Source organism: Methylacidiphilum infernorum V4, assembly GCF_000019665.1.
GTDB lineage: Bacteria > Verrucomicrobiota > Verrucomicrobiia > Methylacidiphilales > Methylacidiphilaceae > Methylacidiphilum > Methylacidiphilum infernorum.
Genome location: NC_010794.1, coordinates 1,203,980 through 1,434,665 on the forward strand (window position 1 = coordinate 1,203,980; position 230,686 = coordinate 1,434,665).

At 44.0% G+C, this 230,686-nt stretch carries 199 protein-coding genes, 8 tRNA genes and 2 pseudogenes (2 of these 209 cut by a window edge); 72 read left to right on the forward strand and 137 right to left on the reverse strand.

The features are described 5' to 3' along the window. Both MINF_RS05745 and MINF_RS05750 read left to right on the forward strand, forming a co-directional pair. Positions 1-354: the final stretch of an NAD(P)/FAD-dependent oxidoreductase gene (locus MINF_RS05745; protein WP_012463623.1), read on the forward strand. Its footprint begins 828 nt before the window's first position; only the last 354 of its 1,182 coding nucleotides appear in the window; its start codon lies off the left edge, out of view; its stop codon occupies positions 352-354. Between the two features lie 71 nt (positions 355-425). After that, entirely contained in the window at positions 426-1,112 is a 687-nt protein-coding gene (locus tag MINF_RS05750; RefSeq protein WP_148205159.1) for a radical SAM protein, read from the forward strand. A gap of 22 nt (positions 1,113-1,134) precedes the next feature. Here MINF_RS05750 and MINF_RS11180 read toward each other — a convergent pair whose 3' ends face one another. The 5 genes from MINF_RS11180 to MINF_RS05770 form a co-directional block, all read right to left on the reverse strand. Next, entirely contained in the window at positions 1,135-1,386 is a 252-nt protein-coding gene (locus MINF_RS11180; RefSeq protein ID WP_012463625.1) for a hypothetical protein, read from the reverse strand. Positions 1,387-1,436: 50 nt separating this feature from the next. Beyond that, positions 1,437-2,183 (reverse strand): hypothetical protein, encoded by a 747-nt coding sequence (locus tag MINF_RS05755; protein WP_012463626.1) that lies wholly within the window; start codon positions 2,181-2,183, stop codon positions 1,437-1,439. Between the two features lie 185 nt (positions 2,184-2,368). Beyond that, the gene (locus tag MINF_RS05760) at positions 2,369-3,274 is read right to left on the reverse strand and encodes a signal protein PDZ (RefSeq protein WP_012463628.1); all 906 of its coding nucleotides are present in this window, start codon (positions 3,272-3,274) and stop codon (positions 2,369-2,371) included. A 2-nt stretch (positions 3,275-3,276) separates the two neighbouring features. Further along, the gene (locus MINF_RS05765) at positions 3,277-3,570 is read right to left on the reverse strand and encodes a DUF167 domain-containing protein (protein WP_012463629.1); all 294 of its coding nucleotides are present in this window, start codon (positions 3,568-3,570) and stop codon (positions 3,277-3,279) included. A 37-nt stretch (positions 3,571-3,607) separates the two neighbouring features. Further along, the gene (locus MINF_RS05770) at positions 3,608-4,537 is read right to left on the reverse strand and encodes an aldo/keto reductase (RefSeq protein WP_012463630.1); all 930 of its coding nucleotides are present in this window, start codon (positions 4,535-4,537) and stop codon (positions 3,608-3,610) included. 134 nt (positions 4,538-4,671) lie between these two features. Between MINF_RS05770 and queD the strand changes: the two genes are divergently transcribed. From queD to MINF_RS05800, 6 genes are all read left to right on the forward strand, one after another. Then, positions 4,672-5,034 carry a 6-carboxytetrahydropterin synthase QueD gene (queD, locus tag MINF_RS05775; RefSeq protein ID WP_048810481.1) on the forward strand — a complete coding sequence of 121 codons (363 nt, stop codon included), beginning with the start codon at positions 4,672-4,674 and terminating at the stop codon, positions 5,032-5,034. A 38-nt stretch (positions 5,035-5,072) separates the two neighbouring features. Beyond that, positions 5,073-6,551: a lysine--tRNA ligase gene (gene lysS, locus MINF_RS05780; RefSeq protein WP_390176029.1), complete on the forward strand. Its 1,479-nt coding sequence runs from the start codon at positions 5,073-5,075 to the stop codon at positions 6,549-6,551. 97 nt (positions 6,552-6,648) lie between these two features. Next, a tRNA-Ala gene (locus MINF_RS05785) sits at positions 6,649-6,721 on the forward strand. A gap of 246 nt (positions 6,722-6,967) precedes the next feature. Continuing rightward, the gene (locus MINF_RS05790; RefSeq protein WP_238523441.1) at positions 6,968-8,254 is read left to right on the forward strand and encodes a hypothetical protein; all 1,287 of its coding nucleotides are present in this window, start codon (positions 6,968-6,970) and stop codon (positions 8,252-8,254) included. Next, positions 8,251-9,549 (forward strand): hypothetical protein, encoded by a 1,299-nt coding sequence (locus tag MINF_RS05795; protein ID WP_012463634.1) that lies wholly within the window; start codon positions 8,251-8,253, stop codon positions 9,547-9,549. Before MINF_RS05790 ends, MINF_RS05795 begins: the two co-directional genes overlap by 4 nt. Next, positions 9,546-9,866 (forward strand): hypothetical protein, encoded by a 321-nt coding sequence (locus MINF_RS05800; RefSeq protein ID WP_012463635.1) that lies wholly within the window; start codon positions 9,546-9,548, stop codon positions 9,864-9,866. The genes MINF_RS05795 and MINF_RS05800 overlap by 4 nt, the downstream gene beginning before the upstream one ends. A gap of 21 nt (positions 9,867-9,887) precedes the next feature. On the opposite strand, the gene MINF_RS05805 is transcribed toward MINF_RS05800, so the two are convergent. The 7 genes from MINF_RS05805 to MINF_RS05840 all read right to left on the reverse strand — a co-directional run bounded on the left by MINF_RS05805 (position 9,888) and on the right by MINF_RS05840 (position 17,004). After that, on the reverse strand, positions 9,888-10,457 hold the full coding sequence (locus MINF_RS05805) for a hypothetical protein (RefSeq protein ID WP_012463636.1): 570 nt from the start codon (positions 10,455-10,457) through the stop codon (positions 9,888-9,890). A gap of 109 nt (positions 10,458-10,566) precedes the next feature. Then, positions 10,567-10,719, reverse strand: a complete 153-nt coding sequence (locus MINF_RS11445; RefSeq protein WP_187146923.1) for a hypothetical protein — start codon at positions 10,717-10,719, stop codon at positions 10,567-10,569. Between the two features lie 228 nt (positions 10,720-10,947). Then, complete coding sequence (locus MINF_RS05815) at positions 10,948-12,789, reverse strand: glycoside hydrolase family 15 protein (protein ID WP_012463639.1); 1,842 nt, start codon at positions 12,787-12,789, stop codon at positions 10,948-10,950. 5 nt (positions 12,790-12,794) lie between these two features. Beyond that, positions 12,795-13,406 carry an NAD(P)H:quinone oxidoreductase gene (wrbA, locus tag MINF_RS05820; protein WP_012463640.1) on the reverse strand — a complete coding sequence of 204 codons (612 nt, stop codon included), beginning with the start codon at positions 13,404-13,406 and terminating at the stop codon, positions 12,795-12,797. A gap of 612 nt (positions 13,407-14,018) precedes the next feature. Further along, positions 14,019-15,269: a glycosyltransferase gene (locus MINF_RS05825; RefSeq protein WP_012463641.1), complete on the reverse strand. Its 1,251-nt coding sequence runs from the start codon at positions 15,267-15,269 to the stop codon at positions 14,019-14,021. 432 nt (positions 15,270-15,701) lie between these two features. Further along, positions 15,702-16,163 (reverse strand): Slp family lipoprotein, encoded by a 462-nt coding sequence (locus tag MINF_RS05835; protein WP_048810202.1) that lies wholly within the window; start codon positions 16,161-16,163, stop codon positions 15,702-15,704. Between the two features lie 55 nt (positions 16,164-16,218). Continuing rightward, entirely contained in the window at positions 16,219-17,004 is a 786-nt protein-coding gene (locus MINF_RS05840; protein WP_012463646.1) for a hypothetical protein, read from the reverse strand. A gap of 292 nt (positions 17,005-17,296) precedes the next feature. On the opposite strand from MINF_RS05840, the gene MINF_RS05845 reads away from it, so the two are divergent. Next, positions 17,297-18,400, forward strand: a complete 1,104-nt coding sequence (locus MINF_RS05845) for a hypothetical protein (protein WP_012463648.1) — start codon at positions 17,297-17,299, stop codon at positions 18,398-18,400. A 232-nt stretch (positions 18,401-18,632) separates the two neighbouring features. On the opposite strand, the gene sixA is transcribed toward MINF_RS05845, so the two are convergent. After that, entirely contained in the window at positions 18,633-19,118 is a 486-nt protein-coding gene (sixA, locus tag MINF_RS05850; RefSeq protein ID WP_012463649.1) for a phosphohistidine phosphatase SixA, read from the reverse strand. A gap of 589 nt (positions 19,119-19,707) precedes the next feature. Between sixA and MINF_RS05855 the strand changes: the two genes are divergently transcribed. After that, positions 19,708-19,992, forward strand: coding sequence for a hypothetical protein (locus tag MINF_RS05855; RefSeq protein ID WP_012463651.1), 285 nt, complete (start codon positions 19,708-19,710; stop codon positions 19,990-19,992). Positions 19,993-20,343: 351 nt separating this feature from the next. Here MINF_RS05855 and MINF_RS05860 read toward each other — a convergent pair whose 3' ends face one another. Beyond that, positions 20,344-22,248, reverse strand: a complete 1,905-nt coding sequence (locus MINF_RS05860) for a heavy metal translocating P-type ATPase (protein ID WP_079200427.1) — start codon at positions 22,246-22,248, stop codon at positions 20,344-20,346. Between the two features lie 104 nt (positions 22,249-22,352). Here MINF_RS05860 and MINF_RS05865 point away from each other — a divergent pair, with 104 nt between their 5' ends. After that, entirely contained in the window at positions 22,353-23,384 is a 1,032-nt protein-coding gene (locus MINF_RS05865) for a hypothetical protein (protein ID WP_012463653.1), read from the forward strand. 4 nt (positions 23,385-23,388) lie between these two features. On the opposite strand, the gene MINF_RS05870 is transcribed toward MINF_RS05865, so the two are convergent. From MINF_RS05870 to MINF_RS05885, 4 genes are read right to left on the reverse strand one after another with little or no spacing between them, the layout of a single operon-like run. Beyond that, the gene (locus tag MINF_RS05870) at positions 23,389-24,090 is read right to left on the reverse strand and encodes a hydrogenase expression/formation C-terminal domain-containing protein (protein WP_012463654.1); all 702 of its coding nucleotides are present in this window, start codon (positions 24,088-24,090) and stop codon (positions 23,389-23,391) included. A gap of 11 nt (positions 24,091-24,101) precedes the next feature. Further along, positions 24,102-24,797 (reverse strand): Ni/Fe-hydrogenase, b-type cytochrome subunit, encoded by a 696-nt coding sequence (gene cybH / locus MINF_RS05875; RefSeq protein WP_012463655.1) that lies wholly within the window; start codon positions 24,795-24,797, stop codon positions 24,102-24,104. A gap of 9 nt (positions 24,798-24,806) precedes the next feature. Then, positions 24,807-26,609, reverse strand: coding sequence for a nickel-dependent hydrogenase large subunit (locus MINF_RS05880; protein ID WP_012463656.1), 1,803 nt, complete (start codon positions 26,607-26,609; stop codon positions 24,807-24,809). After that, on the reverse strand, positions 26,581-27,729 hold the full coding sequence (locus MINF_RS05885) for a hydrogenase small subunit (protein ID WP_048810203.1): 1,149 nt from the start codon (positions 27,727-27,729) through the stop codon (positions 26,581-26,583). The genes MINF_RS05880 and MINF_RS05885 overlap by 29 nt, the downstream gene beginning before the upstream one ends. Positions 27,730-28,053: 324 nt before the next feature. Here MINF_RS05885 and MINF_RS05890 point away from each other — a divergent pair, with 324 nt between their 5' ends. Continuing rightward, a complete protein-coding gene (locus MINF_RS05890) occupies positions 28,054-29,250 on the forward strand; it encodes an NAD-dependent formate dehydrogenase (protein WP_012463659.1) in 1,197 nt (398 codons plus the stop codon). An 87-nt stretch (positions 29,251-29,337) separates the two neighbouring features. Here MINF_RS05890 and MINF_RS05895 read toward each other — a convergent pair whose 3' ends face one another. Further along, entirely contained in the window at positions 29,338-30,030 is a 693-nt protein-coding gene (locus MINF_RS05895) for a rhomboid family intramembrane serine protease (RefSeq protein WP_012463660.1), read from the reverse strand. Between the two features lie 204 nt (positions 30,031-30,234). Here MINF_RS05895 and MINF_RS05900 point away from each other — a divergent pair, with 204 nt between their 5' ends. Together MINF_RS05900 and MINF_RS05905 are read left to right on the forward strand one after the other, a co-directional pair. Then, a complete protein-coding gene (locus MINF_RS05900; RefSeq protein WP_012463661.1) occupies positions 30,235-31,494 on the forward strand; it encodes an FIST signal transduction protein in 1,260 nt (419 codons plus the stop codon). A 123-nt stretch (positions 31,495-31,617) separates the two neighbouring features. After that, positions 31,618-31,953, forward strand: coding sequence for a VanZ family protein (locus tag MINF_RS05905; protein ID WP_238523442.1), 336 nt, complete (start codon positions 31,618-31,620; stop codon positions 31,951-31,953). A gap of 6 nt (positions 31,954-31,959) precedes the next feature. On the opposite strand, the gene MINF_RS05910 is transcribed toward MINF_RS05905, so the two are convergent. Then, a complete protein-coding gene (locus tag MINF_RS05910) occupies positions 31,960-32,373 on the reverse strand; it encodes a VOC family protein (protein WP_012463663.1) in 414 nt (137 codons plus the stop codon). An 80-nt stretch (positions 32,374-32,453) separates the two neighbouring features. On the opposite strand from MINF_RS05910, the gene MINF_RS11185 reads away from it, so the two are divergent. Continuing rightward, the gene (locus tag MINF_RS11185) at positions 32,454-32,663 is read left to right on the forward strand and encodes a hypothetical protein (RefSeq protein ID WP_148205162.1); all 210 of its coding nucleotides are present in this window, start codon (positions 32,454-32,456) and stop codon (positions 32,661-32,663) included. A 12-nt stretch (positions 32,664-32,675) separates the two neighbouring features. On the opposite strand, the gene MINF_RS05915 is transcribed toward MINF_RS11185, so the two are convergent. The 3 genes from MINF_RS05915 to MINF_RS05925 all read right to left on the reverse strand — a co-directional run bounded on the left by MINF_RS05915 (position 32,676) and on the right by MINF_RS05925 (position 36,083). Beyond that, positions 32,676-33,653 (reverse strand): alpha-amylase family glycosyl hydrolase, encoded by a 978-nt coding sequence (locus MINF_RS05915; protein WP_012463664.1) that lies wholly within the window; start codon positions 33,651-33,653, stop codon positions 32,676-32,678. A gap of 83 nt (positions 33,654-33,736) precedes the next feature. After that, positions 33,737-34,882: a glycoside hydrolase family 57 gene (locus MINF_RS05920; protein WP_012463665.1), complete on the reverse strand. Its 1,146-nt coding sequence runs from the start codon at positions 34,880-34,882 to the stop codon at positions 33,737-33,739. Positions 34,883-34,925: 43 nt separating this feature from the next. Next, a complete protein-coding gene (locus MINF_RS05925) occupies positions 34,926-36,083 on the reverse strand; it encodes a glycosyltransferase family 4 protein (protein ID WP_012463666.1) in 1,158 nt (385 codons plus the stop codon). Between the two features lie 452 nt (positions 36,084-36,535). On the opposite strand from MINF_RS05925, the gene MINF_RS05930 reads away from it, so the two are divergent. Beyond that, positions 36,536-37,657: a pyridoxal-phosphate-dependent aminotransferase family protein gene (locus tag MINF_RS05930; protein WP_048810204.1), complete on the forward strand. Its 1,122-nt coding sequence runs from the start codon at positions 36,536-36,538 to the stop codon at positions 37,655-37,657. An 8-nt stretch (positions 37,658-37,665) separates the two neighbouring features. On the opposite strand, the gene MINF_RS05935 is transcribed toward MINF_RS05930, so the two are convergent. From MINF_RS05935 to MINF_RS05955, 4 genes are all read right to left on the reverse strand, one after another. Next, entirely contained in the window at positions 37,666-38,031 is a 366-nt protein-coding gene (locus tag MINF_RS05935) for an arsenate reductase family protein (protein WP_012463669.1), read from the reverse strand. 147 nt (positions 38,032-38,178) lie between these two features. Continuing rightward, complete coding sequence (locus tag MINF_RS05940) at positions 38,179-38,613, reverse strand: hypothetical protein (protein ID WP_238523443.1); 435 nt, start codon at positions 38,611-38,613, stop codon at positions 38,179-38,181. Positions 38,614-38,832: 219 nt separating this feature from the next. Next, the gene (locus MINF_RS11600) at positions 38,833-42,684 is read right to left on the reverse strand and encodes a TonB-dependent receptor (RefSeq protein WP_012463671.1); all 3,852 of its coding nucleotides are present in this window, start codon (positions 42,682-42,684) and stop codon (positions 38,833-38,835) included. Between the two features lie 317 nt (positions 42,685-43,001). Further along, a complete protein-coding gene (locus tag MINF_RS05955; RefSeq protein WP_238523444.1) occupies positions 43,002-45,536 on the reverse strand; it encodes a TonB-dependent receptor in 2,535 nt (844 codons plus the stop codon). Between the two features lie 746 nt (positions 45,537-46,282). On the opposite strand from MINF_RS05955, the gene MINF_RS05960 reads away from it, so the two are divergent. The 4 genes from MINF_RS05960 to MINF_RS11715 all read left to right on the forward strand — a co-directional run bounded on the left by MINF_RS05960 (position 46,283) and on the right by MINF_RS11715 (position 49,871). Beyond that, on the forward strand, positions 46,283-46,633 hold the full coding sequence (locus MINF_RS05960) for a hypothetical protein (RefSeq protein ID WP_012463676.1): 351 nt from the start codon (positions 46,283-46,285) through the stop codon (positions 46,631-46,633). Positions 46,634-47,535: 902 nt separating this feature from the next. Beyond that, the gene (locus MINF_RS11710; RefSeq protein ID WP_012463680.1) at positions 47,536-47,934 is read left to right on the forward strand and encodes a hypothetical protein; all 399 of its coding nucleotides are present in this window, start codon (positions 47,536-47,538) and stop codon (positions 47,932-47,934) included. Then, entirely contained in the window at positions 47,928-49,517 is a 1,590-nt protein-coding gene (locus MINF_RS05965; RefSeq protein ID WP_012463681.1) for a TonB-dependent receptor, read from the forward strand. Before MINF_RS11710 ends, MINF_RS05965 begins: the two co-directional genes overlap by 7 nt. A 57-nt stretch (positions 49,518-49,574) precedes the next feature. Further along, on the forward strand, positions 49,575-49,871 hold the full coding sequence (locus tag MINF_RS11715; RefSeq protein WP_012463682.1) for an Outer membrane receptor protein, mostly Fe transport: 297 nt from the start codon (positions 49,575-49,577) through the stop codon (positions 49,869-49,871). A gap of 120 nt (positions 49,872-49,991) precedes the next feature. Here MINF_RS11715 and MINF_RS05970 read toward each other — a convergent pair whose 3' ends face one another. Continuing rightward, positions 49,992-50,252: a hypothetical protein gene (locus tag MINF_RS05970; protein ID WP_012463683.1), complete on the reverse strand. Its 261-nt coding sequence runs from the start codon at positions 50,250-50,252 to the stop codon at positions 49,992-49,994. A 217-nt stretch (positions 50,253-50,469) separates the two neighbouring features. Between MINF_RS05970 and MINF_RS05975 the strand changes: the two genes are divergently transcribed. After that, positions 50,470-51,375 (forward strand): hypothetical protein, encoded by a 906-nt coding sequence (locus MINF_RS05975; RefSeq protein WP_148205163.1) that lies wholly within the window; start codon positions 50,470-50,472, stop codon positions 51,373-51,375. A gap of 228 nt (positions 51,376-51,603) precedes the next feature. On the opposite strand, the gene MINF_RS05980 is transcribed toward MINF_RS05975, so the two are convergent. The 4 genes from MINF_RS05980 to MINF_RS05995 all read right to left on the reverse strand — a co-directional run bounded on the left by MINF_RS05980 (position 51,604) and on the right by MINF_RS05995 (position 55,720). Further along, a complete protein-coding gene (locus MINF_RS05980; RefSeq protein ID WP_012463687.1) occupies positions 51,604-52,692 on the reverse strand; it encodes an endo-1,4-beta-xylanase in 1,089 nt (362 codons plus the stop codon). 696 nt (positions 52,693-53,388) lie between these two features. Next, positions 53,389-53,461, reverse strand: a tRNA-Ala gene (locus MINF_RS05985). Positions 53,462-53,536: 75 nt separating this feature from the next. Beyond that, positions 53,537-54,604, reverse strand: coding sequence for a 3-deoxy-7-phosphoheptulonate synthase (locus MINF_RS05990; protein WP_012463688.1), 1,068 nt, complete (start codon positions 54,602-54,604; stop codon positions 53,537-53,539). Between the two features lie 48 nt (positions 54,605-54,652). Continuing rightward, positions 54,653-55,720, reverse strand: coding sequence for an A/G-specific adenine glycosylase (locus MINF_RS05995; protein ID WP_012463689.1), 1,068 nt, complete (start codon positions 55,718-55,720; stop codon positions 54,653-54,655). Here MINF_RS05995 and rnhC point away from each other — a divergent pair. The 4 genes from rnhC to MINF_RS06015 all read left to right on the forward strand — a co-directional run bounded on the left by rnhC (position 55,719) and on the right by MINF_RS06015 (position 61,405). Then, positions 55,719-56,636, forward strand: coding sequence for a ribonuclease HIII (rnhC, locus tag MINF_RS06000; RefSeq protein WP_048810207.1), 918 nt, complete (start codon positions 55,719-55,721; stop codon positions 56,634-56,636). The two genes, MINF_RS05995 and rnhC, sit on opposite strands and share 2 nt — an antisense overlap. Positions 56,637-56,722: 86 nt before the next feature. After that, complete coding sequence (locus MINF_RS06005) at positions 56,723-58,801, forward strand: ATP-dependent DNA helicase RecG (protein WP_048810208.1); 2,079 nt, start codon at positions 56,723-56,725, stop codon at positions 58,799-58,801. A 79-nt stretch (positions 58,802-58,880) separates the two neighbouring features. Continuing rightward, positions 58,881-60,464, forward strand: coding sequence for a Do family serine endopeptidase (locus MINF_RS06010; protein WP_012463692.1), 1,584 nt, complete (start codon positions 58,881-58,883; stop codon positions 60,462-60,464). Positions 60,465-60,553: 89 nt separating this feature from the next. Further along, positions 60,554-61,405: a rhomboid family intramembrane serine protease gene (locus MINF_RS06015; RefSeq protein WP_012463694.1), complete on the forward strand. Its 852-nt coding sequence runs from the start codon at positions 60,554-60,556 to the stop codon at positions 61,403-61,405. A 22-nt stretch (positions 61,406-61,427) separates the two neighbouring features. On the opposite strand, the gene glpX is transcribed toward MINF_RS06015, so the two are convergent. Both glpX and MINF_RS06025 read right to left on the reverse strand, forming a co-directional pair. Further along, the gene (gene glpX / locus MINF_RS06020; RefSeq protein ID WP_238523445.1) at positions 61,428-62,522 is read right to left on the reverse strand and encodes a class II fructose-bisphosphatase; all 1,095 of its coding nucleotides are present in this window, start codon (positions 62,520-62,522) and stop codon (positions 61,428-61,430) included. A gap of 127 nt (positions 62,523-62,649) precedes the next feature. Then, positions 62,650-62,723 (reverse strand) — tRNA-Pro (locus MINF_RS06025). Positions 62,724-62,812: 89 nt separating this feature from the next. Here MINF_RS06025 and nadD point away from each other — a divergent pair. The 8 genes from nadD (at position 62,813) to MINF_RS06070 (ending at position 70,177) form a co-directional block, all read left to right on the forward strand. Then, a complete protein-coding gene (gene nadD, locus MINF_RS06030) occupies positions 62,813-63,427 on the forward strand; it encodes a nicotinate-nucleotide adenylyltransferase (protein ID WP_012463697.1) in 615 nt (204 codons plus the stop codon). 144 nt (positions 63,428-63,571) lie between these two features. Next, positions 63,572-63,979, forward strand: coding sequence for a ribosome silencing factor (rsfS, locus tag MINF_RS06040; protein ID WP_238523446.1), 408 nt, complete (start codon positions 63,572-63,574; stop codon positions 63,977-63,979). 32 nt (positions 63,980-64,011) lie between these two features. After that, positions 64,012-65,043 carry a potassium channel family protein gene (locus MINF_RS06045; protein ID WP_012463700.1) on the forward strand — a complete coding sequence of 344 codons (1,032 nt, stop codon included), beginning with the start codon at positions 64,012-64,014 and terminating at the stop codon, positions 65,041-65,043. Positions 65,044-65,235: 192 nt separating this feature from the next. Then, positions 65,236-66,174: a UDP-glucuronic acid decarboxylase family protein gene (locus MINF_RS06050; protein WP_048810484.1), complete on the forward strand. Its 939-nt coding sequence runs from the start codon at positions 65,236-65,238 to the stop codon at positions 66,172-66,174. A 37-nt stretch (positions 66,175-66,211) separates the two neighbouring features. After that, positions 66,212-67,267, forward strand: coding sequence for a tRNA (adenosine(37)-N6)-threonylcarbamoyltransferase complex transferase subunit TsaD (gene tsaD, locus MINF_RS06055; protein WP_048810485.1), 1,056 nt, complete (start codon positions 66,212-66,214; stop codon positions 67,265-67,267). 69 nt (positions 67,268-67,336) lie between these two features. Next, entirely contained in the window at positions 67,337-68,506 is a 1,170-nt protein-coding gene (locus MINF_RS06060; RefSeq protein ID WP_012463703.1) for a nucleoside-diphosphate kinase, read from the forward strand. 36 nt (positions 68,507-68,542) lie between these two features. Beyond that, positions 68,543-69,706: a pyridoxal phosphate-dependent aminotransferase gene (locus MINF_RS06065; RefSeq protein WP_048810210.1), complete on the forward strand. Its 1,164-nt coding sequence runs from the start codon at positions 68,543-68,545 to the stop codon at positions 69,704-69,706. A gap of 69 nt (positions 69,707-69,775) precedes the next feature. Further along, positions 69,776-70,177 (forward strand): YidH family protein, encoded by a 402-nt coding sequence (locus tag MINF_RS06070; protein ID WP_012463706.1) that lies wholly within the window; start codon positions 69,776-69,778, stop codon positions 70,175-70,177. Here MINF_RS06070 and MINF_RS06075 read toward each other — a convergent pair. After that, a complete protein-coding gene (locus MINF_RS06075) occupies positions 70,174-71,364 on the reverse strand; it encodes a hypothetical protein (protein ID WP_048810211.1) in 1,191 nt (396 codons plus the stop codon). The genes MINF_RS06070 and MINF_RS06075 overlap by 4 nt on opposite strands. A gap of 80 nt (positions 71,365-71,444) precedes the next feature. On the opposite strand from MINF_RS06075, the gene mdh reads away from it, so the two are divergent. Further along, positions 71,445-72,380 carry a malate dehydrogenase gene (mdh, locus tag MINF_RS06080; RefSeq protein WP_048810212.1) on the forward strand — a complete coding sequence of 312 codons (936 nt, stop codon included), beginning with the start codon at positions 71,445-71,447 and terminating at the stop codon, positions 72,378-72,380. A gap of 23 nt (positions 72,381-72,403) precedes the next feature. Here the strand turns inward: mdh and MINF_RS06085 are convergent, their stop codons facing one another. Together MINF_RS06085 and MINF_RS06090 are read right to left on the reverse strand one after the other, a co-directional pair. Continuing rightward, positions 72,404-72,757 (reverse strand): hypothetical protein, encoded by a 354-nt coding sequence (locus MINF_RS06085; protein WP_012463710.1) that lies wholly within the window; start codon positions 72,755-72,757, stop codon positions 72,404-72,406. A 20-nt stretch (positions 72,758-72,777) separates the two neighbouring features. Next, positions 72,778-74,034 carry an exo-beta-N-acetylmuramidase NamZ family protein gene (locus tag MINF_RS06090; RefSeq protein ID WP_012463711.1) on the reverse strand — a complete coding sequence of 419 codons (1,257 nt, stop codon included), beginning with the start codon at positions 74,032-74,034 and terminating at the stop codon, positions 72,778-72,780. A 67-nt stretch (positions 74,035-74,101) separates the two neighbouring features. On the opposite strand from MINF_RS06090, the gene MINF_RS06095 reads away from it, so the two are divergent. The 4 genes from MINF_RS06095 to MINF_RS06110 all read left to right on the forward strand — a co-directional run bounded on the left by MINF_RS06095 (position 74,102) and on the right by MINF_RS06110 (position 77,714). Beyond that, positions 74,102-74,743 carry a site-2 protease family protein gene (locus MINF_RS06095; protein WP_012463712.1) on the forward strand — a complete coding sequence of 214 codons (642 nt, stop codon included), beginning with the start codon at positions 74,102-74,104 and terminating at the stop codon, positions 74,741-74,743. Between the two features lie 17 nt (positions 74,744-74,760). After that, positions 74,761-75,795: an Mrp/NBP35 family ATP-binding protein gene (locus MINF_RS06100; RefSeq protein WP_012463713.1), complete on the forward strand. Its 1,035-nt coding sequence runs from the start codon at positions 74,761-74,763 to the stop codon at positions 75,793-75,795. Positions 75,796-75,904: 109 nt separating this feature from the next. Further along, positions 75,905-76,132: a hypothetical protein gene (locus MINF_RS06105; protein ID WP_048810213.1), complete on the forward strand. Its 228-nt coding sequence runs from the start codon at positions 75,905-75,907 to the stop codon at positions 76,130-76,132. A gap of 157 nt (positions 76,133-76,289) precedes the next feature. Next, positions 76,290-77,714 (forward strand): DUF4339 domain-containing protein, encoded by a 1,425-nt coding sequence (locus tag MINF_RS06110; protein ID WP_012463715.1) that lies wholly within the window; start codon positions 76,290-76,292, stop codon positions 77,712-77,714. A gap of 72 nt (positions 77,715-77,786) precedes the next feature. Here the strand turns inward: MINF_RS06110 and MINF_RS06115 are convergent, their stop codons facing one another. Beyond that, entirely contained in the window at positions 77,787-78,350 is a 564-nt protein-coding gene (locus tag MINF_RS06115; protein ID WP_148205164.1) for a DUF4337 family protein, read from the reverse strand. Positions 78,351-78,579: 229 nt separating this feature from the next. Between MINF_RS06115 and MINF_RS06120 the strand changes: the two genes are divergently transcribed. Then, a complete protein-coding gene (locus MINF_RS06120) occupies positions 78,580-78,804 on the forward strand; it encodes a hypothetical protein (RefSeq protein WP_012463717.1) in 225 nt (74 codons plus the stop codon). Between the two features lie 73 nt (positions 78,805-78,877). On the opposite strand, the gene MINF_RS06125 is transcribed toward MINF_RS06120, so the two are convergent. From MINF_RS06125 to dtd, 3 genes are read right to left on the reverse strand one after another with little or no spacing between them, the layout of a single operon-like run. Then, on the reverse strand, positions 78,878-79,669 hold the full coding sequence (locus tag MINF_RS06125; protein WP_048810486.1) for an ABC transporter permease: 792 nt from the start codon (positions 79,667-79,669) through the stop codon (positions 78,878-78,880). A 25-nt stretch (positions 79,670-79,694) separates the two neighbouring features. Continuing rightward, the gene (locus MINF_RS06130) at positions 79,695-80,420 is read right to left on the reverse strand and encodes an ABC transporter ATP-binding protein (RefSeq protein ID WP_012463719.1); all 726 of its coding nucleotides are present in this window, start codon (positions 80,418-80,420) and stop codon (positions 79,695-79,697) included. 54 nt (positions 80,421-80,474) lie between these two features. Next, positions 80,475-80,912 (reverse strand): D-aminoacyl-tRNA deacylase, encoded by a 438-nt coding sequence (dtd, locus tag MINF_RS06135; protein WP_012463720.1) that lies wholly within the window; start codon positions 80,910-80,912, stop codon positions 80,475-80,477. A gap of 228 nt (positions 80,913-81,140) precedes the next feature. Here dtd and MINF_RS06140 point away from each other — a divergent pair, with 228 nt between their 5' ends. Both MINF_RS06140 and MINF_RS06145 read left to right on the forward strand, forming a co-directional pair. Then, the gene (locus MINF_RS06140) at positions 81,141-82,310 is read left to right on the forward strand and encodes a cation:proton antiporter (RefSeq protein ID WP_048810214.1); all 1,170 of its coding nucleotides are present in this window, start codon (positions 81,141-81,143) and stop codon (positions 82,308-82,310) included. A 68-nt stretch (positions 82,311-82,378) separates the two neighbouring features. Beyond that, positions 82,379-82,461 (forward strand) — tRNA-Leu (locus MINF_RS06145). A 110-nt stretch (positions 82,462-82,571) separates the two neighbouring features. On the opposite strand, the gene MINF_RS06150 is transcribed toward MINF_RS06145, so the two are convergent. The 8 genes from MINF_RS06150 to MINF_RS06185 all read right to left on the reverse strand — a co-directional run bounded on the left by MINF_RS06150 (position 82,572) and on the right by MINF_RS06185 (position 97,792). Continuing rightward, positions 82,572-83,567 carry a dihydroorotate dehydrogenase-like protein gene (locus MINF_RS06150; RefSeq protein WP_048810215.1) on the reverse strand — a complete coding sequence of 332 codons (996 nt, stop codon included), beginning with the start codon at positions 83,565-83,567 and terminating at the stop codon, positions 82,572-82,574. 101 nt (positions 83,568-83,668) lie between these two features. After that, the gene (locus MINF_RS06155) at positions 83,669-84,475 is read right to left on the reverse strand and encodes a tetratricopeptide repeat protein (protein WP_012463725.1); all 807 of its coding nucleotides are present in this window, start codon (positions 84,473-84,475) and stop codon (positions 83,669-83,671) included. 171 nt (positions 84,476-84,646) lie between these two features. Then, positions 84,647-87,364: a TonB-dependent receptor gene (locus tag MINF_RS06160; protein WP_148205165.1), complete on the reverse strand. Its 2,718-nt coding sequence runs from the start codon at positions 87,362-87,364 to the stop codon at positions 84,647-84,649. A 1,072-nt stretch (positions 87,365-88,436) separates the two neighbouring features. Further along, entirely contained in the window at positions 88,437-91,691 is a 3,255-nt protein-coding gene (locus tag MINF_RS06165; RefSeq protein WP_012463731.1) for an efflux RND transporter permease subunit, read from the reverse strand. A gap of 11 nt (positions 91,692-91,702) precedes the next feature. Then, positions 91,703-94,909 carry an efflux RND transporter permease subunit gene (locus tag MINF_RS06170; protein ID WP_012463732.1) on the reverse strand — a complete coding sequence of 1,069 codons (3,207 nt, stop codon included), beginning with the start codon at positions 94,907-94,909 and terminating at the stop codon, positions 91,703-91,705. Positions 94,910-94,998: 89 nt separating this feature from the next. Then, positions 94,999-95,418 (reverse strand): hypothetical protein, encoded by a 420-nt coding sequence (locus MINF_RS06175; protein WP_148205166.1) that lies wholly within the window; start codon positions 95,416-95,418, stop codon positions 94,999-95,001. A 137-nt stretch (positions 95,419-95,555) separates the two neighbouring features. Then, positions 95,556-96,134 carry an RNA polymerase sigma factor gene (locus tag MINF_RS06180; protein ID WP_048810217.1) on the reverse strand — a complete coding sequence of 193 codons (579 nt, stop codon included), beginning with the start codon at positions 96,132-96,134 and terminating at the stop codon, positions 95,556-95,558. 131 nt (positions 96,135-96,265) lie between these two features. Continuing rightward, positions 96,266-97,792 carry a TolC family protein gene (locus tag MINF_RS06185; RefSeq protein WP_079200429.1) on the reverse strand — a complete coding sequence of 509 codons (1,527 nt, stop codon included), beginning with the start codon at positions 97,790-97,792 and terminating at the stop codon, positions 96,266-96,268. Between the two features lie 216 nt (positions 97,793-98,008). Here MINF_RS06185 and MINF_RS06190 point away from each other — a divergent pair, with 216 nt between their 5' ends. Continuing rightward, positions 98,009-99,121, forward strand: a complete 1,113-nt coding sequence (locus MINF_RS06190) for an HD domain-containing protein (protein ID WP_012463736.1) — start codon at positions 98,009-98,011, stop codon at positions 99,119-99,121. Between the two features lie 9 nt (positions 99,122-99,130). On the opposite strand, the gene MINF_RS06195 is transcribed toward MINF_RS06190, so the two are convergent. After that, entirely contained in the window at positions 99,131-100,024 is an 894-nt protein-coding gene (locus MINF_RS06195) for a phosphoribosylaminoimidazolesuccinocarboxamide synthase (RefSeq protein WP_012463737.1), read from the reverse strand. Positions 100,025-100,127: 103 nt separating this feature from the next. On the opposite strand from MINF_RS06195, the gene MINF_RS06200 reads away from it, so the two are divergent. Continuing rightward, complete coding sequence (locus tag MINF_RS06200) at positions 100,128-102,689, forward strand: glycosyltransferase (RefSeq protein ID WP_238523447.1); 2,562 nt, start codon at positions 100,128-100,130, stop codon at positions 102,687-102,689. After that, entirely contained in the window at positions 102,658-104,529 is a 1,872-nt protein-coding gene (locus tag MINF_RS06205) for an ABC transporter ATP-binding protein (RefSeq protein WP_012463739.1), read from the forward strand. Before MINF_RS06200 ends, MINF_RS06205 begins: the two co-directional genes overlap by 32 nt. A gap of 165 nt (positions 104,530-104,694) precedes the next feature. On the opposite strand, the gene MINF_RS06210 is transcribed toward MINF_RS06205, so the two are convergent. The 16 genes from MINF_RS06210 to MINF_RS06285 all read right to left on the reverse strand — a co-directional run bounded on the left by MINF_RS06210 (position 104,695) and on the right by MINF_RS06285 (position 123,269). Next, the gene (locus MINF_RS06210) at positions 104,695-105,855 is read right to left on the reverse strand and encodes a substrate-binding domain-containing protein (RefSeq protein ID WP_012463740.1); all 1,161 of its coding nucleotides are present in this window, start codon (positions 105,853-105,855) and stop codon (positions 104,695-104,697) included. A gap of 12 nt (positions 105,856-105,867) precedes the next feature. Beyond that, positions 105,868-106,992, reverse strand: coding sequence for a hypothetical protein (locus tag MINF_RS06215; protein ID WP_048810218.1), 1,125 nt, complete (start codon positions 106,990-106,992; stop codon positions 105,868-105,870). A 25-nt stretch (positions 106,993-107,017) separates the two neighbouring features. Next, positions 107,018-108,256, reverse strand: a complete 1,239-nt coding sequence (gene ftsA, locus MINF_RS06220) for a cell division protein FtsA (protein ID WP_012463742.1) — start codon at positions 108,254-108,256, stop codon at positions 107,018-107,020. Positions 108,257-108,276: 20 nt separating this feature from the next. Further along, the gene (locus MINF_RS06225; protein WP_238523449.1) at positions 108,277-109,089 is read right to left on the reverse strand and encodes a cell division protein FtsQ/DivIB; all 813 of its coding nucleotides are present in this window, start codon (positions 109,087-109,089) and stop codon (positions 108,277-108,279) included. 83 nt (positions 109,090-109,172) lie between these two features. Then, on the reverse strand, positions 109,173-110,084 hold the full coding sequence (locus MINF_RS06230; protein WP_012463744.1) for a D-alanine--D-alanine ligase: 912 nt from the start codon (positions 110,082-110,084) through the stop codon (positions 109,173-109,175). Beyond that, positions 110,081-112,366 carry a UDP-N-acetylmuramate--L-alanine ligase gene (gene murC, locus MINF_RS06235; protein ID WP_048810219.1) on the reverse strand — a complete coding sequence of 762 codons (2,286 nt, stop codon included), beginning with the start codon at positions 112,364-112,366 and terminating at the stop codon, positions 110,081-110,083. Before murC ends, MINF_RS06230 begins: the two co-directional genes overlap by 4 nt. Continuing rightward, the gene (murG, locus tag MINF_RS06240; protein ID WP_048810220.1) at positions 112,342-113,451 is read right to left on the reverse strand and encodes an undecaprenyldiphospho-muramoylpentapeptide beta-N-acetylglucosaminyltransferase; all 1,110 of its coding nucleotides are present in this window, start codon (positions 113,449-113,451) and stop codon (positions 112,342-112,344) included. The genes murC and murG overlap by 25 nt, the downstream gene beginning before the upstream one ends. Positions 113,452-113,453: 2 nt before the next feature. Beyond that, entirely contained in the window at positions 113,454-114,641 is a 1,188-nt protein-coding gene (locus MINF_RS06245) for an FtsW/RodA/SpoVE family cell cycle protein (RefSeq protein ID WP_012463747.1), read from the reverse strand. Positions 114,642-114,649: 8 nt separating this feature from the next. After that, entirely contained in the window at positions 114,650-115,339 is a 690-nt protein-coding gene (locus MINF_RS06250; protein ID WP_187146924.1) for a muramidase family protein, read from the reverse strand. 42 nt (positions 115,340-115,381) lie between these two features. After that, positions 115,382-116,482, reverse strand: a complete 1,101-nt coding sequence (mraY, locus tag MINF_RS06255; RefSeq protein ID WP_012463749.1) for a phospho-N-acetylmuramoyl-pentapeptide-transferase — start codon at positions 116,480-116,482, stop codon at positions 115,382-115,384. Between the two features lie 10 nt (positions 116,483-116,492). Continuing rightward, on the reverse strand, positions 116,493-117,872 hold the full coding sequence (locus tag MINF_RS06260; RefSeq protein WP_012463750.1) for a UDP-N-acetylmuramoyl-tripeptide--D-alanyl-D-alanine ligase: 1,380 nt from the start codon (positions 117,870-117,872) through the stop codon (positions 116,493-116,495). A 4-nt stretch (positions 117,873-117,876) separates the two neighbouring features. After that, on the reverse strand, positions 117,877-119,358 hold the full coding sequence (locus MINF_RS06265) for a UDP-N-acetylmuramoyl-L-alanyl-D-glutamate--2,6-diaminopimelate ligase (protein WP_048810221.1): 1,482 nt from the start codon (positions 119,356-119,358) through the stop codon (positions 117,877-117,879). A gap of 266 nt (positions 119,359-119,624) precedes the next feature. Continuing rightward, the gene (locus MINF_RS06270) at positions 119,625-121,439 is read right to left on the reverse strand and encodes a peptidoglycan D,D-transpeptidase FtsI family protein (protein ID WP_012463753.1); all 1,815 of its coding nucleotides are present in this window, start codon (positions 121,437-121,439) and stop codon (positions 119,625-119,627) included. Next, positions 121,432-121,770 carry a hypothetical protein gene (locus tag MINF_RS06275; RefSeq protein WP_012463754.1) on the reverse strand — a complete coding sequence of 113 codons (339 nt, stop codon included), beginning with the start codon at positions 121,768-121,770 and terminating at the stop codon, positions 121,432-121,434. Before MINF_RS06275 ends, MINF_RS06270 begins: the two co-directional genes overlap by 8 nt. A gap of 39 nt (positions 121,771-121,809) precedes the next feature. Next, a complete protein-coding gene (rsmH, locus tag MINF_RS06280) occupies positions 121,810-122,760 on the reverse strand; it encodes a 16S rRNA (cytosine(1402)-N(4))-methyltransferase RsmH (protein WP_012463755.1) in 951 nt (316 codons plus the stop codon). A gap of 71 nt (positions 122,761-122,831) precedes the next feature. Further along, positions 122,832-123,269: a division/cell wall cluster transcriptional repressor MraZ gene (locus MINF_RS06285; protein WP_012463756.1), complete on the reverse strand. Its 438-nt coding sequence runs from the start codon at positions 123,267-123,269 to the stop codon at positions 122,832-122,834. Between the two features lie 231 nt (positions 123,270-123,500). On the opposite strand from MINF_RS06285, the gene MINF_RS06295 reads away from it, so the two are divergent. Next, positions 123,501-124,190 carry an acyltransferase gene (locus tag MINF_RS06295; protein ID WP_012463758.1) on the forward strand — a complete coding sequence of 230 codons (690 nt, stop codon included), beginning with the start codon at positions 123,501-123,503 and terminating at the stop codon, positions 124,188-124,190. Positions 124,191-124,199: 9 nt separating this feature from the next. Here MINF_RS06295 and MINF_RS06300 read toward each other — a convergent pair whose 3' ends face one another. Genes MINF_RS06300 through MINF_RS06310 form a run of 3 tightly spaced genes read right to left on the reverse strand, consistent with a single transcriptional unit; the run spans position 124,200 to position 127,093 of the window. Beyond that, positions 124,200-125,204 carry a vWA domain-containing protein gene (locus MINF_RS06300; protein ID WP_012463759.1) on the reverse strand — a complete coding sequence of 335 codons (1,005 nt, stop codon included), beginning with the start codon at positions 125,202-125,204 and terminating at the stop codon, positions 124,200-124,202. A gap of 12 nt (positions 125,205-125,216) precedes the next feature. Next, positions 125,217-126,122 carry a DUF58 domain-containing protein gene (locus MINF_RS06305; RefSeq protein WP_012463760.1) on the reverse strand — a complete coding sequence of 302 codons (906 nt, stop codon included), beginning with the start codon at positions 126,120-126,122 and terminating at the stop codon, positions 125,217-125,219. Then, positions 126,113-127,093 carry an AAA family ATPase gene (locus MINF_RS06310; protein WP_012463761.1) on the reverse strand — a complete coding sequence of 327 codons (981 nt, stop codon included), beginning with the start codon at positions 127,091-127,093 and terminating at the stop codon, positions 126,113-126,115. Before MINF_RS06310 ends, MINF_RS06305 begins: the two co-directional genes overlap by 10 nt. 227 nt (positions 127,094-127,320) lie before the next feature. Here MINF_RS06310 and MINF_RS06315 point away from each other — a divergent pair, with 227 nt between their 5' ends. Both MINF_RS06315 and cyoE read left to right on the forward strand, forming a co-directional pair. Next, positions 127,321-128,376: a COX15/CtaA family protein gene (locus tag MINF_RS06315; RefSeq protein ID WP_012463762.1), complete on the forward strand. Its 1,056-nt coding sequence runs from the start codon at positions 127,321-127,323 to the stop codon at positions 128,374-128,376. A gap of 21 nt (positions 128,377-128,397) precedes the next feature. Continuing rightward, the gene (cyoE, locus tag MINF_RS06320; RefSeq protein WP_148205169.1) at positions 128,398-129,354 is read left to right on the forward strand and encodes a heme o synthase; all 957 of its coding nucleotides are present in this window, start codon (positions 128,398-128,400) and stop codon (positions 129,352-129,354) included. A gap of 43 nt (positions 129,355-129,397) precedes the next feature. Here cyoE and MINF_RS06325 read toward each other — a convergent pair whose 3' ends face one another. The 6 genes from MINF_RS06325 to MINF_RS06350 form a co-directional block, all read right to left on the reverse strand. Continuing rightward, on the reverse strand, positions 129,398-130,780 hold the full coding sequence (locus MINF_RS06325) for an aspartyl protease family protein (RefSeq protein WP_012463764.1): 1,383 nt from the start codon (positions 130,778-130,780) through the stop codon (positions 129,398-129,400). Positions 130,781-130,817: 37 nt separating this feature from the next. After that, positions 130,818-131,678, reverse strand: coding sequence for a hypothetical protein (locus tag MINF_RS06330; protein WP_238523450.1), 861 nt, complete (start codon positions 131,676-131,678; stop codon positions 130,818-130,820). A gap of 431 nt (positions 131,679-132,109) precedes the next feature. Next, the gene (locus tag MINF_RS06335) at positions 132,110-132,658 is read right to left on the reverse strand and encodes a cysteine hydrolase family protein (protein WP_012463766.1); all 549 of its coding nucleotides are present in this window, start codon (positions 132,656-132,658) and stop codon (positions 132,110-132,112) included. A 31-nt stretch (positions 132,659-132,689) separates the two neighbouring features. Further along, positions 132,690-134,522 (reverse strand): translational GTPase TypA, encoded by a 1,833-nt coding sequence (gene typA / locus MINF_RS06340; protein ID WP_012463767.1) that lies wholly within the window; start codon positions 134,520-134,522, stop codon positions 132,690-132,692. A 44-nt stretch (positions 134,523-134,566) separates the two neighbouring features. Beyond that, entirely contained in the window at positions 134,567-135,379 is an 813-nt protein-coding gene (locus MINF_RS06345; RefSeq protein WP_238523451.1) for an SAM hydrolase/SAM-dependent halogenase family protein, read from the reverse strand. Positions 135,380-135,495: 116 nt separating this feature from the next. Further along, the gene (locus MINF_RS06350) at positions 135,496-136,575 is read right to left on the reverse strand and encodes a lysylphosphatidylglycerol synthase transmembrane domain-containing protein (RefSeq protein WP_148205170.1); all 1,080 of its coding nucleotides are present in this window, start codon (positions 136,573-136,575) and stop codon (positions 135,496-135,498) included. A 314-nt stretch (positions 136,576-136,889) separates the two neighbouring features. On the opposite strand from MINF_RS06350, the gene MINF_RS06355 reads away from it, so the two are divergent. Both MINF_RS06355 and ppk1 read left to right on the forward strand, forming a co-directional pair. Then, positions 136,890-138,182 (forward strand): DNA recombination protein RmuC, encoded by a 1,293-nt coding sequence (locus MINF_RS06355; protein WP_048810489.1) that lies wholly within the window; start codon positions 136,890-136,892, stop codon positions 138,180-138,182. Positions 138,183-138,256: 74 nt separating this feature from the next. Beyond that, complete coding sequence (ppk1, locus tag MINF_RS06360) at positions 138,257-140,440, forward strand: polyphosphate kinase 1 (protein WP_012463773.1); 2,184 nt, start codon at positions 138,257-138,259, stop codon at positions 140,438-140,440. 21 nt (positions 140,441-140,461) lie between these two features. Here the strand turns inward: ppk1 and rplQ are convergent, their stop codons facing one another. The 8 genes from rplQ to rpsT all read right to left on the reverse strand — a co-directional run bounded on the left by rplQ (position 140,462) and on the right by rpsT (position 144,915). Further along, the gene (gene rplQ, locus MINF_RS06365) at positions 140,462-140,857 is read right to left on the reverse strand and encodes a 50S ribosomal protein L17 (protein WP_012463774.1); all 396 of its coding nucleotides are present in this window, start codon (positions 140,855-140,857) and stop codon (positions 140,462-140,464) included. Positions 140,858-140,881: 24 nt separating this feature from the next. After that, complete coding sequence (locus tag MINF_RS06370) at positions 140,882-141,895, reverse strand: DNA-directed RNA polymerase subunit alpha (protein ID WP_012463775.1); 1,014 nt, start codon at positions 141,893-141,895, stop codon at positions 140,882-140,884. Positions 141,896-141,945: 50 nt separating this feature from the next. After that, on the reverse strand, positions 141,946-142,554 hold the full coding sequence (gene rpsD / locus MINF_RS06375; protein WP_048810223.1) for a 30S ribosomal protein S4: 609 nt from the start codon (positions 142,552-142,554) through the stop codon (positions 141,946-141,948). Between the two features lie 22 nt (positions 142,555-142,576). Continuing rightward, positions 142,577-143,119 (reverse strand): 30S ribosomal protein S11, encoded by a 543-nt coding sequence (gene rpsK, locus MINF_RS06380; protein ID WP_012463777.1) that lies wholly within the window; start codon positions 143,117-143,119, stop codon positions 142,577-142,579. 58 nt (positions 143,120-143,177) lie between these two features. Continuing rightward, positions 143,178-143,573, reverse strand: coding sequence for a 30S ribosomal protein S13 (gene rpsM, locus MINF_RS06385; RefSeq protein ID WP_012463778.1), 396 nt, complete (start codon positions 143,571-143,573; stop codon positions 143,178-143,180). A gap of 24 nt (positions 143,574-143,597) precedes the next feature. Further along, entirely contained in the window at positions 143,598-143,714 is a 117-nt protein-coding gene (gene ykgO / locus MINF_RS10990) for a type B 50S ribosomal protein L36 (RefSeq protein ID WP_012463779.1), read from the reverse strand. Positions 143,715-143,792: 78 nt separating this feature from the next. Continuing rightward, positions 143,793-144,572 (reverse strand): type I methionyl aminopeptidase, encoded by a 780-nt coding sequence (gene map, locus MINF_RS06390; protein WP_012463780.1) that lies wholly within the window; start codon positions 144,570-144,572, stop codon positions 143,793-143,795. Between the two features lie 64 nt (positions 144,573-144,636). Continuing rightward, a complete protein-coding gene (rpsT, locus tag MINF_RS06395; protein WP_012463781.1) occupies positions 144,637-144,915 on the reverse strand; it encodes a 30S ribosomal protein S20 in 279 nt (92 codons plus the stop codon). A gap of 145 nt (positions 144,916-145,060) precedes the next feature. Between rpsT and argS the strand changes: the two genes are divergently transcribed. From argS to MINF_RS06430, 6 genes are all read left to right on the forward strand, one after another. Beyond that, positions 145,061-146,803, forward strand: coding sequence for an arginine--tRNA ligase (argS, locus tag MINF_RS06400; protein ID WP_012463783.1), 1,743 nt, complete (start codon positions 145,061-145,063; stop codon positions 146,801-146,803). A gap of 490 nt (positions 146,804-147,293) precedes the next feature. Further along, positions 147,294-148,397: a PAS domain-containing sensor histidine kinase gene (locus MINF_RS06410; protein ID WP_012463784.1), complete on the forward strand. Its 1,104-nt coding sequence runs from the start codon at positions 147,294-147,296 to the stop codon at positions 148,395-148,397. Next, positions 148,394-149,077, forward strand: a complete 684-nt coding sequence (locus MINF_RS06415) for a response regulator (RefSeq protein WP_012463785.1) — start codon at positions 148,394-148,396, stop codon at positions 149,075-149,077. The genes MINF_RS06410 and MINF_RS06415 overlap by 4 nt, the downstream gene beginning before the upstream one ends. Before the next feature lie 159 nt (positions 149,078-149,236). Beyond that, positions 149,237-150,598, forward strand: a complete 1,362-nt coding sequence (locus tag MINF_RS06420) for a hypothetical protein (protein WP_187146925.1) — start codon at positions 149,237-149,239, stop codon at positions 150,596-150,598. Positions 150,599-150,684: 86 nt separating this feature from the next. Then, positions 150,685-150,759: transfer RNA gene (locus MINF_RS06425), tRNA-Glu, on the forward strand. A 9-nt stretch (positions 150,760-150,768) separates the two neighbouring features. After that, entirely contained in the window at positions 150,769-151,971 is a 1,203-nt protein-coding gene (locus MINF_RS06430) for a DUF763 domain-containing protein (RefSeq protein WP_012463787.1), read from the forward strand. Here MINF_RS06430 and MINF_RS06435 read toward each other — a convergent pair. The 8 genes from MINF_RS06435 to MINF_RS06470 all read right to left on the reverse strand — a co-directional run bounded on the left by MINF_RS06435 (position 151,964) and on the right by MINF_RS06470 (position 162,294). Then, positions 151,964-153,325 (reverse strand): putative Na+/H+ antiporter, encoded by a 1,362-nt coding sequence (locus tag MINF_RS06435; protein ID WP_012463788.1) that lies wholly within the window; start codon positions 153,323-153,325, stop codon positions 151,964-151,966. The genes MINF_RS06430 and MINF_RS06435 overlap by 8 nt on opposite strands. Positions 153,326-153,372: 47 nt before the next feature. Then, positions 153,373-154,779, reverse strand: coding sequence for an adenosylmethionine--8-amino-7-oxononanoate transaminase (gene bioA, locus MINF_RS06440; protein WP_048810490.1), 1,407 nt, complete (start codon positions 154,777-154,779; stop codon positions 153,373-153,375). Positions 154,780-154,802: 23 nt separating this feature from the next. Then, the gene (locus tag MINF_RS06445) at positions 154,803-155,966 is read right to left on the reverse strand and encodes an aminotransferase class I/II-fold pyridoxal phosphate-dependent enzyme (RefSeq protein WP_238523452.1); all 1,164 of its coding nucleotides are present in this window, start codon (positions 155,964-155,966) and stop codon (positions 154,803-154,805) included. A gap of 10 nt (positions 155,967-155,976) precedes the next feature. Further along, positions 155,977-157,200, reverse strand: coding sequence for an amidohydrolase family protein (locus MINF_RS06450; RefSeq protein ID WP_012463791.1), 1,224 nt, complete (start codon positions 157,198-157,200; stop codon positions 155,977-155,979). Between the two features lie 362 nt (positions 157,201-157,562). After that, complete coding sequence (locus MINF_RS06455) at positions 157,563-158,234, reverse strand: phosphatase PAP2 family protein (protein ID WP_012463794.1); 672 nt, start codon at positions 158,232-158,234, stop codon at positions 157,563-157,565. A gap of 27 nt (positions 158,235-158,261) precedes the next feature. Continuing rightward, the gene (locus MINF_RS06460) at positions 158,262-160,448 is read right to left on the reverse strand and encodes a heavy metal translocating P-type ATPase (RefSeq protein ID WP_048810225.1); all 2,187 of its coding nucleotides are present in this window, start codon (positions 160,446-160,448) and stop codon (positions 158,262-158,264) included. Positions 160,449-160,569: 121 nt separating this feature from the next. Next, a complete protein-coding gene (locus MINF_RS06465) occupies positions 160,570-161,568 on the reverse strand; it encodes an aspartate-semialdehyde dehydrogenase (protein ID WP_048810492.1) in 999 nt (332 codons plus the stop codon). 171 nt (positions 161,569-161,739) lie between these two features. After that, positions 161,740-162,294 carry a bactofilin family protein gene (locus tag MINF_RS06470; protein WP_012463797.1) on the reverse strand — a complete coding sequence of 185 codons (555 nt, stop codon included), beginning with the start codon at positions 162,292-162,294 and terminating at the stop codon, positions 161,740-161,742. A 165-nt stretch (positions 162,295-162,459) separates the two neighbouring features. On the opposite strand from MINF_RS06470, the gene MINF_RS06475 reads away from it, so the two are divergent. Genes MINF_RS06475 through MINF_RS06485 form a run of 3 tightly spaced genes read left to right on the forward strand, consistent with a single transcriptional unit; the run spans position 162,460 to position 165,402 of the window. Further along, on the forward strand, positions 162,460-164,232 hold the full coding sequence (locus MINF_RS06475; RefSeq protein ID WP_079200430.1) for a hypothetical protein: 1,773 nt from the start codon (positions 162,460-162,462) through the stop codon (positions 164,230-164,232). Beyond that, entirely contained in the window at positions 164,204-164,716 is a 513-nt protein-coding gene (locus tag MINF_RS06480; RefSeq protein ID WP_012463800.1) for a YdbL family protein, read from the forward strand. The genes MINF_RS06475 and MINF_RS06480 overlap by 29 nt, the downstream gene beginning before the upstream one ends. Continuing rightward, positions 164,701-165,402, forward strand: a complete 702-nt coding sequence (locus tag MINF_RS06485) for a hypothetical protein (RefSeq protein WP_148205173.1) — start codon at positions 164,701-164,703, stop codon at positions 165,400-165,402. Before MINF_RS06480 ends, MINF_RS06485 begins: the two co-directional genes overlap by 16 nt. On the opposite strand, the gene MINF_RS06490 is transcribed toward MINF_RS06485, so the two are convergent. The 10 genes from MINF_RS06490 to MINF_RS06535 all read right to left on the reverse strand — a co-directional run bounded on the left by MINF_RS06490 (position 165,399) and on the right by MINF_RS06535 (position 175,086). Beyond that, on the reverse strand, positions 165,399-165,860 hold the full coding sequence (locus MINF_RS06490) for a DUF3347 domain-containing protein (protein ID WP_048810227.1): 462 nt from the start codon (positions 165,858-165,860) through the stop codon (positions 165,399-165,401). The two genes, MINF_RS06485 and MINF_RS06490, sit on opposite strands and share 4 nt — an antisense overlap. Before the next feature lie 50 nt (positions 165,861-165,910). Beyond that, positions 165,911-166,351, reverse strand: coding sequence for a hypothetical protein (locus MINF_RS06495; protein ID WP_012463804.1), 441 nt, complete (start codon positions 166,349-166,351; stop codon positions 165,911-165,913). Positions 166,352-166,359: 8 nt separating this feature from the next. Then, a complete protein-coding gene (locus tag MINF_RS06500) occupies positions 166,360-167,994 on the reverse strand; it encodes a multicopper oxidase family protein (RefSeq protein WP_238523453.1) in 1,635 nt (544 codons plus the stop codon). Positions 167,995-168,073: 79 nt separating this feature from the next. Beyond that, positions 168,074-168,754, reverse strand: a complete 681-nt coding sequence (locus tag MINF_RS06505; protein ID WP_079200431.1) for a hypothetical protein — start codon at positions 168,752-168,754, stop codon at positions 168,074-168,076. Between the two features lie 202 nt (positions 168,755-168,956). Next, complete coding sequence (locus MINF_RS06510) at positions 168,957-169,748, reverse strand: YSC84-related protein (RefSeq protein ID WP_148205174.1); 792 nt, start codon at positions 169,746-169,748, stop codon at positions 168,957-168,959. Between the two features lie 65 nt (positions 169,749-169,813). Then, positions 169,814-171,604: an ABC transporter ATP-binding protein gene (locus MINF_RS06515; RefSeq protein WP_238523454.1), complete on the reverse strand. Its 1,791-nt coding sequence runs from the start codon at positions 171,602-171,604 to the stop codon at positions 169,814-169,816. A 191-nt stretch (positions 171,605-171,795) separates the two neighbouring features. After that, on the reverse strand, positions 171,796-172,620 hold the full coding sequence (locus MINF_RS06520; RefSeq protein WP_012463812.1) for an alpha/beta fold hydrolase: 825 nt from the start codon (positions 172,618-172,620) through the stop codon (positions 171,796-171,798). 16 nt (positions 172,621-172,636) lie between these two features. Continuing rightward, positions 172,637-173,401 carry a hypothetical protein gene (locus MINF_RS06525; RefSeq protein WP_012463813.1) on the reverse strand — a complete coding sequence of 255 codons (765 nt, stop codon included), beginning with the start codon at positions 173,399-173,401 and terminating at the stop codon, positions 172,637-172,639. Then, a complete protein-coding gene (locus MINF_RS06530) occupies positions 173,401-174,843 on the reverse strand; it encodes a hypothetical protein (RefSeq protein ID WP_238523455.1) in 1,443 nt (480 codons plus the stop codon). Before MINF_RS06530 ends, MINF_RS06525 begins: the two co-directional genes overlap by 1 nt. Before the next feature lie 172 nt (positions 174,844-175,015). Beyond that, positions 175,016-175,086: transfer RNA gene (locus tag MINF_RS06535), tRNA-Gly, on the reverse strand. 510 nt (positions 175,087-175,596) lie between these two features. Here MINF_RS06535 and MINF_RS06540 point away from each other — a divergent pair. From MINF_RS06540 to MINF_RS06570, 6 genes are all read left to right on the forward strand, one after another. Next, positions 175,597-178,194 (forward strand): TonB-dependent receptor, encoded by a 2,598-nt coding sequence (locus tag MINF_RS06540; protein WP_012463815.1) that lies wholly within the window; start codon positions 175,597-175,599, stop codon positions 178,192-178,194. A gap of 73 nt (positions 178,195-178,267) precedes the next feature. Next, positions 178,268-178,819 carry a hypothetical protein gene (locus MINF_RS06545; RefSeq protein ID WP_012463816.1) on the forward strand — a complete coding sequence of 184 codons (552 nt, stop codon included), beginning with the start codon at positions 178,268-178,270 and terminating at the stop codon, positions 178,817-178,819. 231 nt (positions 178,820-179,050) lie between these two features. After that, positions 179,051-180,196, forward strand: a complete 1,146-nt coding sequence (locus MINF_RS06550; RefSeq protein ID WP_012463818.1) for a Re/Si-specific NAD(P)(+) transhydrogenase subunit alpha — start codon at positions 179,051-179,053, stop codon at positions 180,194-180,196. Between the two features lie 278 nt (positions 180,197-180,474). Then, the gene (locus MINF_RS06560) at positions 180,475-180,762 is read left to right on the forward strand and encodes an NAD(P) transhydrogenase subunit alpha (RefSeq protein WP_012463819.1); all 288 of its coding nucleotides are present in this window, start codon (positions 180,475-180,477) and stop codon (positions 180,760-180,762) included. A 20-nt stretch (positions 180,763-180,782) separates the two neighbouring features. Continuing rightward, complete coding sequence (locus MINF_RS06565) at positions 180,783-182,159, forward strand: NAD(P)(+) transhydrogenase (Re/Si-specific) subunit beta (RefSeq protein WP_012463820.1); 1,377 nt, start codon at positions 180,783-180,785, stop codon at positions 182,157-182,159. A gap of 98 nt (positions 182,160-182,257) precedes the next feature. Next, positions 182,258-182,839: a protoglobin domain-containing protein gene (locus MINF_RS06570; RefSeq protein ID WP_048810494.1), complete on the forward strand. Its 582-nt coding sequence runs from the start codon at positions 182,258-182,260 to the stop codon at positions 182,837-182,839. Positions 182,840-182,847: 8 nt separating this feature from the next. Here the strand turns inward: MINF_RS06570 and MINF_RS06575 are convergent, their stop codons facing one another. From MINF_RS06575 to MINF_RS10855, 29 genes are all read right to left on the reverse strand, one after another. Next, positions 182,848-183,606, reverse strand: a complete 759-nt coding sequence (locus MINF_RS06575) for a hypothetical protein (protein WP_148205176.1) — start codon at positions 183,604-183,606, stop codon at positions 182,848-182,850. Positions 183,607-183,807: 201 nt separating this feature from the next. After that, positions 183,808-185,421: a hypothetical protein gene (locus tag MINF_RS06580; RefSeq protein ID WP_148205177.1), complete on the reverse strand. Its 1,614-nt coding sequence runs from the start codon at positions 185,419-185,421 to the stop codon at positions 183,808-183,810. A gap of 87 nt (positions 185,422-185,508) precedes the next feature. Beyond that, positions 185,509-187,095, reverse strand: coding sequence for a phosphate ABC transporter substrate-binding/OmpA family protein (locus MINF_RS06585; RefSeq protein ID WP_012463826.1), 1,587 nt, complete (start codon positions 187,093-187,095; stop codon positions 185,509-185,511). Positions 187,096-187,112: 17 nt separating this feature from the next. Further along, positions 187,113-190,151 (reverse strand): tubulin-like doman-containing protein, encoded by a 3,039-nt coding sequence (locus MINF_RS06590; RefSeq protein WP_012463827.1) that lies wholly within the window; start codon positions 190,149-190,151, stop codon positions 187,113-187,115. A gap of 155 nt (positions 190,152-190,306) precedes the next feature. After that, positions 190,307-191,071, reverse strand: a complete 765-nt coding sequence (locus MINF_RS06595; protein ID WP_048810230.1) for a hypothetical protein — start codon at positions 191,069-191,071, stop codon at positions 190,307-190,309. Positions 191,072-191,136: 65 nt separating this feature from the next. Next, a tRNA-Cys gene (locus MINF_RS06600) sits at positions 191,137-191,208 on the reverse strand. Positions 191,209-191,253: 45 nt separating this feature from the next. Then, positions 191,254-191,979 (reverse strand): tetratricopeptide repeat protein, encoded by a 726-nt coding sequence (locus MINF_RS06605; protein ID WP_238523457.1) that lies wholly within the window; start codon positions 191,977-191,979, stop codon positions 191,254-191,256. Positions 191,980-191,990: 11 nt separating this feature from the next. Next, positions 191,991-192,683 carry a 6-phosphogluconolactonase gene (pgl, locus tag MINF_RS06610; protein ID WP_012463831.1) on the reverse strand — a complete coding sequence of 231 codons (693 nt, stop codon included), beginning with the start codon at positions 192,681-192,683 and terminating at the stop codon, positions 191,991-191,993. 602 nt (positions 192,684-193,285) lie between these two features. Further along, complete coding sequence (gene zwf / locus MINF_RS06625; protein WP_148205179.1) at positions 193,286-194,851, reverse strand: glucose-6-phosphate dehydrogenase; 1,566 nt, start codon at positions 194,849-194,851, stop codon at positions 193,286-193,288. A 139-nt stretch (positions 194,852-194,990) separates the two neighbouring features. Further along, positions 194,991-195,689 carry a hypothetical protein gene (locus tag MINF_RS06630; protein ID WP_012463834.1) on the reverse strand — a complete coding sequence of 233 codons (699 nt, stop codon included), beginning with the start codon at positions 195,687-195,689 and terminating at the stop codon, positions 194,991-194,993. A gap of 83 nt (positions 195,690-195,772) precedes the next feature. Next, on the reverse strand, positions 195,773-196,603 hold the full coding sequence (gene amoC, locus MINF_RS06635; RefSeq protein ID WP_048810233.1) for a bacterial ammonia monooxygenase, subunit AmoC: 831 nt from the start codon (positions 196,601-196,603) through the stop codon (positions 195,773-195,775). Positions 196,604-196,911: 308 nt separating this feature from the next. Beyond that, positions 196,912-197,304: an RNA-guided endonuclease InsQ/TnpB family protein gene (locus tag MINF_RS11850; protein WP_274377021.1), complete on the reverse strand. Its 393-nt coding sequence runs from the start codon at positions 197,302-197,304 to the stop codon at positions 196,912-196,914. Between the two features lie 19 nt (positions 197,305-197,323). Next, positions 197,324-197,884: an RNA-guided endonuclease InsQ/TnpB family protein gene (locus MINF_RS11855; protein ID WP_274377008.1), complete on the reverse strand. Its 561-nt coding sequence runs from the start codon at positions 197,882-197,884 to the stop codon at positions 197,324-197,326. Next, positions 197,766-198,131, reverse strand: coding sequence for a helix-turn-helix domain-containing protein (locus tag MINF_RS11720; RefSeq protein ID WP_238523458.1), 366 nt, complete (start codon positions 198,129-198,131; stop codon positions 197,766-197,768). The genes MINF_RS11855 and MINF_RS11720 overlap by 119 nt, the downstream gene beginning before the upstream one ends. A gap of 1,409 nt (positions 198,132-199,540) precedes the next feature. Next, on the reverse strand, positions 199,541-200,803 hold the full coding sequence (gene amoB / locus MINF_RS06660; protein ID WP_238523459.1) for a bacterial ammonia monooxygenase, subunit AmoB: 1,263 nt from the start codon (positions 200,801-200,803) through the stop codon (positions 199,541-199,543). Positions 200,804-200,901: 98 nt separating this feature from the next. Next, positions 200,902-201,639 carry a bacterial ammonia monooxygenase, subunit AmoA gene (amoA, locus tag MINF_RS06665; protein ID WP_012463843.1) on the reverse strand — a complete coding sequence of 246 codons (738 nt, stop codon included), beginning with the start codon at positions 201,637-201,639 and terminating at the stop codon, positions 200,902-200,904. A gap of 70 nt (positions 201,640-201,709) precedes the next feature. Beyond that, on the reverse strand, positions 201,710-202,540 hold the full coding sequence (gene amoC / locus MINF_RS06670; protein WP_012463844.1) for a bacterial ammonia monooxygenase, subunit AmoC: 831 nt from the start codon (positions 202,538-202,540) through the stop codon (positions 201,710-201,712). 528 nt (positions 202,541-203,068) lie between these two features. Continuing rightward, positions 203,069-204,346, reverse strand: a complete 1,278-nt coding sequence (gene amoB, locus MINF_RS06675; RefSeq protein ID WP_012463845.1) for a bacterial ammonia monooxygenase, subunit AmoB — start codon at positions 204,344-204,346, stop codon at positions 203,069-203,071. A gap of 29 nt (positions 204,347-204,375) precedes the next feature. After that, entirely contained in the window at positions 204,376-205,113 is a 738-nt protein-coding gene (gene amoA / locus MINF_RS06680; protein ID WP_048810495.1) for a bacterial ammonia monooxygenase, subunit AmoA, read from the reverse strand. Positions 205,114-205,197: 84 nt separating this feature from the next. After that, complete coding sequence (gene amoC / locus MINF_RS06685) at positions 205,198-206,025, reverse strand: bacterial ammonia monooxygenase, subunit AmoC (protein WP_012463847.1); 828 nt, start codon at positions 206,023-206,025, stop codon at positions 205,198-205,200. 971 nt (positions 206,026-206,996) lie between these two features. Then, a complete protein-coding gene (locus MINF_RS06690; RefSeq protein WP_048810234.1) occupies positions 206,997-207,695 on the reverse strand; it encodes a response regulator in 699 nt (232 codons plus the stop codon). A 326-nt stretch (positions 207,696-208,021) separates the two neighbouring features. Further along, positions 208,022-209,143, reverse strand: coding sequence for an ABC transporter permease (locus MINF_RS06700; protein WP_012463849.1), 1,122 nt, complete (start codon positions 209,141-209,143; stop codon positions 208,022-208,024). 24 nt (positions 209,144-209,167) lie between these two features. After that, positions 209,168-210,298 carry an ABC transporter permease gene (locus MINF_RS06705; protein ID WP_012463850.1) on the reverse strand — a complete coding sequence of 377 codons (1,131 nt, stop codon included), beginning with the start codon at positions 210,296-210,298 and terminating at the stop codon, positions 209,168-209,170. Then, complete coding sequence (locus tag MINF_RS06710; protein ID WP_012463851.1) at positions 210,295-212,037, reverse strand: ATP-binding cassette domain-containing protein; 1,743 nt, start codon at positions 212,035-212,037, stop codon at positions 210,295-210,297. The genes MINF_RS06705 and MINF_RS06710 overlap by 4 nt, the downstream gene beginning before the upstream one ends. A gap of 6 nt (positions 212,038-212,043) precedes the next feature. Further along, the gene (locus MINF_RS06715) at positions 212,044-212,919 is read right to left on the reverse strand and encodes an efflux RND transporter periplasmic adaptor subunit (protein ID WP_012463852.1); all 876 of its coding nucleotides are present in this window, start codon (positions 212,917-212,919) and stop codon (positions 212,044-212,046) included. Positions 212,920-212,935: 16 nt separating this feature from the next. Continuing rightward, positions 212,936-214,270 (reverse strand): TolC family outer membrane protein, encoded by a 1,335-nt coding sequence (locus tag MINF_RS06720; protein ID WP_079200432.1) that lies wholly within the window; start codon positions 214,268-214,270, stop codon positions 212,936-212,938. Between the two features lie 459 nt (positions 214,271-214,729). Continuing rightward, a tRNA-Ser gene (locus tag MINF_RS06725) sits at positions 214,730-214,817 on the reverse strand. 82 nt (positions 214,818-214,899) lie between these two features. Next, positions 214,900-215,682, reverse strand: coding sequence for a D-alanyl-D-alanine carboxypeptidase family protein (locus MINF_RS06730; protein WP_238523460.1), 783 nt, complete (start codon positions 215,680-215,682; stop codon positions 214,900-214,902). Positions 215,683-215,722: 40 nt separating this feature from the next. Beyond that, the gene (locus MINF_RS10855) at positions 215,723-216,250 is read right to left on the reverse strand and encodes a GIY-YIG nuclease family protein (RefSeq protein WP_052292024.1); all 528 of its coding nucleotides are present in this window, start codon (positions 216,248-216,250) and stop codon (positions 215,723-215,725) included. Between the two features lie 230 nt (positions 216,251-216,480). On the opposite strand from MINF_RS10855, the gene MINF_RS06740 reads away from it, so the two are divergent. Both MINF_RS06740 and MINF_RS06745 read left to right on the forward strand, forming a co-directional pair. Next, complete coding sequence (locus tag MINF_RS06740; protein ID WP_148205180.1) at positions 216,481-216,969, forward strand: hypothetical protein; 489 nt, start codon at positions 216,481-216,483, stop codon at positions 216,967-216,969. 432 nt (positions 216,970-217,401) lie between these two features. Further along, positions 217,402-218,844: a cellulose synthase family protein gene (locus MINF_RS06745; RefSeq protein ID WP_012463859.1), complete on the forward strand. Its 1,443-nt coding sequence runs from the start codon at positions 217,402-217,404 to the stop codon at positions 218,842-218,844. Between the two features lie 10 nt (positions 218,845-218,854). Here MINF_RS06745 and MINF_RS06750 read toward each other — a convergent pair whose 3' ends face one another. After that, positions 218,855-219,508, reverse strand: coding sequence for a phosphopantothenoylcysteine decarboxylase domain-containing protein (locus tag MINF_RS06750; protein ID WP_148205181.1), 654 nt, complete (start codon positions 219,506-219,508; stop codon positions 218,855-218,857). A 97-nt stretch (positions 219,509-219,605) separates the two neighbouring features. On the opposite strand from MINF_RS06750, the gene lipA reads away from it, so the two are divergent. From lipA to MINF_RS06775, 5 genes are all read left to right on the forward strand, one after another. After that, entirely contained in the window at positions 219,606-220,481 is an 876-nt protein-coding gene (gene lipA, locus MINF_RS06755; protein WP_012463861.1) for a lipoyl synthase, read from the forward strand. 73 nt (positions 220,482-220,554) lie between these two features. Continuing rightward, positions 220,555-221,187 carry an IS607 family transposase gene (locus MINF_RS06760; protein ID WP_012463862.1) on the forward strand — a complete coding sequence of 211 codons (633 nt, stop codon included), beginning with the start codon at positions 220,555-220,557 and terminating at the stop codon, positions 221,185-221,187. 4 nt (positions 221,188-221,191) lie between these two features. Then, positions 221,192-222,526, forward strand: coding sequence for an RNA-guided endonuclease InsQ/TnpB family protein (locus tag MINF_RS06765; protein ID WP_012463863.1), 1,335 nt, complete (start codon positions 221,192-221,194; stop codon positions 222,524-222,526). Positions 222,527-222,767: 241 nt separating this feature from the next. Continuing rightward, complete coding sequence (locus MINF_RS06770; protein WP_148205182.1) at positions 222,768-223,508, forward strand: N-acetylmuramoyl-L-alanine amidase family protein; 741 nt, start codon at positions 222,768-222,770, stop codon at positions 223,506-223,508. An 87-nt stretch (positions 223,509-223,595) separates the two neighbouring features. Next, positions 223,596-224,660: a serine hydrolase domain-containing protein gene (locus MINF_RS06775; RefSeq protein ID WP_012463865.1), complete on the forward strand. Its 1,065-nt coding sequence runs from the start codon at positions 223,596-223,598 to the stop codon at positions 224,658-224,660. A gap of 63 nt (positions 224,661-224,723) precedes the next feature. Here the strand turns inward: MINF_RS06775 and MINF_RS06780 are convergent, their stop codons facing one another. Next, positions 224,724-225,902: a hypothetical protein gene (locus tag MINF_RS06780; protein WP_238523461.1), complete on the reverse strand. Its 1,179-nt coding sequence runs from the start codon at positions 225,900-225,902 to the stop codon at positions 224,724-224,726. Positions 225,903-225,914: 12 nt separating this feature from the next. Then, on the reverse strand, positions 225,915-227,228 hold the full coding sequence (locus MINF_RS06785) for an APC family permease (protein WP_048810236.1): 1,314 nt from the start codon (positions 227,226-227,228) through the stop codon (positions 225,915-225,917). A 104-nt stretch (positions 227,229-227,332) separates the two neighbouring features. Here MINF_RS06785 and MINF_RS06790 point away from each other — a divergent pair, with 104 nt between their 5' ends. Beyond that, positions 227,333-228,667 carry an aminotransferase family protein gene (locus MINF_RS06790; protein ID WP_012463869.1) on the forward strand — a complete coding sequence of 445 codons (1,335 nt, stop codon included), beginning with the start codon at positions 227,333-227,335 and terminating at the stop codon, positions 228,665-228,667. Positions 228,668-228,705: 38 nt separating this feature from the next. On the opposite strand, the pseudogene MINF_RS11450 reads toward MINF_RS06790, so the two are convergent. From MINF_RS11450 to MINF_RS06805, 4 genes and pseudogenes are all read right to left on the reverse strand, one after another. Then, positions 228,706-229,029: pseudogene (locus MINF_RS11450) on the reverse strand (zinc ribbon domain-containing protein); the annotation flags it as partial. Next, positions 229,021-229,215, reverse strand: a pseudogene (locus MINF_RS11860) (MerR family transcriptional regulator); the annotation flags it as partial. The pseudogenes MINF_RS11450 and MINF_RS11860, both read right to left, overlap by 9 nt. 71 nt (positions 229,216-229,286) lie before the next feature. Continuing rightward, entirely contained in the window at positions 229,287-229,952 is a 666-nt protein-coding gene (locus MINF_RS06800; protein WP_012463871.1) for a dienelactone hydrolase family protein, read from the reverse strand. Positions 229,953-230,396: 444 nt separating this feature from the next. Continuing rightward, on the reverse strand, positions 230,397-230,686 hold the 3' end of the coding sequence (locus MINF_RS06805; protein WP_012463872.1) for an argininosuccinate synthase. It continues 910 nt past the right edge of the window; only the last 290 of its 1,200 coding nucleotides appear in the window; its start codon lies beyond the right edge, outside the window — the gene reads right to left on this strand; the stop codon is at positions 230,397-230,399.

A 230,686-nucleotide genomic window follows, 5' to 3' on the forward strand; every position in this document is an offset into this window, starting at 1 on the left:
CAGCTTGCTAGATGGATGCGCGTCGAGCATGAAGATAATGCCAGGAAAATGGGAGAATATGCAGGGAAAGCCATGGCCGGTCATCCCCAAAGTTACACCCACATTCCTTCTTTTTATTCAGACTTTTTTTCCTTCTCTTACGAAAGCGTCGGCGTCGTTGATGGCAACCTCCAGGTCATTCCTTTCTGGAACAGGGATCGATCCAAAGGGGTGCTTTATTACCATAACTCTTTACAAGTCCTAGGCATACTCCTCTGGAATATACCCGGTAAAATTCCTGAAGCAAGACAGCTCTTAAACGAAGCTCCGAATCCAGACCCCCAGCTCCTCGCCACCAAGATACCCCTCGGTTAGGGACGCTAGGCTAAGCTCTTTGGGTTTGAACAGTTGCTTAATTTATCTATGGATTTATGTTTTTCTTTGGAATGAACAGAGTATACCTCAGTGCCAGAGAAATTCTTGAGCTTAAGCTCCTCGTCAACGAAATGTTTCTCAGCATCCAAGGAGAAAGTACCTTTGCCGGCTATCCTTGCGCCTTTATACGTTTAACCGGTTGTAACTTAAGATGCCGCTGGTGCGATACGACTTATGCTTTTTCAGGAGGAAAGCTCATGCCGATCAGGGCTGTCATAGACCAGGTCAAAGCCTATGACGTTCCTCTTGTGGAAATTACCGGGGGAGAACCCCTCCTCCAAAAAAATAGCCTTTATCTTTTAACCTTGCTTTGCGATTTAGGTTACGAGGTTCTTCTTGAAACAAGCGGTTCATTGCCTGTAGACCGGGTGGATTCCAGAGTCCATCGCATAGTCGATTTAAAATGCCCTTCAAGCGGCCAAAGCGAACATAATCTTCTGTCCAACCTCGATTGGCTAGGTAAAAGAGATGAACTGAAATTTGTTATTGCCGACAGAAAAGATTATGAATGGGCAAAGAACAAGCTTACCCAGGGAAAACACTGGAGAGATAAAGTCAAAGCGATTACCTTTTCTCCCGTCTTTGGGGAAATGGATCCCCAACTCCTTTCTCAATGGATCTTGGAAGACAAGCTTAAAGTAAGACTTGGGCTTCAGATCCATAAGTACATATGGGGCCCCGATATTAAGGGGGTTTGAAAAAAGTCCCCTTCCTTCAATCTTAATACCCCGCCCCGGGCATTCCTCCCATGTAAGAACCCGCCTGCCCATTCTGTTGCCATGAAGGAGGGGTATTCCAAGGCATAGAGGTTACATTTTCTTGATTATTTTTCTTCTTTTTCTTTGGTTGTGAAGAACTCTGAGAAGTATCAGAGGTAGGCGAACTTGAAGAGGTCGAAGCACAACCCCCTCCAAAACCCAAGATAGCAAGCAGATAGACCAAACAAAGCAAGGGTATCATTTTTGTTTTCATAAAAAACCAATTTTTTCTTTTTTTCTAAATAAAGCAAAAGTTTTTTTCTTTTAATTAATAACATCATCCCCCGGTTGAATGTTTCCTTTAAGAGAATCCATAACAATGTCCGCTACAGCGGTGGAAGGCTCAGTAGAAACGATTTTTATCTTTCCTAAAAACTGTTTGTTCCTAAAGACTTCAAGTTCTCCATTTTCAACCAGCCCATCTTTTTCTCCAATATTTAAAACAACGAAATTCCAATTTCTATTGACCGATACGATTTTTCCCCGAATTCCCGTCCTCATGGATACAGCTCGCGCAACCGCCGGGGAAGCTTGCTTTAGCCTATTGAGTTCATTTGTTGCTTTAGCCAAACTCTCCTCCAAGGCTAATTTTTCCTTGACTAAATTTTCTATTTTCTCGGAAGCTTCCTGGTTGGCTTTCTTTTCTTCCTCAAGCTTTGCTGTAAGAGAATCGAGCTCGGATTTATGCTGATCGACAAGGGAAGAACTGTTGGCCGACTTTTGCTGGAGATCGGCAAGTTGGCTTTGGGTCTCTTTAAGATCGCTATCCAGTTTTTGGGCTCTTTCTTTTTCTTGGGCAAGTTCAGCTTTAACTTCTTCCAGATGCTTTGTCGTTCTCTCTAATAGGACTTTTGATTCTTCCAACTGCTCGCTGGTCTTTTTCAATTCCTCAGCGGTTCGAAAATAATCGGTTTTAAACTGATTTTTTTGTTTTACAATCAGCCATCCAAAAACCGCTGAAACCGTTACTCCAGCAAACAAAACTAAAGATAATAACCGACCGATAAACATGGAAAAGAACCTTACAGGGTTGATTACAAAAAGAAATGTTCTTTTTTTCTCATGTTTTCTCCTCTTCTAGTCGTGATCGCATTTTATGCCATTAATAGTAATGGCTGTCAATCTTCCAATTTTGAACAAAAATATCTGGAAATAAAAAAAATTAACCCCTTTTATTTAAAATATTAAAAAAATCTTCAGTTTCTCTTTCGAACCGGCTCCGCGATAAAGGGATCATCTAGAATTCCTCCTTGCAAAGAAGGAGGAAGGGGAAGAGTCACTTCAGTAGGCTTCTCCTCTCCTATTCTGGCAACAAGAAATTTCATCGCATTTCTTGTCCTGCTAATTCCAAATTTTTCTTTTCTATAGAGCGAAAGAAACTCAGTCAGACTGCCGTTTATACCCACATCATTTATGGCCAAAATCTGATCTCCGGCTTTAAGTCCATACCTGTATCCGTTACCCTTTTCCTCTAAGGCGATAATGACAATCTTTGAATCGACCTGGGCTAAAATCATCCCTTCGGGAAAACTAATCGGTTCATCCGAAAAAGAGTGTTTGTTTTTTTCCTTATAGATTATCCTTAAATCCTCCGCATCGAGAAAATCGAAAGCCTGATAAAAGGCTATCCCAGTAGTCCAAACGGTCTGTTTGATTATTTTCATCTCTCTTTCTTGGGGAGTATCTTCCCGAAAGGCCCCTTGTTGGGGTTCTGTTTCCATGGCGGGAGTAGATCTTGAAGCCGCTGCAGAAAGCCCTCCCCGTTTGCCTTCGTCTTCCGCCGGAGTGGGACCGTTCGTTAAAAGCTCCATCTCAGGCTTAACATAGATTACCCTTAGCAAAGCATCGGGAGGAATAACCGTGTAGGAGTTAATAATGATGGGGTATTTAAAATGAACCCCTTCTGTATCTTCAACAAAAAGCTCAGATTGTTTAAGATCAGGAACAAATTTCATTGGAGCGGAAAAAAGAGGAACAGAAAACAACATGAAAAGGGAAAAAAAGAAAAATATCCTAAAGAGGAGGCAAAAAACACAAGAAAACGGTTGCCTAGAATAGGCCGCAAACCAAAAGTTTAGAGGATAGATTAACAATCCATTCATCGCTACGGTTTTTTTGAGTCACCGGCTTCTTTAAGAAGCCAATCGAGGGGACTTTCCTTTCTTGTCCATCCTTCAATGACAACCGTTTTTTTGCTGTTTTTTTCCCCTTTTTCTATACGGATAAGCCGCTTAGGAACACAGAGACGTAAAGAAAGAAAGGAAAGCAAAGCATCGTTGGCTTTTCCTTCTACAGGAGGTGCTGATAATCTGATTTTAAGGGCATCGGCGTAACTGCCGCAAATCTCGGTCTTTTTGGCGTTAGCTTGCACCTTTACGAATAGCCTAGCCTCGTTCATAGTTTATCTCAGCCCGGTGATCAAGGTTGAGCATAGGTTAGCCTTGACCAACCCAAAGCTCGTTAGAAGAGCTTTGGGCTTTTTTGAAAGCTTCCCTTACATTATGCACAACGACCTGGGGAAGGGCTCCTTTTTTTAAAGTTTGCAGGTTTTCAACAAGATGTTCCAACTTGCTCACACCGACTAAAACCACGTGGATCTCTGGAAAAGAAAGAACAAAACGGAGAAAAAACTCCGCCCAAGCTTCTTCTTCGATCCCCAGATCAGATGCCTTTAACCCCATTTGTTTGAATCTCCTCCGGTATTCTTCTCCATATTCCCGGGCATAGGAAGGTAATGTCAAGGGATCTTTCCAAGGGCAATTAGCCAAAGGCCTTTTTACTAAAACTCCGACATTTTTTTCCTTGGCCAGCGGCAGCACTTTTTCCAAGTTATACTGATCGGTAACATTGAAACTGCACTCAAGAACATCGATTGGCGGAAGACTTAAAGCATAGAGACTGTCTTCGTTATCTCCTGAATAACCAATAAAGCGAATTTTGCCTTTTTCCTTGGCTAACAGTAATGCTTCTAGGGCTTCTCCTTTCTGAAGAACGTCTTTTTCACACGTATGGAGAAGCATCACGTCGATATGGTCGGTACGGAGCTTTTTTAAAGACTGATCTACCGAAACAGAAATTTTTTTCTTAGACCAGGGAGGCAAAAATTCCATCCCTTCGACTTCCCCATAACCGCACTTGGAAACAATGATGAAATCTCTCCTGCGGTGACCAAGAGTTTTACCTATGAGTTCTTCGGCAGAACCGTAGCCGCGCGCCGTATCAATGACATTAATCCCATGATCAAGAGCAAAAAGAAGAAGCTCAGAGACCGAAGCTACCGACATATGTTGAAAACCTATTTCTGCCGTCCCTATTCCCAACCTAGAAACCCTAAATCCCGTTTTCCCCAAAATTGTATATTCCATAGGCTTTTTTATTGATGGGTTTTTTAATTTTTCTTTTTTACAGAAAAGCTTTAAAAGTAATGCCCTATTATTGTATTGTATATTTTTTCGTTTGTCCAAAATTAACCCTAGGGAATAATCAGGAAAAAGATTCCATGCATGTTATTTTATCTAAAGACTTCGACTTTGAAGCGGCCCAAGCTTTGCCTTCGTTTCCCGAAGGCCACAAATGCCGAAGGACTCATGGACATAGTTTTAAGCTCACCGTGTCCGTTCGGGGAGAAGTAGATCCTCAAAAAGGGGTTCTCTATGATCACGGGAAAATTTCTGAAGCTGTCTGCCCTCTCATTGAACAACTCGATCATTATTATTTAAATGACATCGAGGGGCTAAGCAATCCCACCATAGAAAACATGGCCGGGTGGTTTTGGAATAAACTTAAAGACAAATTGCCAGGCCTTTACGAAATCACCATTCAAGAAACAGCCCGCACGCGGTGCATATACAGGGGAGATTAAGCTTTATCGTTATAACCACTTATGCAGGAAATCCAATAATGACTATGTCTTCGAACACTGAATCGGAACTACTCAAAATTCGCAGGGAAAAACTCGATTATTGGAAATCTCAAGGAATCGACCCTTTTGGACACCCCTTTTTCGATACCCAGCCCATAGAATGCGTTCTTGAGCCGTTTAAAGAAAACCAATCCGTCCGGATTGCCGGCCGCATCCTTTCGATAAGAGACATGGGGAGGAGTTTTTTTGCGCATATTCAAGATCAAGGCTCTCAGATGCAGATTTATGCCAATCCCCAATCTTGTGGGGAGATTGCTTTTAAGCAGCTCAAGCACTTGGACATCGGTGACATCGTTGGGGTTGAAGGGAGTTGTTTTTTTACAAAGACAAAGGAAAAGACGGTTAGGGTAAAGAGCTGGCAGCTCCTAGCCAAATCACTTCGCCCGCTCCCTTCTCAATGGTATGGACTGCTGGATGTCGAAGCCCGGTACAGGCAAAGGTATCTGGATTTAATCATGAATCCTGAAGTCAAAAGAGTGTTTTTGAAACGAAGCCAAATCATCAAGGAAATCCGTGAGTTCTTACATAACAAGGGATTCATAGAGGTAGAAACCCCGATGATGCAAACGGTAGCCGGAGGGGCAGCAGCCAATCCTTTCAAAACTTTTCATGAAGCCCTGGGTATTCCCCTTTACTTAAGGATAGCCCCCGAGCTCTACCTGAAAAGGCTCCTGGTAGGAGGGTTCGAGAAAATTTTTGAACTTAACCGTAATTTTCGTAACGAAGGAATTTCAAGAAAACATAACCCTGAATTTACGATGCTTGAAGCTTACTGGGCCTACGGGGATTGCCAATCGATGGCTAAGCTCCTCGAAGAAATGATTGTAGCTGTAGCCCAAAAGGTATTTGGAACCTTGCAATTTCCCGCCTCAAAACAATTCGGGGAAGCCAAAACCATCAACTTGACTCCTCCTTGGCCCAGGCGCCCTTTCAAAGAGGTCCTTTGTGAGGCTATTGGCGAAGATTGGTTCAGTTTGAGCGGGGAAGAAAAAATAAAGGTAGCAGCCCGCTTCGAAATCGAAATTAAAGAAGGATTCACAGAAACTGACCTCTGCCGGCACCTTTTCGAAAAACAGGTCGAAGCAAAAACCATGGGCCCCCTATTTGTGACCGAACTGCCGACCGAATTCGTCCCTTTGGCCAAGCAGAAAAAAGAGGATCCCCGCTTTGTAGAGGTCTTTGAGCTGATCGTCAACGGCCAGGAACTTGCCCCGGGCTACAGCGAACTTAACGATCCCATAGTCCAGAGGGAAAGGCTCGAAAAACAAGCCGGGGAAGAAAAGCAAAAAATCGACGAGGAATTTCTTCTTGCCCTGGAATATGGCATGCCGCCTGCCGGAGGGATCGGGTTGGGAATCGATAGGCTGACCATGCTCTTATCCGGGCAGGAATCCATTCGGGATGTCATCCTTTTCCCCATTCTTCGTCCTAAAAAAGAGCAAAAAGAAACGGATTAATCCCGCTTCCTTTCCGTTGACCAAGAAAACTTTCCCTTTTCTCTTTCATCTTGAACTTTTACAAAAGAATAGGAATTTATTGTAGATTGTAGAAGATGGGGGTTTAGCTCAGTTGGTAGAGCGTCTCGTTCGCAATGAGAAGGCCAGGGGTTCGAATCCCCTAACCTCCACATTTCTTGTAGTCAAAAACTTTATTCTTTTAAGCCTTCAAAAATTCCTTTCTGCTGCAACCTTTTTTTCTTTTAAATTCACCACAAGCCTTGATTTTGGAAAACCAATCCATCCGACGAAATTTTTTAAATCCTCAATCCAGATCGAAAAATCGAAACAAAATCGAAACAAAACCGTCACAAAAAATTGACAAAGCTTTCACATGCTTTGCCCGGGATTTCTAGGCTAAAATAAGGCCATCTTCCTTGACCTTGCCGCCTATGGACCGCTCTTCGAGAGATATCGAGGAAAACGGGCAACCCCTTTTCCCCTGGCAGAGACCCAAGCTTGGCCCCGTCCTCTTGGTTGGGGAAAGGCATGCTTTAGGTAAGGGGCCTCACGACTACCAGGAACTTCTTCTCAAGCAGCTTCCCCAGCTCTACGCAAAGAAAATGAGGAGAATAGCCATCGAGCTTCCTCCCGAATTCCAACCCTACGTGGACCGGATCCTTAACCTTTACGAAAATTACGCCCGACTTCCTAAAGAAAAACAAGATGGGATAGAGAAAGAAGTCTGCAAAATCCAATGGGAAACCGCAAGCCTGGGAGATTACCATATTGTAATAACCCCTGAATATAAGGAAATTCTCAAAGCCGTTGGCCGGTGGAATGCTGGAAGGAAAGAAAAGGTAAGCGTTTTTTGCATCGATGCACCCTTGGCGGACCACTTCAAGGCGATAGATGAGGATCAATGGTATAAAGTAATTAACCTGCCGAAAGAGCTCCAGCCAGAAGTGGACCGCTACCGGCAACGGATAAAAGACCTTCCTCTTGGAAAAGAAAGATGGGATCTCAGGGACCGATTCAAAAGTTACTTAATGGAATATTGTGAAAAGGAAAACAAGGAACTTTTTGAGAAAGGGAAAAAAAAGATTTCCCAAAAATTAGAAAAATTTTTGAACATCTTTGATCACGCCCCCCGACTGGATAAGGTTGGCCATAGTCAAGACAAAGAGCCGCCTCTGCAAGAGGTAGAGATTCATCATCCCCTGCGTATTTTCTGCAGAGATGTACCCTTTAGGTATTGGACACAGGAAGATCTTAACGATTTTTGTGATGAATGGGACGAGTCCTTTACCCCTGAATTCATCAGCCAGAGAGACAAGGCAATGGGCTGGAACCTCTACACGATCGCCAAAAACAATCCCCGCTCCCTGACCCTTTCATACAACGGGGCTTTGCACTTCAGCAAAAATATAGACGGCCTTCCTAGGGAAACGACCCTGGCTGAAGAACTAGAAGGCTGCGGGATAAAATTTAAGCTTGGAGGAAGGAAAGCTAGCGAACTAAACGAACATTGGAATGTCAAGACTTACGAAGAGAAAGCCAAGGAGATTAGGGAGCAGGCTTCTTTACTGGAAGAAGGGCTGGAGGCCAGAAACAAGGAAAGCTACCTCAACTTGAACTTGAACCTGTACCAAGACAAGCAACGCTACCTTTCCTTGGACTTGGACCGATACCGCCAGAGGGATCGAGGAGGGTATGGCCGATGATCTTTTCCTTTTTGTTTGCTACCTTGCCTTTTAGTTTGCCTTATAACTTTACGGTGACCGAGCGGATGGAAGCGGTAAAGAAAACCGATCAGCAAATCCTTTCCCTTCCCTATCCTTTGCGGATGACCTACCTGACCTTGGTAGAAGATGAAGAAGGCAAAGCTGAAAGGAGGATAGACCGGCTGGGCAAGAACATGAAGTTTACCTATCCCAAGGCTGGGGTCATCGAGTATTACATCTACGGGAAGAAGAGCCGCAGTTACGATAAGTACACGGCGGTCGATCTCAAGAAAAAGGAAAATCGTGATAAGCTCATATGCAGTCCCAATAATTACTTGGAGGAGCCCTATAACTGGTGGCTTTGCGAAGTAGACTTTGTCGATTACTCCAAGGAAGACCACGATTCATCCCCGGGGGTGATCTTTTCTTTTCCATTCATGGAATTTCCGGCCGAGGGTTTTGAACCCTTGCCTTTTTCTTCCCCCGGGCTTTGGGTGTATAGGTTTTTAGGGGAAGAGAGGTGGGGAGAAAAAACGGTCCGGCTTTACCGGGCAAGCCGCTTGGTGAGTTTTAAGGAAATATATATGAAACCATACAAGAGGGCCTTGGGGTCTGGAGTAGTTATATACGGGAACGAAGTAGAGATCGAGGAAAAGCAGGCGAGACTAGAAAAGACCCTTTATGTGGATAAGGCCACGGGGTGGCCCTTGAAGGTAGTGGACCTGGGACAGGACGGCAGTCCGGCCATAGAAACTACCTTTAGCGGTTGGAAAGAAGACGGGGTAGGGAAAACGGACTTTTTCTTCCCTCAAGGTTACAATGAAGGATTTGAAACCCACGGGTTTTTGTATTTTTTGGGGATTAAGGATCTAGAAGATCTTAAGGATCTCCAGTTTTCAAGCGAAGGATCCCTAAAGGAAAGCGAAGAAGTAAGTGGAGAAACATTCTTTGAGAAGCTTCGAAACTATGTTTTTAACGGCCGGCCGGATGCTCCAAGGCTTTACGGGTGGGATGAAAACGCCTTTTACGGCTGGCATAGGTATATCTATAACCCCGAGTATGTGAAGCATCCTATATATGTGCCAAATGCCGTACCTTCGGATATTGGTCTTTTTAGACCGGACGATGATTTAACAGAGCATCATCCTCCTTGTTCCCCGCAGTTGGATTACTCCTTCATGGTCTTGTTTGGGGATTACGACTACGGGAATTTCCCCTATTACAACAAGGAAAAGATCCGCCGGTACATCCTGGAACAGCATAAAAGGCTAAACGAGGCTTCGCAAAAGAAATGATTTTCCCTGTGATCGGCTCCTCTTGCCTAGGCATGGGTTGTTGCAGCAAAAATCTAGGCGGCCTTCCCAGGGAAACGACCTTGGCTGAAGAACTGGATGGTTACGGGATAAACTTTAAGCTTGGAGGAAGGAAAATAACCGACTATTCTCTGGTAATGGGAAAACTACTCCCGAATTTTCTGGGTCTTTTGAAACTTCAGGACTTATCCAAAAAGTATTACCTCGCTTACAGGGTTCCCCTCCTTGTGAAGCTACAAGGGGAGGCTCATTTCAAGCTCGATACAATAAAAAGCAAAGCCCATCATTCCCAAGAATAATTTCTAGGGTTCAAAACTTGCTTACTTTCTTAAAAGTCCATCCATCCGGAAAAGCGAAAAACTTAAGACGGTCGCTAAACCCACCGCCCAGAGTAAAATCCCTGTTTGACTAGCCGTAAAATAATAACTCCAGGGCTTGATAGCAACCACGATAGGAAAATCAAAAGTGAGCTCTTCACCCTTCTTCTTTTGCATGATCACTTCCAACCGATACCTTCCTTTTTCCAAGTAGGCGGGAAATGAAATGGTCCCCCCAGGATAAGTTTGAAGGGGAAGGGATTTAACCAGTTCATTTTTTTCAGAAAAAAGCTTTACCATAACGGGGGTCGTTCTTGCCTTATCATTGATCAGGTCCACCACTATAGTCGCTTGTCCGGGATCGGGAACATTGTCACAAAAGGTGTCCCCTTGGTAGATCGATTTCTGAGTGTAAAGATCCATATGCACAGAATAGCCATCCTTTTCCATAACAGGACACTTGAACCTGCCGGCATTTTTGTTGCAGACATGACCACAATCGGCAAACGAAGAACAAGGCAAAATAAATAATGTTCCTACCGTTCCAATCAGGAATAAAACTAGGGATTTCATGTTAGTATGAGTATTGAATGAGATAACATTACTATAAAAATAATTTTAAAAAAAAGAAAAAAATTCAGTTTTGGTAGGATTTTTAATCCCTCCTGTTTTTTTAAATACTTTAACCTTTCTTCCGCTGGGGAGCCCATGCATCCCCGAAAAAAACATGGTTAAAACCGGTTTCCTGCTCTTGAGCGAGGTTAGCTTCAGCCAGGGTAAAAGGCCAAGACCTTCCTTTCGCTCCACAGGCATAAGCCCCGGTCACAGTTGCCATAATGTGCCCAAAAACATATAAGCATACGCAAAAAAAAAGAGCATCCTCATTCAACGGTAAAAACTGCTTTAGCTTCTAGCCTATATCTTTTTGTTCAGGGCAATCTTAAGCCCCATTTTGAGGAAAATGATCTCCTTTCATACAAAATTTTATTTTAAGGCCTTTGGCCTCCTTGCCCATTCAATGACTTGACCGATTTCTCCCAAGATCGTTTTTACCGTTCAGAAATTACCCTCTAGTTCCCAGTGCCTTATCCAGATTATAAGCAGAACTGATCAAGGCGAGATGGGTAAAGGCTTGGGGAAAATTCCCCAAGGCCTCTCCGCTAAAACCGGTCTGCTCCGCATACAAACCGACATGGTTGGCAAATCCAAGCATCCGTTCAAAAAGCAGGTGAGCCTCTTCAAGCAGATCGCCCTTGAATTGCCCCGCCCGGGCCAAAGCTTCTACAAGCCAAAAGGTACAAATATTAAAAGTCCCCTCTCTTCCCCTTAACCCATCGGCGGTTTTGTCCAGGTTATAGCGATAAAGAAGGTTATTGGCTAGAAGACCTCCCTCTTGAGGAGGACGCATGACCGCCTCCAGGGTCCCTAGAATTTTAGGGTCCGTAGGAGAAACCAAGAACACCATGGGCATCAATAGAGTGGCTGCATCCAAGGCATCCGAACCCGGGTACTGCACGAAGCTCTTTAGCCTTGGATTCCAGCTTTTTTCCAAGATATAAGTGTAAATCTCGTTGCGCACCTTTCGCCAGCCGCTGACATCGGTAGGAAACGATCTTTTTTCAGCTAACCTTAAGCCACGATCCAAGGCTACCCAACACATTAACTTTGAATAGGTAAAGTGCCGCCGTCTTCCCCTCACTTCCCATATTCCCTCATCTTCCTGTTGCCAATGTCGGCACACCCAATCAATCAAACGCTTTACTTCCTGCCATTCCTCGTAGGAAATGGGAGCTCCATACTTATTACAAAGATAGATCGCATCAACAAGCTCACCATAGATATCCAGCTGGAGCTGCTTGTAAGCATTATTACCGATTCTTACTGGCCTAGAGCCTTTATATCCCTCCAAGTGGTGTAGTTCCATTTCTTTCAATTCCGTTTTTCCATCAATCCCATACATGACTTGCAGTGGAGGTTTATCTCCCGAAAAACCCCGGTAAACCTTGGAAAGGAATTCCATGTATCTTTGCGCTTCTTCTGTAAAGCCAAGGCGCATGAAAGCATAGATGGTAAAAGCCGAATCCCTAATCCAACTAAAGCGATAATCCCAGTTCCTCTCACCTCCGACTTCCTCGGGTAAGCTTGTTGTAGGGGCGGCGATAATAGCTCCGGTGGGTTTAAAAGTAAGAAGCTTTAAAGTTAATGCTGAGCGGTAAACCATTTCCCGCCAACGGCCCGAATATTGGCATTGAGCAATCCAGTCCCTCCAATAGTCTACGGTAACCCTGAAAAGCCTTTCAGCCTCCTTGTTTGAGGTGTGCATCGCCCATTCTGAACCCGGGGTCATTTGACTAAGGACAAATACCGTTGTGTCCCCTTCCCTAAGAGTAAATCTTGAAACAACTCCATTTTTAGATATTTCAAAGGGCTTATCCGTAGAAAGAAGAAGCTTCAACTTTTCCGTAGAAAAAACAGCTCCTGCCGTAATTCGTTCTGTCTGATGGGGATCTAAGGCATAATTAAAGGCGGGACGACATTCAAGAATAAAATCTATAGCTCCGCGAACAACCGTTAACCTGCGAATAAGACGAAACCGATGCAAGCCGGTTTCATTGACCGATTCCACAGGCATAAAATCGGTAAGCTCGGCCGCTCCCTGGGAAGAAAGAAAACGGGTGACCAGTACGTTTGTCCCCGGCCAATAGAACTGCTTGCAACGAACATCGGTTTCATGGGGTGTAATTTGAAAACGCCCACCCTTTTCGTCGTCCAGCAAAGCCCCAAATACACTAGGGGAATCAAAAAAAGGGATACATAACCAATCGATTGAACCGTTGATGGCGACAAGGGCCACCGTGTGCATGTCTCCTATAATGGCATAGTTCTCGATAGGTTGATAGGCCATAGGTCTTAACGGACAAGCTTTGCGGTAAGGGTTGCCACATGCTTTCCCTGGAATCTGGCTCCAGCCAGCTCGTTTTCCGTGGGCATTCTCTCTCCTGCGCCTCCAGCTATTGTCGAAGCTCCATAGGGAGAACAACCGCTGACTTCATCCACAACCATTTGCCCAGTAAATGAATAAGGCAGGCCAACGATAACCATCCCTAGGTGAAGCAAGCTCACCATGAAGGTCAAGATCGTCGCTTCTTGTCCCCCATGCTGTGTATTAGAACTACAAAAGACACTGCCCACTTTGCCTATTAACTTGCCGCTCAGCCAAAGCTTGCCTGCACTATCCAGAAATTGCCTCATCTGGCCACACATGTTGCCAAAACGAGTGGGGGTGCCAAAAATGATCGCATCGGCTTCTCCCAGTTCTTCAATAGGACAGACAGGAATATGGGCGAAGGCTTTCTGGGGTTCAACCGCTCCCATTTTATGGAGAATTTCGTTACTTAACGTTTCTGGAACTCTTTTCAGGACGACCTGTGCTCCTTTAACGGATCGGGCTCCTTCAGCAACAGCTTCGGCCATCCTATAGGTATGACCATACATCGAATAAAAAACCACGTAAATTTTCATTATTTTTCAACCCCGCTTAAGCGCAAAAACCCATATTAACCTGGAAAAGGGAAAAAACGACTTTTTTTTAGTTAATCCAATAGTCGCGGATAGGGTCATAAGGAAAAATTGAAAAATGCAATCGATTAAAATTCCTAATCATCTTTGAGGCTAGGGACGGCGTTGGGGACCGATTGACAAGATTATTTTCAATATAAAATCAAGCTGAATGCCTGCTTTGCTGCTCCTTTTCTACAAAAACCAATCAGGCTTCAAGTAGTTTTAAATTTACATTTAGGACAACCGCAGGCCTTGCGGCCATCACGGCTTAAATGGAATTGCTTTTTCATCTTCCAGGATCACTTACCTCCTTGCTTCGATATTATTCAGGGTTGTTTTTTCCGCATGATTTTTACATACTCAATTTTCCATCCTATACGCTTTCAATAGTAATTACTAAAAAGCTTTTTCAACATCTTTAACAAAATTACTTATTTACAATTGACATGATGATCGATTTTGATTTTTTTGAATAACTTGATTTTTATTTTATTGCAATAATAGTTGTCATATAAGAGAAATTATTTTCAATAGATTTATCCCTTTTTTGATTAATTTTAAGAAATATTAATCTTACTTTGTTTCAGAACGAATATTGAGCTTTTGAGAACAATCGATGAGATTTTCAACGTATTGATAGGGTGTATGATACGTTAAAATGTATTCTTTTGCCCGAATTCCAATTTCTCTTAATTTTTGTCTTTCTTCAAACGCTTCTAATAAGATTTCTTCCAGTTGTTTTTCTACACAACAAGGATCGATCTTCAAGACACAATCATCGGGTAGTTCTTTATACCAACCCGAATTTAATACCACTACCGGCTTGGCCATAAGCATCATGTTGAGGAGTGAACTTGAGGTTTCTCCCATGGTAGGGGCCCTTAAAGCGATACAGATATCCGCTTGGGAAAGCAGTTCAATAACTTGAGCAGGTTGTTGGTAATCGAAAACTTTAACGATATTCTTTAGTTGGTATTTTTTTATGAGACTATGAATATTATACCAAAAGAATGTGCCCCCGATGATCCAATATTCCATGTTTTGTTGTAGAAAAGAAGAATTTTGCAAGACTTTGAAAATGGACTCGTAAGCCTTGTTGGGCAATACATAACCAAAAGTCGCCGCAACGAGTTTTTCTTTACCCCTGTGAGGGGACAACAAAACATTCTTTTGAGAGAGGCTAGCTATATTTTCTTCGGACAAGGTAAAGGGAAGGTTAAGTTTGAATGCCGGTTTAGATAAATTATATTTTTTGATTTTTTCTAGGGCAAAAAAGGAATGGGTTATTACACAAGAAGATTTTGAAATAATTTCTTCATTCATCGGGTACTGAAGAATCGATTGGTCTTCATAAACCTTTTTAAGAAAATTCAGAACCGCTGAAGGCCCTTCTTTAAGAGATTGCGCATTAACTAAGTCCAAAGAATAAAGTTCCTTAAACTTTTCCACGTATCCCGAAAAATTTCTCTTTATGATCAGATAGTATCCCGCATAAAAAAATTGCAATACATAGTCATGAAGAATGACTATACCCGGAAATCTTAACAGGAGCTCATAAGCATAGGAATGAAAACGAAAATCATTACTCATGTTGAAAAACACCAGGTCATAATCCTCGAGCTTCTCCATGACTTTCCAATCGATCTTGTCTCTTTCGACGTAGGGAATAACCAAACATCCCTTTGTAAAGGAGTATTGGGGACAATAGTCTTCAACAAAAAGGCTAAGCTCTGAAACTTTTTTTAAATAGGGAATAACATTAGAACTAAAATCAGCGATCCCCGATTTTTTGGGAGGCAGAGGACTAAACCAAGCAATTTTCACCAGTATAAGCTTTTCGACTGCAATTATCTATGCCCTTTAAGCAAGTTGCAACAATTAATTACTTTCGATAAACAGAAAATCCACCTGCAATCATCCCTTTACCGGTGGAACATCCTTTCATAGGGGCTCGATTGGTTAATCGCTGAAAAGATCAAAACACCAAAATAGAGGAGAAAAAGGAGCATGAGAATCAAAAATACGCTGAAAGCTGTTTTTTTAGATTCCTGTTTTTTCGTTTTATCTTTGGGCTCTTTTCGATCGTTGTCCATCATTGCTAGCAGATGACAAAACAGGAAAAAGTCAATCCTGAAAAAGGAAAAAATATTGGGAAAATGCGGAGAATATATTGCGGTATTTCCCTTAGGCAAGTATAAGCATTTATCCGTCCGAATCCAATGGCAACAGTTAGATTTTTTTTGAAAGCTGTTGGCTTCAGTAAGTATCTGACCAAAGATGGATGTGGGAAGCCGAGATTACGGGGTATTTATAAGGTCTTTGACCAATAATTCCCCGTTGAACCCGGCTTAACCTCCCTATAACCGTAACACTTTTGCCTCTTGTATAGATGGAAGGATCCAAAAATTTTTTGGTTGAAACGATAAACCTTCCATAACTGAGATCGGTGGAGAGAGGGACTTTGAAACTCCGAGAAAGAGGTTTATGGATGACTTCCATGAGGGTTTTATCCGGCAAATTCTGCACTTGGGCAATGACTCCGCCTAAAAAAAGCCGACTTCCAATAAATTCTTCAGGATGGGCAATAATGACAGAAAAAGGAGGCTGCGTTTTTAGAATATTCTTCTCCTCCTTGGTAAAGGGACCCGCCTGACAAGCAATGAGAGAATACCAGAAGATCCAAAAAAGGATAAAAATTTTACAAGGCTTTTTCCTCATGGAAAATAAGAAAAGGCAAAAACTGACTGGACATTAAAGACCGGTCATCCACTTTTTATCCCTTCAATAAAAACACGTGTTCTTGAGGATCGTAGTCTATCTTTTCAAGTTGCTTTGCTTTTTTTTGCACAAGATCAGCCCACCAGTCGGAAAGCTGGCTGTTTGTTTTCCCGAGTTTAAAGGCAAGATCCCGGTTCGTTATTCTTCCTCCCGCTTCGGATAGGATTTTTAAGACTTTCTTGGTCTTAATCGCCTCGGTTTTTTTATTCCGGGAGTTAACAATCATAAAGTAGGATTTTTCAAATTTTACGTTTTTAAGCTCTTTCTTGTGCCGGCTTAAAAAGACCCTCAAAGAAGCCGGTTTAACTCCAAGTTTAGTGGCTAAAACATCAATAGGGATGGGACCTTCCTTAATGAAACTTAGAAATTTTTCTACCGTAATCTTTCGCCGGCCCGCAAACTTTGAGGAATCGGTCTCTGTTTGGACATATTTTCTGTGGATCAAGCGTTCTTCTCCGATCTGTTCGATCTCCCGCGGGAAATGGGAAACGAAACGAAGCAAAAATTCCTTGGGACAGCCCAGTTTCTTGCCGAGCTCGGCAAGATCTATTCCTTGTTGACCGGATTCTTCAACGATCCCGATCAGCTTTTGAAAATCTATTTCAAACGGTGTTGTTTTTTCATTGCCAATCGGTTGAAACCCCGAAACGACTAAAGAATTATTCTTGGAAAGATGTAACGAAATAACAGACTTAAGAATATCGGTAAGAAGATTTATACTCTCCTCAGGCAACTCTTTGAGGTGAACCGCCGTAGCAAGGAAGTTTTCGTAAGCGTTCATAATAAAATATCATGATAAATATTTAGAATACAAAATTAAAACAAAGATTGAACATAGACTTTAGACTTCGGCAGAATTTTAACAATATTCTTTAGGGCTTATTCGAAATTGAAATTTCCCATCCGGTTGGCCCTCTATTTAATCCGGCTCAATATCCTTTTTTTCTTGAAGATGATCTAGCCCAAAACGGGAGGACAGTCTTAAAAAATATAATCTCTTCCTCTCATTCTTAAAGAAATATAAACAAGGCAATACGGCTCATATCTATAGAGGACAGTAGGATTAAAAGATCATGTTTTCTTCTTTTCTCCCTTTCAACCCAAAGAAAAAAAGAATTCCTAAAAACAGCGAAGATTGGAAAAAAAATTTCCCCGAGCTGTTCTTTTTGGAAGAAGATTGTCCAAAAATTGAAGCTTATTTAAAAGCGATCCATTTTCTTCAACCTGGAGAGAGAGTTCTCTCCTCTCAAAGCTCTAAAGGCTCGACGATCGATAAAATGGTCAAGGTGCAGACAAGCAATAGGACAGTGATCTTAAAACAAGCTAGACCCTGGATTGAAGCTTTTCCTTTAAGCCGTGCCCCGATGAGCAGGATATCCAGAGAAGTCGAATTTTACAATATGGCTTTCAATGATCCTTTCCTCAGAAGCTTTATCAGTCAACCCCTCCTGGTGGACAAAGTCAACTATCTGCTGATTCTGCCAGATGACACAACTAAAGATTTTTCTGAAATCTACTCCAAAGAATCCTTTTCAATGCATGACTTAGCGGCAATCGTGGAATTTCTCTCCTATCTCCATAACCGTTTTTTTAATACAAGACCAATCCTCAGGTTCGAAAATCAAGCGATGCGAAAATACCACTGGAGAAGTCTTTTTGTTATGCCTTTTAAGCTCAAGAAAAATCGTGCTTTCTCGGAAAGCGAAAAACAGCTTGAAGTTCTCGTTCGGCGTTTCATGTCAGACTGGAAATTCTATGCTGCAATGAAACAGGCCGGTTATCGCTATTTGGATCAAGGTCCCACCCTTATTCACGGGAACTTCCAGCCGGGATGTTGGTTCCAAAGAAAAAACGGCCCTGAAATCAGGGGCTTTGAATCCATGATTTGTGGAAGACCGGAAATAGACCTGGGATTTCTTTTAGCCCACCTTCTCCTATCGAACTTGCCCGAACACATTCTTTACGTCTTAAACCATTATAAACCTGTAAAAGGTTTTGACAGGGATTTTGCCTTTAAAATTGCAGGAGCCGAAATTTTTCGTAACATCGTTCGACCCCTCTCTTCTTCTAAACTGCCAATAAGTTCCCTAGCCAAGAAAAAGCTTTTATGGACAAGCTATAAAATGCTTATCGAGAATCGGGATATTATCAATCAAATAGCTTTATCAATCAAATAGCTCTCTTGCTCTTTGCCGTATCGCCCGTTCTACAGGCTTCCTCATTCTAGCGTTAGCAGGAAAAGAGGATTCTTTGGTTTACCAAGGCCCGGTTCATTCTTTTCTTTCGACAAGAGTCCACCCCCTTCTCTCCATAGCTGCAATTGCCAGCAGAAGCGACCGCAATGAGCCCAAAAATATCCATGAACAAGCAAAAGAGGAGCTCTTCCCATTTATCGGTTCAAGCCGCTTTTTACAATTTACGGATCTGGGCCTGGCGCAAAAGAAAACGCAGTTCATAGGCGCCTAACCGAAGAGGATCATCCGACCGAATCGCTCCTATTCCCCCTTTATCTAGGGGAAAAGCTTGAGGTCGTCCTACACCGAGGAATTCCGCTAGATGCTCGGCAAGGCTAGGCATGTGACCGACAAGAAAAAGGGAGGATTGCTTATCGTATTTCTTAATGACTTCGAGGAGTTCGGAGGAAGAATGCCCGTTTTCAAGTTGCGGAACAACGACCGGTTTTTTTTCCATTTTCATCACCTGCGCTATAATTTCAGCCGTTTGAACCGCCCGATTTAAAGGACTGGTTAAAATTTCATCGGGTTTGATACCCAGTTTTTTTAACCCTTTTCCTAATAATTTGGCTTCTTCTTTACCTTCAGCGGTCAAGTTTCTCTGGGCATCGCTATCTGCTTTAGGTTCGGCTGTGGCATGACGGATAAAGTAGAGGTTCATAGCTCAATATAATTCATTAAGGAGTTTGCTACGAAAAGGATGTCGCTTTTATCCCTTTTTTTATCCCTATATCCCTATAATATGTCCTTTTTTATCCTTGCAAAGTCTTAGCTTTGAAGATGAACCGGTTGTATATGATACCCAACTCGGTCTTCCTTTTCCTCAAATTTAAGGGATTCCATCGAACTTTAAAAAAAAAAAACATCCCTTGCTCAAGCTATGTTCATGATCATTGGCCTTATTCTATAAAATCTTTTAAAATTTAACCTCATACTTTACCCCTTTTATTATCCCTACTCCTCACCGCCTCTTCACCGGATAGTTACGAAAGGCTTGCTAGCGAGGGCAACCCGCTTTAGACCTTTTGTCCACGGTGCAAAATCCCAATGAGTTTTCGGTTATCGTTTCCGAAATCCTGCCCCAAGAAACAAATCCAATAAAACCAAAAGGGGAAAAGGCCGCCTTCTTTTCTCCTTTATTGGCTATTTAATTTTTTAAAAATAGGTCTTATGCCAGGAAATTCTCTTCTGTTTTTTATCGAAACAAGGAATAATTAAAGGGATAAATTTGAACAAAGAAAAGAAAAACAATGCACATCCTTTTTGATACCTTGAAACTTTCCAAGAAACTCGAAGAAGCGGGAATGCCCGCCAAGCAGGCTGAAATTCTTTCATCGGTTCTTGCTGAAAGCCTTCTAAAAGAAAGTATAAATTCGAACATGGACCTGGAAAGCCAATTCAAGCTTAAATTAGAAGCTCGGCTCGAAAAGCTTGAAGCAAAAATTGAAGAACTGGGCAAAACTCTAAACCAATATTTTGCCTTGGTTATGGGTGGGATTGTCCTTTTAGGGATTATCTTGAAGATCCATCTCTAGGCATCTCTACCTTAGTAACGTTCTTAAGACTTCAAGCAATGCCACCCTCTCATGTCCTTTCCCTCGTCGTTTTGTGCCGAAAGACTCCAGGATTGCCATAGCCTTTTTGTTCTCTTCTTAAGTTGCAGGTATAATGATCGTTCTTTCCGGAAGGTATTCGTTACCGCCCTTTGCCGTTGCAAAAAAGGGTCCAAGCATGCGACCCTTAACAGCACAGATTCCATATTTTCATCCTTTTAATAATAACCTAGTTATCCTGCTTTAATCTTCCCCATAATCTGTCCCTCTTTCTCAAGTTAAAGCAAAGGAAGAAAGAAAAAGCCCTTAAAAGAGGGGAAGTTCATTTTAAAATTAAAAATCTTTCAACACGCGGGGAGGAAACGCTGCCCGCAGAGCGTTAAGAATCGATAAAACATCGATTATTTCTTGAATAACAGCTCCTTCTACAGGTGTTAACTTGCCGGTTGCGGCTACAGCCATTCCAGCCAAACTCAAAAGAATACCGATAAGGGCACTTTGCAGGGCTATTTTCCTCAATCTCTTGCCTATATGCATAAATTCATCCACCTTTATCAAGCTGTTTTCCATAGCTACGACTTGTGCGGCCTGGGCTGTTACATCTGTGTTTATCCCCATTGCTATCCCCACCGTTGCAGCCATCATCGCGGGGGCATCATTTATACCGTCTCCAACAAATAGTGTTTTTGCCTTCTTTGTTTCTTTCTTAACTATTTCGAGTTTCATTTCGGGGCTACATTGAGCATAAACAGAAGAAACTCCGACCTGTTCAGCCAGATAACGCACTTCAGATTCTCTATCCCCTGAAACGATCAGCACGTTTTTAATCCCATGTTTTGAAGCTAGGTGAGAAATAAATGGTCTACTCTCCTTTCGAGGGGAGTCTCGGAAACGGAAAGTTGCTGCATATTTCCCTTCTAAAATTACGACGCACTCCAGTCCCCCTGAAGTTTTGGGCATCTGGTCCCTTCCCTCGATATGATCGGGCAACTTTGAGCTGGCGGTTATCCATAGATCCCTCTTGCCCACCTTTCCCCAAAGACCGTTTCCCGGAGGTTCATGAACCTCGCTCACTTCAATGAACTTCGATTTTCTCTTTTTTGCTTCCTCTAAAAAGGCTACCGCAAGGGGATGTTTAGAATAGCGTTCAAGGCTAGCAACGCTATCGAATACAAGAGTAGGTGGAAAGAAAGAAGAGTAAAATTCTTCTTGGAGTCTTGGTTTGCCGTAAGTTAAAGTGCCCGTCTTATCAAAAATGGCGGTCCTGCACTTTTCAACCTGTTCTAAGGCTCGACCATCCTTGACAATAATAGCCCTGCGTGCACATAAAGAAATAGAACCGATGATGGCCACGGGAACCGCTAAAAGCAGCGGACAGGGGGTAGCAATGATGATGACCGAAAGAAAACGTAAAGGCAAACCCGAAATTATCCCCGCTAACGTAGCAACGGCTATTGCAAAAGGGGTAAAATAGGCACCGATCTGTTCCGCCAGCCTTCGCATCCGGGGTTTTTCTTCTTCACATTTTTTAATCACGGCCATAATTTTCGCATACCGTGAATCTTCAGGCTTGTTTACTACGCGGATGGTTAGTGCATCCTCCCCATTGATCGCTCCAGAAATGACCGGGGAGCCAATCGTCTTTGGAATCAGGAAAGGCTCTCCGGTTAAGTAACTTTCGTCCATGACCGATTTCCCTCCGATCACTACACCGTCCGCTGGACAGATCTCATGAGGAAAAACGACAAGGGGCATTCCCACTTCAACCGCGCCTAAGTCGATGTCTTCTACGGAAGAATGCAGCTTGAGATGGGCTACCCTAGGTATTCTCCCGGCTAAAACTTTCAATACGCCCGATGCCCGGTCCACGGCAAACTGCTCTAGGAATCGGCCTCCACTCAGCATTAAGATCACTATCACTCCAGCCAAGTATTCACCCAAAAGAAATGACCCTACGATAGACAGGGCCGCTAGTTGATCTGAACCAAATTCGAAACGAAGCAATTTAACTCCCAAACCGACGACTAAAGGTATTCCACAGATCACATAGCAAACAAGAAGAGGAATCCGGGCATAAGAAGAACCCCCTCGAATACCATAGGAAAGGACAAGATAGAGAAAAATCGCCAAAAGAGTGATCAAGGCTATAAACCCATTTTTTATGGATAAATGAGCTTCAAGTTTTGTATTTTTCTTTCCCTTCTCTTTTTCCCCTAGGCTTCGATGCGGTTTTTTCATCAATGCAAAAAATTAAACTTCTCTTTACAATAGGTAAGTAACTTCAGATTAAAGACTAAATGAAACCTCTCATAAACCATAGCACCGTGTATCGAGGTTAAAAAATGGGCTTTCAAAAAAACAAAGATTTAATAAAAAGCCATCCCCGGAAGATTAACTTTCTTTGCCTGTACCTCCTGGGAATAGTCTCTCTTTTTACCCTTAACTCCGTCCCTAGGCTTTATGCACATGAGGTAGTTATCCCCTTTTCTGAACTGCACAAAAAATTGTCTGCTTTGGGTACTAAACCTCGCAATGTCTGGACTTATGGCAAATTTACCGCATGGGAAGAGGTTCAGGATGGGGTGTTTGCTGCCAGTTTCCCCAAGCTGCTGAGCTATGGTATTTTTCAAAAACTATCCGCCTTTACCGTCTCGCCAACAGAAGTTATCGTTCAGATAGCTGTTTGCGAGACCGATATTCCCATTCCCGCAATTAAACAAGGAACGCGGTTTGAAATTACAAGGACTGAACCTGCAGAAGTGCTTGAAATGATTCAATCCAATTCTTTTTATGCCCGGCTAAGGCTTTCAGCATCACCCCTCATTTTATCTATTCCCAAGGCCGAAAAGGTAAAAAACAAAAAAGGAAAACCGCAAGAGCAGAGAACCTTAGCCCACGAGCAACAGTTCGAAGAAAGCTCTGGTTCCGGGCAGGCCAACGATGAACCTCTTGTCGTCCACTTTTCTGACATCGAAAAAGCATTGAAAAAAAGAGGCCCGCATCCGCAGAATACATGGACCTATGGACGATTTTCAGTGGATAGCCCTCTACAAGAAGGTTTATTTATCGCTCATGAAGCAGGGCTTGCCACCCGGAGAATTGTCGAAGGGGTAATCAGCGCCGGAATCATTTTTCCCTTTGGGGAGAGATACGATAGCGCGATTTTTATCTCCGAGATCCCTAGGCTTAAGATTCCCAAAAAATCCGTGATTGAAATTTCTAAAAATCAACCCGCCGCTGTGGTAGAAATCGTTCAGGCCAGCGGGCTCATCGTGCGTATCGAGCTTGACCATAAACCTAAAATCGAAAAAGAAGGCTCTTCGGATGGGGCTAAAGACTTTTTTTCTCCACTCATCCGAGCCTTCAGTCCCTAATGTCTCAAATAGGAATTTCATGGTCCATTTTTTCCATGAGTTTCTCTATTTTTGAAAGTCCTCTTTCCATGTCTTCCCTTGCCGTTCTAATCAGGGAAGGAATAGAAGTAATCTCGATGGATTTGAAAATGCTTTTTCCCTCTACGTTGAGGTGTTCAACCCACCAGATATTTCTATAAGGGGTATTTTTAATCCAACATTGTCCATATCCCTTTATGCAAATAGTTAACTCTCCATGGCCCAACTTCTCATCCAAGAGCTTTTGATCAGCTAAAGATAGGGGTAAAAAGTTTAACGGGATAACCCTTGGATGTGTGGTGAAATCATGCTCCCGGGCAATCCGACTGATTTCTACAAGGATATAGGGGCCGTTCATTAATCCGGGACGAATAGTTGACAGTTCTCCGAGGTTAAAGGAAGGAATTAGGGGAAGATCACCTTGAACTTCTAATAAAAGAGTAGGAAGTTCTCCTACTTCAAGACACTTAAGCTCTCCACTCTGCCATGTCGCCCACAGACCGGGAATTTTACTTTCAAAGACCACCCGCCCTGAATTCCTGCCGAAATGCATTTCTACTTCTCCTCCCTCAAGAAGATAGGATAAGAGCTCCGAGCCTCGATTCCCACAAAAAGGAACCTGGACTACCCTCTTCCCATCTCTTTCTTCAAGGAAAGACAAATAGATTTTTTCAAGGAGATCACGCATGGGTTTACTTCTTAAAGTCGGCCATTGCGTATCGTTCTCCAGCCATTGATCATCGTTTCAATAACCGTTACTCTACCCAGGATATCCTCCCTAATCACGACGTAAACATGGACAACGATAAAAGCGGCAAAAAGCCACATCCCGAGATGGTGAAAGGTATGGAGAGTCTGGCTGCTGCCAAAAAGAGGAATGATCCAAATTGTAAACAGGTAATAAGCCCAGCTTCCCATCCCTTCCATTTCACCAAACAGGGCTAATCCCGTCAGGAGCATAAACCAGTCAAGAAGAAAGACTAAAAAAGTAGTGAGCCGGTTTAAGGGATCCGCTTCGACATAGATTTGGGGTTCTTTATCAAGAAAAAGATACCACCTCATCTTCTTTATTACTTCTTGCCAAAAGCACTTATCAAAAAGAGGCAAAAGAAGAAAATCCCTTCCAAACCTATTCCCTACCAAGGCCCAGTATATTCTCACTATTAGGCCAACATCAAAGACCAGGGCAGCAACAAAATGGGTATACCTAATGTAAGCAAAATTGAAATGACCAAAAGCTTCTCCCCCGATGCTTGGGGGAGGATGGGCAATAAAATACCCACTCAGGGCTAAAACAAAAACCGAAATTGCGTTAATCCAATGCCACAACCTGAGTGGAGCTTCATAAACATAAACAGCTTTTGTAACACACTTTTTTTCTTTAGTTGTTGACATGGCTCTTTTTTAGACCACTCTTAGCTTTGCCAGCTTCCTTCCCTCAAGGTTGATTACATGAGTAGAGCAAGCCAGACAAGGATCAAAGCTATGCAGTGTCCGCAGGATTTCAAGGGGTTCTTCAGGCTTAGCTAATGGAGTACCAAGAAGGGAGGCCTCAAAAGCGCCTATATTTCCTTGGGGATCGCGGGGTGATCCATTCCAAGTCGTAGGAACGACTGCCTGGTAATTTTCTATCTTTCCATTTTTAATGCGGATCCAATGGCCTAATGATCCTCTTGGGGCCTCCACAAAACCTACTCCTTTGGCTTCTAGAGGCCAACTTTGGGGATCCCATTTAGTGGTATCCGCCGTAGACAACTGTCCCGAATAGATATTGCGGATAAGCCTTTGGAAAAACCGCTTCAACATCTTTGCACACCATTCTGCCTCTAAGGCCCTAGCCAGGGTGCGACCTAAAGTCGAGAACATGGCTTCAAAAGGAAGTTCTAATCGACTCAAAGCCCTTTGGATAGGTTCTTTGAAATCCTCTTTGCCTGAAGCATAGCCGATAATAAACCGAGCTAAAGGACCCACTTCCATGGCCCGGCCTTTGAAACGTGGAGCTTTGATCCAGGAATATTTTCCTTCTTCATCCAACTGTTCGATGTTTGTTTTGCTCCCCTTTGCATTTGGTCCTAAAACAAAGTGCGGTTCGGTAATTCCATCCCACGGATGCCGGCTTTGAGTGGGATCGGGATATTCATACCAGGAATGATAAACATATTCTTGAATTTGGGCGATATCTCTGAGATCCACCTCATGAATATTTTTTAAATCTCCATTGATAATTGCTCCACGAGGAATCAAAAGGTTAGCGGCTGAATAGTCGTTTGCCTTGTCAGGGACTTCTCCATAAGAAAGAACATTTTTAGAAGACAGCCCCCCACCATAAAGCCAATTTTTGTAGTAAGAACCAATAGCTAAAATGTCGGGCAAGTAGACCTGCTCAACGAACTCAACAGTTCTATCAATGATCGAAGAGACCAAGTTGAGCTGGCTGATATTTACGGGAGCCCCTGATCCCATGGTTTCATCAATGTTAATCGCACAGGGCACCCCCCCCACTAGCCAGTTTGGATGAGGATTTTTACCACCAAAAACGGCATGAATTTTTACAATCTTTCTCTGGAAATCGAGGGCTTCAAGGTAATGGGCAACGGCCAAGAGATCGACTTCAGGAGGCAATTGATAAGCGGGATGACCCCAATACCCATTTTTGAATAACCCCAGCTGGCCGCTTTCTACAAACTGCTTCAGTCGATTTTGCACATCGGAAAAATAACCGGGTGAAGAAAGAGGATAATCGGAAATTTTTTGGGCAATTTCAGCCGTATTTTTGGGATCGGCCTTTAAGGCACCCACGATATCTACCCAGTCCAAGGCATGCAGATGGTAAAAATGCACGAGATGATCATGAACCATTTGTGTCAGGTGCATGATCGTGCGGATAAAGTGGGCATTTTCGGGAATGGTTATGCCCAATGCATTTTCTACAGCCCTTACAGAAGCCAGAGCATGAACGCCCGTGCAGACTCCACATATCCTCTGGGTGAAGGCCCAGACATCCCTTGGATCCCTCCCTTTTACAATGAGTTCAATGCCCCGCCACATTGTACCACTGGAAACCGCATTGCGAATTACGTTGGCTGAATCGACATTGACTTCACATCGCAGGTGCCCTTCGATCCTCGTTACCGGGTCGACTATAATTCTTCTTCCCGATTTATCTAATGTAAATCCCTCAGGAGTTTTCTTCAGATTGGTCTCCATTTTTTCCTTGCTGTTTTTTTAAAGATTCACTTTCCGGAGATTGAGAAACCGCTTTTTCTTTTTTCTTTTTAAATACCCCGCTGGCTAGGGCATGCACCGCCATAGCTGCTGCTGCTCCCCCGAGAAGACTAAATCCAATCTTATCGGCATCGGTCTCTACCCCAAGGAGCTTGATTTGGGACAGCCGGCTGTAAAAAGGGCCATTATCCCAAAATCCGTCTTCTGAACAGCCAATACATCCATGTCCAGCTTGAATAGGAAAGGATACCCCACCATTCCACCGGGTCGTAGAACAAGCATTATAAGTCGTAGGACCACGGCAGCCTACCTTGTACAAGCAATAGCCTTTTTTTGCTCCTTCGTCGTCCCAGCGCTCCACAAATTGGCCTGCATCATAATGTCCACGCCTGTAGCACTTATCATGGATCCTCTGGCTATAAAACATTTTTGGCCTATTGCGATAATCCAGCTCGGGCAAACGATCAAAGGTGACCATATAGGTAATAATTCCAGTCATGACTTCGGCGATGGGAGGACAACCGGGAACGCGGATAACCGGTTTATCCTTTATAATTTCATGGATAGGGGTGGCTCCCGTAGGATTGGGTTTTGCTGCTTGAACACAGCCTGAAGAAGCACAACTGCCCCAAGCGATAATCGCCTTTGCGTCTTTTGCAGCCCATTTCAACTGTTCAATGAAAGGTTTTCCTCCAACAATACAAAACATTCCCTCTTCCTTGGTAGGAGGATTCCCTTCAACAGCCAGGAGGTATTGACCCTTATAATTTTCGACCGTCTGGCGTAAAGACTTTTCGGCCTGCTCACCCGCAGCGGCCATGAGTGTATCATCATAATCCAAGGAAATCATGGAAAGGAGGACGTCTTTGACCAAGGGATGTCCAGAACGAATAAACGATTCGGAACAACAGGTACATTCAAGGCCATGCAACCATAGGACAGGAATCCGCGGCTTGGTTTCAAAGGCATGGACAATCTCCGGAATCACCTCTACTCCCAAGCCCAAGCTAAATGCTGAAAGGGTACAAAACTTGATAAAACTTCTTCTGCTTATCCCCTGCTGTTGGAGCAAAGAATAAAAAGTTTGCCGGTCCTGTTCCATGACTCCTCGTTTTTATCCATTATAGGCCGCCCAAGGAATTCAACAATAGAGATGCTTTCTCCCAAAAGGGTTCAGGGAAACAGTTCCTTGATCTCCTCTAATCCCTTACAATTACCATAGGGTTTTCCACGGTTACATCCTTTAATGAAACATCCGAAAAAGCTGAATTAATAGGCTTTTAGCAATTATAAAATATTTTATCATATAATTAATATGTTTGATGAATTTTAAATATTATTAAAAATAAAATATTTTAAAATATTTTGTTTACTTATAGCCTGATCAAGTCTATAAATTTTATTAATCAAACCAAAGGAGAAAAATATGGCAAAAGTTCTTTGTGTTCTTTATCCCGATCCTGTCGATGGCTATCCGAAGTCTTATATCCGTGATTCGATTCCTAAAATCGAATCGTATCCTGGAGGACAAACCGTTCCCAATCCCAAGGGAATAGACTTTGTTCCCGGCGAACTTTTAGGTTCAGTCTCCGGGGGTTTAGGCCTAAGAAAGTACCTTGAAAGCCTTGGTCATGAGTTCATCGTCACCTCGGACAAAGATGGGCCAAACTCCGTTTTTGAAAAAGAACTTCCCGACGCTGATGTCGTTATATCCCAGCCCTTTTGGCCCGCCTACCTTACCCCGGAAAGAATCAAGAAAGCTAAAAACTTAAAGTTGGCTATAACAGCGGGCATAGGGTCAGATCACGTGGATATCCAAGCTGCAATTGAAGCGGGAATAACCGTAGCCGAGATTACCTATTCGAATAGCATCAGTGTAGCCGAACATGTGGTAATGATGATTCTATCCCTTGTGAGAAATTATCTCCCTTCTCATGAATGGGCGGTTAAAGGGGGATGGAATATTGCCGATTGTGCTGTCAGAGCCTATGATCTAGAGGGAATGCATGTTGGAACAGTGGCTGCAGGAAGAATCGGTCTTGCGGTGCTAAGAAGGTTAAAACCTTTTGATGTTCATCTTCATTATACCGATACGCACCGGCTGCCCGCCGAAATTGAAAGGGAGCTTGGAGTGACCTATCATCCCGATGTTTATGACATGGTTCCCCACTGTGATGTCATTACCATTAATTGTCCTTTGCATCCTTCTACTGAACATCTTTTTAACGACCGGCTTTTCGAGAAGTGCAAACGGGGAACCTTCCTTGTGAATACGGCCAGGGGAAAGATCTGCGATCGTGACGCTCTGGTAAGGGCCGTGCAAAGTGGAAAAATTGCTGCCTATGCCGGAGATGTTTGGTTTCCTCAACCTCCTCCTGCCGACCATCCTTGGAGGACCATGCCCTACAACGGGATGACCCCTCACTATTCTGGAACAACGCTTTCGGCTCAAGCCCGATATGCCGCGGGGACCAGAGAAATCCTCGAATGCTTTTTCGAAGGCCGTCCCATTCGCGAGGAATATCTCATCGTCAAAGGGGGAAAACTGGCCGGAACAGGAGCCCACTCTTATACCGTGGGAAGCACCACTAAGGGAGTCGAAGAAGCATTGAAAAGTGCCTAGTCTTTAAGTTTGTCTACGGCGGCTTCTTTCTTAAAAAGAGAGAAAGCCGCTTTTTTTTTGAGCTTTTAAAAAGCTCACTCCGGTTATTTACTCCTCGACTGGGAAAGACTTCTTTATCAGCCAACCTATTAAAGCGCCTACCCCAAAGCCCCCAGCGTGAGCCCACCAGGCGACTCCTCCAGATGAGAAGCTCTCAGGACTCATCGACAAAAACGTTCCACTGAATATCTGCATTAAAAACCAAAATCCAAGATAGAAAAGAGCGGGAATTTCAACGAAGGTATACCAACCGAAAACAGGAAGAAGAGTAATGACTCTACTGTAAGGATAAAACACAAAATAAGCGCCTAAAATTGAGGCAATTGCCCCCGAGGCGCCTATAATAGGCAAGGTTGAATGGGGATCTGAAAGGATCTGAACGATTTCAGAGACAATCCCTCCCAGGATATAAAAAAATAAGTAACCCAAATGCCCCAAGCGATCTTCCACGTTGTCTCCAAAGATCCAAAGATAAACCATGTTCCCAGCTATATGCAAAAATCCTCCATGGAGAAACATCGAACTTAAAAGGGGAAAAAAGCGTTTAAAATCCCAAAATTGCCCTCCAAAATCAGTCCAGTAAACAAAGCGCACAGGAACATTCCCATAATCCAAGAAAAAATTGTTTAAACTTTTCCCCAAGCTCAGTTCGTAAAGAAAAACGATGACGTTGACCAAAATCAAGCAAAGATTCACAAAAGGAATCTTTCTACTGGTAATGGTATCCGCTACGGGAATCATAAATACTAAAAATCTTGATCGGCTACGATTCCTATAATCCTTTATTTCCCATAAATAAAAAAAATCAAAAATTTACTCTCTCTCAGAGGATTATTTCCCAAGCTATAAGGACAGGTGTAAAAATTCTTGTATGCCTGGCTTTTAGCTTGCTAACATAACTGCAAGTTTTTTTGATTTCTTTTTCAACCGACTCGTTCTTCTCCTATGAATATCAGCTCTTCTGCTCTTGTCAAAACCGGGCTGGCTTATGGTCAAACTCCTTATGAAGTCGTTGAATCTTTGTACCGCCAGGGAATTAGACAGCCGGAGTTTTCCATCTGTTTCGTCTCAAGTTCACTGGACCAAAAGCAATGTGTCCGAGCTATAAAGCAATCTTTACAGGGTCATCTCTGGGGGCTCTCCAGCGCAGGTGAATTCAACGGTATTCAAGAGACGATGACTTGTGGAGGTATTTTTCTCCTCGCCGTTGAACCCCTGGGAGATGTCCTCCTCTCTAACGTGGCCATGGGAAAGATGGACGATGAATACCCGGAAAAATCGGCCAAAGAAGTCGTAGATTGCGCTTTTGAAGGGTTAAAGTTTAATCCGGAACTCCTTTACCTAGGCCTATCGGGAAGAAAGCCTTCAGAAATGCTTAAAGCAACCCCTTTTTCTCTTCTCATAGCCCATTCTCATATCGGATCTGAAGAGAAATGTTTAAAAGGCGTCTGTGAATTTGTTGGTCGAGGAGTCAGGATAGTCGGCGGTAGCGGTGCCGATGCTCTTTACCTGGAGCGAGTTACAGAAACCTACTGTTATGCCGAAGAAAGAGCTGAAAAAAATGCCTTGTCCGTTCTTGCTCTCGCCTCAACCCTGAAAAACGGAGTAGGTATAGCTAACGCTTTTCAGCCCATCGCCGGCAAGGGGGCCTTCGTTACGGAAAGTTCGGGAAGAGTTGTCTATTCGTTAAACAACAGGATCGCAGCCGATGTGTACACGGAACTGACGCAATCTGCCGGCTGGCAAGAAGCCTCAAAAGCTTTTAACAGTCATCCCTTTGGGATAGTCGAACCGGTAAGTGGCTATTGGCATGTCCATAGTCCAGCCGCAATTCAAAAGGACGGCTCTATAGTTTTCTTCTCTGAAATTCCTCAAGGCTCCGGAGTCTCACTTCTTGAAGCTAACCCGCAGAGCCGTATAGAGTCCGTTCGAATAGCTGTGCAAAGAGCCATAGCTGACGCGGGATATCCCCGCAAAATTGCCGCTTTGGTCTTTTTTAACTGCATTCTTTGCCATCAACAGTCTGAAAGATTGCAAACGGCAAGCGCGGAAGTCAAAGCCGTCAAGGAACTCGTTGGGGAAACTGTTCCTCTGATTGGAGCTTCAACTTACGGGGAGACCGGCTATACCCTTTCGGGAACGGTAGGCCACCATAACCAAACTACCACGGTATGGGTTTTGGGGGATGAACCGATAACCCGTTAGATTATTGGCAATATTTTCTTTCCTCTCCGTTCTTTCGAAGATATTTTGAGCCTATCGTTTTTTCATATGCAAAAGAATGGAGGACGCTGGGTTTTTTGTTTTTTCTATTGCTACCTGATCCTTATGCTTTCTTCCCTTCCCGGGACAACGGTTGCTCAAATTACATTCAATCTTTCCGATAAACTCCTTCATGTTGTCGCCTATACGGGTCTTGGATTTCTCTTTAGCTGGGCTTCAACTCGAACTATCCAAGGGGTAATTTTAACAGCCCTTTTTGGTGCCCTCGACGAAAACTACCAGAGAATGGTTCCTGGAAGGGAATGCGACCTTTACGACTGGTTTGCCGACTGCCTTGGAGCGGCCGTCGGATCAACTGTTTACTTGGGGTTATTCCGGTTTTTTTATTCTAGGAAAAAAAGATTACCCCAGGCCGATGGCATAAACATAAAAAACAGATAAAGAAACTCAATCCCCTTTATCTTCAGCATTGATTTCAAGGAGATGGCCATCGGGATCGAACAAGAAAATTTGGGGAAAACCGGCTCGACTCTCTAAGTTGACCAATAACCTTTGAGTAGGATCGGGGTGATCTTCTTTGTATCCGTTTGTCCTCAACCATTGCAATGCCTTTTGAATGTTTTTTACTCGAAAAGCAACATGCTGTTGCTGGGGGTTTATGACCAGGCTTGATGTTCGTTGTTTTTCTTCCCTCTCGATTAAGTGCAGTTGCTGGGTTCCCACTTTAAACCAAGCTCCTTTAAAAGGAAAGGAAGGTCTTTCAATCGGTTGAAGTCCAAGCAGCTGAGTATAAAACCGGATAGATATATCCAGATCATTTACGGTCAAAGTGACATGATGGATAGAACCTATTGCAATCATAGAAAAAAATCTTGTTTTTAATCCCTATTAACTATAGGCTAAAACCATCCACGTAAAGTTTTAACCCTCTATAAAAAACTATGAAATGCTGGTTTTGTGAAGAAGAAGCAAGAGGGACATGCGCCGCCTGCGGGCGAGCCCTTTGCCACAGCCATGCCCATATTCACGATGAAATGACCCTAGCTAAATCCGATACCAGTACGGGTTACAGTAGTTACTACAATGTTTATGGAGCTCTAAAGTGTTCTGAATGTAGACTGGAATGGCGCTCCTTTAAGCCCGGTGGATGAGAGAATAAAAGCTTAACCCAAGGCTAATTGTCTTATTTTTAAAGACAAGTTCCACCTTCCCGGCATTTCTTCATACCACCATTGAGGGATCGTTTTCACCACGTCGAGTTTTCTACGAAAACCAAATTCGAATCCGGCGGGAATCAATATGCCTTCACTCTGTTCATAAGCCCGTTGCAATTTTAATAACGCTTCTTCATAGGATGCACACCTTTGGGTATCATGACTTTCAGGAAAACCTACAAGCTTAATGGATTCTTTCTCAAAAAGAGCCCTCTGCTCCGGCCACCAGGGCTGCTGTCCATCCCACCAAAAAATGGAACTCGCCATAAAATCAAAACCGCTTTTAGCTACCTTAACGACCTCTTCAGGAGGGCAACCTAGGGCTTCACCAAAGAATTGAACATCGGGATTGACCGAATGGGCGTGAGCAATAAGTTCTTTCCAGATCTCTTGAGGAACCCCGTAAGCATAATCAGCTCGAAATCCATCTACGCCTATCCATAGCCAATATTCGATCACCGATTTTAAATAATCGATAAGGTGGGGATTGGAAAAGTTAAATTGGGCTAGATCTTTCCAACTAATCCACTGGCCGTTGTCTATACAGCCCGGATTCTTGGGATGATCTCCCTCCCAAATGAACCAATCTGGATGTTCATTGACCAAGGGAGAATCGATGGCAACATGATTAGCTACGAGATCAAGCCAGACCAGGATGCCCTCGCCATGACAGCGGTTTAAAAATTCTTTAAACTGTTCTATCGATCCGTATTCGGGAGAAATAGCCTTGGGATTTAAAATCGAATAAAGGCTGTGAGAGGCTCCAGAAGGACTGATCGGGTTAATGAATAGGACTTTAAAACCCATCCAGATGATTCGATCAAGATGATTTTGCCAATTTTCAATTTTGCCCAGGAGCCGAGGGAAGATGTTATAAATCCATACCTTCTTCTTTTTTTTATCAATCGGTGTTCGTTCTTTTTCCATAGAACAATCCCATCCTGGATTTACCTTTATAAAGGAAAGTTTCCGCCTTGTTCAATCCCGTTTTAAAAGCTTTCTGTCGGGCTTTAAGGCATTATCCTGTAAGCACGTTCTATAAGCTCGTAAAGCTGCGGGAGCCAGGAATCCCCCCAAAAGAGATAACAGCTTGTTTCCGCCTGGAGAACTAATTTTCGGACTTCACCGAGTTTTCTTTTAAACTCAAGATCGCTCGTTGCCTTTTGGCTTTTAGATCTTTCCCAATACCGTGCAGCGAGTTTGTATATCTGCTCCAAAGCTTTTTTCTGAGCCGAAGTGCCTGTCCATTGAGAAAAATCGTATCCGGAAGTCGAACCGACGTTCCAAGCCCCCGTGCGCACCTCTACCTTTTCAACGGGTGGATACTCTGCAATAAACTGGCTTAACAAAACCGGCTCAATTTCCTCCCCTAACCGGATCTTCTCCATGTACGGAGCAAAGAAATAGCCCCAGAAGTTTGCTCCATCACTCAGATTTCTAAACCACCCGCCATTCTCTCCATCCGTCCATGTGGTAATCAACTTGGGGGGAGGAGCCGATTTCGTCTTGTTTTTGATTTCCGCTGTAAACCATGCCGGATCCATCCCACTTTGTTGGGCATTACTGAGATCCCTTTCCCTGGGAACGATAGCTATCCCCTTACCTTGCCATTCCGCTCTGTAAACCTTGCAAGGGGATACAGGCTGTCCATTTTCCCTGCGTACATGAACGCTGTCAACGATCGCATAGCTATATCCCGCTTCCACCAGGTAGGGAATCATTTCCATGGTAAATCCCATCTCGGGAGGGAAAAAACCGGCGGGTTTTTTACCAAAAACCTTTTCAACCATGTCGCGATGAAGCCAAAGCTGTTCTTCCCAATCTTCTTTGGGGATAATCGGGAAAACGGGATGATAATAGCCCATACCCACAAGTTCAATGTTAGGAAGCCCTTTGTAGCCTTCAAGCATGGCGCTTAGATCTACTCTATCCCTGCTTTTCTGCTGAATTTGGGGATCGGTAAGCTGTTCAAGCAAAGTCCCAGAAAAACCAAAATGGACTTTTGCCCTTTGTTCAAAACGCTTCAGAAAGCGTAGCGGTCTTTCGTAAGCCAAAAGAATTTGTTCGGCTTCCCAGCGGTTGGTATCCAACAAAAGAGTTAAGTTGCCCAGGGGCTGGTGCATGTGAAGCCCAAGAGCATGAAAAATCTCCGGCATATCCTCCTCTTCTTTGGATCAGTTTTTTATCTCTCAAGAAGCTTCAAAACAAAGAATTATAGCAGCGCTCCGTAAGCTCTGCAACCGAATCCCAACTGAAAGATTCTTCTGCGGCCCTTCTCCCATTCCGCCCCATCCAACGGCTGTGTTCAAAATTTTTCATAATTTCACAGCATCCCCAAGCTATGGACTCGGCCGCAGGATAAACCTTGTATCCATTTACTCCATGCCAGATAAATTCTGCCCCATTATGGGTAGCTATCACCGGCTTACCCGCCGCCCATCCCTCAAGAGCAGCTATCCCAAAGGGTTCGTTGCGGGAGGGCAACACCACGGCATCAACCGCTCTAAAAATATCGTGCAGATCTGAACCAAACCTATGCCCGATAAATCGAACGGCATGTCTTATTCCAAGTTGCCAAGACCTTGATTCCAAATGAGGTCTTAGATAGCCATCCCCTGCAAATATAAACTTACTTCTTCCGTCAAATTTAAGAATCCAGGGAATGGCCTCAAGAAGCAAATCCGGTCCTTTTTGATGGGTCAACCGCCCACAAAAAAGAAATGTAGGATCCAGAGGACCTATGCCATACCTGGCTTTAACAGCTCCCGGATCAATGAATCCATTAAAGGGACTAACACTGATCCCATTGGGAATAACCCAAATTTTGCCTTCCCATTGGTGATAAATCGAGACAATTTCCCATTTCAGATGATTGGAAACGGCGATGATCCTATCGGAAAAATGCGCCCCTTCCCCTTCGAGATGACGTATTCTTGAAGAATTCCCTCCATAATGGCAATTACCACACCGACCATATTCAGTCGAATGAAGGGTAAAAACAAAGCGTCTGCCCCTCCCCCATTTCGCCCATTTGCCGGCCATCGAGGTTAACCAGTCATGGCTATGAATAATATCGAATCTTCCCGCATAGTCCTCTTCTTTCCAGAGATGTTCAACAAATGATCTGCACAAGTTATGCATCTCGGTTATAAAATCGGGATGAAAAGCGAAATCGCACCGGTGGTAATGTACTCCATCAATATAGTCATAGTGACTCATCCAGCTTTGTCTTCGAGTAAAAACATGAACTTGATGGCCCCGGCGCGTCAATGCCGCAGCCAATTCACTGACATGAACAGCTAATCCTCCAACGGCTATGGAATGAAGAGTTTCCCACGATAACATGGCAATTTTCATAAGATAATAAAAAACCTAAGAGATTAATACGGTTAGACATAATATAAACCCGGGACCCAGAGATAACACTACCTTAGGGTTAAATAAGAGTTTTGTTGCTTTTTTGATAGGTGTTTCTCTGTAACGATCAAAACCGCTCCGCCAGGCTACTTCTGCTTAAAGAGGAACAATTCCAGTTCCTGCTTTGCTCAAGACGAATTCGCCCGGGCCGGGGAACCCGGAGCTGGGCCTTCTTCCCCCCAGGGGAAGACCGTGATTCTGAAGGCCGATACTCGCCGAACATTCATGAAAGAGCATAAGGGCAAAAACTTGCTTTTGAACTGCCTACACCCCTTTCCCTACCGGTGATTCCTTAACAAAATCTTTAAAAAACCCTTTGTTTTTTTACTCCTCTACTTATAAAACAATCCTATCGATAAATCAACTTGGTTTTCGCCTACAACTTGAACGATATGAGCAGTTCGAAAATTTCTTCCCTTCAAATTCCCAAGCGGCTCTTGATGGGACCTGGCCCAAGCATTGTAGCCGACTCGATCCTGGAAAAAATGGGCAAGGCTCCCGTAGGACATCTCGATCCCTATTTTCTCTCCTTGATGGATGAAATAAAAGTCATGCTAAGAGAAGTATTCCAAACGACAAATGAATTTACCTTCCCGATCAGTGGAACGGGAAGCGCAGGCATGGAGTTTTGTCTCGTCAACCTTGTAGAACCGCAAGACACGATCTTGGTAGGGATAAACGGTCTATTTGGAAGGCGCATCGCTGATCTCGCCCTAAAGTTAGGAGCCCATGTTCATACCCTTGAAGTAGGATGGGGAGAAGCCATCGAAGCCGAACAGCTCGAACAAGCCCTTAAAAAAGTAAAACCCAATCTTGTGGCCTTGGTCCATGCCGAAACTTCTACGGGAATCTGCAACCCCTTAGAAGAGCTTGCTCCAATAATATCCAAAAGTGGCGCCCTTTTTATCCTTGATACCGTTACTTCCTTGGGGGGATGCCCGGTCTTTATCGACCGTTGGTCCGTTGACGCCACCTTCAGCGCTACACAAAAGTGCATTGGGGCTCCTCCAGGACTTTCCCCCGTTTCTTTTAGTCCCAAAGCCATGGAAAAGGTAGCGCAAAGGAAAACAAAAATTCCCAGTTGGTATTTTGATTGTTCTCTACTCTATGGTTATTGGGGATCTGAACGCTCTTACCACCATACCGCACCGATCAATAATAATTATGGTTTACATGAAGCCTTGAGGTTAATCCTCGAAGAGGGATTGCAAAAAAGGTGGGAACGGCACAAAAACGCCCATCTCCAACTCAAAAAAGCTCTTTCTGAACTTGGGCTTGAATTTTTTACCCCTGAAAATCGCAGGCTGTGGCAACTCAATGCCGTTAGGGTTCCCCAAGACAAGGACGAAGCCCTTTTGCGTAAGAAACTCCTTGATCAATACGGTATCGAAATAGGTCCGGGGTTGGGACCTTTAAAAGGAAAAATATGGCGTATTGGACTGATGGCCGAGGGGGCTAATCAAGAAAATATCGCTAAATTACTTGAAAGCTTAAAGCAGGTTTTAAAAAGTTAAAAAAGATATTAACGGAGGGAATGGAGAAATTCTTTAATTTTTTCAGGAGGCCTCCCAAGAATGGCTCTCGTTCCATATTCAACAATGGGCCTTTGAATGAGCTCAGGATGTTTTAAGATGAGCTCCACAAGCTCTCCTTGCCGGAGTTGCCTTTTCCCCAGCCCGAGTTCGGAAAAAACTTCCTCTTTTGTCCTTAGGATTTCAGGAAATCCTACATCCAGTTTTTTTAAAAGTTCCGCCCATTTTTCCTTGCTTAGAGGATGGATAAAATAATCTCTTTTTTCGTAATCCACCTTTAGTTCTTCAAGCAGGGCTACCGCTCTACGGCAAGTAGAGCAACTCGATTTTACATAGATAAAAAGTTTTTCCGCCATTTTCCCTATTTTTCCCTTTTTAACGCTCCAAAGTCAACTGTTCCTTTTTTGCACCTTTCAACCTTCAACGAATTAAATAGGTCCTCTTCATAACAAGCGAGTGATGGACCGGAATCTCAAAACAATGTTGGATAAGGGACAAGAAATTCAAAAGGAATAACGAATCATCGCTTGCATCCAAAAAGGCATCTGGAGGGCGGCATACTCGAGGTTCGCGGTGCACGCGGGGGTGAAGCCGGGTGCTCCCGCGATCCAGTAGTGGTTGTCGGTGAAGTTGTAGAACCAGATCCGCGCCTCCCAGTGCTTGGCGGCGTAGAAGAAGCTCGCGTTCAAGGTATACCAGGCCGGCGCCCGGACGGAGTAGTCATAGGAGAGGAATTGGCCTCCCTGCGCGATCGCCCATAAGGAGGCGCCGAAGCCCGAGTCGGTCTTGTAGGTGAGCATCAGGTTGCCGTACTCCTTGGGAAAGCCGATGAAAGGATAGATGCCGTGGGGAAGGGATATAATCTGGCTAACGGGCAGATTATAAAGGGCGGCCACCGTGGCTGAACAAGGGGTAAGTTGGGGAAGAAGGGCCGACATGGGCGGCTTGGTAAGAAGTTTGAGTATAAGGAGTCCCTTCTGGGGGGAAATCTTCAACAAAATAAATACCCAAAGCAGATTCAATGAGAGAAAGTTTTTTTCATTTTCCAGTTGAATTTAAATATCATAAGCTCCCTTATCCCAGGGAATGAAATATTCCCAATGCTTCTTTATTGGTCTTCTTCTCTTTTTTCCAGTCACCCTAGCTAAAAATGGCGATTAGAATTTCCAGGCGATGGTGCCTTGGATCCAAAATGGCAGGCCGGCAACAATGCCGCCGTAATCGTTTGTCCGATCGGGCATGGAGCCAATGGCGTAGGGAAGCCAGTAGTGTTCGTTGGTGAGGTTGTAGATCCAGAGGGAAATTTCCCACTTCGGCTGGGAATAGAAGATGCGGCCGTTAATAAGGTATTGCCAGGGGATCGCCGTGGCGTAGTTGTAGCCGAGAAACTGCGGGCTCATCACGAGGGCACTTAAGGTTACGCCAAAGCCCGATTCGGCCTGGTAGGTCACCATGGCGTTGATAACCTGCTGGGGCCAGCCGATGAAAGGATAGGTACCGGGAGGAAAGCTCAAGTTGTCGTTGAGCGGCAGGTTGGCCCGTAGGGCAAGGGCAGTGGAATAAGTCTGTGACATAGGTGGCCCGGAGGGCAAGCCGGACCAATCTTCCACACCATGGCCAAAGAAATAGCCCGTGCGCATCCACCAGTGACGATTGGGTTGATAGGTGAGGTTAGCTTCAAGGCCGGTCACGGTCGCCGGGGTAGGTGGAACATTGACAAAGTTAAAGAGGGGAATTTGCTGTGAAAAGCCGGCCAGAGAGGCATAAAGCTTGTTATCGAGAAGGCTCCACTTGAAGCCTCCCTCGAAGAGTTGTTCCTTTAAATTGAAGCTGCTTGAAGGCAACCCGCTAGGATAGACGTTAAATCCCCCGACCGCCCCTACATTGGCGACATACATCCAATCGTAGGTAAAGTAAGCGGTCCACCAGGGAACGACCTTGTAGATGACGCTAGCATTCACCATGGGAAGCTCTTGGATGGTTTGGGCTTGGATGAAAAGCTCGGGAGGAGTTCCCGGCGGAGTTTGGCTCGAAATGAAATAGGTAGTGGCGCGAGCCCCAACCAGGATTGAGATCTTATCGGTAACCTGGATATCATGCTGGTAGAAGGGTGCAACCGTCCAGTAGTTGGAATCGGTCGTTCCGGCACTTCCATTGAGCGGCTCGAAATAGACGCCGGGCATACCCGGGATCGGCCACTCTCCGCCTCCCGGGGCCGAGGGATTACGGATCAGGGATTGGAAGAAAGCGGTCTGGGTAAAGTTCCAGCTCGTGGGATTGGTTCGGAGGATATCCCAGGCGTTTGCACTGCCAAACCATAGTTGCGACTCATAATCGAGATTGTGTTCAAACCCCCATTCGACCCCGGCGTCAATCTGGTGTTGGACCAGGAGCTTACCAAGCAGCCTGTCTTCCCAAGAAGAGATTTTATCCGATAGGTCGTTAGAACCTCCAAACCGGGTTATGAGCTCGGTACGGTTGTCTATTTGATAATCTCCCATGGCTACTTCGGTGTAGTAGGAAGCCGGAGCGACTACCGCATTCCGTCCGTAGTAGGCAAAAGTGTTGTTGCGAAGTAGCAGGCCATCTCCCAGTTGAAGCTGTTGGACCAACTGGATGAATCCCGTGTAAGCTCGACCTTCCGATTCAGGGTTGTTGGCAACCATTCTTCGGCTAATCGGCTCAAGAGGTCCCGCATAGGTAGCAAATCCCGGGTTATTGACCGTGCCGATTTGAATTTGAGATAGAGGCAAAGAACCGGTATTGTAGAGCCCATTCTGGATAAGAGCGGTGGTTGGCCGATTCATCCACTCCATCATGGGAGTGAAGTCGTAGGTTCCAAAATCGGAGTAGAAGTTGATCGAGTAGCTTTCGGTGGGTCGAGCGCCAAGGGTGAAATAAACGTTCTCCTGGTCGTTATGGACATTGGGCTGGTAGTAGCTTCCGTTTTCAATGCCCATGTAACTGAGCCGGTAAGCTGCCTTGTGTTCTTTATCCACGGGTCCTCCTAGATCCGCTCCCCACATGTAATTTTCATACATGCCCGTGGTGTCCCATAGCTGGCCGCGAAAGCGGTCGAAATAGGGCTGCTTGGTAATGTAGTTGACCGTTCCGCCTGCCGGCTGCTCTTGTCCGAAGACGGCGTTGGCTGGACCCTCTGTAATATCCTCGGACTCGACCATGTTCCAATTAAAAGGGGTAAGTGGCATTCCCGCTTGGAGAGCGGTCAATTGGATACCATTGATGTAGGGTTGTGCAGCCATGCCGCGAACGGAAGGGGCAGCCATCATACCACCGCTATTTTCGCTGATCGAGCCAGGGATCAAGAAAGCGGTGCTCAACGGATCGATATAGCCTTGGGCAGCCATGCCGGAGGAACGGATGAGGGTTTGACTGACCTGAGTGAGTTGCCGCGGAGTGTCCAAAACAGAAAAGTCCATGCCGTAGACCGAGGAGCTTTCTGTCGGAAGAACATCCGACGCTGGCAGAGCCGCAGCCGTCACCGAGACTTCGGGGAGCATAATTTCTGTTCCCACAACGGATGAAGACGAATCAGGCGGAACTGTGTATCCGCAGTTCAAGCAAAGGGAAAAAAGGGAAAGGATCGTGGTTGAGACTAACTGAATCTTTCCCTCTTCTCGTCGAGCTGTTGACAAGGCAAGCTTTGAGCCCTGCCATCGAGGGTCCTCATGGTCCCTGCAGATAAAAAAGAGGGCATAATCCCCTCTACTAGCCTTGCGATTTTTATACGACAGGTTGTGCAGGCAGGAAGCTTTCTTGGCACGCCCGCCCCTACCCTCATGTTGGGAGAATGATTTAGCTGGTATCTTTAGAAATAAGGCTAATAAAGCTAGGCTAACAACTAAGGCATAAGAAAGGGGAAGGGATGCAAAGACAAAAGTTAGGGGGACAACCCTTTTTGCCTGGTTGGTTGTCGAATGCCAACTTCCCGAATATTCCAAGTCTGTAAGGTAACGAAAAGCTACCCCGGTATCCAAGTTTTGCCAGAATTTTTTGGATCCTTTTCTCGCCTCGTTAAACCGTAGCTCAAGACGGTCGGCTACATCTATTCCATAAGGCATGACGACCCAGGTGGGGAAAAGCCACCTATTCACGAAAGCCCGCTCTTCTGTTAACTCAAGAGAACTGATCGGCTGGCTGACCGCGTAGAGTTGGCATGAAAAATCAAAAGGGATGTTAAATATATTGGACTTAATGCTTAAGGGCACCAAGGGACCCCACAAGGTGGCATACCCAAAACCCGGAAGAGGTGTTCCTACCCCAGGATGAAATTGCCCAAAGGGGCTGGATGAAATAGCCGGCGGAGTATAGTAGCCAATCCAATTCCTGCTTTGGTAAAGTCCATTATCGATAAGGTTTTGAGTCGGCCGATCTATGCCCGTATAAGGAACAAGATCATTGAAATCCAGCTCCCCATTCCAATCCAACCGGAGGGTTCCCGATGGCTTCAAGCTTAAGGCAAGATAAGCACACTGCCGGTTCAAGTAGGAACCCTCATGGTAATTATAAGGCGCATAGCCGTCCTGGCCAAAGTAAACCAACCGGTAAGCTAACTCTCCTTCCTTAATGGGGCCACCCAGATCAATGTTCCAAAAGTTCGTCCCATACATCCCAAAAGTATAAAAAGCATCTTCCCGAAAACGGTCAAAATAAGTCTGCTTGGTCAGTTCATCGAGATAGCCTCCCGAAAATTCTTGCGGTCCATAGATCACGCCCACCGGCCCCGTAACCAGCTCCGGACCATAAACTGAAGAACGAGGGAGCTCTTCTGCCGTCGCTTGCCCTTCATTCTGGGGAGAAGTCGCGCTAACAAGGACTTCCGGCATCAAGAAGAAAGAAGAAGAATTAACTCCTTGCTCATCCGCAGCAAGCATCAACCCTATGCCTAAGGGCTTAAGAGGCCAAAAAAGGAAGAAAAAAAACTGAAGAAAATAACCAAACCCCTTCTTGAAAAAATAGAAAGCAGCTACGGGCTTTTGAATCGTCATTAAAAAAAGCTTATATAAAGAAAAGGCCCCTCACTGCTAACTCTTGCTTGTTCCATTTTTGACTCCATCTTGCAGTAATAATCACCCTTAGCCACTTTTTTCTCCTTTTCCCCAAGTAAAGGAAGGCTCTTGACCGTTCCTAAAAATGGACTTATAGAGCTCTTATTCCCCGTTGGAGGAGTCCTTTTACTACGGTTTTGTGCCGAAAGTTCCTTTTTTGCACCTTTCAACCCTCAACGAATTAAATAGGTTCTCTTCATAACAAGCGGGTGATGGACTGAAATCTCAAAACGATCGTTGGATAAGGGACAAGAAATTCAAAAGGAATAACGAATCATCGCTTGCATCCAAAAAGGCATCTGGAGGGCGGCATACTCGAGGTTCGCGGTGCGCGCGGGGGTGAAACCGGGTGCTCCCGCGATCCAGTAGTGGTTGTCGGTGAAGTTGTAGAACCAGATCCGCGCCTCCCAGTGCTTGGCGGCGTAGAAGAGGCTCGCGTTCAAGGTATACCAGGCCGGCGCCCGGACGGAGTAGTCATAGGAGAGGAATTGGCCTCCCTGCGCGATCGCCCATAAGGAGACGCCGAAGCCCGAGTCGGTCTTGTAGGTGAGCATCAGGTTGCCGTACTCCTTGGGAAAGCCGATGAAGGGATAGATGCCCGGGGCGAGGGAGACGATCTGGCTGACCGGCAGGCCGTACTGGGCGGCGACGTTTGCGGGATAGGGGGTAAAGGTGGTCGGGCCGACGCCGTCGGTGTTCGTCCAGTTCTCGTACCCTTGCATGTAGTTGAATCCGAAGTTCGCCCAAAAATGGCGGTCCGGCCGATAGCTCCCCTGAAGCTGAACCCCTTGGACATCGGCGGAAACGGTCGGGGTTGTGCCTCCCGGAAGGACGAAGGCCGGGATGAATCCAGACTGGGCATAGGCCGAAAGCCCGAGAAAGAGCGTATCGCGGAGGAGAGAGAGCTTGAGGCCCGTCTCGTAGAGGGTCTGGGTCTGGTGGTAGTAGGTGCTGGTGAACTCCGGAGCGAAGGAGCCGAAGATCGATTGGGCGGTCGTCTGCCCGAAGTAGTAGGTCGCATACCAGGAAAGCCAAGGGAAGATCCGGTAGGTGGGGCTGGCGGTGACCTGCGGCAGGAGGGCACTTGTCGAGGTCGCGTCGTAGCTCGGGCCGATGAGCTGTGCCGGGGTGCCGGAGGGCGGTTGGGCGTTGACGAAGTAGGCATCGACACGGGCGCCGAGGAAGAGGCTCGCCTTTTCTCCGAAGTGGAGGATGTCCTGGACGAAGGGGGAGATCTCCCAGAAGTTGCATTGGGTCGAGGCGAAGTTGTCGACGTTGTAATACTCTCCCGGATAGCCCGGAATCGGAATGTCCGTGAGAAACGGATTAGCGTAGGCGGGGCTGATTGCCAGCGAGTAGGGGACGATCGTGGAGGCGGAGGCGGGCGTCAATGGCTTGCTCATATCGGCCTGGTTGCTCGTCGGATGCCAGCTCCCCGAATACTCCTCGTCGCTCAGGAAGCGGAAGGCGAGGCCGCTATCGATGCTCTGCCAAAAGCTTTTTCTCTGCTGCTCCGGCTCCCAGCGGATTTCGAGCCGATCGGCGACATCGACCCCGTAGGGCAGGACGACCCAGGTCGGATCCGGGATCGGCTGGGCGGCATTCGCCTGGAAATACTCGAAGAGCGTGTTGTTGACGAGGGTGAGCTCGTCGCTCAGTCGGATCGTGGCGATCGCCTGGCTCACCGCGTAGAGCTGATGCGAGGAGTCGAGCGGGGTATTGAAGAGGTTGGCCCGGCCGCTGATCGGGACTTGGGACCCCCAGTCGATCGCGTATCCGGAGCCCGGCGGCGGCGTCCCTTGACCCGGGTGGAACTGGCCGAAGGGCTGTGCCGCGGTAGCCGGTGGGGTGTAATACCCGATCCAGGAGCCGGTCTGGTAGAGTCCGGAGTCGATGAGGGATTGAGTCGGCCGGTTGATTCCGGCGTAGGGAAGAAAGGAGTTCTGATCAAGCTCCGCATTCCAGTCGACTCGGATCTCCTCCGCGGGCTTCCAAGAAAGGGCGAGATAGGCGCACTCCCGGTTCAAGTAGGAGCCATCATAGTAGTTGTAGGGCGCGTAGCCCTCCTGCCCGAAGTAGTCGAGCCGGTAGGCGAGCTTCTTCTCCTTGTCGATCGGGCCGCCTATGTCGATGTTCCACATGTTGGTGTCGTACATCCCCAAGGTGTAATAGGCGGTGCCCCGGAAGCGGTCGAAGAAGGGCTGCTTGGTCACCTCGTCAACATATCCGCCCGCGAACTCTTGTGGCCCATAGACAATGCTCACCGGTCCCGTGACGACATCGAGCGAGTCGTCCGCGTTGATATTGGGAAGGGGTCCCCAGTTCCCCCCACTTGAAAACCCCACCAATTGCCCATTGCGAAAAACCGTGGCCGGAAGTCCACGCATCACCGGTTCACTGACCACGTTTCCCGTGGCTTCGGTGGGGTTGATGGAAGGACTGAAAGCCACCAAGTCGTTAACCGTTTGGGTCATTACCGTGTGGAGCTGTTCCTGGGAAATCAAAGTCACATCTCTGGGAATGTCTAACAAGGACAGATCCGGACCATAAACTGAAGAACGGGGGAGCTCTTCTGCCGTCGCTTGCCCTTCATTCTGGGGAGAAGTCGCGGTAACAAGGACTTCCGGCATCAAGGAGAAAGAAGAAGAATCAACTCCTTGCTCATCCGCAGCAAGCATCAACCCTATGCCTAAGGGCTTAAGAGGCCAAAAAAGGAAGAAAAAAAACTGAAGAAAATAACCAAAACCCTTCTTGAAAAATTGGGAAGCAGCTACGGGATTTTGAAGCGGCATTAAAAAAGCTTATATAAAGAAAAGGCCCCTCACTGCTAACTCTTGCTTGCTCCATTTTTGACTCCATCTTGCAGTAATAACCACCCTTAGCCACTTTTTTCTCCTTTTCCCCAAGTAAAGGAAGGCTCTTGACCGTTCCTAAAAATGGACTTATAGAGCACTTATTCCCCGTTGGGGGAGTCCTTTTACTACGGTTTTGTGCCGAAAGATACATGGATTATCAAGGTTGTTTATCTTGAGATCGGCCAGCGTAGCCTTGAGATGCTTGCTACCCCGGATCCTTTGCCGAAACTTTCGCAATCCTAAATGAAAATTTTACTTATCAACCCATTAAAAAAATTTTTCTTTTCAGCTGTTTAATTTTAAAAGCTATGTCAGTATAAATACAGGACAACAACCCTGATCCTCATGAAATTTCCCGTCTTTGTCTTTTTCTTTATTCTTCTTTTTGTCCTCGTTTGGGGATTTGCCATTTATTACCTTTCGACCCGCTTTTAGGTCCTCTTGCCCAGGGAGGCACTTGAAAGGCCTTGGATAAGGCAATCTTATCGAGGCATTTCTCTACAAGTACAAGATGAAAAAATTCTCCTTTTTTGCTAGGGCTGCTTTCTTAGTCTTTTACAACAAGCAACTTAGAAAGAAGAGTGGAGTTTCCCCTATTATCTATAAACAATAACGGGTAGAGGTTTGCGAATCGGCTTTCCGTTATAATAACCTATCGTGCCAAAAGACATATTGCCTACATTTTGGATAAAAAGACGATGCTGCCCGACCCTGCCCATTTCGATATTCCCGATCTTTTGAATGAAGATCGATTCGTTACCTACATGGCCAATAAGCATATTCCCTACTCTTTGCGTAAAAAGGGGTCTATTGCCGAAATGCCCTATAGTGATGTTTCCGATTCGATTCTCAAAAAAAGGCTTCCCACCCACATTCCCAATAGTCATGTTCCCAATGGATTGAGAAAAAAAGGGCTTGCCCCCGATATTTCCTATGGATGTATTGCCGATTCTTTGAGAAAAAAACGAACGGTTCGCTGTCTGTCCATAATAACTTCTTTTCAAGCCGAAACTTTGCCGATTGCCTCCTGCTGAAGTAGTATATCCATCAAAAGCAAGAGAACTCAATATAAAACAAAACGTAAAACAAGAAGACAAAACCGTTTTCATATCTAAGCTTATCTTTTTAATAAAATCTCGGGTAAAATTAAATGTTAAAAATTCTCTTGTACTCCAAAAAAAATAGAAAGACTAGATCCTCCCATTTTAATCTTTGCCCATAATAGGTAGGAACTGCAGACTTGATAGTAGACTCATAGAAAAATGGAAGAGGATTATGAGCTTCCAAGAAGGTATCTTGTATCTGTTATTCATTACCAGGGAAATAAACATATTATTCGAACAGGATTAATAGGAAGAAATTCGGGGAGATAAAAAGGAGAAATATCATTTCATCCCCCTCTTTTTAATTTCTAAAGAAATGGCTTTAAAAACTTTTTATTCTTCAAAATAATCCGGTAATTAAGCTTATGAGAAGTTCTTATTTAAGAACATTTAAGATCAAAACCCGGAAACTCCCTTTATTCGATATAAAACGTAGTTCAAAAATGAGGGATAAGTTAGCTGAGCGGGAAAGAAAAAAAAGGAACTGAATTTTAAAAATTGGAAATATTAAAATTTTTACGATTTGTAAGTCTAACCTTGCCTCGTTTTTCTCAGCATCTAACAGTGAATTTTTTTTCAGTTCATCATACCTAACCCCTTTTGTCTTCTAGATGTCGAATCGGTTTTTACTTCAAGCGAACAAATCTTGGTAAAAAAAAAATAGTTGATAAGAAAAGAGCAAAAAAGAGCTAAAAACGAAGCATTCCAAAGTTAGCAAGGAGGAATGGAAAGTCTATACTCCCCTTCTGATGAAAAAAAATTTTTTCTTTTCCTCAAATTCGATTTTCTCTTTTGGTTTATTTATTTTTATCTTTTCGAACCCCTGGATTTTATTGCATGGCCTAAAAGCTGAACCCTTGTCTTCGGATTCCCTGCCCGCATCAGCCCTTCCCGAAGTCGTAGTCCAAGCTACAGCCGAACAATCCGTCCTCCCTACAGAGCGACCCCTTTCTTCTGTTTACAACAGTCCTTTTAACATCATGGACATCCCCAGGTCCGTTACACCCATCAACAAAATTCTGATGGATTCAGCAGGTATTGGCTCTCAAGGTTGGCCTGATCCGCTGAGTATCACGATGGCCAGCCCCGCTGCCCAATTCGATGCTTCAGAACTTTACGAAATGTCCTCGCTATTATTAGGGGAAAACCTGGCCTTACCTTCATTAACGGCATTGAACAAAATGTCAACAATGACGGTTTTTTCAACCCCCCATGGAACTTTAACATGGTAGAAAATTTTGACCTAGTCGAAGGGCCCCCTGGTGCGGTGTTTGGTGCAACCCAGCCCTCCAACGGATATGTCAATTATATTACCAAGCAACCCCATTTCGACAAATTCAGAGGTTATGTGTGGGATACTACCGGCATGTATGAAAACTACATGTGGGGGGCTGACATAGGAGGGCCAGTGGATAAAGAACACAAGGTAGCTTACCGGTTCAGTTACATGGGCATTGAAAACGGAAGCTACTACCAGTACGTGCACAACAACCAGCAAAATTTTTACTTCGCCCTTGGATACAATCCGTCGGAAAATTACCAGGCGGATCTTTATTTTGATTATGGGAACGCCGATTACACCCCGATAGAGGTACTCCTCGATAGACCAACCCAGTCTCTAATCGATAATGGCCTTTATATTACGGGATTTTTGCCCCCTTCCGCAGTGACCGCAGGAACTGAAAACAATCCCCCCGCCAACACTTACCTGAATGGAGAACTGCCCATAAGCCGCCGAGCCACGGTAAAATATCCTGGAGACATCGGCCAAGCCAATTTTGCCATGACCCAACTGATTCAAAGAATACATGTGAATGACAACCTGGAGATCGTCAATAACACCTTTTTCTGGTACCAAGATCAAACGGCTATCCGTTTTGAAACCTACGAAGCTAACGTTTTTAAAGGAGATTACGAAATTGACAACCGAACCGAGGCCAGGACCCATTTCGATACAGATTTGGGAAGCGGTCATAACCTCCTTAACATAAAACACTTTATAGATTCGGGTTTTGAATTTCGTTTTCAACGTACCCTCGATTACCAATCCGAAGTCTATCTTGGCAACAGCTGGGATGCGATCACCGAAAACCCTCAACTCTACAACTTTCTTTTGTCGAACAACTTCGGATCCTTTGGGCTCTATCCCATTCCGGGCTCTCCAGCAGGGGGCTATTTCATTCCCCTAAATGACGAGACCAACCAAACCCAATTTTTTAGGCTTTCCCCATTTTACCAGCACCAAATGAATTTTTCTGACAAGATCATCCTCTTTGTTGGAACGAGAATGGACGGTTATTTTGTCCATTCACAAACCCCTCCCGGAACCCCAGGCTTTTTATTCCAATCTCTCAATACAACCCAACTCAACCCTCTTGTCAATGCGGCCATAACATACAGACCGGCCAGATTTGTAAGCCTCTATTTCAATTACAACTGGCAATACACAACCAATGCCTCGGGTGGAGGAGGATACTCTCCTCTCTTTCCCCCCACCGCTTTTCATCTTCTCAACCAGCTTATCGAAGGGGGAGTTAAATGGAATCTCCTTAATGAAAAGCTTTACATTTCCTTGGCAGGATTTTCCGAAGACACCTATTTAGGAAATATCGAGTTTCCTGCTACTCCCGCTTCTTTTAAAGGCTTGGAAGCTAACCTCACCTTTCAGCCGGACAAACATTTCTGGATAAGGCTTGGGTACCTTTTGGAGCAAGGAATCGAAGATTGGAGCGGATTCCCTGAAGGCCCGGAAATGGCGCAAACTTATTCTACCCAATTTGCCAAGCAGTATGGACTTCCCTTGAATAACGACTAAGCTTTTCCTCCCGGCAAGTACTCCCTGATCGGTTGGCCCGATCAAGTTTTTAGCGGGATGCTTACTTATAAATTCGACTTGGGCTTGGGACTGACCCTCGGGGCAATCGTTCTATCCGATCAGTATCTTGGTTACGATTACCGGACCAGGATTCCTCTCCAATTCGTTTTGAACAGCTCCCTTTTTTATTTCTCTCCCAAGTGGGAGATGCGGATTAACCTCTTTAATTTTACAAATGAAAAATATTGGCTTCCGGCAGGAGTAGGCATGTCACCCACGAGAGAATTGGACTATACTTCCATAGTCGCCGGCTATCCTTTTTGGGCACAGGGAACCGTTTCCTATAAGTTTTAAACCGGTTTCTTATAGAGAGGAGCTGAAACCCTAAAAAAGGATAAAATACCCTTAATGAAACGTGGATGAAAAGAAAAAGTTCTTATTAAATAATAAAAACCGATTATTTTCTTCTCTCTATTATCTCCGTTGATTGAGTCGAAGGGGACTTTTTTTAGGCGACACCGGCTTCGAGGATTTTTCTTTTAGCTCCAATTTTTCTTCTATTTTTCCTTCCGGAATAACTTGCTTTCTCATGCTGTTTTCCAAAGCCGAAATAATCGTTACAGCTATCTCCTCAGAAGGAACGTCGGCGATCCATTTCCCCTTGGAATCGATAAGGGCAATCAAGTGGGGTTGATAGGATGATTTTTGCCAGCTAATAGGTAGTTCGATGATCATTTTTTTTCTCCTTATATTCTTTTTATTAATACTTTTATTTTATTATATTTCTTTTTTTTTTAAAGAAAACAAAATTTTTAAATAAAATAAATTATTTTCATTCTATTCTCTAAATAAAGATATTTAAACTACCGGTTCTTTTAAAATCTATATTTGTAATATTTTTTTATTTTATATTCATTGCTATTTTTGTATAACTATGCTATCCAGGAATCTAATGAATAGAGAAGTAATACGATCAGTTATTCCATTCAGGCTATTCAATGCACAACAAGAAAAATGGCGTGAGGCTTTTTTAAAAGTAAGTTGGATGCTTGCCGAGGCCAATTGGCTTTATAAGTTGCTCGTCTTAAGTGCTAACCAAACCGAGGAAAAGGTAAAAGCGGAAAATGACGCCTCGCTTTGGTTGCGATTTCTTGTCCTGACAACCCTTTGTAGTAAGAGTCATGAAGGTTGGCTGATCCTTTCAGGTGAAAAAGACAAGAATGTCCATGAGGTTATAGAGGAATTACTTAAGTCTACCGACGATTCAGAAAAGAAACAAAAATTGCTGGAAATGCAAGAGAGTTTAAAAGAACAATTGGGAAATGACAAGGGGATAGCATTAATTAGGAATAACATAGGATTTCATTATCAATATAAAAAATTGAATTTTCCCCCTCTTCCGATCCAAGAAAACTCTCCTATTTTATCCATGCTTTTTACACCTGAAACTTACTCAGGACCTGAAACTCACTCAGGTGATATTCTTCCGTTAATTTCCTTATATCCTCTAGATCAAGCCATTATCGACTTATGGCCTAGACAAAAATCTGATGAAACAATGCAAAATGATGATGACGGAAAAATTTCAAAAACACCCGAAACAGGAGAATGGAAAGAAAAATTTTCAGAAGTTTTGAACGAATTGAGTTGTGTACAAACAAAATATAATGACTACTTGAAAGACATCTTCTTGCTTTTTATTGAAGACCTATGTAAGAAATACAATCCTATCGAAAATTTTCTCTCATCTGAAACAGTTCAAAATCCTCCTTCCCATAAGAATCAAAAGATTTATTTTTTTATGGAGCCTCCCTCACAGGATGAAATGCAATATTATCAATCAGAAATTACGCAATAGGAGAAAAGAGATTATGGATCCTTACAAGCGGATCAAAAAAACAAAGCTGAAGGAGGATTTCCAGGCCCTTTCCCAAGAAAGAACCTATTTGTTCCAACTCCCATTCTAAAACGAAGAGGGGGTCCAAAAGGGAAAACAATGCTGCCAATAACCCGCATTGACGGGCCAGCCAAGTTGCCTAAAAAGAAATCGCAGCTTAAAGGTGGCGTTACGGAAGAACTTGAGGGTTTAGGGACTTCCTCCTTGATTGTCCCGGATATAGGAGCGGTAGGCTTCCAGTGCCGGGCGCGGCCTGATCTGGCCCTTGGCGGGCACAGCAAACAATCCCCAGCTATACTCGACCGGTCCATGAGTGCGACCCGGCGCATCAAAGGCAAAGGTCCAAAAAACTTTCTTTACCTGGGGATCGGAGAAGTTCGTCCGGAGGGTATCTAGCAGGTAACGGGCTTGGGCTTCCGGGCCACCCTGGTAACCTGAATCATTCTGCTCTTCTGGATTAGCAGGATAGGCAACCTCGTCAATCCATATGGGAAGCTCGCGACCTGCGTCCCTAGCCATTACTTCGCGGGCATCACGTAGCCACCGCGCTTGGGCCGAAGGGGGAATATCGTTATAGTGCATGTTAAAGGCATCGATGTTCTTGTAAAGAGGGTTTTGCGCATCATTGACGAGCGCCCTGTAGTAGCGCATGAGTGGTGCGGTAGGCGGCAGGTCCCACCATACGCATCCTGAAAGCACAATGGCTTCGGGCTCGACTCTGTGGATCTGCTTATAGGCGATGGCCAGGGCACGGGCATATGTTTGCGGTGTCCAAGCCGGGATGCGACGGTTCAAAAGACCGGGTTCGTTCATCACCTTCCATGCCGTGACGATCCCCTTGTACCTTGAGCTGACGCGCAAGACATACTCAGCCCAATTGTTCCAACTGCGTGGAGGATATTGGTAGGAGAGCGGCGATCCTGCAGGGGCAGAAGATGCCCAAGAGGGCACATCCCCCAGCTCGGCCAGGATACGCATGTGATGTCGCAAGGCTGCTTGCACAATGGCATCCGTCCGGCTGAATGTCCACTCACCCGGTCGGGGTTCTACCATGGTCCAAGAAAGGCCGATCCTAAGGTAGCCAATCCCCGCTTGTTCCAAGCCCTCGAGAAGAGGGTCTGCCATCTGTAACCCCAACTCGTTCTTCAGCACCACAAAGTTGATGTCCACTCCATAGGGACTGTCCGGCGGGATGGCGGCATCGAGGGGTGCCGCTTTGCAGGGAAAAAGGAATATTCCCAAAATGAGCAACGGAGCTATCGTCATGGCGGCAGTCATGTTGGATAAGCCTTTTAGCAGAAACCGTATGTATCCCTCTTTAGCTTAAGAAAAATAGCAGATCAAGCTAGCTTTCCTCAAAAGGAGAATTCTTTTCGGAAAAACAAGCCTCAAGGCCGACCTAGAAATCGAACAGGCAAAATTGGACAGAGACGATTTGAGGGTGTCGATTCACAATCCTATCTCCCGTTGCATTACAGAGAGTGAACTTTTAACAGCCAGTTTTTTCAATTCCAGTATTTTTGTATCATCTATCAGTTGCTTTGACTGAGATGGGCTAATTATCCTTAGCCTAAGCTGTCAAATAAGGCCAATCATGATGTCAGGATTGATCTCGGGCAAAAGGTTATTATTGATAGCACAAGAAAAAGGGATTATCCCCTCACTTTTAATTTTTGAACGACTTTAGCTTTGTGAATTTCAACTTCAAAGGGCTTAAGGAACAGCTCTCTAACCGTGAAAGCCCAAGTGCTAAAAGGGCAGAACTCTTAAGACTATCTCTAAAGTCGCTTTGCTTAATCTAGAAGACTACAAAATTACAAAAAAGATAGCTTGAAATTCCCAGTATCGGGTATTGCACCTTCGGGCCGAATGGAGAGAGGCCAAGCTTCGGAACGAAATCCTTGCTCTAACTTAGCTTTTCGGTTTTTATAGAATCTTCGGATTTAAGAAAACAAAGGAAAAAAATGTTTTTTCTGGAGCCTAGGGGATTCGAACCCCTGACCTCCTCAATGCCATTGAGGCGCTCTACCAACTGAGCTAAGACCCCATAGTTTGGCTACAATACTCCTTCTTTTTTAATAAATAAAAAGACTTTTCCATGGCAAGAAAAACAACACCGCTGTTAGCTTTTAGCTACCGCACTTTGCTCTTCAAGCATCCTATGGCCCTCTAAAAGAAGTTCCTCGGTCAATTCCCAACCAATACAGGGATCCGTGATCGAAACCCCATACTTGAGTTGCGAGGGATGAGCCGGAATTTTTTGGTTTCCTTCAAAAAGATAGCTTTCGAGCATCGCCCCTATGATGTTCAAGTTGCCCTTGATTCGTTGCTCAAGGATGCTATACCAAACAGTCTTCTGGATATGGTGTTGTTTGCCGCAATTGGCATGACTGCAATCGATCATTAGCCTTGGAGGAAGGCCCGCCTGCTTGAGCCTTTCAACCGCATCTTTAATGCTTTCAGGATCATAGTTCGTCCGACTTCTTCCTCCCCGAAGGATCACATGCCCCCATTTATTACCCGTCGTTCTTATGATACTGGTCATCCCCTGCTCGTCTATTCCAAGAAAACTGTGAGGATACATCGCCGCCCCTAATGCATCCAGGGCTATCTGTAGGGAGCCGTCTGTCCCATTTTTAAAACCCACGGGCATAGACAATCCGCTGGCCATCTCCCTGTGATATTGAGATTCAATAGTTCTGGCTCCGATTGCCGCCCAACATACCAGATCAGAGATGTATTGCGGGGTAGTGGAATCTAAAAATTCCGTAGCCGTTGGAATTCCCATTCCCACAATATCCAACAGCAGCGTTCTTGCAAGCTTCAATCCCTGTTCGATGTCGCAGGAACCGTCAAGATAGGGATCGTTAATCAACCCTTTCCAGCCTACCGTCGTCCGTGGCTTTTCAAAATAAGTCCGCATGACAATAAAAATTTCTTTCTCTACTTTTTGCCTCAACTCTTTAAGCTTTTGGGCATATTCGATCGCTCCCTTTGGATCATGAATAGAACAGGGACCTACGATCACCAAGAACCGGCTGTCTTCTCCTGATAAAATCGCCCGAATGGTCTGGCGTGCCTCAAAAACCCTCTTATACATGGCATCGGTAATCGGGAGCATCTTTTGCAGTTCAGCTGGAGAAATCAGCCTTTCTACCTGCCTGACGTGAACGTTAATCAGTGGAATCATAAAGAAAAATACATTGTATAGGGCTTTGGCACAAAAATCAAATGGAGTTCAAGGTTCTTTATTTATTTTATCCTTGGAGAGGAGCTGCAACCAGATTTTCCGGTGAGGAGAAGGCAGAGGCAGGGAGAAGATTTCCTTTTTTTTCACCCACTGTCCCTCCATCGGCATCATTTTTAATCTTTCTTTATTCCAAGAGGCTTCACAAACCTCGAGAAGAATTTTGTACCTTGTAAACGAATGGCGAAGGGAAAAAAGGGGGGCCATCTCTTCCATGACATCGGGATCAAAATAGGGAAAAAGCCATAGACCCCTATACCTGTTCTGGTTTGAGTTGGCTTGCTGCAACCAAAACCGGTCATCTTCTCTTATAATCGCTATCTTTTCTTTTTTTTCTTCAATCTCTATCTTGGTTCTTAGGGGTAAAAGTTCAGGCTGCTTGGCCTTACACATTTCTTTTAAGACGCAAGCAGAACATCTTGGATATTTAGGCTTGCAAACGGCCCTTCCAAAATCCATAAGGGCTGAATTAAAAAGGGAGGCTTCTGCCTCACCCTGCATGAGACTGTCCACTACCTGGAAAATGGTCCTTATGGTTTCCTTTTTATGGATAGGTTGGTTGATATTCATCAATCGGGCCATAACCCGAATGACATTTCCATCGAGGGCGGGGATCTTCCTGCCGAAAGCCAGGCTGGCCACGGCGTTTGCCGTGTAAGGACCGATACCTGGAAATTTCACAAGTTCTTCAGGATCCGAAGGCAGTTCCCCTTTTCTTTCATGATAAAGCATAACCGCTATCCTGTGCAGGTTTCTGGCCCTGGAATAATATCCAAGACCTTCCCAAGCTCTAAGAACTTCTTTTTCTTGAGCTTTAGCAAGGCTTTCCCAATCTGGAAATTTCTCCATCCAAGCCAAAAAATACGGCACCACCGTCTCGGCCTGGGTTTGCTGGAGCATGAATTCAGACACTACAACAGAATAGGGAGTGGGAGATTTTCTCCAAGGATATTTAAAGCCGTTTTCACCATACCACCGGGAAAGAAATTTCCAGAATTTTTTTTTGAAATTCGGTTCGATTGACGGAGCCAGCATAGCTATATTGTCTAGACTTTCCATGTCTTCTTCTTCCTATACCTTCAGCTTTGATGAGAAACAAACCGAAAAACTTAAAGAGATACTTCTCCAAAGGGGATTTGATATCTCTCCTCTAAACCACGGTTTGTTCAGGGCTACAACTCGAGGGGTAGTCATACAAGCCTATAAAACGGGGAAAATTCTTGTCCAGGGGAAAGAAGCTCTAGAATTTGCTCAAGGGGTCATTGAACCCGAAATTCTAGGGAAAGCAAGCATAGGTTATGAGGAAGTCCTTCATCCTGAATATTTTGAAGCCCATGCTGGGATTGATGAATGCGGGAAAGGGGATCTCTTCGGGCCCCTTGTTGTAGCCGCGGTTTTCGTGGATAAACAGAGCGCAAGATTCCTTGTCGATGCAGGAATAAAAGATAGCAAGCGGATTAAATCCGACAGTCGGTTATTCCAACTAGCCATGGAAGTCAAAAAAAAGGCCCCGTACGGTTTTTTTTCCCTTTCTCCTTTGCAATATAACGATCTTTACGAAAAAAAGTTTAAAAATCTAAACTTGTTATTAGCTTGGGCTCATGCCAAGGCCTACCAAAGACTTTTACAGGTCCAATCCGATTGCCATAGAGTCGTTTGCGACCGATTTGCTCATCCCTGGGTACTCAAGCAGTCTTTTGAAAAAATAGGGATGCAGGATGCCCTGGAACAGATGACCAAAGCCGAAAGCGATCCCGCTGTTGCGGCTGCTTCTATACTGGCAAGAGCCGTTTTCCTAGAAGAGCTGTCAAAGCTCGGAAAAGAAATCGGATTTTCTCTTCTCCGGGGAGCTTCTTCCAAAACGGTCGAGCAAGCCAGGGAAATATATTTGAATAAAGGCAAAGAAGCTCTTAGGAAAGTAGCCAAAATGCATTTCAAAACCATCCAGAAGATTTTACCCGAGACTTCCAGTTGAGCTTTAAACCCCTCTAGCTAAGGGATAGCCAAAAACAGGCGAAGAACCTACAATACAACTCGTGCTGATCTATAAATCTTTTGAAGATGAATGAACTGGCAAAACTTGAATATGTAGGACAAAGACGGGCTTTCCTCCTTGAGAAACTCGGGATTTCTTCCCTTAAAACCCTTCTTTTTTATTTACCTTTTCGGTATGAAGATCGCCGCCTCCAAAAACCTCTTTCTCTTGCCGCTGACGATGAAAAGATTTTGTTTAAGGCTACGGTCGTGGAGGTTAAAAAAGAACGGCTCAAAGCCAGGAACATAATCAAAATTGTCCTCCTTTCTTTGGACGATCATAGGGAGAAGCTCGTAGGGATCTGGTTTTGGAAAGTGCTGCCGGAATACCTTTCCGTGGGCAGAAAAGTCGCTGTGTATGGAACGGTGCGGAAATTCAAAGGGAAATGGACAATGTGGCAACCGGAGATCGAATGTTTCGAGGAGGAGATCCAGTTGCAAGCATCCCTTCATATTAGCCGGATTGTTCCCATATACTCTACAACCTCAGGCCTTTCACAAAAGATCTTAAGGCAGATCATCTACTCCCAACTTTTAAAAATTCCCATTGAATCTCCTGATCCCTATCCCATGCCCGCCGATACCCCCTTGCCTACCCTGGGTTTTGCCCTAAGAAAGATTCATTTTCCGGATACCCTTGAACAAATTCAGCCCTGTAAAGATCGTATCGCTTATCATGAATTTTTCATTGAACAGCTTCGAATGGCCTATAGGAAAAAAAAACGAGCCGAAATAAAAAAGCGGAGACCTTCTCGACGTTTCTCCCTTTGCCCGGGTTTTCTTTCTTCCCTTCCCTTCAATCCCACATCGGCCCAAAAGAAGGCCATGGAAGAAATAGATCGGGATTTGGAATCAGCTTCGCCCATGAACAGGCTTCTTTTAGGAGACGTGGGATCGGGTAAAACTCTTGTTGCCGTTTATGCTGCAATCAAAACAGTCGAAAGGGGTCAAAATGTGTTGTTCATGTCTCCTACAGGAGCCCTAGCCAGCCAACATTACTTGACGCTAAAAAAATGGCTTAGCTCTCTAGCCGTCCCCCTTTTTTACATTGGCAGGGATGTCGGCCAAAAAGAAGAATTCCTGCCGACAGACAATGAAAATGTTTTTTTTCATGAACACCCTAGCGATCTATCTCCAGGCTCTCTTCCAGGAAAAGTTTTCGTGGGAACCCATGCTTTACTTTTTCGCTCGTTCAATCCTGATTCCCTAGGGCTCGTTATTATTGATGAGCAACATAAATTCGGAGTGGAGCAACGGGCCGCCCTGGCCAAAAAAGCGCTCTATCCCGATATCTTGACCATGACCGCTACTCCCATCCCTCGTACACTGGCTTTGTCCTTGTATGGCGACCTGGACTTTTCCATTCTCGATGTTCCCCCGATAAATCGGGGCAAGATAATAACCGCCATCCGCTCCTCCGAATCCTTGCCCAAAATATGGGAATTTATGAAGCGGCTGCTTCGGCAGGGAACCCAAGCTTACGTGGTCTTTCCTACGATCCACGAATCAAATGATCCCGATCTGCCTTCCTTGGAAAAAGGATACGAGGAACTTAAAAAGATATTCAAGGAATTCCGGCTGGGCATGGTCCATGGAGAGATGCCCCCTCTTGAACGGGAAGTTGTCTTTGAATCATTTAGAAAGAATGAGATTCGGCTTTTAGCCGCCACCTCAATCATTGAAGTCGGCATAGATATACCGAATGCTCGTATCATGGTTGTTTTTGGAGCCCACCGGTTCGGACTTGCCCAGCTCCATCAAATTCGAGGCAGAGTGGGTCGTGGTCCCGGAGTCTCTTATTGTATCCTCCTTGCCGATAAGCAAAGTCAAGAAAGCAGAAAAAGGCTAAAGATCTTGGAACTTTCCAAAGATGGATTTGAAATTGCCAAAGAGGACATGAAATTGCGAGGGCTAGGAGAATTTTTTGGTTCTCAGCAAAGCGGCAAACACACCTACATAACCGCCGATCCCATAGCCCAAGAGTCGCTTCTACTCAAGGCGAGAGAACAAGCCTTAAAAATTCTCTCCGAGGATCCCGATCTTTCTTTAAATCCCAAGTTGCGCAAATATCTTAAAGAAGAAAACCTGGATCCTCGAGATACTTAAAATTCATCGCGATCGAATAATACTTTTATACAATAAAAAAGATTTCAATATTATATTTAATACTTGTAAAACATTCTCTATGGTTTTTATGTTTTGGGGGACTAAAAATAAAGATTTTATCCTTACCCTTTCTGGTTTTATAATCGCTGGACTTGTTGGCCTGCTTATTGGTCTATCGGCCCTTTTTTTCATAAAACCGGCTGCGCCCAAGACTACCCAACCCACCCCCGTGGAAATTCCTGTTGCCCGAGCTTTGCCGGTCCATCCGGCCGAAATAGGAGTTTTTCGTCACAATCTTCTTGAAACTCTTAATGAAGAATATGTTAGAGTGATCGGTCAAGCTCTTCCTGCAGTTGTCAACATCTTTTCTGCTCGTCCGGTAGAAGGCTCTGTTGACTTGGAGGAAGGAAACCAAAAAGAGACGAAACAAAAAAGAAAAAGTTGGAAAAAATCTCCCATCGATGAAGAGACTTCACTCGGCTCCGGGATAATTCTGAGCTCTGACGGGAACATCTTGACCAACGCCCATCTTGTTAAAAATGCGAGGGAAATCAGGGTCCAGCTTTTTGACGGGCGCAGATACGAAGCAAAGCTGCTGGGCATCGATTCCCCCACGGATGTGGCCGTTCTTAAAATAGCCGCTCAACACCTTTCCATTCTGCATTGGGGAGATTCCGATGCTTTACAGGTAGGAGAGCAGGTATTTGCCGTGGGCAATCCTTTCGGACTCGCCGGTTCGGTTAGCCGAGGCATAGTCAGCGCCAAGGGGAGGAATCCTACCCTATCCTCTACCAGTTACGAGGATTTTATCCAGACCGATGCGGCCATCAACCCGGGCAACTCAGGAGGAGCATTAATTAATGTCAAAGGAGAGCTAGTAGGCATCAATACGGCAATTTATTCTGGCAATGGAGGATCCAATGGTATAGGTTTTGCCATTCCTAGTAAACTTGCCAAGTTCGCCTATGTGAGCCTGCTTGAAAAAGGGAAGGTTGTCCGTGGGTTTTTAGGTGTCGAAACCCAAGAAGTGGATGAAGATCTCCAGCAGATTTTCGGTCTTCCCAACTCCGAAGGAGCCCTCGTTACCAAGATCGAACCTCGTTCCCCGGCTTCCAAGGCGGGTTTACAAAGAGGAGATATCATTGTCAGGTATAACGACATACCCGTCAAGGATCCCGCCGAATTAAGGATCTCTGTTTCCCAATCCCCTGCGGGCAGCAAAGTTCCCATCGTTTTTTACAGGGAAGGCCAGCGCCACCAAGTTTTTGTCGAAATCACCGAGCAACCCGACAACATGAATACCCTTTCGCCTGATGAACCCGGGGGGAATCCTTCTTGGAAAGTAACCGTCACAGGAGACCTTCAAAATGTTTTTGGGGGTCTTCACGTGGTCGATTTAGATCCTATATTGAGATCCAGGCTTTCTCTCAGTCCCCGAGCCAGTGGCATTTATCTTGTCGATGTCGAAGGGGGGTATCCCGCCTTCGACGTTCTCTATCCGGGTGATGTTATCGAAGAAATACGCAGGCCGGGAAGCGCTCCCATAAAAATCCACTCCGTCGGTGAATTTCTTAAACTCATAAAAGAAATTCCCGCTTCGGAAAACGTGGCCGTCTTCCTCCAGCGGGGAAACAATCAAATGTTTGTCCTCCTCAAGCCCTAGAAAAATAAAGGGGATAAATTAAATGGATCTTTACAATTTGTTTAAAAAAGAAAAAGATTATTTACCAAAGAAAGATATGGGTCAAAATTATGAATATGCCGTACTGGTCGAATGAACAGGGCGGCGAACCCCTGTTTTGGGTTAAAAATAGACCGGTTTATTTAACCGGCCTTCTTATCATTATTCATTGTTGTACCTTTATAATTGGGGTTTTAGCTGCCGCTTTTGATTTTTCTCCTTGGTTTGTTGAACTCTCTTTCAATACTCGATCAGTTCTTCTCCACACCAAGGTCTGGCAGCTCTTAACCTATCCCTGGGTGCATACGCCTTCGTTGGCATTTGCCTTGGATATGCTTGTCCTTTACTGGTTTGGTCATGACGTGGAACATGTTCTTGGGAGAACCAAGTACCTTCTCCTTTATTTTTCCCTGATCTTCCTTCCTGCTGTTTTGTCATTAAGCATTACGGCCATCGATCCCACCTTAACCGGTATCATGAATGGATCGGATTTAATCCATTTTTCACTTTTCATCGCTTTCAGTTGCTTGTTTCCTTCATCAGAACTCTTTTTAGGGATTCAATCAAAATGGGTGGCCATCATTTTCCTTGCCCTCTTTTCTTTAATCGATATCGCTTCTAAATCCTGGATGCATTTATTCTGGTTCTGGTGTTCAGTGGCTATTGCGGCTTACTCTATTTATGGAAGAAAAGTTTTTCATTTTCTTTCCCCCCTCAAAACGAAGATAGCTGCTCGCAAGATACAAAAACCCAAGGATCAAGAATCCAGCCCGTTATACAAGAAAAAAACTGACGGGGATGAAACGATAGATGCGATCTTGGACAAAATAGCGAAAAAGGGGATGGGCAGTTTAACCAAGTCCGAACGTGCTGCCTTGGAAAGAGCCAGGATCGCCCTGTTAAAAAAAGACCAGAAAAAATGAAATACCTTAGAGAAAATCGCCTTCAAAGAAAGGCTTCGGATTTAGGCATACTTACGAACTTTTCTCCTTTTTCACTGCGCAAACGGATGGTTTTATAGTTAAGGTTGTGATAAGTTTCTATTTTTCTAATCGTTCTGTTTTTTGCCCTCATCAAAAGAGATGTTGTAATGGCATACTTGTCGGTAAATCGGACCCCGGGGATTCCCGGGCAATCCGTAATCGCCGTTGCACAGAAAATGATGTTCCCTCCTTTGGCCAGATCATCGGTATAAAAAATCTGATCCAACCGATCCCCCCATCCCTGCTCAACCAAATATTGCCTTTCTCTTTCATCCTTAGGCCACAACCGGATTTGAATTTCTCCCCCCAAGCATTTAATCGCTGCTGCGGCTAAAACCGCTTCAGGAGCTCCTCCAATACCAATATAAACATCAATGCTCCCGCCCGGAAGGGAAGGCAGCATGGCGGCCGTAACATCTCCATCCCCAATCAATCGCAAGGCGCATCCCATCGATCGGATTTCTGCAATAAGCCGTTCATGCCTAGGCCTGTCCAAGACACATACCACCAGGTCGGTCAATCTTTTTCTAAGCCCCCTGGCGATTATGGGAAGAAGTTCATCTACTGGACTTGTCAACTTCAGGCAATCCACCCCCAAAGACCGAATGTAATTTTTGACTTGTGGTCCATAAGCAAGCTTCATGACATAAAAACAGGGAATATCTAGAAGGGCACATTCCACGCCCGGTTCGGGAGAAGCCGCAGCTATTACAGAGAGCGAGCTGCCCGTTCCCTTGGATACGTTGGTCGTCCCATCTATGGGATCTACGGCTATATCATATAAGGGAGCCTGAGGAGTCCACTTTCCCAGTTTTTCGCCTTTAAAAATGCCGGGAGCTTGATCTTTAAGCCCTTCTCCAATAACAACTTCTCCCCTAATATCCATAAGATCAAACATACCCCGGATAGCATCTGAAGCAGCAGCATCGGCTTTTTCTTTGTCTCCACGGCCTAACCACCGATAAACAGTTAAGGCGGCTCCTTCCGTCGCACGAACAAAATCAAACTGGATTATCCTTTCGATATCCGGGTAATTTTCTACTTGGTTGCTTGCCATGGTTTTCATAGCTTAATGAAGAGAGAGTTTTGGCTTTTTCCAAACAATAAAATTAAGGGAATTATTAAAAACAATAAATAAAAGATATTGAAGTGGGAAAGAAATAAAACGAAAAAAAACAAAATAATCGGACCGGCGAGATTTGAACTCGCGACCTCTTGCACCCCAAGCAAGCGCGCTACCAGGCTGCGCCACGGCCCGTTTCTTCTTTTTTAACTACAAAAAGTATTCAATGACTAACAAATCCGATTTGCACTCGCAATGTCAATTATAATTTATTTCCTTGCTTTATGATCAAGAAAACAACTTCATTTCGTCTGGCCATATTTGGAGGCAGTTTTGATCCCATCCATTATGGGCATCTCATTTGCGCAATGGATTGCCTGGAGCAAATTTCTTTAAACAAAATTATCTTCATGCCCTGTTCCCGCTCACCGTTTAAGAAACAAAATCCGGTTGCCTCGGCCCTGCAGCGCCTGGAAATGATCCAGTTGGCCATAAAACCTTTTAAAAACTTCGAGGTTTCTTCCTTTGAGGTGCAAAGTCCAGCCCCTTCCTATTCTATCAGAACGGTACAAGAATTCCATAAGCTTTATCCCCATGCCGAGCTTTTCTGGATTATCGGCTCCGATCAAGTTCCCGGTCTGCCTCGTTGGAAAGATTATGCCGAACTGATCCAAATCGTTAAATTCATCGTTGTATCAAGGTCTAATTATTATCCTTATGAAAAAAGAGATTATCTTGTTCCCTTGCCTAAAATCCGCTACGTGGATATATCTTCGACGGAAATTCGTGAAAGAGTTAAAAAAGAGTTGCCGATTTTCCATCTTTTGCCTCAAGCCGTTTTCCAATATATTAAAGAAAATTCGATTTATATCCCTAACAGAACAGTTCATGAAAAGTAGGCCGGAGGACTTGACTCAAGCTTTTCAAGCCCTTTTGCACAGGCTTCCGTTTCCCGTCTTCTTTTCAATATACAGAAGCTCAACAGCCGACAATAAGTCCATTTCATGAGTTCAAGAAAAACATCCTCTAAAAACAAGAAGGCTATGAATATTCTAACCCAAAAAGTAAACATCTCTTTATCCCCAAGCCCGGCTTCCCCTGATTCTCCAACTGAAGAGGAAGCTCTTTTGCTTGCACAAAGCTGTAAGAAAGTCATCCTCGAAAAGAAAGGGATCTCTCCGATTATCTTGGATTTAAGGAAAATATCTTCATTTGTTGATTTCTTTGTCGTTTGTACGGCCACCTCCGAGCCTCACTTGAAAGCTCTAGCCTTTGGATTAGAGCAAAAAATCCGTGAAGAGTTTAATCTCCATCCTCTTCACATAGAAGGCTCTCCCAAAAGCCACTGGGTAATTATCGATTATGGACCCGTCCTGGTGCATGTATTTATGGAAGAAGAAAGGGCCTTTTATGAATTGGAAAAACTCTGGGGTGATGCTCCCGTACTCTAACCTTAAACTCTAAGCCAACGAGGCCCGGTCCCTTGGTTGCAATCCCTAATCCAAAAGCCTCTTCAAAAAAATTTAAACTCGCCTTTTTTATTCTTTGCCTTCTTCTCTTCACCGGTGCTTTAGGCTACCGCTTCATTGAAAAAATTTCTCTTCTAGATTCCATCTACATGACCGTTATTACCTTAAGCACCGTCGGATACAAAGAGGTTGTCCCCCTTTCAATCCCTGGAAAAATATTTACCATTTTTCTTATTGTCAGCGGGGTGAGCCTCGCCGGATATTCGGCTTCTACGGCCTTGGCCTACTTTTCTTCCGGAGAGTGGAAAGAAGATATTGAAAGGAAGCGGAGAGACAAAATGATTCGAAAATTAACAAACCATTATATCGTTTGCGGTTATGGCCGCACGGGAAGGTATGTTGTAGAAGAACTCAAAGCCGAAGGGAAAAGCTACGTGATCATTGACACCGATCCGGAAAAAATATCTCATCTTAGCGCAAGGGGAGAACTGGCTATTTTAGGAAGCGGTTCCGATGAAGAGGTTTTAATCGAGGCCAAGATCAAGGAAGCCAAGGGCGTGGCTGCCGTAACCTCCATCGATAATGAAAATATTTTAATCGTGTTGACCGCAAGATTTCTCAATCCTTCTATCCTTATCGTGTCAAGAGCTTCTTCAAAGAATTTTGAGCAAAAGTTAATAAAAGCGGGAGCAAACCACGTTCTTTTACCCCAAAAAGTGGCGGCTTGGAGAATTACTTCGATGCTAATCCGTCCGGAAGTCGCTGATTTTTTCTGTGAAGTAGCCAATGTAGAAGGCAACGAACTTGTTGTTGAACAGATCCTTGTTTCCCCTTCTTCCTCCCTCGTAGGTCAAACTCTTGCCCAGTCCCAACTCCATAGTAACCTTAATGTAACCATTTTGGCCTGCAAATCGCCAGACGGGACATGGATGCATGCTGTTGGAGGAAAAACTACCCTTTGTGCAGGAATGACCTTGATTGCTCTCGGAAGTCGAGAAAACTTGCATAAGCTTTTAAAAATAGCCAATCCCGGCTCATTTTCCTAAAAAAGTGTACAAAGAGAAAAAAAAAATTAAAAATATTAATTAATTTTAAGTTTCATCCTCTTTTCCAAGTCCGGGAGATCAAAAAAAATATTTCTTATGATTTTCTTTCTTCATCGTATCGTTAAGCTTTAATTCCCATTTAGAATTTTGGAAAATGAAGAAAAAAGATTAACCTTAAAAAAATTGAATTTTATGAAAACTGCGGTTGTTACAGGAGCAGCGGGGTTCCTTGGTAGCCATTTGGTCGATAAACTTCTTGCTTCGGATTATCGTGTCATTGGCTTAGACAACCTTATTACCGGCAGCTTGGCCAACCTTGAACACCTCAAGCACGACTCAAGATTCGAATTAATTATTCAAGATGTAACCGAATATCTCGACATTCCCGGGAAAGTGGACATTGTCTTTCATTTTGCTTCTCCGGCGAGTCCCATCGATTATTTGGAGTTGCCCATCCAGACATTAAAAGTCGGCTCCCTGGGAACTTACCGGGCTTTAGGAATGGCCAAGGTCAAAAACAGCTCCTTTTGTTTAGCTTCCACCTCCGAATGTTACGGAGATCCCCTGGTGCATCCTCAAACTGAAGACTATTGGGGAAATGTCAATCCTATTGGACCTAGGGGAGTTTACGACGAAGCCAAGAGATTTGCCGAGGCCTTGACGATGGCCTACCATCGCGTTCACAGAATTCCCACCTATATCGTGAGAATTTTCAACACTTTTGGTCCACGGATGAGATTAAGGGATGGACGGGTGGTTCCCACCTTCATATCCCAAGCACTTGAAGGAAAACCCCTGACCGTTTTCGGCAATGGCTCTCAAACACGCAGTTTCTGTTATGTTTCTGATTTAATTGATGGCGTATATGCCCTTGCCCATTCGGATTACCATGAGCCGGTAAATTTAGGAAATCCCAAGGAAATGACTATTCTTGAATTTGCAAAAACCATATGCAGGTTAACAGGAGTTCCAGAAAACATTATTTTTGAACCCCTCCCCGTTGACGATCCCAAGCAAAGAAAACCCGATATCACCCGAGCAATGAGAATTTTAGGGTGGAAACCCTGTGTCGATACAGAAGAAGGGCTAAAAATAACCATCCAGTGGTTTAAAGAAAGATTAAAAAAATAAATATCCTCTTCCTTTTAATATTCAAAGGTAATTGTTTATGCTCTGGCTTGGAATCGAGTCTTCTTGCGATGAAACAGCTATCGCTCTTGTCAAGACCATTGCCGGCAAAAATGTGGTCATGGCCGACCGATGTATTACTCAAGCCCCCCTTCATAAGCCTTTCGGTGGCATAGTCCCCGAATATGCTGTCAGGGAGCATTCTAAAAACCTCCCCCTGCTTCTCCAAAGCATGATCAGGAGCAAAAGCTTAAATCTTAAAGAGGTGCAAGCCATAGCCGTAACTGAAGGCCCCGGGCTGATGGCTTCTCTACTTGTAGGCAATGCGTTTGCAAGGGGACTTGCTCTAGGGCTTGGAATACCGGTCTTTGGAGTAAACCACTTGGAGGGGCATCTCTTTTCCCCTTTTATCGGAAGAGAAGAAAAGCTAAAATTTCCTTTTCTTGGCCTCGTTGTGAGCGGCGGTCATACTCTCTTAGCACGGGTGGAAGGCCCAAGACAATACAGCATGATCGGTTCAACCATAGACGACGCTGCAGGTGAAGCGTTCGACAAAGTAGCTCGCCTTCTGGGGTTAAGCTATCCTGGAGGCCCGGAAATTGAAAAACAGGCTGAGCGGGGCAATCCCCATTCCCATAACTTCCCCATAAGTTTAATTGAAAAAAATAATTATAATTTTAGCTTTAGCGGTTTGAAAACGGCCGTTAAATATTTTTTAGAAAAAAACAAAGAGAGCCTCTCCAAAAATAAAGAATTTTTGGCTGATGTTTGTGCTTCTTTCCAAGAATCTGTCGCAAGGGTCATTCAAGAAAAAACGATCGCTGCAGCCAAGAGCTTTTCTCTCTCTCTCATTGCCGCATCGGGAGGAGTCCTTGCCAACAAAAGAATCCGAGAACTTTTAGAAAAGAAAGCCCTTGAAGAAGGAATAGAAGTTCTTTTTGCCAAGCGACAGTTTTGCACGGATAATGCCGTGATGATTGCTTTTGCAGGAGCCTTATTTTATGCTTTGGGATTGCCGATAACGAAAAGTTTTGAACTGAACCCAAACTTTTCATTGTCCGATTTCAAAACCCAGGCAAATATAAACAGATTTTGACAGGACAAAATAACAAAAAAATAGTAATAATCATAAAACTTTTAAGAAATTCAACGATACAGAAAGTCTATGGCACAAGAACTCAGTTATGTTATCATCAATCCTTATACACTCTATAAATCAAGAACCGGAGTCATTCTTTCAAGACTCCTTTCCCAAAGTTCTCTTGAACTGGCGGCTGCAGCGATGTATTCCCCAAGCGCGGATCTCGTTATCGAGTATTCTAAAATGATTGTTACGGAAAACGATCCTCAAGACAGGCAAATCCAAGAATTGATTCGGGACTATGTTCTTGAAAATTATATGCCTAATCCGTTGACCGGAGAACGCCAACGAGTCATGGTCCTGCTTTTCAAGGGAGAAAATGCCGTGACCAAGACAAGGGAAGTCGTAGGCAACATTAGCCACCGCAGCAAAGGAGGAGAAACGATCCGAGACACTTTTGGCGACCTTATTTTCAACCGGGATGGTTCGGTAAAATATTTTGAACCGGCTGTTCTCGCCCCTCCCTCAGTAGAAGAAGCTAAAGCTAAGCTCCTCCTTTGGAAAAAATACTTCGATCGGGACTCAGGCATTCTCTCCCCTATTCTTCCTACTTATAATCAACCCGGCCATCAAAGAGCGGTGGTTATTTTAAAACCCGACAACTTTCGCTTTCCCAGCGGAAGACCGGGATACGTAATCGACATGTTTTCTCGGACGGAGCTGGCGATTTCGGCCATCAAGGTCCATCACATGAGTGTCGCAGAAGCCGAAGAGTTTTATGCCCCGGTAAGGATAGCACTCCAAGAAAAACTGAAAAAGCCCGCAGCAACCAAGGCCAAGGAACTTCTTGAATCGGCCCTAGGGATTAATATCGATTCAGCTCGAGAAGAAGAACTGGGTAGGCTTGTTGGCCCTCTTTATGCCGAGGGACAATTCAACGCCATAGTTCAATTTATGACCGGGATCGATCCCAAAACTTGTTCTCCATTACAGAAAAAAATGCCAGGCAAAGAAAAATGCATTGTGTTAATTTACGAAGGGATCGATGCGGTCAAAAAAGTCCGGGAAGTACTCGGACCTACAGATCCTGCAAAAGCTCCCCCAGGTTCTATTCGAAGGGAGTTTGGCCAAAGCATCATGATTAATGCCGCTCATGCTTCTGATTCCCCTGAGAATGCGGAAAGAGAGATAAAAATCTTGAACATGCACCAGAATAATTTTGTCTCGATCATACAAGAAACTTACGGAAGCTAACCCTGAAATTTCAAAAGAAACAACAAGGAAAACATTATGGAAGTTTCATCTCGAGTCAGAAAGATCAGTCCTTCCCTTACCCTGGCTTTAGACAGTAAAGCCAAAGCCATGGCTCAAAAAGGAGAAGATGTCGTCAATTTCACCTCTGGAGAACCCGATTTTGATACCCCAGAACACATACGAGCCGCGGCAATGGGTTCCCTCGACGCTAACTTTACCCGCTATACCCCCTCTTCGGGAATTCCCGAGTTAAAAATGGCCATTTGTGAAAAGTTAAAAAAAGACAACGGCTTAGAATATAGCCCAGAGCAAATTAACGTGAGTTGCGGGGCCAAGCATGCCTGTATCAATGTTATTTTAGCTACGGTGGATCCGGGCGACGAAGTGATTATTCCCGCCCCTTATTGGGTGAGCTATCCTGAAATGGTGAAGATTGCCGGTGCCGAGCCCGTTATTGTCCAAACCACGGCTGAAAATGGGTATAAGATAACTCCCCAACAGTTTGAAGAGGCGATGACTCCAAAAACAAAAATGATCATCATCAACACTCCGTCTAATCCTACAGGCAGCGTTTATTCCAGGGAAGAATTAGAAGCCATCGCCCACGTAGCCCTCGAAGAAGATATTCTTATCCTGTCGGATGAAATTTATGAAAAACTCATCTACGATGATTTGACTCATTACAGTATAGCTTCATTGAGCAAGGAAATTTACAACCTTACCTTTACGATCAACGGCTTTAGCAAAACCTATGCCATGACCGGTTGGAGGCTTGGTTATTCGGCCTCTCCTCTTTGGGCAGCCAAACAGATCATCTCTTTGCAAAGTCATATGACTTCAAATGCGACTTCATTTGCCCAAAAAGGGGCGCTTGCCGCCTACAAGGGACCACAAGACTGCGTTGTCAGCATGCTTGAAGAATACAAACAAAGGCGGGAATATATCCTTAAAGTCCTTTCGAACATCGGCAAAATTTCTTACACAACGCCACAAGGCGCTTTTTACATTTACATTAACATCGCCCGCACCGGAATGAGTTCTACAGATTTTGCCCAGAAATTACTGGAAGAGGAAAAAGTGGCCGTAGTCCCGGGAATCGCTTTTGGAGATGATCAATCTATCCGGCTTTCCTATGCTACGCACATGGAAAGAATTAAAACGGGACTGGAGCGGTTTCGCCGGTTCATAGAAAGGCTATAAAAGAGAGCCTCTTTGAAAAGTTTTTTCCTCCCTTTAGATTGTCCCCTATAAGTATAGGGATCAATCCTGATGAAAAAAAATTTTGGCGATCATTCGGCCAACGAAAGGACCTTTTTAGCCTGGATCAGGACAGGAATAGCCATTATGGCATTCGGGTTTCTTGTTGAAAAATTCACCCTTTTCCTTGATTACATCGGTATCGTATTTGAAAAAAACCCCCAATCTCATTCCCGGTTCTTTGATCCACTTGTACCCTGGATGGGTTTTATATTCATGGCTCTTGGGGTTATAGCCATCCTGGTTGCCTCTGCACGATTCTATTGGAATGCCAAACAGATTGACAGCGAGAGCTTATTCGTAGCCGAAAAAGCTTGGATGAATGTTTTGCTTGGCATTTTAATCGGTTTAGCCGGCCTTGTTCTTGCTTTTCTAGTAGGCAAAAATATTCTCTTTTCGGCTGAAGCTCCTTAAAACTTTCCCTGTACACTGAAAAGAAAATACCTGTTGGGAATCTGCAGAGATTCATATTTCATATCCGGTTCGCCCAATAAATATTTCATGTCCAGCCTGGCTGAAAAATCTTTAGAAAGTTGAACTTGGGGGCCAAAAGAAAGGTAAAGCCGGCTTCCTTGATCTGTATAGAGGAGTTCTTGGGAACCGGCAGTATATTTGCAATCTTGGAAGTCTGTACCAAAATTCAAAGAGGCTTTTGAAGAAACCACCTGTTTCCATTCTCCAAAAAAATCGTTGAAATTTTCATAACCTAATCCTTGGTCAAAAACAAGCTTGGAAAACGAGGTTCCCACGGTCACATAACCTTTGGAATTGACCGCCCAGTTTATCCCCTCTCTTAGGCTTGGCATTGTCCAACCGTAGTTATAGTTGAGGGCTTCAAAGCTTGAAAGGGCGGTTGCCTGGTTAAAAGAACCTTCTGTCCAAAACGTTAGAGGAGTATTCCGGATCGCCTGTTCGACCCTGACTGACAACAAAGAATCGGATTGGTTGTAGATATAAGACCAATCCGGGATAACCATTCCATACTCATTAAGGGAGTTGCTTAGGGAAAGAGAAAAAGAGGTCTGCAGCGGAGATTTATAGGACAGGTCTATACCGCTGCCTTCCGTCATAACATTATAGGTTTGCCAATTGTTAAAAGTAGAGGACTGGTTAATCCATGCCTTGGTAGAAAGACCGTCAAGTTCCCAAGAAAGAGAAGCTGAGTTGACCGTATTGAGATTATTGAGAAGGGGTGAAGAAGCGGCCAATCTAAAAATTGGAGCTTGGGTGCCATTCAAAGGATCAACATTTTGAATCGATGTCGAAGGACTGATAACAAAAGAGAAATGATCCGCGGGTTTGCTTTCAAAAGTCAAACCATAGCCTCCTTGATCTTCGATAAGTTGAAAATTTTTTCCTCCGGAAGAGTTAAATTGGGTGTCGCCCGTAGAAACCCGAGAAAAAATTCTTGTTCGGGAACTTTGGTATATCTCATTATCAGAAAAAAGGATAGGAGTTTGGAATATTTCCCTAAGATCTTTTTCCTTGATATCCATGTCCTCATCCAATAAAGATTGACTGTTCAACATCCTTGGAAAAAGTAAAACAACAAAAAGAAAGACTATCCAAAAAGGCACAAAGGAAGTTTGTAGAAAATTCATTTTTTTTCAAAAGTATTTTTAAAGTCCTTGGAATAACAACAAATAGGAAATAAAGGTGCTTAATATAAAAGAAATTTATAATTAAAATGAAAATATCAATTATTGGAGCAGGATTCGTTGGGGCTACGACAGCACAAAGAATTTGGGAAAAAAACCTTGGAGATGTTTTTCTTTATGACATCGTTGAAGACATGCCTCAAGGGAAAGCCTTGGACATGATGGAATCGGCTCCTTTACTAGGGGTCGAATCCAAGATCGTGGGGACAAATAGGTTCGAAGATTGTCAAAATTCGGATATTTTTATAATCACCAGCGGATTGGCAAGGCAGCCGGGAATGTCAAGAGATGATCTCCTGAACAGAAATGCAGAAATAGTCAGTGGAATCGCCGAAAACATTCAGCGTTTTTCTCAGGATTCTATAATTATTGTCGTTTCTAACCCCGTTGACGTGTTGACCTATCTCATGGCGTATAAAACAAAGTTCCCAAAGAATAGAGTCATGGGCATGGCCGGCGTTTTGGATTCTGCAAGATTTCGTTATTTCATTGCTGAGGAACTGGGGATAGCTCCTCAAGAAGTTCAGGCAATGGTTTTAGGCGGTCACGGCGATGAAATGGTTCCTCTTTCAAGGTTTGCAACTGTATCCGGTGTAGGAATAGAACATTTTCTTCCAAGAGAAAAAATAGATCAGCTTATAAAGAGAACCCGAGAAGGAGGAGCGGAAATCGTTAAACTCCTCAAAAAAGGGAGCGCTTATTACGCTCCCTCTGCAGCGATAATGGAAATGGTGGAAAGTATCGTTAAAGATCAAAAACGGCTTTTACCCTGCTCTGCCTGGTGTGAGGGACAATACGGGATTCATGACCAATATGTTGGCGTACCCGTAATTCTTGGGAAAAACGGGATCGAAAAAATAGTCGAACTTCCCCTTACCGGGAAAGAGCTTGGAGAACTTCAAGAAAGTGCCCGACACCTGGCCGCAAACATAGCGAAATTAAATCTCAGCCACAGGTAAACAAAATCAAGCTGTTTTACTCCTTACGGACTTGACTCGGAAAAAACGAGATTGGAACGCAAAAGAAAATCGGCAAGGGTGTTTTTAAGAAGGATGCGGTGAATGAGAACCCCATAGTCCGTTTTTTCAAAATATATTCTAAATTCTTTATAGCGAAACCGATAAATATTCCGGTTGTCTCTTTCAGCTTTGCCAATGCTCTCTGGATCAGCCGAAGATAGGGCTTGAGGCAAGTTTCCCAGTCCATCCATAACTTGGAACTGCATGGGTTTTGAAAGCTGTGAAAGATCCTGTTCGCTTTGATAACTAAAGACAATCTGAAAAGGTTTCTTATCCTCTATCCGTTTCTCAAACAAACTTTCTAGATCTATCTGCATAGTTTAAATAAACCTTAACCTTATTGCTGGTGGTCCTGGGAAGAATATAACAGGTATTTTTTCCTCTTCTCTTTGAAATTTTGTATATAATTGTCCCAACCTTCAACTATTTCTTGTATCCTTTTGCCGGAAAGGAAGCCTCGCCTGATCTCATCGCTACCACAGTACCTGTCGAAATACTCTATCTGATCGGCATTAAGGGAAGCCAGAGGAGCTTGATTGAGTTCGATCATCAACTCCTGAAGCAAATTAAGAGCTATGTCTACAAGTTTAACCTTAGAAAATTCTTGGATGTGGACCTGGCATCCCCCCACTCTCCTTTCTCGAAACTTTCCAAAAAATGGCCAATAAACAACGGGGCTAAAATAACAAAAAGGCAGCTTTCTTTTGTTCATTTGGCGACTAAAAACATAGGGATCGAGCCGTGGGGATCCTATGAATTTGTAAGGGAAAGCTGTTCCCATCCCGATGTCGATTTCAGGGCTTATACCTAAAAAGGAGCTGACGGCAAAATAAAAAGGACTATCTTCATCAGGCAAATAGGGAGAAGGAGGATACCAACTCAAACCGGTATCCTTCCACAGCATGGCTCTATTCCATCCTTTCATGGGCACAAGCGTTAGCTTTGGTTTTTTAAAAATCCAGTTTTCACCGTTAATCATTCCGGCCATTTCACAAGGAGTCATCCCATGGATATAAGGAATATCCCATTCACTATAAAAAGAACGAAAGCGGTTATCAAAGGGGATTCCTTCAACGCGTTCTCCACCTAAAGGGTTAGGGCGGTCAAGAACGTAAAATTCTATGCCGTTTTCAGCTGCAGCCTCCATGGCAAGCCCCATCGTACTTAAAAAAGTAAAACTTCTCGTGCCGATATCCTGCAAGTCAAATACAAGAACGTCAACATCACGAAGCATTTCAGGGGTCGGTTTAAGATCATCACCGTATAAGGGATACACGGGAAGGTTGGTATGGGGATCGACATAAGATGAAGCAGTTGCCTTGAGGGGTTCTAAACCAAACAAGCCATATTCAGGAGTAAACAAAGCTACAAGTTTTACTTGTGGAGAATGAAAAAATAGGTCTATGGTAGAGATCCCATTTTTATTGACAGCAGAACGATTAGTAATTAAACCAATTCTTTTTGTTTCCAATCCATGAAAATGATTTTCTACAAGCACATCAATTCCCAAATCGATGGCTGCTGCTTGCAAATCATCCAGATAAATGGAAAGTATAATAAGGAAAGCATAAAAGGATATTGACACAATACGCATGAAAAGAAACCTACCGCTTTTTATTTTTCAATGAACAGTTGTTCAATCCCCTAAAGATTTTTTTCCCATGAATCCTTCTCTAGATAAACTCTATGTCTTTCTCCTCCTTATTCCTCTTGTTACAATCCATGAACTTGCCCATGCTTTTGTAGCAACCTTGATGGGCGATAGCACCCCTAAAGAAGAAGGTCGATTGACCTTCAATCCTCTTGCTCACATGGATCTTTTTGGGACCTTGATCATACCCGCTATCAACATTTTCGTCCTTCCCGGAGGATTCGGTTTTTTTGCTTGGGGCAGGCCCGTTCCTACCGATCCACACCGGCTAAAAAACCCGAGGGTTCAAGGAATTCTGATCGCCCTTGCCGGGCCTCTTGCCAACGTTGTTGTGGCATTCCTACTCCTTGTAGTCGCCAGGCTGGTCATTCCCCATGACCATAAACTGGGTGAACTTTTTGCAACCTTGGTACTCGCTTCTATTTTTCTTTCTGTTTTTCATCTTCTTCCCATTATGCCTTTTGACGGTTGGACTATTATCAAAAATATTTTTAAAATCAGTGATCAATGGGAACGCCAAATGGGTCTCTTTTGGTTTATAGCTATTTTAATTTTCCTCAATCTTCCCCCAGTTTATCATTTTTTGGAATTCTCGGCCTATCAACTCTTCATATTATTAAACCACCTTTCAGGCTCTCCATTGAGCCGATAAGAAACACGCTTTGAATTATGTCCATACTTAGCAAGGAACTCATTTTAAATCAACTGAAACAGGTCCGTTATCCTGGGTTCAGCAGGGATATTGTCTCTTTTGGCCTTGTCAAAGAAATAGAATCGCTTGAAGGGGAAGTTCGTATTAAACTTGAACTTTCCAGTCCTAATCCCGATGTTCCCGGACAACTGGAAAAAGAAATCAAATCAAAACTCTCTACCCTTGAAGGTATCGGTAATGTCCAGGTTGTCATTAAACGACCGGAATCTCGGTCCCTTCCTAAACCTTCACCCACAGGCTCGGAAATTAAACATATTATAGCCATTGCCAGCGGCAAAGGAGGTGTCGGGAAGTCCACCGTTGCCGCCAATCTTGCCTGTGCACTTTATAAGAAAGGCCTGGATGTTGGACTCTGCGATTGTGATATATATGGCCCCAGCATTTCCATGATGTTTGGCACGATAGAATCTCCCCAGATTACTCCCGATGAGAGGCTTATCCCGGTAGAACGCTACGGTCTAAAACTAATGAGCATGGGCTTTTTGCTCGAAGCTGACCAACCTGCCGTTTTAAGAGGACCCTTGGTCACCCGTTATACGCAAGAGTTTCTTAAAAACGTGGATTGGGGAAATCTCGATTTTCTAGTCCTCGATTTACCTCCCGGCACAGGGGATATCCAACTGACGATCGTCCAGACGGTTAGGCTTTCAGGGGCGGTTATCGTGACTACTCCTCAAGAAGTAGCTCTCGTCGATGCCAGGAAAGCGGTCAGCATGTTCAAAAAAGTAAATGTTCCTATCCTGGGGATTATAGAAAATATGAGCTATTTTCTTTGCCCAAGCGATAACCAAAAATATGACCTTTTTGGTTGTGGTGGAGGCAAAAGAGAAGCTGAAAAACAAAATGTTCCCTTTTTAGGGGAAATTCCTATTGAACCCGAACTGCGTATATCCTCTGATCAGGGACTGCCCATCGTTTTGTCCGATCCGGATAGAAAAACAAGCCGGGTTTTCCTCGAAGCGGCAAAAAAAATTATTGACTTTTTGAAATAACATCTTAGCATCCCATTTTTAATAAATATTGCCCCACTGAAGACAATTTATTGTAGTATTTTATTAATAGGATTTCATGTGAAGAATCGTGAAGATTCGGAGGGATAGAATGGAGGAAAACAAAGAGATGGAGTGTATTTCTACGCTGCTAAAAAATTCGACTCTTTATCAAGAATTTCTACTCGAAAGAGAGGAAATTTTAAAGCACAAGTGGATTGAAAGTGAAAAAAAAGGCTACGATATAGGTTTTGAAAAAGCCCTGCTCGATTGGGTCATTAATCATCGGAGCAAGTGGCTGGCCAGTCGAAAAAAAAGCATTGATCAGAGCAAGAGCTGAACAGGGTTCAGGGTTTGTTTTTTAATCTTTTTAAATTTCGAAGATTGACCAAGGGACTTTATCTCCATAAAGGAACTTTTTCCCGGAAGGATAGTTAATTAAATAATAATATTATTCTCTGCGTTTTTTCGAATCTCTAGGGTGCAGAGGAAATCCTATGGAAATCTTTATCGTCTTATCCGGGAAAAAAGAGGGTCCTTATTCCATGGAGGAAGTCCTTCAGCTCCTCGAAAAAGGAACTATCAATACTCAAACCCTGGCTTGGCGCAAAGGATTAAAAGATTGGGAGCCCCTTGGAAAATTAATTCAAGAAGTTCAAGAAGCCGAGCAAAAAGGATCTTCTCCAGGTGAAGAAAAAAATGTACAAAAGGAAGAACCTGTAACCCAAGGAGAGATTCCAGGAAAAGAACCTAAAACTGATCCATTAATCCAGTTACTTAAGGCCTCTGAACAGGTTGAAGCTTGGATGGGCCAAGAGCTGGCTAATTTTGGGCTGCAAGTCAGCCCCACTAAATCGCATCCTTTAGAACCCAAAGTTTGGCTCGAGTACCATCTGGAATTTCCCCATCCCAACTCTCAAGAGATAACCGCTCGATCATCGGCCCTATTTCAATTTCTATACACCCCTTTTCGCCAATTCGAACAGGAGGTTCGCCTTTCATTATCCATAATGGGGCAAACGAAACGTTTCTGTGTCGTCGATCTTACCCAAGAACACGTTAAACAAATTGTAAAAACCCTTCTACTCAAATTTCCTGACCCTTCTTCTCCTTTTTCCCTTTGCCATTTTCATCAGAAAAGAGCCTTTCCCTGGCAACTGTGGTTAACTCCTAACAAAATTACCCGCATCCAACCTATCAATACGGTCAATTGGGCTAGGCTGCTTTGGATAATCGGCCTTCTCTTTATCCCCTATTATGGAGTAGGCTTCCTCATTCTGCTTTCTGGATGGTTTCTCTATCAATCCGCTTTTCATAATGGATACTATGTGATTCGATCCGCCTGGCCTTCCTTTGCTCCCTTGATTCCCAAGAACCTCATTTTGCGCAGCTTAGTGCTAAGATCAAAGGCAACCGAATTAAGTCAAATAAAGGAATTTTTAGAAAAGGAATATGCCCAAAAGTTGTCTCCAAGCGTTGAGCCGCTGCCTCCTGATTATACATTTTTTTTGCACAGGCAGAATAGAATTTATTACAAAAGGGATCAATCGTTCGGTTTTATCGAGTTAGCCCCTCAAAAAGAGGATTTGAGGCTCACTGTCGCTGCTTATGAAAATTCCGGGGCATGGAAGGAAAAAGCGATCGGTTATGGGAAAGATCTCCTCACCCATTCTTTCTGCGTTCTTGTCGAACCCAAAGAAACGATTAAAACCGGTGATCTCCAAAAATCAGCCCTTGAGGCTTACACCTTTGCCCACAGCCTCTATATTCATGTAGTACAAGCGATTGAAAAATTATACGAAAGACCTATTCTTTCTCTAGATGTATACCAGGACTGCGATTTTCAAAAATACGAAGTAAACAAAGAAACCTCGCTGGTAGACCTCCTAAAGTCGGGATCAAGGTGGATATTTCCCTTATAAAAGATAAAGATTACACAAAGATCTCATGGTCGTGTTATCTTTTCCCTGGACAAAGGTCTTTCCCCGCTCCATTTATTGAAGCAAGGCTGCTGAAAACACGATCAATCCTCCCATAGCTAAAGAGACCGCCAAGTACCATACCGGTTTTTTTTTCATCAATGCCGAAACGGAGGACAAGGCGATTCCAACCTGGACAAGGATGCCCGCCATTCTAAAAATATGATGCTTGTGGTAATGCCGATCGCTTTCCTTGATCCTTTCTGTAACTTGTTCTTCGAGGAGCTTGGCTTTTTGCTCAATTTCCTTTTTTTCTTTTTTGTATCTTTCTATCTCCTGCTCAAACTCCGGCCTAGGGTTTAAAATATTGGCGATGCGATAACCCGCTTCTCGCATGGATTTAGCCTGGAAAAAATTCCACATGTCCGTTGCCTTGTCTTGTAATAAAATAGCTTCGTTCCTTAAAATAATCGCTTCGGTAACACTATTCTCCGAATCCGCCGCCACAATCGTTCCCAGCACCGCCATGAGGATGATCGAAAAAGAAACATGAAAGAGCCATTTTTCTTTTTTTCTTTCTTCCTCAAGCCTTTCTTCAATAATCTCGTTGGCTTTTTCTTCAATCGGATTTTCAGGCATATCTCTTTTTAAATCTATTGATATAATTGATAAACTTAAAAAAAAAGAATTGCTTATCATTCTTTTAAATTCTTTTTTATGAAAATAAATCAAAAGTATCCTCCATTTTCGATTTCAAAACGACTTTGCACGGATTTCCTATCGCTAACATTTTATGCAATTTTTATTTATTCTTATTTGCTTTTTATTTGGTTTATATCATAATATTTTCTAATCAATGGAGTAAACTATGAATATTAATGATGTAATTGCCTTTATTGTTTCTTCCTTTGGTACTCTTGTAGGACTTATCGTTCTTTTTCTTCTGTTTGGTGGATGGATTTTAGCTCTAGTTGGAGCAACCGTTTTCAGTAGCTTTTTTGCCGCCACACCCTCCAGGAGCACAACAACCAAAAAACAAGAAGAGCAGTTAGCCATCAAAGAAGAAATCGAAACGGGTTTACCGGCCAAATAACGCACCATGGTCTGCAAGTTTTGAACCCAAGGGATGTGAAGAGCGGGCGGGTGCTGAAGAAGAGTGAAAAAGTTCATTGCGTGCCTAATTTCACAAGAAGACCTTTTTCTTTGGCAATCGAAAAAAAGAACTTAAAAAGAAGGAAAGAAAGGGTCAAATAACAAAGGTTTAAAAGGGTTGCCCACAAGAGGTGACTGTAGGCATAGTTTCCCTGAAGGCCACTTCTCAGGCCCTCAAATACATGTGTTGCAGGGATAAGAAAAGAAAAAGGGCGTATGGAGGAAGGAAGAACTTCCAGGGGATAAAAGACGGCAGCAAAGGGTTGGAATAGAATCGGTATAGCCCAAGCCAGGGACTCGGCGGCTTGACCCCACCTTATTAACAAGGATATCGTTAAAATTCCGCAGGCGGATCCCATCAAGAAAAGGTTGCCAAGGAGAGGTAGTATGTAACTGCCCAGTTGCATCAAGTTAAAATGATATAAAAAAGCCGCTATCACTCCCAAAAGTCCCAGTATGATAAGAGACTTTATGACGCCTACGAGAATGGCCGCTGCGAAAAACTCCTCAATAGTTATCGGGCTGACGAAAAGATTGATCAAGTTCTTTGACCATACATCTTCTAAGAAAGATACCGTAATTCCCAACTGTGTCCTATAAAGCACATCCCAAAGGATCATGGCTCCGATCAGAAATTGAAAGGGCCCGGACAGATTGTTAGATGAGCCCGAGAGATAAAGGGTAAGGTATCCCCAAACAAGGAGGTCCATGACCGGCCAGAAAATGAACTCTAGGATACGAATCCAGCTCCTTCTATAAATGTAGGTATACCGTAAAAAAAGACCCAAAATCCTTTCTTTGTTCATCGTTGAAAAGAAAATAACCTTGGGATTATTTTCTAACCAATTGAATAAAAAGCTCTTCCAGGCTTTTTTGCTTAAATTGCCGAACAATCTCAAGAGGGATTCCCTGGGTAATGATTTTCCCCGATTTCATAAAAATAATCCGATCACAAAGTCTTTCTACATCTCGCATGTTGTGGGAAGTGTAAACAATGGTTAGTCCTGTTTCCCTTCTCAAATTGAGCAATAACTCACAGACTTTATCGGCTATGCTGGGATCAAGACCAGCCGTTGGTTCATCTAAAAATAAGAGCCTGGGCTCATTGAGCAAGGCCTTACACAAGCAGGTTCGAGTCAATTCTCCTGCGGATAGAAAACCCGTAATTTTGTTTTGTAAGTGGGCAATCTCCAACTGGTTAAGAAGAGAAAGGATTTTCTTCTCCGGGTTTTTAACTTGGTAAAGGCGGGAAAAGACGAGCAGATTTTCTTTTACAGTTAAATTGGAAGGCAAGCTGGTGTAACCCGAAGCAAAATTTGAAAAGGATAAGATTTCTCTTCTTGAAGAACCGGGGGACAAGCCGAAAATCCGGATGGAGCCGGAACTGGGTGTTAAGAGACCGAGTAAAAGATGGATTAAAGTGGTTTTACCCGCCCCATTGGCTCCCAAAAACCCGACAATTTCCGATTCCATGACCGTAAAGGAAACTTGATCTACGGCAACAACCTTTCCAAATTCCTTTCTTAAATCCTTTACTTCAATGGCTACGTCTTGCATAAAAAAGAACTCCTAAGCTTTTCTTGGGTAACCTCTTTTACCTATGGGGTTGGGCTAACATTTAAGCCAAAACGTAACAGGCCCGTCGTTAATCAAGTATACAGACATATCCGCTCCAAAATAGCCTTTCTTCACCGCTTTATATTTATTCTCTATTTGCCCGCTGACATAATCGAAAAGTTTTTTTGCAACTTCTGCAGGGGCTGCCATGTCAAAACTAGGCCTTTTGCCCTTAGCGATCTTCCCTGCCAAGGTAAATTCAGGGACGATCAACAACTCCCCACGGATATCAAGCAAAGAAAGGTTCATTTTTCCCGATTGATCGGAAAATATTCTGCAGTTCAAAACCTTTTCGATTAAGAGGTCTCCATTTTTTTCGTTATCCCCTTTCTCAATGGCCAAAAACAATAAAATGCCCCTGCCGATAGCACACACAGGGAGTTGATCGATCTCCACGGCCGCTTGCTTTACTCTCTGGACCAAGCCGATCATACCTAATTTTACTTTATCTCTTGTTATCTCTTTGCTCAGTATGATTTTTAAAAATTTCTCTGTAAGCAGGATTTGCGGCTTGACGGCTTGAAATTTTATTCCTAATAAAACTGGGTTGCAATGGAACTCGGCATTCCAGTTCTTGGGAAAATCCTTCTTTTTTTATAGAAAGAATTGTTCCCGGGCCATTGCTTTTTTATACGGTACACCGATAAGAATTTTTTTTTCATGGAGTACAACTGGTTTTTGGCTTGTTTGTGGATGGGACTGGCTATCCTTTCCGCTATCCTAGCCCAAAAGTTGAGGATATCCGCTTCCCTCATCGAAATCATCCTGGGAATATTGGGGCAGTCAGCGGCCTGCTTCATATTGGGAAAAAGCGGACTCAATCCCAAAGAAGGATGGGTCAGTTTTATTGCTGGACTAGGAGCCATCATGCTTACCTTTATGGCCGGAGCGGAGCTTGAACCTAATGCTTTTCGAAAACAATGGAAGGAATCCACCCTGATCGGTTTAATTACCTTTTTCGTCCCCTTTCTTTGTTGTGCTTTATTTGCCCATTTTTTGTTTCATTGGAATTGGAAAGGCTCCCTCCTTGCTGGAATCGCCCTTTCGGCAACTTCGGTTGCCGTGATGTACACGGTCCTCCTTGAATTTGGATTAAACCGCACTACTTACGGCAAAGGGCTTCTCATCGGCTGCTTTGTCAATGATCTCAGCTCCGTCCTTATGCTCGGATTTATTTTTTCCCCTTTCGGCTGGAAAACCGCGGTACTTTCTTTCAGCATTCTTTCCTGTGCTATCCTCATGGCTAAAATTACGCCTCTTTTCCTAAAAAAATACGGGAATAAACCTGCAGAACTGGAAACAAAATATCTTTTGTTTTTCCTACTTGGACTTGGAGCGATTGCCGTATGGGCAGGCTCAGAAGCCGTTTTACCCGCCTACATCATCGGAATGGTCATGGCACAATCCTTCGGACAAAACCACGAGCTTGTAAAAAGATTGCGTACTTTTACCCTGGGATTCTTGACTCCCTTCTATTTTATTAGGGCCGGCTCCTTCGTCGATTTAACCTCTCTACTCGGCGGTCTTGTCCCCTTTTTTCTCTTTTTTGTTATTCAACAACTGGCTAAATTTGTTGGAACCTTTCCTTTGCTCATCAAAAGAAAAGGATTACAAGAAGCCGCTTACACCACCTTGTTGATGTCAACGGGACTGACCTTCAATGTGATCTGCGCTCTTTTTGGTCTTTCTCATGGTATTATTACCCCAAGCCAGTATTCAATATTAATTCCCGTAATCATCTCTACCGCCATTTTTCCTACTCTGATCGCCAATCGATTCTTCCTGCCCAAGCACCTCTTAAAACACGACATCTTGTTCAAGGGAAACTAGGTTTTCTATCGACAAGCCAAGCAAGAAAAGATAACTTTTTTGTTTACGATAGTTTCACAAGAAAAAGAGCCGGTGTGGCGGAATGGCAGACGCGCCAGACTCAAAATCTGGTCCGGGCAACCGGGTGTGGGTTCGACTCCCTCCACCGGCAGAAGGACATAAGACACTCTAGGTTTTATTACTCGATGTATTGAAACTAAAAAAAAAGACTTCCTTTCCAACCCGCTTATTCCTAGGGCTCTTTAAGCAAGGAAAAAAGATTCAAAGAGGGTTTCGCCTTCGACGGTCCGCGTCAGCCAAAAGCTCAACGTATTGCAGCCTAAAGAAACGAGAAGGGCTTGCCCCTCCTTGTTGGCTTAAGCTCCCACGCCAATCTTCTAAAGAGGAAAAACGATGTCTTTCCATCCATTCCACGATTTCTTTTTCCATCACGGGGATATATCCGATGCCTTTTTCCAAGATAGCCGAACAGACCATAACGACGGAAGCCCCGGCAAGAATCAACCGAATGGCATCAACGGCCTCCATAACTCCTCCTGTGGCCGCTAAATCCAATTTAAGACGGTTATATAAAAAAGCTATCCAGGATAGGGCAAGGCGATTATCACGACTGGTTCCCAGCTGAATCCCACGCTTGATCTCAAAATTTTCTACGTCGATATCCGGCTGAAGAAAACGGTTAAATAACGCAAGCCCGTTTACTCCAGCCGCCTGGAACCTCTGAGCCATGTTCCCCACGTTCGTGTAGTAGGGGTATATTTTAACCCCAAGGGGAATTTGAATCTCTTTCCTTACCAGTCGAACGATCTCCAGAGTATCCATCTCGATCGAATCGGAAGGCTGGTTGATGTCTAAAGGGAATGGATATATATTGAGTTCAATGCCGTCTGCTCCGGCTTCTTCTATTTGCTTGGCATACCGGCACCACCATCCAGGAGATCTCCCATTGAGACTGGCAATAATAGGTATCCTTGCTTTTCGCTTAGCCTCCCTTATAAAATCGAGGTAAGATTCCGAAGTGAGTAAATACTCGCTAGACATCGGAAATTCCGAGTAATTGCCGCTGAAATCAAGATAGGGGTTTTCGGCAATGGCTTCTTTAACGATCTGCTCTTCAAACAAGGAAGGGAGAACCACGGCTGCCGCTCCCGCTTTTTCTAGTTCCTGGATTCCCTCAAGACTACCGGATAGAGGTGAAGCTCCCACGATTATCGGAGATCGTAAAGAAAGCCCCAAGTAGGTGGCCTTTAAGTTCATATCTATAAAAACATAGGCTTTGTCTTCTTCTTAAGCAATAGGATAACCATTCCCCCTTTTCTTTTAAAAAAAATATTTGGAAAGAGGAATCCAAGACGGGACTATTTTCCAAAGTTTATAGATTTTAGCCTTTCAAGGTTGATTCCTTTTTTGGCCTCTCTAGCTATGTGTTGGTTCTTCAAAGCTTCGGTATAATCAGGCTTAAGACTAAGGGCTTTCTCAAAATCCCGTAGGGCATCGTCAAACTTTTCCAAATCGGTTAAAACGACTCCCCTGTCATTGTAAAACTCAGGATTGTTCGGCTCAAGCTGGATGGCCCGGCTTAAATCCCTAAGAGCCTCCTCCCTTTCTCCTTTCCTAAAGCGAACCCAGCCCCGGTTATCGTAAGCGAGGGCATACCGAGGATTAAGTTTAATGGCCTGGTCAAAATCTCTTATTGCCGCATCAAAATTTCTTTCCTTATAATAAGCCCATCCCCTGTTATTGTAGACATAGGCCTTGGTCTTGTCTCTTTTTATAGACTCCGAATAATCCTTTATCGCCTTGTCATACTGTTCCAACTTCGCTTCTAGGATTCCCCGCCGGTTAAAATAACTGGCGCGTGGATCTAGTTTAATGGCCTCGTTATAATCGATGAGGGCCTTGTAATAATGAGCTGTAGCCACCCAGGCATCGGCCCTATTATTGTAGGCAAGGGCGAGAGACTCCTTGGAAAGCTCACCTGAATCGATCGCCTGGGTATAATACTCAAGGGCTTTTTCATAATTTTTCTTGTACTGGGCATTAATCCCTTCTTGTAATGCTTTCAGCCCCAGGGGAACAGCGGCCAAACACAACTCAACCAAAAAAATGGACCAAAACATCACGTTCAACCTCCTCATCGATAACCCGGTAATCGTCTTAGACAAGTCTTCAAATAAGATAATTCTCTTATTTTTTCTATATTTTTTTTAGAAAAAAGAGAGCTGGCGGTTCCCTGCAATCGAAATCCTACGATCAGAAGGAGGAGAGCAAGATGGATCTTATCGAGACCGCCAGCTTACGAAAGGTCTACCGAGTTCTTTTTTTTACTAACGGTTTTAAAATTTCCAAGCCACAGTCCCTTCTATCCAAAAGGGCCATCCTGCAATGATACTGCTCATATTAAACGCTCGAGATCCGGCAGAACCCAAGCCAAAAGGAAGCCAATACTTCTCATCGGTAAAGTTATAAAGATAGAGCCTGGCCTCCCACTTGGGCTGGGAATAAAATATCTGGGCATTGAGGATGAACTGGGTCGGAATCTTGGTGTTATACCAATAATTGAGATACTGGTCACTCATCACGATCGCCCCCAGGGTAACACCCAGGCCTACATCAGAGGTATAGGTAACGGTACCGCTAAAGTATTGATCGGGAAATCCAATGAAAGCGTAATTTGATGAAGGCATTGTTCCAGAAATGGGAAAGGGTAAATTGATAAAGGGTCCTCCTGCAATCGGCACCCCCGTGTAATAGGGTAATATGGGAGTGAGCTGCCTCATACTTGGACCATGAAGACCCGGAGGAAAGCTCGACCACTCTTCTACCGCCCTCATGTAGATGTAGCCCAACCTTGCCCAGAAATGACGATCCGGTTGGTAAGAAGCGTTGATTTCAAAACCCTCGACGGTCGTGGGGGTGGCCGGTAAGGGAGCCCCGTTGGGCAAAAAGCCCAAGTTGTTCAGGATCTGGTTCTGGGTAAAAGCCGCGGTCGTGATATACATCTTATCTTTAAGAATGTTAAATTTCACCCCCCCTTCGATCAGTTGGTTCACTTCACTGAAAGAATTCGGTTGAAAGGTGGGCGCATAACCTCCAATGACCGCTGCGTTGGTTGTTTGGAGCCAGTTGTAATCGAAATATGCGGTCATCCAAGGGAAAGGTTTATACACCGGGCTTATGTTGACCAAGGGGGCGAAAGCGGCGGTACTGAAGTGGGCGAACGGCGCTCCTACAGGTCCCGGTGGGGTGGAAGCATCGACAAAGTAGAAGTTTGCCCTCGCTCCAAAAAGGAGACTAAACTTGCTCGTCCAATCGATGTTATGCTGGTAGAAGGGATTCACCGTCCAGTAATTACAATCGGTGCTTCCCGATGCCCCGTTCAAGGGTTCATAAAACCAGCCTGGAGGAGCTCCCGGGATCTGCCATTCTCCTCCCGCAGGTCCCTTGGGATTATTTACCGCTTTTACAAAGGGGATCAGCATGGTCGCGTTCCAAGTCAGAGGATTAGTGGTCATCATGCTCCATACGTTCCCCGCATTCCAGAAAGCATCACCAAAATAGTCAAGATTCCTCTGGTAATGCCATTCAATACCCGCATCGATGTTATGACGCATCAGCATCTCCCCGATAGCCCCTTCCCAAAACGACTTTTTCACTTCCTCATCCCCCTCGCTCTTTGCGGTTTCCTTGTATTCCTTCATCTCCTTCTGACCCTTTTCCGGGGCCGTTTGTTCGAGAGGGGTTTCGAAATTGACCCTTATCTCTGTCCTGTTATCCACCTCGTAATCCCCGGAAAGATAGGCGGCAACATAAAGGGAGGGTTCAATCCATGCACTCCGGGTATACCAGAAAAAGGTATTGTTGACGACCTCGATATTATCCGAAACTTTAACATGCTGGATAAGCTGGAGCATCCCGGTCATCGCCTCACCCCCTCCTTCCGGGTTCACTATATCGGCCCTCCTATTGACGGGCACAAAAAAGGGACTAACCAAGGTTCCTGCCAGGGCTCCGGGTGGAAGCATGCCCGCGGTGTAAAGTCCATTATCAATAAGGGCATTGGTGGGCCTATTGATCTGGTCGGCAAGCTGGGGCATGAATGAATACGTTCCAAAGTCGCCGTAGAAATCGACCGTGTAATTTTCGTAGGGCTTGGCTCCTATCGCCACGTAAAAGTTCTGCTGATTATTATAGATATTATTATAATAACTGCCCTGTTCCTGGCCCATGTAACTAAATCGCCAAGCCACCTTGTCGTTCACAGGCCCTCCCACATCGGCTCCCCATAAGTATTGGCTATACATCCCCGTGGTATCCCACACATAACCCCTGAATTTGTCAAAATAAGGCTGCTTGGTAATATAATTGACACTGCCTGGGGTCGGTTGGGTTGCCCCGAACACCGCGTTGGCCGGACCCTCGGTAATATCCATCGATTCAATCATGTTCCAGCTAAAGGGCACACCCGCCATGGAGTCGTTTTGTAGGGTCATTTCAATGCCGTTAAAGTAAGGTAGGGCCTGTCTTCCTCGAATCGTCACTGCATTGCCCATTCCCCAGTTTAATTCCGTATAAGCCGTGGGAAGAAGCTGGGAAACACTTAACGGATCAAGATAGCCTTGATAAACCACCCCTGAAGCTTTCATCATCGTCTGGTTCACCGGTGTTACCTGCCTGGGTGTATCCATTACACTCATGGGTATCCCGTAAGTAGAAGACAATGGTCCCTGTTCGGTGGGAAGGACGGCGGCGTTGGGAGCCCCAAAGGTTTCCGCCGAGCTGGGTGGAGTCGTTGTTTGAACGGTCACCTCGGGCATGCTGATCCTTCCTCCGGGAGCTTCCCGCTGGTTGTAAACGGGAGGATAGCCCTGTTCTGCTTGATCTGCTTGCTTTTTCTTCTTTTTTCCCTGCTGCTGGCCCCCCTCGCCAGAGGCACCTTCCGTAGTCGACGCAGTAGGATTATTTTCTTGCTCCTGGGCAAAAAGATTCCCATGGACAAGGAAACAAACGGACAAAAATAATATAATCCACCTCTCTATGCTTTTATTTATCATTATTTCCTCCTCAAGAACGGTATCAAAATAAAATTCGCCCAATTACGGCTCTTTATTTATCCTAGAAGCAGAAAAAAGGGGAGTTACATTTGTGTTAAATAATTATGACAAAATGATGACGTTTTATTTTTGTCTAATTACTTCATTATAAATAACTTATTAATGATGTTTTAAATTGTATTTTCTTTGTTACGATTATTGAAAACCTTTAATGTTCTTTCTCAGCAAAAAAGTAAGTAAAAGGAACTATCTTTTGATCTCATCAAAAAATACTTTTTTGGCCGTTTTATCGAATGGCGCGGTAAGCTTCTTTTTTTCCTTCATCCCATGGGGAATAGGGGAAGATGATTAAAACCTGGACATTTCAAAAGGGATTTTCTGATTGAATGGCCCAAGGACACGGTCAATCCAACCTCCTGGAGGATCTTGATTAAGCGACAAAAAAAAAGCGGGGAATTCTTCATTTTTTTAATACTACAGAAAATCGATCGGGGCACATAGAGGCTAAAAGAGTCAAAACTCTACCTCAATCACAGGTTGGATACTTTCCAAGGGTTCTCTTGCTTTCATCTTTTTAAAGCACAACGATCGACCCCGCCAGGTATTGATAGCCAAAAGTACTCGGTTTGCTCGAAGAAGGGTTGAGGGCAGAACTAAGGCAGGTCAATAGGCAACGGTCCCTTGGGCCAATGACCATGGTATCCTCTAAATAAACCAGGCCTATTTGACTCTTCTTTCCTTAAAACGATCCCTTAAGCCTAGGAAATCCACCCCATTGCCTGCTCCCTATAATGGAAAAGCCAACTTCCCTACTCCTGAACCAACCCAAGGCAGAAGGAAAAGCCCTCCCTAAAGCTCGATCTTGAATCGGACAGGTGAATAGAGGACGGTCCAATCAAAAAAAAGAAGACCGAAAGAATCCGAACAGCGGAAAAAGGGGGAGAGCAAAACCCATCAAGAAGTTAGCTTGAGCTCTCTTTTAACAAGCTTTTTTTATAAAAAAGATAGGCAAACAACGAAAGGATTGCCCTAAAGCTGTATTTTCCTTGAAAGAAAATCATCCTTAAAAAATTCAATAAGAGGAGACTTTTTCTTCTTGGAGCCACTCTTCAAGGTCGATCGGAGGCTTACCCCCGACCTTTGACACAAGGCTATAAATACAGGGAACAACAAACAAGGAAAAGGAAGTAGAAACGAGTATTCCGCCAATGACCACGATAACTAAAGGGACCCTGACTTCGGCCCCGGGTCCCAAGCCAAGGGCTGCAGGAATCGCAGAGGATATCGTTGCCAGGGAAGTCATCAGAATCGGCCTAAGTCGAATATAAGAAGCCTCTAGGATCGCTTCCTTCGTTTCCAAGCCTTCTTCAAACCGTTTTTTATTGATAAATTCAACAAGAAGAATGGAATTTTTCATGGCTAAGCCCATGAGCAAAATCATCCCTATTCCGCTATAGAGATTAAGAGAAAGATGGGAAAGGTAGAGGAAAAGAATTGCCCCTGTAATGGAAAAAGGAATGGCACAAAGAATAATGAGGGGAAAAAGAAAGCTGTTAAATTGAATGCCCATCACCATGTAGGCTATAATGATTCCAAAACCGAGAGCATAGGGGAAAGCGGAAAAAGTTTCTTTTGCCGTTTGAGAAGCCCCAGCGGGCTGGACGGTGTAAGTTGGGGGCAAATATTTCCTGCATATTTCCATCGCATAATCAAGAGCCCTAGCCTGGCTATATTCAGGCTTGACATTGGCAAACAGGGTGATGACACGACGCCTATTTTCCCTCGTCATATTCATGAGCTTGGGAACTATCCTCAAGCTTGCTACATCTTTAAGATGAATAGGCTCACCCCCATAATTAGTCCAAAGAGGAATATCTTCGAGATCTCTTGGTTCTCTCCACTGTTCGGGAATAAACCGAATGCGTATATCATACCTGCGGATATCCTTCTCGTTGGTGTACATTCCTTGCCTACCTCCTCCAATCGAATAGCGGACGGCATCGACAAGTTGTTGCATGGAAATGTTGGAAAGGGCGCATTTGTCCCTATCGGGAATGATCTGAACCTCGGGCATTCCCTCTCGATAATCGGTATCCAAATCGGTATACATCCCACTTTTGTCAAGCTCACCGAGTATTTTTTGAGAAACATCTTTCAAAACCGAATATTCAGATCCCAATAAACTTAATTCGATATTCGTTCCCCGCTTGGAGCTAAAAGCACTCTGGCTAATATCGATGATTTTTATGTGAAGATCTTGGTATTCGGCTTTCTTAAATTCCTTTCTCCATATCTTAAAAATCTCTTGCAGCCGCAATTTTCTTTCCTTTCTTGGTGTCAGGGTAATAAATAAGGCCCCGAAATTGACCTGGCCACCGCTATATCCTCCTACACTGCTAAAAACATGGGCCACATAGGGTTGCTTTCTCAGGTAATCTTCGAGGAAACGAACCCTACCTCCCGTGTATTCCAAGGAAGAGCCTACGGGAGTTTCGATCCTGATCAAAGCTATACCCATGTCTTCAGAAGGAGAAAGCTCCTTGTGCAAAACGGGGAAGAGCCGCAGGGAAAGGAAAAATATCGAAAAGGAAAGAATGAGCACTATCCCTCTTTTTTTCAGTGCTAAAGCAAGGAGTCTTTTATAAACAGCGGCAAATTTCCAAAAAAAATGATCAAGCCAGGTTTCAAAAAAATTTCTTCGTTCTTCTCCTCCTACGTTCAAAAATTCGGCAACCCGCATCGGAGCCAAGGTCAATGCCTCCAAAAGAGAAATAAGAACAGCAATGCTCAAGGTCAGTCCAAACTGGGATAAAAACTTGCCTACAACACCCCCAACAAAAAGGATGGGACAAAAAACAGAAACGATCGAAAGGGTAGCGGCAAGAGCGGCAAAAGAGACTTCGTTAGCCCCATCCAGGGCAGCCGACCTGGGATCTTTACCCAAGTTTTTGTGCCGGGTGATGTTCTCAAGCACCATGATGGAGTCGTCCACGACGATCCCCACCGCAAGGGATAAAGCCAGAAGGGTAAAAAAATTGAGTGTATATCCCAAGAATTTAAAAAAAATAAAACTTCCAAGTATAGAAATAGGGATCGAAAAAAGGACATTAAGAGTGGTCCGCAAAGAACCAAGGAACAACAAGCAGACAGATGCGGTAAAAAAGATAGTGAGTAAAAGGGTAAACTCCGTTTCATGGACGGCTTCTTGCGTATATACCGAGGAATCAAAACGCGGGCCTATCGACATCCCTTCAGGCAGTTCTTTCTTTAGCTCTTTGACAAGCTCTTTGACTTCCCGGGCAACGGCAATTTCATTATATCCTCTAAGCTTTTGTAACCCAAGGCCGATAGCCGCTTTCCCATCACTTCGGGAAAGCCGGGTAGGATCCATAATCCCGTCTTCTACCTCCGCAACCAACGACAGGGGAAGATATACCGAAGAAGCGCCTCGAGTATTGGACAGCAAGTTTGATGCAGCGCTGGTCATCGCGGGATTGGTTAAAAACTGGTTGCTTCCTGCTCCCGTAGTACCCATGCCTCCTCCTTGACTTCCTCCTACCCCGGTAATGGGAATCCCCCCCGCACCCGAAGCCCTATGGTTGAGTGCAAGAGAGCGCATCTCATATTCTGACCTGGCTTCTCCCATAACCCTGACGTTAATTTCGTTGGTTTTGCTTTCGAGATAACCCGCTCCCAGTTCAAGATTTTCAGCTTGAAGCGTGTCCCGAATATCCGTAGGAGAAAGCTGGAACAAATCGAGTTTCTTCCTGTCCAACCATATCCTAAAATTTCTATCCGCCCAGCCGCCGAGCTGGATGTCTCCAATGCCATGAACAAGCATGAACCGGTCACGAATATGGTTATCAACGTACCGGACAAGATTTTTAAAAGGCTTATCCCAAGTAACGGCAAGCCACATGATGGGATTATCATCTTGATTTATTTTAAAAATCTGGGGAGGATTCACATCCGTGGGAAGGCGCACGCTGCGCACCTTGGAGTTGACTTCCTGCAAAGCGGCATCAATGTCCTTATCGATATAAAACTCAAGCTTGATATTGGCTATCCCGGGAAGCATCGTCGATTCGATATCTTTAATACCTTGGACGGAAACAAGAACGTTTTCCAGGGGATCAACAATCTCCGATTCCATGACTTCGGGAGCTGCTCCAGGCCATTGGGTAACCACGGTAATGACCGGATAAGTCACATCGGGAAACCGACTTATCCCCAAGGAAAATAGGGAAAGCAAACCGAAAAAAACCAAGGCTGCCATAAGCATCCATGCGGCAACCGGCCTACGAATGGCAAACTCAGGAAAGCTCATGTTCTTGTCCTTTATCGCCTCGCTTTGGTTATCTCTCCATTTTTCTCCACCAAAACCTTCTCTTCCGCCATAGGTCCTTTTGGAGGAGCCTTGAACGGGCTTGGTTTTTCAAACCGAGAAAGCAGAAGGTAAGCTGAAGGAACGACGAAAAGAGTAAATACGGTAGAAACGACGATGCCTCCTAAGAGAGTAATCGCCATGGGAATACGGCTCTCGGCTCCAGGGCCTAAAGCAAAAGCCGGAGGCAGGGCGGCTGCAACCGTGGCCATCGAGGTCATTAAAATGGGTCTAAGTCGGATGGGGGCCGCTTCCAGCAATGCCTCCTTAATAGGCATTCCCTTCTCTCTGAGCTGATTGGTAAACTCAACCAAAAGAATCGAATTTTTTTTGGCTATTCCCATCAGAAGGATAAGGCCGATCATGCTGTAGAGATTGATCGACTGGTGGGTGAACCATAAAGCCAATAGAGCCCCACTTAAGCTGAAGGGCAGAGCGAGGAGAACCGAAAAGGGATGAACAAAACTATTGAATTGAGAAGCTAAAACCATGTAAGCGATCACGACTCCTACCCAGAGGGCAAAAGCAAGGCTCTGGAATGTTTCTTCGAATGAAGCTGCTCCTCCGCTCAGATAAAGGCGATAACCCTTGGGAAGGTGCTTTGAGCATATTTTTTTTGCCACGGCTAAAGCTTCGGCTTGGGACTTATCCGTAGCCACGTTTGAAAAAATGGTGATAGCCCTTTCCCTCATCTTCCTTGTCAAGGTTTGATAGGTTTTAACGGTCTGGAGCTTTGCCACGGCTGTTATCGGCATAAATTCGTTTGTATTGGTCCTGACCCCTAGCCGGGCAATATCTTCTGGCCCCACCCTTTCTTTTCCCTGAAGCCTGATGCGGATGTCATAGCGCCTTTCTCCATTGGTAAATTGTCCCTGGGCAACCCCTCCAATAGCGATAGCCACCGTGTTGGCTATGTTTTGTATAGGAATCGAACAAGCATTGGCCGCAAACCGGTCGGGATACACCCTTACTTCTGGCATTCCATCTCTGAAATCCGTGTCCAGGTCAACGAAGTAACCGCTTTGTTTCATCTCCTCGATATCTTGTTGGACGATTTTCTGGAGAACTTTGTAGTCTTCGCCTCGAATCGTCAATTCGACGGGGAAACCCCTTCCCGTAGTAAAGCCTCGGATGGAAAGATCTTGAGGAGCAGCACGCAGATCTCCAATGGAATTTAACTCCTTCCGTATCTTCTCCATGAAAAGTTTCTGAGAAATGGCCCTTTCTCTCCTATCTTTAAGAGTTACGTAGAGGGTGCCCACGTTGACTTCGCTATCGACAAGGTTCCCGTCCGTCGCCCCGGTCCTTTGGATCATTCCTCCTACCGCGCCAAAAACTTTATCTACCTCTTTATGGGCAAGTATCCGCTTTTCACACTCCTTGAGCTTTTCTTCGGTAAAATAGATTGAAGAGCCGACAGGGGTTTGAATCCTCACAATGAAGGAGGACTCATCCTGGGTAGGGATTAATTCCTGGGGTAAAAAACTAAAAAGTTTTAGAGAAAAGAGAAACAAGCCAAGGGCTACAACAAGCACAAGCCAAGAATAGGAAAGAGAAAACTTTAAAAGGTATTTATAAAACTTCGCAAGATACTTGAAGGCGTAATCCACCAGGAAAGCTAACCCCTTCCTTTTATTTCTATCGTCCATGATCTGGGAACAGCGCATCGGGGTAAGGGTTATAGCTTCAAGGAGGGAAAGGGCGACGGCAGCGGAAATGGTAAGACCAAACTGGTAAAAATACTTACCAATTACCCCTTTCATGAAGGCCACAGGGAGAAAAATGGCGATGATGGCCACGGTTGCCGCCATCGCTGCAAAGGTAATTTCCCTGGCCCCATCTCTCGAGGCGATGACCCTATTCTTACCCAGGTCTCGATGCCTATAGATATTTTCAAGGACCATAATCGCATCATCAACGATAATGCCAATGGCTAGGGATAGGCCCAAAAGGGTAAAAAAGTTCAAGGTAAATCCCAAAAAATAGATGACGACGAACGTGCCAAGAACCGAGGTGGGAATGGACAAAAGAACATTCACCGTGGCTGTCCAACTCCCTAAAAAAAGATAACAAACAATGCTTGTTATAACAGCCGAAAGCAAAAGCGTAAAAAGAGTTTCCTTTATAGAATCTTCAATGTACTGGGTCCTGTCATAAACGACCTCGGTATGAATTCCCTTAGGAAGAAAGGGTTGGAGCTCTTGCAACTTTTTTTTAACCAGCCGTGCTACCTCTACCGAATTAGCTCCAGGCTGCTTTTTGATCCCGATACCTAGAGAAGTTTTCCCATTCGTTGCAGCAATCCTGCGGATATCGTCCAATCCGTCTTCGACCTTTGCTACATCCTTGATTCGAATGTTTGACCTGTAAATCAGCTCTGAACCTCTTTTTTTGATCTGAATATCGCCCACTTCTTCCGGCGTTAGCCCCTCCCCCATCGCCCTGACATTGAACTGGTTTCGGGAGTTCTCAAGATCCCCTGCAGCGACTTCTACATGTTCCTGCATAATGGCCGTTTGAACATCCTGAACGGTCAACTGGTAGCTGGCCAGCTTTTGTCCATCTACCCATATCCTTAAATTTCTTATGTTATAGCCCGCCAATACAATTTGGCCCACCCCAGGGACAATCTGCAGTTCGTCATGCAGGACAAGATCCACAAAACTGACCAAGTCATGAAGCGATTTTCCCTCTCCAGAAACACCGATTAAAAGGATAGGCTGTTCTTCAGGATTGTCTTTGACCAGAATCGGTTGAGGGACGGGTGTAGGCACTTGTTGCATTCCTACTTGTTGTGTTGGATCCATGGGGAGTTTGACAGAGCTGATCTTCGATTGGACCTCGGTAAGAGCTGAATCGATATTCCTTCCTAACTCAAATTCCAATATTATGGATGCCTGTCCCAACTGAATATAAGAGCTTACTCCTTTGAGGCCCTGGGCGGATATGACAGCCTGCTCAATCGGATCGACCAATTCGGTTTCAAGAATTTCTGGTGAAGCCCCGTTCCATTGGAGGTTAACGGTAATAATGGGAAAATCAATTTCAGGTAACTGGCTTATTCCCAATCGACCGAGAGAGATAGCCCCAAAAAATATCAACCCGATCATCAGCATCCACGCAAATACTGGTCTTCGAATAGAAAGATCAGAAAGGGTCATAAAAAGTCATTTTTGTTCAAGAAAGCCCATGAAACAAAGCGGGTTTTGAAATCAAATATACTTATTTTTTTAGATTTTTAAAAAAGGACTTAACGGGGAGGCTGAGAACCCGTAGCCAGCGCTGAAACAAAAGGAGGAACGGTAATACCGGTTGTTGGAACGAACTGGTTTTTTGCCGGTGAAAAGCTTATCCCCGAAGTAGGGCCAAAGCGTCCCAGCCCCACGTAGGTCGAACCCAGGTAATTCGTAGATATCGATATAGTCGCCGATCCAGGACGTGTCCCTCGAATAAATTGCCCGGATCTAAATTGGGTATAACTCGGAAAGACCGACTCCCGGAGATGCCTGATCCCATGTAAGCCAGCAGGATAACTTTTATAAGAAGGGAATAGCGGATTTTGAGCCTTGATTGTCGATGCCGATCTATACAGTTTCGTCTTTTCAGTCGTAACTTTAACTTTCGGTCCACGGCCAAGTCCACTTCCTCTTCCCCCTCGTGCAAGACTCAAAGAAGTAAAAATGTGAAACAAAAACAAAATGATAAAAACTTTAAAGAATAAAAGCGGAATCTTTTTCACAGGGACATTTTCTTCAATCACCCTTACCTACAAACCATGGAACAAAAGAAAAGTTTCGAAGATTTTCCCTAGTCTTTAGTTGTCAGATTCTGCTCCCATTTTCGGAATGCCTCCCTTAATGTTTCTCTTGCTCGAAAAAGAAGTGATTTTGTCGCCGGAACACTCACCCCAAGAATCCGGGCTATTTCTTCGTAGGAAAGATCTTCATAACTTTTCAAAATAACGGCCATCCTTTGGCGCGGGGGCAACCCATCTATACTTTTTTCTATCCATTCCATCTGTTCTTGCTTCATCAGGTGATCCAAGGGTGAAGTCGTCGATTGATAAGTAGTAATATCTCTATCTTCTCCCTTCTCCGTGACAAGGGGAGATGACTGGATCTCTTTCTTCCGGAACTGGTTAAAAACAAGCCTTCTTAAAATGGTATAAAGCCAGGTTCTTAGCTTCGCCCTCGGCTCATAGCGGCCAGCCGCTCTATAGGCTTGAAGAAAAACCTTTTGAGTAATTTCTTCCGCCAGGTATCTATCTTTTAACATTTTTACCGCTGCACCGAATATCGCTTGGTAGTGTCTTTGGACAAGAAGGCTGTAGGCTTCGTCATCCCCTTTGGCCGTCAGTTCCATGAGCATAGAATCAGTATATTCCATATTTTTCTCCATCAATGACAGTTTATAAACCGTTCCTTCAGCGACTAATGGTTCATTTTACCGCCTCTTAAAGATAATAACAACTAAAAAAAGATCGTGGAGTTAAAAAGGACCTTTCAACCGACGGATTGTTAAGGAGAATTGATGGGTTGGGTTTCAGAGGTCCTTGAATCCAAGATGATTTTTTTAACCGGCATAGCCGATCCTTCAGGATTTCTAGGGACGGTTCCCGCGGCTACAAAAAGATTGACCAGTTGCATTCTTGCCCCCATTTCCGCCTGGAAAAGGTTTAACCTTGCGGTTTGATAGGTATTCAAAGCAACCAGGACATCGAGCAAAGCAGCAACTCCCCTCTGAAAATCATCTCTTTGAGCCGCATAGTAAAGTGCTCCCACTTCCACTTCTTCTCTCAACTGAACCACTTGGCTGATCGCCGCATTAAAAAGAGAAAAAGAAATGCGCACATTTTCGTCAGCCTGTCTTTTTAAGTCCTCTAATTGCAACTGGACCTGGTGAACCAGGGCTTCTTGTTGCCTAATGGTTGATGTATAAAGGCCGCCATTAAAAATAGGCATAGAGGTAATGACATTGACATTCCAAACATTAGGAACCGGAGGATCATGCGTTAAAAGATAAAACCCATTGACAGAAATGGTCGGCCCAAGCATACCCCTCGCCACGGCAAGGCCGGCTTTTTGTGCCCTTAAAAGCTGCACTTGGGCAAGCACATCCGGTCTAGACCCTACTTGAGCAAGGTATTCTTCCAGGTTTTTTGTCGAAGGCAAGCTTTGGGTATCCTTTATGTTGATCTTTTCAGGAGGTATTCCCAAGTAGTATGTAAGGAGGGCAAGAAACTGATTATAAAAACCCTTGTAATTTTCCCTTTGAGCCACGGTCGCCGCCAGATTGGTCTGGGTTTGAAACACGTCTGCCGGTCTTGACCTCCCAATTTTCTGCCGGAACTCCAATTCATTGACAAGGGACTGAAGGATGTCTATCTGGTCATTCAATATGGCGATGCTGCCTTCATACATCAATGCACTGTAAAAGGCTGAAGCCAAATTGGCGTAAAGGAGCTGGTAATCCCTTTCCATGTGGTAGGTCGAATAGGCAGCCGATGCCCGAGCCGCATTGAGCCGGTTGACATTCTGAAAACTATTGAAAATGGTCCACGTTCCACTAAGGGAATTCAAAGAAAAGTAGGTGCTTGGAGCTACGCCAAAGGCAATACCTCCTAAGGTTGGAGCAAATCCAACGCTATTTTGAAAACTCTGCTCGTTTAAGAAAGAAACCTGGGGGTAAAATTGGGCAAGGGTTTGGGATACGACCGCTTGTTGGGCCAGAATACCTTGATAATCGATCTTGAGCTGGTTCCAACGGGCTGCGGCCAATTGAAAACATTGGAAGAGATCGAGGGCTGTTTTATCCGCCGCTTTATAGGCAATAGGGGATACACTTTTAAGGAGCTCTTCGAGAGGCGGAGTGTAGGAAGGGGCAATTCGGCCGGGAACCGGTTGAGTTACAGGGGGAAGAGCCCTCGGTGGAGGTTTCCCTTCATCAGACGCAGAAAAAGGAGCTGCTCTATAGGTCTGTTCCTCTTCAGCCCATGATTTGGAGGAATAACCCATTATCAAGAAAAGGACTATTAAAAGAATCATGGGTCCTTCCCTTAGAATTTATGATCTTTAAAAAACTTTTCCACAAAACCATTGATGAAATACTACGATGTTCTTTTCAGTTGAAAGAAATAACTTTTCCTTTTCCCTTTTTCACTAAAATTAAAATAAAAAAAATTTCAAAAAAACTTTTTTTTCTTTTAAAAAGGTTTCTTTAGGCAAAAGCGATTGGCTTTGTTTTATTTAATTTAAGAACCCATGTCCAACGAAGAAAAATTTGATTGCCTCTCTATATTATCTGAAAAGACCATACGCCAAGGAACTCTCCAAGGCACAATTCGCTGCCAGGTTTTATCCATCAAAGAATCCACATCTAAAAACGGTTCGGTTTTCCTTGATATAGAGGTTGCAGATCAATCCGGCAACAAAAGAATCAAAATATGGCCTGAGTCTCAAGCTTATTCTGCTTTCCTCTCCTTGCCACAAAACGCTTTCATTGAACTATCCGCGATTTTTCGTTATACCCCTTTCGGCTTACAAGCTTATGCTCATGCTCTAAGAACCCTCAATCTCGAAGAAATAGAAGGATTGTTGAATACAAAGGGGAATATCCAGGTAGAGAAAGACTGGGAATTTCTTCATGCAAAAATAGCTACCCTAAAAGATCCACGCCTGCGAGTTCTCTGCCAGCAATTTCTTTTGCTCTACGGCGAGAAGCTGAGAAGAGCCGCCGCAGCAAGAGAATATCATCATAATTTTCGAGGGGGACTTCTTCGCCATGTTTGTCAAATGATCGAAGCGGCGGATGCCCTGATGCTAGCCTATCCCTCTTATAACTGGGACCTTGTCAAAGCGGGTATACTTTTCCATGATTGTGGGAAGCTTTGGGAAAACGATTTCCAGGAAAAAGGTTTTGCCATGAAAAGGAATAAGTCCGCGGAACTGATCGGTCATATTCCACTTGGAGTAGAAGTCGTCAATTCATTGTGGAGAAGCTTGCAAAAAAACGAGGAATTTCTCAATAACTCGATTCCTCCCACAGAAGAGGTTCGCATCCATCTTCTTCATTTGATTATTGCGCACCACGGTCTTAAAGAACACGGTTCTCCGATTACTCCCCGGACTCCCGAAGCTTGGATTATCCATGTACTGGATAATCTTGACGCCAAGTTAGAGATGTTCCGCTGTGCCTATGCTGAAGGAAAAGAAATTTCACCCGGAATCTTTGAAAGGAAGCCTCCTCTTGAAGGAAACCCTGTTGCCCCGCTCGACAAGTATTCTTCCTTTTCAACTCCCCCAGAACAATCTAACCCCTTTTTGGACGCCTATGATCTGCCAAAAAAGGCTTCTGAAAAGCCATCAGAAGGATAAGGGAAAGACTTAATCGATCAGCGAAATGACCTTTTCGAACCTTTCCGGGAAAAGTCTCGCCAGCACTTCTTTGTACCTGGCTTGCATTTCTTTTATTATTTCTTCACTCAACCTCGGGGGAGGAGGTTGTTTATTCCATCCTGTTTTTTCAAGATAATGCCTAAGGATCTGCTTGTCGTAATGTGGGCAACGATCTTTATCCCTTTCAAAATCTTCGCGCAGCCAGAAACGAGAACTGTCAGGAGTCATTAGTTCATCGATCAAAAAAATTTTTCCTTCTCTTATTCCAAATTCGAATTTCGTATCCAAAAGGATAAGACCTTTATTGAAGGCATAACTTTTGCCATGAAGGTAAAGTTCAAGGGTCAGGTTTTTCAGCAATTCGTAGTTTTCGCCAATAATTTCTTTTGCCGATTCTTCATCCAGGGGGAGGTCATGCCCTTGCTTCGCTTTTGTTGTGGGTGTAAAAAGAGGTTCTGGCAGTGGACTCCCATAAGTCAACCCTCTTGGCAACTTGTAGCCTCCGGCGGTCCCTTTTTCCAAGTATTCCTTCCAAGCTCCTCCCACTACATATCCACGCGCTATAAATTCTACGGGTAAAGGATCACAGGGTAGAACGCGCATTAGTCTTCCCTCCCATTCGGGAAGGTCAATTTCCAGGGGCAACTCTTCGCTGAGCAAGGCACTTGGACAGATTACAGATGTTCTCTCGAACCAGCCTAAGGCAATCTGGTTCAAAACTATTCCTTTTGAGGGAATCTCTTCTGCTAAAACACAATCAAAGGCGGATACCCTGTCTGAAGTGACCATCCAGAGTTCATTTTTCCAGTGATAAAGATCCCTCACTTTACCACTTCTTACTTTTCGAATCCCGTATTTTTCCAAGGTCTTGGATAAAGGCATCTTTTTATTTAAACATTTTGAGTATTTTAGTTATAATATTTTTTTTATATATGTAGTTTTTTATCCCCTGGCAATCACAACATAAATTTTGATTAGTTTTCCCGTGACAACGTCGCCACCTTTTGAATCTCAATTTTTTTCTCAAAGAATAAAAATCCATTCCAAGTTTTTCTACGACAAAGGGAAAAAGTTTTTTATCCAGGGAGTAAGCTATGGTCCTTTTAAACCAAGAACCGCTGAATGTTCTTTTTTTCCCCTTCCTGAAGAAGTCAAAGCGGATTTTCTTCTCATGCAGCAAGCAGGAATCAATACCCTAAGATTATACCATTTTCCCCCAGCTTGGTTTTTAGACTTGGCCAAGGAATTCAATTTGAAAATTTTAATCTCCATTCCCTGGATTAACCGGTATGCCTACTTATCCAATCTCCAATCTTTTCAAGATTTTAAAAAGTCCTTAAAAAACAAAATCAAAGCGATTGCCGGTCACGGCACCCTGTTGGGATATTTTGTAGATAACGAGATGGCTCCGGATTGTATCCGTTTTTACGGCAGGAGAAAAATAGAAAAGCTCTTATCCGATCTTCTTCTCTTTGTAAAAGAAAACGATCCCGACGCAGCCCTCAGCTATGCAAATTTCCCTCCTACAGAATATCTTCATCCCAAGCCTGTCGATTTTTACAGTTTCAATGTCTATCTTCATAATCCAAAAGAGCTGGAAAACTATCTCTCCAGGCTTCAGAATATCGCTGGAGAAAAACCTCTTTTAATCAGTGAATTTGGCATGGATTCCTTAAGACATGGAGAAGAAGAACAGGCGAATCTTCTTGAAGAACATATCCGCATCGTTTTCCAATCCGGCCTTGCAGGGACAATCCTTTTCAGTTGGACCGATGAATGGTTCGCCGGAGGGATGGACGTTGAAGATTGGGCTTTCGGACTTGTAAAAAAGGATAGAAAAGCAAAAAAGAGCTATCATGTAGTCGGCAAACTGTTTCAAAACTCTTCCCTTCCCTTGTACAAAAGATTTCCCCTCGAGCGCACGCCCAAAGTGTCTGTTATCGTTTGCACCTACAATGGAGCTAAAACCCTGACCGATTGTCTATCCTCGTTGAAACGCCTTCAGTATCCAGACTATGAAATCATCGTTGTCGATGACGGATCTACGGATCATACGAGGAAAATACTTCACCAATTCCCCGAAGTGATTGCTTTCCATCAGCCTAATAAAGGACTAAGTGCAGCCAGGAACTTGGGAATTGAAAAGGCTACGGGAGAAATTGTCGCTTTTACCGATTCAGATTGTATGGCCGATCCCGATTGGCTCTATTTTATGGTCAAAACCTTGCTCAATGACCGCTATGTTGCTTGCGGGGGACCCAACTTTTCGCCCGTTCCCAGGCAATCGATCCAAGAGATTATATCCTTGGCTCCAGGATCACCCAGCCATGTTTTATTGTCGGATACTCATGCTGAACACATTCCCGGTTGCAACATGGCCTATTGGAAATGGATATTCGAAAAAATAGGATATTTCGACCCCATTTTCCGCAAGGCCGGAGACGACGTCGATATCTGTTGGAGAATTTTGTCTTCAGGTTACCAGATCGGGTTCAATCCTTCTGCAGTAATTTGGCATTACCGGAGGTTCACGGTAAAAGACTACCTGAAACAACAGATAGGCTATGGAGAAGCTGAAGCCTTGCTCCGCTTCAAACATCCCCATTACTTTGGATCCTTGGGAAATGCCCTATGGAAAGGAAGGATATATGAACAGAACCTAAGTTTTTTTTCTTTAAAAAAATCCTCCCTTTACCAAGGTATTTTTGGGACGGGCTTCTTCCAGTTCCTTTACCCCGAAAAAGAAAGCTCCTGGTCCGCTTTCCTGAAAAGCTTTGAATACCTGTTTGTTTCTCCTTTTCTTTCCTTGTTGCTTTCTTGCTTTAAAACAACCAAACCCTTTTTATTTCTTCCCCTGCTTCCTCCTCTTCTTGCCGCTTTAAACTATACAAACAGAGTTGATAAAGAAAACAAATCCCATTCTTTTCTTTCCAAGTTCCTCCTTTTCTTTCTTGTTCTCCTCCAACCCGTAGCCAGGGGTTATAAACGCTACAAGACCTGGTTGTTTTCCAGAAAGCTTCCTCTCTCTATCCCACGGGGAATGGGCCCGGCTGACATTCTTAAATCGCTTGTCCAAAAGCCCGCTTTGCTTTCCTTCTGGTCTAAAACTGGACAGGATAGGCTATTTCTTCTAGGGGCAATATCACGAAAACTGATAAAAACAGCATCTCTATATGCCCTGGATTCCGGCTGGGATAGTTGGGACATTCATGTCTATGCCGGTCCATTTTGGGACTGTCAATTGCTCACCCTTACGGAGATTTATCCCAAGAATGAAAGAGTTATAAAAATCAAGATAAGGTTCAAGCGCACTTTCCTAAACAAAATTTCTCTTTTCCTTTTGATCCTTTCTTTATATCTTCTTTTCTTGGGATTTGGTCAAAATTCCCTTTTATTGACCCTTCCTTTGTCCCTGCTCCTGCTCTCTTTCCTATCTATTCAAAAAACGATAATAGGGATCAAGCTAAAGGAATGGATTAAGCAAACCGCCCAAGAAGTAGGGCTGGAACCGATCAATGAAGACAACAAATCAAGCAAGCCCCTCTAAAAAAAAATCTACCCCAAGCTCCCTTTTCGATTCTTTTTCCATTTACAAAAGAACTTTACCTTATTACAGGCCGTTCCTATCAAAAATCCTCTTTTGTTTCATATTGGTCGTAATTTCTGTTGGACTCAACCTATTAAGACCTTGGCCGGTGAAGTGGCTGATTGACGACGTCCTTTTAAAAGCTTCGAATTCTCACGGAGCTTTTCCTGTCCCGGTGCAAAACATAACGGTGATGGTTTTTTTGGGCTGCTTTGCTCTTTTTACGATCTACCTGGTCCACAGCGGGCTGACGCTTATTATCAATTCTCTCCTATACAAGATAGCCCTTCTGGCTCTGCTTAAACTGCGAACCGACACCTTTTCCTTTCTTCAGTATCTTCCGCTTCGCTTCCACGAATCCACGCAAAGTGGGGACATTATCTATAGGATAGCCTATGACACGCAATCGATCATGACCTTGTTTATTAGAGGAGTCAGCACTATCTTTAGCTCCCTTCTCCTTCTTGTCGGCACATTGGTAGTGATGTTAAAACTCAACTTTTACTTAGCCGTCACGGCCCTAGGAATAGCCCCCTTGTTATGGATTGTCATCGGCGTCAACACTTCAAAGATCAGGCATAAGAGCACGCAGGTGCAAGAAAAAGAAAGCAGCCTGCTTTCAGAAACTTCGGAAAGAATTTCGGCCATTCGACTCATTCAAGCTTATTCTCAAGAAGAAAAAGCTATAGCTTCTTTCAAAAATGCAGCATGGAACAGCCTCAATACTAACTATGACTATTTGCTTACGACCAATCGTTATTCTCTGCTCGTTACCCTGATCACGGCTTTGGGAACCGCAATTATCCTCTTTATTGGTGCAAAAGAAGTTTTAAATGGCAGGCTTTCCATTGGCCAGCTTTGGATTTTTTTAAGCTACTTGGCTTCCCTCTATCAACCCATGGAACAGTTGAGTTATACCTCATGGACATTAGAAAGTGCTGCAAGTAGCTTGAAAAGAATTTTTGAGCTGTTCGACATTCCTAACGAACTGCCCGATCCTCCAAAAGGGATTGAACTTGAGCAGGTCCAAGGAAAAATAGAATTTAGGAATGTCTCATTCCAGTATAACCCTGGAAAGCCTGTTCTCAAAAACCTCAACTTTGTCATCAATCCCGGAGAACACGTAGCCATTGTTGGTCCGACAGGATCAGGGAAAACCACTATTCTATCCCTAATTTGTCGGTTCTATGATCCTATTGAAGGAGAAATATTCATCGATGGCGTAGATATCCGCAAGATGAAGAAAAAATCCCTGCGCCAAAATATTTCTCTTGTTCTGCAAGATACCGTGCTATTCAATACCACCGTCGAAGAAAATATCAGGTTTGGTAAAGAGCAAGCCACCCCAAGCCAAATTATCGAATCAGCCCGGAGGGCTTCCGTGGATTCTTTCATCTCTCAATTACCCAAGGGCTATCATACGATAGTAGGAGAAAAAGGCGTTTTTTTAAGTGGCGGCCAAAGGCAAAGAGTAGGTTTGGCCAGGGCTTTTTTGAGAAATGCCCCCATTCTTCTCCTGGATGAACCCACCAGTTCCTTGGACTTAAAAACAGAGCAACAACTGGTCAGTTCCCTCCTTCTCCTTATGCAGAACAAAACCACCCTGTTTGTTACCCACCGATTGCACGCAATCCATAACTGGAAAAGAATCCTCGTTGTTGTCGATGGGAAGATATGCGAAGAAGGAAGCGGCGAAGAACTCTTAAGGAAAAAAGGGGTTTATTACAAGATGTGGATGGCGGGAAACTTTTCTTCACTAACAAACTCTGGCAGTCTCTTTGAAAAAACCGTCCCCCTTTAATGGGCAGACCGCAATCTTTTTGTTGGTTGAAACTTTGCCTCCCCATGGGATATGAAGAGCCAAGCCCCAAGAAAGGGTGGGGTAGATCCACCAAGAAACAACGGCTCTATCAAGCGGGTTGCGGAGAGAGCTGGGAGCAAATCAGAAGAGTTTAAAAAGGAAGAGCTATTGGCTAGAAGACGACGGCTTTTCTTTGCCATGAATTTCTTTGATTATCTTTCCAAGGGAATCAAAGTTGTAGCCGGGTAGCATGGTCAATTCTTCTTTAAAATCTCCGGATTGGAGAAAATCGAGGAATTTTTCAACCGGGGGATATAAAGTTAAATCCTTAGGAACCACCAAGCAAAATTCCATCAGATAAAGAGGAATAAAATCCAAGCCTAGGAATTCTGCACAAGCCCTTGAAGTCAAAGCAACGTCGGCAAAACCATAGGAAACGGCTCGAGCCACTTCAAATGAAGAAGGCAGTTCCACCGTATAACCGTTTAGCTGATGAGGAGATATATCCGCTTCCGAAAGGAGATGGTCAAAGAGTATGCGAGAACCCGATCCATGATCCCTGTTCACAAAACGAACCTCTTTGCGGAGAAGATCTTCAATTTTATAAATTTTTAAGGGATTTGCTGGCTGCACAGCAAAACCTTCTTCCCACTGGCTGAAAGAAAGGATAAACCCTCCCGTTCCCATTAATGCTTCAGTACCGCTCTCAACATTGTTCTTCGGGTATTCCTTGGGAAAATGGAATCCGCCTATATGGGCAAAACCGGATTTCATAAACTCTAGAGCCTTCAGGCTCGACTGCCTAACCCACCAGAGCTTGAAATCCGAATATCGAGATAGGCGGCTCGAAAGTAAGCCTAAGGCAGGATCGCACCCGAGCAAAAAAACCTGTTTTTCCATTTCAGAATAGGGAAAAAGAAGCCTTAATTGCCTGTTATTATTGACAAGAGAAGGGAGGCGTAAAGCATTTGCTTCGAAAAAGCCCAAGGAGGTCTCAAGGGAGGTAGACGGCCACGCGATTTTCCGGCCCCTGACCTCTCCCACTACGTACCTAGTGGATATTTTCTGATTTTCATCAACCAGGACATCCGCTTCGATAAAATCGGGGCTATAGGGAAAAAGAAACTCCACAGTTTTTTCCAAAACCCTGGCCAACCTCAATGCAACGGCCGTATTGGGAACGTAAAGTCCATTTTCCATCGCGTGAATAGTCTGCCTACTTACTCCTATTTTTGCAGCCAGTTCTTTTTGAGACAAGCCCTTGCCAATCCTCGCCAATCGGAGAGGACTACTCAAGGTATTGTTCAAGAATAATTTTTTGGGCATGGATTCAAGCCATCAAATTTTTATAGAAATACCCTTTCTTAAAAATGTGGGCAGATCTAAGTTTTCCCCTTTATGGATCGTTTTATAGCTTTTTTCAAAAATTCCCGCTGGAAGTTCCTCCTCTTGAATTTTCTTTTCATCAACACCTTCAAAAGACCGGGCATTTTCTTTTTGGATATTTTCAAAATGATCAAGGTTTTCTTCTGTTTCTTCTCTAAAATAGCCGCTTAATCTAGAACTTCCTACAGCTACAAATCCCGTTTCCTTGCTTTTTTCTTCTCCTTCAACCAGGGAAACATAAAATTGCTTAAATAAGTTCTTCCCCCTTATTTTCATATCCGCTTTATCAACCTGTTTTCCGGACGGCGGCAGAAAAAAACAAGCCCATGCCGTTTTTTGATCCAGGGCAGGATCTTGGGCTGATTGGATAAAGGGCTGTATAGAGCTGAAAAGATCTTCTGTGTGCAGGGAAAAAGTATAAAAATCTTCAATATAAAGAAAGTCGGGAAAACTTTCTCTATCAAAGGAATCTTGCTTGGTTTCTTGAACGAGATTGTACCAACAAGAAATAGCAGAACCTACCTTTTTATTAAAATTCCTGTAAAGTCGGCGCCGGTCGTCTTCCGGTCCAAATACATTCTGTGCTCTATCATTGGAAAATAATATCAATCTCAGATCCGTTTCCTGCAGGGACTGAAGAGTATCCCTCGTTATTTTCTGCCGCAACAATGTTTCTGAAATAAAAGGAAGAAAACCTATACAACTCATGATCACCTTTTTTTGCTGAGCCTTCTTGGAAAAAAAACTTAATCCCGCACTTCCCATCCCTCCTCCAAGGCCGCATAAAACAAGCAGATGATCACAATTGTCCAAAATCTGCTCGATGAGCTCCGCTTCATCCTCCAGGATAACTTTCGCAAAATCGACGTCCCCTTTAGATCCCTCTCCTTTTGCCCTCGTTTTTCCAAGGAGAACCCTGTAGTCAGCCAGACTTCCCTCTACACAGCAGTAATCAGAGTCCAGAGCATAAAAAAGACCCCTTTTTTCTTCGGTCAGTATCCATTCATCAAGGAGATTTATTCCTGCCCCTCCTATCCCAACGATAACGGTCTTCAACAATACCCTCCCTTCCTTCATTCTCAATTATAAAGGAGTCCTGGAATTAATTCAAAAATTTAATATTTCCTAGAATTTTCATTAATGAAGTTCTCATCTTATCCAAAGGACCTGCTTTTATATTTTCGAGTTCAAATACCCGGGCATACCTCAGTAAGCCAAGAACGGTATAAAGGTCTGGTCGCTGCACGTAGGATTGGTCTCCCTCAAAATGAAGGGGGTCTGCAATCTTCACGGGGTGACCAAAGATCTCTTGCGCCAGCTCCACTATCCCCTCGATCATGCTTCCTCCACCCGTAAGATAGATATCTCCAGTAAAATGGGGCCAAAAAGATTGACTTTCCAAATCTTCCTTAATAATTTCGAATATTTCCCCCTGTCGAGCCTTCAATATTTTTACTATGGTATTATAAGGCACCAGTTTTTCTTCAGAAAGGGATTGGCCGCTTAAAGCAACCCTTTTTTTTAAATATTCTTTATCGGAACGATAGGATCCAAAATGTCTCTTTATCTCTTCAGCTTGGGGAAACGGTATTCTTAAAGCTAAGGCTAAATCGTTGGTCAAATGATCCTGTCCCACCCCTATAACCCCTGAATGCACAATAAGTCCCCTGTGATATACGATGTAATCCGAAAGGCCGGCTCCCAGATCAATAACGATGGCTCCCCGTTTCTTTTGATCACGTGTCAACACAGCTAGGGCCGTAGCAAAAATGCTCAAGCAATAATGGCGTACGTCTATAGAAAGCTCCTTTACACATCGAATGGTTGTTTGCAGCCGTGTAGCTATCCCAGAAATTAAATGGTATTCTGCAGCCAACTTTTTTGAAAAAAGCCCTACCGGGTTTTCTGTTGCCGTTCCATCATCTAGATAATAAGTTTTCAATAAATCGTGCAAAAGAACCTGCCCTGAGGGTAAAGTTTGATACCGAACAAGATCACGAAGCTCGTTCAAATGCTTTTGATCTATCCGATCCCCCTCCTCTCCAAGGCCAATTACCACTTTAGAATTAAACGAACGAATGTGGGCTCCACTGACGGCTAGGTACACTTCTTTGATTTCAACATTAGTTTTTGACTCCGCTTCCAGGAGCGCATCCTGGATCGATTTTTGAGCCAATTCGAAATCAACGATTTCTCCTTTTCTTACATGCAAGGAAGGAGCTTCAGCAATCCCTAGAAGATAAAGTTCACCCTCTTTTTTCAGCTCCGCCACCGAACAAGCTATTTTACTGGTTCCAATTTCCAAACCGACAAGAATCGGCCACTCTTTTTTCCAAAACATTCTCTTTGTTATGAATAAAATTATTGAAAGATCACAGGCACATTCTGATCAGGCGTTAAATCAACCATAGAGATCTTTCGCCCATGACTCTGAGAAAAGGAATAAATCTTTTGAAGTCTATTCAGCTGATCCATCAAATGGTCGATCCGAAATGTCAATCTTACCCCGTCCCGTGTTATTAACCCGATTGTAAATGGTCTTGAAACATCAATGATCTGCGGTTCAAAAGTAAAGTGAAGTGGAGAGTTCCCTAAAATATGAAGAAGATTAATCGCCGCGGAAACCTCCGGTTCTTCAATCCTTTTTTTCGTTTCTACGGCTTTTAAAGGTATTCCTACCATTTCGGGCAAGGAAAGAATATCCTCCCTGTTTGCCGTTAAAAAAGGATATCCTTTTTCATCAAGACAATATTTTTGATTGGGTTTTGATTTCATTGCAAGTTTGACAACGGGTTTCCTTTCCCAAACTCGAATGAGAATACGATCGGGAAGTTGTCTGCGGATGATAGCCTTATCCACCTCTTGAATAGAGCATATATTCAAAAAAATGTCTTTTAAAGAAATGTCAAAAATGTTATCTCCCAGCCGTATTTTCGAGGTCTGTATGATTTCTTCCTTGGCAATTCGTCCCGTTCCAATGATCTCTACATCTATCTTTTTAAGCGCATAACCGGAACGAACCAAAAGTTTGCTTTTGATATATGACCAAGCTTGAATCCCGCCAACAGCCATTACCCCCATAAGAATCATAAACAACACGGATCGCAACAAAATCCTGATCTTATTTTTTCTTCGTGAATCTGTTTTTAAAGCTTCAGCATCTAAAACTTCCATTCTGGGCTTTTTAAGCCGGTTCTTTTTTTTCCTTTTTCCCTTTTTGATCAAGTTCATCTTTTTTTCTCCCTGTAAATTATCGCTTATCCATGGGCTTTCCACCTAAGGTAAGAAATCTCCAGGATTTTTTCGCAAAGTTGGGCAAAATTCATGCCGGAAGCTTTTGCTGCCATCGGGAATAAGCTTGTTTCGGTCATTCCCGGTATCGTATTGATTTCTAGAACCCAAGGAATGCCATTATCAGAGAGGATAATGTCTACTCTTCCATATACAGAGCACCCAAGCACATTGAATGCATCAAGAGCCGTTTTCTGTACCGCCGATGTTTGATCTACGGTTAAGGGAGCGGGGCAAAAATAGGTTGATGCTCCCTTGGTATACTTATGGTGATAGTCATAAAACCCCTCTTTTGGTTTAATTTCAACAACGGGAAGGGCTTTTCCATCCAGAATCCCCACGGTTAATTCTTTACCCGTTATCAGCGCTTCAGCCAAGACCACATGGTCGTATTGGGTCGATTTTTTAATGGCTTGATCCAGCTCTTTAATATCATAAACGAACTCAATGCCTATGCTCGAACCTTGCCGCGAGGGCTTGATCACGTAAGGGGGATCAAAAGGGATTTTTTTTCCATCTCCAACGACACAAAAAGGAGGAGTAGGGATACCTCCCTTGATGAAAAGGGTTTTGCTCCAAGCTTTATCAAAAGCTTTTTCGCTCGAGGAAGCATCACTTCCCGTAAAAGGAATGCCTCGACGCATTAAAAGCCTCTGTATTTGTCCATCTTCTCCAAATGAGCCATGGATGCATAAAAAGCAGATTTCCGCATCCCTAGGGATTTCGAACTTTTCAGTTGTCACGTCAATGGAACTGATTTCGTAGCCGAGAGAAGAAAGAGCATCTTCAACGGCCTTTGCGGTTCGAAGAGATATTTCCCTTTCTTCTGAAGGTCCTCCTTTTAAAACAGCAATGTGCCTGGGCAAAGCGGGATTCATCTTTCTTCTCCTAAAATCACCACCTCTGTTTCCAAATTTATTCCTCTTTTTTCAAGCGCCACCTTTTGGATCAAAGCAATAAGCTCTAGAATATCTTTAGCCCTAGCCCCTCCATCGTTGACGATAAAATTGCCATGCTCTTCAGAAACGCGCGCTTTACCTATAGAAACATTTTTCAATCCCAGCTCCTCTATCAATTTTCCAGCCGGAATTTCTTTTGGATTTTTAAAAATACACCCCGCACTGGATCCGGCGGGTTGCGTTTCTACGCGTTTTGAAGAAAATTCTTTTAACTGCCTTGCAATGAGCTCCCTGTCCATCGGTGTAGCGATGAGCTGCGCTGAGAGAGCGATATGGGTTTCAAAAAAAGGGACTTTTCGATAATAAACCTCAAGATTCTCTCGATCAATTTCTCCCCTGTTCCCCTTCAGGTCCATAAATCTTACCCGTTTTACCACATCCATGATCGCCCCTCCCATAGCTCCCGCATTCATTCTTAATGCTCCACCTAAACTTCCGGGAATTCCTTCAAGAAATGAAAGTCCGCCAAGCCCCTGTTTTTTCGCCTCGTAGACTATTGTCCTCAACTTGGCCCCACTGCCCGCATAGATTGAATTACCGCTAAAATGAATACTACAGAAATGGGGATGACCTAGGTGAATGCAAAGTCCTTTTATACCCCCATCGCGCACAAGAAGATTCGTCCCCCTCCCAATCAAAACCACAGGGAGATGATTTTCAGCGGCAAAACACAAAAGGGTTGAAAGATCCTCTTCTGTTGCCGGTTCTGCCCATATTTCAGCAGGTCCGCCAACCCTCAAAGTCGTATGCCTGCTTAATGGCTCATTCATCAACAGCTTCGTCTCGGCCGATACCTTTGTCTTGAGTTCTTCAATCATATGCAGATACCTCGCTAATTTTTCCGCCGTTTTATAAATATCTCCAGCCCCCAGGGATATAATGGTATCTCCGGGTTGAATAATCGATAGCGTTCTGGAAGCTAGCCGGTCCAGATCTTTTTCAAAAAGAACCGCCGGATGTCCCTGTTCCTTTATTTCTTTTGCTAAAGACCATCCATCAATTCCATTTGAGGGTTCTCCAGCCCCAAATATTTCCGTTACAACCACGACATCGGCATCATGGAATGCATGGGCAAAAAGGGGTTTCATCGTTTTTATACGACTATACCGATGAGGCTGAAATAGGGCTACCGTCCTTTTCCCTCTGCCTTTTGCCGATCTCAACGTGGCTTTTATTTCCGTTGGATGATGGGCATAGTCGTCTATGACCTCGTAATCTTTCCCTTTATATTTCAACTCAAAGCGTCTTTTTAATCCAAGAAAGCGAGAGAGGCTACTCGACGCAGAAAGGGGAGAAATGCCGATTGAAGTTGCCATTGACAAAGCAGCAAGGGCGTTTTGAACGTTTTGCATGCCTGGGATTTGAAGCTTTATGTTACATAACCTGTTTTGTTCTCTATACACCGGGTATCCCTGTGAGGCGCCTTGAGAATCAATCCAAAAATCCGGTCCTCTTTCTTTTAAACTATAGCCAAAGGCTTTTTTATCTGCTCGATAAAGGAGTGTTCTACAGTGAGGATCATCTTGATTAAAAATGACTATATCTTGGGTTCGGGCGATCATTTCTTTAAAAGCCAAAAGGATAGCATCGATATCCGAATAATAATTGAGATGCTCTTCTTCGATATTCAAAACAACGAGATATTGGGGTGAAAAATAAAGGAAACTGCCGTCGCTCTCATCCCCTTCGATAACCATGTATTCACCCCGTCCTAAGTAGGCGCTCCCTCCAGGAGTAAGAGTCTCTGCCCCCACGTAAAATGAAGGATCCAAACCACAATCTTTTAAAATCCATGCGATCATTCCCGATGTCGTACTTTTACCATGCATCCCCGTCACAAGAATGACTTTTTTGTCTAAAGCAAGAAGGGATAGAAGAAAAGCCCGCTTGACAAGGGGTATCCCCCGTTGCACGCACGCTCTATATTCGGGATTGTCCAAGGGAATAGCCGAAGAAAAGCAAACCAAGTCCGTTGAAAGGACATGCCTATGATCGTGATAAGGGTAAAAGTCCATACCCAATTCTATCAATCTCTGCACTTTTTCCGTCGGCTCACAGTCTGAACCACTGACGTGATAACCAACTGAAAGCAGTAAATTAGCCAGGGGAGTCATCCCGCTCCCACAGACTCCCAATAAATGAATTTTCGATTCCTTGTTTTTCAAAATGTTTAAGATTACTTCCTTCTCTTGAAAAGACATCGTTCAACTATCTCCACTATTTTATCGGTTGAATTGGGCTCAAACATCACCTGAGCCCTCCTACCCATTTCTTGGGACAACTGGCGATCATCCAATACCCTCTTTAGAGTTTGAGAGAGAATTTCGGGACTTACTTTTGATTCTTCAAAAACAAAGGCCGCCTTAGCCTTCTCCAAAACAACCGCATTTTTTTTCTGATGATCGTTTGCCGCATAAGGATAGGGAATAAGAATACTCGGTAAACCAAAAGCACAAATTTCAGTCAAAGTCGTTGCACCAGCTCTACTTATCACCAGGTCCGACGAACTGTAATAAGTTGCCATTCTATGTGAAAAGGGTTCTACCAGGGCTTTATAGCCAAGATCATTATAACTTCTTAAGCATTCTTCATAATCTTTGGAACCGGTAAGATGAACAAATTGGATTTGGTCTTTTCGCTCGAGTAGAAAAGGAAGAGTTTTAAGAACAAGTTGATTTAGGCCATGGGCTCCTTGACTGCCTCCGAAAATGAAAAGAGTCTTGCGGGCAGGAGATAAATCCAAGCTACGGCAGGCTTCTTTTCTATCGCTTTTGACCATCTCCTTTCGCAAAGGAATGCCTGTAAAGATCTTTTTAGAGGGAGAAACGTTTATTTCACACTCTTTCATGCCTAAGAGAACATATTGAGCAAACCCGCTGAAAAGCTTTGTTACCAATCCAACCGTAGCATTAGCTTCATGGAGAATTAAAGGTAATTTTTGTTGTAATCCCAAATACAAGGGTATTGCACTAATAAAACCTCCAAAAGCTAAAATGAGATCTGGATTAAAAGTTAAAAAAATGGAATGACACTTTTTATACCCCCTGAAAAGTTTTAAAGAAAAGGAAAATATTTTTTTTGAAAAAAACCCAGGCCATCCCATTACAGGTAAAGACTGCCAAGCGATGTTGTTTTTATTTTTTATAGCTTCCTTGTCGACCTCTTTTTCTGAAAGGATAAGTAAGGGGTTATGCCCTATTTCCATTAGTTTTTCAGCTACGGCGATCCCTGGGAAGAGATGCCCTCCTGTGCCTCCACAGGGAATCAAAATATTTCCACCTTTCATAATCACAGATTAATAGAACGTTGGGCTCCTTTCTGCTCAATATAAATGCGAAATTCAAAAGAGCGCTGACGATGAATATTCAAAAGGATGCCTACTGAAATAAGGCAAAAAAGGAGATTTGAACCTCCGTAGCTTATGAAGGGTAAAGGAAAACCCTTGTTGGGAAGTAAGCCCGTTACAACCCCTAAATTAAATAGCGCTTGCATTCCTATCAATGAGGTCAGAGCCGTACCTACCATAAGCCCTTCTTTGTCGGGCGCAAACAAAGAAATCCAGCCCGCCGTTAAAACAAAAGCAAGATAGAGTCCAACAATCAAGAGAGTGGCGATAAGCCCCAGTTCTTCTCCGATAATGGGGAAAATAAAATCGGTCGTAGACTCGGGTAAATAAAACATCTTTTGGCGGCTATTACCCAACCCAAGCCCGGTCATTCCCCCAGAACCCAGGGCGATCAGAGACTGCCACAGTTGGTAGGATTTACCCTGGATGTCTTGATCCATGTTGAGAAATGCCATGAGTCTTGACCTTCTTTCGGGCATGATCAAGCCGACAGCCAGGACAACGAGAATACCCGATCCCAAGGTGGGCAAAATAAACTTCAATGGATAGCCATCCAAATAAAGATAGAGAACATAGAGTAAAAGGTAGAGAAAAGCGGACCCCAAGTCGCCAGAAATCATTAAAAGGCAGATGAACAAAGAGACTACCACAAAAGCTACCAAGTTTGGAGAAGCGAAAAGAAAAACTCCCTGTTTTTTCTTCGCGATCATATGGGCAAGAAAGAGGGAGAGAAAGATTTTAGAAAATTCAGAGGGTTCAAAATTGAGTCCTCCAAGTGAAATCCAGCGAGACGAACCATGGACCCTGTGCCCGATCCCGGGTACAAAACAGAGCAAAAGAAGAAAAAAACCAAAGCTCAAAAGCAAAAACGAATTGTCGATCAGCCTATGGTAATCAATAAAGCTAAAAACAAAACAGAGTATCAACCCCATGGAGATCCACAGAAATTGACGAAACATTAAGCTGGAAACCAGGTTTTCTTTCCCTAGAATGAACTTTCCAGAAACGCTAAATAAGGCGACAATACCTACAGTAAGCAAAGTCAATGTTAATCCAAAAAGTAAAAATCCAGAAAACTGGCTTATTTTTTTTGTTTTTTGATTGAAAAGGTCTGATTCTAACCTGTGCATGCAATATTTTAATTCTGCTGGGTGGGATTTTCAGAAGGGCGTGGATTCGAAGGAGGAGGGGCTTGTTTTTCCTGGTTAACTTTAGGATAAGGTATGATCAAGTCCTGGCCTATCTTTAGCTTTGTCGGATCTTTGATCTGGTTTGCATCCACAATTTCTTTGACCGAAAGATGGAAGCGCCTGGCTATTTTCCAAAGGCTGTCCCCTTGCCTTACCGTGTATATCCTTTTGCCTTCAGCTTCCTTGAGAAGAGCTGAAACATCCTCCTGTTCTTTCTCTATCACAGGAACAAGTAATTTTTGTCCCGGAACCAAGGAAGCACCTAGATTGGGATTATATTTTTTTATCTCAAAAATACTTACTCTATAACGCCTGGCTAGACTCTGCAATGTTTCTCCCTCCTTGACCGTATGCATTGTCGTTTGTATGGGAGAATTTTCCAAGGATTGTTCTTTTTTCTGCTCCTGGTCTTTCTGATGTTCTTTATCCTCTTCGGAGGCAACTTTCTGCTCTGAAGGAGGAAGAAAATGAGAAGGCTGAACTTTATTTTGATTTAAAACTTTTCCCTTGGAGTGGAGTAAATAAAAGACAGAAACCAAGCCGATGATCAGCAACTGAAGTCCCAGTATGAAGAATAAAATGGCAACCACCCTCAGTCCAAAGGAAGGCTTTTTAGGAATTGACTTTTTTTCTTCCATTTTTTTTAACTTATCCATTATACAACCTTTTGAATTTGTAGCCTACCTGATTTTCAGGCTCGAGAGGGCAAGCAAACCAAAAAGCAAACTGAGTATCCAAAACCTCACCGTTACCGCGGTTTCACTCCAACCCTTTAATTCAAAGTGATGGTGAAGAGGGGCCATCGCAAAAAGCCTTTTGCCCGTTAGCTTGAAAGAAGCCACTTGCAATATTACTGATGTAGCCTCTATAACGAATATGCCTCCGGCAATAACAAGCAGCAATTCTTGGCCAAGAATGATTGCAACAACTCCCAGTGCACTGCCGATAGCAAGAGAGCCCGTATCCCCCATGAACACGGCTGCAGGATAACAGTTATACCAGAGAAAACCCATGCATGCACCAATGAGGGCAGAACAAAAGATCGTCAACTCCCCTGCCCCTTTTATGTAAGGAAGAAAAAGATAGCCGCTCATGTCCGCCCTGCCAGAAATATAGGAAAATACAGCATATACAAAAGCGACTCCTATTGTACAACCTGCAGCCAAGCCGTCCAGCCCATCGGTAAGATTGACCGCGTTTGAACTGCCCATAACGACAAGGATAAAAAAGGGAATAGCCATCCAACCTATGTCAATGTGCTTGACTTCCTTAAGAAAAGGAATAGTCAGCTTTTGAGCAAGCCTGGATGTTTCCGGATCGGCTAACAGGACAATCCCAACGACCACCCCCACTATTGCTTGAGCCAAAAGTTTTATTTTTCCAGAAATTCCATAGTGTTTTTTTTGTATCACTTTTTTAAAATCATCCCAAAAACCTATCCCTCCCATAAAGAGCATACTCAGAAGGGAGAGCCAAAAAAATTTATTCGTAGGAATAACCCATATCAGGCAACTTAGGCTCACGGCCAAAAGTATGAGTAGCCCTCCCATCGTCGGTGTTCCCGATTTGGATCCATGAAGGGCCGCAAGATCTTTCACTACCTCTTTGCCTCGGATAGGTTGACCCGCTTTCAACTTTCTTAAAAGGCTAATCATGGGCCTACCCAAAAGCCAACAAAGAACCAAAGAGGTAATAGCCGCTCCCATGGCCCTAAAGGTTATATATTTAAAAACATTCAATATCCCTAAATAACCGGAATAGTAATGAAGATAGTAAAGCATGATTTCAAGGCTAAAGACAAAGAAGCTTTTTGACTATCATGTCAAGTTTTAAAAACCTCGAACCTTTTACAAGGACAGTTACATTCCCGTTTAAAAGCTTATGCAGACAAAAAAAGGCTTCTTCCGTGTCCGCTGTTCTAAAAATACAATCGATAGGGAAAGAAGAACTCCTGAGCCCCTCATAGACATCTTCCCCGTAAGGGCCTACCACAATGACATGCGAAAGGGGTAGTCCTCCGGCAAAAGATCCTACTTCAAAGTGGGATGCCCTTGCTTTATCTCCCAATTCCCCCATGGAGCCCAATACAACGATCTTTTTGGAGGAGAAAGGATATTCGACAAGAGCTCTTAAGGCACTAAGCATAGACTGGGGGTTGGCATTATAGCTGTCGTCCAGGACAAAACCATTTTTAATAGGATGAACAGTCAGCCTTCCCTCAGGAAAAGAGGTTTTCTCAAGCCCTCTCGTTATTTCTTCGGAAGAAAGGGAAGATAAAAATCCCACAGCTGCAGCAAAAAGAGAATTTTTTGCCATTTCCCTGGAAACCGTGGGCAGAAAAACTTCAAATTTTTCTTTACGGCGGCAAATCCCGTATCGAATACCCCGTTGCGTGATCCCTATCCGGTCTAGCCAACATAGTGAATTTTGCCTGTCTCCTACCCATATGACACGTCCGGCGCTGCGGACATGCAGTCGCTTAGACCAAAAGTCATCGGTACCGAGAATCGCAAACCCGCGGGCCGAAACAAAAGTGAGAAGATCGGTCTTTTCTTGAGCAATGGCCTCAACTGAACCGAAATGGCCTACGTGGGCACTCCCTATATTCGTCACAATAACGATGTCGGGCGCGATAATTCGACTTAAAGTTGCAATTTCCCCTGGATGGTTAGTTCCCAGTTCAAAAACTCCATATTCGGTGGTTTTGTCCATCTGCAATAGAGAAAGAGGTAAGCCGATCTGGTTGTTAAAGTTACCCGAAGTACACACTGTTTTGTATTTCTGGCGCAAGACGCTCCCGACCATTTCCTTGGTGCTTGTTTTGCCGCTACTTCCTGTAATGGCTATGATCTTTGCCCCGAGTTCTTTCCTGTAAAATAAGGCGATATCTTGCAAGGCCTTCAACGTGTCCTTAACCTTGATCACGGGAACAGCTAAAGGGCCGAAACCAGGTTGCATGCGATCAACGATCACAGCAGCGGCTCCTTTGCTCACCGCATCGGGGACAAAATCCACCCCGTCAAAGTTTTTTCCTTTAAGCGCTACAAAACAATCTCCAGCTTTCAGAACTCTTGAATCCGTGCAGATGGATGAAATCCAACAAGAAGTTTTATCTCCAATAAGCTCTCCCCCCGTCCATTTGGCAATTCGCTCTATTGAGATCCTTTCCATATTCCTACCTTTGCTTCAGATGCTTTTGGACAACAAGCCTGTCACTGAAAGGATAAAAAACTCCCCCTATCTCTTGATAATCTTCATGCCCTTTACCCGCAATGCATACAATGTCCGTGGAATCAGCCAGGCATAGAGCCTGTTTAATCGCCTCCTCTCGATCAATAATCCAATGCAGCTTTTTCGATTCTTCAACACCCGCCCTCATGTCATCAAATATTCTTTCTGGAGATTCACTCCGAGGATTATCGGAGGTAAAAAAGACGATATCGGCATTTTCGGAAGCAACCTTAGCCATTCTCGGCCTTTTCAACCTATCCCTGTCTCCGCCGCATCCGACGACAAGAATAAGACGTTTAGGCTGGAAACATTTCAGTGTATGCAACAGCTTACTTAAGGCATCTTCACTGTGAGCATAATCAATAACGACTAAAAGACCATCTTTAGAATAATACTTCTCCATTCTGCCGGGGACTCCCGGAAAAAATTCCAAAAAGCTTATCGACTGTTCTAGCGGAATACCCAGCAAAAGCACCCCACCGAGGGAAAGCAAGGCATTATCAACATTGAAATAACCCAAGAGGGAACTTTTCACTTTAAAGACTTTCCCAGCCCATTCCAAGACAAATTTCGTTGAAAAGCGATCACAGGAGATTGAACCGGCCTTGAGATCAGCCTCTTTTCTCCCTTCTGAACTGACGGTGACTATCCTCATCTTTTTTCTTAATTTTTCGGCTAACAGCCTCCACTGGGGATCATCCAGATTCAGGACTACCCCTCCATCTCCCTCTTTCCCTCCACGAATATAAGCAATAAAGTTTTCTTTGCTTCTCCGGTATTCTTCCATGGTGAGGTGATAATCGAGATGATCCTGGGTAAAATTGGTATAAATACCGACTCGAAAATTTGATCCTTCGATTCTCCCCTGATCAAGAGCATGGCTAGATACCTCTACAACCGCTGCTCGACACCCTGCTTGAACCATCCGATATAACATGTATTGAAGATCGCTGCCTTCAGGGCAAGTACGGCTGGAAGGAATACAACTCTCGGTGGTGTCATAACAAACCGTACCAATAAGACCCGCTTTCCAATTTTGTTTTTCTAAAAGATACCTGGTAAGAAAAGAAGTTGTGGTTTTCCCGTTGGTTCCCGTCACTCCCACAAGAGATAGATGCTGAGATGGATTACCATAATAAAGGCTTGCCGCTTTCCCAAGCGTTCTCCTTGGATCCCTGACTTTAAGAAAAGTTACTGCTTGAGAAACATACAGGCGAGGAATTTCTGAACAAACAATCGCTCGTGCTCTTTTTTCAATAGCTTCTCCAATATAACAATGTCCATCGGTCTTTTGCCCTTTCCAAGCAAAGAACATTGAACCTTCGGACACTTTTCTAGAATCATAACTTATAGAAGTTATTTCGCAGTCAACGCTGCCGACAACTTCGAGAGGTTCCAGTGCGTATAAAAGATTTTTGAGTTTCACAATGAAAAGGAGGTCATTCTCAGTGCATCTCACTCACACGCTCTTAGACCAATCGCCTCGCAAAAATGCAGGGAATTGCCCTCTGCTATTTCTCTTGAGAAAACAACCTAACGATCCCTCGAACATGATAAAAGACAGCCTGCATTTTTCTTTTACAAAGTAGAACAATAATACAACAAAGATGCAAGGCTAATCTATGGATTTTGCTCATAAAGGATAAGGGATAAAAAGCTGCAGAAGTTATTTTTTCCAAGGCCCTTAACCGTTCATTCTTTGTCTTTTTCAATTCGTACAGCTTGAGCCGGTACACATTGGGGAGTTAAATTGAGAGCTTGAGCAATGTCTGTAGCAATAGAACTAAATGCAGGAGCTGCTACTGAAGCAGCATAATACTGTGAGCCATGAGGCTCATCCACCATGATCATAAGTACAAATTCCGGATCATCTGCAGGAAGAAAACCGATAAATGAAGAAATATATTTGCCCTTTATATAATTGCCATGAATCGCTTTTTGAGCTGTACCCGTTTTACCCGCCACGGTAAAACCTAAGACAGCCGCCTTGGCTCCCGTTCCCTTTGGAGAAACCACGGAAACGAGAGCTGAAGTAACCAATTTAGCCGTCTTTTCCGAAATTACCCTTCTTAATATATGGGGAGAGAAGCTCTGAACGATCTTGCCTTGATGATCTCTAATCTCCTTGACGATCAAAGGCTTGACTAAATAGCCATGGTTGGCTATCGCAGCCATGGCTCGAACCATCTGTATCGGAGTCACCGCAATCTCCTGTCCAATGGGGATTCTCGTTATGGAAAGCTTGGACCATAAGCGTGGTGGATGCAGGATACCCGCAGACTCCCCTTGTCCAGGTAACATACCGGTCTGCTCGCCAAAACCAAAAGCGCGGGCATACCGATAAAGGCGATTTTCTCCTAGCTCTAATCCCATCTTGGCAAAACCGATATTGCTGGACTTCATCACAATTTCTCGAACGCTGAGTATCCCATAGGGATGGCTATCGTGAAGAATTTTTCCTCCATAGAAAAAAGCTCCATTTTCACAATTGATATAGCTCTCATCCAAACTAAAAAGTTTTTCTTCAAGAACAGCCGAAAGGGTAACTATTTTGAAAATGGATCCGGGTTCCACCGGATCGGTAAGGCTTTTATTCTTCAGGGAAATCATATTCCAATTTTGCCTCTTGTTGGGATCAAAAGAGGGTCTTTGAGCCATGGCTAGAATCTCTCCCGTTTTGGGATTCATGACTACAGCGACAATGCCATTAGGGGAAAACTCCTTTTCAATTCTATCAATGCCTTCTTCAACAATATGCTGGATAATGCTATCCAGCGTTAGGCTAATGTTAAGTCCATCTACCGGCTTGACTTCTAATCCCCTATAGGCAGCAATTTCTTTTCCAAAGACGTCTTTTTCGATCCATCTTTCTCCAGGAGTACCTTCTAGAAAGGAGTTCAAAGCTTTTTCTATCCCCGAAGCTCCCTTCCCGTTTTCATCCAGATAGCCGATGAGTTGTGCCGCCTCCCTGCCACAGGGGTAAATACGGCTGTATTCTTCTTCGAACGTCAAAAAACGTTGTGCGGGGAGCTTTTTTTTCTTCCATTCTTTTAGTTTTTCTCTTTCGAATTCTTCGAGTCGTTGCATCTTCTCTTCTTGAATTCCTTTCGCCAAAAGGTAAGCCCTATCCATTCTTCGAAAATTCCGCAGGAGAGCATCTTTTTCCATGCCTAGGATTTGTTCGAGCTCTTTTATGGTCAGCGGTGGCTCTTGAACGTTCATCCCATCGAGCCGAACACGGTAAGTCAAAAAACTCTGGGCCAGGGGAACATTTTTACAATCTAAAATTTGTCCTCTTTTTGCAGGAAGGATTTTCCGCAGAGTATGGACGGTGGTTGCCATACTGAGATATTTTTCATGTTCAAAAAGCTGGATGTGAACGAGTCGTAAGGATATGACGGTAAAACCCAGACCAAGTGCCGCAAAAACCGCCAATGCCCTAAACCGGCAACTATCCTTCGAGGGAGCTTTCTTTATTTCCGGGGTATGTAAAAAGAGGCTACTCATTGCCGGCGAAGAAATCGAGAGAAGGAGTTTCTTCCATCATAATCACTTCCAATTCCGATATTTTGACCAATCCAATTTTCCATTCTTTGAGCCTGTTTTCTAATTCCTGTGGAGAACTTCCCTTGGCAAACATCGCTTCTAGCCGGCCATTTTTCCTTTTTATATCCGCCAGTTCTTCTTCTTGAAGTTTCATCTCTTCTGAAAGGCGAAGAACCCTGTTTTTCAAATAAAGGAATTCCACTCCGCCTAACATCATGATGAAGAGGGTCATTATCCAAGTAAACATCACGGTCAACTTGACCGAATGACGACCTTTAATCCTGTTTTTCATCTTTACTCCTTCTTTTTATTTTTGCGATCGGTTCCTCCTCTATAACCCGCTTTTCTCTTCCAAGGGAATTTTCCAGGCTATCCTTAATCGTGCGCTCCGGGACCGGGGATTGTTTTTTCTTTCCTCTAAAGAAACGAGGACTCGTTCCACTTTGTAAAAAAACATTTCCCTATGATTTTCTTCCTCAGCAACCCCCTCTCCCTTTTTCGGTAAGCAATGGCTGCGCATAAATTCCTTGACAATCCGATCTTCAGCCGAATGAAAGCTAATAACGGCAATCCTGCCTCCTCCTTTTAAAAGTTTTGTTCCTTCACGTAGAGCTTTTTCCAGATGCTCTAGTTCTTCATTAACCGCGATTCTCAACGCTAAAAAGGGTCTTGTCGCTGCATTGATCTTGCTTTTCAAAAGCCGTGCCCTTGTAACGATTTCTAAAAAATCCCCAACTTTTTTGATAGGCCCGGTAGAGCGAAAACGAACGATCTCGTTGGCCAGTTTTTGACTTTCTTTCATGTTGCAAGCCACGGAAAAAAGCTGGACCAACTGTTCTTTACTTAAAGTGTTTAACAAAGCCGCACCCGTTCTTTCCCTAGTCCTATCCATTCTCATATCCAAAGGGGCGTCTGGAAACTGAAAACTGAATCCCCTCTTTGGATCTTTTAATTGTCCTAGTGAAACTCCAAGATCCAAAAGTATCCCATCAACAGCTGTCCAACCCATTTGAAAACAAGCTTCCGCCATTTCCGAAAAATTCTTTCGGAAAAAGTAAAATTCTTCCCCTTTTTCTTTCAAAATTTCGGCTCTCTTTTGAGCATCCTCATCCGTATCCAGGGCCAAAACCTTACAGCCTTTGTCAAGTAGAGCGGTTGTATGCCCACCATATCCAAAAGTTCCGTCAATCCATTGTTCGTCTCTTTTCGGAGAGCAATGTTTCAAGAACTCCTTGAGCATTACGGGAATGTGGCTCTCTACTTCTTCGGTTTTCCAGCTCATTATATTCTTTTCTTCTCATCAGGCTTAAACTGCAAAAATTTAGTTCTTTCTTTTCATTTTTGGCTTCGCATTTACAATCCCATGCTCTCTACAGCCTCTTCAAAGGAGGTGATTTTTACTCCGCTCTCTTTCCATTTTTTCTGGTCCCAAATTTCAAAATGATCTAGTCTTCCTACCAGAACCGCTTCTTTCTCAATTTGGGCGTGTTTTCTTAATCTCTCTTTGATTGAAATTCTGCCTTGTTGATCCCAACATACCGCTTGGGATAATTGAGCCAGCAGTTCCAACTGTAATCGATTGGGATCCTGCAACCTCAAAGCTTCTATTTTTTGATGTATTTCTTCCATCCAACTCTCGGGATAAACTTTCAAATGGTTAAACTTGGAGGGAAAGACAAATAGCCTGTTGTCGTAACCTTCTTGTCTCCATTCGGAAGGAACGGTTATTCTGCCCTTTTCATCAAAAGCATGTTCAAAAATATCGGTATACGTTGCCCATTTTTTACCCATGCTGTCATTTTACTCCATTTTCTTCTATTATTTCCCATTTTCCTCCACTTTATTATCTAACATGACTCCCTTTTTTTGTCATTTCTTTTTTCTATTTTTTTCCTCTCCCAGTTGTTCTTTTATAAGACAACTCTCCAAGATACCGACCGTAGAGGAGATCCAGGTTAAAAATGCTCCTCTTTTCAAAGAAAAATCTTTAAAGAAAATCGTTGTTCACTCATCATAGTCGCTATGGGAGATCAATCACTTTTGCCTTTCCATCCCTCTCGTTTTTTTGACCTTTCTCAAACCAGCCATCCTCTTCTGTTCAAAGAAGTTGAAAATGTTTGGCTTGTCCTTGAAAAAATCAAAGTTTATTTAGAAGAAATTCTCGTTCCCGGTATTCATGGAAACATCCCCGGGAATTGTTACGTCGGTCAAAAGGTTTTTATCGGAAAAGGAACGCGTGTTTACCCTGGAGCGGTGATTGAAGGTCCAGCATGGATCGGGGAAAACTGCTCAATAAGAGCGGGTTGTTTTATAAGGCAAAATGTCATTGTAGAGGAAGGCTGTGTTCTAGGCAATTCCTGTGAATTTAAAAACTCTTTTCTTTTCAAAAATTGCCAAGTTCCTCATTTCAATTATGTCGGAGATTCGATATTGGGACGGCAAGTCCATTTAGGCGCTGGAGTCATTTTATCCAACCTGAAGCTTAACGGCACCGAAGTCAAAATAAAGCTCGATGATAAAATTTACTCTACGGGTTTAAGAAAATTCGGAGCGATCCTTGGAGACGAGACCCAAATAGGGTGCAACGCCGTGCTCAATCCAGGATCGATCATCGGTAAAAAAACGTTGATTTTTCCTGGAGTAATCTGGCATGGCATCCTGCTATCGGAAGGCAAAGTCATAAAGAATAAACAGGAACTGGAAATTCTTTAAAACTCAATTTTATATTCTTTTAGAGAAGATAAAAGCCAGTAACCAAAAAACCAGTCCAAGGGCCAGGAACAAAGAGAAAAGCTCTTCTTTTTTAGTCACGACTACCGGTTCAAAAGGAATCTTTTTTTGAGCATCAATAGCCTGAAAAGCTGAAACAATGGCATTGCTGTCCGTGGCTCGAAAATATTCACCTCCCGTTAGTTGGGCTATATTGCGTAAAAGCCCTTCGTCCACCTCTGAAACAACGGTCTGACTTCCGATCTTTCTTCTTTCTTCATCCATCACGGGCATCGTCACTTCTCCATTTATGCCAGCGCCAATGGTAAAAACAGGGACAGCGGCATGGGCTGCCAGTCGTGCAGCCTCAATGGGTGTCAGATTCCCACAATTATTGGCCCCATCTGTCAAAAGGATCAAAAAAGATCCGATTTTTTTTCTTTCTCCGGATTCCTTTTTTCCTTCTAGACGACTCAAAGCCAAACCGAGGGCATCTCCGATAGCCGTGCCATCCTCAATGGTTCCTGCCTGTAATTGATCAATTTTTCTCTTTAACCAATTGTGATCAAAAGTGAGTGGGCATACGGTATAAGCCCTTCCTGCAAAAGCAACCAGGCCAATACGGTCGTTTGTTCTTTTATCCAAAAAAGTTTTTACCACTTCCAAAACAATGTCCAGCCGGCTAACCCTCTTTTGGTCAATTTCATAGTCTTCAGCAAGCATGCTTCCGGAAATATCCAGCACCAGGATAATATCGTATCCCTCTTTTCTCAAAGGAACTTTACCTTTTTCCTCTTGAGGGCGAGCCAGGGCTATGACGAAGAACAGAAAAGCGATATAAATGAAAAACAAGGAAACTCTTTCTGTAATCCCCTTGCTTCCCTTTCCCACCCATTCATAAACAAAGGGAAGCAAAAAGGGATGTTGAGTCCGTCGCTTGCGCAAGAACCCGATTACGGGCACAATTGCCAGCAACAGGAAAAAGTAGGGATAAGCAAAGGATAAGGAGCCAACCATCTTTTAAAACCTTTAAACGATCGATCGCTCTACCAAAAAATGCATCAGTTTTGGGAATAGAGGGGTTCCTAACAGGAAAGAACACCTTGAAAACTTACCGGGGAAAAGACTTTTCCAATAATTGTCTTTTTCTAACCTCCATTTTTGTTGCCTTTTTTTGATATCGGGATGAGCTGTATCGACTTTGACAACCCTTCCCGATATCGGGTCAAAAGCTAAAAAGCTTTCTTTTTGAGGCAAGGCATATTCCCATGGGTCTTCAACTCGAAACCCCAGGATTTCAAAACGCGAAGAGAGGGCGATCCATTCTCGGCAGATGGGTCGCGACGGAAAGTCTCCAAGCCAGAACATAACCGTATTTCGGGGCAAAGTTTTCAATAAAAAAGACCATGGAATAGTGAGCTGTTTTAGAGGCCATAACGAAGGAGGATCCATTGCAAACAATTTTATCATGCTCGATAGAATTTGTTTTCTTCCTTTTACGGGAGGAATGAAAGAATGACCTCCGGGATATACGTAAACGATGCAAAGTCTATGGTATAATCCTGTAGCCAAGATCGACAAATAACCGGCAATTTCCATTACCGCATCCCTTTTTGTTAGAGTCCCCGAACCAAACAAAAGCGAGGGGCTATCTTCTACAATAAGGGTCAAAATCAATTCTCTTTCTTCGACGAACTTTTTCCTATAAAGAGCACCTAGCCTAGCCGTAACATTCCAGTCAATATCCCTTATATCATCCCCAAACTCGTAAGCGACTACCTGATCAAATTCTTTACCTTTGCCTTTAAATACCGATCGATATTCTCCAAAAAAAAGATTGGTAGAAGACCTTTTAACCGTCCATTCGACGCGGTGGAGAAGCCTCATTGCTTCTTTGATCTTCTCTTTTGAAAAAACATAGTGCTTTAGTTGCATTCTTCGACATTTTCAGTGGGGATAGAAGTATTTTTGAGGATTTCTCCAAGTATATCTTCAACCGTTTTCCCTTCAGCTTCAGACTCATAGCTCAAGCCCACCCGGTGTCTTAAGCAGTCCATGTAGACTTCCTGGATGAATTGGGGACTGAGGAAGTCCGATCCCCTGATCCAGGCAAGGGCGCGGCTCGCTTGAAAGAGAGCTAATGAAGCCCGCGGAGAAGCTCCATAACTGAGCTTTTGCATTCCACCCGCTTGAATCCCGGCAAGTTCCCTGGTTTCTCTGACAAGGGCTAGGATATAACATTCGGTAATAGGGCTAACAAAAATCTTATCGATCTGCTTGCGCAGCTCGCGGATTTCTTCGGGAGAAGAAACCGGACTGACCAGCGGTTCTTCGGTGAGTTTTCCCCACAGCTTAAGCATTTTTCTTTCCTCTTCTTCCGATGGATAGTTTATAATGACTTTAAACAAGAAGCGGTCGGATTGAGCTTCGGGCAAAGGATAGGTGCCCTCCTGTTCGATGGGATTCTGGGTTGCCATGACTACAAAAGGATCGGGGAGCTTGTGTGAGGTTCCACCAATGGTTACCTGCTTTTCTTGCATGGCTTCAAGTAAGGCGCTTTGAACTTTGGCTGGAGCCCTATTGATCTCATCCGCCAAAACAATATTAGCGAAAATGGGACCAAGATGGGGGAAAAACCTGCCTTCTTTAGGTTGGAAGATCATCGTTCCTACGACGTCACTCGGAAGAAGATCAGGGGTAAATTGAATTCGCTCAAATTTAAGCCCTACGGCCTTAGCTATGGTTTTGACAAGCAGGGTTTTCGCTAACCCAGGCATACCTTCAATCAAGACATGTCCACCGGTCAGCAAACCAATGAGTAACCTTTCAATGATGGTTTGCTGTCCAATAACCGCTTTTTTTATTTCCGACAAAACCCTTTCTGCCCATTCTTGTCCTCGTGTCATACCGTTTAACTAACTTAGCGGACAATGCTGCTCCAATCAAAAGAGTTTTTGGAGTCCGGTTCATAAAACGGAATGAATAGAAAATTAATCCAATACCCGAAGAACTCTCTCATATTTTTCATAGAAAGTGGCTTAAAAATGCTATACTAGAAATAGGAGTCTTAATTAAGAAAAGTTCCGGGAAAAAAAGAAATGCAATCAACTCTTTTCTAGGACATTAAAATAGGATGGATGATGTGAAAAAGAGTATTATTAATGTGTTTTCAGCGATCCTTACTTTTTTTGTTCTTTTACTTATTACCGTCGGAGCGATTGTTACTACGACCAATTCAGGAATGGCTGTGCCCGATTGGCCTACAACGTTTGGCTACAATATGTTCAGCTTTCCTTTTTCTCGTTGGATTGGAGGAGTTTTTTACGAGCATAGCCATAGGCTTGTTGCCTCGGCCGTTGGTTTTATGACTATTATTTTATTTTTACTGCTCCTGTTTAAAGAAAAAAGAACTTGGATCAAGCTTCTAGGAAGCTTTGCCCTCCTCCTTGTTGTTTTCCAAGGAATACTCGGAGGATTAAGGGTAGTCTGGATGAAGGACCAGATTGGCATTATCCATGCAGCCCTGGCCCAGGCTTTCTTAGTTCTTGTAGGGATTATATGGCTTGCTACTTCAAGATACTGGGCCTCGGAGAAAATTGATCCCACAGCTCACGAAGACTCTCAGGGCAAAACCGCTTCTCTGTTATTTCTGTCTCTTTCGCTTATCGTTTATATCCAGCTTTTGCTTGGAGCAGCCATGCGGCATGCCCATCTTGGACTTTCGATAACCGATTTTCCATTGGCTTATGGTCAAGTTTTTCCTCATATTACTCCCGAAGAACTTTTAAAGATCAATGCAAAAAGAGAAACCCTAGGTCTTCCCCCTACAACTATCTCTCAAATTCATCTTCAGCTCGCCCATCGCTTTACCGCATTAATCATTTTTTTGCTTACCGTCTTTTCATTTTTCACACTCAAAAAGAAGGAAAAATCCGGTTTTATCCTCTTTATGGCTAGACTGTTACACATGCTTGTAGTCTTGCAGATAACACTGGGGGCTTTTGTTATTTGGACCGGTAAAGAAAATCTCGTTACTACAGCCCACGTCGTCGTTGGAGCTCTTATACTCCTGTTATCTTCTCTTGTGACAACCTTGATTTACAGAAGACAATGGATCATCCAAGCAAAGCATAAAGAATTAACCATCCCTTTCTATCCCACCGCCTATCCAGATCATAAAAACGAATAACGATTGTCATTAACCGTTGTTATGAATATCCCCAAGATTAACAATCCAGAAAGATTTCCCGGGAAAAGAGAAAATACATCCGCCTCTTTGCCTGCTCTCCAACCCCGTTCTCATACCCTGCTCAAAGATATCGCTCAATTGATCAAGTTTCGACTTACTCTATTGGTTCTTACCACTACTTTTTTTGGCTTTGTACTGGGCGCATCTGGACCATTGGATCTTGTAAAAGCGATCCATGTCCTAGTAGGGACGGCCCTTTTAGCTGCTTCAGCGGCTGTGCTCAATGAAGTACTCGAAAGTAGGCAAGATAGTCAAATGTCAAGGACAAAAGACAGACCCCTACCCGCTCACCGGTTTGATGCCATTGAAGCGGCCATAATAGCCATCATTGGAGCGGTTATCGGTTTTCTTTACCTTTGGAATTTTTCTAATCTCGTCGCCGCTTTTATTGCCCTTTTCAGTCTTGTAAGCTATGTATGCATCTACACGCCACTCAAACGCATTAGCCCTTGGAATACATGGATTGGGGCGGTATCTGGAGCTCTTCCCCCGGTCATTGGCTATGCTGCACAAAATGAGAATTTAGTGCACTCCACCCCACTTTTTCTCTTTTCCATCCTTTTTTTCTGGCAGATGCCCCATTTTTACGCGATCGCTTGGATTTATAAGAACGATTACAAAAAAGCGGGCTTTAAAATGCTTGTCGTCGTCGATTCTACGGGAAAAAAGTTAACCTCTCAAAGTCTTCTTTTTTCCTTCTTATTGCTTCCGATTTCCACGATACCCTATTTTACAGGGCACGCTGGAGTAGTTTATCTTGGTGGATCACTCGCTTTGGGACTTGTATTCCTTGGCTCTGCTTTTCTACTCCATCTTCACCGGGATTTAAAGTCGGCAAGATTACTTTTCTTTTCTTCCATCGCCTATCTTCCTTTACTCTTTACTCTTTTGGCCCTCTGCTGGAAAAACAATACCTAGTGCTGGGTGCGCCAGTATCTGCTCCTCACGATAAACTTCCCTTTCAAGGCTTTAACGCTAAAGCCTCTTCAGGTTTTTCATCCCCATCTTTCTTAGTTTTCAATACCAGCTCCATTTTCTGGAAATCGAAAGTCACGACGAAAGATTTGAAAAAACCATTTCCTACTATTGCCCCTATTGGAAACCCCTGCTTGTGATCGATTGATGGAGGAAAATCGTAGTTCTTTCCTATGCTCGCTGCAACATTCTCCATAATCATATTTCCAATCTGGATCTTCGGTACGACCGCATAAACAGAAGGATATCTTGCTCCCCGCCGTTGCCCAATAATCCAACCCCCGTAACGGGCTAAATGATATTTATGAATCATCCCCTCTGAAACGGTAAAAGTCCTGCCCACGTCCAAGCTATCCACGAGGAAAAAATTTCCTCCCTCCCCGTTGATCTTTCCTTCAATGACGATCTGCCCGCCCGGGGTCAAGTAAAAGGGAACCTTTGCCAGGACATCTTCCTCTTTATCCCCCTTCTTGGAATATTCTAAAAGAGCATTTTCTCTTTTTCTTAGAAAAAGCTCCTTTCGGGGATAATCGATGGTTATGATAAACTGGCTCATCCAATCGGTTCCCAACACCCCATTGACTACCTGGGGAACGTGCTGTGGAAAAAGATAGGTCCCCTTCCACCGGGCAAGCAAAACAGGCATGTTTTCTATTTTCATGTTGGCTATTTTCATCGTGCTCACAATTCCAGTTCTTGCTCGGATCGACCATTTTCCGGCAAAATTAAACCAAAATTGCAGGGCTATGACATCCAGTAGCCTAATATGCTCCAATTTCTTATAGAGATCTCTATCTAGGGCAGAAAAGGTGGCCCGCGTGTCCAAAAAGAGGGGGACTGTTTTCCTACAGATCGTCGTAGGAATGATAACATAAGGATAGCTCTCATTGAGCTTGACCGAAACAAAATCTTCGTGGATTTTGAAAGCCTTGGGCTCTAACTGTTCCAAGAGATTCGCCGTCCATTGTTCGCCGATTTCTCTTAGCAGGCCAGCCGCAGCTTCTAAATTTCCCTCCCTATAATAACAGATGGCCAACAGCCTTTTCATTTCTGTATCGCTGGGATGAAACTGAAGACCTTTCAGAAGAGAATACCGGGCTTTTTCCAGGTGATTTTTCATCAAGGTAATCCATCCAAGGATTTTCCATGCCCTCCAATTCTGCGGATCCTGTGACGACTCCTCTTGGGCCAAGCGAAGAGCTTCTTCAATTTTTCCCTCATGGAAAAGCCTGGCGCTGTCTGCTCCCCTCTCAAGACCGGGGAACGGACTTGAAAAGCCCAGGGATAAAAAAGAGAAAATGAAAACAAAAACCAGTCGATATAACTGCCTGCTTCGGATGCCACTTCTGAAAATAAGATCGCTTTTCAAAGGCTAAATAATGTTTATTTTTTTTGCTTTATAATCTTCAAAAAAGCAAATGAAACTTCATGACAAAAGCATTCGAATATTCTTCTTCCACTGTTTTTTTATTGATGGCGATTTGGTAACCAAACCCAAAATAAAGCTTCCAGTCATCTTTAAATCGAAATCTGCCGATCAACACTTCTGGAGTAATAAAAAGACCGGGAGCCCCGACAAAAACAAGCTGATCAATGCTCGAGGTGGAGTTAATCTCGATCGTGGGAACCACGACACCGATTTTGTACTGCAAGGCGATATTGTAGAAATAGGGAATTCCAAATTGCTTATTGGCTCCATCAGCCCATTGGGTTCCTAAATTAACCATGAAATCGAAGTTTCCCCAGCCTTTTCCAAAAAGAACAATAGGATCCCATATCCAGTGGGCCGGGTAATCGGGAAGGGTTTGTCCCAATGGAGAATGGGCGGCAAGCATAACCGAAAAGACATAGTTTTTTTGGCCCTCGGGGGAGGACATAATCCTATTTTTAATTAAAAAGCTTTCTCCAAGAAAACCATCCAGTCTTCCTTGGGTTGGGTAATAAACATATTGAGGAAGGGAAAAAGCAAACTCAAGCGTGGGCCCAACAATCAAGTTCACTCCTTTATCCGCCCCCACATTCCACTTTTTATTCCCACTAGGTAATGTTTCATCATAGACATCGTAGCGGATGCGCTGCTCAAGTCGTGGAGTCTCCGTAACAAGCGGAGTAAGCCAACGGGTTTGTCGGTTTCTTGTTTCTTCGGTCATTTTTCTCCATTTTCCAAGCCACCCCTTTCCTGCATCCGCTTCATTCATCGTTTCGACTATATCCTGTACGGCTACTTCCTCCCCCGGCCAAAAAACGGTATCGGCTTGTGCTCCCATGATAAAAAAAAAGCTTAAAAGAAGAATGAACCAGGAAAAAAGGACAAAAAAGAGGGAAAAATACAAAAAGGCCCCAAAAAAACCTTTTATCTTTTCAAAAGGAATTAAAAAATAAAAAAAATGGAGAAGATAGAAAACTGGCACTTGTTTCTCTAGGATTATTATTACAAAGGATAATATGCTTTTATAACCTTTAAATCTTTCCTTGAAAAAAAAGTTTTATTTAAATCCTCTTCTTCTCTTAGGTTTTTTCTGGGGATTCGACTTTGAATGATTAAAAAAGCATTCCTGGATTAATTCCATGGGTCAAATCTTCTTTTTTTTCTCTTTAAAACAAAAGAATACCCAAGGTCAGCATTGAAAAACAGCCCCTATCTGTGGGCCCGTCTTTTTTCCCTATCTTCGTTTAACGGCCTAATGCAAAAGCTTGCTTAGGTTTTCCATCTTTCTCTAAGGGATTGAGAGGTGGTCAGTTCAGCCCCATAAAACTTGTGAAGATATTCCAGTGCACTTTCATGTTCCTGGGTACTAAAAGCACAGACGCAATCTACAGGAATTACAATAGGATAATTCAAAAAAAAGGCATCTGCTGCGGTATGCCTTATACAGAGATGGGTATGAAGACCGACCAATATGAGGCAATCGATTTTTAAAGATCTTAAGATCAAGTCTAGGCCCGTTTCCCTAAATCCACTATAAGTTCTTTTCTCTAGAACAATATCTCCCGGCAAAGGGGCTAGTTCCTTGATCACCGAAGCTCCTTCGGATCCTTTCATGGCATGTTCTCCCCAGATGGCAATTTCTGGATCATGGGGAAAATGGGCGTCACCGACGTAAATCACTGGCTTCTGCATTGAACGGGCCATGGAGGTTAAATCTCTTATCGGGTCAATAATCTTTAAAGCTTCCCTTGCCGCAAGCTTGCCCCGAACAAAATCTTCAAGCATGTCTACAACAACTACACATGGGCTTTCCCACATGGATTTATACTCCTTTATAAAAAGTCATTTTTTAGGAACCAACTTTAAGGGATGCTTTTTTGCGTTCATGGGCATCCAGTATTTTTTTCCGAATCCGGATCTTAGTAGGAGTCACTTCAACAAGCTCATCACCGTCAATAAATTCGATCGCCTCCTCAAGCCTAAATCTTCTCGGGGGCTCAAGCCCGATGGCTTTCCCTTCACCTTGGGAACGAATATTTGTCAGATGTTTTGCCTTGCAGGGATTGACGAGAAGGTCATCCGGCCGCTTATTTTCTCCAACAACCATCCCCTCGTAAACTTCCTCACCCGGACCGATGAAAAGTACTCCTCTTTGCTGGAGATTTTCCAAAGCATAGGTCGTGGCCACTCCCCTTTCCATCGAAACAAGGACCCCGCTTTCTCTTATTTCTACTTCTCCCTGCTTGGGTCCATATTCATAAAAAAGATGACTGCAGTAACCCTCTGCCCGAGTCAAATTGATAAATTCTGACTCAAAGCCGATCAATCCTCGAGTAGGAATTAAACACTCGATAAACACCCTACTTTGACTGTTCCTCATCAGACGAATATTGCCGGCTCTTTTAGAAAGCATCTCCATTACCGCCCCTAAATTCTCCTGGGGAATATCCACTGAAAGGATCTCAAAAGGCTCATAAATAATGCCTGAGGGATCCTCTTTATAGATAACTTCCGGTCTACTCACCATCAGCTCGAATCCTTCCCTGCGCATCTGTTCAACCAGCACGGCAATCTGCATCATTCCCCTGCCACAAACTTCAAAAGTTCCCGGGATATCCGTTTCCTGAACGCTCAGTCCAACGTTGGTTCTTGCCTCTTTTTGAAGCCTTCCATAGATATGTCTTGCAGTTAAAAACTTCCCCTCCCTCCCGGCTAAAGGAGAATCGTTAACGACAATCCTCATCCTGACTGTAGGAGGATCTATTTCTATCCTGGGCAGGGGAACAATCGTTTCTGAATCCGACAAGGTATCCCCTATGTATACCTCTTCCAATCCGGCTATACCCACAATATCTCCAGCCGAAGCTTCATCGAGCTCTACTCTCTCCAGGCCTTTGAAACCCAGAATCGCCGTAACATTGCCGCGAACGATTTGAGCCGATTTTTGATGACAAAATAGAGGAGAACCGACCTTAATTTTACCTGAAAATATTTTCCCTATGGCTATTCTGCCCAGATAATCACTGTAGTCCAAGTTCGCAACCAAAAGTTTGAATGCCGGGTCAGGATAAACAGTTGGAGCAGGAATATGGGTAACAATCGCTTCGAAAAGAAGGCTAAAACCGTTTCGTTTGTCTTCATCGGTAATTTCTTTTTTCCACTCCTTCAGGGCAATCCCTTCTTTGGCTGACACATATAATACCGGAAAATCCAGTTGCTTGTCCGAAGCTTCCAATTCCAGAAATAGTTCGAATATCTGGTCTAATACCTGGATGGGTTGGGCATTCGCCCTGTCTATTTTATTAATTAGAACAAGCGGGGTGAGATCTCGGGCTATCGCCTTTTTTAAAACGAATTTAGTCTGGGCCTGGGGCCCCTCAACCGAATCAACAAGCAACAACACCCCATCCACCATTCCAAGACTCCTCTCTACCTCGCTTCCAAAATCCGCATGACCCGGTGTATCCACAATATTGATCTTGTAGTCTTTATACTGGAAAGAAGCATTTTTAGCTTTTATGGTTATTCCCTTTTCCTTTTCAAGATCAAGGCTATCCATTATTCTCTCGGCAAGCTGTTGGTTCTGCCTAAAGGCACCAGACTGTTTCAAAAGCTGGTCCACTAAAGTCGTCTTTCCATGATCGACATGGGCGATAATGGCTATATTTCTCATTTTTTTCATATCTACTTAGCAATGTAATAATAAACTCTCTCTCCTTTCTTTCTCTAAGGGTGAATTAACAGGGAAGCACCCGATTGAACTTTAAATAATTTTGCCGCCGATCCCTGATTGGATGCAATCTCAAGATAGCCGCTACTGTTATACAATACTCCAATCTTGCCTAAAGGCAACTCACTATAGGTTCTCACGCAGGGAGCAGCAAGGGTTATTTTGCCGATCTGGACGCGCACAAGATTCCCTTCTTTGATCCACGGGGCTAGACCCCAAGGAATATTCGTAATGATATTGCCATAATGATCCACGTAAAGGACCTGGGCAGAGATATTCTGGCCGATAACAGAAGCGGGAGAAAAACTCAAAAAATGGAGGTTGTCCTTGGAAATCTTTGAACCCACGTTTTGAGGTTTTCCTCCTTTACTCAAAAACGCAGCAACTGGACTGAAAACATCTCTTCCATGAAAAGTAGAGCTAGGCTCTTTGCTTTTCCACATTTCCGGCTTATCAAGGATCCATACGCTTGTTATTCCCTCCCTATCCATAACAAGACTGAAAATTCCGTTATCCGGACCGATATAAAACTTATGAGCTTTTGATTCCCAAAGAATGGCTTTTCGATCCGTTCCTACCCCGGGATCGATAACGGCAATAAAGATAGATCCCGGGGGAAATTCCCTGCTTGCTTGATCAACAATAAATGCCGCTTCTGTCAAGTTAAAAGGATCAATTTCATGGTTGAGATCTATAACCCGAGCATGGGGATCCAACGAAAAGATAACCCCTTTCATTTGCGCCACATAGGGGTCTTTTGAGCTAAAGTCGGTAATAAGTCCGATGACGGGTTTAGAATTGTTCTTCATTTCCCTTTGCTCTTTTTTGCCACATCCATGCACAATCAATATAAGGAACAAAAAAAAGCAATAGCCCTTTCTGGAATGGAAGGTAAAAATCATAAAAACATATTTTTCCACGCCCTTTAATGAAAAGAATATCCCTTTGAGTTGTCTTTTTTCCATGTTAAAAAGAATACCCCTCCCACCAGGCTCCAGAGAGTCCCAATGGCGAAGGATAAAAGCGAAAAACCGACAGCAAGCTCTGGACTTATTCCATAGGAACCAAGCAAGAGCAGAACCGATCCCTCTCTCACGCCAAGGCCAGAAATACTGATCGGAAGTGATACCACTAGCGTAATTTCTACCATGACTACAATTAAAAGCCACAAAGGCAACTGCATATGGAGAGAGAAGGCAACAAAAACAAACATGAGGATGGCTGCAAGATGAACACCCATAGATAGAATGCAGGCAAAAAAAACTTTGCAATAGGCATTTTTAAAAGCATCCAAAGCCAGCAAAATCTCTTCAAGGACCGTTTCCAATCCTTTCGTTTTTTTAAAGAAAAATCGGGATAGTTTTATACTCCCCTTCAAAGTTATTCTTAAAGAGGCCAAAAAGATAAGCGTTAAAACTGTAAGCAAGAGAAGAAAAAGGACGGCTTTTTGAACGAGCGGCTTTTCCGCAAGCTGGTTGTAAAACAACAAGCCAAAGATTGAACCAAGGACAAGAAGAACTACTCCTTCAATGAACCGATCAAAAATAATGGAAACGGACATGGCCGTCTTTTTACCAGGAAAAAGTTTGAGTGCATAATATATTCTCAGGAGGTCTCCGCTTGTTCCTCCGGGCAAGAGAGCATTAAAAAACTTCCCGATCATGGCTAGTTGAAAGGCAGTCCAGATTTTAATTTCAGTATTTAGAGCGGTGAGCAATATTTTCCAACGCAGTGAAGAAAGAAGCGTCTGAAAAGCACAAAAAAAGAAGGAAAGAAAAAGCATCCAAGGATTTAGAGTTTGGCAATAAGAAAAAAACTTATCCCAGCTGAGTTTCGAACCAAGGTAAAAAAGAAGGCTAAAGGAAACGAGTCCCTTCAAAATGAGGGCCAAAAAATTCTTTTTCTTTTTTTCTTTAGCTACAGGATCTTCTAAACATTTTAGCCCTGTCGAATTTGTAAACAGCCCCTTTGGTTCTTGATTGTTCCCCTTCTTTCTTAACTCCACCTTTTCCTCCTATTTTATTCATTCATATCGGATGAGAATCTTTCTGAACATATTTTTCGATATTTTATTATTTAGCTGTTGCGATCGCAGAAACGAGCAACTCCCTAGCGGACTGTTCAAAGCTTCTGATTAACCATCCAAGCAGCCGATTGAATTTCCGCATCGCCTAACCAGCTATGCAAAGAGAGTGGAAACACCGGCGGCAGGCAAGGACCCAGTTGGTTTTGCCGATAGGTTTTACAGCCTCGTAGCACAAGGATGGAATCATGAAAGTTCTCTCTTGAAAAAACATTCCTTTGGAAGAAAAATGGAGGATGAGTTTATTCCTCATCACCGGTTTTCTTTTCGGGTTGAGCCTAGGGGGTCTTCTAACCTATTTAGCTTTAAAACCTAAAATCGTCCTTTTCAAAACAGAACTGGAAAGACAAAGAAAAGAAAAAGAAGGGTTAATGCCCTTGGTAGATCAAAACAAAAACTTGCAGCTCAAGATTGCTTCCCTTGAAGCTGAAAAACTTGCCCAGGAAGAAAAAATAACTTGGATAACCAAGACCCAAGAAACTCTAAAGACAATGTTTCAATCGTTAGCCTCCGAGGTTTTGGAGTCCAACTCCAAGAGTATCTTGGGTCAAGTTACTTTCCATTTTCATTCTCTTTTCGAGAATTTGAAAACGGACTGGAGCCTAAAAAAAGAAGAAATTAAAAACATCGTATCACCCCTGGAAAAGGGACTCGAAGCTTTAGACAACCAGCTACAGAACCTCGAAAGCAAAAGAGAAGGAGCTTATAGTTCTCTCAGCAGCCATATAACCCTGCTAGCCGAAGCTTACAAGGAACTTCATCGTTCGGCCACAAGGCTGGAACAATCTCTAAAATCACCCCTTGTGAGAGGTTCATGGGGAGAATACCAACTCCAGCGGCTTGTGGAAATGGCAGGAATGGAAGAACATATCAGCTATTTAAATCAACCTTTAACCGAAGATAAAAGGGCCGATATGATTATCTTCATTCCGGGCAATAGAAAGATATTCGTGGATGCCAAAACACCAATGCGGGCCTATCTAGAGGCAGTTTCAGCCGATAATGAAATCCTAAGGAAGGAGAAACTCAAAGAACATCTTTCCGCGGTCAAAGAAAGAATAAGAGAGTTAAGCAAAAAAGAATACGGCCGCACCCAAACTGAAGCTTTTGAATACGTGATCATGTTCTTACCGAGCGAAGGACTTCTATCTTTGTCTTTTGAAGCAGATCCGGGCATCTTTCAATATGCTCTTGAAAGAAACGTGCTTTTGGCTTCACCTATCAATTTTCTCGCTTTGCTCAAAGCTATCGCTTTTGGCTGGCAACAACAACGGGTGACCGAAGAGGTAGAAAAGATTGCTGAAGAAATCAAAAAACTTTATGATTCTTTTATTGAACTCCTGACAACGTTAACGAAGATGAGAAAAGCATTCGAAAATACTATCGATCTTTTTAACAAGGCTTCTTCAATCTGCCAGGAAAAAATTATACCCTCAACCCGGAAAATACAATCAACTGGCTCTTTTTCCAAGGATATTCCAGAGGTAAATCCCATAGAAACAACGCCAAAGAACAGGGATTGCCCCTGAAACATTTTATTGAGAACCCTCTTTAGAGCTCGATAAAAGAAAACGGAAGAGCGGTCTTCTTTAACTTTCTTTCCTTGAAAGAAGGAAAGACCGGGGTAAAGTTGAAAACGCAGTCAATGATATCCACCTTCAATAAGCCGGAATATTTTATCAACCGGGAGTTGAGTTGGCTAGAATTCAATGCCCGAGTTCTTGAAGAAGCTGCAGATCCAAAACAACCCTTGCTCGAAAGACTGAGATTTCTTTGCATCTTTAGTTCAAACCTGGATGAATTTTTTGAAATTCGCGTTGCCGGTATCAAGCAGCAGATCGAAAATGGCAGTGCTGAACAGACGGCCGACGGGCTTACCCCCCTTGAGGTTTTCGAAGGAATAGAAAAAAGAACAAGACAACTCGTTGATACACAATACAAAATATGGGCGGAGGAAATTAATCCCGCCTTAAAAGAGCAGGGCATATTCCTGTGTAATCACAAGGAACTAACAAAATCCGAACTTGAATGGTGCAAAAACTATTTTGACAAGGAAATATTCCCCGTCCTGACACCTTTAGCCGTAGATTCCAGTCATCCTTTTCCCCAACTGGTAAACAAATGTCTCAATCTTATTTTGACATTAAAAAGATCCCATAGCCCTCACTCCTTTAATTTCGGTATTGTCCAAATCCCCAGAATTCTTCCTAGGCTGATCACCCTGCCTGGAAGCAATCTTCAATCCGGATTCAGATTCATTCTTTTAAGTGAGCTTATTGTTAATTTCTTGGATTCTCTTTTTCCCGGCGATGAAATTCAAGCGGTCAACTTCTTTAGAATAACACGAAACAGCGAGCTCTACATCGATGAGGAAGAAGCCGAAAATCTGCTGCAAACTGTTGAAGAAGAACTAAAAAAACGAAACCGCGGCAACGCGGTGAGATTGGAAATCGAATCGAGCTGTTCTAAAGAGCTGGAAAAAGTGCTTCTAGAAGCTCTTCATCTTGACTATCGAGATTCTTACCGCAACCCAGAGCCTTTAAACTTTCTTCATCTTCTTTCCATTTGTAATCATGAAGCATTTCCCCATCTAAGGGATAGACCATGGACACCTGTCATTCCGGCGGAACTCAGCGGGAAACCCGATCTTTTTGAAGTTATTCGTAAAGAGGATATCCTGCTTCATCATCCTTTTGAAAGCTTCGGAATCATTGTCGATCTCCTTCAGAAAGCTGCTGTTGATCCCTCTGTTTTGGGGATCAGAATGACTTTATACAGAACAAGTGGAGATTCTCCTATTGTTCATGCCTTGATCCGAGCTGCGCAAAACGGCAAACAAGTGACCGCTCTTGTCGAGATCAAAGCTAGATTCGATGAAGAAAATAACATCCTTTGGGCAAAACGCATGGAAGAGGCCGGAATCCATGTGCTTTATGGAATAGTCGGGTTGAAAACCCATTGCAAGATGCTTGAAATTATACGAAGGGATCCCGATGGAATCAGGCTTTATGTCCATCTCGCTACGGGGAACTATCATCCCAGCACGGCAAGACTTTATACCGATCTGAGTCTTTTAACTACAAATGTGGAGATCACCAAAGAAGTAGCTACCCTTTTTAATATTCTAACCGGGCTTTCCCGTTTTCACGGTATTGAAAAACTCATCGTTTCTCCCTTTAACATGGCCAGGAGAATCAAGGAGCTGATTCTAAGAGAAATCGAAAATGCTAAAGAAGGTAAAAAATCAAGGATTATTGCAAAAATCAATGCCCTGGTTGACGAAGATATAATCCAACACCTCTATGCGGCTTCAACTGCGGGAGTAAAAATTGATCTAATCGTTAGGGGCATATGCTGCCTAAGACCCGGAGTGCCCAAAGTCAGTGAAAATATCAGGGTCATAAGCATTGTAGGTCGATTTTTGGAACACAGCCGCATTTTTTATTTTGAAAACGGGGGCAATCCCGAATTTTATTCCGGTAGTGCCGATTGGATGCAGAGGAATTTTTACAGGAGAATCGAAATTATTTTTCCCATAGAAGATCCCAAGCTTAAAGAAAAACTCAACGAAATCCTCAATGCCTACCTTTCGGATAATGTTAAAGCCCGAGAATTATTGACCAATGGGAAATACAAAAGGTTAAAAGCGGAAAAGGAGCCTTTCCAGGCCCAGCTCTATTTCAGAGAAAAAGCACGAAAAGAACAACAACAAAGACAATCAAAAGGAAAAGAGGGCACAGAAATTTCCATTTATCCAATCCAATTTTTAGCTCATCCTAAACAATAAACACTGCTCCTTTTTCAATGCTTATTCTGCTTTTTGTGCCTTTTGATTCTCCACGGGAACCTGTCCCTCGGTCCATTCGATTAAAGCCATTTTTGCCCCATCAGACAAACGGTTGCCCATCTTGTAAATACGAACGTATCCCCCTATTCTACCCTGCATCTGGGGAGCAATTTCTTTAAAAAGCAACCGTGCTGCTTTTTTACTATGGATTTTACGAACCACAAGCCTTCGAGCATGCAAAGTTCCTTTCTTGGCTAGAGTAATTAGCTTTTCGGCAAAGGGACGTAAAGCCTTGGCCTTGATTAAAGTGGTTTTTATTCTTTTGTGTTCGATGAGTTCCTTGGCTAAATTAGCAATGAGTGCAGACCTATGTTGTGTATCCCTGCCTAATTTATGGGTTCTTTTCTGGTGTCGCATGATGCCTCCTGAGCCAAACGATTTTTATTCCTTGAACACTTTTTCCTCGGTTTGATCAAGAAGACTGGGATCAAACTTCATCCCCAAAGAAAGGCCAAGGGAAGCGAGTTTTTCTTTAATCTCGTTCAATGATTTTTTCCCGAAGTTCCTGTACTTGAGCATCTCAGCTTCGGTCTTCATGGCCAACTGTCCAACCGTAGTTATATTGGCATTATTCAGGCAATTGGCCGCTCTTACAGACAGCTCAATTTCATTAACACTCATATTCAGGATCTTACGAAGCCTATTCTCCTCTTCCTTAATCGGGGGCTTCGGTTTTTCAAATTCTACAGGCTCCTTACCGTATTGAACAAAAATATCAAGATGATGCTGGAGAATCGCAGCCGACTGAACAAGAGCTTCGTCGGGGCCAATTCGACCATCTGTCCATATCTCAAAAATCAATCTATCATAGTCGGTTCTTTGCCCTACACGCGTATTTTCAACCGTATATTTGACATGGCGCACAGGAGAAAAAAGACAATCTATCGGAATGACTCCAATGGACTGATCCTGTTTTTTGTTATATTCACCCAAAAGGAAGCCCCTACCCACCTTGACTTCAAGCTCCATCAATAAACGCTGCTTTTTGTCTAAAGTACAAATGAGTTGTTCAGGATTGACAATTTCTACCCCTGGATCGACTTGAATGTCTCCTGCAGTTACGGCCCCCTCTTTGAAAACATCGACACGAAAAACGCGCGTCTGTCGATCCGGCATTTTGATCAACACTTTTTTAAGGTTAAGAACAATGTCCACAACATCCTCAACAACGCCTTCCATAGTCGTAAACTCATGCATGACCCCTTCGATTTTGACCGAAGAAATGGCCGCTCCTTCCAAAGAGGAGAGAAGAATACGACGCAATGAATTGCCTAAGGTATGACCGTATCCCGATTCAAAAGGTTCTATGATATACTTACCAAAGGTAGAATTCGAAACCGTTTCATCTTTAACGATGGAACGGGGCATTTCATATCTTCCTAAACGTATAGCCATAACACCCTAAAACTCCTTTACAAAGGATATTTAATTGTTTGCTCCCTTGTTTACTTCGAATAAAATTCAACAACCAGTTGTTCATTAACTATGGGTTGTATTTCATCACGCGTGGGGACTCTTTTCACTACCCCTTTCAGATTATCTGGTTCCAAGGCAAGCCAATCGGGAATTTTAACTCCTTTCATAGCTTCAAGATTACGTAAAGCAAGCTTCCGAGATTGAGGCTTGGGACAAACTTCAATAACATCACCCGGTTTAGTCCTATAACTAGGAATATTCACCTTTTTACCATTGACATATATATGGCCATGATTAACCAGTTGCCTGGCTTCCATCCGACTGGTTGCAAAACATAACCTATAAACAACGTTATCCAATCTTTCCTCGAGAATCTGAAGCAGTACTTCCCCCGTTACTCCCTTTTTTTTATGGGCAATATTAAAATACCTACTGAATTGCCTCTCCGTAATCCCATACATGAACCTCAATTTTTGTTTCTCTCCCAAGGCAATAGCATAATCCGATTTCTTTTTCCCCGCCCTTTGACCATGAATACCAGGGGGATAAGGCTTTCGCTCCAATGCCTTATTAGGACCAAACAAGGCAACATTAAAACGCCTAGAAATTTTTGTTTTTGGACCAATATACTTCGCCATGATTCTATTCCCCGTTAGAAGTTCAAACCCTTCGTTGCTTTTTAGGACGACACCCATTGTGAGGTATTGGGGTGACATCAAGGATTGAGGTGACTTCCAAGCCAACAGCTTGAAGTGCTCTTATCGCTGACTCTCTGCCCGTTCCAGGACCCTTCACCTTGACAATAACCTCCCTCATACCATGCCCCATAGCTTGTCGAGCGGCATCTTGAGCAACGAGCTGCGCCACATAAGCCGTGGATTTTTTTGTTCCTCTAAACCCACATTTACCCGCACTAGACCAAGCAATCGTTTTTCCCGACATATCGGTTATTGTTACAATAGTATTGTTGAACGTTGCCAAGATGTTGACTATACCGTTATAGATCGCCTTCCCCGTACGGACCTTGGGGATTTTTATTTTCTCCTGTTCCTGTTCCCCCAAGACAGGCGAAGAAACAGTTTCTGCTTGGTTTTCTTTCTTTTTCGTTCCCTGTTTTTTTTCGGCTATATCGCTTGCTCCAGCCGGGGAATTCCCTTCTTCTTTTTTCCCCTTGTGCTTTTTTTCTTGATTGTTTTCCGCCATTGCCCACCTCGGTTTGCCTATCGATTTTTTTGTTTAGACTTTCAACGGAGATAAAGTTTTAAACCTTTCCTTTCTTGGCTTCTTTTCTCCTCACTACCCCAATCGTCTTTCTTGGACCTTTTCTTGTCCGTGCATTTGTGGAAGTTCTCTGTCCTCTTACCGGCAGACCTCGGATATGCCTGATACCCCTATAGCAACGAATGGATTGAAGCCTTTTAATATTTTGCTGAATTTCCCGTCTTAAATCGCCTTCTACAACAAACCCGTTTTCTTCGATCACTTGTATAATCCTGTTGATCTGCTGATTTGTCAAGTCCTTGGCCCTCATTTGAGGATTGAGTTCAGCCTGCTCACAAATGAGTTTAGCTCTTGAGCGCCCAATTCCATAAATGACAGGTAAGGCTGATATCAACGGCTTGTTTCCCGGTATTTCTACTCCCAAAATCCTAGCCATGGCTATTACCTTTTAAGCTCGATATTATCCTTGCCTTTGTTTTAACCGAGGATTTTTCTTGTTTATTATGTAAATTCTTCCTTTTCTTCGAACGACCTGGCAATCCGCCGTTCTTCTTCTTACTGAAGCTCTTACTTTCATTGTCTCTCCTAGGGTTGTTAATAAATGCAGAAGGTCTTAAATATTCAAAAAAGAAAAAAATTCAAGAGTTTTTTATCTTCAATGCGTATAACAATCTAATTCTATATCCTTCTCTGACAAAGTCAAAATTTCAGGACCTTTCTTCGTTATCAATACGGTGTGCTCAAAATGGGCCGATCTCTGTCCATCTTCAGTTACAGCGGTCCAACCATCCGGGAGCATGACCACCCTACCCGTGCCCCGATTAACCATCGGCTCAATGGCAAGGATCATTCCTGCTTTTAATTTGGGCCCACAACCCGCTTTCCCAAAATTAGGAACAGGAGGTTCCTCATGAAGCCTACGGCCGACGCCATGGCCGACAAAATCTTTTACCACCTGGTATCCCTGTTCCAACACGTATCTTTCGATAGCTGAAGAAATATCTCCAACCCTGTTCCCTTCCCTAGCCTGGGCTATCCCAATCATAAGCGCAGTGCTTGTCACCTCCATCAACCTCAAATCTTCCACGTCCACGGTTCCCACCGGAAAAGTTTTTGCCGTATCCCCAATCCACCCATCAAAGATAATACCGACATCGAGTTTTACCAGGTCACCATAACGGATTTTGCGCTTTCCGCCAATCCCATGAACGACCTCTTCATTAATCGATATGCAGATATTTCCAGGAAATCCTCTATATCCAAGAAATGCACTTTTAGCTCCATAAGACTGGATGAGATGAGCGGCATATTGATCGACTTCGGCTGTTGTAATCCCAGGGGCAAGAATGGCCTTGATTTTCTCGATAATCTCGGTAACCAGCCGGCAACTACGCCGCATCGCCTCGATTTCTTTGCCTCTTTTAATGGGTATCACTGTTAAATGAATTGATTTGAAAATGAATAGACCAGGTATAGCTTAATCCAATACAACGACGAGATCAAGAGATTCCATCACCGGTTATTTTTTCTATTTTCTCCAACAACCTTCTTTTTTTTCGATTGGCATTATTAGCCACGAGCTTTTTTCTTTTTACCAATCGATCGAGCAAAGATTGAATTTTGGGGAAAAAAGCTAAGGCTTCTTGCTTTTTTTTGGCTTCGATCAAATCCTTGAGCTGCTTAATCTGCTCTTTTAATTCTTTTTTTGCTCTAAGATTAAAAATTCTTTTTCTTTGACTTTTCCGCTGATGCTTTTCAGCCGATTTTGTATTGGGCATAGGGAAAATTAATTTTAGAATTTTTTATCTCCTGTCAAGCAAAATAGAAGTTGTTTTAAAATTTTTATATGGCTGCTATTTTCTTTCTGGTCTCATTGATTGAATAGCTTTAGGCGGATGGAACAATAAAAAGAGAGAGCTTATTATGCAATTTCCTCAAGATTGGATTTTGGACACATTGAAAAACAGTCTTTATCAAAAGTTTGGTCAAATCCCCTTTACCCCCATTGTTGAACCCTGTACAAATCCTGCTTTCGGAGATTTCCAATCGAATATAGCTTTTATTCTTGCCCAGTCACTCAAAGCAAATCCAAAGAACCTGGCCGAGGAATTAGCAAGATCCATTGGTGAAAGTCCCTTTATTTTTCCTCCAGAAGTTGGAGGTAGTGGTTTTTTAAATTTCAAAGTGAAGCCTAAAGCCTATTTAGACACCTTTCTAGCCATACGCTCGGATCCAAGGCTGGGAATCGAGCAGACAAAACAACCTCAAACCATAGTCATCGATTTTTCCAGTCCGAACATAGCCAAAGAGTTACATGTCGGCCATCTGCGTAGTACAATCCTCGGAGATGTCTTGCGAAAATTAAATCTTTTTTTAGGCCACCGCGTTATTACCGATAATCACCTGGGGGATTGGGGAACCCAGTTTGGGATGGTTATCCTTGGATATAAAAAATATGGTAGGCCCGAGCTGCTTACCCAAAGACCCTTAGAATACCTTGAAGAACTCTACATAAAAATCCAGAAAGAATCCGATGAATCCACTCAAATTAGGGAGGAAGCAAAAAAAGAATTGCAAAAATTACAATCTGGAGATCCCGAAAACAGGAGTCTTTGGGAGAGATTCGTTCAGGCTTCTCTAGGAGAATTAGACAAAATCTACCAGAGATTGAATGTTAAATTTGATTTTTCTCTTGGAGAGAGTTTTTACAATCCCATGCTTGAAGGAATAGTCGAGCAGCTCCTTCAAAAGGGGATAGCACGATACAGCGAAGGGGCGGTTTGTGTTTTTTTTGGGAAGAGTTTTCCCGAACTCGAGGACAATCCCCTGCTTATCCGCAAAAGTGACGGAGCTTTTCTTTACGCGACAACGGATATAGCCACTCTTTTTTTCCGATTCCAAAACTGGGGTGCTCATAGAATCATATATGTTACCGACTCAAGGCAAAAACTGCATTTTAACCAACTCTTTGCCCTTGCTCAAATTTTGGCCCTCCCTGTTCGATTAGAACATGTCCATTTTGGCTCCATCCTAGGAGAAGACAAAAAACCCCTAAAAACAAGGGAAGGAACACCTGTAAAGCTCAGGGAGCTTTTGGACGAGGCAGAAAACAGGGCCTATCAACTCATAGACGCCAAGCGTAAAGATCTATCCCCGGAAAAAAAACAACACATAGCCAGGGCAGTGGGTATAGGAGCCCTAAAATATGCCGATCTTTCTCAAAATAGAACCCTCGATTATGTTTTCAAATGGGAAAAATTGCTTTCATTCGACGGCAACACCGCCCCTTATCTCATTAATGCTCATGTGCGAATCCGTTCTATCATGAAAAAAGCTTCACTGCATGGTTACTATTCAACCCTTGGATTTACCTCTTTGAAATTTGAAACCGAAGCACTCCACCCCCAGGAAATAGAATTATTAAGAACTCTTTTGAGTTTTAAATATGCCCTTTGCCTCGCATCCGAGGAAAACTCTCCTCACCATTTATGCAGCTTTCTGTATGCTTTAGCCAAGGTTTTCCATAAGTTTTATGAGCTCTGTCCTGTCCTGGGAGCTCCAACCGAACCTATCCGCCAGCGCAGAATGGCTTTTTGCGAATGCACCGCCCAAACCTTATCCCTTGGTTTGAATCTCCTGGGTATTGAACCCCTGGATGAAATGTAACCGTTCCGGCAGAGAATTGTTCATTACCTCCTGGGCTGGAACAAGGCTGACTTCCTGCTTCGCCGAAGCTGGATATAGCGGCACTTACGTGTCTGACCAGGGATCTCCTCTCCACAGGATGTCACCGTGGAATCCAGGGCCGTGTCCCTCAAGTCGATCGCGGCTCGAACGCTTACGGTCATGCTCTGCGCCGCAGGGTCTTGCGCCGCGACACCCAGGAACTCCGCAGCCTTGCGGATGCCGACCATCTTGCGGGGCATGCTCTGAAAGCGAGCATGAATAACCATTGACAAGCAATAATTTTTTGAACTACTCAAACCCTTTTTCTTTTCTTAGCTTATCCCTAAATGCTCAAAATCGGTCCACTTCCTCTTTCATCAACGCTATGGCTATAATTTTTTTATAAGATCATCATTTTTTATTGTCTCATACGATTATTGCCTATAATGTATAAGGTAATTATTTAACAAGTTATACTTATTGCTTAAAGATGGAAAAAAGTTGGATAGATGAGGATAAAAGATGCAATTTGACTATATCCCAATGCCTTCAACATGAAATCGAACCTTCTTACTGCAGCATAGCGCAATGGATTTTTAATGTCATTCATAATATTGGAGAAGGGTTGTTGGTTCTAGATAGTGATGGGAATATCAAGCTTTCCAATAAAGCAGCTGAAGAGCTATTTGGATATTATAGAATGGAGCTCTACAAAAAGCCCTTCGTAGAATTGCTTGCTCCTCCCTATCGTCAGAAATGGATTCGAACCTTCTTATCCAAAAAGAAAAAAAACAAGGCTAACCAGTATGAACTGTTGGGCCAGAAGAAAGATAAGAGCACTTTTTTCATGGAAATTTCCACCAGTGAAGTGTTTTTGAAAGAAGGTAAAATATTGAGTGTGCTGGTTAGGGATATCCGGGAGAGAAAGGCGCTAGAAAAAGCAGCCCTAGAAGCAAGTGAACAGGAAAGACAAAGAATCGGCCAGGATATTCATGATAGCCTGTGCCAACTGCTCATCGGCATCGAGTTTAAAGCACAATTCCTTGCTCAAGAGCTCCATGAAAAGCGAGAAAAAGGGGAAGAACTGGCAACCGAAATAGCCAAATTGGCCAGGGAAGCAGCTACTTCAGCTCGGGATATTGCAAAGGGGCTTGCTCCCTTGGCAATGACTACCTCAGACTTAATTTCCTCCTTGATTGAGCTTTCACAAAATACTTCTAAAAACACCCATATCGGCTGCCAATTCCACTTGATTGGAGAACCTATAATTCCCAATCCCTCTTTCATTATACAACTTTACCGCATCGCCCAAGAAGCCATAAATAACGCGATTAAACATTCCAAGGCCACACAGATCGATATCACCCTAGGAGAAATGTCTGGAATGATCTTCCTTCAAGTAGAAGATAACGGAGTGGGCATGAAAATAAGAGAAGGAATGAACAAAGGTTTGGGATTCCGATCGATGCTCTACAGGGCGGGAATGATAGGAGCCAATTTAACAATCGATTCTTTGCCGGGAAAAGGAACAAAAGTCATCTGCAGTTTGCCTTCTTCTGTAAAATCGAAAACCGAAGTCCAGGAAAAAGTATGACCGAAAATCTTGCCGAGACCAAAAAAAGAGGTGTTCTTATCATTGATGATCATGCCGTTCTTAGAGAAGGCATAGCTTATATCATTGGGAGGGATCCTGCTTTAAAGGTGTGTGGAATGGCTGAAAATGCCCAGAAAGGATTTGAACTCGTAGAAAAACTCAAACCCGATATCGTCTTGGTTGATATTTCGCTTCCGGGAAAAAGTGGTCTTGAGCTCGTCAAGGATATTCATGCCATCTACCCTGAAATTCCCATCCTTGTTCTATCCATGCACGAAGAATCCCTTTTTGCCGAAAGAATGCTTAGAGCGGGAGCAAGGGGATACCTGATGAAATCTGAAGGGGGAGAAAAACTGCTTCAAGCCATACATCGAATTCTCGAAGGAAGCATATTTGTCAGCGATGAAATCTCTTCGAGGATATTGGAAGGATTTACAGGCAAAAAGAGTTCTCCATTCAAGACCAGCCCTTTGGGCAAATTAAGCGATCGCGAATTGGAGGTTTTTCAGCTTATTGGCAAGGGGCTGAGTTCAAGGCAGATTGCCGACCAACTCCACTTAAGTATCAAGACGGTCGAAGCTTATCGAGCCAGTATTAAGCAGAAACTCAAGCTCCAAAGCGGAACCGAACTCGTTCATTATGCCATTTCTTGGCACCAAACAAACATTTCTCCAAGCTAGTATATACTTGGCTTAAGCCCCGGTGCTTGCTATAAAAAAAAGGCCTTAAAATTTATGGCTCCCAAGGATATTTCCTCTTTTTTTATTATTCTCGGTTTTTCATTGGGCATGGGTATATTTTCAAACTTCTTTATTTTGTTCCCAAAAGTAGTAAAGATCGTGAATGGTGAAGGGATCCCGCTTGAAAAATTCAAAAAGAATATTTTTCTTTTGACTCTCTTTTCTCTTTTCCTCGTTGTAATGGGTTTTATCGTTCTTAGAACACCTTCCTCCTTTTCCCTAGGCTTGGTTAGCTTACTTTACATTCTTTTTTTCCTCAGAATTTACCGGGGTATTAAAATCAGAAAGTCTCTAACGGACAGGCTTATTGAACTGGTGATCGGCGTGCTGTTTTTTTCAACCGAAGCCCTGCGTACAGGAGGCCTGGACTCCTTCCCTTCCCATTTTTTTTATCCTTTCTGTGGGCTTTTTTGTTTAGAAATAATATCGGGAAGTTATTTGCTCTTTCTTCTTGTTTTTCCCCCTTTTGTAGAAGGAGGCGCTCACGGACGAAAACTGCTGAGTTTTTCTTTTGCTTACCTGGGGAAACTTTTAGATTTACCCATGGGGCTTTTTTTCCTTTGCCTTATCTGGTTTTCTTTCGAGGTTTCTCTTTACTGCTCTTCATTTTTTTCCACCATTCCCTGGTTTTTAATCTTGAGCAGCTTGCCGGTCTTCTTCCGCATTTACCATCAGCTCTTTGCTGAACCAAGTTCAACGGGCATACTCATGAGATCCCTCGGACCCAACCATTTTTGCTCTTCTTTTATACCCGCCTTTCCCCGTTCAAAAATTTCTTTCTTTTCCGTTTCCAGTTATGTCTTAGAATGCTGGACGGTCTGGATTTTACTTTTTTTATTATCTTTTCGAGGAACATCTCTTTTTTCTTTTTCTTCTACCCTTCTGCCCTTTCAAGAACAGGCCACAGGGCAAACCACAGCCGCTTTTTTCTCCTTCAATCCCTTTTCTCCCCTCCCTTTTAAACTCCAATTTATAGATCCTCAAAAGAGCGCCCCTCACCTACCGGAAAGCCTCGTTATAGTATTAAAAGAGAGAGCAATTGCCTACCATGTCGTTGCTCCTTCCATAAAAAAAGAGAAAAACGCTACATTTTACTTCTCCGCAAGCAATTTTTCCAACCCGGGAAATTGGGAACTAAAAGTAATGACAAAAACAGAAAAGGAGGGCATTTTTCATCCTGAACTGGCTTTTACAATAAGACTACCCCCGGGATGGAATCCCCATAAGGATTTAACTTTTCCTTCTTCTTTTCCCTTTGCTTTCTTTTGTTCCCTGGGGTTTATCTCCCTTTTTCTCTATTTATACCGCTTTAGTTCGCTCTTTACCCAAGCTGCAAAAACTTGGTCAAAGGAGGACTGTGAAGCAAAAATCCTGATTAGTTATCTAGGACCCAGTTTTAGCAGCCGATTAACCACTTTCTGTTCGGCCCTTTTTATCCTGGGAATCGCTTTTTTATTTTAACCTTGATTTTGTTACCGAATTCGTATCTTCTTTAATTTTCTTGCGCCGGTCTCTTTTGTCTGCTTTGCTAAGTTTATGGGAAGCTTGACCCCATGGTGTAGTGGTCAGCACTCCACCCTTTCACGGTGGCAGCACGGGTTCGAATCCCGTTGGGGTCGCCATTTTCTACCATGAAAAGGAACACCGCTTATCTTCCCTTGCATGATGGCAAGGCTCCCTCTTACCTTTTTGAACGCATGGTCAAGCTTTCCGGAGTAATGACAGGTCTTATCGTAGAGGAATACGGAGCTGAAGAAATGCTTCGTAGGCTTTCTGATCCTTGGTGGTTCCAGGCTTTTGGATGCGTCCTGGGTTTTGACTGGCATTCTTCAGGACTTACCACAGTCTGTTGCGGAGCGTTAAAAGAAGCTCAAAGAAGGTACGGAGATATCGGCATCTATGTTGCCGGAGGCAAAGGAGGGCAATCGAGGAAAACTCCCCTTGAAATTATCGAGATTTCAGATCGGTTGGGGATTGGTTCTGGAGAAGATCTTGTTCGTACTTCCAAACTTGTAGCAAAAGTCGACTCCGCTGCCCTCCAGGACGGGTTTTCTCTCTACCATCACTGTTTCTTTTTTACCTCCTCCGGATCATGGTGCGTTATCCAGCAAGGAATGAACGAGCAAAGTAGCTATGCACGCAGGTACCATTGGCTAGGTGAAACGACCAAGGATTTTGTCTGCAACCCTCATGCAGCCATAGAAGATCTAAGGGAAAATCAAGAGAGCTTTTTAGAACAATCTCAAGCTCCCGGACCCTGTTTCCCCTCCCGAAGTTCCCTACTCAATATGATTTCTCCAGAAGCTGAAAGTTCCAGGCAAACCTGTAGCCTTATAGCACAAGAAAATCCTCAAAAGACTTTAAATCTCATTTCTGAAATTATAGAAGGCCCCACCCTTTTTGCTCCTTCACGGCACCATCTTTCAGCTTCTGATTTTTATCCCGTAAAACTCAAAATGCTCCGTAAAGCCCTTATCGCCGCCTACGAAAGAGAACCGAAAGATTTTCAATCCCTGCTGGAAACGCCCCTCGTTGGCCCCGCCACTATCCGCAGTCTGGCCCTTATCGCCGAACTTATTTTTGGGGTGCCTTTATGCAGGAAAGATCCCCTCGAAGATTTCTCCAAGCGGGTTGGCGGCCGCAGCTGGGCTGATTATTCTTTTGCCCACGGAGGCAAAGATGGTATTCCTTTTCCCATAAACCGTAACCGTTATGATCGAAACATCGAGATTCTCGAAAAAGCCCTTCGAAAGGCAAAAATAGGGTATACAGAAAAAAAAGAAGCTTTAAAAAGACTCGCTTACATTAGCCAAGGAACTTCTCCACCTACTTAAGAAACAACTCTTTCCCTAAAAAGAGGATGGAGACAAATACGGTGGGGAGAAAAGCCATCTGAAAAAGTTTCGTCGAAGACAAGCCATCAGGGAAAAAATCCCTGAGCAAGGATAATCCCGCCAAGTTCGGCGCATTGGCAATGATCGTCAACCCGCCTCCAGAAAGGGCTCCCGCTATGATAGCCCTTTTTTTGGGTTCATCCAGCTCGGGAACAATGACTGTTGCCATAGAGGATATGAGCGCATTGTCATTCAAGGATGAGAGAAAGATAGAGGACAGGTAGAGAGCTACATAACTTAAAGAGTTTAAAAACCGGTTTAACCACCAAGATTGAAGGTTCCCAAATATTTGCAGCGAGGCAAGAAAGAATCCCACCAAGCAAGCTTTAAGCCAAGGAACCTCCCCTTGGTAGTCTTTCGTAGCTTCCACAAAGGCCAGGAAAAAAACAAGCTCTCCCAGCATAAGCACAAAATGTTCCCTTATTCCAACGGCAACCATTAAGAAAGCAAAATTCAGGCCTACAATCCACAAAGGAGTTTCTTCTCTAGGGATGAAAACCACTGCTTCCTCGGATTCGGCCTTCAGGGTTTCCCTCTCCAATTCCAACCTTTGAAATTCTTTTTTAAAGAAGTAATAATAAGCAAGATTGGAAAGGACCATGCCCAGGACGAACACTATCCCGAAATGGGTTAAAAGATACAAGCTTCCCCATTGCCATTTATGGGCGACGAGCACTACCGGTGGAGCCGCAAAATTGGTCAATGTCCCGCCGATCGAGACATTGAAAAAAAGAAGCCCAATCGTGCCATAAGCAAGTGCCGGTTTAGGATTCAAACAAAAAAACTTTCTGCCGAGCAAAAGTGCACTTAGAGTCATGGCTGAGGCTTCCGTAATAAAAGATCCACAAAGGGGCCCCAGGGTCAGTATCCAAAACCACCATCTGCCCACACTCTCCTTTCCTTTCTGGACAAAAAGTCCTATCAGTTTTTTAAAAGTATTCAGAACGGGTTGCGTCGAGGAGATAATCATAAGCAGGGTGACGAACAAAGCCTCTGGATACTCTTTTTTTAACTCGAGTTTTTCCAAGGCCTTATCCCAACCTGACTGCATAGCTAATAGGACTAAGAGGACTGTTAACCACAATCCAAAAATGATTTCTACTTCTCCCCCAAGTCGCAGGAGTACCCCCCAAAAATAACTCCACCGGGCAAGGGCATTGTTGTCATTTCTTTTTTGCAGGGCATAATTGATCAACGACTTGCCTACATGAAAGGGAAAAGAAGAAAGCAGGGTATGAAGAACGGCTAAGAAAAAACAACCCGTAGCCAGGTAGCTAAAATGGACTCCGGTCATCTTGGAAAACTAGGATAAAAGAGCCTTCTTTTCAACCGCTAAGGGATTTATGGCAAAGAAGAAAAATACTTTTTTGGCGGTAAAATATCGCTTAGGGCTTGATAAAGAGCGGAGATCATCCCTTCAATATCCTCCCTGGAAGAGCAGTAAGGAGGAACAACGATCAACACATCTTTGATCGGCCGGGTGATTAGACCATAAGCTTTTGCCCTTTCGCTAACCGTCCAACCGATGTCAAAAGAAGGATCACACCTCAAGTTTCTTTTATTTCTTAGAATTTCAATAGCCAATACCGCTCCTTCTACCCTGACGTCACCCACAAGGGGATGATTCCAAAAAACTTGGGCATAGGATCGGAGGTGTTGGGAAAGGATAGCAATCCGATGAAAAGTGTTTTCTTCTTCAAAAATTTTTAAATTTTCATCTGCTGCTGCACAGGCCAGGGGGTTAGCCGTATAACTATGCCCGTGAAGAAACGCTTCGGTGTATCCCCCTTTAAAACTTTCAAATATTTCTTCCCTAACCAGTGTCGCCGCGATAGGAAGTGTTCCTCCCGACAACCCTTTGGCAAAGCAGATGATATCAGCAAAAACATTTTCTTTGAGCGAGGCCGCAATCTTATCCCCTGCCCTTCCCATCCCGGTAAATACCTCATCAACAATAAAAAAAGCCCCTGACTGTTTCACCAACTCAAAAGCTTCTTTAATGTAGCCTTCGGGGTGCATCCACATTCCCGATGCTCCCTGGATTCTTGGCTCCATGATCATCGCAGCCAGCCTATGTTTATTCTTGTCGAGGTTTTTTTTAAGCTCTTCAAGGCATTCCCAAGAGCATTTCCTTGTCAGCCTGGCATCCCCACCCCTTTCCCTTAGCGACCTGTTCCAAGGACAATGGAAACAGGAAGGAGCAGCAACGGGCAGGGTATTAAAAAGCAAATCTTTAAAACGGCTTTGAAAAGGAATAGATGATACACTCATTGCTCCCACGGTATCCCCATGATAGCTCCCCTTGAGACATAAAATTAAGTTTCGTTGTCTTTCATTTCTTTGTTGCAAAGCTTGCCAGGCTATTTTGATTGCCGCCTCTACCGCTGTAGATCCATTATCCGAAAAAAAAACCCTATAATTTACCGGGTTGCCTTTAGAGACCATGGAAACCAGAGTTTGGCCAAGGTTAACCGCCCAAGAATGGGTATTGCCCAAAAAGGAAACATGATCAAGCTGTTCTAGGCAGTTCACGATGGCTTTTACAAGCCTTGGATGACGATGGCCATGGGTAGTTGTCCAGATTGAAGAATTTCCATCCCAATATTTCTTTTTGCTCGCATCATACAGGTAGCATCCTTCTGCTCTTTCCAAAACGAGGGGTTCATAGGAAGGATCAAACCACCTGTCATAAGGAGTAAAAGGATGCCAAAGGTATTGCCTGTCTAACCGGTTGATCAGCTGGGTCATAAAAAAATAAAGGGAATCATCCCTTAGCAATGCAAATATTTTTCCAGTGCATTTTTTAAATAATCGATTTGATCGAAATCGTGGAGAGCGGTAAGAGAAATCCTCAACCTGGCCTCTCCCTTGGGAACAGTCGGATAACGAATCGGGGGAAGGTAAATTCCTTTTTTTTCCAGGTCAGCCGAAACTCTAACGGCCTTCTCTTCGCTTCCTATTTTTACAGGGATAATAGGGGAGTAATAAAAAGTAGAGGTTGGAATTCCTTCAAAAAAATAACAAATATTTTCCCTGAGCTTTCTCCTTAGCAAATCTCCTCTCTCCGATCTAATAATATCCAGGGCAGAAGCAGCCGCAGCCATACATGAGGGGCTCAGGGCCGTCGTAAATATGAAGGATTTAGCGGTATTGATCATCCATTCTATAACCTCCTGGCTGGCCGCGATATAACCCCCTTGGGAACCTAAGGCTTTTGAAAACGTCCCTAAAATCACATCAACCTTTTCCGCTAAACCCAATGCCGTAGCTAATCCACCTCCTCCTTCGCCTAAAAGACCCTCGCCATGGGCATCATCGAGCAGTAGATAGGCTTCGAAACGTTCTTTAAGCTCAACCAGTTCCCTTAAAGGAGCCATGTCCCCATCCATGGAAAAAAGGGATTCGGTTACGACCAGAATCTTTTCATACTTCAAGGCATATCTTTCCAAAAGCTTTTTGAGATCCTCTATTTCGTTGTGAGCAAATACTCTAAGGGTAGCGCGACTGAGGCGGGCTCCCTCCCATAAGGATGCGTGGCATAAGCTGTCCATCAAAACCAGATCCGATGTTCCGACAAGAGAAGGTATAGAGGCCAGGGCCGCCATAAAACCGGAAGGAAAAATCAAAGCTTTTTCCTTGCCTTTCCATCTTGCAAGGGATCTTTCTAGGGCATGAAAAAGAGGATTATTTCCTGAAATGAGTCGCGAGGCCGAACAGCTCGTTCCATATTCTTTCGTCGCTTCTATAGCCTTTTCGATAACCGAAAGATCCCTTGAGAGACCAAGGTAATCATTTGATGAAAAATTAAGGATTTCCTTCCCTTCTAAATCAGCCCTCATGCCTACCGAAGGTTTGAATTCCCTCAGCCTGCGCTCCAAGTTCTTCTCCCTGAGATCTTGCAGTCTTTTTCCAAAGTCAAAATTCTTTTTTTTCACTTTTTCTTTTTTAGAGGGTTTCAAGACAATGCACGATGCGGCCGTCAACGATGATCATAAAGGGAGAAGAGTCCCCAAAGAGAAGAAATTCCAAAGGATCCGATGAAGGTTGATCAAAAGGATAGACGGCCAAGTCCGCATAGGCTCCAGGGCTAATTACTCCAAGCTTACCAGCCATCCCTATCGCTTTGGCCGGATTCACCGTCACCATCTTCCACCAATCGAGGAGAGGAATAGACGGATAAGAATGGTGGGCAACTTGGATTTCCTTTCTCATGTCAAGGCTGTCATTGGAGGCAAGGCTGTCGGTGCCCAAAACAATGTTGACGTTTTTTTCCAAAAGAGCAGGCAAGGCAAAGGGATCATGCCCGAAAAAGGCATGAGATTTCGGGCAATAGACCACAGTCCATGGATTTTTTTCGAGAAGATCGTAATCGGCTCGGTCAAGGTAATTCAAATGGACAAGCAATGAATTTGGACCTAAGAGTTCTCTTTCGGCAAGGAAGCGCAGGGGAGAAGACGGCGTAAAATCCCTGTAAGAGGGATTCAAACTGGAGATAAATTCAAAAAGAGCTCCTTTTTTCTCTTTGAACATGCGGTATTCATCCAGTGATTCTGCAACATGGGTCATCAAAAAACCTTTTTCTTTTCTACACCAAGCCTTGGAGAGAGTATACAACTCAAGGCTTGCTGTATAAGGGGAGTGAGGGGAAATACCAATGGCTTTGAATGGAAAAGGATCTTGGAAAAAAAGGAGGGAACCGGCCAGCTTTTCAACGCTCCACCCGGACTTGCCCACATCGATAAGCTCAAGGAAACTATAGATCCTCAGGGGAGAATGGAATTTAAACAAGAGAATCTCCGGCTTGGAGAGAATATCAAATAAGCAGGTTGTTGCAGAACGTAAGGCTAAGTTTATGCCCGTTTGAAAAGATTCCAAGTACTCCCTTGAAGAAAAAGTCCTTTTTAGCTGGACCATACCCTTTATCCATTCTACAAACGAGCCTCGAAATGAAGAAAGCTTGCCTTTAAAAAGGGTATATTCCAGATGACAATGGGCATTGATCAGTCCCGGAAAGATAATTGCCCTCCCCAAGTCCAAGACTGTCTCCTTGGGCCCGGCCTCCAGGGATCTAGAAACCTCAAGGATTTTGTTTCCCTGGATCCGCACACAACCCGGACTCAAGATTAAACCCGGCTTGCAGAGAACATGAGAAGCCTTAAGGGTAAGCATCGCTTTTAAAGTTTACAGAAAATCGCCGGTTATGAAAAGAAACTCTAAAGAGCCCTGTTTTCATAACTTTAATTTCATTGGCTGCCCAGGGCCCCTTGTATTGTTTTTACCTTATAAAAGAGGAGCCTTAGCTTCCGCACTTTTCTCTGCCGATTGCTTTTCTTTTGAAAGGATTGTTTGGCTCATCCCATAACCGAACAGACCCTGGTGGCCGGGTCTTTCCGATAGATTTAGCGGGCTTGCAAGAAACGGTTTTCCTACTTGAAAATAACTTTATCGTAGGAGAGGGATTGGAATGGATAATGGATCAAAAAGAAAATTCAATGAGTCGATTGCTCTAAAACAAGAGCCAGCTTGAACATTTAATAGAAATAAGTTTCTCTTGGGCAAGCTCTGTCCTTTTTTATCCGGGGCAGGTGCAAGGGCAAGGAAGGATACCGGTTATAGAGAGATGGAAAAAGCCTAGCTCCGTGTTTTTCCCACAACCAATGAACAAAGTAAAGGAAAGCATAAGAATAAACCAAGGCTATCAGCCAGCCCGCTAAAACATCCGAAGGGTAATGCACTCCCATGTAAATTCTTGAGTAACTCACTAGCAACACCCAAAACCAGATCCAAAGAGCACCCCTTCCATAGATGGCCGTGAGCATAACCGCCGCAGCCGTGTTATTGGCCGCATGTCCCGAAGGAAATGATCTTCCTCTTGGAGGCTCCTTTGACGGCGGTGGATTCGAATAGTAGATTCTGTCCGGTTTCTCTACAACTCTTACATTGCGAAGGACTTGAAACGGCCTTGGCCTATGCACCACCTCTTTGATCGTATCGGTAATTAACCGATCTCCTCCGATGACGGAAAGAAGCGTCAATATGACAAAAAGTCGTTCTCTAAACTTTCCAAGGTAAAAAAACAAGAAGCCAAATATCCATAAAGGCAAGCTAAAATTTCCTAGGTCGGATATGAAAGGCATGAACCAGTCTAAAAAAGGAGTATGGAGTCCATTGAGAGAATAAAAAAGAACGAGATCCGGTTGCATGGCGAAAGCTTTAAGTCATGGAATTGCTTATCTTTTATAAAGTCTCAGTGCGTTCCCAATAACAAAAAGATCTGAAAGTCCCATTGCTCCTGCACAAACCGAAGGAGACATTTTCCCCATCACCGCGAGGGGAATGGCCAAGGTATTGTAAAGAAACGCCCAGAAAAGATTTTCTTTTATGGTTTTAAGTGTCTTATCGCTAATCTCCAACAAAAGGGGAATAATTTCGATATCCGCGTTGAGCAGTACAATATCCGCAGATTCCTTGGCGATGTCACTGGCGTTGAGAACGGCAATCCCCAGGTCAGCTTGAGCAAGGGCAGGCCCATCGTTGATTCCATCTCCAATAAAAGCAACCGACCTGCCTTGTTGTTGGAAGCTCCTTATTACGTTCGCCTTTTCCTCAGGACGGACTTCGGCGATAACGTGTTCAGGAGCGATCCCTAGCTGAAGACCTAATTGTAGCGCTATTTCCCTTTTATCTCCAGAAAGGATATATACGGTATATCCCTTGGCGGAAAGCTTTTCGATAACCTGCTTTGCTGTTGGTTTAATGGGTGCGGCTATGGGATAATAAGCAATGAGTTTGTCGTTCATCGCCAGGCCGACCCCGCTCGAAGAGAGGGATTGCAGATCGCAAGTTTTTATACCCAAGCTTCTTAACCAAGAAAGAGATCCTAATCTTACCGTGAAGTCCTGGTAAAGGGCTTGTATGCCTGCACCTGGTTTTTCCTGCCAATCCTTCAAGTTTAGCCGTGAAGAGTCTTTAAATCTTTCGATAATAGCTCGGCTAGCTGGATGCAAACTCGAACTTGCCAAAGAATAAGCAAGGGTGTCGGCGACCAAGGGATCTATAAAAAAATACTCCGGATTTTCTACTGTTAACTTTGGCTGGGTCAACGTTCCTGTCTTGTCAAAAATGACTTCTTTTATTTTGCCACATTTTTCAAGGGCGGATCCATCCCGGATCAAAATCCCCAAGGAAGCTAGGCGGTTTGAGGCAACCATTATGGCAGCTGGCGTGGCAAGCCCCATAGCGCAAGGACAGGCAACAACAAGGACGGAGGCCGCCCTTATTAGGGCTGTCTCCCACTTTGTTAAGCCCGACAACCCCCATCCTAATGCCGTTATTACGGCTACTCCAATAACAAAAATAACGAATACGCTACTAACCTTGTCTACAAAATTCTGTATGTTTGCACGACTTTCTTGTGCTTTGAGAACAACCTCGGCAATATGGGCAAGAACAGTTTTTTCTCCCGCAGCACTAACACGTATGATTAAACGGGAATGAAGATTAAGAGTTCCTGCAAACACCTTTTCTCCAGGCCATTTTTCAACAGGTTTACTCTCTCCCGTAAGCATGCTTTCGTCAACCAGCCCCCTACCCTCCACTACTTCTCCATCAACGGGAATTCTTTCTCCCGGCTTTAAAATCACCTTCTGGCCGATAACAAGTTCAGAAGCACGAACCTTTTTTTCGATGTTGTTATCCTCCAACACGGTGGCGTAAGCAGGAGCTAATTCTAAGAGCTTTTTCAGCGTCTTGTTGGCTTTTCGAGATACCCTGGCCTCGAGCCAGTGCCCCGCACTCACCAAGGTTATAATCGCCGCCGCTTCATCAAAATAGTAATGCTCTATAATACCCGGGAAAAAAAGCCCGAAAGTGCTTAAAAGAAAGGCCGAAGAACTGCCAATGGAAACAAGGGTATCCATATCCAAACGCCCACTGCGAATCTGTCGATAAGCCCCCAAGTAAAACGAATAGCCACTGACGAGTTGAACAGGAAGAGCTAAAAGAAAAAGGTATAACCCAAAAAAGAAGTTCCACCGAGAATAAAGGATAGCCATCCACGAGGAAGGAACAGAAAGAGCAAAGAGCATATTCCCCAACCATAAAGGAGGAGAACGTATTAAATACTGGCTTAGATAAAGGATGGTAGTCAAGATAATACCAAGAACCAGGGAACGCGTCCAACGTTTTGAGGCACTGTCTTCATCTTCTCCTTCAATCAATTTTGCCCCATAACCGGCTTCTTCAACAGCACCAATAAGCTGGGGAACCTGGCACCCTTCCTCGGCAGTCACAACAGCCTGCGATTTTTCCAAGTCAACATGAGCGGATAACACCCTGGGCACTCGGCTTAAAGCGTTCCTTACATGTCTAACACAATTATTACATGTCATCCCTTCAATACGTAATTTGATTTTCATCTTGAAAATATATGCACAAGAACGGCCGTTACCCAAAAAAATTCGCTAACTCTAGATTAAGATTCAATCTTCGATTGAAGGAATCTATTGATACTTAAAACCCTTTTTTTTAGAAATTTTCTTAATGGATAAGGGCTTCAAGAATCTGAACAGCATTCCAAGCTGCCCCCTTGAGAAGTTGGTCCCCGCTTAAAAAGAAAGCGACTGCTCTAGGATGAGACAGATCCTCTCTAATTCTGCCGACCAACACCTCTTTTCTACCGGAAGCTTTAATAGGAGTGGGGAAATCCCCATTCTGCGGATCATCTATAACTTCGATTCCTGGAGAAACAGATAAAATTCTTCTCGTCTCCTCCGCTGTAATTTTCCTTTCCGTTTCAACGACGACCGATTCGCAATGAGCTCTAAAAACTGGAACCCTGATACAGGTGGCGCATACATTCAAGCGAGGTAGGTGAAATATTTTTCTGAGTTCTTGCATGACCTTGTTTTCTTCCCCGTTGTAGCCATTATCGGCTATAGGGCTGTTATGGGAAAAGACATTAAAAGCAATTTGCTCGGGAAACACCTCAGCAGTTATAGGTTTACCTTGGACAAAATGCCTAACTTGAGTTTCCAATTCTAACATGGCTTTAGCACCCGCACCGCTCGCTGCTTGGTATGTGGATACGATTACCCTTTGAACGGTCGCCGCTTTATGAATAGGCCACAGGGCAACGGAAAGTAGGGCCGTCGTGCAATTGGGATTAGCCACAATTCCTTGGTGAGCGTTGAGATCTTCACTGTTGATTTCGGGAACAACCAAGGGCACCTCTGGCTTCATTCTAAAAAACGAAGAATTATCGATAACAACGGCTCCACTTTCTTTAGCCTTGGGAGCATAAAAGGCGGAAATAGAACTTCCTGCACTAAAAAAAACAAAATCAAGATGCTTGAACGCATCGTCCTCAAGTTGCTGTACTCTAAGCTCCTCTCCCTGGAAACCGATCTTTTTCCCAACTGACCTAGGTGAAGCAAACAAGCGTAGTTCAGAAATGGCGATCTTGCTTTTTTCCAGCAATTTTATAGCTTCAATACCGACAGCTCCCGTCGCTCCAACGATGCCAATTCTTAATCCCATACCAACTTCCTCATGGACTATTTTTACTTTACCAAGCCTCCTCTCGGTTCTCCCTAACCTTTTTTTCTTCCCTTCCAAAGAGGAATGCAAAAATAAATTCTTTTTAAGTTAATTTAAAATAGCGGTCAGGGCCAAAGATAAGTTTTCGAGTTAACCCCAGGGAATTCTTCACTATCTGCCCGGTAACTGCTTATCCGGTGATGAGGCAGGCTTCGATTCCGTTGCCTTACTCGGAGAAGGAGATTTCTGGGCAGAAGATTGTCCTGAAGGTAAATCTTTTTTCTGAGAGGGTTCAGTTTTTACCGAAGGAAGAATTTTAAAAAAGGAGCTAAAATTTGGTTTTTCAATACGGTCTAAAAGGAGACTTTCAGACCTGCCGACGAATATTGCCCCGGGCTCGATCAAAAGGGAGGAGGTCTTAATATCCCCAAAAACCTTGGAAGTATTAAGGAGTTCTAACCTTTCCTTGGCAAAAAGGTTGCCTTCAACCTGCCCCTTAATAATAATCGTCTTTGCCTTGATCTCTGCTTTAACTACGGCATTAGGACCTATAAGCAATACACCGTCTTCGGAATGGATGTCCCCTTGAAGTTTACCGTTGAGCTGCAATTCTCCGCTAAAACCTACAGAACCCTGAAATTCACTAGACTGATCAAGAATGGTCACTTTCGAAGATTCCTCAGCACTTCTTTTAGCTTCCTCTTTCTCCAAATGGGCTAAATTCACCTTGATCCTCCTCTTTTCTCATTTTCTCTCCTTTTACATGAATCGGTTGCATTGTGCAAGCCTTAGAATGCAGGAAAAAATAAGGAGAAACATCTTCGCCTTTTCTTTTTCTTTTCTTATAAAAGATAAAATGATAAGCCAAAGTAAAAAAAGAATTTTTCACCAATGTTTGGGAAAAAACAATCGGCAACGGGAGACAAGAACCCTTCGGCCGCCAATCAACGTTTTTTTATCGATCTTCTCTTTAATATTCTCTTTTTTAGCTCTCTATTCATCTGCTTGATCCTAGCTGTATCCTACGTTATCTATCATCATCCCAAGCCCATTCTCCTGGGCATTGCCCACCATTATCATCTTCCCCTTCAAGTCGAAGAAGTCCAGTGGGTGTCTCCACACAGCCTGAAATTGAACAAAATAGAGCTGGGAGAAATGGCTAAAATCAGGGAAGCTGAAATCGAATGGGATTGGATGGAGCTAACCAGCCAACAGGTTTTAAAAAAAATCACGATCAATTCTCCAGAAATCTGGGCTAGCGCATTCATTAAGTTTTTGGAAGACAAAATTGGAACTCAAGACGAAATCGAGCCACCTCGTCCTCCTCTATTCCATTTTTTCTTCATTAAATTCCAGCTCAACCCCATCGTCCGAATGCTCGAAATAAGAAATGCGGTTTTAAATATCGATAGAATTCACCCTCATCTGCCCCCTATTCCCCTACTCCTAGGCTATAAAGGAACTCCTCTTGTTCTTTCCAATGTTCCCCTTCTGGGTATAGCCACCCATAATGAAATATTAGAACAAGCCACAGCGGCAAATATTGCTTTACTCTCCCCCTATGATCCCCTGAGCAAGATCTTAGAAATAGAATCCCTAAGAGTAAAATTTTCTTGGCATGGCCTTGTACACCACACAGTCGAAGAAATCGTTGTTCTTCATCCCACCCTCTTTTTAGGCCCGGATCTCTTCTGGTATGTCGATCATTTCCGTGAAATCCAACGCCGGACAAAGAAGAGAGCCGAACCGGATAACGCCTTGGAGGAATGGTATATAAGAAACCTCCAGTTGAGGTATGGAAAATTAAACATTAGCGCTTTTGGAGAACCGAGTGTCGAACTGCCTTTCATTTTTGAGACGACAGCCCATGATTTTCCTTTGAATAATTGGAAAGAAGTGAGTTTGAAAAACAAGCTCCGGGTTATTCCTGGAAGAGTCGATTATCCCCAGCTAGGACTGTCCATGGACATTGCAGGCGGGGAAATCGCTTTTAATTTACCTCCTGAAAGCAAAACGGCCAATAATTTGGTCAACTCGGTTAGACTCAATGAAATAAGTTGGAAAGGCTTTACCGCTCAGAATGGATGGTTTTCTGTCACCTTTCAAAAAGAAGGCATTTATGGATTCTACGGCTTCTTTCTTTTCGATGGATATACCCACGGAGGATTCCAAGTAACATTTGAAAGAGGATTCCCATGGGAGGGTTGGATGACCGTTTGTGGATCCAAGATGGATCCTTTGATAGAAAAGCTTTGTATGGGTAAAAAAGATATTGTATTCAGAGGAACTATTGATGGAAGATTGAGGATGAAAGCGGTTGGATCTAATCTTGAAAATGTGGAAGGCTTTTTCCTCGTATCGGCTCCAGGATACCTGGATATAAAAGATATGGATTTTCTTACAAAAAATATTCCTTCTTCCTGGGAGCCAAGTTCCAAACAGCTTTTTTCCCTTCTTGCCGACTCGCTCCGCAATTACACCTTTAAAAATGGCTTTGTTAAATTAACCTACAGTTACCCAAAAAGCGATCTCCTGTTGGGATTATATGGGCCCCAAGGCAAGAGAAATTTCTCCATCCATTGGACCCAAGATCCAAAATTAGGCCCCCCCCTGGGACAAAATTTTTTCAATACCAGTGAAAAAACCATTTTATTGCATCCCTAAAATTTTGCTCTTTTGCAAACTCATAAAAAAAGAAAGAATACTGATTCTTTCTTTTTGTGTCTTTGGATGTAGCCCCACGGTAAAACTCACCACTCCCGAGCCCGTAAAAATTAATGTTAATATGGGGGTAGTGGTGACCGAAAAAGAATCTCCAAATCGAATAACCCTTGATCCTCAAGTCGCTGACCGTCGTCGATTACGATCAGGAGAAGTGCAGAATCTAAAAAATGCACGCGTTATTGGTGAAAACCGAGAAGGATACCTTGAAATCATCAACCCACCCAAGGAAGAAAATTATAGGAATTGGGCCAAAAAGGTCGTCGCCGAAGAAAACGAAGATAGAACGAAACTCTACTTGACCCAAGCCAAAATTCAGGGCAAGCCTCTTGAAGAGATCGAAAGAGAATATGCTAAAAAATGGCAAGAAATGAGTTTTCCCGGAGAGTATATTCAAGAATATAATGGAAAATGGATCCAGAAATGAGTCAAAAGAAAAACCTGTTTTTTTTCTTTTTTCTCTTTTCGGAAGTTTATTTTCTTTTTGGTATCCTTCAGCTGAATTCTTATTCCCAAAATGTCCCTTTTGATCCCCAATCCGACTACCCTCTGCCTTCGCAGTCCAATGCCCAAACTCAAACTCCTCTTAATCCCATCCAGTACCGTTCTCAATCTCCACAAGAAAACCCAACCCAGAAAAACAACCCGAATACCCAAATATATGGACAGAAAACAGAGAAACAATCGCATGCAACCGGTTCCAATATGGAATTCAGCGAAGAACTCCCCGATCCAACCAATGGCTTAAAATCCGTCCTCGACTCTTTGACCGAAGATCAAAGAAAAACGATTGAAAAAAAGTTTCATAGGGAGGCTATTCATGCTTTTGTCGGAAAAACCGATTCCCTCGATAGAAGTTACCTTCTTTTTGCTGAAAAGACGCAAAAAAACAATGAATCCTTGATTTTGGTTTTTGCCTGTAAAAAAAATAAAATTCATTATCTTTTTAGTAGTCTCCATCCCTTTTCTATACCTCCCCAAATACGGCTGACCCCTTATGACCGGCTTTCCTTGACTCTGACCGTGGTTCGATTTGAAATGGCACAAACGACCCCGGAAATCTTTACTCAAGCTACAATCCAAAAGAAAAAGGAGAATCTGGGCAGGCGCTAAAATTCTGCCGTCACATCACCGCAAAGAAGCATCGCCGACCCATAATAAGGATTTCTTACTTCCTTGTCCGGTTGAATCCAACTGGCTTGGGCCATGGGACAAGTCAAGACAAAATACTTGCCCGTTTTAATTTTTTTAGTTCTTAAGGTCTCTATCAAAATATCGCTGACATCCTTAAAAGCGAGCCTTGCCGAATCAAGATCCTTGGCTTCGACAAGCAATTTTACTTTTGCAAGCAGTGTCTCGGGAAAAAATGAAGGGGTATTTTTCTGAACAATATCCATTAGTGTTGTTGCTGCCTGGGGGACCCCTTTTAGGGTATCATCGGAAAGAAGCTTCCCAACTTTGAAATATTCCTGGAGGGCAGAATCCAACACCGGAGAAGAACCTTCAGCAAATAAAGGAGAAACAATCCCCAGTAAAACGATAAAAGCTATCAATAGAGGAAACTTTTTCATCAACTATTCTGCGGCAGAAATACCCTACCTACCTATTGCCAATTTAAAACTTAGGGAGTAGAAGATTCAAGCTCTTTTGCATATTTTTCGTAGACTTCGGCAAGGGCTTTCATCAGGTCCGCTTTCATCCTTAATTTTCTTGCCGTAGCCTTTGGATTTTTCGTCTCCGCCACTTCTTTTAGAACTTGATCAAAAGGACCGGATTCTCCGCAGCAAGATCCCCCTTTTGCTCCTCCCATCATGCCATGACCCATTCCACCCATACCATGTCCCATCATACCATGGTCCATTCCCTCCATTTTGTGCCCTTCGTGCCCCTCTTTTTCTTCCACGGTTTGTTGCTCGGTCTCAGCCTTTTTATGTTTTTCATGTTGGGCTTGCAATGGTAAAACAGCTAAAGCCAACCCTAAAAAGAAAAAGATCAAGAAGAAAGAGGTCTTTGAAATGTGAATATTTTTCATGTAGAAATTCCCTCCAGGGTTAAGGTCCATATATTATTTTAATCCACCGTGTACATGAACATCATCCCACTGTGAAGATGTTCTAGAATATGACAATGGGACATCCATTTGCCGGGATTAGACAACTCAAGAAGAACATCTACAACATCCCCTGCACCCACCATGAAGGTATCTTTCCAAACATGATTGGTCTCTTCAACATCGTTGACGGCAAGAACAAGGAACCTATTCCCGTGAAAATGCATGGGATGCTGCATAGGATGTAGAGAGTGAATATCGTTGATAATGCGTATCTTGATATAGCTCCCTTGCTTATAATTCCAATCCATGATCGCCCCATTGGTTTTCATGGTTCCAAGATCGGTAACCTGCCAAGTGATCTCTTTAGAAGTCGACATCTTGTTCTGTAGATACATGTGATCTTCCCATTCCACTTTTGCCCCCGTTTTGGCCAGCATGGTGATGAGACCGGGGAAAGCGGTCGATTGGGTCGGAGTAGAACTCCCCGGTTCTGAAAAACGGGAAGCCTCTTTTTTAGAAACAGCTACTGAAAGACGAATTGTCCTATCCGGCCTTGCAGCCTTATACTTGGCAACCAAAGGTTCAATTTCATCGATCAGTTCCTTGTTTTCTCTTAATTGTTGAAATTCCTTTTCATAGGAAACGCTGACGGCTTGATCGCCCACATGAAACGTAGCCAACTCATAGGTTCGCGGCCCCACAAGAGGGTCAACCGCATGATGGGTTAATTTAAAGTCTCCACGCGAGGGGAAATACATCTCCACGATCTGCCTTTCAGAAGGAGCAATAACTACGACATCAACAAATTGTTCTTTTTCAATCCTACCGTTATCCCCACCAACAAGCTTCATCTTTACACCGGGAACAAATACCCGGAAAGGCCTTACACTGGAGGTATTCGTTAAATAAAACCTGATCACTTCTCCCTTCTGAACCTCTATTGTAGGTTGAACCCGACCATTGATCAGGAAAGTATTCCCATACCTGCCCATGAAAACAAAATTAGAGTAATCTTGATAGTACTCCGGAAGCTTCCCATCCTTGATAAGGATGTCCGTAAGTATAAGAGGAATCTCCCTATTTACAGGAGCCCAATAGTGAGGGTCTTTGGGGATAACGATATAATTCCCATACAATCCAAGCTCCTGGGCATAGTCATCTCTATAATGGGGATGATACCAATAAACGCCCGGATCATCAAATTTAATTTTGTAGGTAAAGCTCTTGCCATCGGGCACGATAGGTTGGGTCACTTCGGGCACCCCATCATACCGATTATCCACCCTGACACCATGATGATGGATCGTGGAAGGGAGTCCTGTAAGGTTTTTAAATTCAAGGATAATTTCGTCTCCCTGGTGAACATATATAAAGGGGCCGGGAACAGTTCCATTATAACCGAGCATCTTTACCTGCGCATTGCCAATCTTGGCTTGGAGTCTTTGAGCTACGATCTCGTATTTATCCCCATTTTTTAGGTAAACAGACTGGGTTTCTTTAACCATGGGATATTGGTCGGGATCTACAGAAAAATCATACTTCGGCTTGACTGCCCCTTTGAACCAAAAAAGAAAAATCGCGACGGAAACAAGCAAAAGAAAGCCTAACAGGGACGAAAATCGGATCCTTCCTTTTGTTGTCTGTAAATTCATAAATTTTAAAAAACCATTCATAGACTCCAGAATTTGATATTATAGGATATGACAAATATATTCCACGAATCGCGTTTCATCAAGCTTTACTTGAAGCAATAGGAGACGGTACCGCTTTTTTCTTTCTAGAGAGCAAAACAAAAACAACCAAACCTACCACAACAGCCCCAAAAACCATGATGATTATTGCCGTTGGACTTGTCAAAAAGCTGGCAAGGCCAACATTTATAGGGAACTGAAATACCATGGGATTGGTGCCATCGCCTTTGACCAACGTTATATCGGCTCTATATTTTCCCGTTTTTTCAAAGGTGACATCAATAGAAGCCACTCCCGTGGAATAAAGCTTGGGAGGAACTTCTAATATCGGTTTTCCCGTAGAAAGATCCAGTACCTTGACTTCCAAGGGAATACTCTTTAAGTCCGGGGTAATGAGATCAAATACCATGGTCATTTTACCCGTGTTGGGTATATTTTGACAGTAAGTCTTAAACTGACCCATCCTGCCGTAAACATAAACATCAAGATGTATAGCATATCCTCCCTTGGAGAGAATTCCACACTCCATGCCCCCATTATCACTTCCACCATGACCAAAACAGAGAAGAGGAAAAGTTGCCGACACCAAAAAGATCACGACCAGTCTTTTAAAAACCCTAGAAAGAAAAGCCGATCCCCACCCCTTTTTCCTTTCTCCACATTGAAGGACTTCATTGTCTTGCTTTAATTTTCTCGATAAAAAACACATAAATATCTCCATCTTTCTCCTTTCGATAGATACAGTAGGTTAAAAACGAAAAAATTTTAATACCTAGTCTAATAAACCGAAACTCCAAAGAAAAAACAATTGAAAAATTTTCTAAGCATAAAAAACAGCATAATTAAAAAATAGTTATTATTCCTCGGGGAAAAAAAGGAACTTCTTACAAAAATACCCGATATCTCCTGTGGGGCTTTTTTCCCTACTTATCAAATTCCTCTTCCCTTCCCTCTTGTTTATAGGGTGCTTGCAAAGCATCAATGAGTATTTTGGCTCCAGGAGGAGGATTAATTCTCCCAGATAGAATTTCTGAAGGACTGACCTCTCTCTTGTAATATTCTCTATTTGTATCGGGAGCCTCAACAATGGCCGTACCCTCGATAGATATTCCTCCAAAAATGCCTTGACTCTGGCTATAAGTATAAATAGCGGCCATGGGCATAACTCCAGCTTCAGCCGTCCTGCCTATAGGGCCAGCAGTTGCACTAATACTCCCTCCGATATTAAAATTTCCTCCCTTGGCAAAGGCTTCTACGGCTTCAGGGGTATTAAGAACAAGAATAAACTCTGTCGCATTAACCCCAATCTGAAACCCAAAGCCCACCCCTCCCACCGAGATCGCTGAAGGCCCCGACCATCCCTTGGAAGTCTTTGCGACAACTAAACCCGTTCCCCCTCTGCCACTAAAAATAAATCCCGCTTTAATTACAGTCAAAATGGCAAAACCCCGAGCATCTTGAAAAACAGATTGCGGTATAGATTTTTCAGGCATCTGCTTAAACCGGCGTATGATCGTCGCCGCCTGGTTGACCGTCCTTTGCAAATCCCAAGCAAAAGTCGGTTCCACAAGAAAAAGAAAAAGAATAAGAAGGAAAAACCGCCTTTTAGAAGCCAAGTTTCCTAAAAAAACCTGGGTATCAAACTCTTCTTTTACCGGACAAAAGAAAGCCCCTTTTACTCGGACCCAATAGTCGAAAATCGGGAATATTTTCATTAAGGGAATAATGTCCAAAACAATTTTTTTTGGTCGGCCATGGGTAGTTCAAAAGCGGAGAAAATTCAAGAAGGTATCCCTTCAAAAGAGTTGGTCACGATACCCTGATGTATGGCCATCGATCTAAAAAGCCCATCTTTGGTTATTAACTCTCCAAAGTTACCTCTCTGAACAATCTGTCCTTTATCGATGACAAGAATTTCATCACAATCGGCAAGTGTCGAAAGTCGATGTGCAATAATGAGTACGGTTTTCCCTTTTTCCAGTTCATAAATAGCCTGTTGCACAACCGATTCGCTATGAGAATCAAGGCTGGAGGTAGCTTCATCAAGAATCAGTATGGGACTGTTTCGAATAAAGGCTCTAGCTATGGACAACCTTTGTCTTTGACCGCCGGAAAGTTTTACCCCTCTTTCACCAATGAGGGTGTCGTATCCTTGAGGTAGTTTTTCTATGAACTCATGAGCCCCAGCCATCTTGGCCGCTTGCTCAATTTCTTGGCGTGTGGCTCCCGCCCTACCCACAGCGATATTCTCGGCTATCGATCGATTAAAAATAACCACATCTTGACTCACCAAAGAAAACAGGTTTCTTAAGTCTGCTATCTTAAGATCTCTTAGATCTTCTCCATCGATCAAAATGGCGCCTGAAATGGGGTCATAAAAACGGAGCAGAAGACTTGTCAGGGTTGTCTTCCCTGCCCCACTTCTACCGGCTATCCCCAATTTTTTCCCCTTTGGAATAACAAAGGAGAGATTTTTGAGAACCACTTCATTCCCATAACTAAAAGAAACATTCGCAAATTCGATCTGCTTTTTAAACGCTTTAATGGAACTTGCTCCCGGTTTTTCAACAATCGTTGAACGGGTATCCAACAAATCGGTAAGCCTCCTCGCACTTAAAGCTCCTTCTTGAATTTTTACATTGGCATCAGCTAACCTCTTAATGGGAGCAAAAAAAAGAATGGCTCCGTTTGCTACCGCTGCCATATTAGCGATACTGATATTCTGCCATATAACACAAAGGATCAATAAAGAGAGGGCCAGGCTAGCCACAATGTCTATCATGGGGCTTACCATAGTTCCAGATATGGTCATCTTTGCCGCATGTTTGGCTAATTCGTTGGCCTGATGCCTAAAGATATCGATATTTTTCTTTTCAAGACAAAAGGCTTTGATGACATGAATTCCCGACAAAGACTCGAAGAGCAAGTTACTCTGAGCCACCGAATAAGATATAATTCCCATTGATGCTTCCCTGGCCTTTCTTGCCAGGGTTACCGCAGGAATGATACATCCGGGGACCAGAAGCATGGCCAGAATGGTCAGCCTCCAATCGATAAGGGCGCAAGAAAAAAGAATGATCGCTATGGTGATCGGATCCTTGGCTACATCAGTAAATAGGACGCTCACGGAATCATAAAAGGCCTTGGTGTCATTTAATATCCGTACGGCTAAGTCTCCCGTAGTCGATTTATGGAAAAAATCGAGCGAGAGAGAATGCAACTTGGATAATATGGCCGTCTGCAGATCGGCGACAATTTTGGCTGCGGCCAGCGTCATAAAATAAGAATTGAGGATCCTTAACAGGCCCCTAATCGTAGCGATCAAAGGTAAAATTAAAATGCCCCCGCAAATTCTTTTCCAATCGAGGGGCTCTTTGGCTTTGGGCAACCACCTTCCCAGTTCATTTAAAGCTTTTTGATAAAAATGATTTTTCGAAGGAGCAACAACAGCCGTCGATGTTTTCGGGGCAGAAGAAAAATTGTCGATAGCCGCCTTGAGAATGAATAAATAGGCCCCATTAAAAGCTCCAAACAGGAATCCAGCAATTAACCCGGAAAATATCAGGGGCATTCGCCTTTTTAAAAAAGGCATAGAAAAAATTATAATTTTTTTAAGCTCTTGCATTGAAAATAAACGACTTACAATTCTTTGTTACAAAAAAAACTTCCCTCCAACTGGTTCTCCATACCATCAATCCAAGGCTTAAATCAGCCCTTATTTTCATCCAACCGTAAAGAAAAGCCATAAAAAAGATGAAACTTTTAAATAGTCCGCAGCGACCTTGCCAGATAAGAGTATAAAGTATTTTCACTTTTTCCAAGAAAAAGCCGTAACAGCTCCATAAATTCTTCGAATCTTTCATAATGAATCCAATGTCCTGCTCCCCGTAAAATGACAGCGGAAGCTCCAGGAAAAGAAAACCTTATTCTAGGAATAAAAGAAGGATGAAAATAAGGGGATTTTTCACCAAAAACAAAGAGGCTTTTCCCAAAATATTGAGCAGGCATGTGAGGAAAAGAATTTAATATTTCAATCGAATTTTCAATTCCTTCCAAGTTTATTCTCCATCCATACTTGTTCGATTCGTAAACCAGATTTGTAAGAAGGAAACGCACAAGACTGCCCTCATCAATTTCTTTAGAAAGGAAAATTTCGGCTTCTTTTCTACTTTTTATATGTTCTAGTGGCAATCCTTTTAAAGCTTTAAGAACTCTTAGATGCATTTCCAAGACCTCTTGTCCATAATCAACGGGTGCAATATCCAACACGACAAGGCCTTTTACCTTATCTTGAAAAGTTTGTGCCAAAGCCATGGCCAATTTTCCTCCAAGGGAATGACCTACAATATAAACGGGGAAAATATCAAGTTGGCCAACGGTTTGCAGGACATCTCCAATCATCTGGGGGTAATCCATAAAAGTTGCTTTCGGCGACAGTCCATGGTTTCTTAAGTCGAAAGCAAAGACCCTATACAATTGGCCAAGATCTTGAGCAACGGCATTCCAGTTAAAACTACTTCCATACAAGCCATGGAATAAAAACACACTCTCTCCCTTTTGCCCTACCTGTCTAAAATAAAGTTTCACTTCAAGTAATCCTATCCTACTCTTTTCGATTACTCCGCTTCTGTCTTGTAGGGAAGTCTTTTTGAGAACGATTTTTGTCTTCCGATTCTTTTCTCTTGATTACCGAATAGAGGATAGCCTCTTCAAGATATTTTATCCATGGCCCATGAGGAACTTCCTTTTCTGCAATGAATCTCCAACTTACTTTATCCATTCCTCCAAGCCCCAAGTATTCTTTAACCGCTGGAGAAACATCAATTCCAGATTTCGACTTCGGTTTACAGGATCCAAATACATAGCAATAATCATCCGCCACATAGGGTCCAACATCCATCCACTGGGCATATACCACTTTTTCCCATTTGTTCTTTATCTCTACCCAATGACCCTTACATTGGGATTTCCCAGGAGAAAGGCTCGAATCGTACCAAGGAATCCACTTTTTGGCTATACGGGGATAGGCAACGTCGTTAAAGGGAAGAGCCACATAAAAGGGATTGAGAGTTGCCGCGTGCGTTCCCGGAAGCAGACCCGCCCTTGCTTTAGGGCTATCTTCTCCTCCATAATTTCTGATCCAATGTTCATCCCAAGCACTTCTAAAAATCCCCTTCGGACTCCATTGAGTAATATCCGTTCCTATCCAAAATACGGTGGCAGGGATATCCCTATGCCAATGCCCTTCGGGTAAGGGTTCATGACAGCAACTCTTGATCCCTTCTCCCCTTCCTTTTAACGGGGGATCCGAGACACAGAAAAAAAAGTAAATGAAACAAAGAGAAAAAAAAGGCAAAAAAAGAAACATTACCTAAAAAGGGAAAAGAATTCTCTTTTAACTTTCTTCCATGAATGAACGAGTTCTTCTTCAGCGGAACGATTATAACGCCTTCTTCTCTTCTTGGGATGAGCCTGTGAAGAAGAGACTTGAGGGCCGCCCTTTACTTGTCCATATTCTTCCTTTGTATTTTCTTTGGTTTCTTCCGGGGATGAAGGGGGAGTTACTTGCTGGAGCTGGCTGGCCGTAGTTTCCTTGTTGGGGAGAGCTGGAGAAGGAGGGAGCCGGTGGTTTAGCCCCTGAAGTTGATCCTGAGCCAACGACTTTTCTTTTTCTTTGGCTAACTGTTGTTGTAATTCCATAACCTTTTTTTGAAGGGCCACATTTTGGCTACTGACCGATCCCAATAGCTGCTCCTCTCGCTTTTTACTGCGAGCCAGTTCTTCTTCAAGTTTATTGACCCTGCTCTTGAGCGCTTCCACCTCTGTGGCATTTTCTGTCGTACGCGTCTGAAGACTCTGAATTTCGCTTTTCTTCGAAAGCCTAGCCATCTGCTCTTCAATCCGTTGCATATGTTCTTTTAAAAGGCTCAGTTGCTGGTAATCCACCAAAGAAGGATTAAGCTGAGTCATTCTATTTTGTTCTTGCCTGGCTTGGGCCAATTCAGCCTCCAGTTTTTGGACCCTTTCTTCAAGAAGAACGACTTGGTTTGCTTTTGTACTTTGTTCCAGATTTTTTTGTATAATCTGCAACTGCTCTTCTTTCGTCCGTTTTAGGGCGAGCTCCAGAGACTGCACTTTCTGAGCAAGATCCTTCATTTTTGCTACTTCACTTTCAGCTTGCTTCGGGTTGGCTTTTGCAGCATTGGCTCTTCTCAATTCTTCCTCTAAATCGCCCAGTTTTTTTTGTAAGTTTAGTACTTCAGGACTGTTTCTGCTTTGGGCCTGGGCTTGTGCCAATTCTTTTTGCAAGGAAGAAACCTGAGTGGTTAGTTCATTAATCCTTTGTTCTTGAGCTTCAAGCTGCTTCTTTCTTGCTTGCTTGACTTGCACAAGTTCTTTTTGAAGGGCTTGGAAAAGATCCTGGATTTCTGCCGTCTGCTTGGCCTGTTCTGGACTTTTAGAAAGCCCAGATTTTGCTTTCTCCAAGTCGGCCAACTTTTCTTCAATTTCATTAAGCCTGTTTTCCAAGGCCTTGCTTTCAGCCGATTCTTGGGCTTGAGAAGGTTGGGTGGGATTTACAGCTAAACCGGCTAGTTTGTTTTGTATTTCTAGTTGTTTTTCATGCACATAATTCAAGCGGTATTCAACAAGTCTTGGTTCCCATTTTGGATTGGTTTTCTTTAACTCAAGCAGTTTACTTTCAGCTTCTTTATACTTGGAAGAAGCTTCTTGATAATCCTTTTTTTCCAAGCTCCTATCTCCTTCTTGAATGGTCACATAAATATCCAAAAAAAGATCTTGGGGAATCACGGCCGGACTTCTTGATAAAGGAGCGGAAAAGGCTAGGAATGATGATAAATAAAAAATAAATAGGACTTGGAAAACAGGGATCAAAAAAGTTTCTTTTTTAACATCTCTCCCCATAACGATCATTTTAAATAAAAATAAGACCTCCTTTCTTAAACAACAACGAAAAAAAAAGAGCGGGTGAAGGGAATCGAACCCTCGCTTCAGGCTTGGGAAGCCCGTGTTCTACCATTGAACTACACCCGCTAAAAGCAAAAAAAGAATTCAAAACGCCAATTGTAGAAATAGTTTGTCAGAATCTTTCACTTTTGTCAAAATGCTACGGTGTTTAATTTTTTTCTTTTAAAATTGGACCCTTTTTCTCGGGCAAGCTGCCGGCTCATCAGTCTTAAGTCATTGGATCTCTCCTCTCTACGAAATCGGCTTATTGTTTCTTCACCTTCTTTAACCTCTGCACATGCCCAAGCCTAGAATTCAGGGGCTAAGCTAATAACTTCAACTTGTTGTCGAGTTTGTCACTCCCTCGGCTGCGCTATGGCATTCTACAACACTTTGCCCATCCAGGAAAAAAAAGCTGGCAATTCTTTCTATCCCTATTTAACCCCCTTGTTCTCTACCGTTTTTCGATCCAACTCCATTTTTTTATAAAAATGGATTAAATGCTGGCATAAAATCAGCTTATGTCTTTTATATAAAACAAATGTATTTTATAAAATACTTATCCTTCCATTTGTAAGATTTAACACCAAATTTCTCATGAAAACTTTGCTCATCCCAAGAAACTTTGAAGCCAAAGAGTACCTTTTTTCCCCTTGCCTTGTTCAAAAGAAACTGTGCAGTCTTTTCATCAGCCTTTTTTTTTGTCTTTCGGCAATAGGTTATACCGATAGCAATTCTTCTTTACCCCTCAACTCGGGGAATATAAATACTGAAGATCCTTCCGAGCCAAATGAGACGACTTCCGGAAGTAACCGGCAAAAAAACAACGACCCGAGCGCTACCCTACCCGAGGTAACCGTAACGGCGGTGGGACCAACGGAGAATATCTTACCTACGGCTCATTCGAACACCTCGGTATATGCTATCCCCCTTGATGTTATCGATATTCCTCGAAGCGTGACCCCGATTTCCCATGGATTAGCCCAGTCGGCAGGTATCGGACAGTTTGGATACCTAGATCCTCTTTCTACAGCATTTCTTGTTCCGGCCGCATTGACCCAAATTAATTATGGGATAGCCAGCGCACCGACCATTCGCGGCCGCAACGGCTTAACCCTTATTAATGGGATTGAAGAAACCTTAAATAATAATTCTGAACAAAATATCCCCTGGAACTACAACATGGTCGAATCGATGGATATTGTCGAGGGGCCTTCAAATGCCGTTTTTGGAGCCACCCAAGTATCCGGGGGCTACATCAACTATATCACCAAGCAGCCCTACTTCGACAATTTTCGGGGCTACATGTGGGATACCCTAGGAATGTATGAGGAATACATGTGGGGAGCGGACATAGGAGGACCCATCGACAAGGATAAAAAATTAGCTTACCGCTTTAGCTACATGGGACAAGAAAACGGGAGTTACTACCAATATCAAAGGAATGATCAGCAAAATTTTTATCTAGCCCTAGGCTATCACCCTACGGAGTCTTATTCTATCGATTTATACACGGATTTAGGCACTTATGATTTTACCCCGATGTGGGGGATGATCAATAGACCCACCCAAGAGCTCATCGATGAGGGCCTTTATCTCCCCGGGGCCCTCTCTCCTACACTTGCCAACACGGGGATAATCAACAATCCTCCTGCTTCTTCCTATCTAGGTTCTCCCGTAGGCATCAGTCGCAGAAATGTACTCCTCAACCCCACGGATGGAGGCTACGGGACAACAGGACTGACCCAAGTCATTCAAAAATTTTTCATCAATGAAGATTTCCAAGTAATCAACAACACTTTTTTCTGGTATCACGATGATCAATGGATTCTTCATCCTCTTTTTTACGACGAATCCTGCCGCGGAGATTATGAAATCGACAACCGAACCGAATGCCGGCTTTATTTTGATACAATCCCTCAAGGGAAGGAAAAAAAGGAGAAAGAACCGAGCTATCCTGTTCTAGGCCAGGTACTCTTTTCTCACTCCCTGGACGGAGGAGTGGAAATGCATTATCAAAAAAATCTCGATTATAACTCTGATTCATTTATCGTGCTGAACAGTTACAGCCTCATCAATCAAAATCCCCTCCTTTGGAACGCAGAACTTTCCAAGTACTTTCAAGCCAGGATTGGCAATCCCAAAGCATCTTTTGGAGGCGAGTGGCCGATACCCGGGGCACCTCAAGGTTACTATTTTGAACCGGCCAACTTGGCAGCAGGAAGCACCGATTGTCATTATGGAGCCATTTCCCCTTTTATCCTGGACAACATAAACATAACAGAGAGACTTTCGGTTATTATAGGAGCCCGGGCTACGGGTTACTTTGTTTCAGCCCAAACTCCCCCCGGAACTCCTCCCATCCTTTTTGAGCAACTCTCAACAACCCAACTCACTCCCCTAGTGGACGGTGGAACGGTTTATAAAGTTTTTCCTTGGTTAAGCGCTTATTTCGATTTTAACTGGGGCTACGTGGTTAATGCTGCGGACATGGGGGGATTTTCTCCCTTCTTTGGACCCTCGCAGTTCCATTTGCTCAACGAGCTCTACGAGGGGGGATTTAAATTTGATCTCCTCAAGCATTCCCTATTTGCCGCTCTTGATGCCTTTTCCCAGTTTACTTACCTTAACAATAGGGCCGGTCCAGCAACACCATCCACGGTCAACGGCTTTGAGGCAAGTATAAATTATCAACCTGGCCGTCATTTCTGGGCCAAATTGGGTTATGCCTACATGCATGGCACAGAAGACTGGACATCCGTAGGACATGGACCTCCCATGTACCAAACCTATTCGACAGCTTTTGCCTTGCAACAGAACCTTCCTTTAAACAACAACCAAATGTATCCGGTGGGAATTTACAATTTTCTTGGCTTCCCAGAACAAATTTTCAGCGGCCTTGTTACTTACAGACTCGATAGCGGGATAGGGATAACCATGGGAGGGCTGGTCATGAGCGAGCAGTATCTAGGATATAATTATATAACCCATATCCCTACGCAGTTTATTCTCAATGCCACCCTTTTTTACACCGCTCCAAGATGGGAGGCGAGGCTCTATTTTTATAACTTTACCAACGAACCCTATTGGCTTGCTTTTGGAATGGGAGCAAACGGAACAAGGACATTTAATTTCGAGGATATTGTAGCTGGAATGCCGTTTTGGATCCAAGCCACCTTGGTTTACAAGTTTTAACAGGGAGCAGGGCCATTGATCTTTCTCTTACCTAAACTATAGATTTTAATTCTTTTTCCGGGTATATTATGGAGTGGATAAAAATCTATTTTTTTATATTTGGATTTTTTTTCTTCTGCTGATTCATGGGGGAAGTTCTCTTTTTAGCCTTACCCATCAACATAAAGAGATTGAACAAAAAGTTTCGGCGATTCTTTATAAAGATTTGTATCCCGAAGCCGGCGAAAAAATCGTTACGTTAAATATCGATTATATCGATAAGAAAAAAACCCCTGCCATTGTGGCATCTTGGCTTGTCCATCTTGTTGATGATGGACTTCATTACAAGCCTCTTTTTCATCCGCCCTCGACATTGGACACCGAAGAAGTCTACGGGATGGGGCGTTTCCGATTAAAAGAAAACTTTTCAGTGGATTTAAACGATCCCCTGACAAAACAAGGTCTTGAAAGCTGGCGTGAAAAGCTGATCAAAGTAAGAGACCTAATGAGACAGGTTGTCGTTCTTCGTTGCATGTATTTTTGCCGCCATAATTATGGAAAAAATACGGAAAGTGATTTAAACAGTGCCCTTGCCCAGCTCCACAATCTGGCGATCCAAGAAAAGCCCAAAACGGTCTTGAAATAAATCATTGATGTCCCTTTTCAGAACAACCTAGCAAGGGATAGAGCTTTTCTTTTATTTTGAAAAATTCGATTCCTTAAGATATTATAAAGCCTATCCAGGCTCCTTGAAAGGGAATGAAAGCCAAAAGATCGGTTCATCAATAAGGGTAAAAAAGAAAGCAATACGGGCTTGATTTATTGATGAGAAAATAATAGTTTCCTATTCTTTCTGTTAAAGGTGAAATAAAAAAGTATGGCATCCCTTGGAGTACTTAAAGAAAAGGTTCCCGGTGAAAATCGGGTTGCCATAGTTCCGGACGTTCTTCCCTCTTTTTCAAAGTTAGGGTTGGACGTTCTTGTCGAATCCGGTGCCGGAGCTAATGCCGGCTATTTTGACCAAGACTATATCGATAAAGGTGCCCAAGTTTTAGCTCACGGCTACGACGTTCTGGGCAAAGCAAACATCGTTTGTCTCATTCATCCTCTCCAGTTGGAAGACATTCCCTTCTGTGCTGAAAATGCTATTCTTATAGCCTTAATGTATCCGCTTTTAAATCTTGAATTAATAAAGGAAATCGCTACACATAATCTTACCGCTTTTTCTCTAGATCTTATTCCTAGAATTAGTCGGGCCCAGTCAATGGATCCCTTAAGTTCTCAAAGCACCGTTTCAGGCTATAAATCCGTTATCTTGGCAGCCCATACGCTCCCCAAGTTTTTACCCATGCTTACTACCCCGGCGGGTACGATTCCCCCTTGCAAGGTCTTTGTTATCGGTGCAGGAGTAGCCGGCTTACAAGCTATTGCCACGGCTAGAAGGTTAGGCGCCCTTGTTGAAGCTTATGATATTAGGCCCGTTGCGAAGGAGCAAGTGGAAAGCTTGGGAGCCAAATTTGTCGATCTTCCTATTGCTGCACGCGATGTTGAGGATCGATCAGGTTATGCCAAAGCCCAATCTGAAGACTTCTACGCAAAACAACGCCAGCTCATCATCGATCAGTGCAAGAAAGCCGATATCGTGATTACTACCGCTCTTGTTCCCGGAATAAAAGCGCCGAAACTCGTTTCCAAGGAAGCTATTGAGAACATGAAACCGGGAACGGTCGTCGTTGATCTTGCTGCGGAACAGGGCGGGAACTGCGAATTAACCGTCCCGGGAAAAACCGTCGTCCACAACCATGTCGTCATTCACGGCCCCCTTAATCTACCCTCTTCTATGGCACCCCAAGCAAGCTTGTTTTATGCCAAGAATATCCAATCCTTTCTTTCACTTTTTTTTAAAGAAAATAAATTATCTATTCACTGGGAAGATGAAATCATAAAAAACACCTTGGTTGTTCGTGAAGGGAAAATTGTCCATGAAAAAGTTCTTGCTGCCTTAAACCAACAACTTCGTTAAGGAGATAGACCCTAGTATTGCATACGCATTCATGTATAATGGTGATTATGGAAAATGCACTGAACACAGAACGGTTGGCAACCGCAACTGCCCTATCTCTGGCGAGTTCGCCCAGCAATGGCCGCGCTGCCAAAGAGAGGTTCTCTGCCGTAGCCGGGAAAGCCAGGCCCGTGAGATACGAATGGGTTCGGCAAGACCCGTCGGGGCAGAAAGAAAACGGTACTTATATTTGCGCACGTTTTTAATAGCAGCACTTCATCACAAAGGAGGATTAATCCATGACATTGGGTGATTGGCTTACCGATGTATATGTTTTTGTTTTAGCCTCATTTTTGGGACTGGAATTAATACGCAATGTCTCGCGACTGCTCCATACTCCCCTGATGTCTTTAACCAATGCCATTTCTTCTATTTCTTTGGTGGGTTCGATAGCTCTCGCGGGGGAAGGAGATAAAACATGGGTCGTTGTTTTAGGAACCATTGCTATCATCTCTTCCTCGATCAATGCCGTGGGCGGCTTTCTCATTACCGACAGGATCCTCAAGATGTTCAGAAAAAGCAAGTAGGTTTGATGGAGAATGGGGTTATGGAGGACATCATTCAATTTGTTTACATTGCTTCTGCTGCGCTCTTCATTCTTTCCCTTAAATGGATGAGCGAAGTTAAAACATCGAGGTGGGGAAACTGGGCGGGGAGTGCAGGAATGGCTTTAGCCATAGTCGCCACTCTTCTCAAGCCCCAGATTCACGGCTATCTCTGGATAGCTATTGGAATAGTCTTAGGCTCCTCCATAGGCACCCCCATGGCCGTGCTCATGCCTATGACTGCCGTTCCCCAAAGAACCGCCCTTTCCCATGCTTTTGGTGCCTTGGCGGCGGGCATCGTGGGATCAACCGAATACTTCCTTAAAGCTGATAGCTTTTCTTTCCCCCAACTCGTTGTCTTATCCATAGAGGTCCTGCTCGGTTTCTTGACTTTTACGGGTAGTCTTTTAGCCTTTGCTAAACTTCAAGAAATCATTCCAACGCGGCCGATTCTTTATCCGGGAAGAAATTATGTAAGCTTGACCGTGTTTTCTTCCTGCCTGCTCTTGATAGCCTACATGGTTGCCAAAGGCGGCTTTCATCCTTTTCTCTTTATATCTTTGATCGGCTTTTCTCTCCTTTTTGGAATCCTTTTGGTGTTGCCTATCGGGGGAGCGGATATGCCCACGGTCATTTCCATTCTCAATGCTTATGCGGGTCTTTCTTCCTCTTTCATGGGTTTTCTGCTTAACAATAAACTGCTTATCATCGCCGGGGCATTGGACGGCAGTTCTGGACTTATCCTTTCAATTCAGATGTGCAAAGCGATGAATCGCTCCTTTACTAATGTTCTTTTTGGAGGAATGGGCCAAGTCCTTGAGGTTGTCGATCCTTCTCGAGATGGTAAAGTCGTTAAAAGCCTTTCCCCTAGGGAAGCTTCAATCCTCTTTGAAGCCGCTAAAAAAGTTGTCGTTGTCCCCGGCTATGGCATGGCTGCAGCCCAAGCTCAACATGTGGTCAAGGAATTGACCGATGTTTTAGAAAGCAAAAATATCGAGGTGAAATTTGCAATCCATCCTGTTGCCGGGAGGATGCCCGGCCATATGAATGTCCTTTTGGCCGAAGCCGATGTTCCTTATGATAAGCTTGTCGAGATGGAAGAAATTAACCCTCTTTTTCCCGAAACGGATGTCGTCCTTGTAGTTGGGGCCAATGACATTACCAATCCTGCGGCGAAAAAGAATCCCGGCTCTCCCCTCTACGGAATGCCCATACTCGATGTCGACAAAGCTAAACAGATCCTTTTTATTAAAAGAAGTATGTCCACGGGATTTGCGGGCATTGACAATGACCTGTTCTACTCACCCAAAACAATCATGCTTTTTGGAGATGCGAAGAAGGTTCTCAATGAACTGGTCGTCTCTATCAATTCCCAATGAATGATTTCCGCCCTTAAGTTTTTCTAACCTATTCTTAATCTTTTTCCTTGATTTATCTCCTCTGTTTTCCTATTTTTCTTTCACCATTTTCCCTTCCCATGAAAACGAACATTAAAGAACTTACCCAGTCCATAATCAATATGATTCCCTCCTCTTTAAGGTTTAACTCCCAGGACGAATCCCTTTTTCAAAGAATTAAGCCTTTCCACGAGAGACTCTCAGAGAAGATTGTCAAGGGATTCTATGATACCCTGTTCGGGTATCCTTCGACCCAGTCCATTTTCAACCCCGGAGAACGACCCTTAAGGGAACCCGACTTGCAACGCTGGTGGCAGAGAACCATAACGGGTCCTTTTGACCTTAACTACTGGGCTTGGCAATCGGCGGTCGGGGTAATCCACATTAAAAGGAAAGTCAAAAACCCGATGATGCTTTCCATTTGGGGTTGGATCTTGATGACCCTTCAAAAAGAATTTTCATCTCACTTTTCTCCCCAGGAAACCTTTGAATTCATGGAATCCTGGCAAAGACTTGCCATAACCGTTGAATCCCTTATCGCCGAAAGCTACCTCCATAATTATATCGTCGCATTAGCCCAATCCACGGGAACCGAGTTGGCCCTCTTGGACAGGCTCGTAGCCATTGAAGTGGCAGACATCGATCCGAAAAAGCTAGAATAGCTTTCTTTTCAGCTCTCTACCTTTATGTCCTTGTAGGCAGCAATCCCAATGAGTCCAAAGGGAAGGGATTGAATAAAAAGAAAACCGACCACGAGGCCAAGACGGAATAGGAAAGAGAGCCGGGGGGTCTGTTGGTCCAGGGACCAGATGAGATAACGCGAAATTAATTCTACCGATCTGGTGTCGTAATAAGTATTCCCTCCTTGGTTAAAAAAGCTATCCATGTCTTTCTTCGCCAGCTCTTCGGCTCTCCTGATATCTAAATGGAGGACAGCCCCAAGAAACGGATGCAAGGCAAGGAAATTTTCCGCAGCCTGGGTTGTGAAAACAGTCGCCACGGCCAACCGGCTTTGAAATTGAGTAGCCGGAATAAAATGAGGATCGGTCCACGCATTAGGATGTTCAATGCCTAGGTTCCAAACCTTGTTCCTTGCCAGGTTAAATGTTTCATCTCTCCATTTCACATCCAGGATTAATTGGGCTCCCCACCGACTTACTTGATCCCGGGCTGCGGTTTTGGCAAATCCAAGGCATACAAAAGTCGAAACAAAAACAAAGCTAAACAAAGAGGCCACGGCACAAAAGCAATGATGAAGAAGTTTGACTCTAAAGGTTCTATTCCACAGCAAGGTATAGTGGCTCGCCAACCACCAGCAACAACCGGCTACAAACAGGGAAAAAACGAGAGTAAGCCAAAAAAAAAGAGGCCGCTGGCCCAAAAACAGTTGGAAGGACTCTTTTAACAAGTTTAGACCATCAGCCATCATAATTTGAAAAGAGTTTTTCTTTATCCTATCCAACGACTTTAAAACTTTATCCCCTACCCATGAACCATCCCGTCTCAAGGAATTGAAGAGGCAAGCCCAATATGGAATAGCCCAATTTTTACCTTCTTTTTGTCAATTCCTCAACACATGCAACATGGCTTTTTTGAAAGATCTACCCGTACTTAGCAGTCTTAAAAAAAATCAAGGGAAAGGAGGGGTTGAAGGCGGCGATTGAGGAGGGTAGGCAGGATAAGGGGAGGGTTGAGAAGGGAAAGAAGGGGGAGGAAAAGATTGAGATCCCTGGGCCGGAGGCCCATAACCTCCAGGAGGAGCAACGGGAGTTTGAGGATAGCCGGGATAAGCGGGCTGTGGAGTGGATGCAAAAGGAGGGGGCTGAGGAATATTTACTGGAGAAGCCGGGATGGAAGCGGGAACAGGAGCTTGTTGGGGAGAAAGAGGGGAATAAGGAGAAGAGGGATTCAACCCGGATAAAGCAAGCCTACGGTTTTCGGCATTTTGCCTGAGTTCTTGGGCATATTGCTCAAGAAGTTTTTCTTTTTCTTCCCTGGCCCTGGCTTCAGCCCTTCTTACCGCAGCATGATAGGCAGCCACTCTTGCACGCCAGATCTTTTTTTCTTTTTCATACGAATACAACCCTCCCCCAAGTCCACCAAGTATAACTCCTCCCAGTGCACCCCATCCTGCCCCGGTAGGTCCACCCGCAAGCCCTCCAATCAATGCACCTCCTCCTGCACCTATAGCCGCCCCTTCAGCCGCTGTCGTCGGTCCACCCGTTCCCGGCTGTAAAAACTTGGGTTTTCTTCCCGGCCCGGATATTCCAGACCGGGCCTCTTCCGCGGCTTGGGCTGCCTGTTTATCGATATCCCTAAGCCGGTTGGCATAATCGGTCCATTGGCTTTCTTCCTGCCTCATTGCCGAAGATAAATCAAAAGCATTACGCAAAACGATCTTTTCTACCCCGGGTGCCGTCACTTCTTGGAGTTGATTCCAGGGAAAAGTATTGTTTTGATTTAGAAACTTCCAACTTTTATCCGGCTGCTCAACCGCTTTCGTTTTCCAAGAAAAAGTCAGGTCTTGGTTGGCTTCAAAGGCCGTCCGCTTCTGGTCCTGGTAATAAGTCATTCCCGGTTCTTGATCCAGGGTAAAAAGGAGATCCTTGAGGTGGGATTTCGCCCAAGGCTTGAGATCTTTGGGAACGGCTTCCAACCGTTCTTTCCCGGGAAGAATAGGTCCAACTGGCACCCAGTACAAAGCGGTATTGGGTCGCACGGTGACATCGTATTCTATAATCCAATTGCCATCTTGATCTTTAACCGCCGTTTTTTCCTTGATGTCTATAAAATCAAATCCCCTAGGCAGTTGAGCCTTAACCGCTTCTTCAGCTTGAAGGACTGTGGGCTTTTTTACAAAAGAATTGAATAAGCCACCGGATCCACTGAATAAAGACTTTCCAGCGGTAAATAAAAAAATAAAGACTAGGGCTAAAGCCACAACCGCTCCTGCAGCCCAAAGCGGGATAAAAGATCGTTTTACGCTCCTTTGAGCTATGGCTTCAAGAGGACGCCGACAGGAAGGACAAACAAAATCTTCATCCTTTGGAATTTCTAAGAGTTTACCCGCTTCCTCGCATTCCCCAAAATTAATACATCTTCCTTTTCGAACAGAGGGAGCCTGTTTATTGGACTTAGGCTTTTGTCGGTCGAAAGAAAATTCCTCTTCAATATTATTCGTTTTCCCATTATCATTGTTTGTCAGGGAAGACCTTTTAATAGGATCATTAAAGCTGATTCTCATGTCATTCTAAAATCCCATTTTAGAATAAAATAATTTATTAAAAATGTCACAAAAAAATTAAAAAAATTAAGCCTCAAGTCTTTCTCCTTATTTCTTTTTTGGACAGAGCCAGACTTCTACGCGCCTATTTTTTTCTCTTCCTTCTTCGGACTCATTTGAGGCTACGGGCATTTCTTCACCCGCCCCAGCCACGTTAACAACCGTAATGCCTCGACTTTCCAGGGCTTTAGCAACACTTTGGGCTCTTTCCAAAGAAAGACCTAGATTATAGGTATGACTTCCCACATTATCCGTAAAACCGATCAAGAGAACCCCTTTATCGCTATTCTCAGCTTCGGAAAGAAATCGGGCCAACCTTTGAATATCGACTCTTCCCTTGTTATCCAATTCCGCCGTTCCAAAGCGAAACCGGATATCGAAAGGGACCCTTGTCGAATCTTTCACCAAGGTTCGATACCTTGTCGAGGCATCGGCAGGAATGGGTTCATTCGAGAGCGGGCTGAGATTAACTAAAGATCTTTCTTCCTTGAGTCCGCTGCCTACAAAACCCCGAGAAGAAACGACCTTTTGACCTGCATCCGACAAAATGTATTGGATAAATGCTTGAATCCATGTCGAGGAACCGTTCGGAGAAACATAGAAATAGATCCGGTAAGATAAAGGATATGCTTCGGTCCCAATGGTCAACGGAGTAGGCTTGAATGCCACTGCCCCTTTCATGTAGAGGGAAAGAATTTTCACAGAACTGACGGTAGCCGACAACCTCGAAAAATCCTCTATCCCTAAAATTCCGGGATCTTTCGATATCCTTTTCTTGAACTCATCTCCAGGGATAGCTTTTTGCTCTTTTCCATTCTGTTGCAGGCCACCTCCAAAAAGGTTGGCGAAATTTTGCCAACCACAAAAGCTTTTTTCAGCCGGAACGACCGGCATGATTTTTCCTTTAAATCCTTGGGTTAATTCTTTCCAATCGGTAAGCTGTCCGGAAAAGATTTTTTGCAATTGTTCTAGGGACAAGGAATCTATAGGATTTTGACCGTTGACGAAAACCACCACTCCGCTTTGCCCGATAACATATTCATGGTCGGAAGAAGTCATATCGAAGGGGAATCTTTTCAATTCTTCAGGGGTAACCTTCCGGCAGCAAAAGAGCCCCACCGGTTCCTTCATCGAAGCCATCCGCATAAACCCGGAATTTGGAGACTCGGTAAAAATTTTAATCAAGCCCTTGGCTTTCCCGCCCGGCAGTTCACACGCCACTTCGCTTTCCTTTGGATCGTGTTCAATCCACTCCGGGTTCTTCCCTTTTACCACGTCGTTTAAAAAACCTAAAACCAAGGGACGAACCAGGCTTTCCACAAGTCTATTCTCACCGCTAAGAACAAAAAGAATTTGCAACTGGGAAGTAGCCAAGCCCATCCCCTTTTTTTGTTCCTTGGAACTAAAGAAATGGCTACCCAAGACAATGATGATTCCCGGCAAAACCAAGGCTATAAAAAGCAAAGGAAAAAAAAACTTCTTTCCTTTCTTTTTGTTCCACTCCTCAAGAGGGATCAGCGGACTGCCACAATCCGGGCAGACAAATTCCTTGTCCCCGGGAACTTCAATAACGCTGCGGCGGTCGGCCTTGTTCGGACAATTCCCAAAGTTATTGCAGATCCCTTTTCTTATCATCGGGTTTTTTGACCAAATCAGATTTCTCCCCGGATCCTTTTTATAGCCAGTTTACCCCAATCTGGAAGTTTTTTAGCCCTAGGGTCGGTTGGAGGAATCGATTGCCTTAGGCCGTTAACCAACTTCACAATCGCACTTTCCGCCGCTTTCCTTTGAGATTCAATTTTATACTCAGGATTGCTAAGAAGAAGAGCTACTTTCTCTTCCAGCAACAGCCCTTCTGCTTCTCGAATATTGGCGAGGGTTTCAGAAAAAGTTTCTCCTCCAAGATATACAGGCTGGTCAAACCCATATTCATCTTTCCGCATAAAGCCCAATTGAAATCCTCCCGTATCGGTTTGACATTTTTGAACCAGTTCTCTTTCATTACCGCCGTCATCTTTTTCTTTAAGAACCATCCCTAGAAGGAGGGCCGGGGCTATCCTCTCTTCCATTTCCGAGCGAGACGGGACGAAAAGAGAAGGGAGGAGTTGCCCATCCCCTTCGATATGGAGTTCCATCCTCGCCCTTTTCGAATCCGGGCCACTGACCCTTTCCAAGTATTTTGATTTAAGAAAAAAAACAGGCTGAACAATGCGCAAGGGGAACAGGTTGGTTATACTCACAAGAATAATTTCGTTCGGCCTGTTGTCATTTTCTATAAACTCCTTGCTCGGATTACGAATACATTCAAAAAAGACTTCTCTTAAAAGTTTCAAATAATCTTCCATTTCGGCTGCCTTGGGCAGTATGACGGTAAAATTGGACACTCCAATTTGAGCAGCAGGATTGATTCCCGGTCCCGATCTTCTCTTTTCATCCGCGTTAAAGAGCAGATAATTACCCGCCGCTTTGACAACCCCATCCAAGTAAAGTCTTAAGGATTGCCTATCCGAATATCTATCCTTGAGTTTTTCAATAATACTTACCCCGATCAACCGTTCGGCTGCGGTTTGGACCAAGTTGTTGTGGGCGATCTTCGCATTTTCCATGCATTGTTTTTCCAGGGTATCCAAAAAGACGGTCTTTGAAACCCTCTCGTTAAGGGTCTTAAAATCGAGTCTTTCTCCCAGTTTTTCGGCCAGCGCCGTACGCACTCTCTGGGTCTGCGTCGTAGCTTCCTTCTGATCCTTGATTAATCTTTTTGTTACGCTTTTAACAAGCTCCGGATCGTAAAACCGGATAACCTGCTTTCTTAAGTCGATTATTCCTCCCTGGTCTGCACATCGAGCTGCAATCTGGTCTTCGAACGTTTTTAAGGCTTCGGCGATCATCGAGGCGGCCTTATCCACATCGGCTTTTAACAAAACGATTTCTTCGATAATGACAGGCAGGAATTTCTTGGCAAACTGCCAACCTTCGATCGCCGTTCGGCTAGAATAGAGATCTTGCAAAACAACCGAGGCCGCATCAAAAAGCCTCTTTCTTTTCCCGAACATATCCGAAATTAATCCAATCTTAGCCCATTCTTTTTCCTGATCCTTTAATTTCTTAGCCAATTCTTCTTCCCTAGGCTTCAGTTTGGTTATTTCTTCTTCAATCCGGTCATACCTCCCCTTAAGATGGGTGATCAAGGCTCCAAGAAGGAGGCTGATCTCATGGGCAGATTTCGTTCCATTGATCCACTCCGAAAAAAGTTCCCGCTCCAACCTTTGACGTATCTCCCTGGCCCTTTCTCTCGTCGATTGCCCCACCGTCTCGTAAAAAGCTTTGACCCCCTGTCCCCTATATTGCTCCAGGAACCTGGCGTCTAAAAAACCCTTCATCCGGTCCAGCCACTTATCCGCCGGATCCTTTTCCTGGGTATACTGTTTAAAATTCGTCGTTGCATTCATCCAATAACGACTTATCGGCTGCCATTTCGTTCCTGACCCATCCGATTCGAGAATCGGGGCTGAAAGAATAAAATGCTCGTCGGTCAGCATCCATCTTTCAAGCTGTTCAGGACTACTCACATAGCTGACCATGTCTAAATTGCGGGGATCGGCCAAGAATCCATCCGTTTCCGACCAATTATTATAACGCAGTTGCAGGGCTGCTTGCCTGGCAAACTGGAAGGTCAAGTATTCAGCAATCTCGGGTTCCGGAACCGCTATTCTTTTGACCCCGAAGGTCAAAAATCTTTTCGAGCGGACCGGTTCATTGAGGCCTGGTAAAGTTTCAGGGGAATTATCGCCGTTCTCGGCATTTTCTGATCTCCCCAGCGACTCCCAGTTAATATTTCTTACGGTGACTATTTTTTGGTAAAGGAAATCGGCCAAGATATTGGGAATATCCTCTGCAACATCCACGGCAAGGCCATTTTCATTAAAGTTGGTAAAAAGGTAACAACCGTTGAAAGGATCTTTAAGCCCCTCCAGTTTCTTCCCATCTCCTGCTATATCACAGGGACTAAACTTGCCGATGCTAAGCGCGTTGAGTTCAACCAAGGCGGCGTAGCCGTTGGCATGGTAGTTACCGGTATTCCAATTGGGTTTAGGATGTTCTTCGGGGAGCAGGGTATAAAGAATAATCCTATATCCAAGGGGATCAGGATAATTTTTCCGGATTTGGCATATACAATCGATGAGTGTGCCACTGCCCGTTCCCCCAGCCAACCCACAACAAACATGGAAAGTGACATTTTGTTGACCTCCTTTTTGCATTTCGTTAACCAGGTGGGTAAGCTTGCTGCAAAATTCATCGGCATGACTGGCGAAGAGAAATCTTCCCAGCCTTCTTTTCTGTCCTCCCTTGGCGTCTCCAACGATGCTATTGAGAATATCTTTCCATACATTTTTATCGCCGATCCACGGTTGAATTCCCGGGTAGCTGGGCAGATCGTCAAGAATGGCGGCAAGATTCGAAGATTTAATGAGAAGTTGACTGGTAGGAGGAATCTGAACGCTTTGACCGAGAACTTTCCAACTCGGATCATCAAGCCGCATCAGCTCGTCACTGGAATCGACATACAAATAGGACAGCCTAATGTCGGGAGGATCAACCTTTCGGAATTCCTGGAAAATGGTTTTGCGGAAAGCCCGGATGACTTTCCCTCCCGTGCCTCCTAACCCGATGATGAAATGATTGGCATTCATTTTGGCTCAAGTTTCATCTCTTTTCTTTGCATTTTTAATCCAGTCACAAAGCATGGTATCAACCCCCCCCTTGTTATTTTTTCATGAGTCAATCCAAAAACAAGAAATTTTTTTTTCCAAGGGAGAAAGGAAAAGAGGGGCTTAAAGTCAGGGTCTTAGGTCCTTATGCGTATATCCCTGTATGCCGCCCATCCGATCAAGCTAAAAGGAACAAGTTGAAAGAGAAAAAAAAGAATGACTAAAAGGCTTCGAGACAAAACGACCAGCTTGCCCATTTGGGCATCCAGTATAGAGATAAGATAATAGGTGACCACGTTTAATGCCCTATCCACCGGGTAAACTTGGGGGCTGTTCAAAAAAAAGTTATTCATGTCTTGAAGCAAGACCCGGCTCGGAATGGCAATATCCGGACGGATGATTAAAGAAAGAGCCGGGTGGTTTTTTGTAAAATCATTGGCAGCATTCCTTGCATAGATATCGGCAACGATAGCCCTGGAGTAAGGATCGACCAAGGGCACAAACTGCGCTTGAGGAGGAGGGAGAAACCTTTCTCTGCCGGCAGCCCTTACCGTCTCGTAAGCCTGGGCCAACGTCCGATCTTCCCACCGGGAATCCCTCAAGAGGTTAGCGGCCCAGCTCAAAACAACCGTCTTCCCTACCTCCTTCGAAAATTTCAAGGAAAAAAACAGGACGACAAATAGGGTTGTCGCCACCGCAGCCAGGCCACAAAAAAAATGATGGAGTGGGGTAGCTCTAAACTTGACATTCCACAAAAGGGTGTAGGTACTGGCAACAATCCAACAAAGGGCACCTAGGGCTATTCCAATAGCTAGAGAATACCAAAAAACGCCCAGCTCTTTAGAAAGCATGTAATGAAAAGAAGAATTCAGAAGCCAGTTGAATATCTTCAGGTAGATCATTTCACACAAAGGATGTTACCTATCCGCTGCATTTTTTCTATTCCATAACGACCTTGAAAGCACCGAGGCGGGGGTGGGAATCGAACCCACGCATAGGGCTTTTGCAGAGCCCGGCCTTACCACTTGGCTACCCCGCCTTTTATAAGGCCTTGGCCTGTAATTTTACTAAAGCAGCCCACAATTTAATCTAAAGTCTCTTTTTTGGCAAACAAGGATTCATAATCGTGAAGGTATTGGCTAAAAGCATCGTTACCATAAATGATTCGAGCCGTATCCAACAGGCTTTTTTCTTCATTATACTTTTTAAGCACCCGGCAAAGAGCTGCCTTGGCAAAATAATAGCCGGGAGAGGATTCATCAAATGCGCTTAAGCCCGCAATCAAGCTTTCTGCCGAATCCACCCTCCCCAAGCCTATCATGCAATAGATCCTCTTAAGAAGGATTTCTTTATTTGAAGAATCATGCAAAGCCGCCTGCTCAAATCGGTACAGGGCTTCCTTGTAATCTTTCTTGGCATAAAAAACTTCTCCCAAATACTGGTAGGCGGGACTATAATCGGGCTGGATCTTAAAAACCTTGTAAAGTTCCTTTTCCGCCTTGTTGTACTCCTTTTTTTGTAAAAATATTCGTGCTGCCAAGACTATCGCTCGTGGATCTTTAGGCTTTAATTCTTGAGCTTTTAGAATAGCCTTTTGCGCTTCGTCCACATTCAGCCTCTTGAAAGCAACTAATGCGTCTTGATAAGCTTGTGCAAAAAGGCCGTCATCCCCTTTCCCCAAATCGGCCCCTCCTACCCATTCTTTAAAAAAAAAAATCCCCAATACCAACTGCAGGAACACGGACGTTCTTTTTCCTGGAAAGCTTTTTCTTGCCATAGCTTGGTCGATCTCTTCTCTTTTTTTATTCACGGTAACATAAATCAAAAGGAAGGTTCTTTATTGAGCCAGATTAGCCATTGGTTCTTAACCGAGAGTCTTCCCGCGGGCAAATCAGTATTAGATAAAAGGATATTTTCGATCACTTTTTGTTTTTTCCTACCTGCAACCAAAAACCATGCTTGACGAGCCCGGTTGAGCAAAGGAAAGGTAAAAGTTAACCGGATCTGGCCATTCGATGGATTTGAAGTCACCGCTACATACCTGTTCTTTTCTTCCAAGGCTTCAGAGCCGGGGAAAAGGGAAGCCGTATGGCCATCCTCTCCAATACCCAATAAGACCAAGTCAAAAATAGGAGGATTACCGATTTTTTCTATCAGCAATTTTTCATAGAGAAAAGCGGCTTGTTGGGGATCCTCGGAAAGATGCCAGCCATAGAACTGGAATTTCTTAGAGATGTCGCCAAAAGCCCTTAAAATCATTCCTTCGTTGCTTTGGGGATCATTAACGGCAACCCAACGTTCATCTCCAAGCCAAAAACAGATTTTTTCCCACGGTAAATCTTCTTTGGTTAGCCGCTCATAAAAGGAAAAAGGAGTTTTTCCCCCCGATAAAGCGACATGACAGAGAAGGGCGTTTGACAAGGAACTCTCTACGATTTTTTTAAAAGAAGCGCAGAGATAATTCAACCACTCTTGCTCACCTTCGAAAATTACCGTCTCTATCCGTTTCATCATCGTCTTTCCGCGCTTGATGCCCCAGCATTCAGGCGGGGGAGGAAAGTGCGGCCTCCGTCGGTTAGGGCTCCCCCGGCAGCCTTGAGGGAGCCATTTTTCCCGCCCTTACGGGCCTTGTTAGGCGCTCCTTGCGGGGCGTCTCCCCTCGGGAATGTTGCATGCCTGCCGTATGCCGGAGTCCGCCAGCTCCCTTGCTCTTGTGGTCGGCTGCAACTCTGGCTTCGAGAGGTTGGGACTTTAGGAAGCATCCCAACGTCGGTCTTTTGCTCTCCATGCAACGTAGCGGACTAGGTAGCGCTTTCCCTGGTCAACCTGAGCCTGCGCTTACCCGCAAGCCCCGCCCTAAAGGGCGGGATGGTTGACGAGTTGATGGAGTACCGTTGCGTCAGACTTACTCATTCCAGCTCAAACAGGAACAAAGCTGACAGACTTACTCATTGAGGCCGGATGCAGCGCCATCTTCCAACAGTAGCCAGAGCCTTCCTCTCCACAGGCCTGCCTTCCGGCGGAACTCGCCGTAGCGCCGGTTATTTCGGTTAACACAATGTAAAACGTACAGGAAAAATCAAGAAAGATCAACTCATGAATCAACTGTTCAAACCCTAACTTTCTCCATCCCCTATGTCTTCTTCTTCTTTTGGAGGGGGGCCCCAATACCTCCCCTCTCTACGCAACAGCTCATCTGCTTCGACAGGTCCCATTGAGCCTGGAGCATACAGGGGGATAGCATCACACTCTTCCTCATTCCAAGCATTTCTTAGGGCATCGATAATTTTCCAGGCATATTCTACTTCATCGGAACGGGTAAAGAGGGTGGATTCTCCGGCCAGGGCATCAAGGAGTAATCTTTCATAGGCCTCGGGAAAATAATGCCCTCCATATCTTCGGTAGTAGAAATCCATTTTGGCTTCTTCGAGAGCGGGTTGATTAGGGACTTTAGTATTAAAAAGAAGGTGTATGCCTTCGTTGGGTTGAATCCTGATCTTTAACCAATTCCTGGCCACTTTCTTGGTGCTGTTTGCAAATAAAACGCAAGGGGGACGATTGAAAACAATGCATATTTCACTAAATTGTTTAGCCAGGGCTTTTCCTGTTCTTAAATAGAAAGGGACTCCACTCCACCTCCAATTATCCACTTCTAGTTTTACGCAAACATAGGTTTCCGTTAAAGATTTTCTTGATACTTTATCTTCTTCCCTGTAGGCTTTAACGGTTTTTCCTCCTAGTATCCCGGGTCCGTACTGGGCTCGAACACTATTGCGTAACCATTCCTCTGAAGACGGAATAGGAACGGATTTTAAAACTTTTACTTTCTCATCCCTAATCGATTCTGCTTCTAAAGAAGCCGGGGGTTCCATGGCAATGAGACTAAAAAGTTGCATGAGGTGATTCTGCAACATGTCTCGGGATGCACCCGCAGAATCATAATATTCACCACGGCTCCCTATAGTCTGGGTTTCTGCAACCGTTATCTGGATATGATCGATATATTTACGATCCCATAAAGGTTCAAAAATCGAATTGCCAAACCTAAAGTAAAGAAGATTTTGTACCGTTTCTTTCCCCAAGTAATGATCGATACGATAAATGCTCTTTTCGGGAAAATATTTTTGGAGAATGGCATTCAGTTCTCTGGCGGAATTTAAATCTGTCCCAAAAGGTTTTTCTACGATTAGCCTTCTATGTTCTAGCTCTCCGGCTCTTGGATTCAACCCCGCCTTGGCTAAATTTTCAGCCACGATTGCAAAATATTTTGGGGCTGTAGCCAGATAATAAAGAAAGTTTCCTTTATAAAACTTGGCGTCGGGCAATGTTTCCAAAAAGTGGGCTAACTTGACATAGTCTTCAGGATTGGCAAGGTCTCCCTGTAGATAAAACAAGTTTTGTTCTAACCATTGCCAAACACCCAGATCAATAGGGTGTGTATGTGAGTAATCCTCAAGGGCTTGTTTCAAAAGAATTCTAAATTCTTTTTCACTATAAGGTCTTCGGGCAAACCCAATTATGGCAAAATGCTCGGGGAGTCGATTATGCAACCGGAGATGATAAAAAGCAGGAATAATTTTTCTTTGCGTTAAATCCCCCGTCGCTCCAAAAATAACGACAGCCGTAGGATTGATTTTGGGAACAGCCGCCATGGCCATACGGCTGGTTTTTGAGCTGACCATAAAAGCTTCTTATTTTGTTGATTTAGATAAGATCCTTTCTTTACTTAAAAAGGAAAAACCTGAAAAGGGAACAAAAAGAATTGCCCACCCGTTTTTCTTTTTTTTATCGAAAGGAAAGCAAGGATAAAACGCTTAGCCTTTATTCGGCTTCTTCATCATCCTCTGCCATCTTTTTCATTCTCCATTTAACCAGGAAGGAACGCTCATCATAAAGAAGGAAACTCACAATAAAGGTTAAGAGAAGCAATCCCATGCCCCATGAAGCCACCCATCCAAGGGTATATTTCTGCATGCCCACGGCTAAAGGGAACACGAAATCGATATCTTGGGCGAGCTGATCCTGGGTAATGGACTCGACTTTATTCAAAAGTTCTTCGGAAGCCGATCGGGGAACATGAAGGATAATTTTATAACGGCCGGGATGACTAAATTTTACGGGAATGGTAGCGATTCCATTGGCATAAACGGTTGGAGGAATAGCAGTCGTTACACGATGCAACGGCTCTTCATAGATTTCAATGCGGACCGGGGTATGGTTAAGAACATTTTGAACGCTATACAAATCGAAGACAAGGGTCATATCCCCAACAAAGGGGACTTCATGGCAATAAACCGTGCCGCATTTTTCAAGATCGGTAAGCTTGGAATGGGGAAAAACATCCATGTGAATGGCAAAATCACCTTTCTTCTGAATCGGACACAAAGGTTTTGAAGGAATAAACCTGCCATGGGCCCATCCAGAGGAGAAGCATAGGAAAAAAGAAAAGAAAAACGCGACTAAGAGAGTAGCCCAATTAAACCGATTTTTATTCTTGCTTTTTTTTAGAAAATTTTTCATCTTTTTTACCTCTAATTATCCTAGAGAAGGTGGAGCGGGAAGCCCCGGTGATAATAATAAGCTTCCCGCCCTTTTTTTTCAACTTATATTTCGCACAATTCCATTTTTGTTACTTTCTCTGGCTCATTTAACACAACCGCTGGAGCAGTAGCCGGCTTGCCATAGTAGACCTGCTTGATCAGTTCTAACACTCTTGGGCAAGCTTGTAGCCACGTTCCCAGGATAGCCAGAGCTCCCCAGCCAAACATGACGAATCCCCAGTGCAAGGGTGCCACAAACAGCTCTTCCATGAACCAACGGGTATGACCGAATTCGTTCAATCCCACGTTGGGGAATATCATCAAGGGAGAGCCTACCAGCACCGCATAGGGCACGGAAAAGGCCCTAGCATAGGCAGGAAGTCTCGTCATCGCATACACCATCGATCCTACCCCAGCTATAATATAAATAGGATAGCTCTGGTAGAACTCGATGATGTGGCTAGGTGTGAAGTCCGTATCCCTTATCACCGTCTGATGCCATGTGCCGTCCTGCTCTGTGTAGTAGCTCGCTCCCCAGTACAAGAGCACGGTATAAACCACCACAAATAACCCCAGGTTCCAATACCGCCTCAACTCCTCTGCAGGAGCAAGATTTTCCATCGCACGATCCCTGGTCACCCATAACCAGGAGCAGAGCGCGATGAGCGTGGTCGGCTCGAGAATCAGCTCGGTATAAAGAATACTCATCCAATAGGTTTGATACTGCGGAGTAAAGTAGTCCAATCCCTTGGCTATGGCAAAGGTCCGCTCATAGACGTTAACGGCGATTTCAAACACCGTTATGACCGCCAGAGCGATCCATAGGTTTTTCCAAGAGAAGGCTGACTTCTCCGGTATGGATATCGATACCGTTTGCGTTGTCGCTTGTGCCATTTATCAACCTCCTTTTTTTTGTCTCCATTCTTCTAGGGAGACTAGTGAAAATGAAATCAATTAAATTTAGGATTCAAACAATCTTTTCCTGTATTTATAATTAGGCAGTTTTCCGTATTCCTAGTAGAATACATAAATTTTTTATCGTTGTTTAAATTAAAATGCTTTTTATTATCTGGAAATGTTCTTAATATGTTTGTTATTATTAATATTAATATTATATGTATATTAGATATACTTATTATTTTATGAAATATTTTTTTGCTTCTGGCTAATTTATAACAGGTTATGACTCCGTTCCGTCAGACTTACTCATTCCTGCTCAGCCATCGACAAAGCTGACTTCCTGCTTCGTCGAGGCGGTTTCGCTTGGCGCAAAACGCCAAGCCAGAGCCTTCCTCTCCACAGGCGTAACTTCCGGCGGAACTCGCCGTAGCGAGCGCTAGGCGCTCAAGATTTTTTGCCGCGTTCAGGTCGCGGTCGTGGATCGCACCGCAGGCCGGACAAGTCCACTCCCGCGCCGACAGCGGCAAGGTTTCCAACTCGTACCCGCACGCCGAACATGTCTTGCTGCTGGCGTAGAACCGATCCGCAACCACCACCACGCTTCCCCGCATCGCGGCCTTGTACTCCAGCTGCCGCCGGAACTCGAAGAAACTAATGTCTGCGATGGAACGGGCAAGATGCCGGCTGCCCATCATGCCACGCACGTTCAGGTCCTCAGGCGCCGATGAGTGAAAACCGACGCGTGAGGCCGGCCGACAGCTTGTGCAGGGCGTCCATGCGGCTGTTGGCGATTCGAGCGTGTAGCCTAGCCAGCTTTACCTTGGCCTTTCGCCGGTTGGCCGATCCCTTAGCCTTGCGCGAGAGGCTCCGCGAGAGCCTGCGCAAGCGGCCCAGCCGCGCCTTGTGCGGCTTGGGGCCAGGCACCTTTTCCCCAGTCGAGAGCGTTGCCAGCGCGGTCAGGCCCAAGTCCACACCCACCGCGCCTTGGTTCTCGGCTTTGGGTAGCTGCAGCTCGGGCGCGTAGACTGTGATGCTGGCGAACCATCGGTCGGCCACCCGGGAGACCGTGGCCGACATGATCTTGCCGGTGAAGCGCAACGGCTCGCGCATGCGCACCCAGCCAAGATTCGGGATGCGAATGCGGCAGCCGTCAACCTCAAACTGGTCGTTGGTGAGCGTGAACCGGTCGTGGATACCTTTCCTGCGAAAGGTTGGGTATCTGGCACGTCCGGCGAAAAAGTTCTGGAATGCCTTTCCCAGCTGAATAATCGCCATCTGCGGCGCGCACTTGGTGACTTCGAGCAGACACGGGGAACTGCTCGCGCTTGACGCTGTTGAGCTGGCGGCGCAAGGAATACTGAGTCGGTTTTGGCAATGTGTTGTCGGCCTTCCATGCCTCGTACTGCTTTTGCCACTGCTCCAGCGCCCAGTTGTAAGCGAAGCGTGCCGTGCCCGCAGCTTTTGCGAAATAGGTCGCCTGCGCGTTGTTCGGATCAAGGGCGATTTTGTGGGAAATCAGCATTGCGATACCTTAAGATTATCCCTGTTTTTATAGGATCCAACGCTTTCGTGTCTCCTGTTGCCTTTCCGTTCCCAACGCTTCAACACTTGGGCACAGACACCAAGAAACTTGGCGGCTTCGTGGATACCTGCCAGTTAGCGTTTTATGTGTGAAATATTCACAAAAGGCAGGAATAAGCAAGTATTACATTAATTGTTCAAGCCCTTGTCCATTGACGATATGCACGGTTCATTTCCGAATAAAGATAAAAGAAATTCACCTGTCTCTTTTCTTCCAGTTCCTTAAAGGATAGGGAAATGAACCGAGAGCTGGATTTTAGGGGTTTTCTTATCAGCATTCTCAAGCCTGTTTCCATTTTTGCATATAATCCGATCTCTTCCCAAGCCCGATTCTCAGCTTGCCTTCCTTTTGCAGCCAGCCTTTCGATTTAAAAGTAAGGGATGGAGATAGGCGACCGAGGATTGGGGAAAAAACCCAAAATTCTGTAAACCCGCAGGAAAGGCCGGTTAAATTGATCAAATCCCGATAGGCCTCTTAAAAATTAACTTATCCAAGATCTCCAATTACCCTGCAGGGCTTCTTCCTTTCTACTTCATCCTATGGTCATTACTCTTGCTGATTGGCCGACTCATAGCCATTCCCACTTCCAGGGTCGTTTTCCCGCATAGGTTTTATCCAAGAAAAAAATCTTACCCAATAAATCAACCATTCCTCGATAATGAAAAAAGAAAGGCAAAAGATCGCCCTATCCTCATCATAACCAAGCTAAATCCCATTTTTATCTCGCGTACCCCGGTCATGGCGGAGGTCAAAGAAATTCAAGGGTATTTTAGCTGGATAGGCTTTCAATGAATCGATTTTCTTTTTGTGGAGATGTACAACCGCAAGCCTCTAAGCTAAGAAAAAAGAACAACCCTTCTTTCCTATGTCCCTTGAGGACAGTTGTCTGCTAGGGTTTCGATCCTTTTCTCCGTTAGTCCCCGGTAGAGGATGATGTTAAAGGATATAATCAAAGAAACCAAGAGCAGCTCAAAAGCTAATACGCAATAAGAAGATGCTCAACAAAAAAATCCTTGCTAAGGATTATTATCGAAAAATAGGAAAACGGTATTTGAACTTGACACCTTCAAGGCTATATCGAAATGGCGGCTCTAGGTTCTATCCCCTTAAGCGCCTCTATTGCAAAAACAAAGCCCTGCTGCTTACCGGGTCCGCCCATTCAGCCGATTTTTCATAGAATGGAGGGAAAAAAATTCACAAGGGCCTATTTATTTTAGATTAAATTGACATACCAAAGCCCTAATTGGGTAGATATGGGTCCAAGCCGTTTAAGTCAAAAAAAAAAAGCCCACCTTCGTTATGAAGGTGGGCTTTCAACCACTAAGCGAATCTTATGGTTTTTCTATACTTTACATGCCTCCGCCAATTCCTGCACCAAACTTGGGAATGACGATCTGGTCGGCAATAGCATAGACTTGCCTTGTGCCGGAAGTATCCGAGAAGAACAGAAGTCCCCCAAATCGGTTCGTGGATTCATGATACAGGGTCAACCTCTGGTTTTCCCACTCGGCGCTCTGCATCGATACTTCCAATGTCTTGGTCTCCCCGGGGTTAATCGGTTCCGAAGGCTTGACGATCACAGCTCCCCCATTGACTTCAGGGTAGTTTTCATTCCAAGTGTTACCGGGAACATCGGGATTTAAAAACCTGACGTTAGCCGTTAAAAACTCCTTCAAAACGACAGGCTTGTCCCCAACATTCTTCACTTGGATATGGAAAGACAACGTTCTTCCCGGAACATCATAGGTAGCATCGGTGACTTCAGCTTGTATTATGGAGGGTTCAGGCGGCAGCGGCTTAATATAGTACTTGGTTTCCTGGATAGGAATGGTAATAGGATACTGTGCCTTGGTAATCATAGCCGCCGCAGCGACAAGGACTATTGTCCCAATGGTGAAAAGGAAACAGACCTGTCTGTCCATCGGACTGAACAGATCCTCTTTTCTACCCGCAGCTACAAGCCCCAGCCTCCTTGTAAAGGGCTTAGAGCACCAATACACAAGCCATGCCACGGCAACAGCCGACGTCAATAATGTCCACATGATCATGCGGGCTTCCCCGTAATTTTCCAGGTCGATCGTGTTGCCAAGAAGGGTCTTTACAGGATTCGTAAAACCCGAGTAAGATCCCTCGATCGTTAGGTATTCCTCGGGCCCAATGAATGGTCCCGCCTCCTCCATGCTCAACATCGGCCCTACCGGCCAAATGCCAGGGTAACGAGCTTGGTTGACCATTTTATACTCGTATACCCCGCCTTTTTCCAAGACCACCGAGTTAAACTGGAAATACTTTTCGTTAACGAAAATGGCTTTCCTCAGTACTTGGGGTCCAGGAACAAAGAAGTTAAAAAAGGATATTCCCGAAAAAGGAATTTCCTGCGGCCATGTCGGCATGAGCATCACTTTTCCGGTGCAAGTGAATTCATCCCCTACTTTAACCCGGTTACCAGGAGTAAAGGAAAACCGGGTATCGAAAAAGGTGACGGTACGCATCCTCAAGAATGCTTCTTGAGATTTAGCCCCCATTCCCTGCACGGCGAAAAGAGATGACAGAGGAGTTAACATCAGCCCGGAGAGTAAAAGGACTCCACCCATTCTGACTATTTTTTTCATCCCTGTTTCTTTGTTGAATTTTTTCACTTCAATTTCTCCTTATAAAGAGGGGAAGAGGAGTCTAAAGCCGGCTCTTCCCCTCGCCACTTTTAAACGCTTTACACCTTCGAATGCTTGATAAACTTCGTCCACCCGAAGAAGTATCCGAAGTACCACCAGATAAAGTACATGATTACCGAACAGAAACCCGAGAAGAATGCCGATACCCCAAGAACACCACCGGCAAAGCTTCTCATCGTTCCCGTCTCAACCATGCGGATGTACTCAGGAGTGGATGTTCGGATATACTCGTACTGGATGAGGTCTGCCACGCTCATGAGTTGTCCATAGTATTCCACAGGGACGTGGTATGGAGCAATCATTGGCCAATTGGAAGGATAGAAAAGCCATCCCCAAAGCTCTCCCCCGATAAGAGCGGTCACAACGAAGTTATTGGTTATCATCAATACGCCGTCCAGGACGATCGCCTGCGGAAGGAGAGTTTCAGGAAATACGAAATTCAGAGGATAGTGTGTCCAACCCCAGAAATTCCAATACCTATTCATCCACTGGCCAAAAAACAATCCCGCACAGCTGAATGTCGCTCCTATAGGCGCTTTAAATTTCGTCCACAAGATCGCCTGGCATGCTGCCGGGAATGTTATATCCATAATGGGCGCTACTACCGGCCACCACATCCTGTCTTTCCAATCTATCCAAAACGACCAGTCGCCAGCCGTCAACATCTGGTGAATGTGAAAGCCGGAAAGTATCGCCAGAAACATCGAAACAAGAACAACTATGTCGAATTTTCTTTCTAGTGCCCTTGCTTCAGCTTCTGCAGCTACTTGTTGCATTTTTTCCTCCTTTCCTCTGAAGTGGCGGGTAAATCACCCGCCACTCCATTCGAATCCTTTTGTTAAGTAATCAGATTTCGCAAAGAGCCGGATCCGCAGCTTTTTCAGGGTCGTTTAACACAACCGCTGGAGCAGTAGCCGGCTTGCCATAGTAGACCTGTTTGATCAGTTCTACTACTCTTGGACAAATCTGAAGCCATGTTCCCAGGATAGCCAGAGCTCCCCAGCCAAACATGACGAATCCCCAGTGCAAGGGTGCCACAAACAGCTCTTCCATGAACCAACGGGTATGACCGAATTCGTTCAATCCCACGTTGGGGAATATCATCAAGGGAGAGCCTACCAGCACCGCATAGGGCACGGAAAAGGCTTTCGCATATTGAGGAAGCCTCGTCATCGCATACACCATCGATCCTACTCCAGCTACAATATAGATTGGATAGCTCTGGTAGAACTCGATGATGTGGCTAGGTGTGAAGTCCGTATCCCTTATCACCGTCTGATGCCATGTGCCGTCCTGCTCTGTGTAGTAGCTCGCTCCCCAGTACAAGAGCACGGTATAAACCACCACAAATAACCCCAGGTTCCAATACCGCTTCAACTCCTCTGCAGGAGCAAGATTTTCCATCGCACGATCCCTGGTCACCCATAACCAGGAGCAGAGCGCGATGAGCGTGGTCGGCTCAAGAATCAGCTCGGTATAAAGGATGCTCATCCAATAGGTCTGATACTGCGGAGTAAAGTAGTCCAATCCCTTGGCTATAGCAAAGGTCCGCTCATAGACGTTAACGGCGAGTTCAAAGGCCGTGATTATCGCCAGAGCGATCCATAAGTTTTTCCAAGAGAAGGCTGACCTCTCCGGTATGGATATCGATACCGTTTGCGTTGTCGCTTGTGCCATTTATCAACCTCCTTTTTACCGATTGTTGTTTTTTAACCAGGATGGGGCATTTTTTGGCTATTTTGACTAAGGAATAGCCACTTCCCTACTGCCTAACCCTTTCCTCCCCATCCTTTGACATTCCAAGTTAAGATTTGCTAACTCGAATGTTCATGGCAACCGTAACTCATCATTCTCTTCCCTGACAATTAGACCATAATCGGTAATGTGTCTAATGTATATGCTGTAGAGCAATTAATATATTTTCCTATCATCATTCAGATTTATTTATAAAGAACTATAAATAATATTAATATATTCCCTTTTTAGACGATTTTCTTATTCTTTTTAAACCATTAGATATTTTAATATATTTTTCAGCCTCTATTTTTCTTATTCTTTTCATTAAAAAATTCCTTTTTTTAAGGGAATTCCCATGGTCATTTCACCGCCTATCAAGGAGACGGCTGGAGTCGAGAAGATAAAAAAACCCTTCCTCAAAAAAAATTCGAGGAAGGGTTTTACCGAACGATTTTGACTCTTGAAGGATTACATTCCTCCACCAAATCTTGGAATGACGATCTGATCGGCAATAGCATAGATCTGTCTTGTTCCACTAGGATCGGTAAAGAAGAGAAGTCCTCCAAACCGGTTGGTCGTTTCATGATACATGGTCAGCCTTTGGTTTTCCCATTCGGCACTCTGCATCGATACTTCCAATGTTTTGGATTCTCCCGGGTTAATCGGTTCTGATGGACTGACTTTCATTGGTCCGCCGTTGACTTCAGGAAAGGTAGGATTCCAATTATTTCCAGGAATATCCGGATTTAAAAACCGCACGTTGGCCGTGAGGAATTCCTTCAACACCACCGGCTTATCCCCGATATTTTTAACCTGGATATGAAAGGATAGCGTTCTGGCCGGAACGTCATAGGTAGCATCGGTGACTTCCGCTTGGATCAACGTGGGTTCAGGAGGAAGGGGCTTAATATAATACTTGGTCTCCTGGATGGGAATGGTCACCGGGTACTGGGCCTTGGTAATCATTGCCGCCGCGGCAACAAGGACAATGGTTCCTACAGTAAACAGAAAACAAACCTGCCTATCCATGGGATTAAACAGTTCTTCCTTTCTGCCGGCAGCAACAAGACCTAACCTCCGGGTGAAGGGCTTGGATAGCCAATAGACTAACCAGGCCACGCCAACAAAAGTCGTTAACAACGTCCAACTGATCATTCGTGCTGTTCCATAGTTTTCCAGGTCCACGGTGTTGCCCAGCAGTGTCTTGATCGGGTTGGTAAACCGGCTATTCGTACCCTCTATGGTCAGGAATTCTTCGGGGCCGATAAAAGGACCCGCTTCTTCCATGCTCAGCATCGGCCCCATGGGATAGGTCCCAGGGTTTCTTGCTTGCAATACCATCTTGTAGGCATAGGTTCCCCCTTTTTCCAAGACCACCGAGTTGAACTGGAAATACTTTTCGTTCACCCAAATGGCTTTTCTCAATACTTGAGGCCCGGGAACAAAGAAATTGAAAAAGGAGATCCCCGAAAAAGGAATTTCCTGCGGCCACGTCGGCATGAGCATGACTTTACCGGTGCAAGTAAACTCATCCCCCACTTTAACCCGATTTGTGGGTGCAAAAGAAAACTGGGTGTCATAAAATACAACGGTCCGCATTCTTAAAAAAGCCTCCTGGGATTTTGCCCCCATGCCTTGAACCGCAAAGCTGCTCGAGGAAAAACAACCGGCTAATGCACCCCCAACGGTCAAAGCCAAAAGTATTTTTTTTATCTTTCTCTTTCCACTTCCTATCGCAGAATTCATTTTTCAACCTCCATTTGATTGGTTCTCTGCTAAACCGCAGCGTGTTTGACAAACTTCGTAGATCCGAAGAACTTTCCGAAAAACCACCACAAAAAGTACATGCAGGTGGAAACAAACCCGGAAAAGAAGGCCGACACTCCCAATACGCCTCCCGCAAAGCTCCTCATCGTTCCCGTTTCTACCATGCGAATGTATTCAGGAGTGGAGGTCCGAATATACTCGTATTGGATCAGATCGGCCATGCTCATCAGTTGCCCGTAATATTCAACGGGCACATGGTAGGGAGCGATCATGGGCCAGTTTGCCGGATAAAAAAGCCAACCCCAAAGTTCTCCTCCGACAAGGGCGGTAACGACAAAATTATTGGAAATCATTAATACGCCGTCCAGGACGACAGCCTGGGGAATTAATGTTTCGGGGAACACGAAGTTGAGAGGATAGGTCCCCCAACCCCAAAAATTCCAATACCTATTCATCCACTGGCCAAAGAAAAGCCCAACGGTTGAAAAGGTCGCACCTATGGGCATCTTGAATCTCGTCCACAGGATTGACTGGATCGCTGCAGGAAAAGCGATATCGGCGATAGGGGCTACGACAGGCCACCACATTCTATCTTTCCAATCTATCCAAAAAGACCAGTCCCCGGCCAAAAGCATCTGGTGAATATGGTATCCTCCTATAAAGGCAAAAAACATCGAAACGATGACAACAATGTCGAACTTTCTTTCAAGAGCTCTTAATTCCACGTCCGCTTGCGCAAGTTGCATTTTTCCTCCCATCGAGTTTGCTTGAGGCGGGTTTCATTTACCCGCCTCCATTTTAATAGATTTGATTTTTTCTTCTGTGATCCCCTAGACTTCACAATAAGCCGGATCAGCCGCTTTTTGGGGCTCATCCATAACCCTTGCCGCCGGGGTTGCGGCCTTGCCCAGGTATACTTGCTTCATCAGCTCATACACTCTAGGACAAGCTTGAAGCCAAACCCCCATGATGGCCAAGGCCCCCCATCCAAAGGCCACGAATCCCCAATGCAACGGCGCCACGAAAAGTTCTTCCATGAACCACCGGGTATGGCCGAATTCATTCAGTCCCACATTGGGAAAGATCATCAAGGGTGATCCCACGAGCACCGCGTAGGGAATCGAAAAGGCCCTTGCGAACATGGGGAGCCTGGTAATGGCATACATAAAAGAGCCTACCCCCAAAATGATGTAGATGGGATAGCTCTGGTAAAATTCGATAATATGACTTGGGGTAAAATCGGTATCCCGAATAACGGTTTGATGCCAAGTCCCATCTTGCTCGGTAAAGTAACTGGCTCCCCAATAGATCGCCACCGTGTATACAACGATAAACAATCCCAGGTTCCAATACCTCCTGAGTTCTTCGACTGGGGAGATATTATCTAAATTTTTATCCCTGGTTATCCAGAGCCATGTGCAAACGGCGATGAAAGCCAAAGCTTCCAAAGCCAACTCTGCTAATAGAAGGTTCATCCAATAGGCTTGGTACTCAGGGGAGGTATAATCCAATCCTTTTGTAAAGGCAAAGGCTCGTTCATATAAGTTAACGAGGATATACCAACCGCTAAGCAACCCAACGCCCAGCCACATCCGATTCCACGAAAAAAGAGATCTTTCGGGAATCGCAATAGTTGTAGCCGCTGTAGTCTGCGCCATATCATTCCTCCTAGTTTATAGTTACGATTTAGTGTTTATATACCTTAATTAAAGTCTCCCTTTTCTATCGAGGGGGACTTATATAGCGAAGTCGGTATGCCAACCGTTCTTCTGTTGCAACCGTAATATTCTTACCGATTTGAAGCAATTGGTAATATGGAGGAAAAAAGAGGACAACAACCAAGGGAGGAATCCCCTTTAAAGGAGAGTTTAAAAACCCACGGAATTAGGACAAGATTAAAGGAACTATCCCGATAATCTTTTCTATCAATTAGTAAGAAATATTTATATACTATACTCCTACTCTTTTTAACTCTATTTATCCCATATATTTTTAAACAGTATTACCTTATAATATATGTTATATATATTGCATATATTTTAAGAATAACCTTGATTTTATTACTTAAAGACATCCTATAAAAATAAAAGGGATATGCCTCATCCATTTTTAGGCATATCCCTCAATATATTCTTCGCGATCCTCTGCTATCAAGAACCTGCGCAAATACAGGGTTTTCTTCCTGCCCCGACGGGTCTTGCTGGCCCCATTCGTATGGGGCAGGCCTGCCTTTCCCGGCTACATTCGGAGCGATTCCGGATGTAGCGCTACATTTGCTTGCTGCGGACTCGCCACGGGTAGGCAAACTGTTGTCGCCAGCCGTCCTGTGCTCATCGCACTTTCCATAATCACTCTATCACTCTTATACATTAATGCGGATGATGTGAAATACTTGAGTTTGGCTCCGTCCTCACGGATGGAGCTCCCGGTAGGGATTACTCCCACCCCGACGAACCCCAAGGGATTTCCTGCTTCTGCGAGGGATGGCTGATACCCTCTTGCCGAGGGTGCCCCGCACAAGGACCCTCTCCACAAGGCGCAAGGTGGGCCCGCTCCGACCCTACCATCCCTAAGGTGATGTGCTCTCCCTTGCGAAAGGGGACCGAGAGGGTAAATCGAGTTAAAAAAGCTAACTTTTTACAGGGGATGATTCTGAATCAATACCGCTGGTTTGAGACTGTTGCCAGGAGATGGCATAATGAACCAGTTGCGGTCCACTTTTAAGATATAATTTTTGCTTGATGCTTGCTCGGTATGCTTCCACGGTTTTAACGCTTAAGCTTAATTGTTCGGCGATCTGCCTGCTTCCATAGCCTTTACCTATCAATTGGAAAACTTCAAATTCCCTGTCGCTTAAAGCTTCGATCGGGCTAATCGACAAGGCTTTTCTCTTTCCTGAAACCCCTTGAAGAATACGGTTGGCTACTCGTTCACTAACGGATATTCCCCCAGCAAGAACTTTCTGGATAGCCGCTATAAGTTTTTGACCTCCCTCATTTTTCATAAGGTATCCACGAGCCCCTGCACGCAAAACCCTTTCCGCATATAAAGACTCCTCATGCATTGAAAGGACCAATAGGGCGATATCCGGATAAGCGGCATGGATATCCTTGATCAGTTCAAGTCCGCTTTTCCCCGGAAGGGATATATCGACGAGTACGACATCGGGCATTGTTTTTTCAATGAGTTCGAAACCCTCATGGGCGTTTTTAGCCGCGCCACATACACTTAACCCAGGAGTGGAATTTATAAGCTGAATTAACCCCTCCCTGAGAATGGCGTGATCATCGACAATTAAGACTTTATGCACTTTTTCTCCTGCATTCATATATGAATTCTCCGTTCCGTCAGACTTACTCATTCCTGCTCAGCCATCGACATAGCTGACTTCCTGCTTCCTCGAGGCGGTTTTGCCTTGCGTGTGAACGTCAGGCCAGAGCCTTCCTCTCCACAGGCCTGCCTTCCGGCGGAACTCGCCGTAGGGCCGTTCAAGACGGCCAATATGAGATAAAATGTACAAGAAAGATTGAAAAAGATCAAATAATTAATCAACTGTTCAATCCCCATATTCGCCTTTATTATACGCTATATAATTAGAACATCAAATATTTCATCGGATTAATTTTATCGGGGTATTTTTTTAAATCCCTATTATTAATAGATTCTTTTTTTAAACAAGTACCAACTAAAACTCATGCTGAACAATCCGATGAAAAATAGGGGTATAAATTGATTCCACAAGCTGTCCAGGCCTCTACCTTCTAAAAAAACCCCTCTGATGATGATTAAAAAATAACGCATCGGATTCATAAAAGTCAGATACTGGATCAGTTCAGGCATGTTGCGGATGGGGGTAGAAAAACCAGATAAAACGATCGATGGGATCAAAAAGAAAAACACTCCAAGCAAAGCCTGCTGTTGGGTTGAGGCAAGAGAAGATATAGCAAGTTCAATGCCCATGATGGCGAAGAGGAAAAAAAGAAGCCCGAGGTAAAGGATAGCCATGTTGCCCATAAAAGGAATTTTGAACCATAAAAGGGCAGCCAGTAAGATAAGAGTGGCTTCCGCCATGGCGAAAAGAAGGCCGGGAATTGTTTTGCCCACGAGAATTTCTATTGGCCGTAGAGGGGTTACCAGAAGCTGATCGAAAGTTCCCATCTCCTTTTCCCTTGCGATAGACAGTCCAATGGTCATTGCCGAGACTACAAAGGTTAAAATGGCGATGAGACCCGGGACGATAAACCAACGGGAAAGAAGGTTGGGGTTATAAAGGGATCGAAAAGATATCTGGGAAGGTAAAGGGCCCAACCCCGCCTTTTTTATCCACTCGGCATTAAATTCAGAGATAATCTGGTTGGCATATCCAGAAAGAATCGCTGCCGTATTCGAATTTCTCCCGTCTATGATCAACTGGACTTTTGCACTCCTACCGGACAAGAGATCTTCATTGAACCGGCGGTCTACGTGGAGAACGAAAAGAGTTTTCCTTCCTTCGATTTCTTCTTTAAGGAGCGAATCCTTGAAAATTTCCCTTTTTAAAATGAAGATAGGAGACCCTTTAAATTTTGAAACAAACTCCCTTGAATTCAGGGTCCTGCTTTCATCGTAAAGACAAAAAGAAACTTTAACGAGATCAAAAGTAGCTGCATAACCAAAAACAAACATCTGGATCACCGGAGGAACGATTAAAACAAACCGACTTCTTGGATCTCTGACAAAGACGAGAATTTCTTTAATAACCAAGCCTATTATCCGATTCCACGATTCTATTGCCATTTCTCTGAAAGCCCTCTTTAACTGTTAGTCGATCCTTGTTTTCCACAATGAATAGGTAATGCCATTGATCATCAGCCCAAAAAAAGCCAAAACGGCTAGGTTCCAGCCGATAACGTTCCAGGCATTTCCAGCAAGGAAAAGGGTTTGAAGAATCGCCACAAAATACCTTGCCGGGAAAAGAAGTGTCAAAAACTGGATGGGTTCGGGCATCGAATGGATATCGAAAATGAAACCAGAAAGCATGAAAGCGGGCAAGAAGCTTGTAACGATCGACACCATGCTGGCAACAAAAGAGTTCCTGGAAAGGGTCGATATCAAAACTCCTATGCCCATTACGGCCAAGAGAAAAAAAACAGAGGCAACAAGGAGGACGAAAAACGATCCCCTAAAAGGAACCTTAAAGAGGAAAACGGCGAGCAGAAAAGAAAAGAACATTCCCCCCATACCCAGGGTAAAGTAAGGCAAAAGTTTTCCCATGAAATGTTCCCTTTTGGTTAAAGGGGTGGCCAGTAGGGCTTCCATGGTTCCCCTCTCCCATTCTCTGGCAACGACGAGTGCAGTCAGCAAAGCTCCCACCACCGTCATGTTCACAACGATGATACCGGGTACCAGGTAGTACTTGGTCAACAAGGCGGGATTAAACCAAACCCTGATTTCCTGGGAAACAGGAATAGCTCCTTGCCTATTTTGATCTATTTTTTCTCTTTTAAGCCACGTCGACCAAACTCCCAACAGGTAGCCTTCGATGAGTCTTGCGGTATTGGCATCGGTGCCGTTGACGATCGTCTCTATATTTCCCAGGCCAAAGGCCAGCGCTTCTCTATTCCAATTTCCCCTCAGCCATACAATAGCCAAAAGCCGACCCCTTTGAAAATCAACTTCTGCCTCTTGAATCGTCGCATAGGACCGGGGAGAAAAATAAAGGGAATTTTTAAGACTGGATTCAAAACTTGAAGTCAGTCCCGTAGGGTTTTCCACAACAACAGCTATAGGCAGATGCACGGCATCGAGAGAGATGCCGTATCCGAATAAAAAGAGTAATATCGAAGGAAGGATAAAAGCGATTCCAAAACTTGACGGATCCCTGAGAATTTCGATCCATTCTTTGTGAATGAACCCAAAAAGTCGGCCGGTTAAGAAAGGTTCCTTTTTCAATCTTCCCCCCCTTGTTCAATCAAACCGATGAAAGCATCCTCTATGGTGGGATTGGGATTTTCGATTGAGCGAAACCGTCCCTTAATTTCTTCAGGACTTCCTTCTATCAATATTTTTCCCCTTGATATGATGACCAGCCTATCACAGTATTCCGCCTCTTCGAGATAATGGGTGGTAATCAGCAAGGTAGTATTTCTCTGGGCAAAGCGTATCATCCTCAACCAAAATTCCCTTCTACTATGGGGATCCATACCGGAAGTCGGCTCATCAAGAAAAAGAATCTCCGGTTCGTGGAGTGTAGCACAAGCTATGGCTAAACGCTTTTGGAATCCCAAGGGAAGCTTACCCGCATCCCAGTCCAGATACTCATCAAGTTCATATTCGTTGACCGCTGCAGAGATTCTTTTCTCCCTTAGTTGGGATTCCAGGCCATAGACGCGGGAAAAGAAAAGGAGATTTTGCATAACACTTAAGTTTGAATAAAGAGAAAACTTTTGGCTGACATAGCCAATTCTCGATCTGGCCTGGGCCGGAGCGGTTCTTAAGTCCACTCCACCAACCGACAGCTCCCCTTCGGAAGGAGGCAAAAGGCCGCAAAGCATCCGGAATGTCGTTGATTTTCCCGCCCCATTGGGACCGAGTATTCCAAAAATTTCTCCGGTATTAACCGAAAAACTGATTTTTTTTACAGCTTGAAATTTCCCAAAGAACCGGGAGAGCTTTTCAACAATGATGACCTTCTGCTTGAGTAATTGTTCATGATTTGCTTTTTCTTTTTTTTTGCCTGTAAAGAAAACAGCCGGTTTCCCTAAAGGGTAATAGGATAGAATACAATCGGAGAGTTTTCTTTCACCGGGTCGTGAGGAAACCTGGAGATCCTTGTTTTCCATGAGGAATTCTTCTTTTTTTTCTTTCCAGAGAACAACCCTGATGTATTTTCCTTCAAAAGAATAGTCGATTGTGAACGGACTGGAGGCGATTTTTAACAACAGATCTCTTGGGCTCAATTTATCGGAAGCGACCAACAGGACGATAGCCTTGGCATTTTGTTCCAAGAGCGAGGGAGTTCCTTGAACGAGTTTTCTTCCTTTATCGAGAATAAGGATGTCCTGGCAATACCTAGCCTCTCCCAGGTAAGAGGTGCTTACCACGACGGATAAGCCTTGAGTTTCAACAAGAAAATGTAATATTTTCCACAGCTCTTTTCTAGACAACGGATCGACGCCGACCGTGGGTTCGTCAAGCAGGAGCAACCTTGGAGAAGAAAGAAGCACAGAACTCAAGGCTAATTTTTGCTTCATTCCTCCTGAAAGATTTCCGGCAAGCCTTTTCATAAATTGGCCAAGTCCAAACAAGGCCAAAAGTTCAGCATATTTCTTCTCCCTTTCTTTTTTAGGAATGCGGTAAAGATCGGCATACAATCGCAAATTTTCTTCGACGCTCAGCTCTTCATACAGTCCAAAATTTTGAGGCATATAGCCTACTTGTGCAGCAAGAGCCTCTTTGTTGTCCGCGGGGTTCAAACCCAAGACTTCGATCTTGCCACAGTCGGGAACAAGCATGCCGGCAAGAAGCCGCAACAGCGTAGTCTTCCCTGCCCCATCCGGACCAACAATCCCTGTTATTTTTCCTGGCTCCATAGTGGAAGAAAATTCCCTAAGGGCAAAAACCCTTTTTTTTGCAGTGAGAAAAGACTTGCTCACTTCTTCTAGCCGAACACAAGGGGCTGTTCCTTCCATAAATTTTTATTCCATTGTCAATGGAGGAGGTTGCGGGGGATAGGGCTGGTTTAAGGGGATTCGAACCGTCGCCGGCATTCCCAGTCTCAGCCTATAATCTGAATTTTCACTATAAACCCTCACTTGATAGACAAGTCGTGTCCTCAAATCGGGCGTTTCAACGTTTTTGGGAGTAAATTCAGAAACCGGCGAAATGAAACCAATCCAACCCGGGAATACCTGTCCGGGATAACTGTCGGTAAGGATTTCCGCTTTCATCCCGAGAAAAATTTTTCCCAGGTAAGACTCGGGAACATAAGCTCTTACCCATACCGGTCGATCAAGAGCCATGGTAAAAACAGGTGTCTGGGGGGTTACCATATCTCCCGGCTCAAGGATCCGATCTTCGATAACCCCGTCTTGGGGCGCATAGAGCTTGGAATCTTGGAGTTCTCTCCTTGCAAGGGAAAGAAGAGCTTCATCGGCTTTCAGTTTGTTCCGTGCTTCCTTCAAAGCCGCCAAGGCATTATCCCTTTCCTGCAAAGACACGTACAGTTCCTTAACCAAGGCCTCATCCCTTCTATAGGTTATTTCGGCGTTTTCCAAGGCAGCTTTATCGAGCTCAACCGTATGTTCGGCTTGCCTTACGGCATCCTCGAAGCGAACCGGATCGAGTTCAGCGAGCAGTTGTCCTTTCTTGACCCTCTGTCCTTCCTGGACATACATCTTTAAGATTCTGCCCGTATCGTAAAAAGCGAGCTGAACTTCCCGAATATCCACATTCCCATATATGGTCAATACTCCCGGAGAATAGAAATGGAGACGAACAAAAAGAAAAATACCAACAGCTAACAGGGCAAGCAAGGCAATGCCAAAAACCAGTTTCAGTTTTTTCTTTTTCACGGTTAATCCCCTTTCCCTATTTTTTAAGAATACTGTTAAAAGCCATGATATCTTCTTGTGCCAGTATGCCGGCTGCGGCTTTCAACTGGGCACGAGAAACAATATGATTATAGAGGGCATTGTAATAGTTTCTTTTTGCATTAGATAAGTCGGCGATAACCGTCAACAAGTCGACGATGGATCGAGTTCCTATTTCGTAGCCTTTTTTTGTCGCTTCGTAAGAGGTTTGAGCGGAATCCAAAGCCGTTTTTGCACTTTTCAATTGAAGCACGCTACTCTGCAAGTTGAGAAAAGCTTCCTCAGTGTCAAGCTTTGCTTGATCGGAAGTATTGCGCAAGGCTTCCGAGGTAGCCCTAGCCTGGGCTTGGGATTGCTTGATCCGTTGATCAATCTGTCCATCATAAAGAGGCATGGAAAGGGTCAAAAAACCGGCGGCGACTTGCAAATTGACAGGGATGGCATTGACGGCCAACTGGCTTGACGAACCCATAAGGGACAAAACGGGCCAATGTGCTCTTTTATTTTGCTCAAGCTGGGCATAAGAAGCATCCAAAAGAGCCTTGGCCTGCTTGATTAAAGGTTGGTTGGCAATAGCCATTTTTACCCAGGGATCCATGGAATTTGGAGTCGGATTCATCGGGGAAATTTCTACCACGTCAGCCAGTTCAGCCACGGGCTTGTGGATTATTCTTTCCAATATCGCCTTTGCAATATTCAGGGCGTTTTTTGCCGTAATGAGATTGGATTGGGATAAATCGAACCGAGCCTTGGCTTCTTTTACGGCTACCACGTCTCCCTTCCCCGTTTTCAAAAAAGCTTCCGTTTGCTTTAAAATTTCCTCATAAAGGGCAAGCTCGCTTTCCGCTACCCGCTTGTTGGCTTGCGCTTGTAAAACTCCGAAATAGGCTTGAACAACCCGTAAGATCAGTTGTTGTTTCTGGTACTGTACGGCGGAACTCTGTGCCTGGCGCTGGAATTTTGCAGCTTTCAGAGCCGAAAGCTTTTGCCCATCAAAAAGGGGTTGAGTCAAAAGCACGGTATAAAATTCAAACGATGTGCCCGTTGCCAGGGAAAAAGAATTGATATTGACGTTAATAAGACTGCCTTCTCCTGCCGCTGCATTAACCGAAAGAGTAGGACCTAAAGCCGCTCTTGCCAGCGATACCCCAGCTTGAGAGCCATTAAAAAGATAGCTTTCCCTGGAAAGAATGGGATCGGATTCCAAGGCCTCTTGAAAAATTTGGGCAAGATCTTCTTGAGTCTTCGCAAAAGAGGAAAGAACGAGATTCGAGCAAAAACAGAGGAAAAAGAGAAAAAGAAAGTGGGAACAATTCTGGAATTGTCGAATCATGTCCTATTTTTACATATTAGTGTAATATCAACAAGGGATAAAACAAAATCGAACGAGGCGGTACAAGCTCCGGAATAGGATCTGTAAATTCAAGAGTATTACCCCTCGCCGCCGCTCAAGTAAGCTCCGCTAGGAAAATAGGGATGAGGGCAAAATACAATCCACAAAGGAGATTTATCCCCTTTACCCTTAAAAAGGGACACAGGCCGTAGGCTAATACTCCTTTTTTTTAATACACACCAGTTTCCAGGAGATTCCAAAAAGGCCGCGATCCAAGCTTATCGATACCCGGCTACAAGAACAACGGGGTTGCAGGTAAAACATCTATTTAAATGAGAAAGCAGCCTTAAATGGATCGGTTCTTGCAATCCAACCTATGGGGATAGAACCGAAAGTCTTCGTTGTTAGACGGCCAAGGACTACAGTTTTCGATTTTTGCTTCTTTTCCGCCAAAATAAGCGGACAGAGTGGGATTCGAACCCACGAGGGAGGGTCACTCCCTAGCGGTTTTCAAGACCGCCCCGATCAACCACTCCGGCATCTGTCCATAAAAAAGAAAATATCCAACAAAAAATTTTACTCTACCGGGAGAGCCCAAACAATATTTTATAAGAAAGCCGGGAAAAGTCTTATTGAATAGGTCCCCCCATGAAGGGATGCAACAGGATCAGCGCATCGAGCCATTTATTAGGACTGTCAAGAATAACAACAATTAACTTTTTACCCTGTCTTTGGAACATACCTACAAAAGTATTTCTCGATTCAGGAGTCCATCCTGTTTTGCCCGCCGTCATGCCCTGATACAGATCGAGTAATTTGTTCGTGTTCATCAGGTATTGCACCGGCTTTCCATCCAAAGTGGCCAATTCGTAACTGGGACTGCTTATGATTTTTACCAAATCGGGAACAGCTAAAAAGGCTTCAAAAATCTTCCTTAAATCATTGGCCGATGTCATGTGCCCGGGATAGGAAATACCATGGGGATTTTGAAAATGAGTGTGGTTACAGCCAAGACTTTTCGCTTTTTTGTTCATTTCATCGACAAAAGACATCACCGTGCCACAAGATTGCCTTGCAAGAGCCATTGCCGCTTCGTTGCTCGATGGAAGAAGCAAAGCATAGACAAGACTTTTTACCGAATACTTTTCACCTGGGAAAAAACGAACCACGGGATATTCGGTTAAACCCAAATCGGAAGGCTGAATACTTACCGTTCCTTCCAGCTTGGTCTTTTCGTAGGCAATAAGCGCGGTCATCACTTTTGTTGTGCTTGCCGGATAATAGGGAGAGTCCGCATCGCGGCTAAAAAGATCTTTCTTCTGGTCACTATCCCATACCAGGGCTGCCCTAGCTTGCAAGTTTTTATTAATAAAAGAGATATCTTCTCCTCGCACCGGCATGAGAACGGGCATAGTTAAAAGTTGAAAAAAAAGGAAAAACTTTAATTTGAAATTAGATTTGTTTTTCATACTTGTCGATTACCCCAAGGAGCATTTTAGTTATTTCCTTTCCATCCCATCTCCTTGGACTGTACAACAAATGGCTTATACATTTCTCCTTGCAATCCGTCGAGCCAAATCCCGGCAAAGGAATACTTACGTTAGGCAATTGACACAGGGCTTGGGCAAAAAGGCATTCCCAAGATCCAAGGCTGTCTTCATACAAGAATAAAGCTAAAAAAAGGGCATTGGGCGTCAAATGGTCAATATGCCAAAAAATTTTTTTCATTGGGATAAGATGCCTGAGAAGGCGACTTCGTAGTCCTCCTTTGCCCAAGGCGGAACCGCAATAACAATAGTAGCCTCTGGGAACGATTCTTTGGGTGTTCCGAATGACCAGGGTTAATTGGTTTAAAAAGAAAAAAAGAACGTATGAGCCTCGGCTTGGAGGAATAACTTCGGGCAAAAAAGGAAAAAACAAGGGAATGAAGGCAAGTCTTTTGTATCCATTAGAAGAAAGAAATGGGTGTAAAATAGGCATTATTTTTTCTTTTTTTTTTTATTGGAAAAGATAAAAAAAATACATCAAAAAACCCGATTGGAATGCCATTTTTAATATTTTAGGCTATGTTATTCTTTTCAGTAGCATAGCTTACTTATCGCTTCATGGACAATGTACTCCTTTTAAATTTTAAGGTTATGTCTGTCCCTTTCCGACCTCATCCCTCTTTTGTCCCTCTTTTTTTTCTTTTCTTCTTCCTGGCATTCTTTATGAACCTTGCCGACGCCCGTGGCAAAAGCCTCAAAGACAGGATGAAAGAATACATAGAAGCCGTTAGAAACCAAAAAGAAAAAGAAATCATCCGTTGTTTTCCCAAGAAAAAAACCGCTTCTTTGTTTATTTATACCCAGGGTGATCTTTCAAAACCACGTTTCCAGTGGATAGTCGACCAGAAGCAAATTGAAAAAGATTTTCAAATGCAAGGTCCTCTCTTTCACCTTTTTTTCGATAAAACAAAAACGACTCCCCGTACTTTTTACTCTTCGAGGATGGAGGGACCCACCTATAAAGAGTTGTTCGACCCCAACCATGCCGCCGGCTTGACCTATCGCGATCTTCTTAAGAAAGAATCCAAAGACAAATGGAAAAAGAAAGGCAAAAGCTTTTTTTTAAAAAGTCCACAAGTATGCGACTATGTTCGTTGGAAGAAAAAAGAAGGGAAATGGATTATTGAAGAACTAGCCGTCACCTCCCCTTAACAGCTTTCTCCTCTTATCCTTCTAGGCTTTTCCTCTTATTTTAAATCCGGCAAAAACACGGTTCAAAACATAACCCTTTTCCTTTTAAAAGGTCCAAGACCATGAGTCTGAAGGGAAGGGCCTTCTCTAAAGCATCATCAAAAAGAGTCTTGAAATAATAAAATCTTGGCTTGTTTTTTTCTTTGATTTCATCAAAAAGAAGCAGATAAATGGTTTGTCTTGATATTCATCTTATTTGCCCGAATATATTCGAGCGCAAAGTTAAGGATGCACGTTAAAAAAATTCCGCCTATGAACATGATTTTAAAGAGGACGGTAAGCCCTTTTTATCCTTTATATAAACTGGCTCTATGTATATCCTCCCTCTCTTCAGTTGCATGGCTGCTCATTCCAATTCGTAAAAACACAACACCCAACTGAGGACAATTAACCATGATATCCTTTTGGTTTTTAATTCTTGCGCTAGTTCTTTTCATTTACGGCATCTACCGGATGAGCCTCATATTGAGGTTATGGATGGGATCGCATCGGGATAAGAAGGCACCAACAGATGCCCTTTTTTATACTTACCCGGAGGTGACGATCCAGTTGCCCATATATAACGAAAAATCTGTCGTAGAACGACTTCTCCATGCTGTTTGTAAAATCGATTATCCCAAAAACAAAATGGAAATTCAGATTATCGATGATTCTACCGACGAAACCACGGCGATTATATCCAAATGGGTTTGCGAGTACCAAAAAAAAGGCTTCGACATATACCAACTGCGCAGGGGAACAAGGGAAGGATTTAAAGCTGGAGGACTGCAATACGGCTTGGAAAGGTCGAAGGGAGAATTTATCGCTATTTTTGATGCCGATTTTCTTCCTCCCCCTTCTTTTCTTAAAGAAACTTTACCCTATTTTCGTTCTCGGGATGTCGGCATGGTTCAAGCCCGATGGGGGTATTTGAATCGCCAAGCAAGTCTCCTTACCCGTTGCCAAGCCTTATTCCTGGATGGGCATTTTCTTCTCGAGCAACCGGTCAGGTATAAATACAACTTGTTTTTTAACTTTAATGGAACAGCAGGTATATGGAGGAAAAAATGTATTATCGATGCGGGAGGATGGGAGGGAGACACGCTTACCGAAGATTTAGATCTTAGTTATCGTGCTCAATTTAAAGGGTGGAAATTTGTTTATACACCCCAGATGGTTGTACCGAGTGAACTCCCCTCTCCAATCGTCGCTTTTAGAACCCAACAGCACCGGTGGGCAAAAGGCGCAATCCAAACGGCAAAAAAACATCTCTTTTCCCTGTTTAAGGGCTCATATTCTCTTGGGTCTAAAATTGAAGGACTTTTTCACCTTCTGGCTCACTCCATTCATCCCATTGTTGCAGTCTTGGTAATACTCAATGCGATTAGTTTTTTCTGCTCGCCTCTTCCTCAATCTTTTACCTTGGAAGTTTCGGGGATGCTTTTTTCTGTGATTTCCTTGTTTTATCTTTCTTATTTTGCCGTCGTCATTTTCTTAAGCAAGAACCTTGAAGCCGGCGCCCTCCTCATCCTTCCTTTTTCCATGGCCGTGGCTCTTGGCATGACTTTTGCTAATACCAAGTCAGTCATAGATGGGTTGTTTGGCAAAAACAATGTTTTTGTAAGAACACCCAAAAATGGTTTTTTCAATTCCGATAAACCCATCTACAAGGTCGAACATGAAATAACCCTTCCCCTTTTAGAAACCCTCTTCGCGGCGGTCTTTGGTATAGCTTTATATCAAGCCATACAGAAACATTTTTGGTTTTCCTTGCCCACCCTTTTCTTGCATACCCTTGGCTTCGGCTATGTCGGCCTTGCCACTCTCTATTCCATTATTAAGATGAAAAGGGGATAATTTCCACCCCTTAAGCTGATTTTTCTTTTAACTTTAATTCAGGAAGAAAAAAATCCCCAATTTTTTCAACCGAGGGCACATGGATAATCCGGCCTTCTTTATTTAAAATGCCATAGCCTAACCCATATGCCGGACCATTGATAACACAGTAATCTGTGCCGCTGCGTTCTATTTGCTTCATTCCCCTTGAAAGAATCGTCTTGTGATCACCCTCTACTTCATACTTCCATCCCGCAATCAAGGCCTCCGGAAAGATCGCGCGTAATTTTTCTATCAATTTTGGAGCAGGCACAACCCTAATCCAATATTCCCTATCGCTTGCAATCTTTGTTTTAAGAACTCCTTTCCCATACTGATCTACGATTTCTCGGACCTGGAAGTCACAAAGGGCAGCCGCATGAAAGACGGCGTCAAAATGATGATCCGGGGCCAGCCTTTTTATTTCTTTCCATAATCCTTCATTCGTATCAAAGAGATACAGATCAAAGGGTGGAGCGGCCGGCCGTAAAGATGAAAGACTTCCCAGTAAGCAGACGACCTCTATTCCCCGATTGCTGAAATAAGATGATAATTCAAGACCAAGCTTGCCCGTAGAAAAATTCGTCATCCTCCTTACCTCATCTATAGGCTCATAACTCGGCCCACAGGTTATCAGTACTTTCATTCCGTTATTATTTCTACGATCGGCATGCAAACAACTATTATTTTTTTTTGATAAATCTGTTGATTAATTAATAAAGTTCCCCATTAATTGACTATCTATGGAACAGCCACAGCCCAATGGAAAACCTCCCTGGCTTAGGGCAAAAATCCCAGGAGGGGCTGCATATAATGAAATACGGGGTATCGTTCGTTCTTACAACCTTCATACCGTCTGTGAAAGTGCCCTTTGTCCCAATATTGGAGAATGTTGGAGTAGGAGAACTGCTACATTGATGATTCTTGGGGATCGATGTACCCGAAGTTGCCGGTTTTGTGCCGTGACTACAGCAAGACCCCTTCCTGTTAATTATGAAGAACCCAAGAATGTCGCTCTTGCAATCAAGGCTATGGGATTAAAATATGCGGTCATTACTTCTGTAGCCAGAGATGACTTGAAAGACGGTGGAGCAGAAATGTGGGCCCAAACAATCAAGGAAGTAAGAGCCCTCAATCCTGAAACAAAAATCGAAGTGCTCATTCCCGATTTTCGGGGAAACATGAAAAGTCTCCTGACAGTTCTTGAAGCAAGACCCGATGTCTTAAACCACAACGTGGAAACCGTGCCCAGGCTTCAAAAACGAGTAAGACCCCAAGCCCGTTACGAAAGATCGCTGGAGATTCTCAAGAGATCCGCCCAAGAAGGTTTTCCCACAAAAACCGGCCTCATGCTCGGCATAGGTGAAACAACAGGGGAGATTGAAAGTACTCTTGTAGATCTCTACGGCATCGGGGTAAGAATCCTTACCCTAGGTCAATATTTGCGCCCTTCAAAAGACCATCTTCCCATTGATAGATGGGTCAGCCCGGAAGAATTCAACGCTTGGAAAGAATTTGCTCTAAAAATGGGATTTCATCACGTGGAATCCGGCCCTTTAGTCCGCAGTTCTTACCATGCCGATGAATATGTAGGGGCTGCCAAAGAGGCCTTGTTATAGTACAAGAAATGGGATAATCTTGGAGCTAAACTCTAGTATTGCAAATAGTGCGTAATGGTGTATTATGTAGGGCATGGAAAGCACTATGAGCACGGGCCGGGCGGCCAAGCTGCTGGGGGTCTCGGTCAAGACCATGCAGCGATGGGAGCGTGAAGGCCGACTAATTCCTGCGGCGCGGACCGACAGCAACCGAAGGCTTTACACCGAATCACAGCTTCGTGATTTTCTCGGCCTGCGCCATGCGGTGTCCGAGCCGACGCGGCTCATCGCGTACTGCCGCGTCTCCAGCGCCGCACAGAAGCCCGATCTTGTTAATCAGCGCAAGGTGCTGGAAGAGTTCGTGGTGGCAAAGGGACTGGCGAACGTCGAGTTCATCGAAGAGGTCGGTGGCGGACTGAACTTCAAGCGCAAGCGCTTTTTGGAACTCATGGACGCCATTGGACGGCGAGAGGTCAAAACCCTGATCCTTGCCCACCGCGACCGGCTCACCCGGTTTGGCTTCGAGTGGTTCGAGCATTTCGCCAATAGGAATGGGTGCGAACTTCTCGTGCTCAACCAGGAGCGGCTGTCGCCCGAACAGGAAATGGTGCAGGACCTGATGACCATCGTGAATTGCTTCTCGTCCCGGCTCTACGGTTTGCACAACTACCGAAAAAAGCTCAACGAAGCGCTGAAGCTGGACGCGACCAACGCGACACAGGTGTGAAGCCGTGCAACTGACCCACAAAATCGCCCTTCGTCCGACGCCCGAGCAGGCAGACTACTTTGCCCGCGCCTGCGGCACCGCGCGGCGCGTCTGGAACTGGGCGCTGGACGAGTGGAAGCGCCGGTATGCCGCCGGGTGTAAACCCAACGCGATGGCGCTCAAAAAGCAGTTCAACGCCATCAAGTACCGCGACCCGCAGTGGCTTGACGAGGACGGGCAGCCGTGGCTCAAGACCATCCATCGGGACGCCCACGCGCAGCCCTTTGCGTACCTGGAAAAAGCCTGGAAGCGCTACTTTGCCGACCGCAAAGCGGGCAAACCGGCGTCTGAACCGCAATTCAAGAAGAAAGGCCGCTGCCGCGACAGCTTCTATGTGGCCAACGACAAGTTTCGGGTCAGCGGTAAGACGATTCGCCTGCCCAAAGTGGGCGAAGTCGCCATGGCCGAGGCACTGCGCTTTGAGGGCAAGATTCTCGGCGCCACCGTCTCTCGCACGGCGGATCGCTGGTTTGTGGCGATTCAGGTCGAAGTGCCAGACCGCATATTCCATCGCCGCCGCACGGGCGATGGTGTTGTGGGCCTTGACTTTGGCGTCAAAGCAGCAGCCACCCTCTCAAGTGGCGAAGCGATTGATGCTCCCAGACCGTTGAAAGCCGCTCTGCGCCGATTGAGAATCCGTAGCCGACGCTTAAGCCGCAAGATCGAAGCCGCCAAGGTTGCCGCCGGATTTGCTCCTCAAGCTCGTCTGCCCAAAGGCACCAAACTTCCCGTCTCCAACAACCGCAGGAAGTCTGCTGCGACATTGGCAAGGCTGCACGCCCGCGTTGCCAATGTCAGAGCGGATTTCACCCACAAGCTCACGACCCGGCTCTGCCGTAAAAACCAAGCGGTGGTGATCGAGGATTTGCGCGTCAAAGGCATGTTGGCAAACGACCGACTGGCCCGTGCCATCAGCGACGTGGGCTTGGGGATGTTTCGCGCGCAGATCGAGTACAAGGCGAGGCGCTACGGCACGCGGCTCATCATCGCCGATCGCTGGTATCCGAGCAGTCGCCTGTGTTCGGTTTGCGGGTGGAAGAACGAGGCGCTGACGCTCAAGGATCGGAGCTGGACGTGTCCCGAGTGCGGCGCGCACCACGACCGCGACTTCAACGCGGCGCTCAACCTCAAACGGCTGGCAACCGCAACTGCCCTACCCGTGGCGAGTCCGTCTGGTAACAGCGGCGTTGCGGCAGAGATGGTCTCTGCCGTAGTCGGGAAAGTTACGCCTGTCAGAGACGATTCCGTTGAGGAATCGGGGCAGGAAGAGAACAGTGCGCACCTTTGCGCACGTTTTTGATAGCAGAATTTAAAAATACTCTCTTATTCGATCGGTAATCTTAAAAGAAAAAAATTAAAGGAAAAACAAACGTCCTTGGTTTTATAAACGATTTTCCATTCCCTTGTAAAGGCTTAAAGAAGTATTTTCAAAATCCCAAGTTCAATCTTTAGAAGAATCTTTTGCGGCAATGCTTAAGGCTTGATTAGGTTCTTTTTTAAAACTATACTTGCAAATTAAACAGCAAAAAAGCTTTGGAGTTGTGATTTATTTTCTCTATCTGGTTGTTTTCTTTTTTCTTTTTCCTTCTTCCTTTGTTTTGGCCATTGACCACTTTTCTCAAGTTTTGATCGATCCCGGACATGGGGGGATAGATACGGGAGGAACAAGCGGGAAAAGAACAAGCTATTACCTGGTAGAAAAAGAATTGACCCTCGATGTTGCCCGTAGGCTTGCCCATGAACTACGAAAATCAGGGCTAAAAGTGATATTAACAAGAACAGGGGATCGATTCGTTGACCTGGATGAGAGGGTTAATCTCGCTAACCGCTTAGGCAAAGGAACAATCCTTGTAAGCATCCATTTCGATGCCCTTTCTAATCGCCATGCAAGGGGAATTAAAACCTATTTCTGGCATGCCAATAGTTTTGGATTGGCCACAAGAATACAAAGAAGCCTTGTTAAAATCACGGGAGAAAAAGATCTCGGTGTCATCCGTCGCCGGTTACGTCTCACACGTAATCCCACCATACCGGCCGTTTTGTGTGAATGCGGGTTCATGACCAACCCCTACGAAAATAAACTGTTGGCTTCCGCTTCGTATAGGAACACTTTAGCCGTTGCCATTGGTCGAGGAATACTTGAAGAAAAACGTCTCGGAGATTTTGGGATCACTCCCGTGGCCGAAATTTGGGCTCCCCTTTCCAAGGCTTCCGATTCACCCCGACATGCCCATCATAAAAAAACAAAAAGGAAAAAGCCCGTCAAAAAACTCGAGGCTTGACCAAAAAAAAAACGAGATTGCCTGGAGCCAAAAAAGGGATTTTTTAAACAAAGCTCTGCAAATAAAACAAAAAAATGACAATTTTGTATGAAAGTTTGCCCAAGGGTTTTTTGGTTTCTTTTTTTGATCTTGTTATTCTTTTCTATAAGCCCTTCAGTTTTTCCCCGATCCCCCTCCTTTTTCCCGGCTCTACAAATCCAGAAAGCCGCCGCTTATTCCAGGGTCCACAACCACCTGTCCCTCCTTATTATCAAGGATGGACAGGTTCTTCATGAAGAATATTCAGCCGGCAATGGCCCCCTTCTCCGCCACCGGATATTCAGCGGCACAAAAGGTTTTTGGGGAGTAATCGCCATGAAGGCTCAAGAAGAAAAGATCCTTTCCCTGCATGAACCCGTATGTTTAACAATCCAAGAATGGAAAGAAGCAGCCGACTTCAGGAAAAAAATTACCGTTTATGATCTTCTTCATTTTACAGATGGGATAGAACCCGCCTTTTACTTGCATAATGATGGTTTCTTGGATAGGAATTTCCATGCCCTTTTGCTAAAACCTGTCAGGGCCCCTGGTTCCATTTTCACTTATGGCCCCAGCCATTTACAGATATTTTGCGAACTTCTGAATCGAAAGCTAAGCCAAAGGGGGATGACCGCTTGTGAATACATGGAGAAAAACCTCCTGGAACCGTTGGAAATCCACAACGTGGAATTTAAAAGAGACGGTCATGGCAATCCTCTCCTTGCCGCTGGATTTCGGCTAACCGCTAGAGAATGGGCCAGATTAGGAGAACTGATCCTCAATAAAGGTTGGTTTAAAGGAAAAAAAATCATTTCTTGGGAATACTTAAGAGAATGTTTTCAAGGTAGCCCTATCAATCCTCTTTATGGCATAGGATTCTGGGTTAATTCCCTTGCTCCCTACGGCAGAGAAATCGATGTTGAAACGGAACTCAGCAAACCCTGGGAAAAAGCGAACTGGAAAAACGGCTCTCTATGTAATGATGCTCCTTCCGATCTTGTGGAATCCATCGGTTCGGCCAACCAAAGGATGTTTGTCATTCCTTCAATGCATTTAATTATTGTTAGGCAATCTCACGGCGGGGGTTTTTCGGATAGAACTTTCCTCAAGCTCCTTTTGGGGGCAAATGGGTAACATCTCGAGAACATTAAATGCCGCCGATTTCTTCCTTTTTAGCTTTCTTGAATTACCATAACTTTAGCCTTCAGGCTTGAAAGCAACGATCAGTCCTGCCTCTTTTGGATTCCACTTGTACCCAAAGCCAAAGGGTAGAGGCTCATGGTCTTGACTTGCAAAAGCTTCTTCCAAGTCCTTCTGGTAAAACTCCCTGAAAATGTTTAAAGGGGGGGTATAAACTCCAAATAGGAAAACTTTTCTACCTGCACCAACAAGATAGCGGTAAGGAACACCGCTGTCATCCTGCACGATTGCTTGGCTGTGGGAAAGCAGAAATCCCCTTAAAGAAGAAAAACCCTCCCCGTGAAGAAGATAGGAAGCCGATTTAATAACGGTATTGAAAGATCCAAGAGAAGAAAGAAAACGCATCAGGCTATCTTCGATTCCTCCATTGGAGAGATCGGACTGAAAGTAATATAAAGTTTTAAGTTCACCATGGCTGTAAAACCGAATGATGGTTGTTGAAGCCGTAGTTCTGCAATCCACAATTTTAGCCCCCGAACGAACGATCATGATAAGAAAAAGAGGAACGTTTCCACCAAGCAGGGAAAGATCCTGGCGCAATTCCTTGGTCACAAAATAACCCGCTTTGAAATAACTGTGCAAGGAAGATAAAATAAGAGGGAAAGTTTTTTCAAAAGTTTTCACCGATTCCAGGCTCGGGCATCTGCCGGGCATTTCTCGGCTCGCCAAAACATAGACTGTTGCTAGGGGAAAGAGACTCAGGGGAAACATTAAATCAGGCCCACTAAAAGGGTAAAAAACCGGCAAAGCCGGATCAATCAATCGACTTAGTTTTTCTTTAGAGAAATCCCGAATGGGTTTCCACGACCACAAGTCCCGCTTTTGCCATTGCTTTTCCAAGGAAGCTGCATACAGCTGCCATGACTGGGTCTTTTCGTAATCAAAAAGAAGCTCGGATTGTTTTTTCTCCACCGGCAGCCCTCCTAAAAATAAGCTGATCGTATCTATGCTTATTTTATTTGAAGGGCCGGAGGGGAGTACTTCTTCTTGCTCGTTCTGACCAAAAAGGCTCCATAGCGGGATACAACCCAAAAGGAACAACAAAAGGCCGGACTTTACCAAAAAACTTTTATTTCTTAGACTCATCATCTTCTCGAATAAAGAATGGCAGCTCAGTGTAAGCTGGAACTCGGTGATAATACTTATCTCCTTGCTATTCAAGACAAAAAAAGGCATCAAGAAGCAAGATTATCTTTTATCGTTGAAAGAACCGACCCCTCTTTTGGAGAAAAAATACACAACCACACCTACCCCAAAAGTCGACAACCCGAGAAGCGACTCGATAGGTCGTTGTCGAAAAACCTGCAGGAGTACTATGGATTCAACAATGACATAGAGTAGGGGAGTAAAAGGATAACCCCAAGTAGAGTAAAACCCTTTGGCTAGCGGTTCCTTGACTCGCAAGACGATAACGCCTAGAACCGTGAGAACCGTGGAAAGTCCCAAGGAAAATTCCACATAGGTAATGATTCGTGCAAAAGAGGAGCTCAAGAGCAAACAAAACATAATTAAGCCTTGGAGCATCAAGCCCACATAGGGAACGCCATCACTCGAACGTTTACTCAAGATCCTAAAAACAGGATAGTCTTCACCGATAGCTGCAGCCACCCTTGGACCTATCCATGCCATGGCACTCAGGGAGGAAAGAAGGCATATGCCGATCAAAAAACCTGCAAAACGGCTACCCCAATCACCGAAAATTTGTTTGGCCACGATAGCTCCAACTTCGATTTGACCTGAAATTTGTTCCCTGGGAACAGAAAAAACAAATATTCCGTTCAGTAAAGTGTAGATAATCATCACTACCGTTGTCCCTAAAATAAGGGACAGGGGGATATTTTTTTTAGGATTCTCGATCTCTCCCGCAATATAGGCCGCGGCATTCCAGCCCGAATACGAATACATGGTATAGATAAAACATAAGGCGAAAGGGGGACTAAAAAAAACCGACAACTCCGCCGGTTTAGGTAAAAGATCGGCCGCTCGAAGATCCATATGCCCAATACCATTGAAAATAAAAAAAAAGATTAATCCAATCTCGATGACGATGAAGATATTTTGGAAAATCGATTCCCAGCTCACGCTACGAAGATGAAAAACATAGACAAAAGCGGATAAAAAAAGGGATATCCATAAGGGAGGAATGGTGGGGAAAACATAACTAAAATACTTGCCAAGAGCCATTGCGGTTGCTGCCGAAGGAGCAGCAAAACCTATCGTCACAGAAAGCCACCCCGCTAGGAAACCGAGCAGGGGATGATAAATTTTACTCAAAAAAATATATTCTCCTCCCGATCTTTTAAAACGCGCCCCCAATTCGGCATAACAAAGAGCGCCACTCAAGGCAATGATACCGCCCATGATCCATATACAGAGGATCACAAAAGCTGAAGAGATCTCTTTTATTTGAAACCCCACCGTCGTAAAGACACCGGTGCCGATCATGTTGGCAACAACAATTGAGAAGGCCGTAAGAGGAGATATCTTCTTAAATCCGATCATGGTGCTAAAAATTTTCCCTATTTTTAAATCAAAATACCAATCTATTCTTCTTTCCTTTTGGTTTACCCTTGCCCTAAACTTGTTGTATTACAAATAAAACTGATATGGATGGTTCCTCTTGTCATTTCTTTCATCCTCCTGCGGACTTTCCCTCTTTGTACATAAGCAGAGCCCAGGGCATATACCTTTACACAAAAGAGGGAAAAAAGATCCTCGATGCGGCTTCGGGAGCGGTGGTGGTCAATGTCGGTCAAGGCAGGGAAGAAATTGCAAAAATAGCGCTAGATCAGCTCAGAACCCTTAATTATATCGTTCCCTTGTGGACGTCAAAACCTTTAGAAGACCTGGTCAAGAAATTAGCCGAGTGGGTTCCATCCAAAGCATATAGGTTTTATTTTACAACGGGGGGAGCGGAAGCGGTAGAGGCTGCCTTTCGATTTGCCTTTTTATATCAGGCAATGGAAAATAAACCCTGGAAAAAAAATATTCTTTCCCGATTTACTTCTTATCATGGAATAACCCTTGGAGCGTTATCCGCCAGCGGCAATAGAATAAGAAGGAAAAACCTAGAGCATTGCCTCGTGGATTGGCCTAAAATTCCCCCTCCTTACTGTTATCGCTGCCCATGGTCCAAGTCCTATCCTTCTTGTGGTATTGCTTGTGCCCAGGCTCTAGAAGATCTACTTAAAACGAAAGCCGGAGAAAGTATAGCCGGCTTTATTGCAGAGCCCATTATAGGAGCTAGTGGAGGAGCTATTGTCCCCGTCGATGAATATTGGCCTAAAATCGCCGAAATTTGCAAAAAACATGAGATTTTATTGATCATGGATGAAGTCATGACAGGTTTTGGAAGAACGGGAAAACGCTTTGCCTTTGAACATTGGGATATAGAACCCGACATCATTGTCAGTGCTAAGGGCCTTTCCGGTGGATACAGCCCCATGGGGATGATCGCCGTCAAAGAAGAACTCGTCCGGAATTGCGAAAAAAAGGCAAAAAATTTCATGTTTTATACCTATACATCCCATCCCTTGGGCTGTGCTATCGCCACAAAAATTCTTGAACTTATCGATGAAGAAAAACTCGTGGAACGTTCAAGCCGCATAGGTGCTTTTTTAGGAGACTCTTTAAAAAAGACACTGCTGAATCATCCTTTAGTCGGAGACATCAGGGGCAAAGGACTTTTCTGGGGAGTGGAAATCGTTCGAAACAAAGAAACAAAAGAACCTTTTGATCCAACGGAAGGCTCTCTTAGCAAGGTTATAAAAACCGCCCTCGACCTCGGGGTATTTTTCTATCCTTGCCAAGGAATGGCGGATGGTTTCTCAGGAGAAGCCCTGCTCATCTCTCCTCCTTTAACCGTGAATGAAGTGCAGATCGCAACCATTGTCAGCGTACTAAAAGAAAGCCTCGATCTTCTCCAGCAGTCCTTGAGATAGGCCTAATGAAGATCGGCATAGCAGGACTCAGTCTGCTATCAAAAACGTGCGCAAAGGTGCGCACTGTTCTCTTCCTGCCCCGATTCCTCAACGGAATCGTCTCTGACAGGCGTAACTTTCCCGACTACGGCAGAGACCATCTCTGCCGCAGTGCCGCTGTTACCAGACGGACTCGCCACGGGTAGGGCAGTTGCGGTTGCCAGCCGTTTGAGGTTGAGCGCCGCGTTGAAGTCGCGGTCGTGGTGCGTGCCGCACTCGGGACACGTCCAGCTCCGATCCTTGAGCGTCAGCGCCTCGTTCTTCCACCCGCAAACCGAACACAGGCGACTGCTCGGATACCAGCGATCGGCGATGATGAGCCGCGCCGGCTCGGACACCGCATGGCGCAGGCCGAGAAAATCACGAAGCTGTGATTCGGTGTAAAGCCTTCGGTTGCTGTCGGTCCGCGCCGCAGGAATTAGTCGGCCTTCACGCTCCCATCGCTGCATGGTCTTGACCGAGACCCCCAGCAGCTTGGCCGCCCGGCCCGTGCTCATAGTGCTTTCCATGCCCTACATAATACACCATTACGCACTATTTGCAATACTAGAGTTTAGCTCCAAACCGTTTTTTAAATCTTTTAGAGGGATTTGGGCCAATGCCTGGAAAACCAATCAGCGGCAACGTTGGCTACCTGATCTAAAGTTCCAGGTTCTTCAAAAAGATGTGAAGCACCAGAAATAACCACCAGTTCTTTTTCGCACCGAAGCAAGTCAAGGGCTTGTTCATTAAGTCTCAAAACAAATTCATCTAGGCCGCCCACAATAAACAAGGTAGGAGCCTTCACTTTTGCGAGGGATTCTCCCGCCAAATCAGGCCTTCCTCCACGGGAAACCACGGCTTTTACCTTTTCCCCTAGCTCGGCGGCTGCGACTAAAGCAGCCCCTCCTCCGGTGCTTGAACCAAAAAATCCTATTGAAAAGCTCCTTGTCAGTCTTTGTGTTTTAAGCCAATGTGCTGCTCCTACAAGCCTTTGGGCAAGCAGCCCTATGTCAAACCGGTAGATCCCGCTAAATTCGTCTTCAGCTTCTTCATCAGAAGTAAGAAGATCAAAAAGAAGGGTAGCCGACCCTTTTTCCCTCAACTTCCTGGCTACAAACTGGTTCCTAGGACTAAAACGACTGCTTCCGCTCCCATGAGCAAAAAGGACTATTCCCCTAGCCCCTGGAGGAATTTCCAATGTTCCGGGAAGGGCAAGATCACCGATAATTACATTGACTTCCTCTTTCAAGGCTTCGTTAGTCACTCCTCACATTATGGCCCCGAATTAAGGCAAAATCAAGGAACGGTTAGGCCGTTTTATGCGGTCTATTCCTCATCAGAACATATCCTGATCTTCAATAACTGCCCGAGCATGTTCTTTAGCTTTCTTGACAGGGGGGGCAACTGCCTGCTATTACCCAAATAGCCCTGCTCGAGTCACCACCTTTGCAAATATATCCTATCTTCTGCAATTAAAATATCAGAGTTTTTTAAGACTAACCCCTTGTATATCCAAAATCCAAACGCACAAAAGGATCTTCTCTGCGACGATTGGCATAGGAGAATCCGCGGAGCAATAAAAGAATAGAGGGCTATTTAGCTTGAATTGATCTTCCCTTGGAGATCATCCTTTTTGGCTATACCAAAAAAACCACCCCCTTGAGTGGTCATGGATCAAATAGGCATAATATCGACCAGGGATATGTAATTACATATTTTCTTTCTGAGAAGAGGCTATCGTTCTTAGCCGCAAGGATTGGAGACGAATAAAACCGGTAGCATCCTTGGGGTCGTAGGCTCCTTGATCGGATTCCATCGTCGCCAGTTTAGGGTTATAAAGGGAATAAGGACTTTTCCTTCCCAAAGTCGTAAGATGCCCCTTATAAAGCTTGAGACGGACAACCCCCGTCACAAACCGTTGGCTCTGGTCAAATGCCGATTGAAGAAAATATCTCTCCGGTGAAAACCAAAACCCATTATAGATCAGCTCCGAATATT

Bases quoted from the DNA above. Each gene is read 5' to 3' on its own strand.
- MINF_RS05750 (WP_148205159.1), top strand. From the start codon at position 426: ATGAACAGAGTATACCTCAGTGCCAGAGAAATTCTTGAGCTTAAGCTC.
- MINF_RS11180 (WP_012463625.1), bottom strand. From the start codon at position 1,386: ATGAAAACAAAAATGATACCCTTGCTTTGTTTGGTCTATCTGCTTGCT.
- MINF_RS05755 (WP_012463626.1), bottom strand. From the start codon at position 2,183: ATGTTTATCGGTCGGTTATTATCTTTAGTTTTGTTTGCTGGAGTAACG.
- MINF_RS05760 (WP_012463628.1), bottom strand. From the start codon at position 3,274: ATGAATGGATTGTTAATCTATCCTCTAAACTTTTGGTTTGCGGCCTAT.
- MINF_RS05765 (WP_012463629.1), bottom strand. From the start codon at position 3,570: ATGAACGAGGCTAGGCTATTCGTAAAGGTGCAAGCTAACGCCAAAAAG.
- MINF_RS05770 (WP_012463630.1), bottom strand. From the start codon at position 4,537: ATGGAATATACAATTTTGGGGAAAACGGGATTTAGGGTTTCTAGGTTG.
- queD (WP_048810481.1), top strand. From the start codon at position 4,672: ATGCATGTTATTTTATCTAAAGACTTCGACTTTGAAGCGGCCCAAGCT.
- lysS (WP_390176029.1), top strand. From the start codon at position 5,073: ATGACTATGTCTTCGAACACTGAATCGGAACTACTCAAAATTCGCAGG.
- MINF_RS05795 (WP_012463634.1), top strand. From the start codon at position 8,251: ATGATCTTTTCCTTTTTGTTTGCTACCTTGCCTTTTAGTTTGCCTTAT.
- MINF_RS05800 (WP_012463635.1), top strand. From the start codon at position 9,546: ATGATTTTCCCTGTGATCGGCTCCTCTTGCCTAGGCATGGGTTGTTGC.
- MINF_RS05805 (WP_012463636.1), bottom strand. From the start codon at position 10,457: ATGAAATCCCTAGTTTTATTCCTGATTGGAACGGTAGGAACATTATTT.
- MINF_RS11445 (WP_187146923.1), bottom strand. From the start codon at position 10,719: ATGGCAACTGTGACCGGGGCTTATGCCTGTGGAGCGAAAGGAAGGTCT.
- MINF_RS05815 (WP_012463639.1), bottom strand. From the start codon at position 12,789: ATGGCCTATCAACCTATCGAGAACTATGCCATTATAGGAGACATGCAC.
- wrbA (WP_012463640.1), bottom strand. From the start codon at position 13,406: ATGAAAATTTACGTGGTTTTTTATTCGATGTATGGTCATACCTATAGG.
- MINF_RS05835 (WP_048810202.1), bottom strand. From the start codon at position 16,163: ATGAGGAAAAAGCCTTGTAAAATTTTTATCCTTTTTTGGATCTTCTGG.
- MINF_RS05840 (WP_012463646.1), bottom strand. From the start codon at position 17,004: ATGAACGCTTACGAAAACTTCCTTGCTACGGCGGTTCACCTCAAAGAG.
- MINF_RS05845 (WP_012463648.1), top strand. From the start codon at position 17,297: ATGTTTTCTTCTTTTCTCCCTTTCAACCCAAAGAAAAAAAGAATTCCT.
- sixA (WP_012463649.1), bottom strand. From the start codon at position 19,118: ATGAACCTCTACTTTATCCGTCATGCCACAGCCGAACCTAAAGCAGAT.
- MINF_RS05855 (WP_012463651.1), top strand. From the start codon at position 19,708: ATGCACATCCTTTTTGATACCTTGAAACTTTCCAAGAAACTCGAAGAA.
- MINF_RS05860 (WP_079200427.1), bottom strand. From the start codon at position 22,248: ATGAAAAAACCGCATCGAAGCCTAGGGGAAAAAGAGAAGGGAAAGAAA.
- MINF_RS05865 (WP_012463653.1), top strand. From the start codon at position 22,353: ATGGGCTTTCAAAAAAACAAAGATTTAATAAAAAGCCATCCCCGGAAG.
- MINF_RS05870 (WP_012463654.1), bottom strand. From the start codon at position 24,090: ATGCGTGATCTCCTTGAAAAAATCTATTTGTCTTTCCTTGAAGAAAGA.
- cybH (WP_012463655.1), bottom strand. From the start codon at position 24,797: ATGTCAACAACTAAAGAAAAAAAGTGTGTTACAAAAGCTGTTTATGTT.
- MINF_RS05880 (WP_012463656.1), bottom strand. From the start codon at position 26,609: ATGGAGACCAATCTGAAGAAAACTCCTGAGGGATTTACATTAGATAAA.
- MINF_RS05885 (WP_048810203.1), bottom strand. From the start codon at position 27,729: ATGGAACAGGACCGGCAAACTTTTTATTCTTTGCTCCAACAGCAGGGG.
- MINF_RS05890 (WP_012463659.1), top strand. From the start codon at position 28,054: ATGGCAAAAGTTCTTTGTGTTCTTTATCCCGATCCTGTCGATGGCTAT.
- MINF_RS05895 (WP_012463660.1), bottom strand. From the start codon at position 30,030: ATGATTCCCGTAGCGGATACCATTACCAGTAGAAAGATTCCTTTTGTG.
- MINF_RS05900 (WP_012463661.1), top strand. From the start codon at position 30,235: ATGAATATCAGCTCTTCTGCTCTTGTCAAAACCGGGCTGGCTTATGGT.
- MINF_RS05905 (WP_238523442.1), top strand. From the start codon at position 31,618: ATGCTTTCTTCCCTTCCCGGGACAACGGTTGCTCAAATTACATTCAAT.
- MINF_RS05910 (WP_012463663.1), bottom strand. From the start codon at position 32,373: ATGATTGCAATAGGTTCTATCCATCATGTCACTTTGACCGTAAATGAT.
- MINF_RS11185 (WP_148205162.1), top strand. From the start codon at position 32,454: ATGAAATGCTGGTTTTGTGAAGAAGAAGCAAGAGGGACATGCGCCGCC.
- MINF_RS05915 (WP_012463664.1), bottom strand. From the start codon at position 33,653: ATGGAAAAAGAACGAACACCGATTGATAAAAAAAAGAAGAAGGTATGG.
- MINF_RS05920 (WP_012463665.1), bottom strand. From the start codon at position 34,882: ATGCCGGAGATTTTTCATGCTCTTGGGCTTCACATGCACCAGCCCCTG.
- MINF_RS05925 (WP_012463666.1), bottom strand. From the start codon at position 36,083: ATGAAAATTGCCATGTTATCGTGGGAAACTCTTCATTCCATAGCCGTT.
- MINF_RS05930 (WP_048810204.1), top strand. From the start codon at position 36,536: ATGAGCAGTTCGAAAATTTCTTCCCTTCAAATTCCCAAGCGGCTCTTG.
- MINF_RS05935 (WP_012463669.1), bottom strand. From the start codon at position 38,031: ATGGCGGAAAAACTTTTTATCTATGTAAAATCGAGTTGCTCTACTTGC.
- MINF_RS05940 (WP_238523443.1), bottom strand. From the start codon at position 38,613: ATGTCGGCCCTTCTTCCCCAACTTACCCCTTGTTCAGCCACGGTGGCC.
- MINF_RS11600 (WP_012463671.1), bottom strand. From the start codon at position 42,684: ATGACGATTCAAAAGCCCGTAGCTGCTTTCTATTTTTTCAAGAAGGGG.
- MINF_RS05955 (WP_238523444.1), bottom strand. From the start codon at position 45,536: ATGCCGCTTCAAAATCCCGTAGCTGCTTCCCAATTTTTCAAGAAGGGT.
- MINF_RS05965 (WP_012463681.1), top strand. From the start codon at position 47,928: ATGGTAGAAAATTTTGACCTAGTCGAAGGGCCCCCTGGTGCGGTGTTT.
- MINF_RS11715 (WP_012463682.1), top strand. From the start codon at position 49,575: ATGCTTACTTATAAATTCGACTTGGGCTTGGGACTGACCCTCGGGGCA.
- MINF_RS05970 (WP_012463683.1), bottom strand. From the start codon at position 50,252: ATGATCATCGAACTACCTATTAGCTGGCAAAAATCATCCTATCAACCC.
- MINF_RS05975 (WP_148205163.1), top strand. From the start codon at position 50,470: ATGAATAGAGAAGTAATACGATCAGTTATTCCATTCAGGCTATTCAAT.
- MINF_RS05980 (WP_012463687.1), bottom strand. From the start codon at position 52,692: ATGACTGCCGCCATGACGATAGCTCCGTTGCTCATTTTGGGAATATTC.
- MINF_RS05990 (WP_012463688.1), bottom strand. From the start codon at position 54,604: ATGATTCCACTGATTAACGTTCACGTCAGGCAGGTAGAAAGGCTGATT.
- rnhC (WP_048810207.1), top strand. From the start codon at position 55,719: ATGTCTTCTTCTTCCTATACCTTCAGCTTTGATGAGAAACAAACCGAA.
- MINF_RS05995 (WP_012463689.1), bottom strand. From the start codon at position 55,720: ATGGAAAGTCTAGACAATATAGCTATGCTGGCTCCGTCAATCGAACCG.
- MINF_RS06005 (WP_048810208.1), top strand. From the start codon at position 56,723: ATGAATGAACTGGCAAAACTTGAATATGTAGGACAAAGACGGGCTTTC.
- MINF_RS06010 (WP_012463692.1), top strand. From the start codon at position 58,881: ATGGTTTTTATGTTTTGGGGGACTAAAAATAAAGATTTTATCCTTACC.
- MINF_RS06015 (WP_012463694.1), top strand. From the start codon at position 60,554: ATGAATATGCCGTACTGGTCGAATGAACAGGGCGGCGAACCCCTGTTT.
- glpX (WP_238523445.1), bottom strand. From the start codon at position 62,522: ATGGCAAGCAACCAAGTAGAAAATTACCCGGATATCGAAAGGATAATC.
- nadD (WP_012463697.1), top strand. From the start codon at position 62,813: ATGATCAAGAAAACAACTTCATTTCGTCTGGCCATATTTGGAGGCAGT.
- rsfS (WP_238523446.1), top strand. From the start codon at position 63,572: ATGAATATTCTAACCCAAAAAGTAAACATCTCTTTATCCCCAAGCCCG.
- MINF_RS06050 (WP_048810484.1), top strand. From the start codon at position 65,236: ATGAAAACTGCGGTTGTTACAGGAGCAGCGGGGTTCCTTGGTAGCCAT.
- tsaD (WP_048810485.1), top strand. From the start codon at position 66,212: ATGCTCTGGCTTGGAATCGAGTCTTCTTGCGATGAAACAGCTATCGCT.
- MINF_RS06060 (WP_012463703.1), top strand. From the start codon at position 67,337: ATGGCACAAGAACTCAGTTATGTTATCATCAATCCTTATACACTCTAT.
- MINF_RS06065 (WP_048810210.1), top strand. From the start codon at position 68,543: ATGGAAGTTTCATCTCGAGTCAGAAAGATCAGTCCTTCCCTTACCCTG.
- MINF_RS06070 (WP_012463706.1), top strand. From the start codon at position 69,776: ATGAAAAAAAATTTTGGCGATCATTCGGCCAACGAAAGGACCTTTTTA.
- MINF_RS06075 (WP_048810211.1), bottom strand. From the start codon at position 71,364: ATGAATTTTCTACAAACTTCCTTTGTGCCTTTTTGGATAGTCTTTCTT.
- MINF_RS06085 (WP_012463710.1), bottom strand. From the start codon at position 72,757: ATGCAGATAGATCTAGAAAGTTTGTTTGAGAAACGGATAGAGGATAAG.
- MINF_RS06090 (WP_012463711.1), bottom strand. From the start codon at position 74,034: ATGCGTATTGTGTCAATATCCTTTTATGCTTTCCTTATTATACTTTCC.
- MINF_RS06095 (WP_012463712.1), top strand. From the start codon at position 74,102: ATGAATCCTTCTCTAGATAAACTCTATGTCTTTCTCCTCCTTATTCCT.
- MINF_RS06100 (WP_012463713.1), top strand. From the start codon at position 74,761: ATGTCCATACTTAGCAAGGAACTCATTTTAAATCAACTGAAACAGGTC.
- MINF_RS06105 (WP_048810213.1), top strand. From the start codon at position 75,905: ATGGAGGAAAACAAAGAGATGGAGTGTATTTCTACGCTGCTAAAAAAT.
- MINF_RS06110 (WP_012463715.1), top strand. From the start codon at position 76,290: ATGGAAATCTTTATCGTCTTATCCGGGAAAAAAGAGGGTCCTTATTCC.
- MINF_RS06115 (WP_148205164.1), bottom strand. From the start codon at position 78,350: ATGCCTGAAAATCCGATTGAAGAAAAAGCCAACGAGATTATTGAAGAA.
- MINF_RS06120 (WP_012463717.1), top strand. From the start codon at position 78,580: ATGAATATTAATGATGTAATTGCCTTTATTGTTTCTTCCTTTGGTACT.
- MINF_RS06125 (WP_048810486.1), bottom strand. From the start codon at position 79,669: ATGAACAAAGAAAGGATTTTGGGTCTTTTTTTACGGTATACCTACATT.
- MINF_RS06130 (WP_012463719.1), bottom strand. From the start codon at position 80,420: ATGCAAGACGTAGCCATTGAAGTAAAGGATTTAAGAAAGGAATTTGGA.
- dtd (WP_012463720.1), bottom strand. From the start codon at position 80,912: ATGATCGGCTTGGTCCAGAGAGTAAAGCAAGCGGCCGTGGAGATCGAT.
- MINF_RS06140 (WP_048810214.1), top strand. From the start codon at position 81,141: ATGGAGTACAACTGGTTTTTGGCTTGTTTGTGGATGGGACTGGCTATC.
- MINF_RS06150 (WP_048810215.1), bottom strand. From the start codon at position 83,567: ATGAACTTAAAGGCCACCTACTTGGGGCTTTCTTTACGATCTCCGATA.
- MINF_RS06160 (WP_148205165.1), bottom strand. From the start codon at position 87,364: ATGATAAATAAAAGCATAGAGAGGTGGATTATATTATTTTTGTCCGTT.
- MINF_RS06165 (WP_012463731.1), bottom strand. From the start codon at position 91,691: ATGAGCTTTCCTGAGTTTGCCATTCGTAGGCCGGTTGCCGCATGGATG.
- MINF_RS06170 (WP_012463732.1), bottom strand. From the start codon at position 94,909: ATGACCCTTTCTGATCTTTCTATTCGAAGACCAGTATTTGCGTGGATG.
- MINF_RS06180 (WP_048810217.1), bottom strand. From the start codon at position 96,134: ATGGAATATACTGATTCTATGCTCATGGAACTGACGGCCAAAGGGGAT.
- MINF_RS06185 (WP_079200429.1), bottom strand. From the start codon at position 97,792: ATGATTCTTTTAATAGTCCTTTTCTTGATAATGGGTTATTCCTCCAAA.
- MINF_RS06190 (WP_012463736.1), top strand. From the start codon at position 98,009: ATGTCCAACGAAGAAAAATTTGATTGCCTCTCTATATTATCTGAAAAG.
- MINF_RS06195 (WP_012463737.1), bottom strand. From the start codon at position 100,024: ATGCCTTTATCCAAGACCTTGGAAAAATACGGGATTCGAAAAGTAAGA.
- MINF_RS06205 (WP_012463739.1), top strand. From the start codon at position 102,658: ATGAAGACAACAAATCAAGCAAGCCCCTCTAAAAAAAAATCTACCCCA.
- MINF_RS06210 (WP_012463740.1), bottom strand. From the start codon at position 105,855: ATGCCCAAAAAATTATTCTTGAACAATACCTTGAGTAGTCCTCTCCGA.
- MINF_RS06215 (WP_048810218.1), bottom strand. From the start codon at position 106,992: ATGAAGGAAGGGAGGGTATTGTTGAAGACCGTTATCGTTGGGATAGGA.
- ftsA (WP_012463742.1), bottom strand. From the start codon at position 108,256: ATGTTTTGGAAAAAAGAGTGGCCGATTCTTGTCGGTTTGGAAATTGGA.
- MINF_RS06225 (WP_238523449.1), bottom strand. From the start codon at position 109,089: ATGGAAGTTTTAGATGCTGAAGCTTTAAAAACAGATTCACGAAGAAAA.
- MINF_RS06230 (WP_012463744.1), bottom strand. From the start codon at position 110,084: ATGAATCCCGCTTTGCCCAGGCACATTGCTGTTTTAAAAGGAGGACCT.
- murC (WP_048810219.1), bottom strand. From the start codon at position 112,366: ATGTCTTTTCAAGAGAAGGAAGTAATCTTAAACATTTTGAAAAACAAG.
- murG (WP_048810220.1), bottom strand. From the start codon at position 113,451: ATGAAAGGTGGAAATATTTTGATTCCCTGTGGAGGCACAGGAGGGCAT.
- MINF_RS06245 (WP_012463747.1), bottom strand. From the start codon at position 114,641: ATGCACAGGTTAGAATCAGACCTTTTCAATCAAAAAACAAAAAAAATA.
- MINF_RS06250 (WP_187146924.1), bottom strand. From the start codon at position 115,339: ATGGAAGAAAAAAAGTCAATTCCTAAAAAGCCTTCCTTTGGACTGAGG.
- mraY (WP_012463749.1), bottom strand. From the start codon at position 116,482: ATGCTTTACTATCTTCATTACTATTCCGGTTATTTAGGGATATTGAAT.
- MINF_RS06260 (WP_012463750.1), bottom strand. From the start codon at position 117,872: ATGGAAAGGATCTCAATAGAGCGAATTGCCAAATGGACGGGGGGAGAG.
- MINF_RS06270 (WP_012463753.1), bottom strand. From the start codon at position 121,439: ATGAGTAGCCTCTTTTTACATACCCCGGAAATAAAGAAAGCTCCCTCG.
- MINF_RS06275 (WP_012463754.1), bottom strand. From the start codon at position 121,770: ATGAAAAACAGGATTAAAGGTCGTCATTCGGTCAAGTTGACCGTGATG.
- rsmH (WP_012463755.1), bottom strand. From the start codon at position 122,760: ATGAGCTGGAAAACCGAAGAAGTAGAGAGCCACATTCCCGTAATGCTC.
- MINF_RS06285 (WP_012463756.1), bottom strand. From the start codon at position 123,269: ATGGGTAAAAAATGGGCAACGTATACCGATATTTTTGAACATGCTTTT.
- MINF_RS06295 (WP_012463758.1), top strand. From the start codon at position 123,501: ATGGGAGATCAATCACTTTTGCCTTTCCATCCCTCTCGTTTTTTTGAC.
- MINF_RS06300 (WP_012463759.1), bottom strand. From the start codon at position 125,204: ATGGTTGGCTCCTTATCCTTTGCTTATCCCTACTTTTTCCTGTTGCTG.
- MINF_RS06305 (WP_012463760.1), bottom strand. From the start codon at position 126,122: ATGCAACTAAAGCACTATGTTTTTTCAAAAGAGAAGATCAAAGAAGCA.
- MINF_RS06310 (WP_012463761.1), bottom strand. From the start codon at position 127,093: ATGACACGAGGACAAGAATGGGCAGAAAGGGTTTTGTCGGAAATAAAA.
- MINF_RS06315 (WP_012463762.1), top strand. From the start codon at position 127,321: ATGGATGATGTGAAAAAGAGTATTATTAATGTGTTTTCAGCGATCCTT.
- cyoE (WP_148205169.1), top strand. From the start codon at position 128,398: ATGAATATCCCCAAGATTAACAATCCAGAAAGATTTCCCGGGAAAAGA.
- MINF_RS06330 (WP_238523450.1), bottom strand. From the start codon at position 131,678: ATGGGAGCACAAGCCGATACCGTTTTTTGGCCGGGGGAGGAAGTAGCC.
- MINF_RS06335 (WP_012463766.1), bottom strand. From the start codon at position 132,658: ATGTGGGAAAGCCCATGTGTAGTTGTTGTAGACATGCTTGAAGATTTT.
- typA (WP_012463767.1), bottom strand. From the start codon at position 134,522: ATGAAAAAAATGAGAAATATAGCCATTATCGCCCATGTCGATCATGGA.
- MINF_RS06345 (WP_238523451.1), bottom strand. From the start codon at position 135,379: ATGAAGAACAATTCTAAACCCGTCATCGGACTTATTACCGACTTTAGC.
- MINF_RS06355 (WP_048810489.1), top strand. From the start codon at position 136,890: ATGAGTTTATTCCTCATCACCGGTTTTCTTTTCGGGTTGAGCCTAGGG.
- rplQ (WP_012463774.1), bottom strand. From the start codon at position 140,857: ATGCGACACCAGAAAAGAACCCATAAATTAGGCAGGGATACACAACAT.
- MINF_RS06370 (WP_012463775.1), bottom strand. From the start codon at position 141,895: ATGGCTATACGTTTAGGAAGATATGAAATGCCCCGTTCCATCGTTAAA.
- rpsD (WP_048810223.1), bottom strand. From the start codon at position 142,554: ATGGCGAAGTATATTGGTCCAAAAACAAAAATTTCTAGGCGTTTTAAT.
- rpsK (WP_012463777.1), bottom strand. From the start codon at position 143,119: ATGGCGGAAAACAATCAAGAAAAAAAGCACAAGGGGAAAAAAGAAGAA.
- rpsM (WP_012463778.1), bottom strand. From the start codon at position 143,573: ATGGCTAGGATTTTGGGAGTAGAAATACCGGGAAACAAGCCGTTGATA.
- ykgO (WP_012463779.1), bottom strand. From the start codon at position 143,714: ATGAAAGTAAGAGCTTCAGTAAGAAGAAGAACGGCGGATTGCCAGGTC.
- rpsT (WP_012463781.1), bottom strand. From the start codon at position 144,915: ATGCCCAATACAAAATCGGCTGAAAAGCATCAGCGGAAAAGTCAAAGA.
- argS (WP_012463783.1), top strand. From the start codon at position 145,061: ATGCAATTTCCTCAAGATTGGATTTTGGACACATTGAAAAACAGTCTT.
- MINF_RS06410 (WP_012463784.1), top strand. From the start codon at position 147,294: ATGGAAAAAAGTTGGATAGATGAGGATAAAAGATGCAATTTGACTATA.
- MINF_RS06415 (WP_012463785.1), top strand. From the start codon at position 148,394: ATGACCGAAAATCTTGCCGAGACCAAAAAAAGAGGTGTTCTTATCATT.
- MINF_RS06430 (WP_012463787.1), top strand. From the start codon at position 150,769: ATGAAAAGGAACACCGCTTATCTTCCCTTGCATGATGGCAAGGCTCCC.
- MINF_RS06435 (WP_012463788.1), bottom strand. From the start codon at position 153,325: ATGACCGGAGTCCATTTTAGCTACCTGGCTACGGGTTGTTTTTTCTTA.
- bioA (WP_048810490.1), bottom strand. From the start codon at position 154,779: ATGACCCAGCTGATCAACCGGTTAGACAGGCAATACCTTTGGCATCCT.
- MINF_RS06450 (WP_012463791.1), bottom strand. From the start codon at position 157,200: ATGCTTACCCTTAAGGCTTCTCATGTTCTCTGCAAGCCGGGTTTAATC.
- MINF_RS06455 (WP_012463794.1), bottom strand. From the start codon at position 158,234: ATGCAACCGGATCTCGTTCTTTTTTATTCTCTCAATGGACTCCATACT.
- MINF_RS06460 (WP_048810225.1), bottom strand. From the start codon at position 160,448: ATGAAAATCAAATTACGTATTGAAGGGATGACATGTAATAATTGTGTT.
- MINF_RS06465 (WP_048810492.1), bottom strand. From the start codon at position 161,568: ATGGGATTAAGAATTGGCATCGTTGGAGCGACGGGAGCTGTCGGTATT.
- MINF_RS06475 (WP_079200430.1), top strand. From the start codon at position 162,460: ATGTTTGGGAAAAAACAATCGGCAACGGGAGACAAGAACCCTTCGGCC.
- MINF_RS06485 (WP_148205173.1), top strand. From the start codon at position 164,701: ATGGATCCAGAAATGAGTCAAAAGAAAAACCTGTTTTTTTTCTTTTTT.
- MINF_RS06490 (WP_048810227.1), bottom strand. From the start codon at position 165,860: ATGAAAAAGTTTCCTCTATTGATAGCTTTTATCGTTTTACTGGGGATT.
- MINF_RS06495 (WP_012463804.1), bottom strand. From the start codon at position 166,351: ATGGACCTTAACCCTGGAGGGAATTTCTACATGAAAAATATTCACATT.
- MINF_RS06500 (WP_238523453.1), bottom strand. From the start codon at position 167,994: ATGAATTTACAGACAACAAAAGGAAGGATCCGATTTTCGTCCCTGTTA.
- MINF_RS06505 (WP_079200431.1), bottom strand. From the start codon at position 168,754: ATGGAGATATTTATGTGTTTTTTATCGAGAAAATTAAAGCAAGACAAT.
- MINF_RS06510 (WP_148205174.1), bottom strand. From the start codon at position 169,748: ATGAAAATATTCCCGATTTTCGACTATTGGGTCCGAGTAAAAGGGGCT.
- MINF_RS06515 (WP_238523454.1), bottom strand. From the start codon at position 171,604: ATGCCCCTGATATTTTCCGGGTTAATTGCTGGATTCCTGTTTGGAGCT.
- MINF_RS06525 (WP_012463813.1), bottom strand. From the start codon at position 173,401: ATGTTTCTTTTTTTGCCTTTTTTTTCTCTTTGTTTCATTTACTTTTTT.
- MINF_RS06540 (WP_012463815.1), top strand. From the start codon at position 175,597: ATGAAAACTTTGCTCATCCCAAGAAACTTTGAAGCCAAAGAGTACCTT.
- MINF_RS06550 (WP_012463818.1), top strand. From the start codon at position 179,051: ATGGCATCCCTTGGAGTACTTAAAGAAAAGGTTCCCGGTGAAAATCGG.
- MINF_RS06560 (WP_012463819.1), top strand. From the start codon at position 180,475: ATGACATTGGGTGATTGGCTTACCGATGTATATGTTTTTGTTTTAGCC.
- MINF_RS06565 (WP_012463820.1), top strand. From the start codon at position 180,783: ATGGAGGACATCATTCAATTTGTTTACATTGCTTCTGCTGCGCTCTTC.
- MINF_RS06570 (WP_048810494.1), top strand. From the start codon at position 182,258: ATGAAAACGAACATTAAAGAACTTACCCAGTCCATAATCAATATGATT.
- MINF_RS06575 (WP_148205176.1), bottom strand. From the start codon at position 183,606: ATGATGGCTGATGGTCTAAACTTGTTAAAAGAGTCCTTCCAACTGTTT.
- MINF_RS06580 (WP_148205177.1), bottom strand. From the start codon at position 185,421: ATGAGAATCAGCTTTAATGATCCTATTAAAAGGTCTTCCCTGACAAAC.
- MINF_RS06585 (WP_012463826.1), bottom strand. From the start codon at position 187,095: ATGATAAGAAAAGGGATCTGCAATAACTTTGGGAATTGTCCGAACAAG.
- MINF_RS06590 (WP_012463827.1), bottom strand. From the start codon at position 190,151: ATGAATGCCAATCATTTCATCATCGGGTTAGGAGGCACGGGAGGGAAA.
- MINF_RS06595 (WP_048810230.1), bottom strand. From the start codon at position 191,071: ATGATCTACCTGAAGATATTCAACTGGCTTCTGAATTCTTCTTTTCAT.
- pgl (WP_012463831.1), bottom strand. From the start codon at position 192,683: ATGATGAAACGGATAGAGACGGTAATTTTCGAAGGTGAGCAAGAGTGG.
- zwf (WP_148205179.1), bottom strand. From the start codon at position 194,851: ATGGTCAGCTCAAAAACCAGCCGTATGGCCATGGCGGCTGTTCCCAAA.
- MINF_RS06630 (WP_012463834.1), bottom strand. From the start codon at position 195,689: ATGAAAAATTTTCTAAAAAAAAGCAAGAATAAAAATCGGTTTAATTGG.
- amoC (WP_048810233.1), bottom strand. From the start codon at position 196,603: ATGGCACAAGCGACAACGCAAACGGTATCGATATCCATACCGGAGAAG.
- MINF_RS11850 (WP_274377021.1), bottom strand. From the start codon at position 197,304: ATGATGGGCAGCCGGCATCTTGCCCGTTCCATCGCAGACATTAGTTTC.
- MINF_RS11855 (WP_274377008.1), bottom strand. From the start codon at position 197,884: ATGGCGATTATTCAGCTGGGAAAGGCATTCCAGAACTTTTTCGCCGGA.
- MINF_RS11720 (WP_238523458.1), bottom strand. From the start codon at position 198,131: ATGCTGATTTCCCACAAAATCGCCCTTGATCCGAACAACGCGCAGGCG.
- amoB (WP_238523459.1), bottom strand. From the start codon at position 200,803: ATGAAAAAAATAGTCAGAATGGGTGGAGTCCTTTTACTCTCCGGGCTG.
- amoA (WP_012463843.1), bottom strand. From the start codon at position 201,639: ATGCAACAAGTAGCTGCAGAAGCTGAAGCAAGGGCACTAGAAAGAAAA.
- amoC (WP_012463844.1), bottom strand. From the start codon at position 202,540: ATGGCACAAGCGACAACGCAAACGGTATCGATATCCATACCGGAGAGG.
- amoB (WP_012463845.1), bottom strand. From the start codon at position 204,346: ATGAATTCTGCGATAGGAAGTGGAAAGAGAAAGATAAAAAAAATACTT.
- amoA (WP_048810495.1), bottom strand. From the start codon at position 205,113: ATGCAACTTGCGCAAGCGGACGTGGAATTAAGAGCTCTTGAAAGAAAG.
- amoC (WP_012463847.1), bottom strand. From the start codon at position 206,025: ATGGCGCAGACTACAGCGGCTACAACTATTGCGATTCCCGAAAGATCT.
- MINF_RS06690 (WP_048810234.1), bottom strand. From the start codon at position 207,695: ATGAATGCAGGAGAAAAAGTGCATAAAGTCTTAATTGTCGATGATCAC.
- MINF_RS06700 (WP_012463849.1), bottom strand. From the start codon at position 209,143: ATGGCAATAGAATCGTGGAATCGGATAATAGGCTTGGTTATTAAAGAA.
- MINF_RS06710 (WP_012463851.1), bottom strand. From the start codon at position 212,037: ATGGAAGGAACAGCCCCTTGTGTTCGGCTAGAAGAAGTGAGCAAGTCT.
- MINF_RS06720 (WP_079200432.1), bottom strand. From the start codon at position 214,270: ATGATTCGACAATTCCAGAATTGTTCCCACTTTCTTTTTCTCTTTTTC.
- MINF_RS06730 (WP_238523460.1), bottom strand. From the start codon at position 215,682: ATGCCCGTTCTCATGCCGGTGCGAGGAGAAGATATCTCTTTTATTAAT.
- MINF_RS10855 (WP_052292024.1), bottom strand. From the start codon at position 216,250: ATGCCTATTTTACACCCATTTCTTTCTTCTAATGGATACAAAAGACTT.
- MINF_RS06740 (WP_148205180.1), top strand. From the start codon at position 216,481: ATGAACCTTGCCGACGCCCGTGGCAAAAGCCTCAAAGACAGGATGAAA.
- MINF_RS06745 (WP_012463859.1), top strand. From the start codon at position 217,402: ATGATATCCTTTTGGTTTTTAATTCTTGCGCTAGTTCTTTTCATTTAC.
- MINF_RS06750 (WP_148205181.1), bottom strand. From the start codon at position 219,508: ATGAAAGTACTGATAACCTGTGGGCCGAGTTATGAGCCTATAGATGAG.
- lipA (WP_012463861.1), top strand. From the start codon at position 219,606: ATGGAACAGCCACAGCCCAATGGAAAACCTCCCTGGCTTAGGGCAAAA.
- MINF_RS06760 (WP_012463862.1), top strand. From the start codon at position 220,555: ATGGAAAGCACTATGAGCACGGGCCGGGCGGCCAAGCTGCTGGGGGTC.
- MINF_RS06775 (WP_012463865.1), top strand. From the start codon at position 223,596: ATGAAAGTTTGCCCAAGGGTTTTTTGGTTTCTTTTTTTGATCTTGTTA.
- MINF_RS06780 (WP_238523461.1), bottom strand. From the start codon at position 225,902: ATGCCTTTTTTTGTCTTGAATAGCAAGGAGATAAGTATTATCACCGAG.
- MINF_RS06785 (WP_048810236.1), bottom strand. From the start codon at position 227,228: ATGATCGGATTTAAGAAGATATCTCCTCTTACGGCCTTCTCAATTGTT.
- MINF_RS06790 (WP_012463869.1), top strand. From the start codon at position 227,333: ATGGATGGTTCCTCTTGTCATTTCTTTCATCCTCCTGCGGACTTTCCC.